The following is a 230,686-nucleotide window of genomic DNA, read 5'->3' as shown; positions in this document are numbered from 1 at the left end:
CCCAGGTCGCGGTCGCCGACCGCACCGCGGTGATCGGATCGGGCCAACTCACGCTGACCTTGGGCAGCGCGACCTATTCGGCTGACGGCAGCCAGATGACCGGCTTCACCGCCGGCGCCGGCACGCCGGTCACGATCGACCTGACCGATTCGAGCCTCGACGGCATCGCCGCCGCGATCAACGCCAAGAAGGCCGGTGTGACCGCCTCGGTCGTCACCGATGTCGACGGCAAGGCCTATCTCTCGCTCAAGGGCGTGACCGGCACGGCACAGGCCTTCACTCTAGCCGCGACCACCGATCCAACCGGCAACCTCGCCCAGTTCAATGTCGGCGTCGGCGCGACGGGCACCAAGATGTCCTCGGTCGCGCAGAACGCCAAGCTGACCGTCGACGGCGTGTCGGTCGAGCGCGCGTCGAACACCGTCACCGACCTGATCAACGGGGTGAAGCTGCAGCTGACCGGCACCAGCCCGGTCGCGGTGTCGCTGACCGCGAGCTCGCCGACCAGTGGGCTCAAACAGGCGATTTCCGACTTCGTCGACAGCTACAATGAGGTGCTGAACACGATCAACACCCAGATCGACCCGCAGAACGGGCCGCTCAAGAGCGATACCGCGGCACGCGGGCTGATCAATTCGCTGCGTTCGCTGACGACGCGTTCGCTGCTTACCGGTGCGGCCGCCGGAACGCCGACAACCCTGGGCGAGATCGGCATCAAGACCAACCGCGACGGCACCTTGTCGGTCGACGACGCGGCGGTGACCAACGCGCTCAACAATTATCCGGCGTCGGTCGAGGCGATGTTCTCGTTCTCGACGTCGAGCTCGGACGGCATCACCGCGGCGATGAACGGCATTTCGCTGACCTCGACCAGCACACTGTACGGCCTCGGCGCCTCGCTGACGCGCTATACCCAGCAGCAGTCGGACGTGTCGAAGGCCAAGGACGATCTGTCCGACCAGTCGGACCAGATGAAGACCCGGCTGACCCAGCAATTCGCCAGCATGAACGCCAAGGTCGCGGCCTATAAATCGACCCAGGCGTTCCTCAAGAGCCAGATCGACGCCTGGGCGAAAGGCGACAATTGATGGCCGGCTATGCAACCGCGCTACGCGGCGATCCCGAAGCGACCTATCGCCAGATCGACCTGGTCGGCCGCACCGGCGAAGCGGACGGACCAGCGCTGGTCCAGTTGCTCTACGAGGAATTGGTCCGCGCGCTCCGCGTCGCCGCGCATGCCACCGAAAACCAGAACTACGCGCTGAAGGGTGAGAAGATCACGCGCGCTACCGCGATCCTGTTCGCGCTCGAGGCGGGGCTGGATTTCGACAAGGGCGGCGAGGTCTCGCACACGCTCGCGCGGCTCTATCGCGGCGCGCGCAACGCGATCGTCGATGCCAGCGTGGGACACGACGCGCAGCCGTTCCTCGAAGTCGCATCGAACCTCGAGGAAATCGCCCAGGCCTGGGCTCAGGCCCGCCGAGCTTGATACTCCCTCCGGCAAGTTGGTTGCCGCGCCATTAACCCTTTCGTGACCGGCGCCAGCTTAGGGTCGCGATCAAAGGAAGGACCCGATGGCCGAACTTCACCGACCCGTACGCACGATCCTGGTGGTCGACGACAGCCGCACCAATCTCAATGTCATCGGCAAGCGGCTGACGCATTTCGGTTATCTGACCGCGCTCGCCGATAGTGGCGAGGAAGCGCTCGACCTGATCGCCGTAAGGGGCTTCGATCTCGTCCTGCTCGACCTGGTGATGCCGGGGATGAGCGGACTCCAGGTGCTGACCGAATTGCGCTCGCGCCTCGAAACCGTCGATTTGCCGGTCATCGTCGTCACCGGACGCAGCGATCCCGCAGCGGCGGTCCAGGCGCTCGCCGCCGGCGCCGACGATCATGTCGCCAAACCGTTCGATTTCGACGTGCTGCACGCCCGGATCGAACGCACGCTTGCGCGCGCTCGCCGTGTTACTGACCTCAAAAGATCGAATGCCGCGCTCGATGCGCGGATCGCCGCGCGCGCGATGGAATTGGGCGAAGCCCGCGCCGAACTCGCCGACATCCGCGCCGACCGCCAACGGCTGATCGTCTCGCTCGAGGCGCTGCACGACGAGGTCGAGCGGCTGCGGGCGTAACGAGCGGATAGGCATTAGCCCTCTCCCGCCTGCGGGAGAGGGTTGGGTGAGGGTCTTCTTCCTTCTTCCAGGCGTGTGCCGAGACAGAAGAAGAAAGAAGACCCTCACCCTCCCACCGCTTCGCGGCGGGCCCCTCCCTCTCCCGCAAGCGGGAGAGGGCTAGAAGGCGAGCCCCCCGCAGCTGGGGAGGAATTGGACTCAATTCCGCAACCCGATGTCGGCGTACCACTGGATCAGTCGTCACTCGCGATAGCATCCCGATAGGCGAACAGACCGGGGGTGCCGCCGGTCATCACGAACAGCACGTCGCGGTCCTGCCACGCACCTGTGCGCATGCCGTCGAGCACGCCGGCGAACGCCTTGCCGCTATAGACGGGATCGAGCAGCATGCCCTCGCTGCGCGCCATGATCCGCAGCGCGTCGACCATTGCGTCGGTCGGTATGCCATAGGCTTCACCGCGCTGTGACGCGTCGATGCGGATCGCGTCGTCGGCGAGATCCCGGTCCGGCGCGATCAGGCTGAGCGCCGCGGAGGCGAGGCGGCGGGTCTCGTCCATGGCCTTGTCGAGCGGCGCCAGGACGGTGAAGGACAGGATGCGGCGCGGGTCGTCGCCCGCGGCGCTCAGCCCCGCCGCGAGGCCGGCATGGGTGCCGGAACTTCCGTTCGGCACGACGATCGCCGCGAAGCGGCGGCCGGCGGCTTGTTCTTCCTCGAGGATTTCCGCTGCGCAGACTGCATAGCCCAGACATCCGAGCGGCGAGGACCCGCCACTGCCGACGACATAGGCCTTGCGCCCGTCGCGTGCGAGTTCTTCGGCGCGCGCCTGCGCGGTCCTCAGCGCATCCACCTCGCCCGGCAGCCGACGCACAGCCGCACCGAACAGATCGTCGAGCAGCAGATTACCGTTCGTCCGATAGGCTTCGTCATGGCGCGGCACGACATCACTCAGCATCAATTCGCAGGCGAGGCCGGCGCGTGCCGCCGCGGCCGCGCTTTGCCGTGCGTGGTTCGATTGCAAGCCGCCGGTGGTGATGAACGTGTCGCAGCCCTGGGCGATCGCCTCGCCGATCAGGAATTCCAACTTGCGCAGCTTGTTGCCGCCACCGCCGACGCCCATGACGTCGTCGCGCTTGACCCACAAACGAGCCCCGCCCGTTGCCGTGCCGAGCACTTGCTCCAGGCGAGCCAGCCGCTGGATCGGCGTCGGGCCGTCGAGCAGCCGAAAACGCGGAAATTCCTCCAGCTGGCTTCTCATCTCTGCGACCATGTCCCGTCTCCGTCGCGCCTCAACCCCGCAGCCAATGCCGCCGGACAAAATAGCTTGTCACGCTCACCGCGGTCAGCACGCAGATCCCGACGATCGCATCGAATGCCCATGATTTGTCGGCGAGCCACAGCCCCTTGACGTTCATCCCGTACAACCCGGTCAGGAACGTCAGCGGCAGGAAGATCATCGCGACGATCGAGATGATCAGCGCGCGCTGGTCGATCTGTTCGGCGCGCAGATCGGTCAGCGCTTCATGCGTCAGCGCCGAGCGTTCGCGGATGCTCTCCAGTTCCTCGGCCATGCGCGCCGCGCGGTCGGCGGCGGCCGACAGATGCAGGCGATCGTCGTCGCCCAGCCAGCCGACCTGGAGCGTGCTGAGCTTTTCGATCGCCGTGCGCTGCGGCGCGAGGAAACGGCGATAGCCGATCGACTGGACGCGAACCCGGGTGACGGTGCGGCGCAACTCGAAGATCTTTTCATTGTCGAGCGAGCTCTCGCATTCGTCGAGATCGTCGCCCAATTGCGCGACATCGGGGTCGAGGTCGCTGGTGATCGCGGTGGCGAATTCGGTGATCAGGTCGCCGGGATCGCGCACCTGGCCGGCCTCGACGCATTGTTCGACCAGCTTGATCGCGTTCAATGTCTTGCGCGTGACCGAGATGACGCGCCCGCCGAGCGCCCAGATGCGGACCGAGGCGAGCGGGTCGGACGAGACCAATTCATCCTCGGATCGCCCGCGCAAATTGAGCAGTGCGCCGTCGCCAAACTGCTCACAGCGCGGACGCGTCTCGGTCGCGGTCAGCGCATCGACCAGATAATCGTCGAGCTTGGCGATGTCCCGCAGCCAGGCCTGGGCGTGCTCGTTGTTGGTCGTCAGATGGACCCAGACGAAGCCGTGCTCGATATCGAGCGCCTGCTTGATCTCGCACCGCGTCGACTTGCCGCTTTCGTCGACATGATAGGCGAAACCGCTCATTGCGCCATCTCCAGATACACGGTCAGTCCTTCTGCCATATCAACGGGCGCCGCAACCGCAACGATCCGCGGCGCATCGGCGCGCGCGCGGTCGAGGATCGCGGGCGGCACGTCGGGCGTATGAACGATGCGGTCGGCCCGGGCGAGCAATCTCGCCTGGTGGAGCGTGAGGTCATCGGGGTCGGGCGAGGAGAGGCGGATCGCCTCGATTGCGCGCGGGCACGATGCGTCGCCGTGCCACGCATCGACGCTGGCCGCATCGGCGACCAGCGGATCGAGCACACCGCCTTCGCTCAGCGCCTGCGCCAAGGCGCGGCGGCGGGCATCCATATCGGGGAGCGACGCCTTGAGCCGCGCGCGAACCGCATACAGCGCGTCGGCGAGTCCACCCAGCGTCGTCGGCAGCAGTGATTCGAGCCGCTGACGCAGCGCCGCTGCCAGCCCCGCCGACGCCCCGCCCGTGCCGATCGCGACGATCACCGGCGAGCGATCGACGATCGCGGGCAAGGTGAAGTCGCACAGATCGGGGCGATCGACCGCATTGACCAACACGCCGCGCGCCTTGAGCCGCGCGACCGTCGCGTCGGGGTCCTCGAGCGCCACGATCGCCAGCGCCGCGTCATCTTTTTCGCCGACGATCGTCGCGCCCGCGCGGTCGAGCAGGCGGCGTTTGGCGTCCGCGCTGTCGCCCTCGCCGATCAGCATCACCGGCCGCCCCGCCAGCCGGAGGAAGACCGGCAGGCTGTGCAAGGTCACGCGGCAACCGTCCCGAGCCAGTCGGGAACATGTTCCTCCGACATCACGCGATAGGCCGGGATGCGTTCGGCGACCACGGCGTAGCGGTCGCCATCGACCATCACTTCGGGCACCAGGGCGCGGCTGTTATAGGTCGATGCCATCGTCGCGCCATAGGCGCCGGCAGTACGGAAGATGGCGAGGTCGCCTTCCTTCACCTTGTCGATGTCGCGCGCCTTGGCGAAGGTGTCGCCGCTTTCGCACACCGGGCCGGCGATATTGGCGACGAACCGCGCGCCGCTCGGCTTCACCGCGACGAAATCGTGCCAGGCATCGTACAGCGCCGGCCGTGCGAGGTCGTTCATCGCGGCGTCGACGATCACCCAGGGATTGGTGGGCGAGGGTTTCACCCAGATCACTTGGGTCAGCAGCACCCCGGCATTGCCGGCGATGACCCGGCCCGGCTCGAACATCAGTTCGACGTCCCAGTCGCGGGTGACGCGCGCGACCATTTCGCCATAAGCGGCGGGGCTCTCAGGCTTGTCCTCGGCGCGATAGGCGACGCCCAGGCCGCCGCCCAGGTCGACGCGATCGATGCGGTGGCCGGCGGCGCGCAGATCGGCGACGAGCTGGCCGATCCGGCGATAGGTCGCTTCCATGGGCGCGACGCTGAGCAATTGGCTGCCGATATGCGAGGCGACACCGCGCAATTCGAGGCCGGGAAGCTTCGACAGCCGATCATAGATAGCGGGCGCGTCGGCGATCGCGACGCCGAACTTGTTGTCCGCCTTGCCGGTCGAGATCTTGGCGTGCGTCCCGGCATCGACATCGGGATTGACCCGCAGCACGCATGGCGCCTTGATTCCGCGCGCGGCGGCGATTTCCGACAAAGCGACGCCTTCGGCTTCGAGCTCGAGGTTGAACTGACCAATGCCGCGGTCAAGCCCCTGCGCCAGCTCGCCGCGGGTCTTGCCCACGCCCGAGAAGACGATATCCCGCGCTGGCACGCCGGCAGCCAGTGCACGTTCGAGCTCGCCGCCCGATACGACGTCGGCGCCATAACCGGCATTGGCCATCACGCGGAGCACCGCGAGATTGGGATTGGCCTTGATCGCATAAGCCAGATGGACCCGCGGCAGGTTTTTCAGGCCGTCGCGAAACGCATGCGCGTGCCGCTCGAAGGTGCGGCGCGAATAGATATAGACGGGAGTCCCCACCTCGGCGGCGATGCGCGCCATGGGGACGTCTTCGGCGTAGAGCTCGCCGTTCTTCAGGTTGAAATCGTCCATGAAAACTCAGTTGGCGGGGGGGAGATCGAATTCGTTGCCCTGGCGCTCCTGCGAACTGGTCAGCAAATCGTCGCTGCGGGCGGGGCGCGCCTGGATCGAGGCGGTGAGGAGCTGGTTCGGCGTCGGAGTGGCGGTGGCGCCATAAGGTGCGACCGGCAACGCCTTGCCCGCGACCGGTTTCAAATCGCGCGCGGCACCACATGCCGACAGCGCGAGAACCAGGCCGAGGATGACAAACCGTTTCACGTCTTTTCTCCCGTGCGCGCCGCCTTTGCCGCCGCGCCCTCGTTTGCGCGTACCGCTTTCGCGGCCGCGATGGCCTCCCGTACCCGTATCGGCGCGGTGCCGCCAGCACTGGTGCGGCTCGCGACCGACGCATCGACACTCAGCACATCATAGACGCGTTCGTCGATTCGCGCATCGATCGCTTTCAGCGTTTCGATCGGTAATTGATCGAGCGCGACATGCGCCTCTTCCGCCGCCTTGACCGCGCGGCCGGTGACGTGGTGCGCCTCGCGGAACGGCAGGCCTGCTTCGCGCACCAGCCAGTCGGCGAGATCGGTCGCGGTGGCGAAGCCCGATTCGGCGAGGCCGCGCATGCGATCAGTGCGGAACGTCGCGCTCTCGACCATGCCGGTCATCGCCGCGATCGACAGCGCCAGCAGATCGTGCGCCTCGAACACCGGCGGTTTGTCGTCCTGCATGTCCTTCGAATAGGCCAGCGGCAGGCCCTTCATCGTCACGCACAGAGCGGTCATGCAGCCCATGATCCGCCCGGCATGGCCGCGCACCAATTCGGCGGCGTCGGGGTTGCGCTTTTGCGGCATGATCGAGCTGCCGGTCGACCATTGGTCGGACATGGCGACGAAGCCGAATGGCTGCGACGCCCAGATCACGAATTCCTCGGCCAGGCGGCTCAGATGCAGCGAGCATTGCGTCGCCGCCATCAGATAATCGAGCGCGAAGTCGCGGTCGCTGACCGAATCGAGCGAATTGGTCGTCGGGCCGTCGAACCCGAGCGCCTTTGCCGTCGCATCGCGGTCGAGCGGGAAGCTGGTCCCGGCGAGCGCGGCGGCGCCGAGCGGAGAGCGGTTCATCCGCGCGCGATTGTCGGCGAAGCGGCTGCGGTCGCGCGCGATCATGTCGTGATAGGCCATCAGATGATGACCGAGCGTCACCGGCTGCGCCGACTGGAGATGGGTGAAGCCGGGCATCACCGCCTCGGCATGCTCCTCGGCGCGGGCGATCAGCGCGTCCTGCAATTCGCCCAGGGCGGCGGCGACCTGATCGATCGCATCGCGTACCCACAGCCGGAAATCGGTCGCGACCTGATCATTGCGCGAGCGCGCGGTGTGCAGCCGCCCGGCGACCGGCCCGACCTTCTCGGCCAGCCGCGCCTCGGTCAGCATATGGATGTCCTCGAGCGCGAGATCGTCGGGCACGCCGTCGCGCGCATAATCCTCGGCAACCGCGTCGAGCCCCTTGGCGATCGTCGCGACATCGTCGGCTTTCAAGATGCCTTGCGCGCCGAGCATCGCGACATGCGCCTTCGACCCGGCGATGTCCTGACGCCACAAACGCTTGTCGAACGGTATCGAGGCATTTATCTCGCGCATCACCGCCGCCGGTCCCTCAGCGAACCGACCGCCCCACATCGCGTTCGAGGTCTGTTTGCGCTCTATCGTTCTTCTCCTCGCGGCCACCGCTTTGATCGGCGGCTGCGATAGGCCGTCCACTCCCAAGGGGCAAGCGAACGACAGCGCGGCGCTGCCGACGCTCGACGAAGCGTCGAACATGACACCCGCGCCCTCGGCGCCCGATACGGGTGTCGACGTCATCGGCAAGCTGGTCCGCGACCATAAGGGAGAGGCCGCGCCCGATGCCGGCTTCATTGGTCCCGACGGCAAGGCGCTGACCTTGGCCAGTTTCGCCGGCAAGCCGGTGCTGCTCAATCTGTGGGCGACCTGGTGCGGGCCGTGCAAGGCCGAGATGCCGACGCTCGACAAGGTCGCGGGCGAGGGCAAGGTGCAGGTGGTGACGGTCAGCCAGGATCTGGACGGCAGGGCCGCGGTCGACCCCTATCTCGCCAAAGCCGGGCTCAAATCGGTCAAGGCCTATACCGACAAGGATCTGCATATGTCGGCCGCATTCGGCAATCCCAGCCTGCCGACGACGATCCTCTACGATTCGTCGGGCAAGGAAGTGTGGCGGATGATCGGCGGAATGGACTGGACCAGCCCGACCGCGCGGGGCCTGCTGGCCGAGGCGAAATAGCGGGTTCGCGTGCGCTGTGCACAGCTTGTCCATAGGAGTGGGTGCGCGCTATCGCCGACCGTCATACTTTGCTGTAGCACCTACGGATATGGTGGAGATGGCGAATATTGAGGCGCCCGATTGCCATTGCGGGCCGTCCGACTGGTCGCGACGGAATCGATCGGCATGAGTGACCAGGATCAGGGCGGAGCGGCCGGCGATCCCGGCGCGTCGGCTCGCGCTCGCGCGCCGCGCAAGAACCTGTTGCTGACCGCGACCATCCGTTCGGGAGGCGTGACCGCGCCGGTCAGGATCCGTAATCTGTCCGAAAAGGGCGCGATGGTCGACGGTCACGCGCTGCCCGAGCCCGGCGCGTCGGTCATCCTGCAGCGTCTCGAGGTCGAAATGCGCGGTGTCGTGGCCTGGCGAGCGGAGGGGCGCTGCGGAATCCAGTTCGAAGGCGCCGCGTCGGTCGACGAATGGGTTGCCGGTCGCCGCGCGCCGGCGGCGATCTTCGGTCAGGGGCAATCGCGAGTCGATCAGATCCAGGCCGCGATTCGCGGCGGCCGCGATATCCTCGATGAGGACGTGCCGGCTGCCAGGTCCGCCGAACTCATCACCGATCCCGAAGCACGCGTCGCCGAGGAGCTCGATCATGTCCAAAGGATGCTGGATGACGTGGCCGGGGATCTGATCGGCGACATGGCGCTACTGCAACGCCATGGCGAGGCGCTCCAGCGGTTCGACAATGCCTGCCAGATATTGAACCAGCTCTCCGCCATCCTGAAGGCGAAGGACCGCGCCGCCGCGATCGCCGGGGTCAATCTCGAAGCGTTGCGGGACAGGCTGTTGCGCAAGCCGGAGGCGTGAAGGCGCGGGCGGATCATTAGACCTTCTAGCCCCTCCCCTTCAGGGGAGGGGTTGGGGGTGGGGCGTATCAGTCTCACCGAGCTTGTCGCCCGTGGACAGGCCCCACCCCAACCCCTCCCCTGAAGGGGAGGGGCCTACACCCGGCACGACGATTGGGATGGGCAAGCGCTTACGCCGCGCGCGTCGCCTTCGAATATTTATCCTCGCGCCTGAGCCCGATCATCATGCCGCGCTCGAGCCGACCGCAGAGCGCGGCGTAATAGTCCGACAGGAAGCCGTAATCATCGCCATCGTCGGGCATGTCGCCCTTGCGCCGGATCGCGGCCGCGACGGTGACGATCGCGTCGGTATGGCCGCCGCGCAGCACCTCTTCGAGCGTCTGCAGCTCGTAAATGCCGTAGAGATCGAGCTGCGCGTCGCTGAACACGCGGCGCGGGCGGGTGCTTTGCGCCGCCGACGCGGCGAGGTCGTGGCCGAGCTGCGCGCGCGCACGGTGCACCACCCAGGTCCCGGCGAGCAGGTCGCCGACGCGCAGCCTGTCGCGATTGAACAGTGGGAAGAACAGGAAGATCATGCTCCAGGCGAGCGCGAGCAGCGGCAACAGCACATCGCCGCCCGTGAACATCGCGCCGAGCGAAGCGAAGAAATAGGACAGAGGCAGGAATATCTCGATCTCGCGCATCGCGTTGCGCGCGATCACCGCGCCGCCCGTCAGCCGCGCGCCGTCGCGCGCCACCACGCGCAGCCCGACGATCCTCTTGCCCGGCGTCGCGCCGCGCGCGCCCATCTCGAACAAGGTGAACCAGCCGTTCCTCAGGATGAAGAAGCCGACGATCCACAGCCCGACCATCAGGATCGATCGCGATGCGAACGCCATCAGCCCGATCGCGATCGTGGCGAGGATCAGCACGCCCAGCATCAGCACGCCGTCGAGCAGGAACGCGCCAGCGCGCGCACTCGCTGTGCCGAGCTCGATATTGAGGTCGACGCCCTCGGGCGTGATGAAGCGGCGCCGGAGTGCGGCGATCGAGGTACGGCTAGGCGGGCGCGCCATCGCGTTTCCCCCTCGGCATGTAGAAATAGAGCAGCCAGCCGGCCAGCATCACCAGCCCGATCGCGTAGCGCAATTCGTCATTGGTGATCGTCTGGCGTCCGATCCCTTCGAGCAACCCGGCGACCGCCAGCATGACTACCGTGCCGCCCATCGCGGTCGCCGCAGACCGTCCCGCCGCCACCGCCGCATCGGTGCGCGACAGCCGGCCCGGAAACGCGATGGCCAGCCCGATGCGGAACCCAGCCGCGCCCGAGATGATGATCGCGAACAATTCGGTGGTGCCGTGGATCATCAGCCAGCCGATGAAACCATAGCCCAGTCCTTTCGACGCGAAGACCTCGACCATCGCCCCCAGCATCAGGCCGTTATAGACGATCAACCCCGCGGTCGGCACGCAGAACATGAACCCTAAGGCGAACGAGAAGATCGCGATCTGCGCATTGTGGGTGAACAGGAACGAGGCGAACAGGGCGAGCGCGCTCTGTTGCGCGTCCTTGCCGCCGTCATAGAGGGTCTGGCGGAGCAATTCGGTGCTCGCGGTCGGGTCGCGGCCCTGCGCCATGCCGTCGGGGATCATCGCATAATACCAGGACGGATCGTGCGTGATCATCAGATAGGCGACTACCGCGCCGGCGACGGTCAGCAGGAACGAGACCAATGTCTCCTTCCACAATGCCTGCACCGCCTCTGGCCAGCCGCGCGCGAAGAAATGCGCGAGTTGCTTCATCGGCGAGGTCGGAACGCCGTAAATCTGGAAATAGGCGCGCGTGCAGAGCTGTTCGAGATAGGTGATCAGCGCGCGGTCGAGCGAGGTTTCTCGCGCGACCGACAGCGAGGACAGAGCGGCGCGATAGAGCAGGGGCAGGACCAGCAATTGCTGATCGGGCACTGCCTTGACGCCGCGCTTTTCGATCAAGGTCAGGATCTTGTCGAGCTGATCCCAATCGGCCTCGTGCACCGCGCGGAAGCGCGTCGCGTTGACCAGCGGCGTGCGGGCTTCGACATAGGCCGTCACAGCAGGTTCCTCCGCTTGAGGTCGACATAGCCCTCGACCAGGCGATCGGCGACGCGGTCATAGTCGCTCTCGATCACGTGCGCGCCGAGGTGGCGCAGCCGGGTCAGCGCGAGCAGCCGGTCCTTGAGCAATCCCGCCGCGGTCACCGCGCGGGTGATATCGTCGGCGGTATCGGGGGCGTGATCGACCAAAGATTCGAGTTCCTCGTCGCGCAGCACGACGATCAGCAACAGGTGCGTCTCGACCAGCCGGGCGGCGGCGCGGATCATGAAGTCGGCGCTGGTCAGGTCGGTGAATTCGGTGAACATCACGATCATCGACCGCCGCGTCAGCCGCGCGGCGAGCGTGGTCAGCGCATAGGTGTAATTGGTCTCCTCGCCCGAATAATCGATCCCGGCGGCGAGGTGCTGGAGCTCGGGAAAGGCCGAGGCGCCCGAGATCAGCCCGCTGGCGATGCGCGGGCGCGAATCGAACGAATGGAGTGCGACGCGGTCGCCGAGCTTGAGCGCGACCCAACCGGTCAGCAGCATCGCCGCGACCGCGCGGTCGACGCGCGGGATGCCGGCGACGGGCTCGGACATCTGGCGCCCTGAATCGATCGCGAAGACGATCTGGTTGTTGCGTTCGGTGCGATATTCCTTGGCGTGCAGCTTCTGGTGCCGCGCCGATTGCTTCCAGTCGATCGCGCGGCGATCCATGCCCGAGCGGAATTCGACCAAGGCATCGAAATCGGTACCGTCGCCGCGGTCGAGCTGGGTCATCAGTCCCTGTAGCGCGTGGCGCTGAAAGATCCGCGCGCCGCGTTCGCGGACCGGGCGGATATCGGGCAGGATCTTGAGCGCCGCCTCGCTCGCCATCCGCTTCTGCCGCCACACCAGAGCGAGCGGGCCGCGCCAGCGTACCCAGAAAGTCGCGAAATGCGCGGTGCCGCGACGGCGGGTCGCGACCGGCAGCGCGATCGCGCCCTTGCCCTGGTCGAGCTGGACAATGGCGCGGCCGTCATCCTCCAGCGCCACCAGCGGATCGGCGGCGATCGCGATCTGGACATTGCCGGGCCCGCCACGCGCCGGTCCCTCGACGCTGATCACCGCGTCGACCGTTTCGCCGACGCTGGCGGTGCGCGGCAGGGTCAGTCCCGCGGCGATACGGCCGGCAGGCAAGGCGAGCATCGCGTCGATCAGCGCGCCGAGCAGGATCGCCGCGGGCCAGGCCAGCCCGGCATACCAATGGTCCGGCGCCAACACGGCGATCAACAGCGCGACGGGGGCTCCCGCCGCCGCCGCCATCACCGCGAAGCGCGTAGGGTAGATCAAAGCTGATTCCCCTCGGCCGCGCCAATGGAGCGCGGTTCTCGGTGGCCTTCGCTCCCAACCGTCATGCCGGCCTTGTGCCGGCATCCACGGTGCCGCGAGCGCGAAACAAGAAGCTCGAGCGTATCGGCCTGCCGCCCGGTGGATGCCGGGACGAGCCCGGCATGACGATTGGGGGAACCGGCGGAAGCCATCTTCACCGCGGCGCCTCGATCGTCTCGATGATCGAATGCACCACTTCCTCGACCATGCGGCCGTCGATCTCGGCGGCGGGCGACAGGATCAGGCGGTGGCGGAGCAACGCCGGTGCCAGCTGCTTGACGTCGTCGGGAATGACGAAGTCGCGGCCATCGAGTGCTGCGCGCGCCCGCGCCGCGCCGGCCAGCATCGCGCCGGCGCGCGGGGAGGCGCCGCTTTCGAGATCGGCGACGTCGCGCGTGCCGCGGATCAAAGCGGCGATATAGTCGATCACTTCGTCGACCAGCCGCACGGTACCGACCGCGGCGATCGCCTCGCCGATCTTGGCGGCGTCGGCGCGCGGCTCGACGCCCCAGCCTTCCGGTTCCATCGCCGTCGCCCTGGCGCCGTGGGTGGCGATGATCTTGCGCTCCTCGGCGGCCGAGGGATAGTCGACCGTCTGCTTGAACAGGAAGCGGTCGAGTTGCGCCTCGGGCAGCGGATAGACGCCTTGCTGCTCGATCGGGTTCTGCGTCGCCACCACCATGAAGCGATCGCCCAGCGACAGGCTCTCGCCGTCGATCGTGACGGTGCGCTCCTGCATCGCCTCGAGCAATGCCGCCTGGGTCTTGGGCGGGGTGCGGTTGATCTCGTCGGCGAGCAGCATGTCGGTGAAGATCGGCCCCCGCGTCAGCGTGAAGGTCGAGGTCTGGAAGTTGAACAGATTGGCGCCGATAATGTCGCCCGGCATCAAATCGGGGGTGAATTGGATGCGCCCGAACTTGATCCCGACCGCGCGCGCGAAGCTGTGCGCGAGCAACGTCTTGGCGGTGCCCGGCGGGCCTTCGAGCAGGATATGGCCGCCGGCGAACAGCGCCACGAGCATCAGCTCGACGGTCGCTTCCTGGCCGACCACGGCCTTGCCGACTTCCTGGCGAATCGCCATCGCCAGATTGCGGACTTCCTCGACCGTCACTTGCCCTTCTCCTTCTGCCAATCGTGTAGCGCGCGCGCCGCGGCGACGAGGCTTGCCTTGTCGTCCGCATCGTCCACGGCCTGGGCGAGGTCTGTGAACCGCGACCGCCCGGAAATCTTGTCGAGATAGGCGTCGATCGCCGGCCCGCGCAGCCGCGACGGCACGCCGAACGCGACGATCGCGCGCTCGCGGATCGCCTCGACATAGCGCCCGCCGAGCCGTGCCTGGCGCCCGGCCTTGCGGATCAGCGCGGCGGCATTGTCGACCAACGCGGTCTTGCCGAACGCGATCGCGCGCTCGCGATGCACCGCGGGACCGAACCGCGCGAACGCCTGCCATCCGGCCAGCAGCATCGCCGCGACGATCGCCAGGGTCATCGCCAGGAACGGCGGATCGAAGGCGAGCCGCAACGGGTTCTTGGCCTTGCCCAGCCCCGCCAGCGTGACGTCGAAATCGAAATCGCGGTCGGCGTCCTGGTTGAGCGCATCGAGCAGCGCGAGCGCGGCGCGCGCCTGGCTCTCCTTGCGCATCCCCATGTTCGACAGGATGTCGGGGTCGGCCAGGACGTAGAGCGATTTGCTGCCTACTTCGCCCAGCACGATATTGCCCTGATCGTCGGTCAGCAGCGGCTTGAGGTCGGCGCCGCTGATCGTCTGCAGCGGGCGCGGTGCCTCGAACCCGAAATCTTCCGTCATCCAGCCGGCCGAGCGGAGCGGACGCCCGCCGCTGGTCATCCGCGAGACGGTGAATTTGCGGTCGGGCGCGAGCACGCCTTCCGGTTCCTTTTTGTCGATCAGGCCCCAGCGCATCACCCAGCCGGGACGGCCGGCGGGGCGCTGCGGCGCGGTCGACCATTTGGGCAGCACGACCAGGGTCGGTAAATCGTCGCGCCGCAACAACACGTCGCCGAGCGGGGTCGATCCCAGCGGCGGAGTCAGGATCAACAGGCCGTTGGCGGCGAGTTGCGACGGGTCGCGAATCACCCGCGTATCCTTGCCCATCGCACGCGCCAGCCGGACGATGCCGGTATAGCCGGTCGCGCCGTTCGACAGCGCGTGCGCGGACGATCCGTTGGTCGAATCGGCCGGTGCCTCATAGGCATTGCCGAGCAGCAGGGCGACGAAGCCGATGATGCCGACCGCGAGCAACAGGATCACGGTGCGCAGGCGGAACGCGCCGCGATCGTCGCTGCCGCGGCCGATGACGAGGTCGCTCATGCTTTCCACATCTTGGGAAGAGCGAAGTCGGCATAAGCGGCGCGCGCCGCTTGCCAGGCATCGGCGTCGACTGGGCGGCCGCCGAACAGGCTGTGTTCGACATGGCGGGCAATCGACGCGAACAAGTCGCGCGCGCCGCTCGGGATCGCGCTCGCGGCGGCGAGTTCGCGGCTGGTCAGTGCCGGGCGAACGGCTTGTGGCCGGCGCTGGCGAATATCCTCGATCGAGCGGAACAGCAGGTGGTGGACCGCTTCGGCGAACAGACCCTTGGCAGCGAGCGCATCGGCTTCGTCGAGCCAGGCGCGGCCCTGCGCGGCGTCGGGCTGCCATTGCTCCTCTTCCTCGATCGCGACCGGCATCGCGGCGCGCGATCGGCGGCGGGGCAGGCGCCATTGGCCGTAGCGGAGTCGCTCGACGATCAGCCAGATCAGCGCCAGCGCGGCGATGCCGATCACGCCCCATAACAGGATGCGCGCATAAGGCGCCGCCGGCATGAAGCTGGTCAGCCAGGCGAAGAAGCGGCCGATCGGGGCGAGCACGTGCCCCAGCCATTCGAAGAATTGGGCGAGCCCCTTGAGCCAGGCCGGCGGTGCCGGGGGCGGAGGCGGCGGGGCCAGCGTGAACTGGACCGACGGGTCCGCGCGCAGCGCATCATGCGCCGCGGTGAAGCGGTCGGCAGCGGCCGCGGCACCATGCGTATTCCCCCCGGCCAAACGCCACCCCTGCGCTACGACGGTGCAGACTGGGCTGCACCCGAACTCCACATTGCTTACCCCATGCAGGTAAGCACGCAACCGCTAAAAGTTCCTTTTGAACCAAGTTGTTCTGGACAGCGATGAGCGCGGGGTTCAGCTTGCGACAGAGACATAAGGGGGCTTCATGTCGATCGGACGTATTCTCAACACCGCTTTCGGGGCGATTTTCGGCAATCTGTTCGTGATGTTGGGCATCGCGTTCCTGTTCGGAGGTCTGCCGCAGGGCGTGATCTCCTATTTCCAGGAATCGCTCACGCCACAGCTTGCGGCGGGCTCGATCAGCCTGGGTCAATATGTCGGCGTCGTGATCCTCGCGTCGCTGCTCAACATGGTCTTCACGGTGTTGGCGCAAGGCGCCTTGGTGCGAGCGACGATCGCTTCGAGCCATGGCGAGCGGGCGACGTTCGGCGAGTGCTTGTCGACGGCCCTTCGCCGACTGCTGCCGCTGCTGGGATTGGGCATCGTCAGCGGTCTGGCGGTCGGTTTCGCGGCGATCCTGTTGATCGTTCCCGGCATCATCCTCGCAGTCATGTGGTATGTCGCGGCGCCTGTCGTGATCGCGGAGCGCGAAGGCGTGTTTGCCGCTTTGGGACGCAGTGCCGACCTGACCAAGGGTGAGCGCTGGAACGTCTTCGTCGTGCTGTTGATCTTGTTCGCGTTCCTGGTCGGCCTCGTGATCCTCGGGGCGATCGTCGGCGGCATCGCGGGCGCAACGGGTATGGTCAGCGGCGCCGGCAACGCGATGTCACTCTTGGTCGCGGGTGCGACGATGGTCAGCGGGACGATCAGCGCGACGATCGCCGGGGCACTTCCAACCGCCGTCTACATCGAGTTGCGCGGGCTGAAAGAGGGACCGGAAGCGCATGGGCTCGACGCGGTGTTCGCTTAGATCTGGTGACGGCGGTCTGCTTCTAAAGAACAGCCGGCCTCCGACTTTAACGCCTCCCCCGCACGCCAAGCATCGCCAGCCCCGCGCACAGGACCAGCACCGCCAGCATCGCCATGACCGCGGCGAAATCGCGTGGCGATGCCAGCCACCAGGTCAGCAACGGGCCGAGCAACGAGGGTAAGGTGTTGGTCAGGTTGAACAGGCCGAGATCGCGCCCGCGATGCCGCGGGTCGGGCAGCAATTGCATCGAGAAGGCGACCTGAAGCGGCAGGAACACGCTATAGCCGATCGTATAGCAGGCAAAACCGATCGCTCCCGCCGTCCAGCTATGCGCTGCCGCCATGCCGGCGAGCCCGACCGCGGTGACGACAGCGGCGGCGACCAGGAACGGCTTGCGGCGGTCGAGCCGGTCGGACAGCCGCCCGAACAGCAAGGCGATCGGCAACGGCGCGATGAACGAGAGGGTCAGCAGGTTTCCGACGTGCGCCGCCAATTCGTCCCTGGGCCCATCCGGCACGATGCTTTCGAAATAATAGAGCAGATAGAGCTGAAGCACGCACCCCGCGACCTGGAAGAGCAATCGCGCGCACCATGCCACCGCCAGGTCATGGCGGCGCATTGCGACCGCGGCGCGCGGCGGATCGACGATCGGCAGCGGCCGCGCGTGGCTCAGGATCAGCGGAGTCAGGCAGATAGCGGCGACCGCGATGACGATCATCAGCCGGCTCGTCTCCCCCAGCGCGGAAATGCCGACGACCAATGCGAGCACGCCGGACGCGACCGGATAGCCAAGCGACAACAGACCGCCGGTAGTGCTTTTCTGCGAATCGGGAATCTCGTCCGCCATCACCGCGACCAGCGGCGCCAGCACCGCGTTGAGCGCGACCTGGAAGAACACGATCGCGCCGATGATCGTCGCGGGGCTGTCCGCGACCGCGATCGCCGCATAGGCAGCGATCGTCGCGATCAGGCCGCCCACCATCCAGCCCCGCCGGCCGCCGCCGCGCGCCACCGATCGGTCGCTCAACCAGCCGAACAGGATGTTGGAGGTGCTCGCCGCGATCGCTCCGGCGATCACGGTCGCGGTCAGCAGGTCGACTCGCGCCTCGCCCGCCAGCGTCTCGACCTTGATCGCCAGCAACAAGGTCAGCAGCGGGAGATAGCCGATCACCCCGCCGGCATTGGCCAGCGCATAGAGCAGCAGGAACCCGGTCGAGCGCTGCCCGGCCGCCGCGCCGCCGGTCGTGTCGCGTCGTCGGTCGACTGGCGGGGCGGGGATGCGGGACATCGGTTGGCTGGCATCATGTACGCGCGGGCAAGGCTCGGCAACGGGTAGATCGGAGGCTGGAGGGTTTGGCCGATCGCCGCCTCGCGGGCGCGACCAAAGTCGTACGGATTCGGGGCTTCCTGCTCTTTCAATATGAAGCTACCCAAGGATCATGCCGCGTAGCCATCGTCCGACCACTGAAATGCCGCGCGACCGGGTGTCGAGCCCGGCCGCTTGCGCGACGATCGGGCGCTGAGCGGTCGATGGCGCGGCGCAGGCAGAGCATTACGATCAAGCATGTCGCCGTTGATGCCGGCGTGTCGATGCAGACGGTCAGCCGGGTCATCAACAAGGAGCCCAATGTCCGGCGCAACATGATCGAGCGCGTCCAGCGATCGATCGACAAGCTTGGCTATGTTCCGTCGATCGCCGCGCAGCGGCTGGCCGGGACGCGATCCTATCTGATCCTGGCGCTCAACGATCGCGAGCGTACGATCGAGGGTTGGCGCGCGCGCGAGGGCAGCGACTGGGTCGACCAGATGCTGCTCGGCGGCATGCTGACCTGCGCGCAGCACGGCTATCGCCTGATCGTCGAACTGATCGACACGCATAGCGACCATATCGAGCGCGAATTGCTCGCGGCGATCGCATCGCTGCAGCCCGACGGCGTCATCCTGACTCCGCCGCATTCGGAGAATCCGCTGATCATCGACCTGCTGGTCGCGCATGGGATCAGCTTTGCGCGGATCGGGTCGCTGCGGCCGGGGCCGGGGTTCGCGCTGACGCTGGACGACGAACGCGCGGCGCGGCTCGCGACCGAGCATCTGATCGGCCTCGGGCACCGACGGATTGGCTTCGTCGCCGGCCCGCCGGATTACGAAGTGAGCGGCTGGCGCGTCGACGGCTGGCGGGCGGCGATGGCTGCGGCGGAGTTGCCGACCGACGGCCTGCTCGCGGCCGGCGACTTCTCTTATGCGTCGGGCAAGGCCGCTGCGACGCAATTGCTCGGCCGCGCGCCGGCCCCGACCGCGATCGTCGCGAGCAACGATCAGATGGCACTGGCAACCTTGGAGGTCGCCCGCGATCGCGGGCTTGCGGTGCCGCGCGATCTGTCGCTGATCAGTTTCGACGATACGCCGATCGTCCGCTTCACGCATCCTCCGCTGACCGCCGTGGTTCAGCGAATCGCCGAAGTAACCTCGCGCGCGGTCGAACTGATCATCACCGACCGCACCGGCAAGCATGAGTCCGCCGAGCCTGTCGTGGTGCCGGCGGAGCTCGCCATCCGCGGATCGACTGCCGCGCCGGGTTGATCGCGGCAGTGCTGCCTTTCTCCCTCCCGCTCGCGGGAGGGTCGGAGGGAGGGGATGTCGAAACCGATGCGGACGGTTAGGACACGCCCTCCCCTAAGAGCCCTCTCTCGCTTGCGGTGCACCGGGTCGGTCATGCCCCCGGCATGACCTGAACAGCGCGGGGCGCTGTTCACCAGGTGCAGGTTGGGTGAGGGTCTTCTTCTTCCAAGCGTGTGCCGAGATAGAAGAAGTAAGAAGACCCTCACCCTCCCACCGCTTTGCGGCGGGGCCCTCCCTCTCCCGCTTGCGGGAGAGGGCAGATTCTAGGGGAACGGCGGCCCGCCGTGCCGCGAGATAAGCCGACGCTTTTTCGCGTGGAAAGACTGGCCTGTTCCAAAGACTTCGCTAGGGTGCGCCGGTTTCCAACGGGGTTTATCCAGCAGCAAAGGGGCGCGCGATGGCGAAGGACCAGTATTGGGGTCGGTCGGGGGCGTGTCGCGTCCGGATGAGCGCCAAATCGGCGCTGGCCGCCATAGCGATCGCATTGGTCGCGGCGCAACCGCTCGGCGCGCAGACCATCGGCACCGCCGCGACCGAGAAGGCGTTCGATGCCCAGATCAGCAGCGCCGATCAGCTCGCCTGGCTCAAGGAGATGTCGTCGGCGCCCAACCATGTCGGCAGCCCGCACGACAAGGCCAATGCCGAGATGGAGCTGGCGCTGTTCAAGCAATGGGGCTGGGACGCGCATATCGAAACCTTCAAGGTCCTCTACCCGACGCCGATCTCGACCACGCTCGAACTGGTCGGGGCCGACCGCGTCACCCTGGGCGGGCAGGAGCCGCAGCTCGGCCCCGACAAGCTCGACGGCGCGCTGCCGCCTTATGTCGCTTATCAGGGTGACGGCGATGTCACCGCGCCGGTCGTCTACGTCAATTACGGCATGCCCGACGATTACGATTCGCTCGCGCGGCGCGGGATCAGCGTGAAGGGCAAGATCGTCATCGCGCGCTATGGCGGCGGCTGGCGCGGATTGAAGCCGAAGTTGGCGCAAGAGCATGGCGCGGTCGGCTGCCTGATCTATTCGGACCCGGGCGACGACGGCTATGCCCGCGGCGACGTCTATCCCAAGGGCGGGGCGCGGCCCGAGGGCGGTGTCCAGCGCGGCTCGGTGATGGACATGACGACCTATCCAGGCGATCCGTTGACCCCCGGCGTCGGCGCGACCGACAATGCCAAGCGCCTGACCCGCGCCGAGGCCAAGACGATCCTCAAGATCCCCGCGCTGCCGATCTCTTATGGTGACGCCGCCAAGATCCTCGCCGGGCTCGACGGTCCAGTGGTCACGGGCAAGGATCGCGGCGGGCTGCCGATCACCTACCATTGGGGCGGGTCGGACGCGGTCAAGGTCCACCTGGCGGTCAAGTCGGACTGGTCGCTCAAGACGCTCTACGACGTTATCGCGGTAATGAAGGGCAGCACGCGTCCCGACGAATGGATCGTCCGCGGTAACCATCGCGACGGCTGGGTGTTCGGCGCCGACGATCCGCTGTCGGGCCAGGTTGCCTTGATGTCCGAAGCCAAGGCGCTCGGCGTGCTGGCCAAGACCGGCTGGCGGCCTGACCGCACATTGGTCTATGCCAGCTGGGACGGCGAGGAGCCCGGCCTGCTCGGCTCGACCGAATGGGCCGAGACGCATGCCGATGAGCTCCAGGCCAAGGCCGTGCTCTACATCAACACCGACGACACCTCACGCGGCTTCCTCGGCGCCGAGGGCAGCCATACGCTCCAGCATTTCGTCAATTCGATCGCGCGCGACGTGCCCGATCCGCAAACCGGGGTCAGCGTCTATGATCGCCTCCGCGCGAGCGTCCGCGCCGGCGCCTATTCGGGCAGCGGGCGTGACGCGGGTTCGGGGGCGCTGGAGGCGGCGAAGTCTGGCGGCGACATCCCGATCGGCGCGCTCGGCTCGGGCTCGGACTATAGCTCGTTCATCGCGCATCTCGGCATCCCGTCGGTCAATCTCGGCTTCGGCGGAGAGGGTGCGGGCGGCGGGTCGTATCATTCGGCCTATGACACTTATTACCACGTCACCAATTTCGACGATCCCGGCCTGGTCTATGGCGCGACCTTGTCCAAGTTCGTCGGGCGGATGGTGCTGCGCGCGGCGGCCGCACCGCGCGTGCCGGTGCGCTATGGCGACATGGCCTCGACCGTGGCGCGCTATGTCGGCGAAGTGAAGAAGCTGGCGGCCGACCAGCGCGACCAGGACCGTGCGCTCAAGGACCTCAATCGCGACGATGTGTTCAAGCTGACCGCCAACCCGGTCGATCCCACCGCCGCGCCGGAGGATAAAGGCGTGACCCCGCTGATCGACATGCTCGCGCTGGAGGATGCGTCGGACCATCTGACCCGGTCGTCGCGCGCTGCCGACGCCGCCTTCGAGCGCGCCTCGCCCGACAAGGTCGCGAAGGCGATGGCGGTGCTGAAGGGTGTCGATCAATTGCTGCTCGACAAGGACGGCCTGCCTGGGCGGCCCTGGTACCGCAATTTGATCTACGCACCCGGAACGCTGACCGGTTATGGTGCCAAGACCTTGCCCGGCATTCGCGAAGGGATCGAGCAGCGCCGTTTCGACGACGCCAAGGACTATGTCGCGAAGACCGCCGCGGCGCTCAACCGCTATGCCGACCGGCTCGACGCGGCGGTCAAGGTCTTGAAGAGCTGATTTTCTGTCTCTTCGACTGCCCGACGATCGTCAGAACTGGTCGGCGTCTGTCTGAACGGGTTGCTTCGGCGGTTGCTGTTCGTGTGCCAGATGCAGCGCGACAAGGCGGGCGAGCAGGGTTGCGGGAAAGAGCTGGCCGAACACCGCTTCGAGCGTCGCCAGGCTACGCGCCAGGGGGTGGAGCGGGGTGATGTCGCCAAAGCCGACCGTCGTGATCGTGGTCAGGCTGAAATAGGTGAAGGCGGCAGTCGGCGCCTCGCCAGGCTGTATCACGATGTGGAACGCCTCGGGCACGACTTGCTGAAGGGCGGTATAGGCTATGCCGAACAATGCGGCGACGTTGAGATAAAGCAGGATCGCGCCGCGCACGCGGTGGACGGTCACGCGCTCGGCGGAAAAGACGTGGCGGGCGATCAGCGCGGTGATGGCGGCGTTGAACGCGAACGCGATCAGCGCGACCAGTTCGTGTTGTGCCGCGACGTCGAGATGGAGGTCGGCGCCCAGCCGTTGCGACACCGATGGCCCCATCGCCAACAAGGCCAGCGCGGCGATCACCACGCCCTGGACCACGCGGTGCCGCGTCAGCGCGGCGACGCTGATGGCGGCGAACGAGAAATGACAGAGATCGAGCAGGATCCGCCCGCCGGTCGAACGCGCGCCAAACGGAATGACCGCGAACAAGGTCACGCCCTGAAGGACGAGCAGGGCAGTCAGCGCGGTGTCGACTCGATGCTGGCGCAGGGTGTTGAAAGTGGTCTGGACTGTGCTCGGCATGCCGCGTTTTCGGGCGGCCGCCACGGCTTGGCAATGGCGGCCGCGACGAACGGAGCGCGGGGCGCAATGAGGCATCTCGAGTCGAGAAGATCTACTGGTCGGCCACTATCCATCCGCGGCGTCGGTGCTGAGGTTCGTCATCGCGCGAACGCCGCCCGAGCTGCATGGCAGTGACATCGCCGCGATCAGGCGCCAAGGAAGTCGAATGACCAAACCCGCTCCGCTCGCCGGCCTCAAGGTGCTCGAACTCGCGCGTATCCTGGCGGGACCGTGGGCGGGCCAGGTCCTGGCCGATCTCGGCGCCGAGGTGATCAAGGTCGAGAGCCCGGCGGGCGACGACACGCGCACCTGGGGGCCGCCGTTCATCGTCAACCCCGACGGCACGCGCGACGCGGCCTATTACCATTCGTGCAACCGCGGAAAGTCGTCGGTGGTGATCGACTTCACTACGCCCGAGGGGCAGGCCGAGGTGCGGCGACTGGCGGCGGACAGCGACGTCTTGATCGAGAATTTCAAGGTCGGCGGCCTCGTCAAATACGGGCTCGATTATGCCAGCCTGGCGGCGATCAACCCGCGCCTGATCTATTGCTCGATCACCGGCTTCGGCCAGGACGGGCCCTATGCCCCGCGTCCCGGCTACGACTTCATCATCCAGGGGATGAGCGGGATGATGGACCTGACCGGCGATCCCGACGGCGCGCCGCAGAAAATCGGGGTGGCGATGGCCGACATCGCCACTGGCCTCTATTCGGTGATCGGCATCCAGGCGGCGCTGATCCAGCGCGACAGGACCGGGCGCGGCCAGCATATCGATATGGCGCTGCTCGACACGATGACCGGGGTGCTCGCCAATCAGGCGGCGAATTACTTCGCCAGCGGGGTCACGCCGCCGCGCGTCGGCAACGCGCATCTCAACGTGTCACCCTACGCCGTCTTCCCGACCAGCGACGGCTGGTTCATCCTGGCGGTCGGCAATGACGGCCAGTTCCAGCGCTTCTGCGGCGTGGTCGGGATCGAGCCCGAGCAGCGCTGGGCGACCAACGCCGGCCGGATCGAGCATCGCGCGCCGTTGTTCGCGGCGATCGAGGCGGCCACGCGCCGGTTCGAGCGCGACGATCTGCTGGCCAGGCTGGAAGCGGTCGGTGTCCCGGTCGGACCGATCAACACGGTCGAGCAGGCGCTGACCGATCCCCAGGTCCAGGCGCGCGGCATGGTCGTGCCGGGCGAGCGGCTCGACGGCCTCAGGACGCCGATTCGCTTTTCCGACGCCGACCTCGCGCTCGGTCGCCCGGCGCCGCGGCTTGGCGAAGCGCGGCAAGACTGATTTTTGCCCCGGCGGGGCGGGTGACATCTTTGCCCTGGGCGATTAGGCGGATCGCGATGGCGACCCTCCCCGCCTTTCGACCCGCAGGTCTGTTGATCGGATTGCGGCGGCGCTTCCGTACCAGCGAAGCGGCGCTGATCCTGCTCGCGCTCGGTATCGGCCTGACGGCGGGGCTGCTCACCCTGGTCCAGAGCGGAATCGCGCATTTCATGCAGTCGCTGTTCTACGGCGTGTCGGGCGACGAGCGGTTGAGCGCGCAAACCACGATCGAACCGCTCCGGCTGCTCGCGCTGCCGTTGGGCGGATTGTTGCTGGCGGGGCTCGGCCGCTTGCTGCGCCGGGGCCGGGCGCCGGTCGACGTGGTCGAGGCAAATGCGCTGCATGGCGGTGTGATCCCGATGCGCGACAGCCTGACCGTCGCCGCGCAAACCCTGTTGTCGAACGGCATGGGCGCGTCGGTCGGGCTCGAGGCGGCCTATGCCCAGATGGGCGGAGGGGTCGCGTCGGTGGTCGGGCAATGGCTGAGGCTGCGGCGCGCCGATCTCCGTGTGCTGGTCGGGGCAGGGGCGGGCGCGGCGGTGGGCGCGGCGTTCGGGGCGCCGCTGACCGGGGCCTTCTACGCGTTCGAGATCGTGCTCGGCGCTTATACGCCCGCGGCGATCGCGCCGGTGGCAGTGGCCGCGCTGGCGGCGGTGGTGACGATGCGCATCTCGGGTGTGCCGGCTTATCTGATCGTCCTGCCCGCGGCGGAGGCGATCACCACCTGGGACTATTTCCTGTTCGCCTCGCTCGGACTGATCTGCGCGCTCGTCGGCATCGTGCTGATGCGCGCGGTCACGTTGGTCGAGATCGGGACGCGGCGCCTGCCGATCCCCGACATCTACCGCCCGGTGATCGGCGGATTGCTGCTGATCCCGATCGCCGCGCTGTCGCCGCAAGCATTGTCGGCCGGGCATGGGGCCTTGCACCTCGATCTGACGATGAAGGTCGGGCTGGCGTTCCTTGCGACGATCTTCGTGCTCAAGGTCGCGGCGTCGGCGATCTCGCTCGGGTTCGGATTTCGCGGCGGCCTGTTCTTCGCCTCGTTGTTCCTGGGGTCGCTGGTCGGCCAGCTGTTCGCGGGGCTGGTCAACCTCATCCCCGGCGCCGCGCATGTCAGCGCCAACGACGCAGCCTTGGTCGGCATGGCGGCGATGGCGGTGGCGGTGGTCGGCGGGCCGATGACGATGTCGCTGCTGGTGCTCGAATCGACGCACGATTTCGCGCTCACCGCGGTCGCGATCACTGCCTGCCTGTGCGCCAGCACTTTGGTGCGCGAGACGTTCGGCTTCTCTTTCTCGACCTGGCGCCTGCACACGCGCGGCGAGACGATCCGCAGCGCGCGCGATGTCGGCTGGATCAAGACGCTGACCGCGGGGCGGATGATGCGGCGCGGCATCCCCGAAATCGAGGGCGACACGTCAATCGCCGAATTCCGCCGCCGTTTCCCGCTGGGATCGATTACCCAGGTCGTCGCGCTCGGCCCGACCGGCGCCTATGCCGGGTTGATCCCGACCGTCGCTGCGCATGCGCCCGCGCTAGCCGAGGATGCGCCGGTCACCGCGGCGGCGATCCTGACCGACTTCACTTTGTCGCCCGATCAGGATGCCGCGGCGATCATGCGCGCGTTCGAGGAGCGCGAAGCCAACGAATTCGTCGTCACCGACGCCGACGGCACCGTGCTGGGCGTGGTCAGCGAGCGCTATGTCCGGCGGCGCTATACCGACGAGATCGAAAAGGCGCAGCGCGAGTTGTTCGGCGAATGAGCGCCACCCCGCCCGCCATGCCGTTCAGGAAACTGGCGATCACTGCCGCCGTCGTCTTGGTGTTGATCGTGATCGGCGTGGTGACCGGGGCACAGCTCTGGCGCCCGATGGCGACGGTTGAGCGCCACGTGGTCGCGCCGATCCAGCGCGTGACCAATCGCGCCTCTCCTTCCGAGATGTTGCCGGATCTGGTCGACACGGCCTGCCCGGCAATAGTCAGGATCGGACTGGGCGTGCCGCCCGCCTCGACCGCCAAGCCGAACCCGCTGGCATCGCGCGAGCTCGCCGGCATTGTCGTATCGCCTGATGGCTATATCGTCACCAGCGGCCGGATGCTGGCCGGCCGCGATACTTTGCCGGTCCAGTTCAATGACGGCCGCGAGCTCGACGCCAAGGTCGTGGCGAACGACCCGTTATCGGGGCTCGCGCTGGTCAAGGTCGACGGACGAAATTTCGCGACGCTGCAATTTGCCGACGCCGATTTGCCGCGGACCGGCCAATGGGGATTCAGCCTGACTTCGCCCGCGGGAAGCGGATGCGCGGTGCAGACCGGGGCGATCGCCCGGGATTTCGCGGCCGGCGGGGAGGCGCTGCGATCGTCGGTATCGATCGGCCCCGCGCCTACCACAAACGCCGAAGGCGTCCCCTTTATCGGCAGCGACGGCCGCGTGCTCGGCCTGTCCGCCTTTCCCGACGACGACAGCGCCGGCGATCTTGGCCTACTGGTTCCCGGCGACGTCGCCGCGCGAATCGTCAGTGAGATGCTGCGCAGCGGGGCGCCGCCGGCGGCGCCGTTCGGCATCGTAGCTGAGGATCTAGGCCCCGTTCTGGCAAAGCGGCTGGGTGCCGATCGCCAGCGCGGCGCGGTGGTGGTGATGGTCAGGCCGGGCTCGCCCGCCGACACGGCCGGCCTGAGAGCGGGCGACGTCGTGCTGACCGCGGGCCAGTCGCCGATCTCGGGGGCGTCCGAACTCGGCCGCGCGCTCGATCCCGATGCGGCGTCGATCGACCTCGAAATCGTCAGGCGCGGCGAGCGTCAGCAATTGACCCTGAAGTCGTAATCGAGCGGCCCACCCTCGGCCCGGCGATATCGGCCTGCTTCATCACCCAGGAAAGCGAAACGGGCCCGGCTGACGAGCTGTTGATCCCCATCGCGATCCACCTGCTCGAGTTCCGGCCTCAGATTGTGCGATCGTGAGCGCCGCCGCGATCGCCGGCATTCGATCTGTCGACGCAGATCGCGACCATTTTGAGTGAAAACGGCGATCGTTTCTCGCTAAAAACAATATCTTACGCGAAGATAGTGACCGCCATAACCCCTAGAGTCGCTGCGTTGGATAAGTTCGTGAATTGTCGCATTTAGCCAATAGCGGCGAATAATCATGAAGTATTAGACCAGCACACACGGACGATTGCCTAATCGTGCGGCCTTTGGGTCGTGCGTGCTAAGTCCGCGCAACAGAGGGGAATAATATGACACGCACACCGTATTCGTCGGGCCGTCTTCCTTTCGACTCCAAGGTGTCATCCTCGATAGCCGCACGCCGCCGCAATCTGCGCTCGCAGGCGAGCCGGCTGACGTTGCGCTCGACCGTCGCGGCGGCGGCTTTTGTCGGCCTCGGCGTGTTCGCGCCTAGCGAGGCCTGGGCGCAATGCGCCGTCGGCTTCGACACGGTGACGTGTGCCGATACGTCCACGACCGACACGACCTTTCCGGCCAACCCGCCGGTCGATCGCAATTACCAGGGCATCCTCCCCACCCCGATCGTCGTCACCGTCAACAGCGGAGCAACGATTAGCGGCAACGGGCTCGCTTTCACGAACAATGGAACGGGCGGCATCACGGTCAATAATGGCGGCACGATCAGCGTCGATGCGGGTAATACGCCGACCGCGGGCGGCACCGCGGCGCTATCGCTCACTGCGCTTGGCGGGCCGATCGTCTATACCGGCGGCGACATCGTCAACAACGGCAACGGCAACGCGCTTGATGCGAGGCAGAGTGGCGGGGTCGGCTCGGTCAGCATCACCGCCGGCAACATCTTCGCCGCGGCCGGCGAAGGCATCACGGTTCGCGACGTTGCCACCAGCACGGGGATCGACATCACCACTAACGGCACCGTCACCGCGCTGACCGCCGGCAAGGACGGCATCGACGCGCAGAGCTCGTCGCAGACCGGCAACATCACCGAGATCGCCAATGGCAACATCCAGGCGGGCAATGCCGGCATGGTGGCGGCGATTCTCAATGCCGCGGGCACCGGCAATATCGATGTGACCGCCAACGGATCGATCGATGCGCGGTTCGGTATCGATGCGGAGAATTTCGGGTCGGGTACCACCAGTGTCACTACCGTGGGCCCGGTCAATGTCACGACGGGTAACGGCATCTTCGCGCTGACGACCGGCGGTAACGTCACGGTCAATGCGGGGGATGTCACCGCGGCCAGCAACACCGCGATCATCGCGCAGCAGACCAAGGTCGCCGGTGTGGGCAATGTCGATGTGACCGCGGGCAACGTCTCGGGCACGACCGGCATCGATGCGCACAATTTCGGCACGGGCACGGTCAGCGTGACGGCCAATGGCACGGTGACCGGCACGGCGGCCGAGGGCATCAAGGCAGTCGGCAACGACGCGGTGACCATCTCGGTCGCTGACACGGTGACGGGCGCGACGCGCGGCCTGAGCCTGGTTGGCGGGACTGGCGGCGCGGGCAATATCAGCGTCACCGGGACCGGCGGGTTCGTCGGCGGCACTGGCGACGCGGCGAACATCCTCAACAACGGCTCGGGCAATGTCACGGTCGACATTTCCGGCGCGAGCAGCTCGGCCGGCGGCGAGGGCATCTTCGTTCGCGATACGGCCGCAGGCGGCAATATCAGCGTCACCACCGGCGCAGTGACTGCGCTGACCGCGGGCAAGGACGCGATCGACGTTCAGGCGCAGACGCTGACCGGCAATGTAACCGAGGTCGCGAACGGCGACATCAATGCGGGCAATGCCGGCATGGTGGCGGCGATCCTCAACGCGGCCGGCACCGGCAATATCGACGTGACCGCCAACGGCTCGATGACGGCGCGGTTTGGCGTGGACGCCGAGAATTTCGGGTCGGGCAATACGACGGTCACCACCGTCGGCCCGGTCAATGTGACGACGGGTAACGGCATCTTCGCGCTGACCACCGGCGGCAACGTCTCGGTTACCGCGGGCGACGTCACCGCGGCCAGCAACACCGCGATCATCGCGCAGCAGACCAAGGTCGCGGGCGCGGGCAATGTCGATGTGACTGCGGGTAACGTCTCGGGCACGACCGGCATCGATGCGCACAACTTTGGCACGGGCACGGTCAGCGTGACGGCCAATGGCACGGTGACGGGCACCGCCGCCGAGGGCATCAAGGCAGTCGGCAACGACGCGGTGACCGTGACCGTTGCCGATACGGTGACCGGTGCGACGCGCGGCCTCAGCCTGGTTGGCGGCACTGGCGGCGCGGGCAACATCAGCGTCACCGGCACCGGCGGGTTCGTCGGCGGCACTGGCGATGCGGCGAACATCCTCAACAACGGTTCGGGCACCGTCACGGTCGACATTTCCGGCGCGAGCAGCTCGGCCGGCGGCGAGGGCATCTTCGTTCGCGATACGTCGATTGGCGGCAATATCAGCGTCACCACCGGCGCAGTGACCGCGCTGACGGCGGGCAAGGACGCGATCGACGTTCAGGCGCAGACGCTGACCGGCAATGTCACCGAGGTCGCGAACGGCGACATCAATGCAGGCAATGCCGGCATGGTGGCGGCGATTCTCAACGCGGCCGGCACCGGCAATATCGACGTGACCGCCAACGGCTCGATGACGGCGCGGTTTGGCGTCGACGCCGAGAATTTCGGGTCGGGCAATACGACTGTCACCACCGTAGGTCCGGTCAACGTAACCACCGGCAACGGCATCTTCGCGCTGACCACCGGCGGCAACGTCTCGGTCACTGCCGGCGATGTCACCTCGACCGGCAACACCGCGATCATCGCGCAGCAGACCAAGGTCGCGGGCGCAGGCAATGTCGATGTGACCGCGGGCAACGTCTCGGGCACGACCGGCATCGATGCGCACAACTTTGGCACTGGTACCGTCAGCGTGACGGCCAATGGCACGGTGACCGGCACGGCAGCCGAGGGCATCAAGGCGACCGGCAATGACGCGGTGACCATCTCGGTCGCCGACACGGTGACCGGCGCGACACGCGGCCTGAGCCTGGTTGGCGGCACTGGCGGCGCGGGCAACATCAGCGTCACCGGCACCGGCGGGTTCGTCGGCGGCACTGGCGATGCGGCGAACATCCTCAACAACGGTTCGGGCACCGTCACGGTCGACATATCGGGCGCGAGCAGTTCGGCCGGAGGCGAAGGCATCAAGGTGCGTGACACCGTGGCCGGCGGCGATATCAGCATCACCACCGGCGCAGTGACCGCGCTGACCGCGGGCATGGACGCGATCGACGTCCAGAGCCAATCGCTGACCGCCAATGTCACCGAAGTCGCGAACGGCGACATCAACGCGGGCAATGCCGGCATGGTGGCGGCGATCTTCCCGGCGGCGGCGACCGGCAATATCGATGTCACCGCGAATGGCGCGATCACCGCGCGCTTCGGCATCGACGCCGAGAATTTCGGCACCGGCAATACGACTGTCACCACCGTCGGACCGGTCAATGTGACCACCGGTAACGGCATTTACGCGCAGACCTCCGGCGGTAATGTCACGGTTACCGCGGGTGATGTCACTTCGACCGGCAACACCGCGATCATCGCGCAGCAATCCGACGCGACCGGCGCGGGTAATGTCGATGTGACGGCGGGCAACGTCTCGGGCACGACCGGCATCTTCGCCAACAACATCGGCACCGGCACGCTCAGCGTGACGGCCAACGGCACGGTGACGGGCACGTTTGCCGAGGGCATCAAGGCGACCGGCAACGATGCGGTGACGGTGACCGTCGCCGATACGGTGACCGGCGCGACGCGCGGCCTAAGTCTGGTCGGCGGGACCGGCGGCGCGGGCAACATTTCGGTCACGGGCACTGGTGGGTTCTTTGGCGGCACCGACGACGGCGCCAACATCAAGAACAACGGCTCGGGCACGGTCACGGTCGACATCTCGGGCGCGAGTGGCTCGACCGCCGGTAACGGCATCATCGTTCGTGACACCGCGACCGGCGGCGACATCAGCGTCACCACCGGCGCGGTCACCGCGCTGGCCCTGGGCAAGAACGCGATCGACGTCCAGAGCCAGTCGCTGACCGCCAATGTCACGGAGGTGGCCAATGGCGACATCCAGGCGGGTAATGCCGGCATGGTGGCGGCGATCTTCCCGGCGGCTGCGACCGGCAATATCGATGTCACCGCGAATGGCGCGATGACGGCGCGCTTCGGGGTCGACGCCGAGAATTTCGGTACCGGCACGACCAGCGTCACCACCGTCGGCCCGGTCAACGTAACCACGGGCAACGGCATCTTCGCGCTGACCACCGGCGGCAACGTCACGGTCACTGCGGGCGACGTCACCTCGACCGGCAACACCGCGATCATCGCGCAGCAGACCAGTGCGGCGGGCGCGGGCATCGTCGACGTCACCGGCGGCAACGTCTCGGGCACCACGGGCATCTTTGCCAACAACGTCGGCACCGGCGCGATCAACGTCACGGCCAACGGCACGGTCACCGGCACGGCGGCCGAGGGCATCAAGGCGACCGGAAACGACGCGGTGACGGTGACCGTCGCCGACGCGGTGACGGGCGCGACCAACGGCCTGACCCTGATCGGCGGCACCGGTGGTGCGGGCAACATCTCGGTCACCGGCACCGGCGGGTTCTTCGGCGGCACTGGCGACGGTGCCAACATCAAGAACAACGGCTCGGGCACGACGACGGTCGATATCTCGGGGGCGAGCGGCTCGACCGCCGGCAACGGCATCATCGTCCGCGATACGGCTGCCGGTGGCGACATCAACGTCACCACCGGTGCGGTGACCGCGCTGACCGCGGGTCAGAACGGCATCGACGTCCAAAGCGTGTCGACCGCGGGCAACCTCACGATCGTGGCGAACGGCGACGTCCAGGCGGGTAATGCCGGCATCGTCGGCGCGATCTTCCCGGCCGCTGCGACCGGCAATATCGACGTCACCGCGAACGCAGCGATCACCGCGCGGTTCGGGATCGATGCCGAGAATTTCGGCACCGGCAATACGACGGTGACGACGGTCGGCCCGGTCAACGTGACGACGGGTAACGGCATCTATGCGCTGGCCACGGGCGGCAACGTCACGGTCAATGCCGGCGACGTCACCTCGACCGGCAACACCGCGATCATCGCGCAGCAGGTCCTGGCGGGCGGCGCGGGCAATGTCGATGTGACGACCAGCGGAACGGTAACGGGTACTTCCGGTATCTTCGCGCTGACCAACGGCACCGGCAACGTGTCGGTCATGGCGGGGGGCGATGTAAATTCGGCCGGCGACGCCATCACCGCGCTCAATAACGGCGCGGCGGTCAATGCCGGCACGCTCAACGTGACGGTCGCCGCGGGCACGACGACGACGTCGACCGCCGGCAACGGCATCCGCACCGATAGCGGCGTGTCGACCGGCCTCACCACGATTACGCTCGACGGTAACGTCATCGGCGCCATCGATGGCGTCAATGCGACCTCCACTACCGGCGGGATTCTGATCAACGGCACCGACGGCTCGGCGACGGGCACGACCGGGAACGGCATCACCGCTTTCTCCCTGACGGGTAACGTCGACATCCTGGCGACGGGATCCGCCACCGGCGGGGTCAGCGGCATTGATGCGAAGTCGATCGTCGGTAACGTGAACATCTCGGGCACCGGAGCCGTCCTCGGCACGACCGGGTTCGGCATCCTGGGCTATAGCGCCGGCGGTAACGTCTCGATCGATACCGCAGGCCCGGTGACCAGCACCGGCGGTGAGGGCATCCGCGGCATGGTCTTCGGCGCCTCGACCGTGGACGTCACGACAGGCGGCACGGTGACCAGCAACGGCATCGGCATCCAGACGCAATCGACGGATGGCATCGCCACGATCACCACCAACGCCGACGTCGTCGCCGACAGCGTCGGCATCCTCGGCAACGTCCTTGGTGCCGGCAGCGTGACGATCAACGCCAATGCCGGCGTCTCGGCCGCCAATGGTGACGGCATCTACGCCCTGCTGCAGGGTGCGGGTGCGGGCACGATCAACGTCAATCAGGGCGTCGGCTCGCTGATAGCGGCGACCGACGGTGTGGGTATCCGCACTGACAGTGGCACCTCGACCGGTGCGACCAATATCGTCATCGCGGGTAAAGTGACGGCGACCGGCGCAGGCAATGCCGGTGTCTGGGCGACCTCGACGGCCGGCGACATCACCGTTGATGTCACCGCCACGGGCAGCATCGATCCGGCCATCGGCATCGGCCTCAACACCGTCGACGGCGCTCTATTGGTCAACAATGCCGGATTTGTCTCTGGAACGACCACCGGCGTGCAACTCATCGCTACGGGCGGCGGCACGGGCGAAATCAACAATTTCGGCACGATCACCGGCGGCACCAATGCGGTCGTCGGCAGCCTCAACAATCGGCCGTTTACGCTCTACAATGCGGGCATCCTGAATGGTGCCGTCAACGTATCGGGCTCGACTGTGGCGATCTCGAACTTCATCAACGCGCCGACTGGCATCGCCAATCTTACCGGCACGTCGGTCTTCGCGGGCAATCTGGTCAATGGCGGCAACGTCAATCTCGGCGCAGGCAGCTCGCTGACGATCCTCGGCAATACCAACAATGCCAGCCGCATCACCTTTGCCGGCGCGGGCACGTTCACGACCGCGGGTTCGATGGCCAATACCGGGATCATCAACGCTCGTAACAACCTCACCAGCAACGTCGTCACTGTCGGCGGCAATTATTCGGGAGGGGGCCAGTTTTGGGCCGACTACAGCACCAATACCGCCACGGCCGATCGCCTGAACATCGGCGGCTCGGCCACGGGCAACACCAATGTCACGATGAACCTGGTCGGTACGCGGTCGTTCGTCCCCGGCGGCTTCCTGCCGGTGGTGACGGTCGCCGGGGCAGCACCCGCTAGTGCCTTTACCTCCAGCACCGTGTTTCCGACCACTGGCTTCATCCTCGACAGCTTCGGGCAGAACCCGTCGAACGTCCATCAGTTCGGCGTGATCCAGGCGGTCAATCCGACCGCGGCCGGGCTCGGCAAGCTCAGCTACATGGCCGAATCGGCGTCGGGCCTGCTCGACGATCCGATCAGCCCGTTCGTGACCAACCGGACCGATGTCGGCGGCACGCGGTTCAGCCTGTGGATGCGCGGCAGCGGCGGGCACAGCAAGCAGACGATCAGCTCCTCGCTGACGGGCGGTGGTCTGAGCTACACCTCGACCACGCAGTTCCGCACCAGCCAGCATGCCGCACAGATCGGCGCCGACATCTCGTTCGGCGGCATCGGCGGCGGCTGGAAGATCAATGCCGGCGTGATGGGCGGCTGGTACGGCGCCTCGGCACCACTCGCAGGCGGCGAGCGGATCAAGGTCGAAACGCCGTTCGTCGGTGGCTATTTGGTGGTCGGCAACGGTGCCTTCGAACTCGAAGGCAACATCCGCAAGGAATGGCGCCATTACACGGTCGCCATGCCGTCGCTGTTCGGCACGGTCGGCACGCAGCGGATGCATGGCGACGCGACGGCGGGCTCGGCCCGGATATCGTACCGGGTCGGCGGCAAGACCGGCTTCGCCGCGACGCCGTTCGCTTCGTTCAATTATGCCGACACCAAGATCGATCCGCTCGCCATCGACGCCTTCAGCGTGTGGACGCCGGGCAGCGATACCACCAAGATCGGCCAGGCGGGCTTGCGCCTGTCCTATCGTGGCGGATCGGAAGCGACGGCGACGTTCGAGCCCTTCATCAGCGCGGCGCGGATGGAGAATTGGTCGCGCAACGACAGTTCGAGCTTTGGGTTCGGAGCGCCGGTCACGACCTTCTCGCTCCAGACCAACACCTGGAAAAGCGCGATGCGCTACTCGGCGGGGCTGCTTGTCAATGCCCATGACAGTCGGGTCTCGGGCTTCGTGGTCGGCAATATCGACGACGACTCGCGGCTGCGCAGCTTCACGATCAACGCCGGACTGCGCTTCAACTTCTAACCGGTGGGGCATCGGCCGCGTCGTGTCTTCGGACACGGCGCGGCCGTATCCGTTTCTATTGGATATTGGATACAGTCATATAAATGACGTTCCGCCGGCGGTGAAATCCACGAGAGCGGCCGATCGTGACGAAACGTTGACTGCCTATCGTACCGTTTTCCGCCGGACCATCGTCGAGGCCACCGCCAGCGCGGCGATCGGGATGAGCAGGACGTAGAAGGCGATCGTTCCCTGGAACATCGCGAAGATATGACCCACGACGAACGAACCGGTCGTCCCACCGAGCGCCGAGAACACCACGATCAACCCGACCATCGCCGGCTGCTCCCGGGGCGCCATCGACGACAGGATCGCCGAATTGAGCGCCGGATAGATCGGCGCCATCATCAGCCCGATCGCCGGGAACAGGAAGGCAGCGATCGGCGCGCCCGCCCAGCTCGTCACCTGACCATGGTGCGCGGCGGCGAGCGGCAGCACGGCGACGATCAGCACCGCCATGCCGACGAGACACCCCAGGACGAGCGGAAACCAGCCGGTGCGCCGCACGATCACGCCAGCGCCCAGTCGGCCCGCGGCCAGGCACACCGCGAAGATCGACGCGGCTTGCACGCTCATCGGCGCCGACAGCCCGAGCAATTCGCGGTTGAAGGTCGGCAGCCACGATCCGATCCCCTGTTCGACCAGGACGTAGCAGAAGATCGCGGCGATGAAGCTGAGGCTCAACGGCCGCCAGGCGAGCGCGACCATCTCGGCGAATTTCTGCCCCGGGCCCTGCGGCGTGGCGGCGGGTTCGTCGACCGCGCTTTCGTCATAGGGCGTGACCGCGAGCAGCACCAAGGCGACGAGGCTGACGGCGGCGAGGACGTAATAGACGTTCAGCCATTGCCGGCTGCCCGGATCGGCGGGATCGATGAAGGCGGCAAAGATCCAATAGCCGCTGAGCACGCCGAGCATGAACACGCCCTCGATCACGTTGAGCAACGACGCATGCCGCGCGCTGTCGTCGGTCAACAGGCCGACGAAACTGTAGACCGATACCTTGGTCACCCCGAACGCGACGCCGACCGCGAGGAACAGCAGGCGTGTAGTCCAGAAACCCGGGAATAAAGGCATCGCCAGGCAGGCGACCGCCACCAATGCGAGCGCGACGATCATCGCGCGCCGCAGCCCGAAGCGCGGCAGCTGCGCCGCCAGCAGGAAGCTGGTGGCCGCGATCGACAGATCCTTGAACCCCTCGAGCGAGCTCGCCGCGACCTTGGTCACGTGGAACGATTCGATCGACTGCAGGATAACGGTGCCGACGCTGTTGAGCAGCACCGCGAACACGGCATAGGTCAATGCCAGTGCGACGATCATCCGGGTCCTGTTCATGCGCCTCCCCTGCCGGGATGCCCGGCTTATTGTCTTGACCATCTCCTATTATGAAATGCATATCATTGGCAATCGGGCGTTTGATCGCCGCATCAGAGAGGAATTGCGTGGGGCGGTCATTACCCGAAGCGTCTTTTGCTGACGTGCGATTTGCGCGCGACGCCTGGCGCCTTGCGGCGGACGGGGATTCCGCCCGGTCGGACCATGTTCCTGCGCTGTTTTCGATCGGCAACGGTTTCATCGGCATTCGCGGCCCGGGCGAGGCGGCGGAAGCGCCCAAAGTCTATCTGAACGGCGTCTATGAACGCGTGCCGATCGCCTATCATGAGGCGGCGCATGGCTATGCCCGCGAAAGCGATCTCCGCCTGGCGGTCGCCGATGCCACCCGGCCGGCGATCCTGGTCGGTGACGTGCCCATCGAAGCGCCACCCAGCGTCGAACTCGATCTCGCCCGGGGCGTGCGCACCGAGACTTTCGCTGGACCGGCCGGGATCGTGTTCGAGCAATTCGTCTCGATGACGGAGACCGCGTTGGTGCTGACGCGAGTCAGCTTCGCAGACGGCGCCGATGTGAACGTGTCGCCGACGATGACACCGCCGCCGGGACGCGGCGATCGGGCCGCCGATGTCGTCAACCATGGCGTTTACGATCCGCGCGTCGCCCCGGTCATGGCCACCAGCCCCTGGGTCGACCCGCAGGTTCATGACGAGCCCGGGGCCGCCATGCGCAGCGATCGGTTGCGCACGAGCGGCTTCGTGGTGGCGTGCGCGATGCGCGAAATCGGGCGTCGGACCGTCGGCGGCCAAGTGCAGATCGACTTCGCCTCGGGCTACCACGCCGGCACTGACGGGCAGGGTGTTGATGCGCTCATCGGGATACTGCGCGCCGCGGCCGAGCGAGGATATGACGCTTTGCTGGCCGATCAGGTCGCCTGGTTCGCGGATTTCTGGGCGGCGAGCAATATCGCCATGCCGGGCCAGCCCCATGCCGAACTCGCCATCCGCTTCGCTTTGGCCGAATTGGCGATGGCGGTCGGGCGCGACGGCAAGACCTCGATCGGCGCCAAGGGGCAGACCGGAGAGGGCTATGAAGGCCATGTCTTCTGGGACGCCGATCTCTACGTCATGCCGGTGTTCGCCTTCACCCATCCGGCGATTGCCCGGGCGATGCTGGCGTGGCGGATTTCCAAGCTTGCCGCCGCGCGCGACAATGCGCGGGCGATGGGGCACGAAGCGGGGGCGCTCTATCCGTGGCGGACGATCGGCGGGCACGAATGCTCGTCCTATTTTCCTGCCGGATCCGCCCAATATCACATCAATGCCGATATCGCTTATGCGCTGGAGACTTATCTGGCGGCGAGCGGCGACCGCTCGCTGCTCGACGCCGGCGGCGCGGCGATGCTGGTCGAGACGGCGCGCATCTGGCTGGCGATCGGCTATCACGACGCGGCGCGCGGCGGCGCTTTCGTCATCAATCGCGTGACCGGGCCCGACGAATATTCGGCGATCGTCAACAACAACCTCTACACCAACATGATGGCCGCGAGGCATTTGCGGTTCGCCGCGCGCGAAGGCCTGGCGGCGTCGCTGATCGACGACGCGGAAGCCGCCCGCATGGTTCGCGCCGCTGATGCGATGCTGCTGGCATATGACGACGAGCGGCAGGTCTATGCCCAGGACGATGCCTATTTCCAGCTCGACCCGTGGCCGTTCGAGGCGACGCCGCCGGCCGCCTATCCGCTGCTGCTGCACGTCCATCCGCTCGCCATCTATCGTCGTTGCGTCTCGAAACAGGCGGATGCGGTGCTCGCTTTGGCGCTGATGCCCGACGCGTTCGATCCGGCGATGCGGCGGCGGATGCTCGATACGTACGAAGCCACGACCGTCCACGATTCGACCCTGTCGGCGAGTGCATTCGCGACCGCGGCGGCGCATGCCGTAGATGGCGCACGGGCCGCGCATTACTGGCGGGTCGCCGCGCTGACCGACCTCAACGATCTGTTCGGCAATACCGATCACGGCCTGCATATGGCGGCACTGGCGGGGAGCTGGACGACCCTGGCGATGGGTTTTGCCGGCATGCGCGTCGACGGTGACACATTGTGCTTCGATCCCGTCGAGATACCGGGGCTGCCCGACTATCGCTTCACCGTTACCTTCCGCGGTGCGCCAGTCGATGTCGCGGTGTCGGGCCGAACCGCCAGCGTGTCGGTGCGCGGCGATCGCACGGTCGCGATCCGCGTCGCCGGTGACGAGCTGGCTGCCTGACCATGGCGTTCCGCGCGGCGATCTTCGACCTCGACGGCGTGCTGGTCGACAGCGCCCGGCTGCATTTCGTCGCCTGGAAACGGATCGCCGACGAGCTCGGCATCGCGTTCGACGAGCATGACAATGAGGCGCTCAAGGGCGTCGACCGCATGGGGTCGCTCGAGCATATCCTGACGCTGGGCAATGTGCCGCTGGACCTCCCGGCGCGAGAGGAGCTCGCGGCGCGCAAGAACGGTTATTATCTCGACGCGCTGGCGACGATGACCGATGCCGACATCTTGCCGGGCGCCACCGCTTTACTGGCGGGCGCCCGCGCCGCCGGACTGTCGCTGGGGGTCGCCTCGGCCAGTCGAAACGCGACGATGGTACTAGAGCGGGCAGGGTTGTCGGGCTCGATCGATTTCGTCGCGGACGCCGCCAGGGTCGCTCGGTCCAAGCCTGCGCCGGACATCTTCCTGGCCTGCGCGGCAGGGCTGGGCATCGCGCCCGCCGCGTGCGTCGGGTTCGAGGACGCCGCGGCCGGGGTGACTGCGATCAAGGCGGCGGACATGGTCGCGATCGGGATCGGCGACGCTGCCATCCTGGCCGAAGCCGACTTGGTGTTCGCCTCCACCGCGGCGGTCGATCTCGACAGGGTGTTGCGACTGGCCCCGGCTGCTTCTCAGGTCTGACGAACGATCAGCCGGGTCGGGAGCACGCTTGATTTCGGCTTCCCGCCATCGAGGATCTGCATCAGCTTTTCGACCAGGATCGCGCCGGCCAGATGGGTTTCCTGTTCGATCGTGGTGAGCGCCGGAGTGAAATCGGCCGCGGGCGGGATGTTGTTGTAACCGCATAGCGAATAATCGGCCGGCGCCTCCAGCCCCAGCTCGCGGAACGCGGCGACGATCGCGATCGCCGCGGTGTCCGAGAAAGCGAACACCGCATCGGGCGGCGGATTGCCGCGCAGCCATGCCAAGGTCTGCTGGTAAGCGGGCGCATAGGCCATATGCTCGACCTCGAGATGCTCGACCGTCACTTCGGGATGCTTGGCGGCGACCGCGCGCAGGCCGTCGAACCGCATCCGGATCTCGGCATGCGCGACATTGCCGACGAACAGCCAGCGTTTGGCGCCGCGCTTGACGAACAGATCGCCGGCCAATTGCCCGCCCAGGCGATTGTCGCTGCCGACCGAGCAATAGGGTTCGGCAGGATCCACGCCACCCCACACCACGAACGGCGCCCCGGCCCGCGCGAGATCGCGCAGCATCGGGCCGCGCACGCCTTGCCCGAGGAAGATGAACCCGTCGGCGACGCGCGAGCTGATCAGGTCGAGATGGCTCTGCACGTCGGTGAGGTTGGAGGGCGAAAGCAAGAGATCCTGGTTGCGCACCGATAAGGCCTCGGACACGCCGGCGAGCAATTCGAAGATGAACGGATCGGCGATCCGCCCGGCGCGATGCGAGCCGAAATCGAGCACGACGGCGACCGTATCGTTGCGCGCCTGACGCAGTTTCTGCGCGTTGCGGTTGATCGCATAGCCATTTTCGCGCGCGACGCGCAGCACGCGTTCGCGCGTCGCTTCATTGACCAGCGGGCTGTTGTTGAGAACGCGCGACACGGTCGGCTTCGACACATTGGCGAGCCGGGCGATATCCCCCATGTTCAGATCCATCGCACGTCGACGCAAAGCTCGGCTCCTCAATCAGCGGGCCGCCGGACAACCATTGAAACTGGTTTCCGACGATCCTCGACGATGCACCGCCCCCGCTCAGCGCGCCCAAAATAGGCTGGTCGCGATCCCCGATGCAACAAGCGCTTTACGCGATGACGGGATAAAGCGCGCGGCACGCCTTTTGTGCCCCGATAGCGGTCTGAAATTTCGTTGCAGGCGCTGTGACATCTCTGCCACATCCGCCACCTATCTCCTTAGGCTATATCGTTGATATATAAGGAACTATTATAATAATACGCTTATGTAACGGTGTATTGAAATGCAATTCATTCGTGTGTAGACCCCGTCCTCAGGCACTTCCCGAGCAGGAAGGCAGCGGCAGGAGAGGATCATGATGGTTTCGCGCAATCGCAATTTCGTTGCTGTGTCGGGGTTCGCACTGGCGATTGCCCTGGCCCATCCGGCCGCGGCGCAGGAGACGCCCGCCGCGGCGCCGGCCGCCGATCCCGCGCAGGCTGCGGACACCGCGCCGCCCGCCGATCTGCCCGACATCATCGTCACCGGCCGCGCCGCGGGTAACGGCATCAACAAGCTCGAAGCCGGCTATTCGGTGACGACGCTGTCGGCGGACGATATCAAGCTCCAGGCGCCGAAGAGCTCGGGCGACGTGCTCAAGTCGATCCCCGGCGTGTGGGTCGAGAGCTCGGGCGGCGTCGGCACCTCCAACATCTTCGTCCGCGGCATCCCGAGCACCGGCGACGCGCCGTTCGTCACGATGCAGTTCAACGGCGTGCCGGTCTATGGATCGAGCAGCCTGTCGTTCATGGATCAGACCGGCATTGTCCGCCTCGACGAAACCGTCGCGGGGATCGAAGGCGTCAATGGTGGCCCGGCGTCGCTTTATTCGGACGGCCAGCCCGGCCTCACCACCAACCTCCGCCTGCGCGAAGGTCATGATCAAACGCAGGGCAGCATCGGCGCCTCGATCACCGACTACAGCGCCTGGCGAGTCGACGGCTGGCTCAGCGGCAAGCTCGCCGACGATCTCTATTATATGGTCGGCGGGTACGTGTCGCGCGGTGACACGGTGCGCAGTGCCGGCTTCAACACCGAGCGCGGCCAGCAGATCACCGCGAACATCACCAAGAAGTTCTCGCACGGCAAGTTCAACATCTTCGCCCGCTACACCGACGATCACGGCGAATGGTTCCTGCCGTTCGCGGCGAACGTGCCCGGCATCGATCGCGGCACGTACAACCAGCTCAACCAATATACGCGTTACGCGACGATCATCTCGCCGGGCTCGGCGGGCAGCGGGGCGACCGAGCGCGTCGACCTGGCCGATGGCCGCGGCTGGAAGGGCGTCGTCACCGGCGCCAGTCTCGATTACGACTTTGGCGGCGGGATCAGTTTCACCGACCGGTTCGGGTTCACCAGCGGCACGCTGCGGACGACGGGGCTCGTCCCGCAAGGCGCGGGTGCGATCACCGTGGCCAATGCGCTCGCGACGGCGGGCAATCCCGGCCAAACGCTCGTCCACACGATCAACACCGGCCAGACGCTCGCGCCGACCGACTATGTGCAGCAATTCGGGTCGTGGTGGGTCGACAAGAAACTCCAGAACGTCTCGAACGAGGCGGTGGTCAATTTCAAGACCGGCCCGAACACGCTCAACCTCGGCTATTATTTCTCGCACTTCACCTCGGACGACGCCTGGAGCCTGGGCGGCAATCGCTGGATGCAAGTGGGCGGCTCGGGCGATCTGGTCGACCTGAACAACGGCGCACTGTCGGCCTTCGCCATTTCGGATCGCGGTCGCGCCACGGTGAACGCGATCTATGTGTCGGATTCGTTCAACATCACCGACGCATTGCGCCTCGACGCCGGCATCCGCCATCAATGGACCGATATCGACTTCCACATCACGGGCAATGGCCTGCCCGATTCGGCGAAGATCAGCCGCGAGGCGACGCCGTGGACGGTCGGACTCAACTATCGCGCGACCCGCAATTTCGACGTCTATGCTCGCGTCTCGCAGGGCTATCACTCGCCATCGTTCGACGATGTCCGCTCGCAACTCGGCAATACCGGACCGCGGCTCGATCTGAACTGGAAAGTGCGGTCGTACGAAGGCGGCGTGAAATATCGTGGCGGCGGGTTCGAAGCGGCGGTGACCGGCTTCTACGACAAGGTCGTCGGCGCGGTGTATAACGATGTCGGCGTGCCGCCGCAGATCGCCGGATCGAAGACCAAGGGTATCGAATTCGACGCGTCGTATCACAGCGCCAGCGGCTTCGGGTTCATCGGCAATGCCGTGCTCGAAGATGCCAAGACCGACACGCCCAACATCCCGGACTTCGACGGCAAGAAAGCGCAGCGTATCCCGTCCTATCAGGTGCGCTTCACGCCGACTTATACCGCGCGCTTCTCGGACAAGTCCGACATCACGTTCTACGGCACGTATGAAGCGATCGGGAAACGGTATAGCGATCTCGCCAATACCCAGTTGCTGCCGGCTTACGCCACGCTGAGCGCCGGGCTGCGCGCGAAGGTGAACGGCTACACGCTGCAGATTTCGGGCGACAACCTGACCAACTCGCACGGCCTGACCGAAGGCAATCCACGCTTCCTTGCCGGCCCGGGCGCTGCGCTTCCCGACGTGCGTCCGATCTTCGGTCGCTCGTACAGGGTGTCGGTCAGCTACGCTTTCTGAGCTGAGCGGGTAATAGCGGAAGGGGCGGCGTCGGAGGACGCCATGTCGTCGCCCCGGCGGAGGCCGGGGCCGCGATGTCGTGATGCGGCCAACGGCCCCGGCCTCCGCCGGGGCGACGGTTTCTTTTTGCGTTCGGGCATCGCAAGGCCTCGTTCGTCGGACCGTGTCGATAGCGAGGGAGCCTGTCGCGCAATACGGCGTTTGAGGGGGCGCCGATCATTTCGATTTGGCCTATCACCCATCCCGGCGACCGCCCGTCGTCCCCGCACGGAGACCGACCGCATGAGCGACGATCTGTTCACTTTCTCCGGCCTCCATTTGCACCCCGACCCGTCGCGCACGGTGATCAAACCGTTCAGCGTCGATTATCCCGAACCGTTCCGCGATGCCGCGCATCCCCGCATGCGCACGGTGATCGAGCGCGTGCTGTCGCTCGATACGGCCAGCTGCAGCAAGGATTGTCAAACCGTGGTCGCGTCGCTGTCCGAGCGGCATCGCAATGTCGAGACCATATTGACGCGCCGGTTCGAGGCTGTGCGCGACAGCTTGCCGGAAGACGTCACGGCGAACCCGGAGCAGCAGCTGCTGATCGGTGCCTATCTCAGCGCCGAATATTCGTTCGAGGCGGCAGCCCTGTTCAACCCCAGCATCGTGTTACGGATGAACCAGGATGACGCGCCGGCCGACGGCCTGAACTTCATCCTCTCGTTGCGCGGCATCGGCGAAGGTCACGTCTCCTCGGTTACTTTCCGCACCGGCAATTGGAGCGCGAGCACCGGTTTCCAGGTCGACGATCCGAGTCCCTGGGTCACGTCCCCGCGGATCGAAGGGCCGGATGAGAGCGGCACGTCGGGCACGACGCGGATCATCTGCGAGGGAAGCAAGGAGCCTTCGGAAAGCGTCCTGTTTCCGATCACCGCCAGCCAGCGCCAGGGGATCGAGGATCTGCGCATGGTGCGGTTCACCGAAGAGGACGGCACGCCGAGCTTCCTCGGCACCTATACCGCGTTCGACGGCCGCAATGCACGGTGCGAGCTGTTCCGCGGCACCGGCGTCAACACGTTCGAGATGACGGTGCTCAAGGGATCGGTGCCGCAGAGCAAGGGCATGGCGCTGTTCCCGCGCCGCGTCGATGGCCGCTTCAACATGATCGGCCGCCAGGACAATGAGAATCTGTGGCTGATCGTATCGGACGACATCACCACCTGGAATGGCGGCACCAAGCTCATCGGGCCGCGCTATCCGTGGGAATTCATCCAGATGGGCAATTGCGGCTCGCCGATCGAGATCGACGAGGGCTGGCTGGTCATCACGCACGGCGTCGGCATGATGCGCAATTATTGCATGGGCGCCTGCCTGCTCGACAAGGCCGACCCGACCCGATTGCTTGCGCGCACGCCCGAACCGATCCTGCGGCCCAGCCCCGAGGAACGCAGCGGTTATGTCCCCAATGTCGTCTATGGCTGCGGCGCGATCGTCCATGATCGCACGTTGCTGCTACCGTTCGGAATCGCCGACAATTTCGCGAGCTTCGCCAGTTGCGGTGTAGACGATTTGCTCGCACGGATGAACTGAGGGACACCGGCTTTCCGGCGGCAGCGAATTGAGCCAGTCCGGATTGCGCGCACGATATTCGCCCGTGTCGTCCCTCGGACTATATCCATCGATATATTTACGGCGGCGGCACCGGCGTGAGAGGCTCGCATGTTTCGACCTGATGTCGACAAAGGGGACAGACATGGCACGTCTTGCTGCTTCGATCGCGGCCTTCGCCCTCCTGACGGGGATTCCGATGAGTCTCCAGGCGCAATCCGCCCAGGGGCTGTTGAAGTCCGGTAACGTCTATCACGCCGCGGTTTGCCCGGGGGCCGCGGGTCCGGGAACGGCACGTTGCCACGCGCGCATCGTCACCGACGACAAGGGCAAGCCGATCGAACGCGATGCGGCGCCCAATGTCGTTCCGTCGGGCTTCGGTCCGGCCGACTTGCGGGCCGCCTATAACGTCTCCGCGCAGGGCAGCAGCACGACGACGGTCGCGATCGTCGATGCTTATGGTTATGCCAATGCGGAGAGCGATCTGGCGACCTATCGCGCAACCTATGGGCTTCCCGCCTGCACCACCGCGAACGGCTGCTTCACCAAGTACAACCAGTCCGGCGTGAAGGGCAATTATCCGCGCCAGAATAACGGCTGGGCACAGGAAACCGCGCTCGATCTCGATATGGTCAGCGCGATGTGCCCGGGATGCAAGATCATCCTGGTCCAGGCAAATTCGGCGAGCTTCAGCAATCTGGCGGCGGCGGAGAACACCGCGGCGTCGCTTGGGGCGCACGTTATCAGCAACAGTTATGGCGGTGGCGAAAGCGGATCGCAGGCCTATGAATCGGCATACGACCATGCCGGCGTGGCGGTCACCGTCAGTTCCGGCGATAGCGGGTATGGCGTACAGTTCCCGGCATCCTCGCCGCACGTCATCGCGGTCGGTGGCACGACGCTGAAGCGCAACACCAGCGCGCGCGGCTGGGGTGAGACGGTGTGGGCCGGTGCGGGCAGCGGGTGCAGCACCATCTATGCCAAGCCCAACTGGCAGCTCGACGGTGGCTGCTCCATGCGCATGGAAGCCGATGTCGCGGCGGTGGCAGATCCGGCCACTGGCGTCGCCGTCTACGGACCGGGCAATGGTGGTAAGCCGACTTGGCTGGTCTTTGGCGGTACCAGCGTGGCGGCACCGTTGATCGGCGGCGTCTATGGCGCCAATGGTGGCGGGGTGACCTATGGTAGCAATCCTTATGCCAATACGGGCGCGCTGTACGATGTGACGTCGGGCAGCAACGGCAGCTGCGGGGGCACCTATTTCTGCACCGCTCGCGCCGGCTATGACGGGCCGACCGGCCTGGGCACGCCCAACGGCATCACGGCTTTCTAACGCTAGGGCCCAATGAAGTACTCGATTACCCTGCGTCCTGCGAAAATCGGGAACACGGGGTAATCTGGTGCTTCGCTACCCTGGGCTCCTGCTTCCGCAGGAGCTCATCCCAAAGCGGTATGGCCGCATCATCTCAGCGCGGCATCATTGCGCTGGATGAAGCGTTTTCCTCAATGACGTCAGCAATGAAGGTCGTCCGGTCTGAAGTGAGTCCCGATTGACGGGACCGGCGGCATTGGAAAAGCCGGTCCCCAGAACAAGTTACGGTTTCGCCGGCGTGTCGATCTTGATGTCGGCATCGACCTTTTTCGTGTTGCTGAGCATGTTCTGACCAAACATCAGGAACAAGACCACGGCGATTACCGCCAAGACGACGGCGAGCAGAGCAATCGCTCCTCCGCTACCGCCTCTCTCGATCACGGTCGTTTTATCATCGTCTGCCATTACGCCTCTCCTTTACTGCCCCACGATAACCGGCGGGGCCGTTGCCCGGTTCCAACACTATGAATCTATTTCCCGGCGTTGGCCGATCGGCGATACTCAGAGCCTGCCAAGCAACAGGAGGATGATCAGGATGACGACGACAAGTCCCAATCCGCCCGAAGGCGCATATCCCCAATTGCGGCTATGACCCCAGGTCGGGAGAGCGCCGACCAAGGCGAGTACCAGGATGATGATAAGGATCGTTCCAAGCATTGTTCCGCTCCTGTTCTGATTGGCTAGTACAACCAGCGGACGCGATTGCGGTTCCGATCGAGGCTCCGGCGCGAAGCGACCTCGGCTCTCGCCACCGCGCTTCTCGCTTGTCTATGAAGCGGGCGTTGCCCAGTCGGCGATCAGGCCAGGCCAGGCGGGGACTCGTCGCCTGACGGCACCGCCGGCACATCACCATCGTGCTGCCCGAGCATCGGTGCCGCGAACGGTTCGGGACCCGGCGTGCGCGCGAACTTGATGGCGCGCGCGACGCCGCGATAGCGGCCGAGCACGGGGTGCGCGATGCTCGTCACCATTCCCTCGGCGCGCACTTGCGGATGGTCGAACATTTCCTCGATATGGTGCACGGCGGAACAGGGCACCGCTTCGCCGAACACCTCTTCCCATTCGAGCGCGCTCCGCTTGGCGAGCGCGGCGTGCAGCAGCGGGACGAGCTCGGCGGCATGTTCGGCGCGCTTGCGGACGCTGTCATAGCGCGGATCGCGCGCCAGCGCCTCGAGCCCGGTCCGCTCGCACAAGGCATTCCAGAAATGCGGCGTGTTGGCCGACAGATAGAGGTAGCCGTCGCCGGTCGGATGGAGACCGGTGATCCCGCCCGATCGCATGTCGCGCGAGATGTCGTGCGCCTCCCCCTCGGCCTGGATCATCCGCGCCGATTGCATCGTCAGCGCGCTGCGGAGCAGCGACACGCCGACATATTGCCCCTTGCCGCTACGCTCGCGCTCGAACAGTGCCGAGGAGACGCCGGCCGCGACCAGGGCGGCGGCATAATAATCGACCGGCGAGCCATAAGTCAGTTCGGGCACTGGCGGCTTGCCCTGCAGCACGCACATCCCGGTCATCGCCTGGAGCACCTGATCGTACCCGGCCTTGCCGCGCAGCGGTCCTTCCTCGCCATAACCAGTGACCGCGCAATAGATCAGCCGCGGGTTGATCGCCTCGAGTTGCGAATGGCCGATCCCGAGCCGCTCGGTCACGCCGGGGCGGAAATTGTGGACCAGCACGTCGGCCTGCGCGACCAGCGCCAGCAGCCGCGCGCGGTCGGCTTCGTCCTTGAGGTCGAGCACGATGCCGCGCTTGCTGCGGTTGACGCCGAGAAAAGCGCGGTTCTCGCCCTCGAGCGTGGAGGGGTAGTTGCGCAGATTATCGCCCGCCGGGGGTTCGATCTTGATCACGTCGGCGCCCTGATCGGCGAGCAGCGAGCAGCCATAGGGCCCGGCGATATAGGCGCTGAGGTCGAGTACGCCGATACCCGAGAGCGGCCCGCGGGGGCCGGTGCGCGCGGGATTGTCGAACGCGGACGGGGAAGAAGAGGAGGCGTTCGTCAAGGTCAGGTTCCCGGCTGGGTATAAGGGGCGGGGGCAAACAATTCGCGCTGCCAGCGGCGCGGGTCGTTCTCGACCCGGCTGGCGACATCGAAGATCATCGTCGCCCGGCGGTTTTCGTCATAAACGGGCCAGGCGGGCGATCCGGGCAGATCGGGGCGGCCGGTGCGGGCGAAGGCGACGAAACGCCGCTGCATCAAGCGCGACAGCATCCTCGTCTCGGGGCCGCTACCGGTCCAGGCATAAGGCGCATCGAACGTGCCGAAGACCAGTCCGATATCCACGCCGTGGAACGCGCCGCGATCGGGGTTGGTCGGGGACTGGAAATCGACCTGATAGACGAACGCCGGACGACCGGCGCGAGCGCGCGCCTCGGCCTCGATGATCTGCGGCCGCCAGCTGCGGCCATCGGTCGTCGCGGCGTAGAAGATGTCCGCCGGGGAAGCGGCCGGCATGCGCGCGCGATAGGCGCGGACCACCGTTTCGGGCAGCAAGTCGACCGGCAGTTCGGCGGCGATGCGGTCGGGCAGGGCATCCCAGCTCAGGCCGCGCATCTCGGGCGAAGCGGGATCGGAGAAATCGCGGGTTTCGTCGCGCGTGCCGCCGAGCATCACATCGACGCCGAGGCCATCGGGGTGCGCATCGGGCCAGAAGGGATGGCGTGCCAGCGACCGGCCATCGAGGACCGGGCCGAAATAGATTGTGCTGTGCTCGACCGGATCGTCGGCATCGAGCGCCTCGATCAGCGTCTCGACCGGCTGATCGAGCAGGCGCCGGGCCTCGGTCTCCTTGATGCCCAGGCGGGCCAGATAGGCGCGGGCGCGACGCGTTGCGTGAATCGGACCCGACACCGTCACTTGCTGCCCGCTCATCGTGATCGCGCGGCGGAACAGGCCGCGTGCCGCGGGCATCGCCATCAGGGTCGCGATCTTGGCACCGCCGCCCGACTGGCCGATCAGGGTCACACGCGTCGGGTCGCCCCCGAACGCGGCGATATTGTCGCGCACCCAGTGCAGCGCGACGATCAGGTCGAGCTGACCGGCATTGCCGCTGTCGGGAAATGCCGCATCGAGCCGCGCGAGATAGAGATAGCCGAGCGCGTTGAGCCGGTGGTTGACCGTCACCACGACGACATCGCCCGCCGCGGCGAGTCCGCCGCCATCGGTGATCGGGTCGTTGGCGCTGCCATAGGCATAGCCGCCGCCATGGATCCACACGAATACCGGCAGCCGCACGCGAGCGTCTGGCGCGGGCGTCCACAGGTTGAGGAACAGGCAATCCTCGGCTTGCGGCCGGCGCTTGCCGCGCTGCGGACAAGCCGGGCCGGATTTGGTCGCGGGGATTGTCTCGCGCACCAGCGGTGCCGCGACGGGCGCCGCGAAGCGCCGAGCCTGGCCGTAGCGGATGCCTCGGAACGAGGCGACGCCATCCTGCCGTCGACCCAGGAAACGTCCAGCGCGGCAGGTCACCAACGGATCGCCGGCCGACCGCGCCGCGCCGGTCGCGAGCAACGCGGCGCCGCCGGCGATCATCGCGCGCCGGCTCTGTGCAGGAAAGGCGTCTCCGGTCACGCGCCGGCCTCCGCATCGTCGGCCAGGCCGAGCCAGGTCAGTCGCCACGCGCCGTCGTGCCGTCCACCCGCGCGGTACCAGGGCTCGAACACGATCGGGGCGCGGCCTTCGGGCTCCAGGCGGACGGTATCGCCATCCGCGACCGCGACCGGCGCGCCAACGAACCGTACCGTCTCGCCGCGCTTGAAACCGTCGATCAGTCCGGTCGCATAAGCGAGCGGCCCGCGCGTGAGCGCGATGAAATCGTAGCGCATCACTTCCTGCGCGACTGGTTCGCCACCCGGCGCCAGCGATTCCTGAACGTTGCGCTGAACCGCGCGATGCAGCTTGGGCGGCATGCGTAAGTCGAGCCTGATCACGTCGCCGGGTGCCCAATACCGCTCGATCCGGGCATAGCTGCCGGGCGTCGCGGCGACGCTCTCGTCCCCAATATGAAGCGTGGCGTGCTCGGCCCAATCGGGGATACGGACGTGGATCGCGAAATACGCCAGCGATGCCGGCGTCACCTCGATCCTGATCGGTCCCTCGAACGGGTAAGGCGTTTCCTGGCGAAGCCGGATCTTACCCACGTTCGGCAATGCGATGTCGGCGAGGGACGCACCAAGCAAATTGACCGCCAGCGCGCCGTCGGCGGTCACGCCATAGGCGATCGCCGGCAGCTCCTCGAGCGCCATCGCGCCGCTCGACTTGCAGCAGCGCCAATAGGTCGTGTGGGTGCGTCGGCCGTTGGGGAAGGAATAATAGCACCAATCCTCGCCGTCGGGCGCCTGGGCGCCGAGCAGGTCGTTATAGGCGCTGCGCTCGATCTCCTGCGCGAAGGCGGCGTCGCCCAGGATCACCAGCAATTCGCGGTTGAGCTGGATCCAGGCCATGGTCGAGCAGGTCTCGACATAGGCTTCGGGGCTGAACACGCCGGCGGGGTTGAACACCTCGCGCGAACGATGCGCGACGCCGCCCCAGGGTCCGCCGCCCAAGGTCAGGTGATGCGCGCGCACGGCTTGCCAGATGTTGCGGACGGCAGTGAGGTAGCGCTCCTCACCGGTCGCGCGATGGAGCTTGGCGAGACCGACCAGGTTCCACAGCAATTGATAGGCCTTGCCGGTGGCGATCTCCGACGGGTCGGCGCCGGCCAGCGCCATGCTAAGCAGCCGATTGCGCGGCTCGCGCTCGGCCTGATCGAGCACGAGGCGCGCCAGGTCGAGATAGCGTTGCTCGCCGGTCGCCAGATAGAGGTCGACCGCGGGATCGAGCAGCACCGTGGCCGACAGGCCGAAATGGTTGCCGAGATCGGTGATCGCGATCCCGTCCTCGCTCAGCGTCCGCCAGCACAGGTCGCCGATACGGCGGGCAGCGATGAGATAGCGATCCTCGCCCGCCGCTTTCCACAACTCGACCAGGCCCAGGATCAGATAGGAATGCGTCCAGATATCCCAGGTGCGTAGCGCCGGCGCGCCATCCCAGGTAACCGGCTTGGGCGGCTGCGGCACCATGAAGCGGCGCGCCGGCGCGTAATTGCCGAGATAGCCATCGGCATCCTGTTGCTCGATCAGATAATCGGCGACGCGCACCACGCGCGCCAGCAGCGCGTCGTCGCCGGCGCGCACCGCCGCGCGCGTCGCCGCGACCAGCCATTTGCCGGCATGCTCGCCATACCAATCGCCTTCCTCGTCGCGCGCCACGATGTCGGGGGCGAACAAGGCGATCGCCGGACTGTGTTCGTCGGTGATGAAGTGCGAGAGCCTGCCGGTGCGATTGGCCTCGACCGCCTCGCCCAGCAGCCCGCCCAGCGTCACCGCGCCGAGCGGGGCGAGGCGCATTGCCGGTTCAGCGATCGGCGGCACAACGGAATCCGATCCCGGCCGAACGATCCTTGGCCGGCGCCATCAGCAGGAACTTGCCGTGTTCGTCGAGGCGATAGGCCTGGGGGAAATACCAATGCGAGGTCTGGGGCTGATAGGCGCTGCCGCCGCGCAGGACGCCGGCGCGGACGCGATCGTCGCGATATTCGTCGGTCCATTGCCAGACGTTGCCGACCAGATCCATCACGCCGAACGGACTCGCGCCGGCAGGATGCGCGTCGACATCGGCTGGCACCGGCATCACGCGGTCGAGCGATGGCGCGGGTACCGCCGCCTCGTCCCATTCATTGCCCCAGGGATAGGAACGGCCGTCGCTCCCTTGCGCGGCATATTGCCATTCCCATTCGCGCGGCAGGCGCTTGCCCGCCCAATCGGCATAGGCACGCGCATCCTCGATCGCGACCCAGGTGACGGGCTTGTTCTCCCATCCGGCGGGCGGCGCGCCGTCCTGCCAATGGCGCAGGAAATTGCGGTCATCGGCGGGGACATAGCCGCTGGCGTCGAGGAAAGCCTTGAACTGGGCGTTGGTCACCGGGAAGCGGTCGATCCAGAAGGCATGGATCGCCATGCGGCGGCGATGATGGCGGCGCGGGCTGTCTTCCCAAGGATATTGCACATCGACGCCGTCGGCGGCGTAGCCCTCGATCTCGATCCCATGCACCGCGAAGTCGAATTCGCCGGCGGGGATCGGCACCATGCCGTCGGGTGCGTCGGCGTGACGAGCGGTCGGCGCGATCGGCACGAGCTCCTGCTTGGCCGAACTCCAGCTCGCCGAAATCGAGGCGAGCGGGGTGGCGGCGCGGTCGCGCATCTCGGCCAGGAAGGCATCGAGGCCCGCGACGGTCTCGTCCTTGGCAATCGAGAGGATCGCGCCGAAGCCGCGTCCGGCGATGTCGAGCGTCAGGATTGCCCGGTCGCCATCGATCCGTGGATCGAGCGCGGCACCGTTCCAGACATCGACATAGCGCGTGCCCGCCTTGTGCGGCACCGCAAGCTGCTCGCCATCAATGGCATATTCGGCGCGGTTGATCAGCGTCCATAAGGCCCGCCCGTCGCCCGGAAAGCGGCTGGCGAAGATTCCGGCCTGCAGTGTCCGCTCATAGGGCCGCCAGTCGGAGCTGACGATCAGCGGCGCGAAAAAGCGCTGGACCATCGCCACCCGGCGCAAGGTCTCGGCGTCGCGCGGCGTGAACTGGTTGACGAAGCCGAACACATTCTCCCAGGCGACGTAACCGACGCCGTTGAAAAAGGCGTGCTGCAGGTCGTTGGTCCGCGTGCGGCTCCAACGGTTCTCGATATTGATGATGTGCCTGGGCTCGAGCCATTTGAGCTTGAGCACCGTCGGGATGCTCTCGTCGGGGACGCGCTTGGTCCAGCTCTGCAGGTTCCAGCTGAGGATATGGTCGCCCGCCTGCGCCGTCGTCTCGGGCTGCAGCACCACCGCACCGCCCGCCGCCTCGCACGCTTTGTGAAAGGCGAGCGGCACGCCGCTATAGGTGTCGCCGTTGATGCCGTTGGCGCCGGTCGCGGCGACGATCGCCGCCATCCGTTCCCAATCGGGCGCGTCGCCCGGCCGCGTACCATTGTCCCACGGCATGGTCGGCAGGAACACCTTGACCCCGCGGCGGTGGAAGTCGGCGACTGCTTGCTTCAGTCCATCGATCCCGCCGGGGAGCGCGTCGACCAGGTCGAACTGGCTGCGGTCGTCGATCCCGATATTGGGATAGATATACCAGAGCAGCACGCTGTCGATCGTGCCGAGCCGCGCCTCGAGATCGTCGAGATAGCGGTCGACCGTATAGCGGCCGGTGTCGGGATCGTAGAAATAGCGATCCTCGACCATCAGCAGATGATGGACGAAGTTGGCCTGCGACCATTGCAGTTCGGGGCGGCGGTAAAGTTCGTCGTCGAAGCCGATCCGGATCAGATGCTCGCGGCGCCATTCGATCAGCCCCTGCACCCATTCGTCGGCGGCACCATCGGCATCGATCTTCCAACGGCCCATTTCCTGGAACGGCCAGCCGGGCACCTTGCCTGGCGTCGGCAGATAGGGGCCGGTGAGGGCGTGCGAGAATTTGACGTCGCTGGTCGTGCGGATCGGGTTGGTCATGGGACTTTCTTCAATTCGCTGCCGGGGCCAGGCCACAATAAGCGGCGAGGTCGTCCTGACCATGCTGACGCGCAGTGGCGATGAACGCATCCAGTTCGGCGCGCGACGGGATGCTCGATTGCGCGCCCGCTTTCGTGGTGGCGAGCGCGCCGGCCGCCGCGGCGCGGGCCAAAGCGGCCGGCACGTCGAGACCGTCCGCAAGGCCCGCGGCGAGCACGCCGCAAAAGGTGTCGCCGGCAGCGGTGGTATCGACCGGCGTGACGGCGAAGGCTGGCTGGAGCGCATAGTCCTTGCCGATGCGTGCGCAGGCGCCGCGGCCGCCCAGCGTCACCACGGTAATGGCGACCTCGCTGCGCGCGAGCCGTTCGGCGATCGATCCCTCGGCACCGACCAGCGCGCCAAGCTCGTCCTCGTTCACGACCAGCAGGTCGACTGCCGCGAGCAGGGCGGAGGGCAATGCGCGTGCCGGCGCCGCGTTGAGCAGCACCTTGATCCCGCGATCGCGCGCGGCTCGAGCGAAAGCCGCAACCGTGTCGAGCGGCGTTTCGAGCTGCATCACCAGCCACGCGACACCGTCGAGATCGGGCAGATCGCCGGGACCGAGATCCATATTGGCGCCGGGCGCGACGGTGATCGCATTCTCGCCCTCGTCGGACACGGTGATCAGCGCCGCCCCGGTCGATCGCGACGAGCCACGGACGTCGAGCTCGACGCCGGCGCCGGTCAGGGAATTGGCGATCAAGCGCGCGAGATCGTCATCGCCGAGCGCCGCTACCATCCTGGTGGCAACGCCGCCGGCGCGGGCAGCGGCGACCGCCTGGTTGGCGCCCTTGCCGCCTGGAAAGATCGCCAAATCGCCGCCGAGCATTGTCTCGCCGGCCGCGGGAATGCGGGCGGCTCGGACGACGAAATCGGCATTGGCGGAGCCGGCGATCAGCACCGACGGTTTGGAGCGATCGCCCACGGCTCTTCTCGCCTTAGAAATTGCGGCTGAACGTCAACGACACCGTCCGTCCGCGGCCCGCGAAATAATTCTGATAGATATCGATCTGCGACGAGCTCAGGAAATAGAATTTGTTGAACAGATTCTCGACGCCGAGCGAGAAGGTGCCGACCTGATCGACGCGATAATTGGCCGTTGCGTCGAACAAAGTATAGCCCTTGGTATGCTCGTTGATCGTGTTGAGGTCGCGGCTGAAGAGGTGACTGGCGCCGAACGAGACCGACCCTTGTGGGTTGAATTGCCACGAAATCTGGCCGTTGAGCTTGTCGGGGGCGATGTTGATGATGCCCAATTGGACGTCAAGCGGTGAGGTGATGCCATTGGCCTTGGTGGTCTTGCCGATGACGTGGCTGAACAAGGCATTCAACCGCAGGGTCGAGGTCGGCCGGAACTCGGCGGTGACGTCGATGCCGTAGATTTTGATCGGCTTGCGGTTGAGGACATAATCCTTGGTCACCGGATCGATCGACAGGCTGGATCCAAGGGCCGACTTGGACTGGTAATAGGACACGCCGAAACTGCCCTGCTTGCCGCGCCAGTTGAAGCCCACTTCCTTGTTCTTGAAGATCACCGCCTCGAGGTCGAGCAACCCTTCGACCGACTTGCCCGGCACGTTCACGTTGCGCAGCGGAATGCCGAAATTGGGCAAAGTGAAGCCCTCGCCATAAGTGGCATAGACCGAGAAGCCGCTGCCCAGCCGACCGATCGCGCCGGCGTTGAACAGATCGTTCTTATACTTGAGCGTGCCGCCCTTCACGAACACGCTGTTGCGATAGGCGGTGGTGGTATAGTCGTCGACCTTCACCCGGCCGTCCTCGTGGCGCATACCGCCGCTCAGCGTGATCGGGCCGATCTCATATTCGAGCTGAACATAGGGGCCGAAGCTGGTGTAGTTCATCGGCGGCACCCAGACGCGGTTGGTCACCGCGAGATATTGCTGGGTCTGGTCGTGGACCAGGTCGACGCCGAACCGCAGTTCGAGCCCCTTCAGCAGGAAATCGGGGTGCGTGTACGAGGTGCGCAGGCCGTATTTCTTCGAGAGGATCTCGGACTGATCGTAAAGCTTGCCGGTCGGATCGATCTTCGGATCCTGCTTGTCGATGGCGTTGTCGCCGGGGAAACGCATCTCCTGCTTGGCGTAATAAGCGGTCGCGACCAGGCTGCCGCCGACCAGATCCTTGTTGGTGTAGTTGACCGCATATTGCTGGAAGCGGTTGAAGTCGGGCTTAAACAGCAATTGGCCGGTGAGCGGATCGACCGGCGGACCCGGCTCGGCAGTATCGGGAATGCCCGTGGTCTGGTCCTTGCCCGCGGGGGGACGGACGCCGGCGACATAATGATAATCGCCATTGGCTGTGAGCTTGAAATAGCTCGCCTCGGCCTCGAGCCGTTGCGAATCGTTGGCGCCGAAATCCTTGCCGACCTTGAGGAAGAAATCGATCTGCTTCGAATCGGCCAGCGAGCTCGACGCGCTGAGGCCGATACGGCGTCCCCTGGCGTCATAGGTGATGCCGCGGCTGAGATAGGAAGCGGCGGCGAAGATATCGATGGCGTCGGATTTGTGCGCGATCGTCGCGCCGACCTTCCACACCGAGCTGTCGTCGTCGAACTGGGTGCCGAAGCGGCCGGAGACGCCGAAATGCGTGCCGGGTTCGGTCGCGCGCTTGGAGATATAGTTAATGATGCCGCCGGCGGCGCCGATCCCTTCGGCCGCCGAGGCGCCGCCGATCACTTCGATCCGCTCGATCGTCGCCATGTCGGTGAAGGTCGCGTTGCGGCTGCCGTCGCGCAGCGGCGTCGACTGCGGAATGCCATCGAACATGTAGAGCGCGGTGCGGCCGCGCATCGTCTCGCCCAGCGTGTTCATCGTCTGGTTCGATTCGGAATAGCCGGGCACCGAGCGGGCCAGGATGGCGGTGGCGTCCTCGGTGATCGTCAGCGACCGCTTCACTTCGGCCGAAGTGATGACGGTTACCGCACCCGCGATCTTGTCGACAGCCTTGGGCGAGCGGCTGCCGGTGACGACGATCTCACCGCGATCCTCCGCGCTGTCCTGCTGGCCAGTGGAGCTGTTCTGACCGTCGAGGGGTGCCGCCGCACTCGCGGTCTGCGGTTCGGTCGCGGCGGCGGGATCGGGACCGGCCTGGGCAAAGGCCGGCAAAGCGACGCTCGACAGCAGAGCGGCGGCAAGCGTCAGACGCGCATGATTGTTCATTGGAAATCCTCCCCGGCGTATTTTTTCAGCAGCCTAAAGCGAGGCCGAGGCACGCAAAAGCGGCAGACTGCTACGTTCACACCCAAGATTTTCTGTGGTTCTCCGACCCAAGCCTGGCTACGGTTCGGCTTGGTGAGACGACAGTTTTCCTGTGCTGTGAACGCAGCAACTAAGCGCTTTTCCCGCGCTACAGACCGGTCGACCGCATCGCGCAAGGTGCGGCGACATGGGAGGGAGCTGCGATGCGCAGCAAGTTGTTCGTGCCGTGCTCGCGACCCGAATTCTTCGCCAAAGCCTTGGCGAGCGATGCCGACGCGCTGTCGTTCGACCTTGAAGATGCCGTGCCCGATGGCGACAAGGCGGCGGCACGCTCGCGGCTGGCCGAATGGTTGCGGTCGGACGCTGTCCTCTCATCGGCCAAGCGGATGATCGTCCGGATCAACGCGCTCGAAAGCCCGTTTTTCGCCGACGACCTGGCCGCGCTGGCCGGCCTCCGCGTCGACTGCGTCAACCTCCCCAAGGCGGGCTCGCCGGCCGCGGTGCGGATGGTCGCCGTGCAAATGGAATCGGCCGGCATCGCCGCCGGTTTGCTGGTCAATATCGAGACCCCGCGCGGGATTTCCCAAGCCGCCGGAATCGCCGGCGCGCATCCGCGGGTGATCGGGCTGCAGGTCGGGCTCAACGATCTTTTCGCGTCGCTCGGCGTGGACCGGCACGACCTTCGCCACGTCCATGCCGCGTTGTGGTCGATCCGGCTCGCGGCAGGTGAGCACGGGCGGCTCGCCTTTGACGGGGCGTGGCCCGATCTTGCCGATGACGAGGGGTTCCGCGCCGAGGCCGAGCTCGCGCGCAGCCTCGGCTATCCCGGCAAAAGCTGTATCCATCCGCGCCAGGTGGCGATCGCCAATGAGGTGTTCGACCAAGGCGGCGACGTGGCGCGCGCTCGGCGCCTGTTGGCGGCGGCGGCGGAGGCCCGCGCGCGCGGCCATGGCGCATTCCTGTTCGACGGCGCGATGGCCGATGCCCCCGCGGTCGCCGCGGCACGCGAAACGCTTCGCCGTGCGGGCGACGCCTGATGCGCGCGCTGCTCAAGCTGTTGCTGGCCGCCTGCCTGCTGATCGGAGTCGCAGGACCGGCTTTTGCCGAGCCGCCGATGTCGACGGTCGCGACACGGTTGCCGACGCTGCCGAGTTCTGGACCGGTCCTGCTCGCGGCGATCGATGGTCGTCCGGTAGCGATCGATATGGGCGGCAAGCGCGCATTCGTGCTGGGGCCGCGAGGTTGGTCGGCGGTATATGCGGGGCATATAGACTTTGGGCGTCTGCTGACGGTCATAAGCGACGGCCGCCGTACGTTGCTCATCGGCCGCGGCGATGACGGAGGGGTTCAACTGGTCGCCGGGCTCCATTTTTCGGGCGGTGACCTCAGGCTGCGCATCCTGCCGCCACTGCCGATGTCGCTCACGTCCGCCACTGCCGCTTTCGAACCCGACGCCGTATTGGTGGCCGGAACAGACGCCCGCGGCGCGGCGCATCTACTTCGCCTCGACTGGACCACGGCGGACGCCTGGAAGCCCCTCGACGCCTGGCCCGGCGGCGGCGTGCCCACTGCGCTCGCGGCACAGAATGGCGGCATCTTCGTCACCCTGACGGGCGGCCAGCAATGGCGCTGGATACGGCTCAAGGGCTGGAGCGCGGGCGCGCCGGCGCCGGGTGCGGTCGTTCCGGGCTCAGCGCGCGCGATCGGTCAGGCCTATCTGCTCTATCTCATCGGCGGCGCGAACGGCGCGCGCCTCTACAGCTACAGCGCGATCACCGACGCCTGGTCACCTCTGGGGTCGGTGCTGTCGCACCCGCCAGTCGCTGCCGTCAGCCAGGGCGACGGCATTCTGTCGGCTTGGCGCGACGGCAAGGGCCTCGCTTTCTCGGCGCTGACGCTCAAGTCTGCGCGCCAGTCGATCGCGCCGATCGATATGGCGATCATCGGCGTCTATCTGTTCGGCATGCTCGGCATCGGGCTGACCTTCTACCGGCGCGCCAAGCAGGGTTCATCGAGCGAGTTCTTCCTCGGCTCACGCACCATTCCGTTCTGGGCCGCCGGGATCAGCATGTTCGCCGGTTCGATCAGCTCGATCAGCTATCTCGCGGTCCCGGCCAAGGCGTTCGAGACCGACTGGGAATATATCATGTCGAAGATGACGACGGTGTTCGGACTGATGTTCGTCGCCGTCTTCGTCGTGCCGATCTTCCGCCGCCTGAACCTGGTGTCGGTGTTCAACTATCTCGAACAGCGCTTTCACCCCGCGATCCGCATGCTGTCGAGCGCGCTGTGGATCATGATGCAGATCGGCGGCCGGATGGGGATCGTGCTGTTTCTGCCGGCGATGGCGATCGGCACGATCACCGACACCAACATCGTCGCGTGCATCGTCGTCGTCGGCCTGTTCACCATCGTCTATACCGCGCTCGGCGGGATGCGCGCGGTGGTGTGGACCGACGTCTTCCAGGTGCTGGTACTGACTTGCGGTGCGCTGTTCGCGATCGGCTTCATCGTCTGGCAGATCGGCTTCGGGACGATCGTCGATACCGCGGCGGCGTTCGACAAGACCAGGATGCTGAACTTCAGCTTCGACGTCACCCAGCCGACGGTCTGGGCGTTCACCATCCTTGTCCTGTTCGACGTCGTGCTGACCTTCCCCAAGGATCAGGTGCTGATGCAGCGCGTGCTGGCGACGCCATCGGAAAAGGCCGCGGGGCGCTCAGTCTGGCTGTTCGCGGCGGTGCTGCTGCCCAGTGCGTTCATGTTCTACATGATCGGCACGGTGCTGTTCGCTTATTACCGGGTCCATCCGGGGCAGCTCAATCCGCTGCTGCCGATCGACACGGTGTTTCCCTCGTTCATCGGCACCGAGCTGCCGCATGGCGTGGTCGGGCTGATCATCGCCGGCCTGATCGCGGCGGCGATGGGGACGCTGTCGGGCATCATCAACAGCGTCGCGACCTTGCTGTCGGTCGATTTCTACGACCGGCTGATCCCCGGGCGCAGCCAGCGCCAGATCGTCCGCTTCGCCGAGATCACCAGCGTCGGCGTCGGCCTGGTCGGGATCGCCATCGCGATCATCCTTTCACGGCTCGACATCCACTCGCTACTCGACCTGACCATCGAGCTGTTCGGTCTGTTCGGGGGCAGCTGCGCGGGCGCCTATACGCTCGGCCTGTTCACCCGGCGCGCCAATTGGCAGGGCGTGGCGATCGGCATCGTGCTGGCGTCGATCATTACGCTCGTCGTGTGGATTTTCGGCCTCGTCCACCCCTATCTCTATCTCGCGCTGGCAATCGCCTCGTCGATCGCGATCGGCTATGTCGCCAGCTTCCTGTTCCCGCCGCCCAGCCATTCGCTCGAGGGTCTGACGATCTTCACGCCACGTCGCGGCAAGGCGCAATCGGAGGAGTCGCTACTATCGACACCGGCTTCCTGAGGACGTTCGTCACGGTCGTCGACCAGGGATCGATGGCCGCCGCGGCGCGCGTGCTCAACATCAGCGCGTCGGCGGTCGCCCAGCAGCTCCACGCGCTCGAACGGGAGATGGGCGCCCCCTTGCTGCTCCGCGTCGGCCGGACGATGCGGATGACCGAACAGGGCGCGCGCGTCCTGGCGCCTGCGCGCAAGCTGCTGCGCGACGCGACCGATCTGCGCGGTATCGCGCAGGAAGGCGAAGTGACCGGCGAATTGTGGCTCGGCGCCTGCACCACGCCGCTGACCGGCCTGCTGCCCGATATCCTGGCGGCGGTGAGCAAGACCTTTCCCCAGGTCAACATCCACATCCAGTCGGGCAATTCGGCGCAGCTCTTCGTCGATGTCGAAGCGGGCAAACTCGACGCGGCTTTGGTGCTCGAAGCGCCCTATCCGCTGCCCAAGACCTGCGACTGGCTGTTGTTGCGCGAGGAACCGTTGATCGTGCTGGCGCCGCGCGCGTTGGCCGACCGCGATCCGCTCGACTTGCTGCGCGAGGAACCGCTGATACGCTACGACCGCAATCAATGGGGCGGTCGGTCGGCCGAGGTCTATCTGAACGAACTCGGCATCGTCCCGCGCGAGCGGTTCGAGCTCAATGCCTTGAATGCGATCGCGATGATGGTCGATCGCGGACTGGGCGTGTCGATCGTTCCCGATTGGACCCCACCCTGGCCCGAAGGGATCGACATCGTTCGCCTGCAACTGCCGGAGCGGCGGATCGGGCGGCGTATCGGTATCGTGTGGTCGCGCTCCAGCGTGCGGATGCGGCTGGTGACGGTATTGCTGCAGGAAAGCGCGCGCCTGTCAGCCGCGCAGAAACCTAGTTCCGCGGAATCGCCGCGAGGCTCCCGCGTTCGATGAATTCGTAGGGCAGTTCGACGCAGGCGCTGCCGTCGCGGGTCTGCTGTCCCGGCCCGATCAGTAGATCGATCGCCGCCGCCGCCATTTCCGGATTGGGCTGGCGCACGGTGCTGAGCTGTGGCCAGGCCATGCGCGACACCGGCGCGTCGTCGAACCCGACGATCGACAAGGCAGTGGGAACCGCGATCTGATGGCGCATGGCGACGACCAATGCGGCCAGCGCCATCTCGTCATTGCTGGCGAAGATCGCGGTCGGCCGCTCGCCCTCGCCCAGGATCGCCTCCGCCGCGATCAGGCCGCTGCGAAACGTGAAATCTCCCTGCAGCACGCGTTTCGGCGGGATCGTTATCCCCGCGGCGGCAATGGCGTCGCAAAACCCTTCCCACCGCCGCACGGTCGCGCTGTGGGTGGGATTGCCCTTGATGAAGCCGATATCGCGATGGCCGAGCGCGATCAGCTTCTCGGTTACTTCACGCGCCGCGGCGCGGTCGTCCATCCGAACTTGCGGCGTGCGGTCGAGTGCGTCGCCGGGCGCGATCCGGACGATCGGCACTTCGTTCGCCTCGAGCATGTCGATCAGGTCCGGCCAGTCGCAGATCGGTGGGGTGAGCACCGCGCCCGCCAGCTTTACCGTGCGCAAGGTGGCATCCAGCCGCGCCATCCAATCGGGCTGGACGCGGTCGACCTGTTCGATCAGCAAGTGATGACTGAGCGCGCGGCAGCGGATGAGCGCGCCGCGCTGCAGGTCGGCGGCATAGACCGAGGCGGGATCGTCGAAGAACATCCCGATCAGGAAAGACTTGGCGCTCGACAATCCGCGCGCGAAGGCATTGGGCCGGTAATCGAGTTCCGCGACCACGCGCATGACCTGTTCGCGCACTTCGGGGCGGACGTGCACTTCATCGTTGATGACGCGCGACACCGTCTTGGGCGACACGCCCGCGCGTTCCGCGACGTCCTTGATGGTGACCGTCTTCATGCCATGCAAATGTCCGCCAGCCGATCGGCCGGTGAGGCGGTGCGATAATACCAATTGGCGCGGAAGCAAGGCCGGGACGTCACGAAGAGGATTCTAGCCGGCCTCATCCCCCATGCAATGGCGAGGGTCAGCGGCAATCGACCACCCCTTCCGGCGGCGAGGCGAAGCGGATGGCGGAGATCGTCAGGTCGAGTCGGCCCGCCGAGGTCAGCGTCAACGGCTGGGTAACACGGTCGAGCGGCGTACCGACGAGGCAGCGCAGCGGCACGGCGATCTGGCCCCATTGCTTGCTGGCCGCCAGCGCCGTCAGCCGCGCGGTCACGTCCCTGCCGCCCAGCAGGACGTGAGCTGTCGGCGCCTCGTCGACCTTGAGGTCGATGACCAATGCGACGTCGCCATTGGCCTCGCGCGTCAAGTCGACCGGCTCGCCGACCAAAGCCGCCGTCGCGCTCGCTTTGCCGGTCCAGGCGATCCTGACCGAATCTTCCTGCGCCCCGCGATCGGCCGACCGCGCCGATATCAGCGCCGGATCCGGATCGGCCGACAGCGCGCCATCGGCACCGAACAGGAAGTGTCGGCCGTTGGTCGGCTTGCCGCGGGCGAACAGGATGTTGCGGTCGCCCTTCAGCGTGCCGCGATCTTCCGGCAGCGGGGCGAGATCGCCTTTGTCGCGCGTGCTGAGGCCGAAACCATAAGCGAAGAGCGGATCATACCCGGGATCGCCGACATTGAGCGGTGCCTGATCGGGGCGCTTGGGCCAGCTGAACGGTAGCTTGCCGCGGAAATCGGCCTTGCCGAACAGCAGGTCGGCGACGCCTTCTCCTTCCGATCCCGGCAGCCAGGCGGCGACGAACGCGTCCGATGCGTTGAGATAGGGGTTCACCCAGAGCGGGCGCCCCGACAGGAACACCGCGACCACCGGCACGCCTGCCGCCTTCAACCGCTTCATCGTCGCCAGATTGTCGATCGTGGCGGGGTCGTCGAACGCCACGTCGCTGCGGTCGCCCTGGAATTCGGCATAGGGATTTTCGCCGAAAACGACGATCGCGGCATCCGGCTTGGTCGCGAACTGCCCGTCGACCGACAGGCTGGCCTTGCCGCCGGCGGCCTTGACCTCATTCTCGATACCGCGCCAGATCGAGGTGGCATTGGGAAAGTCGCTGGGGCGGGTGCCGGTGCCCTGCCACGATAATGTCCAGCCGCCGGCCTGCTTGGCGACATTATCGGCGCCGTCTCCGGCGACGAGGATATCGGCGCCAGCCTTCAGCGGCAGCAGCGAGCCCGCATTCTTCAGCAGCACCAAAGATTCGCGCACGGCCTGGCGCGCGACCGCGCGGTGATCGGGCGAGCCGAGCTGGTCATATTGGCCGGCATAAGGGCGTTCGGACGGCCGTTTCGCCTCGAAGATGCCGGCGCGGAACTTGACCCGCAGGATGCGGCGAACGGCGTCGTCCAGCCGGCTCATCGGGATCGTTCCCGCTTTCACCTCGCGCAGGGTCGATTCCCAGATGCCTTTCCAGCTGTCCGGCGCCATGTAGAGGTCGAGCCCGGCGAGGATCGCCTGCGGGCAGTCGGATGCGGTGCATCCCTCGACCTGGGCATGGGCATTCCAGTCGCTGACCAGGAAACCGTCGAAATTCCAGCGATCCTTGACGACGCCGGTCAACAGGCTGTGGTTGCCGGTCATCTTGCGGCCGTTCCAGCTCGAAAAGCTGATCATGATCGACTGCACGCCGGCCTTGATCGCAGCCTCATAGGGCGGCGCGAACAGATCGCGGAGCTGCGCTTCCGACACCTGAGCGTCGCCTTGGTCCTTGCCGTCTTTGGTACCGCCGTCGCCGAGGAAATGTTTGGCGGTGGCGATGACGTGCGGGCCCTTCAGCCAGTCCCTGGAGCCGATCTTGCCCTGCAGCCCTGTGACCAGCGGTCCGGCATAGCTGGCGGCGATCTCGGGGACTTCGCCGAACCCCTCGTAGCTGCGGCCCCAGCGGTCGTCGCGGACCACGGCGATGGTCGGCGCGAAGGTCCAATCGATGCCGGTCACGCGCATCTCGATCGCGGTCACTTCACCGATCCGCCGCATCAGCGCCGGATCGCGCATCGCGCCGAGCCCGACATTGTGCGGGAACAGCGTCGCGCCGACGATGTTCGAATGACCGTGCACCGCGTCGATCCCCCAGATCGCCGGGATGCGTGGCAATTTGGGATCGTCGCCGGTCGACGCGTCCCAAAAGGCATCGGCGAGCGCGAGCCAGTCCTTGGCGGGCGCGTTGTACTTGCCGCCCGGGTCCGAATTGCCGCCGTTGAACACCGAGCCGAGATGATATTTGCGGACATCGTCGGGTGTGATCGAGGCGATGTCGCCCTGCACGATCTGGCCGACCTTCTGCTCGAGCGACATGCGCGCGATCAACTGGGTGATCTTGTCTTCGACGACCGGATCTTCGCGCACCGGCGATTTGATCGCGGGCCAGGTCGCCGGGTTCGCGACGCTGGATGGGGCGGCGGGAGATGCGTCAGCGGGAGCAGAGGACGTGGTCTGTCCCGATGCCGGCGTTCCAAGTGCCAAAGCGGCCATGGCAAAGCCGGCCAACGGCGCTCCCCTACGAATCATCTCCACCCCTTATCGTTCTGCAGGCGTCGCTCGCCGAAACTCGTTGACATCGATGTCGGTCTTGGCGATCTACGTCAAGCATTTCGGAAAAACCGAAAGAGGGGAGAGGGATGATGATCGCCGCGCGAGCCCTGCCGTCCGACGCTTTTGCCTCCCCTATTTTTCCGATTCTCGAATCCTCCCCCGCCGTGCCTCGCGCCGGCGGGCTAGCGGCCGCCGCAAGCTGCGGCGGCCGCTTTTTTTGCCACATGGATTGAGGAATCCGCGATGAAGTCTCGTCTGTTTGGCGCCTTGATCTGCATCGGTTGCGTCAGTCTGCCGGCCGCGCTCGCTGCGCGCGATGCCGGGCAGAAGCCCAGCGCGGGTGCAACGAATCGCATCGGAGAACCCTGGCGCAACAAGAGCTTGTCGGCCGCGGCGCGCGCCGCGGCTTTGGTCAAGGCGATGACGCTTCAGGAGAAGCTGACCTATATCCACGGACTGTTCCCCAACAAGATCGATCCCCGCCCCGCCGACATGGTTCCCTCGGCCGGCTATGTGCCCGGCGTGCCGCGGCTCGGCATCCCGACCTTGCGCGAGAGCGATGCCAGCCTGGGCGTCGCCAACCAGATGAACCTGCGCACCGACGACGTCGCGACGGCACTGCCCTCGGGCCTCGCCACCGCCGCCACCTTCGATCCCAAGCTGGCTTATGCCGGCGGCGCGATGGCCGGGGCGGAAGCGCGCGCCAAGACCTTCAACGTCCTGCTCGCCGGCGGGGTCAATTTGACGCGCGACGGCTGGAACGGGCGCAATTTCGAGTATCTTGGGGAAGACCCGCTGCTCGCCGGCACGCTCGTCGCCGCTGCGATACGCGGCGTCGAATCGAACCATATCGTCTCGACCGTCAAGCATTTCGCGCTCAACGCGCAGGAAACCGGCCGCACTATTCTCAACGCGCGGATCGACGAAGCGGCGTTGCGCGAGAGCGACCTGCTCGCGTTCGAGATCGCGGTGAAGGACGGCCGGCCCGGCTCGGTGATGTGCGCCTATAACAAGGTCAATGGCGACTGGGCGTGCGAGAACCGCTTCCTGCTGACCAAGATATTGCGCGACGACTGGAAATATCCCGGCTGGGTGATGTCCGACTGGGGCGGAGTCCATTCGACGGTCAAGGCGGCGATGGCGGGTCTCGACCAGGAATCGGGCCAGGAACTCGACAAGGAAATCTATTTCGGCGCGCCGTTCGCCGCCGCGGTCGCGAACGGCACGATCCCAGTGGCGCGGCTGGACGAGATGGTGCGTCGCATCCTGACCGGGGTAATCGCCAGTGGCCTTTATGACGATCCATCGCCGGCGGCGGTGCAACCTATTGATTATGCGGCACATGCGGACGTGGCGCAGCGCGTGGCCGAAGCATCGATGGTCCTGCTCAAGAACCGGGGCAATGTCCTGCCGCTGGCCAAGCGCGCGCAGAAGATCGTGCTGATCGGCGGCCATGCCGATGTCGGCGTGCTGTCGGGCGGCGGGTCGAGCCAGGTGCGTTCGGTCGGCGGCGTGCCGATCGAGATTCCGCTGACATCGGGCGCGGCGATGTCGTTCGTGCGCGTGACATATCACAATTCCTCGCCGCTCAAGGCGATCCAGGCGCTCGCGCCGGGCGCGCGGATTTCCTATGTCGACGGCAAGGATCCCGCCGCTGCGGCAGCGGCGGCGCGCGACGCCGACATCGCGATCGTCTTTGCTACGCAATGGTCGACCGAGGCCGAGGATAATCGCGACATCGCGCTGCCCGACAATCAGGATGCGCTGATCGACGCGGTCGCCGCGGCCCAGGCGAAGACGGTGGTGGTGCTCGAGACCGGCGGCCCGGTGCTGATGCCCTGGATCGATCGCGTGCCGGCAGTTGTCGAGGCCTGGTATCCCGGCCAGCGCGGCGGCGAAGCGATCGCGCGGATCCTGTTCGGCGATGTCGACGCGACCGGACGCTTGCCGATGACCTTCCCGCGCGCGTCTGCGCAGCTACCGCGCTCCGGGCCTATCGGCTTGGAAAGCCTGAAGAACGACGCCGCGAGCAACGCCGGTTCGGGGACCGCCGAGCCGGTCGCATCGTTCGATGTCGATTATAAGGAAGGCGCCAATGTCGGTTACCGCTGGTATGCGGCGCAGAACAGCCAGCCGCTGTTCGCGTTCGGCTATGGCCTCAATTATGCCAGGGTGAGTTATGCCAAGGCCCGCTTCACCGGCGGGGCCAAGCCTAGCGTGACGGTTGCGGTCACCAATCAAAGCGACCGCGCGACCGTCGCGGTGCCCCAGCTCTACGTGACTTTGCCCGATGGTAGTCCGTTGAGACTCGCCGGATGGAGCCGGGAAGCGCTGGCGCCGCACGAGACGCGAACCGTGACGATATCGGCCGATGCGCGCCTGCTGACGCGCTGGCAAGCCGGCCGGTGGCGGCAGGCCGCGGGCAGCTACAAACTGACCTTGGCAACCGACGCCGCGCACCCGCTGCAATCGGCCAGTGTTGCCCTGGCGCAACGCTAAACCGAACGATCCGAAATGGGCTTTGTCCGATATTGACATCGATGTCGGACGCGATACGAAGACAGTCGAGGCGAGACCACATCGCTTAACATCAAAATTGTGTCGGCATGGGAAGATGCCGACCAGGTAGGGAGGATCCGGGGCATGAGGACATTGAGAATTTCTGCGTCTGCGCTGGCACTTGCGGTCGGGCTAGCAGCGCCGGGCGTGGCTGCGGCTCAGGCTCAACCGCAAACGGCTGCGCCCGACGCGGCGCCGCCGGCACCGGCCGACGATCAGGCCGCATCGAGCGGTGACATCGTCGTCACCGGCGTCCGCGCCTCGCTCGAACGCTCGATCGCGATCAAGCGCAATTCCAACGGTATCGTCGACGCCATCTCGGCCGAGGATATCGGCAAATTCCCCAACACCAACCTGGCCGAATCGCTCCAGCGCATCACCGGCGTGTCGATCGACCGCGTCAACGGCGAAGGCTCGACCGTCACCGTCCGTGGGTTCGGCGCACAGTACAACCTCGTCACCTTGAACGGGCGCCAGCTCGCCACGTCGAATATCGTCTCGGTGGGCGGCGATCAGAACGGCGATGGCGCGGGCGGCTTCGGCCGGTCGTTCGATTTCGCGAACCTCGCCGCGGAAGGGGTCAAGACGCTCGAAGTCTACAAGACCGGCCGCGCCGCGATTCCGTCGGGCGGCATCGGTGCCGCGATCAACGTCGTTACCCGACGCCCGCTCGATGCGCGGGAAAGTGGGTTCACCGGCACGATCGGCGCGAAGGCCAGTTACGATACCAGTGCCGACGACTGCATCAGCTGCGGCAGCCATGTGACGCCGGAAGTTTCCGGCCTGCTCAGCTGGAGCGACAAGGATCAGAAGGTCGGCGTCTCGCTGTTCGGCAGCTACCAGAAGCGCAACTTCAGCGTCCCCACCGTCGCGAGCAACGACTGGAATATTCGCACTCTGTCGGATTTCCTCAATCCGGCCAATGGTTTCGTTAACGCCGCGACCAAGCTCAACAACGTGCCGGGCAATGCCAATGTCCTGGTTTCGGTGCCTGATGACAGCCGCTACCATTTCTCCGAGGACAGCCGTGAGCGGCTGAACGGTCAGGCGATGCTGCAATTCCGGCCGACCGACGGGCTGACCATCACTGCTGACGGTATGTATGCGCAGCTCCGGGCGTCCGAGCGCCGTTCGACCCAGTCCAACTGGTTCAACCGGCCGTTCGACGAGGTGACGTTCGACGACGCGTCCAACGGCATCGCCACGACCTCCTACCTTCACGAAACCATCAACGGCGTGAAGGATGAGGCGTTCGAGCAGGCCTATCGCGCACAGAAGAACCGTTTGTGGGATGTCGGTCTGAATATCGATTGGCAGGCGACCGATCGGTTGAAGTTCGTGCTCGACGGGCATCTCGGCAAGGCCGAAAGCCTGCCGGACAACCCCAATGGCCAGACCTCGACCACGGTCGCGTTCAATATGCCGGTGGTGACCTCGCACTCGCTCACCACCACTCCGGGCGGCTTCCCGCAGCAGACGTTGACCTTCAACGACTGCACGCCGAGCGTCACCCCCAACGGCACGCCGTTCATCAAGGGCAATTGCAATAACAAGCTCGATGCAGGCGATCTGTCCGGCGCGATTCAGCGCCAATTCGCCTCGACCCAATCGCAGCGCATCAAGGAACTGCGCCTCGACGGCACCTGGGATCTGGGCGGTGGCAGCAAGTTCGACTTCGGCGGCGGCTATCGCACCACCAATACGCTGCAGACGCAGTATAATACGCGTCAGGTTCTCGGCGACTGGGGCAACTCACTGCCGCCCGAGATCAATGCCGTGGCGCCCGGGCAGGTCTTCCAGTTCTGCACCGCCTGCCAATTCACCCACAACAATCCGAACGCCGACGCCAATACGCTGGTGGCGTGGCGCACCGAGGACGCGACCAAGCTCTATAATACGCTGTATCAGCATTATATCGGCATCACGAACGATGGCGTGAACCACCAGAACAATATCGACACCAACAGCTTCAACCGTGTCAAGGAGAGCATCTGGTCGGTCTATGGCCAGATCACCTGGAACGGCACGATCGGCAACATGCAGGCGCAGCTCGTCGCCGGTGCCCGGTTCGAGAGCACTAAGGTCACGGCCCAGTCGCTGCAACCCGTTCCGCTCGCAATCGTCTGGCAGGCGGACAACGACTTCAACATCCTCAACTCGACTGATCGTCAGGCGCTGACGTCGAAGGGCTCCTACAACAATCTGCTGCCGTCGATGGATTTCTCGATCGGCTTTACCGACAAGCTGAAGGGGCGCTTCTCTTACTCGAAGACGATCGCGCGCGCTCCCTATGGCAGCTTGTTCGCCTCGACCACTGTCGGCGCGCCGCCGCGTCCGACCGCGATCGGCGGCACTGCGACCGGTTTTGCCAACAATACCGATCTCAATCCGCTCGACTCGGATAATTTCGACGTCTCGCTTGAATGGTATCCGAACAAGGACAGCTATTTCTCGGTCGGCTTCTTCGACAAGCGCGTCCACAACTTCATCGGCAACACGTTGGTCAATCGCAACCTGTTCGGCTTGCGGGATCCCACATCGGCTGCTGCGGGCACGCGCTCGGGCATAGCCAAGGACCAGCTGACTGCGTTACAGGCCGGCATCACCGACGTGAACCTGTTTACCTATACCGCTTTGCTGCAGCAGAATAACGGCAACGTGGCGGCGGCGAATGCAGCGTTCCAGGCGAACTATCACAATGGTGCACTCGATCAGGGCTTCGTCGACTCGACGCTGGCCGCGGTCGACATTATCGCCAACTCCAGTGACCCGTTGTTCAACTTCTCGGTCAACACGCCGATCAACAACAAGGACGCGGAGATTTACGGCGTCGAGATCGCTGGCCAGTATTTCTTCGGCCGGACCGGTTTCGGCCTTGCCGCCAGCTACACGCTGGTGCGCGGCGATGTCGGAATCGACGTGGCGGCCAATCCCAATGTCGACCAGTTCGCGCTGGTCGGTCTGTCGGACACCGCCAACGTTACCTTGATCTATGAGAAATACGGGATCTCGGCACGTCTGGCCTATAACTGGCGCGCCAAGTTCCTGAGCCAGCTCAACCGCGACTCTTATCACAACCCGGTGTACACCGCGCCTTATGGCCAGCTCGACCTCAACCTCAGCTATGACATCACCAAGAACATCGCGGTAAGCTTCGAAGGCATCAACCTTACCGAGGAAGGTGTCCGGACCTATGGTCGCGATCCGAGCAACACCTGGTATCTGGCCGAAGGGTCGGCCCGCTATCTGGTCGGTGCGCGCTTCAAGTTCTGAACAGCCATCACATGCTGGAAATGGGGAAGGCCGCTGCACAAGCGGCCTTCTTCGTCTAAGGATCGGCAGCGATGGCGAATCCCGTCCTACTCAACAATGTCGACCATGCCGATCTGCGGGTCGTGGTGGATCGCGGCGCCGCTTATGGCGATGCCGTCAATCAGACGATGGTGTTCGCCACCGAGTTCGAGGAATTGCAGCGCGAATATGCGATCCTGTTCCGGCGTGACCCTGCCGGCGCCTATCGCGCGACCGTCCTGCTCGGGTTCGATGCCGAGGAGAATCTCTATCTCGACGGCACGCATTGGGACGCGCGCTATATCCCCGCGCTGATGAGCCGCGGTCCGTTCTCGATCGGGGTCCCGCCGGAAGGCGTTGCCGGCGAACCGATGATCCATATCGACCCGTCGCATCCTCGCGTGCGCCATGGCGGCGAGGGCGCTGCGATCTTCCTCGACCATGGCGGCAACGCGCCCCTACTCGACCAGGTCGCAACCGCGCTCCAGCGCGTCTATGTCGGATCGCAGGCCGCGCCCGCCATGTTCGCCGCGTTCGAGGAGCATGACCTGATCCAGCCGGTCGAGCTGCGGATAGAGACCGAGGACGGACGCCGTTTCACCGTGCCCGACGGCTATGCGATCGCGCAGGATCGGCTCGCCGCGCTCGACGGCGCGGCGCTCGCGGCATTGCATCGCGACGATTTCCTGCGGCCGGCGATCTGGGCGGCATCCTCGCTGGGCAACATCTCCGCGCTGGTCGCGCGCAAGCGGCGCCGCGATGGCTGATGCCGCCCCCGTCCGGATCGCCGTCACTCGGCGAACCCGCGAGTTGGACGGAAATATCGCCGCGCCCGATCTCGCTGCCATTGTCGCCGAGGGCGTGCCGACGATCCTGAAGGGCGTCGCGCGTGACTGGCCGTTGGTCCAGGCTGGGCTGCAATCGCCGGAACGCGCCGTCGACTATCTGCTGCGGTTCCACAGCGGACAGCCGGTGGTCGGCTATACCGCCGACCCGGCAACCGGCGGCCGCTTCCACTATAACGAAGACGCGACGGCGATGAACTTCCGCGGCGAACGCGTCGCGTTCGACGCCTTCCTCGCCCGCATCTTCGAACAGCGCGGCAACCCAGACGCACCGGCTTTCTACATCGGCTCGACCGACCTCGACACCTTCTTCCCGGGCTTTCGTGCGGAGAACGAATTGGCGCCCGCGGGCGACTTGTTCGCCAAGCATCCGCCGCTCGCCAGCATCTGGCTCGGCAATCGTACGATCGCGGCGGCGCATTTCGACATGTCGAACAATGCGGCGTGCTGCGCGGTCGGGCATCGCCGCTTCACCTTGTTCCCGCCCGACCAGGTCGCCAACCTCTATCCCGGTCCGCTGGCGCCGACGCCGGGCGGGCAAGTCGTGACGATGGTCGATTTCGCCGCACCCGATCTCGACCGCTTCCCCGATTTTCCCAAGGCGGCGGCGGCCGGCGAGATCGCCGAACTCGAGCCCGGCGACGTCCTCGTTTACCCGGCCTTGTGGTGGCACCAGGTCGAGGCGCTCGACGACTTCAACGTGCTGGTCAATTATTGGTGGAACGCGGCACCCGATTTCCTCGACACGCCGATGACGACCTTGCTCCACGCCATGCTCTCGCTCCGCGATCGCCCGGCGCACGAGAAAGCCGCGTGGCGCGCGATGTTCGACTATTACATCTTCGGCCCGCCCGAGCGCCCGGCGGCCCATTTGCCCACCGCGGCCCGCGGGCCGCTGGCGTCCCTCGATCCCATGGCGGCGCGGCAGTTGCGCGCCCTGATCCAAAGGCAGCTCAATCGATGACCGAAGCAACTCCCGACAGGATCCGTCGCGTCGTCGTGGCGGGGGGCGGCACGGCAGGCTGGATCGCCGCGACCACGCTCGCCAAGCATCTCAGCCCGATGATCGAGGTGGTGCTTGTCGAATCCGACGAGATCGGCACCGTCGGCGTCGGCGAATCCACCATCCCGACGATCCGCAGCTTCCATTCCTTCATCGGCATCGACGAGGACGCGTTCGTCCGCGCGACCAATGCCAGCTTCAAGCTGGGGATCGGCTTCGAGAATTGGGACCGGCCGGGCGACCATTATTTCCACTCGTTCGGATCGGTCGGGCGATCGGTGTTCGTCGCCGATTTCCAGCATTTCTGGCTCGAGGCGCGGCATCGCGGGTTCGGGCGTCCTTATGGCGATTACTCGCTGGAGCTGCGCGCGGCGGCGGAAAACCGCTTCTCCGCCGATCCCGAGCTCGGCCTCGCTTATGCCTATCATCTCGACGCCACCGCTTATGCCCGGTTCCTGCGGAACATTGCCGAGGCCGACGGGGTAAAACGTGTCGAGGGCCGTATCGCGGAAGTGTCGCAGGATGCGGACAGCGGCGACATCCGATCGCTGGTGCTGGCATCGGGCGAGCGGGTCGACGGTGATTTCTTCATCGACTGCACCGGCTTTCGCGCGCTCCTGATCGAGCAAACGCTCAAGGCCGGGTTCGACGATTGGAGCCACTGGCTGGCGACCGACAGCGCGTTTGCGGTCCAGACCGAAAGCGCCGGCGAACCCGTCCCCTATACCCGCGCCATCGCGCATGACGCCGGGTGGCGCTGGCGCATTCCGCTCCAGCATCGGGTCGGCAACGGCATCGTGTTTTGCAGCGCGGACATGGACAATGACACCGCGCGCGAGACGCTGTTGGCCGGGATCGACGGCGAACCCTTGTTCGAGCCGCGCCTGCTGCGCTTCACTGCCGGGATGCGCCGCCGGGCGTGGCATCGCAACTGCCTGGCGCTCGGCCTCGCCGGCGGGTTCATCGAGCCGTTGGAGTCGACCAGCATCCATCTGGTGATGATCGCCATCACGCGCTTCATCCAGTCATTCCCGTTCACGCGCGACTATCAGGCGCTGGCCGAGCGCTTCAATACGCGGTCAGAAGCCGAATGGACGCATGTCCGCGACTTCGTGATCCTGCATTACGCGCTGAACCATCGCGACGAGCCGTTCTGGCAACGCATGACGCGGATAGAGCTGCCCGATACGCTGGCCGCCCGCCTCGACCTGTTCCGCGAACAGGCGATGGCGCATCAGGACCAGGACGAGATTTTCCGCGTCGATTCCTGGTGCCAGGTTATGATGGGGCAGGGCCTGACGCCCGATGGCTGGCACTTGCTGCCGAGCCAGCTGCCCGATGCCAATCTTCGCCAGGCGCTGGACGGGCTCGACGCGGGGATCAAGGCCCGGCTGCCGCAGCTGCCGAGCCTGGCTCAGTTCCTGACGCGCTACGCCGCGCCGGTCCCGGCGGCAGCGCTGCGCTGACATCGACATTCGTTCGCCGATGGCGATCCGGCGCGTCATTGCCGCCTTATGGTGATCGTGATTCGTCCGGCTTTTTCGACCCGAACGGACGCAAGTTGCTCCGCGAAGACAAGGTGGCCCCCGGCGACATCGAATGTGCAGCCGTTGGGATATTGGGTTCGCGGCACGTAGATTTCAGTGGGCGCCGCGATCGCCGGATCAGCGTCGAAGGTCAGCGCGAACTCGCCACTCGCCCGGTCGAAATGCATGTTTTGGATTCGTCCCTGGACGTGCCTGGCGAATGGCCGGCAAAATCCCCTGACCCCACGACCGCCAGAAGTGGAATCGCCTGCTACCAATTGGTCGCGTGAAAAGATCGACAGATCCTCCTGGTTCCAATTGTCCCCGATCCTGAGGTCGTTGCGGTTCGACGCGGTGTAATTCCACTGCGTCGAGTTGAGCTGCAGCGCGTCGAGCGCGTCGTACATCAGCCCGAGCAACAGATCGTGTTTCGCCCAGATCGCCGGATCGCGCTCGCCGCGATCCCAGGCGGCGTAGGCCTCGCCTTCGTCGAGATCATAGGGAATGCCGAATTCGCCGATCAGCGACGGCGCGCCGTTGGGGCCGAATGTCTTGGCGCCGCCCGCCGCCTTATAGCCGATCTGCGCGACATAACGCTGCAGCACCTGATCCTCGCTGGTCGCGAGTTCGCCAGTAAGGAAGTCATACGAATTGTTGGGATCGAACGTCTTCAGATAGAGCGTCGAAGCGTCGTACCAGTGGCTGGCATTGACCGAGCGCTCGGGCATGCGCTCGGGGAAGGGGCGCCCCGACGCCGCGCCGAACGCGTCGAGCTCGGCGAACACCGACCAGTCGGGATTGTGCCGCCGCGTCGTCTCCGCGACAGCGTGGAACAGCGGGCCGAAGCCGTCCTCCGATATCGTGATGCGGCGGCCGTCGCGGCTGCGGAAGAATTCCTCGTCGAGCGCGACCGCCTTACCGCCCTCGACACGCCAGGCGCCCGCGGCGGCGAACGGACAGGTCACGCCGTCGCGCCAGATCGATACGCCGTCAGGATTGATGACGCGGCTGCCTGCCGGCTCGGCATGGCCGGTATCGAGGTTGCGCCGCAGCACTGGCACTTCGACCGATAGCCCGCTCGCCGCGGCCAGACCGTCAAGCGCCGACGTCGCGACACCGGGGCGGGGGCGCGTTCGGTTTTCCTCGCTCGGGGCCAAGTGGCGATAGCTCAGGCCATCGCCGACCCAGCCGGTGCCGGGCTCGTTGAGCGTATCGAAACCAAGCACGTGCGGCATGCCGGCGACGCGCTCGGCAATCGCTTCCATCGCGCCGAGATAATGGCGCTGCAGGTAATGCTGGATGTTCTCGCCGTCGACGCGATGGTCGGGGGTGAACAAGGCACCGCACCAGAACAGGCTCCACATGATCGCATTGCCCGACAGGCGGTAATTCGATCCCCAGCTCATCTGCGGATATTGCGGCTGGCGGCGGACGTCGCTGCCATAATCGTAGACCTGTTGCATGACGTGCGCCGCGCCCGCCGCGTGGAACTTGGTGAAATCGAGGCCCACCGCCTCGAACGTCCAGCCCGGCGCGCCGTCGCCGCCGGTCATCCGCGACCAGACGTCCTGATGGAAATCGACGAACAGATAGAGGCCGTGCTTGCCCGCGCGCGCGCAGACTTCGGTGAAATAATCGAGATAGTCCTGATCGTGCTGGCCCGGCCCGGCATGCTCGACCGCTTCCCAGGTGGTGAGCAGGCGCAGGCAGTTGAAACCCCAATGCGCCAGCCGCGCCAGATGCTCGTCGGCCTCGGCGATCGGAAACGGGCGCCCGACGAACGACACGGTGCGATGGTCGGCAAAATCGCTCGGATATTGGGTGCCGCCATTGGGGGAGGGCACTTTGCAATCGCCGCCCAGATTGACCCCGCGCAGGATGACATGGCGCCCATGGCTGTCGACGAACCGATCCCCGTCGATCGAGAGGGTGGGGAGAAGGGCAGGTCGCGTCGCGATGTCGATAGTCATGGTTTCTAAGCCTAGCCGTGACGAAATGGTCGGCTATAATTTGATCGAAAATAGAATAAAAAGTCAATTATGATCAAAAAATACGAAAAGGAGATGCGGGTGGTTTTCCGGTACACCTTTCAATTCGCCCAGCCCGCTGCTCTATGAGGCCGGCATCTCGCCCGATCAGAAAGACCTGATGTGACAGCATTGGTTTCCGTCGCAACATTTACCGATCCCCGCCTGACCGTCGGGATCGACGCCGACAAGAACCCGACCCAGGCGATCGCGCACTGGTTGCGCCGCGACATCGTACGCGGCGTGTTTTCCCCTTTCGAGCGGCTCAAGGTCGAACAGCTCACCCAATATTACGGTGTGGGGCACAGCCCGGTGCGCGAAGCGATCCTGCTGGTCTCGGCGCGCGGGCTGATCGAGCACGAGCATAATAAGGGCTATCGCGTCGCCGGCGTGTCGCTGGCCGATTATAACGACCTGATCGATATCTATCAGCGCACCTATCAACTCGCGCTGCAAATGGCGGTCGAGCGCGGCGGCGAGGCGTGGGAAGAACGCGTCGTGCTCGCGCTGCATCGCTCGCTCAAAGTCAGCAAGGTGATGACCGATGGTGATCCCGAAGCGCGCGAATTGTGGCAGCAGGCGTATAAGAGCCTGCACGAGGAAATCCTGTCGGGTTGCGGGTCGCCGATTCTGATGGGGGTGGTCGGCAATCTCGGCGACCGCGCCGAGCGCTACGTCAATCTTCACGCCGATCTCGCCACCGACCGCGCGCGCGACAGCCATGCCGAGCACCGCGTGATCGTCGAAGCAATCGTCAGCGGCGACGCCGACCGGCTGCATTCGCTGCTCGACCGCTTCTTCGAAGGCGGCGAGCCGATGCGCGAGACCATCCGGCGTAACCTCGCCGAGCTCGACCAGCCGAAGCGCCGGCGTGGCGGCGTTCAGGGCGCACGCGGCCGGCGTGCTGACTCGGCCGCCTGAGCGCATGCGCCAGCTTCGCATCGGCCTGGTGGGTGCCGCGCGCATAGCGCCGCACGGGATTATCGATCCGGTCCGCGCCGAGCCGCGCTCGGCGCTTGTCGCGGTGGCCGCGCGCGATGCCAGCCGCGCCGCGGCCGCTGGACCGAGGCGAGGGTGTAGATCGATATCGCGGAGGAATGTTTCATGCAGGCGTTCGCCAATTTCGAAACCGAAGACGATTAGCCCGCGTTCCCGCGAGCCTTTGGTCATCGGTCTGACAGCGGTCTTTTAGGTCTGCTAGCGGCTCGATTGTGAAGTTTCGGCATCGCCCCTAGAATCGATGGATGAGCAACGGACTTGAACCGCTCGCGGAAGCAGTGGAGCGAGCGCAGCACCTATTGGCCGACTATGGTGATAGCGCAACCGCCCCAGGACTGTCCGGTCTTATTGAACGGCTGCGTAGCGGCGATGATAGCGCGGTCGTCTCTGCGTTATCCGAAGCGACTGGCAGCATGGGCTCGCTTAACGATAGGTGGCTCTGCCCAGAAAACGGAGACCGGATTTCGAGCAGCGACGTCGTCGCTGTTAACGACCGTTTGAGCAAATTGGTCAGGGACATCGAGATCCAAGCGCGGTCTGTTGCCGCTGAACGTGGCATCCACTTGGTCCGTTGAACCCACCTATCACCAAGTTCGCACCGGTGGCGGCCGGAATGAGGAAGCTTGGTCGAAAGCGGTCGCGTCGGCCTCGCGCCATCCTCCCCCGGGCAGAGCGAGGTAACAGTCCCCGTAAAAGCGGGGACTGGTGGAGAGGGAGGACGCGACGCGCCTAGCCGTGATAGAAGGATCGCCGATGAAGTCCTCACTACCGAGCACCGCAAAGCCTCTTCGATCGCCTTTTGTGGAAGCATCGCGGACGCTCCTTTTCGTTGCCTTCCTTCTCATCCCTTCACGCTTTGTCGCGATCGCGGTTTTGACTGGCCGAACCATATTTCCAATCACGTATAATAGGACTTACGTCACTGCGGCGGCCCATCTGATTTTGTTCGCGGCCTCGATCGCGGCATGGCTGCTGATGGGAGCCATTCTCGCATACGTGTCTTGGCGGTGCTGGCAGCGGTTTGTCATGGCGCTGAGGCGCTAAAGCCCGCGAGCAAATATCCGATGTTCGTAGTCGGTTGCTGGCTCCCTTTCTGTTCGATCAGGCCGTCACACCGGGAATGATCCCCAGCGCCGCCGAGCGTCGGAACCGCTCGTCGCCGGTGTCGGGCCACGGTCCCGGCTCCGGGAACCCGCCGCCTGCCAGCGGCCAGGCAATCGGTGTCGCCGGCCCGTCGATCGGCGCGCCGATCGCGATGCCGGTTCGGTCGACCGAGGGATGCGATCGCTCGCCGCTGCGCGTGCAGCCGTCGGCGAAATAGATCGCGGTATAGGCGCGGCGCGTTATCCCCGACTGGTTGGGCAGCGCCATGTGCATCGTGCGGCCATGATGGAACAGCACGTCGCCCGGCCGAGCGGGGACGAACACTGCCTGGTCCTCGACTTGCGGCCCGTTGCTGTCGTTGCCGGCGAAGATGTCGACGAATTGCCGCGCGTCGCGGTGCGAGCCGGGGACATAGCCCATGCAGCCTGTCTCGCGATCAACCTCGACCAAGGGAATCCAGGCGGTGATCGTCGCGTCCTCGGCGATCGGCCAATAGGGATGGTCCTGGTGCGCCTGGGTCGATTTGCCGCCAGCCTCCTTGAACAGCGCTTGGTCGTGCCACAGCCGCACGGCCGGGGCGCCGATCAGCTCGGCGGCCATCCGGCAGACATTCTCGTGGAAGGTGAGGGGGCGGATGCCGGGCGAATCCTCCCACATATATTGGCATTGCACGAACGACTGTTCGTAGCGCGACTTCTCCGCCAGGCTGCGCGCGTCGCGCGCCTTGCGCCGCGCGACGGCGGCATCGACTTCGGCGGCGAGTGGGGCGAGTTCGGCGGGATCGATCAGCCCGCGTACCGCGACGAAGCCATCGCTGCGATACGCCTCGATCAGCGCCGCGCTGTCGTCGCGCATCATTGCCCGGCACTTTCGATCACGAACTGGCGCTCGGCATCGTCCTGCCGGATCGCCTCGCCATCGACCATCGTATGCGCGCCGTCGGGGGCATATTGCAGGATGTACGCCTTGCGCACGGTACCGTCGCGCAGGTTCGGCCCGGTGCGATGCGGGGATAGCGACGAGAACAGGATGATGTCGCCCTTCTTCGCCGGCACCGCGACCGCGTCCTCGGCTTCTTCCAGGCACTTCAACCCGATCGGCGTGCGCCAATGGTCGAGCGTGCCGCCCTTGTGCAGGCCGGGCACGATCCAGGGACAGCCATTCTCCTCGTCGACATCGAGCAACGGAATCCAGAAGGTCAGATATTGCTGCGGCTCGATGAAGGTGTAGCCATTGTCCTGATGCCAGGGGAATTCCTGCTTCACCCCGGTCTTCTTGTAGACCGACTGGTCCCAATAGAGCCGCACCGTCCCGCCCATCAGATCGTGGCACAGGTCGCGGATCACGGGATGCGCGGCGAAGCGGCGCAGTTCGTCCGAATGCTTGACGATATGCGTGGTGAAGGTGATCGCGTCGGTGTTGGTCAGGCTGAGATTGCCGCCCTGTTCCTTGACGTATTTCTCATAGGCCTGCTCGATCGGGTCGATCGCCGCCTCGACCGCAGTCAGTTCGGCATCGCTGAACGCGCCGCGGATGACGATGAAGCCGTCGCGGTCGAACGCCTGCACTTCGTCGCGTGTCAGGCGGCGCAGCGGCCGCGCGCCGGGCACGTCCTGCCAATGGAAATCGCGGTTGAGCGGGTGCGGGCGGGGATAGGTCTGGGTCGACATCGAGATCCGTTCTTCTAGGCTGCGATGGTGGAGGTGGCGCGCCGCGCGGGGAGCCAGCGGTTGACATGCGCGAGCGTCGCCGCCGCGACCGCATCGACCGGCTCGGTGCCGGCCTCGGCATAATGATAGACCATCGCCGATCGCCGATAGTCGGCGACGTTGTCGGTCGAGCGATGCATCAGGTACGAGTGGAAGAAGAGCACGTCGCCGGGCTCCATCGTCACCGGGATTTCCGGTGAGGTGTCCTCCGACACGATCTCTTGATAGCCCTGCAGGCTTTCCGGCCGGCGGTCGGCGACATGCTCGAACACTTGCTGCCTTTTGTGCGACCCGGGCAGCACCCACAGGCAGCCATTCTCCAAGGTCGCGCGGCTCAGCGCGACCCAGACGGTCACCTGCGGCTGTTTGTCGTAGCGGAAATAATAAGCGTCCTGATGCCAGGGCTGGCCGACCACGCCGGGGTTCTTGAAGATGAACTGGCTCTGGAAACAGTCGATATCGTCGGTGAGGATGTCGCGCAGCGGATCGGTGAGCACCGGATCGACGGCGAGGTCGTGCGCCGCGCCGACGATGTGGCAATTGAACACCTTGGCGATGAAATCCTCGGGGTTGCGCGCCACCGGGCTCGGCGCCTTTTCAGGATAGATCAGCAAATCGTCGGCGGTCGAATAGACGCGCTCGCCGTCATGCCCCGCCGGCGGGTCGGCACGGATCGCGTCAACCGCTTCGCGCTCGATTCGCTCGGTGACGGCCGCCGAGAGCAGGCCACGTTCGATGAAGAAGCCACGCTCCTCCCAGCTGTCGCGATCCGGCATATCCATCTCCCCATGATTCGATCTAATACATCATATTTACGCAATTTACATCAAAAATAGATCGAATCTGCAAGAGGCGAAAGGGCGGAGCGATGCCGTGCGTGGGAGACACCGACCACCACACCAACGAAGCCACCCCGGCGAAGGAGCGCCGGGGTGGGATGCAAGCTAGATGGGTTACAACTGGGTGATCGAGTGCTGGGCTAGGATCGCCGCGAGACGTCACCCCATGCCCAGGGTCAGGGCACGTTGCTCAAGATGCTCTGCCAGTTGGTCGTCTCGGTATAGATCTCGCCGGTCGAGGCCTTGAACGCCTGCTGTCCGTCGGCTGCTCCCTGGAGCTGCCACATCAGCCAGGCGGTCGGATAGCCGAGATAGGCATCGACGCCGTTGTTGCACGACCCGAGCCCCGACGGGCAGGTCGGATTGCCCTGGACGTCATTATGGTTGGTGCCCTTGATGATCGCCTTGGCCTTGGTCAGCGCCGAGGGCGTCGCGTTGTAATAGGCCGTGTTCGAATTGAGTTGGCTGCCGAACAATTGCGTGTCGGGCGAGATCAGGGTGTCAGCTGATCCGCTGACATAGAGGATCGACCCTGCGGTCGCGCCGGTCAGCGTCGCCGTCTGCAGGCAATTGGACGACGAACTGCACCACATCTGTGCGGGAAGGTGGAACGCGGCCGCGGTGCGGATCATGCCACCCGAATGGATCATCGCGTTGATCACCCCGGTCGCGCCTTGCGAATGGCCGACAGCGCCGATCTTGGTCACGTCGAGCTTGCCGAAGAAGACGCTGCTCGCGTCGGTGTTGCGCGCCTTGATGTAATTGGCGCTGTCGATCAGCGTCTGGCCGATGCCGGTGGTGCCGTCCTGCGTCGCGATAACGACGAAGCCCCACGACGCCAGGTGACGGAGATAATAAGCGTAAGTGCTGGCGGCGATCGGCGTCGTGCCGGTGCCGTTCCCCCAAACCACGATCGGATGCAGGAAGCCGTTGGCGCCGAGATTGGCGGGGAAATAGATATCGCAGAGGTCGCCCTTGGAATCGCAGCCCGTGGCGGTGACCGTCGTCGTCACGGTCCAGGGGCCGTTGGCGTAATATTTCTGCTCGATGGGCTTCGTCGGAAGGTTGGGCCCTGCGTATGCGCTCAAGGGCAATACCGCGACCAACGCCGCAGCCAACCAGGCTAACCGCTTCATAATCCTCTCCCTTCGCCGAATTTGGCATCGGGCCGTTCCGTCCGGGACGGTTTCGATGCCCTTTGATAATTATCGACTCTCTTTATAGAAAGTAGAATTAAATACAGAAAATTATCGAATCAAGCTGAATTTAAATTATTGGGCCGAGGCCCCTTCAACAGGAGACGATGATGACTAATCTCCCGACCACTGCACCGCGGATCGATCCGCGCAGCGCCGGCTTCGACTGGCAGGACGTGCCCGCCGACCGGCCGTTGCGGCGTTTGACCCGCGATGAAGTGGAGGCGTTCGACCGCGACGGCTTCGTCATCGTGCGCGGCGCGTTCACCCGCGCCGAACTGGCCGAGGTCGAGGCCGCGATCGATCCGATCGAACAGGCCTATGAAACCTATGTCAGCGAGCAGCAGGGCGGCAATTTCCGCCTGACCTCATCGGGCACGATCACGTTCACCGCGCATCTGGTCACCCAGTCCGCGATCTTGCGCGATTTCGCCGCGCATCCCGTGATCCGCGACCTCTGCCACGACCTCGCCGATGCGCCGATGCGGCTCTATTGGGACCAGTCGGTGTACAAGAAGACCGGCAAGAAGCAGGAATTCCCCTGGCATCAGGACAATGGCTATACCTTCATCGAGCCGCAGCAATATCTGACCTTCTGGATCCCGCTGGTCGATGTCGATGAGGAGAATGGCTGTCCGTGGATCGCGCGCGGCCTCCATCGGCTCGGCACGCTCGACCATTGGTTGACCCCGATCGGACTGAAGTGCCTGGAGGAGGTCGACGACGCGGTCGCCGCGCCTGCCGCGGCCGGCGACATCATCCTGTTCTCGTCACTGGCGCCGCATCGGACCGGACCCAACCTCAAGGACGGGACGGTGCGCAAGGCGTACATCCTGCAATATGCCCCCGACGGCGCGCGGACGTTCGGCACCGATGGCTCGGTGGTGTTTCAGAACGACCCCGCTCGCCAATTTCTGATCGATGGTTAGGCGCTAAAATGATGGAGGGGGAGGACGGCGATTGCTCGCCGTCGTGCTCCTCCCCCTCCGACAGTCCCTGCGGAGACTGTCACTCTCCCTGGGGAGAACCGATCAGGCCTCGCCGGCGACCACGCGGCGCTGCGCCTCGAGCTCTTCGACGATCTCGTCGTGCCGCTTGCCGCGCAGCGGATAGAAGAACATCGCGACGCCCGCGATAACCAGCCCCAAGGCGGGCAGCGCGGTCATCAGTGCTTTCATCCGCGCGAGCGTCTCGGCCGATTGCGCGACATTGGCTTGATAGCCGATTACGCCGAGCAACCAGCCAAACAGCCCCGCACCAAGGCCTAATGCGACTTTCAGGAAGAACTGCCCCAGCCCGAACACGAAGCTTTCGGTCCGCCGACCCGATCGCCATTCGCCATATTCGACCGTATCCGGCAGGATCGACCAAAAGCCGAGCGCGAGGCCGAGACCGGTCACCTGCATCCACAGGAAGAATCCGATCGCCAGCGCCGTCGTCCGCACGTCGGTGATGGCGAACCAGGTCAAGCCGGCCAGGCCCCAGACCACCGCGGCCAGGCAGGCGTTGCGCTTGCCGATCCAGCGGGTGACGACCATCCAGATCGGCACGACGATCAGCCCCGATGCGGCGCAGAGGCTCAGCGCGGTGCGCGCCTGGGCCTCGTCGTGGAGGTAATATTTGAAATAATAGAGGATCGATTTGCCCAAAGCGGTCGAACACATCACCCCGGCGCACATCGCGGCGAGCATTGTCCAGAGCGCGCGATTGCCCTTCAGCGCCTGCCAATATTCGCCCAGGCTGTGCGGCACGACTTCGTGGACGTCGCCTTCCGGCTCGCGAGTGGCGGCGAACACGATCGGGAAGATCATTGTCGCCATCGCCGCGAACAGGACAGCCGCGATCAGATAGCCGTGCGGTGAGTCGACCGTTCCGCCGAAATGAGCTGCGAGCGGCTGGGTCGTGATTGCGATGGTCAGCCCTGCCAGGGTCGCGAAGATGATCCGCGCGCCGGCGATCGATCCGCGCTCGCCCGAATTGGGCGTGATGCGCGCGCTCATCGCGGTATAGGGGATGGATACAACCGTATAGGCGATGCGGAACAGGATGTGCGTGGCGAGCATCCAGGCGGCAAGTGCCGACCCCGCCAGATCCGGCTTGAAATAGAGCAGGACGAACGCGATTCCGACGAACGGGCCGCCGAACAGCAGATAGGGGCGGTAGCGTCCCCAGCGCGTCCGCGTACGATCGGCAATCGCGCCCATCAGCGGGTCGATCGTCGCATCGAAGATCGAGGCGATCATGTAGATCAGTCCCGCCGTCCCCGCGCTCAGCCCGACGGCGTCGGTGTAGAAGAACAGCAGATAGAGCGAGATGCTCTGCCAATAGAGATTGAACGCGAAATCGCCGACCGTGAAGCCGATCACGCGCGAGATGCCTAATTTCGTACGCGCCAGTCCGGCCATCCCATCCTCCCGATTTTTTGGGGAGGAATAAATGGAGAATTGATAATTAGCTAGATAATTTATCTATTTTAACTCGGATTTTTGCGTGGCCGTCCACGCTTGCGCGGCGCACCCTCCATCTCCGGCGCGGGGTCGGCGTGAGCGGACTTTTCGTAGCTGGAAAGCGTACGGCTGATCGTCTGGTGGAACTGTACGCCCATCTCGAACATGTCGGCGACCAGCTCGTGCAGCCGCTCGGCATCGCGGTGCACCACCGCGTCGACGATTTCGCGATGCTTGCTGTGATGGTCGAGCACGCGGTCGATCTCGAGATCGGCGAACAAATTGACATAGCGTTCGAGCCGCCCGCCGAGATCGGCCCAGATCCGCATCAGGATCGGCGAACCGCAGCCCGACAGCAAGGTCCAGTGCAGCGCCGAATAAGCGCGCTGCCACATTTCGCGATGCTCGGGATCGTCGAAATTCTTCTCGACCTTGAGCGAGCGGTGGAGCTGGAGCACCACCGCTTCCTCCCAAGCCTCGTTGCCATGCTTGAGCGCGCTGTCGAGCATGAGCTGATAGATCTTGCGATAGGCGCGAATCAGATCGTCGTAATCGGCCAGTGAGACCGGTGCGACGCGATGCCCCTTCTGGTGCTCATGTACGACCAACCCGCTGGTCGACAACAATAAAATCGCCTCGCGCACGGGGCTGTGGCCGACATCGTAGAAAGCGACGAGTTGTTCGACCTTGAGCCGTTCGAGCGGCGCAAAGACACCGCGGACAATGTCGCGGCCGAGCCAATATTGCACCGCCAGCGTCGGATTTCGCTTGGGGTCGACGGGGGCGATGACCGACGGTGCGGTGAAGTTCTTTACGGACGGAATGTCGGTCGGCACGCCGCGACTATTAGACATGCCTCGCGCCCGCGCAACCAGCACGCCTTCCAGCCGTGGGCGATCGTTACGGGGGTGTTTCGGTGTCCCTTCGCCGTGACGGCTATTCGCGGCCATCGTCGCTCGCGAGCATCGGCAGGGCTGGGGGTGCCGATGCCGCGATGCCCTGGACGGCAGCGTCGAAACAGGCGCGCGCCTGCTCGGTGAGGAAGGCGGCCTCGACCCAGCGGTCGCTTTCCTCGCGCGGACTGCCATCGGAGCCGGTGACCATCTTGGGATAAAAAGTGCGCGCGGGGAGCAATTCGCAAAGCGCGGGCAAATAGTCCCCGGAGCAGGCGGTGAGGAGGAAGCCGCCGATGCTCTCCGTCCACATCCGCCGGAAGATGGCGAGATGCTGCGCTTCGGCCGGGTCGCTCGCGGTGAGCTGGCCGAACGCGCCGGACGATACGCGCAAGTGGAGGAAGCGGACGCGCTCGAACACCGGGCGCATGGCGATGAGCTTGGCCTCGATATCGCCATACGGCAGTTCGTGGCCGGTATACCAATGTGCGAAATCGCCGTTGAAGGTCAGTTCGGGAAAGCGCTCGATCAGTCCGAGCGTCCGTCGGATATCCTGCGTCATCGTCGCGCGATGCGTTTCGAGGTGGAGCACGTGGCGCTCCTGCTCGGCGATCCGCAATATGCCCTCGGCGAGCCGCCACAGGTCGTCGTCTTCCTCGAGACCGGTGCCGAGCTGCACCGTGGTGCAGGCGCAGCCCTGGTCGCGCCAGTGTCGCGTCATTGCGCGGAGCTGGTCGAGGTCATGGATCACGCGCGCGATGCCGAATGGGATCAGCCCGGCGCCGCGCGCGACCGCCGGCTCGAGCGTCTGGATACCTTCATAGCCGGCGCCCGGCAGCGCGGTGTAGATGTCGGCCGTGCTGCCCTTGGGTCCGGCGGACCAGTCGGGCAGATCGGCGATCGTGACGAAGCTCAATCCCGCGAGCAGGCGGGGAGGGGCCAAACCCTCCCCGTCCGCGCCGCGCGGTTCAGAAACCGACATCGAGCGACAGCCCCATCGAGCGCTGCGATTCATACGGCCGGAACTGGCTCAGGCTGCGCGCGCTGCCGAACGGAGTCGAGAACATCGTCACGGCGAAATGCTCGTCGAGCAGGTTCTTGCCGTAAACCGACAGCTTCCACAGCTTGCCGCTGGCCAGTGCGATGGCGCCGTTGACCAGCACATAACCGTCCTGGCGCGTGCGCGGATTGTTGGGGAAGGCGATCAGCTGCGACGAGCGATAGCTGGCCGACAGATCGAATTGCAGCTTGAGCCTGGACGACAAATCGACGCCGTACGAACCGCCCGCATTCAATTGCCATTTGGGCGAATAGGGCAGCGGCGCGTCGGTCAGATTCTGCTGCACGCCGGGCGATCCCGCCGGCGATCCCGGCGCGGGGACGCATCCTTCCGCCACGGTCTGCCCGCCGAAGCACGGCGCGTTGGGGAAATCGCCCCAGCGCGCATCGACATAGGAACCGCTCAGCACCAGATTGAGGTCGGTCGCCGCGATCGGCCGCCAGCCGAGATCGAACTCGACGCCCTTGGTCTTCGCCTCGCTGCTGACGATCGGATAGGTCGCGGTGACCGGGTCGCGGCCCGCTGTCTGGTAATTGTCGACATGCGTGTAGAAAGCGGTGACGTTGAACGTCACGCGCGCGTCGGGCCAATAGGTGCGCAGGCCGATTTCGTAATTGGTTGGCCGCTCGGGTTTCACGTAGCGCAAGGTCTTGACGCCGATATTGGTGTCGAACCCGCCGCCCTTGAATCCGCGCGTCACGGTGGCGAACACGTTGGCGTCCTTGGCGATGTCGTATTGAGCACCGGCGCGCCACACCAACGCGTAGGATTGTTCGGCTTTACGATCGGAATCGGTCAGATGATAAGTCGGATCGAGACGATCCTTGGCCGCTTCCACCCGGTCCTTGAGGTAGCGCAGTCCGCCGATCAGTTTGAACGATTTCGATATGTTGAGATTGGCCTGGCCGAACAGCGCCATGTTGCGCGAATCCGAGGTGATGTGGGCGCGGCGGTTGAAGAACGGGAACGGCACCGTTGCGAAAATCTGGGTCGACCGCGAATTGACGTCGGCGTCGAAATAATAGGCGCCGAGCACGTAATCGATCAGTTTGCCGGTCGGCGAGGCCAACCGGATTTCCTGACTGAACTGCGCCTGGTTGAAATGGGCATAATTGACATCAAGGAGGTTGATCGGTGCCGAATCCGAATCGAGCCCGTCGGTCGTCTCCCAGGTCCGCCACGCGGTGATCGAGGTCAGCGTGAAGCCGCCCAGGCGATAATCGGCTTGCAGTGACACGCCCTTGCTCCTGGCGTTGGAGAAGACGTCGCCATTGATATCCTGGTCGAGATTGTCCCTGCCCGGCTTGATGCCTTTTGCAATTTGAAACAGTTCGGGCGCGCCCGGGGGCGTCCCGACCGAATAGAGCGTCCACACGCAGCAATCGGAGTCGCGCTTGTAATAATCGGCGATGCCGGTCAGCGTCAGGTTGGCCGTCGGCTCCCATTCCAGCTTGGCGCGCCCGCCCCAATCGTCGCGGTCGTTCAATTTGCGGCCATCGAACACGTTGGTGACATAGCCGTCACGCTTGTTGCGGCGTCCCGAGATCGAGAAGCGCAGCGTGTCGGTGATCGGTCCCGATAGATAGGCGCTGAAGCGGCGGTCGTTATCGGGCCAGCCCCAGCTCACGCCGGCATTGCCGGTAAATTCCTTGGACGGGCGCTTGGTCACGACATTGACCACGCCGGCCGAAGCGTTCTTGCCGAACAACGTGCCTTGCGGCCCGCGCAGCACTTCGATCCGCTCGATATCGGGGAGGTCGCCGAGCGACGCTCCAGCCTGGCCCATGACGACTCCGTCCAGGACATAGGCGACGCTGCCCTCGATCGCCTCGGACGAAAAGGTGCTGGTGCCGATGCCGCGGATGAAGAAGCCGAAATTGCGCGGTCCCGCGGAATTGGTCAGCGTGACGCTCGGGACCATATATTGCAGGTCGCTGGTCTCGTTGAACTTGAGCGAGGTGAGCTTGTCGCCGCCAATCACCGCGACCGACAGCGGCACGTCCTGCAGATTCTCGGCGCGGCGCTGCGCGGTGATGACGATGTCGCCGCGTGTGTCGATCGATTGTGCCTGCGAATTCGCGGCAGGCGTGCCCGGCGCTTGCGTATCGGGCGCCGGCTTGTCCTGCGCCTGTGCCGCGGTCGTCCAGCTTAGCGCCAACATGCTGACAGCGACGCTTCCAACCGCCCGGAATCGAAAACTGAGCATTCACCTCTCCTGATAAATTACTATATTTATCACTAATAATTTATCGGATTTATGATGTTGTCAATCATTCGATATTTTAAGCACGATGGGGCGGCCCTCGCACCCCAGCGCCGTTCGCGGAAATGCGGTTTCGCCTAACGCGAGGCTTTTGAGTGAGGCGACAGGCGTCGGCTAACGGACGGATTGTGCCGTCAGTCCAAGGCGAACCGGTCTCTGGACGATGGATTCGCGATTATTCCACGGGGCCGGTCGAGCTCATCGGCACGTTCTTCCTCAATCGGAGGTCGTCGGAGCCGCCGTCAGCCAATAGCCGGTAGATCTGATAGACCACGACCGGGACAGACGTTCATGTCGACCGCGACCCGGCAGCGGCATCGCGTTCGCTTCATTCCAGCCGGACGGCAACCTCGCGCTGCGCCGCTCAGGTGGTGTGCGAGTTTGGTCTGGCGGAACCAGTACCTTCCTGTGCGCGAACCTCCAGATTCAGAATGAGGCAATCCCCGAAATGCCCTCCATTTTACCCGCCGCATTGTGGTGGGAAGAGGAGGGACTGAGTAAATTCGATGGGACGGTTAATCCAAAAATCCTGACAGACTTATAAAAGGTTACGGGTATTCTGGGGAGCCCGGGAGAGGGTGCAAGTGGCGGTGCTGTCAGTCTAAGGCGAACTCGTCTCTGGGCGATACAGGGCAGTTTTTGACGGCAAGAGCTTTACTCGCGAGCAACTGCCGTTCAGACGGCCCTTGTCCCGTTGCTTGATCGGAACGGCCGGCAGGTGCCCGGCACGATTTAGCACGAGCGCTCGGCTTGCTGCCAAGCGAGAGACGCGAGCACGGGCAGGTCGGCCGCGAGCCGTCCCGCTTCCGCGGAAGCGGCCGTTCCACGGAGCATCCGCGCCTTGATGCCGTGGCAGATCGCGGCGAAGCGGAAGAAGTTGAACGCGACGTAGAAGTCCAGGTGAGGAATCCCCGCGCGTCCGGTCCGGCGGCAATAGGCCGCGACATAATCCTCCTCGCTCGGGATGCCGAGCTTGGCCAGATCGCTATCCGCCAGCCCGGGAATGGTGAGCGCAGGCATCCGGTACATCATCAGGTGATAGGCGAAGTCGGCGAGCGGATGGCCGAGCGTCGACAGCTCCCAGTCGAGCACCGCGCGGACGGCGAAGGCGTCGGGCGCGAAGATCAGATTGTCGATGCGAAAATCGCCATGGACCAATGTCGTCTCGTCACCCGCCGGGATATGCTCGGGCAGCCAGGCGATCAGCCGGTCCATATTGGCGTCGCGGCCGGCGATATCGTCCGCCAGATACTGGCGCGACCAGCGCGCGACCTGCCGCTCGATATACTGGCCGTGACGCCCGTACCTGCCGAGCCCGACCGCTTCCGGATCGATCGTATGAAGTTGCGCGATCACGGCGTTCATCGCGTCGTAGATCGCGGCGCGCGCCGCCGTGGTTTCGCCGGACAAGGTCGCGTCCCAGAATATCCGGCCGTCGACCATGTCCATCACATAGAACCAGGTGCCGATCACCGCGTCGTCGGTGCACAGCGCATGAACGTGCGGCACGGGAAAACCCACGCCTTCGACCGCGCGGATGACCTGCGCCTCGCGATCGACCGCGTGCGCGCCGGGCAGCAAGGTGCCGGGCGGCTTGCGGCGCAGGACGTAGCGGCGGCTGGGCGTGACCAATTTGTAGGTCGGGTTGGACTGGCCTCCGTTGAACTGCTCGACATGCAACGGGCCTTCGAAGCCGGGGACATTGGCGGCCATCCAGTCCGCGAGCCGTTCCTCGTCGAAGCGATGCGCGAGACGGACTGCGCCGGTGCCGGCGAACGAGTCCGCGGTCATTGCGCGGCGATCCAGTCGCGCTTGATCTTCTTGGCGAGGCTCCATTTGTGGACCTCGGTCGGTCCGTCATAGATGCGGAAGGCGCGCACCTCGCGAAAGACCTGTTCGACGATCGTATCACCCGACACGCCGGTTCCGCCCATCGCCTGGACGCAGCGATCGGCGATCCGCATCAGCGCCTCGCTGACCGCGACCTTCGCCATCGAGCTCTCGACGGTGCCGAGCGCACCCGTATCGAGCACGCCCGCGCACCAATCGATCATCAATTCGGCCTGTTTCAGGTCGATCACATTCTCGGCGAGCATGAACCCGACACCTTCATGGTCGATCAGCGGTTTGCCGAACGCCTGGCGGCGATTGGCGTAGTCGGTCGCGATCTCGTTCGCGCGGGTGCAGGCGCCGAGCCAGCGCATGCAATGCGTCAACCGCGCCGGCGCCAACCGGACCTGCGCTAGCTTGAAGCCGTCTCCGGGTGCGCCCAGCATCTGGTCTGCGGTAACCCTGAGCCGCTCGATCGCGACGATCGCATGGCCGCCCGGCATCGACGAATCGATCGTGTCGAGCACGCGTTCGATGCGGATCGCGGGATCGGGCAGATCGACGAGGAACAGCGAGGCGCCTTCCTCGGCCTTGGCCATGACGATGCCGACCCTGGCGCCTTCCGCGCCGGTGATGAACGCCTTGCGCCCGTCGATCCGCCAGCCATTGCCGTCGCGCGTCGCGATCGTCTGCAGCATCGACGGATCCGACCCCGCACCGCCGTCCGTCGCGGGTTCGGTCATGAAGAAGGCCGAGCGCGCCTCGCCGGCGACGAGCGGTGCGAGGAAGCGCGCTTTCTGCTCCGCCGTCGCGACCTTGCCGAGCAGGTACATATTGCCTTCGTCGGGCGCCGCGACATTGACCGCGACGGGACCGAGTGGCGAGAGGCCGGCCGCGCGCAAGATGACGGCGACCTCGCGATGATGCAGGTGCGTGCCATTCGCCAGGATATGCGGCGTCAACACGCCGGCCGCGCGCGCCTTGCCACGAAGCTCGGTGACCAGTTCGTCGCTCGGCCCGTGTGGACCGCACCGCGGATCGCGCTCATAAGGGGCAACCACGTCGCGGACGAAGGCTTCCACCTTGGCGGCGATGCCGGCGGCGCTCATCGCGGCGCCATCCGGATCGCGCCGTCGAGCCGGATCACTTCGCCGTTGAGCATCGGATTGGTCACGATCGTCTCAACCAAAGCGGCATATTCCTCGGGCCGTCCGAGCCGGCTGGGATGCGGCACCTGGGTCCCGAGCGATTCCTGCGCGGCGGGCGGCAAACCCATCAGCATCGGCGTCAGGAAGATGCCCGGCGCGATCGTCATGACGCGGATGCGATGCTGGGCGAGATCGCGCGCCAGCGGCAGGGTCATGCCGACCACGCCGCCTTTCGATGCGGCATAGGCGGCCTGGCCGACCTGGCCGTCATAGGCTGCAACCGATGCGGTATTGACGATGACGCCGCGTTCCTCGCCGATCGGATCGGCGGCGGCCAATCGCGCGGCGAAGCGCGCGATCACCGCGAAACTGCCGACCAGATTGACCTCGATCGCCTGGCGGAATGCCGACAGCGGGTGGGGGACATTCTCCTTACCCACCGTCTTGATCGCGGGCGCGACGCCCGCGCAATTGACCAGGATCCGCGCGATTCCGTGCGCGGCTTCGGCTTCAGCCAGAGCCGCGTCGATCGCCGCGTCGTCGGTGACGTCGATCTGGGCGAACAGCCCGCCGATCGCGGTTGCATGCGCCGCTCCGGCAGCGGCGTCGCGATCGAACAAGGTAACCTTCGCCCCGCGCGCCGCGAGCATCGCCGCGGTCGCGCCGCCCAGCCCCGACGCGCCGCCGGTGACGATCGCTGCCGCATTCCCGATTTCCATAGTCTGTCTCTCCGGTTTTATTGCGCGGTCGAGCCGCCGTCGACGACGAGTTCGGCCCCGGTCATGTATTTCGACGCGTCGCTTGCCAGGAACAGGATCGCGTCGGCGATCTCCTCAGGCGTGCCGATCCGGCCGACCGGTATGTCGGCGAGCAGGCGGGCGGCGATCGCGGGGTCGGCATGAACGCCGGCGCTGAGCGGCGTGGCAATATGGCCCGGATGGATCGAATTGGCGCGCACGCCATTGCCCAAAGCCGAGCATTCGAGCGCGGTCGCCTTGGTGAACATCCGGACCGCGCCCTTCGCCGCGCAATAGCTGCCGGTATTGGCGGCGGCGGCGATCCCGCGGATCGACGACATGTTGACAATCGCGCCGTTCCCCGATCGCCCGAGGAGCGGCAGCAGATGTTTCGTCGCGAGGAACACGCTGTCGAGATTGACCGCCATGATCGCGCGCCAATGGTCGAGCGTGGTGTCCGCAATCGACCGGAACACGCCGAACCCGGCATTGTTGACCAGGATATCGAGGCGTCCGGCGTCCCGATCGATCTCGTCGGCCAGCTTCGCCCAGGCGGCTTCGTCGGTAACGTCCATCGTGACGCCGCGATGCCGGCCATCGCCGAGCGACTCGACCGCCGCGGCCAGCCCGTCGGCATTGCGGTCGACCAGGATCACGGCTGCGCCCGCCGCGGCGAAGCGGCGTGCGGTCGCGAGCCCGATTCCCGATGCCGCGCCGGTCACCAGCGCGACCTTGCCCGTTAGATCGTACATCCGAAAGCCGCCTTTCCTGATCCTCGTCACGCTGACCAAACCGTCCGTTGACGTGTTCGCGATCCTGCCGTTAGCATAACCGTCCGACCGGTTGGTCTAGCAAAAAGGAGAGGCGCGCAATGACCGCAGCTGCGGTAACACTCGACGCCGTGGGCCGTGTTCGTGCCCATGCGCCGAAGACCTTGGCGGGGTATCGCCGCTTCCGGTCGGTGATCGAGAATGACGGCGCCTTGCCGAAAACGCTCAAGCATCTGTTCGTCGCGGCGGCGGCGTGCGCGAAAGGCTATCCCGACATGACCGAGCGCGAATTGCGCGCGGCGGCAGCGGCGGGGCTCGACGTCGAGCTTGCCGGATGCACGGTGGCGATCCTCGCGAGTTCACGTGGCGAAGGCGCCGCGCTGCGCTTCGAATCGATCTATGCGCGCGTCTATCCCGACAGTGCCCGGATCGAGGCCGACGAGCGCGAGTTGGTCGTCGCGCCGGGCGAAGCCGAGCAGAATTTCCTCTCTTATTTCACGACGATGCCGCCATCGCTCGGTAAGCTGCTCGATCTCGTGCCGGTCGGCGGTGACGCTTATTATCTGATGCGCGAGGGAACGCTGTCGGGCACCGCGCTCGAACCGCGCCATGCCGAGCTGTTGCTGGTGACGGTGCTGGCGGCGGATTACAGCAACTGGGCGTCGGTCCATATGGACGGTGCCCGGCGCGCGGGCGCCAGCGAGGCCGAAGTCGCCGAGGCGGTATTGTGCGCGGTGCCGGTCGCCGGTCTGTCGGCCTGGGTGGTCGGCGCGACCGCGATGGATGCCGGGGCGAAATGAACAAGGCGGCGCGTCTTGAGTTCGCGATCGTGCCGGGGCACGTCTTGGATATAACAGGGAAAGGATGATCGATGGGCGCCAAACCAGCGCGAAAACGTCGGACCACCGAAGCGCATGACGAAAAGCGCATCGAAATCATCCAGCACTGCGCCGCCTTGTTCGATAAGGTCGGTTTTCACAACACGTCGATGCAGATGCTTGCCGACGAAGTGGGACTGGGGAAGCCGACGCTCTATCACTATTTTCCCAGCAAGCTGTCGATCCTCTACGCGATCCACGACACGCACATCTCTGCGCTGCTGGACGGACTGAAACACGAAGCGGGCACCGATCCGGCCGACTCACTGCGCTCGGCGTGCGTCGACATCCTCGGCCAGATCGCGACGCATCCCGGCTATGTCCGCGCTTTCATGGACAATTATGGCGACCTCGAAGGCAAGATGCGTGATGCGATCCGCACTCGCCGCCGCGACTATTTCGATGGGGTCAAGGCGCTTATCACCGAAGGTGTTGAGAGCGGCCGGTTCCGCGCAGTCGACCCGGTGATCACGACCTACGGTTTCCTCGGCATGTGCAACTGGGCATACAAATGGTATCCCCCGATGGCGAAAACACGCACGCCCGAAGAGGTCGCCGATGCGTTGTGCGGTCCATTCTTCGATGGCCTGAAGGCGGGATAGGAAAAGATGCACGTCAACGAGGACATGCTGGCCGCGGTGCGTGTCCGATCGCTGGCGGAAATTCGGCCGGCTGCCGAAGCGTTGCGCGACGCGGTGCACGGCCTGGCCGGATTGAAGGTCGCAGTCACCGACAATATCGCTGCGGCCGAGCCGATGAAGGATGCCGACGGCGTGATCCTGGCCGGCGACGTCTTCGGTTTTTCGGGCGAGGATTCGCGCTGGTGGCGATTTCCGCAGCTGGCGCTGACCTCTCCACTGCCGATGGCGTGCCGGTTCGAGAGCGAGCCGTTCTGGTGCAACGCGGACGGCATCCGGACCCGTACGCCCAACGCGTTGCTCGCCGGCCTCGATCTCACCAACTTCCGCGAGCGCGCACTGACCAGCGCGGCGATCGTCGCGCCGATCCATCTGCCGTTCGGGCAGATCGCGGCGGCGAGCTTCCTGTCGCCCGATCCCGCGGTCGACGATCTTTCCGCGCCGTTCGAGGCGGTCGGCGAGACGCTGGCGTTGCTCGCGCGCATCTTCGTCGCGAGCTACGTCAAGGTAACCGAGCGGCGCCCGGCCAGCATCGCGCGGGTGATGCTGACCAAGCGCGAGGTCGAATGCCTGCGCTGGGCGGCTGCGGGCAAGACCAATGACGAGATCGCAATGATCATCAATCTCAAGCGCACCACGATCCGCTTCCACATCCGTTCGGCGGCGCAGAAGCTCGACGCGGTCAACCGCGACCAGGCCTTGTTCAAGGCCGCGCAACTCGGCTTCCTCGGCACCCTGCGCTAGCGCGAAACGCTAGCTGACCCATTGGACAGAGGCGCTGACCGACCTGCCTGACTAGGTTTCTGGGCAGGAGGAAGAATATGCCTGATCTGGCACCGCCGATCGACGACCGGTTGCTGCATCTCGACGCGGACGGCGCCCTGGCGCTGCTGGCGGCGCGCGAGCGCGAGAGCGGGCGGCTGGTGTTCCCGGCGCCGGGAGACGCCGATCCCGAGCGATACGAATCCGTCCTGTTGCCGCGCGAAGGCCGGCTCTGGTCGTGGACGATCCAGCGCTTCCGGCCCAAATCGCCGCCTTATGCCGGGCCCGAGGCGTTCGAGCCCTATGCCGTGGGTTATGTCGCGCTCGGCGATGCGATCATCGTCGAGGGGCGGCTCACCGGCGCGCCGCTCGACGGCTTCGCGATCGACATGCCGATGCGCCTCGTCGCTGCGCCCTTCACGCTCGAAAGCGGCGAGCGGCGGACGACGTTCGCCTTCGCCCCGATCACGGAGAAAGCGGCGTGAGCGGCGTCTATATCGTCGGCGCCGGCATCCATCCGTTCGGGCGCACGCCGGAACGAACCGGGCTGCAGCAGGGCGTGTTCGCGGTGCGCCAAGCGCTCGGCCGCGCCGGACTCGACTGGCGCGACATCCGGTTCGCTTATGGCGGGTCGGATGCCGCCGGCAAGGCCGATACGATGGTGTCCGAGCTCGGGCTGACCGGCCTCCCGTTCATCAACGTCGCCAATGGCTGTGCGACCGGCGGGTCGGCGATGTTCGGCGCCTATTCGACGATCAAGTCGGGCGAGTTCGACCTCGGCATCGCGGTCGGCTTCGACAAGCATCCGCGCGGCGCGTTCGATCCCAAGCCGGCCGAATGGGGCCTGCCCGATTGGTATGGCGAAACTGGACTGATGCTGACCACGCAGTTCTTCGCGATGAAGATTCAGCGCTACATGGCGATGCACGGCATCACCAATGGCACGCTGGCGGCGGTTGCCGAAAAGGCGTTCGCGAACGGCGTGCTGGCCGACCATGCCTGGCGGCGCGAACCGGTCGATGCCGAGACGATCCTGTCCTCGACGATGGTCAGCGACCCGCTGACCAAGTTCATGTTCTGCTCGCCCGCTGAAGGCGCGGTCGCGCTGATCCTAGCCAGCGAGGCGAAGGCGAAATCGCTTGGCCTGCCGGCAGTCCGCCTGCGCGCGGCGTCGGTGCGCAGCCGCCCGCCGGGGTCGTTCGAGGTCTTCTCGCCCGCGCTCGACATCGACCGTGGCCTCTCGCCCACCAACATCGCGTCGCGGGCCGCCTATGAAATGGCGGGGGTCGGGCCCGAGGATGTGGACGTCGCTCAGCTCCAGGACACCGAGAGCGGCGCCGAGATCATGCACATGGCCGAGAACGGTTTCTGCGCCGATGGCGAACAGGAAGCGTGGATCGCCGAAGGCCGCACTCGGATCGACGGGATTCTGCCGGTCAATACCGACGGCGGCTGCCTTGCCTGCGGCGAGCCGATCGGCGCGTCCGGGCTGCGCCAGGTGTACGAGAACTACGTCCAACTGACCGGGCAAGCGGGCGCGCGGCAAGTGCCGGGCGACCCGCGGATCGGGTACAGCCACGTTTACGGCGCGCCCGGCGTCTCCGCCGTAGCGATCGTGGAGCGCGCCTGATGGACCTCGCGCTCTCGCCCGAACAACGCGCTTTCCGGGAAGAGGTACGCGGCTTCCTCGACACCGTGCTCACCCCCGTGATGCGGCGCGGCGCGGCGCTGACCTCGGGCGTGTTCGCCGAGCCCGATGTCTACCGCGCGTGGCAGACGGCGCTCGATGCGCAGGGGTGGCTGACCTATTTCTGGCCGGCGAGTGCGGGCGGACCCGGTTGGGGCGCGGTCGAGCGCTGGATCTTCGAGACCGAATGCGCGCGGGCCGGCGCGCCGATACTGCCCGGCATGGGTCTTAAGCTGGTCGGGCCGGTACTCTACACTTACGGCACGCCCGAGCAGCAGGGGCGCTTCCTGCCCGCGCTGCGGTCGGGCGAGCATGTCTGGGCGCAGGGTTTCTCTGAGCCGGGCTCGGGCTCCGACCTCGCCAGCCTGCGGACCCGCGCGGTGCGCGACGGCGACGATTATATCGTGACCGGGCAGAAGATCTGGACCACCCAGGCACAGTTCGCCAACTGGCTGTTCGCACTGGTGCGCACCGATGCCGCGGTCAAACCGCAGGCGGGAATCTCGTTCGTGCTGATCGACATGACCTCGCCCGGCGTCACCGTCCGCCCGATCCTGAGCGCGTCGGGCGACCATGAGCTCAACGAGGTGTTCCTCGACGACGTTCGCGTACCGGTCGCCAACCGCATCGGCGCGGAAGGCGAGGGCTGGGGCATCGCCAAATTCCTGCTCGAGAACGAGCGCGGCGGGACGGGTTATGCCCCGCAGCTGCTGGCCGATCTCGACCGGCTGGTTGCCGCGGCGTCGCCGCTGGGCGTCTTGCTCGCCGATCGCGCGGTGCGGCTGCGGCTCGAGGCCGAGGCGCTCGAAATGACCGAATTGCGCACCTTGCTGGAGATCGAGGACGGCCGCCCACCCGCGCCGCGTAGCCTCGCGGTCAAGCTGATCGCGTCGGAAATCCGCCAGGGAATCGAGGCGCTGGCGGTCGACGCGTTCGGCCTGGCCGGATTGCAGCTGCCCGCCGAGCGCCCGTTCCACGCGGACGATGCGCCGCCGCTGGTCGGCCCGCCCGAAGCGAGGCTGGCCGCCGCCCGCTATCTCAACGCCCGTGCCTGGTCGATCTTCGGCGGGACGAGCGAGATCCAGCTCAACCTGATCGCGCGCGCCGCTCCGGCCGCGCCCTGACTTTCGCGAAAGGATCGCATTCGTGCCCGACGCCTATATCGTTTCCGCCCGACGTACCGCCGGCGGCCGCCGCAACGGGCGGCTCGCCGGTATCCACCCCGCCGATCTGGGTGCGCGCGTGCTCGACGCGATCGTCGCGGAGACCGGGGTCGATCCGGCGGCGATCGACGACGTCATCATCGGCTGCGTCAGCCAGATCGGCGAGCAGACCTTCGCGCTCGGGCGCAACGTCGTGCTGGCGTCCTCGTTGCCCGACAGCGTGCCGGCGGTGACGATCGACCGCCAATGCGGGTCCTCGCAACAGGCGCTGCATTTCGCCGCGCAGGCAGTCATGTCGGGCACCCAGGATCTGGTGATCGCGGGCGGCGTCGAAAGCATGTCGCGCGTGCCCATGGGCTCGCCGGTGACGCTGGCGGCGCAGGCGGGGATCGGCGAGGGACCGTTCGCGAAGAGCATCCAGGCGCGTTATGGCGTCCCGGCGTTCAGCCAGTTCACCGGCGCGCAGATGGTCGCCGACAAATACGGCCTCGACCGTGATACGCTCGACCGTTTCGCCCTGGATAGCCATCGCAAGGCCGCCGCCGCGATCGAAGCGGGGGCATTCGCGCGCGAAATCGTCCCGGTCGCGGTGACGACGCCCGAAGGCGGCCGGCTGGTCCACGAGCGCGATGAGGGCGTCCGCGCCGATGCCAGCCGCGAATCGATTGGGTCGGTCAAGTTGCTGACCGAGGGCGGCAGCCTGAGCGCGGCGACCGCAAGCCAGGTGTGCGACGGGGCGAGCGGGGTGCTGGTCGCGTCCGAAGCCGCGGTCAAGGTGCACGGGCTGACCCCGCTGGCGCGCATCCACAACCTGACCGTTACCGCGGGCGATCCCGTTATCATGCTCGAGGAACCGATCCCGGCGACGCGGCGTGCGCTCGAGCGGGCCGGCCTTGCGCTCGATGATATCGACCTGTTCGAGGTCAACGAAGCGTTCGCGTCGATCCCGCTGGCCTGGCTCAAGGCGATCGGCGCCGATCCGGCCCTACTCAACGTCAATGGCGGCGCGATCGCGCTCGGCCATCCGCTAGGGGCTACGGGGACCAAGCTGATGGCGACTCTGATCCATGCGCTCCATGCGCGCGGCGGGCGCTACGGCCTCCAGACGATGTGCGAGGGCGGCGGGATCGCCAACGTCACGATCGTCGAGCGGGTCTGACATGCGGCTGGAGCCGAGTGAGGAACAGACGATGCTGCGCGATATGGTCGCGCGGTTTCTTGCTGATCGCGGTGAGGCGGCAGCGATCGGGGCCGCGCCGATGCCGGCGGCCGACTGGCGTGCGATGGCCGAATTCGGGCTGTTCGGCTTCCTGCTGCCCGAGCGTGCCGGCGGCATGGGTGGCGGATCGGACGACGTGATGATCGTCGCGGAGGCGCTGGGTCGGGGGCTGGCGATCACGCCTTTAGGCGAGGCCGTGCTCGGCGCGGCCGACATCGTGGCGCGATATGGCGACGACTTGCTCGTCCGGCGGTTGGTCGCGCCGGCCATAGCGGGCGAGGCGATCCTGGCGCTGGCGGTTGGATCGCTGCGCGAGGAGGCTGGCAGCGTCTCGGGCAGGGTCGAATTCGTGCGCTGGGCGCCGCAGGCCTCGGCGCTCGTCGTGCTGGGGGATGACGCCGCTTATGTCGCAGCGCTCGATACGGATGCCGCCACGCTGACGCCGCGGCGGCTCGCCGACGGGACACCGGCGGCCTGCGTCACGCTGACCGATTGCGAGGCCGCGCGGATCGCGCTGCCTGCCGGCGCTGCAGAGACGGCGCTGGCCATGGTCGACCTCGCGCATGCCGCGGAGATGATCGGGGTGATGGCGCTGCTCTACGCACAGACCGCCGATTATGCCGCGACGCGGCGTCAGTTCGGCGCGGCGATCGGCACCTTCCAGGCGGTACAGCACAAGCTCGCTCGGATGTTCGTCGCGCTCGAACAGGCGCGCTCGCTGACGATCAAGGCGGCCGCGACTGGGCGGGAGGATGCGGACTTCGGGCGCGCCGCGCGATCGGCCAAGGCCTATGTCGCCCACGCGGCGCAGTTCCTCGCCGAGGAAGCGGTGCAGCTTCACGGCGGGATCGGCGTCACCGATGAATTGCCGGTCGGGCGAGGCTTGCGGCGGATAATGGTGCTCGCGCGGCTGTTTGGCGGCGCGGCGGATGCTCGCGCCAGACTGGCGGCATGACCATCAACCGCCGCTGGACGCTGGCGCGGCGTCCGGACGGGCCGGTTGCGATCGACGATTTCGCACTGGTCGAGGTGCCGTTCGTCGCGCCGCCGCTGAACGATGGCGAGATATTGGTGCGCAACCACATGTTCGCTATCGCGCCGACGATCCGCAACTGGCTCGACCCGCCGGGGCGCAGCGATCGCGGGTCGATCCCGATCGGCGGGGTGATATCGGGCATGGCGGGATGCGAAATAGTCGCCTCGCACCACCCCGGCTGGCAGATCGGGGATCGCCTGATCGCGATGGCGCGCTGGGAGGATTGGAGCGTGATCGCGCCCGATACCGCCGCAGTGCCGGCGTTTCGGCTGTCCGCCGAGATGGATTTTGCCCAGGCACTGGGGCCGCTCTCGCTCAACAGCCTGACCGCCTATTTCGGGATGACCGAGGTGGGACGGGTCGCCGCGAACGACGTAGTGCTGGTGTCGGGAGCGGCCGGCTCGGTTGGGTCGGTCGCCTGCCAGATCGCGCGGATCCTGGGTGCGCGCGTGATCGGGATCGCAGGTGGCGCGGACAAATGCGCTTGGCTGCGTGAGACCTGCGGCGTCGAGGCGATCGATTATCGCGGCGAAGACGTGGGCGCGCGCCTCACGGAACTATGCCCGGCCGGGATCGATCTGTTCTTCGACAATGTCGGCGGCGCGATCCTCGATGCCGCGATCGACCGGATGGCGGCGCACGGGCGGGTCGTGCTGTGCGGCCAGATCGCCGCTTATGACGGCGACGGGCCGGCGCGGGGACCAAGCGACATGATGAAACTGGTCTATCGGCGGCTCAGGATGGAAGGCTTCGTCGTCGGCGATTTCGTCGACCGCGCCGATGAAGCGCGGGCAGTGCTGGGCGGGTGGATCGAGCGCGGCGCGCTCAAGGTGCGGATCGACGAACGGCACGGCTTCGACGCGATACCGGCTGCGTTCGTCGACCTGTTCGCGGGGCGCAATGCCGGGACGCTGATCGTCGCGGCGGACTGAGCCTCAGAGCCGCACCGCCAGCCGATGCGCTTCGAACAAAGCCTGCGACAGGCGCCGCGGGGCAACGCAATCGCCGATCGAGTGGACCTCCAGCCCACGATCGGAAAAGATGGCCGGCCTCGGGCCGGCGACCGAGCGCCCGGTCTGTACCACCACCAGATCCGCCGCGATCGTGCGTTCGGCGCCGCTGGTCAGGGACATCAGATTGGCGACCCCCTCCCCCGCCTGGAGCAATTCGGACAAGACTTCGTAGCGTGTGTCGCCCGTGCCGAGCCGCACCAGCAACGGCGCTACGCTCTCCGCCGGGATTGCCCCCGCGATCGTCGCCGACGGGGTCGACAGGGTGACCTGCCACCCCGCATCGACCAGCGCATTGGCGACGCCATAGGTCCACCAGAAACCGCTGCCGTCGTCCTGGACCAGCACCTGCCCCGAACCGTACGGTGCGGGCGCGCCATCGCGGAGGATGTCGAGCCAGCCGCACACGCCCGCACCATCGCGCTCGGGGTCGAGCGGCCGAGGCACGGCACCAGTGGCGAGCACGATCGCATCCGCGTGTCCGACAAGATCGCCGGGATAGTCGATCCGACGGCCGAGATGGATATCGACCGGCAGGCGGCGGAGCTCACTCTGCAAGTGATCGATCAACCGCAGTAGGCCGGAACGTTCGGGGATCGCCGCGGCATAGAGGAATTGTCCGCCCAGGCCGTCGCTCGCTTCGTATAATGTGGCCCGATGCCCGCGCAGCGCCACGATCCTTGCTGCTTCCATGCCTGCCGGCCCGCCGCCGACAATGGCGATGCGGCGTGGTTCCGTAGCGGGCTGGAATGATGCAAAGGCGGTATCGCGCTCGCGCCCCGCCAGCGGGTTGACCGCACAGTGCAGATGCGGCGCGAAGGCGCGGCAATCCTGGTTCAGCCCGACGCACGGGCGGATGCGGTTGGCTTCGCCGCGCGCCGCTTTGGCCACCCAATCGCCGTCCGCGACGAAAGCGCGTGCGAAGCCGACGGCGTCGGCTTGCCCGTCGGCCAGCGCCTTTTCGGCGAGTGCCGGCGACGTGAAGCGCTGGCCGACGATCGTCACCAGTCCGGACGCATCTCGCAGCACGCCGGCGGCGCGCGCCGCGGTAGCCTCGGGCTGGGTCACGTCCTTCACATAGGCGCCGCGCGTGCCTTGGGTGACGCTGAGGTAATCGACGGGATGATCGCGCGCGATCGCCTCGACGATGCGCCTGGTGTCGGACAGTTCGAGGCCGTTGGCGAGTTCCTCGTCGGCGCTGAGGCGCAGCCCGAGCAAGAAGTCGTCGCCGCAGGCGGTACGGATCGCGTCGATCAGTTCGAACAGGAAGCGCATCCGGCGCACCGGGTCGCCGCCCCAGCCATCGTCGCGGTGATTGGTGGCGGGCGACAGGAACTGGCCGACGAGATAGCCGTGCGCGCCGTGGATCTCGACGCCGTCATGCCCGGTCGCCTTCAGATTGGCCGCGGATCGGGCGAAGTCGGCAATAATCCGGCGGATGTCGGCGTCGTCCATCTCGTGCGGCGGGAAGGGATCGCGCGGCGAGCGGATCGGGCTTGGCGCAAGCAACGGATGATCGCTTTCCATGCCGATCGATTCGCGGCCCAGATGGATGATCTGGCCGACGATCGCCGCGCCCTGCGCGCGAACCGCCGCCGCGCGCCGTGCGAGCGCGGGCAGGACCTGGTCGTTATAGGCCTCGATCAGCTTGCGTCCGCGCCGCGCGGTGTCGGGCGAGACCACCGCCGCCCCCGTGATCATCAGCCCCACGCCCGATCGCGCGCGGTCTTCGTAATAGGCGATGTCGTCGTCGGTAGGGGCGCCGTCCACGACCATCGAAGTGCCGTGCGGCAGCATGACGATACGGTTGCGGAGCGTGACCGGACCGATCTCGACTGGGGAGAACAGGCGCGGAAATGGCGGGCCGCCGGTCGACGTCATTGCACGATCGTGCCGCCGTCGATCACCAACTCGGCACCAGTCATGTAGCTGGACTCCGAACTCGCCAGGAACAGGATCGCGTCGGCGATCTCGTCTGCCCGTCCCATCCGGCCGAGCGGAATATTGGCGAGGCGTTGCGCGGCTTTTTCGGGGTCGGCGAACACCGCTGCCGCGAGCGGAGTCTCGATCAGCCCCGGATGGACCGAATTGGCGCGGACCCCATTGCTCAGCGCCGTGCATTCGAGCGCGGTTGCCTTGGTGAACATCCGCACGCCACCCTTCGCCGCGCAATAGCCGGCGATATCGACGCCGCCGATGATGCCGCGAACCGAAGACAGGTTGACGATCGCGCCATGCCCGGACGCGGCCAGCAGCGGCAGCATCGCACGCGTGCCGAGAAAGACGCTGTCGAGATTGATCGCCATGGTGTCGCGCCACTGCGCCAGGCTGGTTTCGGCGATCGGGCGAACGACAGCATTGCCGACATTGTTGACCAGCACGTCCAGCCGGCCGGCTTCGTGCGCGATGCGTTTCGCCAGCGCCGTCCAGGCCGCTTCGTCGGTCGCGTCGAAGGTTATGGCGTGAAGCCGGTCAGCGGAAGGCAGCCCGGCAACCGCCTCGGCGAGCTGGTCGGCATCGCGATCGGCGAGATAGACTTGCCCGCCTTCCGCCAGGAAACGCCGCGCGGCCGCCAGACCGATGCCTGACGCGGCGCCGGTCACCAGCACGAGGTGATCGGTGAAACGGCTCATGCCGTGTGCGGTTCGCTGGCCGATGGTTCGCGATCGAGACCCGCGTCGCGGCGGCTCATCGCGACGATGTCGTCGAAGCTGGGATTGGCGCGTGCCAGGATATCGTCGGCCCGCTGCCTGATCGCGGGGTCGAAGGCGGTCGTGGTGAAGGCATAGAAACGATCCGCGATGATCGCGTCGAACGCGATATCGGCGGCTTCCTCGGCGGTGGTGGCGTTGCGGTAGAGTTCCTCGCGCATCGCCTCGAGCTCGGCGGATTCGCGGATCGGGCCGTCACCATCGGCGAAGGCGGCGGGGCGGTGGCGCTCGGCGTCGTAGATCGCCGTCTTGACCAGCCCCGGGCAAAGCATCGTCACCCCGATCGGCGCGCCGATTTCCTTCAGGCCTGCATAGAGCGCCTCGGTCGCGCGCACGACGGCATGCTTGGCGGCACCATAGCATGCCGATCCCGAACCGCTAACGACGCCGGCGACCGATGCGGTGTTGAGGATATGGCCGGGACGTCCAGCCTCGATCATCCTCGGCACGAATGCGCGCATTCCATGGACCACGCCATAGAGATTGACCCCGAGCGACCATTGCCAGTCGCCCAGGCCATATTCCCAAACCTTGCGATGCCGTCCGCCGGGCACGATTCCGGCATTGTTGCAGAGCAGGTCGACCGTGCCGAACCGCGCATAAGCGGCGTCGGCGAGCGCCGCGACGCTTGCCTCGTCGGATACGTCACAGCGCACCGCCAACGCCCGATCGCCCCCGATTGCCGTGGCAATCTCTCGCGCTTGTGTTTCCTGGATGTCCGCCAGGACGACGTTCATTCCCTCGTTCGCCGCGCGGCGAGCCAAGGCGGCGCCGATTCCGCTGCCCGCGCCGGTGATGACCGCGGTCCTGCCCTCGAAATCGTGCATGTCCGTCTTACTCCGTGACAACATTCTGCGACTGGCTGAAAAATCGCGCCGCGTAGAGGAAAACCAGCGCCGCGACCGCCGAGGGAACCAGCATGATCGCGAGCGCGAAGCGCAGTGCGTCCTGCCCGGCCAGCGGCGCCAGCACATCGCTCAGCAAGCCGGTCAGCCACGGCCCCAGGCCGAGGCCGAACAGATTGAAACAGAGCAGCAGTACGGCATTGCCGAACGCCCGCATGTTGGGCGGCGTGGCGGATTGGGTCGCGGCGAGGATCGGGCCGTAATAAGCGATCATCGACGCCGCCGCGATCGTTGCCGCGCCGATCGCGATCGGGGTCGACCGCGTCAGATATTGCAGCAGCGCGACGACCACCGTGATGCCGACCACCAACGCCATGATCCACACGCGCCAGCGCGGATCGCGCTTGGTGAGCCGGTCGGTGATCCAGCCGCTGGCGAACATCCCGACGGCGCCCGCACCCCCGCTCAGCAACGCCATCAGCGCCGCGACAGTGCCGAGCGACAGGCCGTGCGTGCGCGAAAAGAACGGCGCGTTCCACGTCATCATCGAATATTGCGAGAATCCGTGCAGCATCCCCGCGATGACGACGTAGCGAAAGCCCCTGGCGCGCCACAGCACGCCGAGCGACGCGCCGATCGGCAGGGCGGGGGCTGGAGGAACGGCAGTAACGATATCGGCGCTGCCGCGTTTCGGTTCGGCCAGAATCGCGAGGACGATCGGCGCGAGCACCAGCCCCGCGCCGCCGATCACCGCAAAGGCCAGCCGCCAGCCCAGTACCGCGCCCAGCCAGCCGGCGCCGGCATAGCCGACCGTCAGCCCGGCCGGCAGCGCCAGGCCCCAGGTCGACATCGCGGTGGCGCGGCGATGCGGCGGATAATAGTCCGCGATCAGCGATACGCTGGCGGGCACGCTGCCCGCCTCGCCGATCGCGACGCCGATGCGCAGCACGACCAGCATCGCGAAGCTGGTGGCGAGGCCGCACAAAGCGGTCATCGCGCTCCAGATCGCGAGCGAGACGACGATGATCCAGCGCCGGTCGAGCCGATCGGCGAGCCGCGCGATCGGCAGCGACAAAGTCGCGTAGAACAACGCGAAGGCGAGCCCCGTCAATGCGCCGAGCTGCCCATCGCTCAGCCCCAGGTCCGCCTTGATCGGAATCTGCAGCAGCGAGACGATCGTGCGGTCGATATAGTTGAACGCGGAGACCAGGAACAAGGCGAGCAGCGCGAGGCGCCGGGTGCCGGCGCGTCCGGTCGCGAGCGGATCGAGTATTGTCATCGTCGTCATGCCCAGCCCGCGGAGCGCGCGGCGGTGATACCGAAGGTGGCGGCAAGCGCGAGCCCACCCGCATAGCCGCGTCCGAACGCGCCGCCGGCATCGCTGCCCGCCGCGAACAGCCCGGGGACGGGCGTGCCGTCTCTGCGTAGCACGCGCGCCTCGGGATCGATCGTCAGCCCGCCGAAGGTGAAGGTGATCGCCGGGTGGACGATCAGCGCATAGAAAGGCGGTTTGTCGAGTACGGCGAAATCGTCGGTCCGAGGCGGGTCCATCACTTCCCAGCCGTGGCGGGCCTGATGGTTGAACGCGGCGATCGTCGCGCGTGTCGCGGCGCCGTCGAACCCCTGCGCGGCGGCGAAATCCGCGACCTCATCGAGCGTCTCCGCAACGATGCCCTTGCCGCCATTCTCGATCGCGACCTGCATCTTGTCGAGCGGGACGCCGACCGAGACGACCGGGACGGTGGCATAGGCCGCATGCGCGCGCGAATCCCAGAAGCACAATGCGCGCGCGCCAGGCTGCCGCACCGTGTGAGCGGTATTGGCGTGGTCGCCATAGCTCTCGTCGCAGAAGCGCTCGCCGCGCTCGTTGATCAGCAGCGCATGTTCGCTGTGATATTGCGACAGCGCGACATAGAGCCGCTCGTCGTCCCAGACGCGCGGCTCGCTGACCAGATGGCCGTAGAACCCGGCATTGGTCCCCGCGACCTCGCCGCCCGCTTCCTCGCCGAGTCGCAGCCCGGCACCGTCGCTGATCGGATTGGACCGCAGTAGCATCTTCTCGGCCTGGGGATGAATGTAGCGCGCGCGTAGTTCGGGCGACGCCTGATAGCCACCGGTTGCGAGAAGCGTTGCCGCCGATTTGACGGTCACCTCGCCATCGGCGTGCCGAGTCCGCGCTCCGGTCACTCGACCGTCCTCGTCGCGTAGCAGTGCCGTCGTCTCGGTCTCGAGGATGACGAACCCGCCATGCTGCTCGACCAGATCGGCGCCGCCGCGGATATGGGCGTGAATGTCGATCTGGTAGCCCTGTCCGTGAAGCACGTCGATCCGCGGCGACATGTCTATCCCGCGGCGCCGCAGCCAGGCGACCGCCGCGGGATAAGTGTCGAACACGACGCGGGCGAGTGCCGGATCGCCCCCGCCATAAAGGTCGATCTTCTCGCGCGAGGATGCCGTCCAGAACACCCCGCCCGACAGCACCGCCGACCCGCCCAGCGCCGCTGCCTTCTCGACGACGATCACGCGCGCGCCGCGCTCGGCGGCCCAGCCGGCGGCGGACATGCCCGCCATGCCGCCGCCGATGACCAACAGGTCGCATGTGATCGTCTCTTCGTCGGTCATCGGCTAGTCGCGCTTCCTAGAACTTCATCTCGACCTGGACGAGGACGGCGCGCGGCTCACCGGCGACGGTGAAGACCTCACCCACGCCGCCCGGCTTGTCGACGCCCAGCGTGCCGTAGCGCCTATTGGTCAGGTTGCGGCCGATCAGCGACAAGGCCCAGCGGTCGTCGACCGTGGCGATCCGGGCACCCGCGTTGATGATCGTGAAGCTGGGCTGATACGACACCGGGTTGAGATTGAGCCCGGTATAATAGCCCGCCGTGTAGCGAAGGTCGGCGTTGAGCGTCATCTTGAAGTTGGACGACAGACTGACGTCCTGTGCGATCCCGGCGGTCAGCACCCAGTCGGGCGCGCGATAGACCGGTTTCCCTGACAGGTCCTGATGGGCCGGTACCGATCCGGCAGCAGGAATGCATCCGAGCGCTGCGGTCTGCCCGGCATAGCATTGCGCGATCGGGAAGGACTGGAAATGGGCATCGTTATAGGACGCCGTCGTGCGCAAGGTGGTGCCTTTGATCGGGCGATAGGTGGCTTCGAACTCGACACCCTTGGTCAACGTACTGGCGGCATTCTGCGTGACGAACACCGGGGTTCCGTTTGGCAATACCAGCAGCGAGGTCAGTGGCAGGCCGGTATATTTGTAGCTGAACCCGGTGAGCGTGGTGGTCAGCTTGTTGTTGAACAGCGACGCCTTGGTCCCGATCTCGAACCCGCGCACCTTCTCCGCGTCGAAGCTCAACGTATTCTTCGTGGCGGTCGATGCGAGAATGCCGGGATTCGAGTATCCGCCCGCCAGATACCCGGTCTTATACGCGCCGTAGATCAGCACGTTGCGATGCGGATGCCAGCTCAACGTCGCCTCGGGCGAGAAATTGCTCGCGCTCTTTTCGCCGTTGATGACCGTGCCCACCGGCAGAATCCCGACGGCGTTGGAGTTCACGAAGGTGCTGAAGCTGTTGAGCTTGTTCTTCTGCCACGTATAGCGCCCGCCGCCGGCAAGCTCGAGCGAATCGGAGAATTTGACGATCAGCTGTCCGAACCCGGAAAATGCCGTGCTCTCATTATGCTGTTCGTTGTCATAAGCGTGAAATTTGCCGGTCGTCGCGTCGGGCAATAACGGACCGTTCGCGCCACCGACGTACAGGGTCCGCTTGTTCTGTTCGTAATGTCCGCCGAACGCGATGTTGAACATGCCGTCGAACGAGGAGACGGCACGGAGTTCTTCGTAGAAGCTCTTGTTCTTCTCGTTGCTGTACGACCAGAATTGGGAATAAGCGGTGCCGTCGGCATTGCCCTGGCTGACATAGGCATAATCGTAATAGCCGGTGACCGAGGTCAGCTTGATCTTGCCCGCGGTGTAATTGAGCGTCAGCGTCGGCAGATAGGTATCGTCGCTGGAATAGGGGCGGCCATTGTCGTGCGACTTCACCTGTGGCCACAGGTTGATGATCGTCGGCGACAGCCAGCCCTGCGAAGAGCGGTCATTGAGCTTGCAGTCGCCGGTCGGATCGAGCAGCGCCGCGCCGGTGCCTGGCCGCGCCCGACCGGCAGGGCAGCCCATGACTTCGTCGAAGCTTTGCAGGCTCTGGCCTTCATAACGGCTGACGAGCATCTTGAAGGTCGCATCGAAATTGCCGTCCTCATATTTAAGGGTGAACCTGCCGGCGAGCTTCTTCTCGGCGCCGAGCCGGCCCTGCGCGGCGGGGACGAAGATGCTCCCGGTCGCGGCGCTGCGCAGCAGATCGGGCACGCCGTTGTTCATGTTGCGGATATAGCCCTGGCTCTGGCTGGCGAAGAGCGCGAGGCGGGCGCCCAGCTTGTCGGTGATTGGCCCCGACACCGCCGCCTCGATCGAGGCGGTATCGGCGTTGAATTCATAACCGCTGCGGACGAACCCGGAAAACGTCGACGTCGGATCGGCCGACTTGACCGACACCACGCCGCCCGGAGAGTTCTTGCCGAAGAACAACGCCTGCGGCCCCTTGAGGACGTCGACCGTCTCGATGTCGAACAAGGCGTCGTTGAGGATGCGTCCGCGGCTGATCGCCATGCCGTCGAAATCGAGCAGGACCGATTGCTCGACCCCGGCGTCGAGGCTCGCCGAACTGACCCCGCGCATCGTGATCGACGTGCCCGACCCAGTGAAGCCGCGGTCGAGCGAGACTTGTGGTGCCAGAATCTTGATGTTGGCGACCGACGTTAGGTCGTATTGCCGGATCTGTGCCGGGGTGATCACCGTGGCAGCCACGGGCACGTCGATCAGACGCTCCGAACGCCGGCGCGCGGTCACGACGATATCGGCGTCGTTGGTCTGATCGTCCCGGGCGGCCTTGGCTTCACCGGGGGCCGCTTGCGGCGCGTTCGCGTTCGCGTTGGCAGCGGCGAGCGCCGGCTGTTCCTGCGCCATGGCGGGCGACGCCAGGGCGGTAGCAAGGGCGCCGAGCGCCGAACTCCAGAATAGCTTGTCCATATCGTTTCCCTCTCCCTTTACGTGATCGCCCCGGTCTCGCCGAAGTCGTTTTGTTTGGTTTTCAGGTTGCGCCCGCCTTCAGGGCTGCCCGCCAAGCGGCCTTGGCCAGCGGGTCGATGCGCTCGATGATTTCGCTCGCATTCGCCGCAGTCTGGACGCCTTCTCGCGCACGTCCCGCGATCCCCTGGAGGATCGCCGCGACGCGGAAGAGATTGTAGGCAGTGTAGAATGGGTGCGTCGGGTCACTGTCGAACCCGGTGCGCTCGCGATAGCGACGGGCATAGTCCGCGGGACTCGGGATGCCGAGCGCATCGAGGTCGGCACCGGCGAGCGTGCCGCGCACATCGACACCCTCCGGCCGGGTCCATTCCATCATGTGATAGCTGAGGTCGCCGATGGGATCGCCGAGCGTCGACAATTCCCAGTCGATCATCGCCACCACGCGCGGCTCGGTCGGATGGATCAGCAAATTGTGGAACGAATAGTCGCCATGGATGATCGTCGTGCGCTCGGGCAAAGCGGGAATCGCGCCGGGCAGCCAGGCGATCAGTCTGTCCATTTCGGGGATGTCGCGAGTGCGCGATAGGTCGTACTGGCGCGACCAGCGCGAGATTTGGCGCGCGAAATAATTGCCGGGCTTGCCGTAATCGCCGAGCCCGATCGCGGCATAGTCGACGCGGTGGAGCGCCGCGAGCGTGGCGTTCGCCGAATCGTAGATCGCCGCGCGCTCGTCGCGCGACAAACCGGGCATGCGCGGATCCCAGAAGGCACGGCCGGGCACGTGGCGCATGACGTAGAACATCGTGCCGATGACGTCGGTGTCCTCGCATAGTACCAGCGGCTCGGGTACGGGCAGCCCGGCGTCGAACAACGCGCGGGTGACGCGGTATTCGCGGTCGACAGCATGGGCGGAGGCGAGCAGCACGCCCGCCGGCTTGCGGCGAAGGACCAGCTTGCCGGCGACGGTTTCGAGCAGGAAAGTCGGGTTCGACTGGCCTCCCTGGAACTGATGGACCGCAATGTCGCCGGTCAGGCCGGGGATGGCACCGCGCAAGTAACGCGCGAGCCGATCTTCGTCGAACTGGCTACCCGGCGCCACGGCGACGGTCGCGCCGATCTGTGCGGCGGGCGCGTTCATGCCGCCTTCCTTGCGGTGCGATATTTGTCGAGTTCCATTCGCGCGAGCTGACGTTCGTGGACCTCGTCGGGACCGTCGGTCAGCCGGACGATGCGAGTGTTGGCCCACAGCTCCGCAAGCCCGAAATCGTCCGAGACGCCACCACCGCCATGTGCCTGAATGGCATCGTCGACGATCCGCTGCGCCATCCGGGGCGCGGCGATCTTGATCATCGCGATTTCGGCGCGCGCCGCCTTGTTGCCGACTGTGTCCATCATGTGCGCCGCCTTGAGGCAAAGCAGCCGCGCCATCTCGATCTCGCAGCGCGCGCGGGCGATCCGTTCTTCCCACACCGAATGTTCGGCGATCGATTTGCCGAAGGCATGGCGGTCGACCAGCCGGCGGCACATCTTCTCGAGCGCGACCTCCATCGTCGCGATGTTGCGCATCGTGTGGTGGATGCGGCCCGGGCCGAGCCGGCCCTGCGCGATCTCGAACCCGCGTCCTTCACCCAGCAGCAGATTCTCGGCGGGGACGCGCACCTCCTCGAGCAGCACCTCGAAATGGCCGTGCGGGGCGTGGTCGTAGCCGAAGACGGGCAGGTGCCGGACAAGCGTGACGCCGGGTGTGTCGCGCGGCACCAGGATCATCGATTGCTGGTTATAGGCGGGCGCGTCGGGATCGGTCTTGCCCATCAGCACGAAGAAGTCGCACCGCGGATGGCCAGCGCCCGACGACCACCATTTGCGGCCGTTGATGACATAATGCCCGCCGTCGCGCCGTATCTCGGTCTGAATGTTGCGCGCGTCGGACGAAGCCACGGCGGGTTCGGTCATCAGGAACGCCGAGCGCGTGACGCCGTCGCGCAGCGGCACCATGAAGCGCTCTTTCTGCGCCGGCGTGCCGTAGCGATGGAGCACCTCGAAATTGCCCGTGTCGGGCGCCATGCAGTTGAACACCTCGCTCGCGAACGAGACGCGCCCCATCAATTCGGCGATCGGGGCGTAGTCGAGATTGGTGAGTCCCGGGCTGGTGAAATAGGCGTCGTCATGCTCCGATGGGGGCATGAAGAAGTTCCACAACCCTTCGGCTTTCGCTTTGGCCTTGAGCGACTCGAACACCGGCGGGATGTCGCGCCAGCGGTCGATCGCCGCCAGTTCGGCGTGATAGACGGGGATCGCGGGGACGATATGCTCGTCCATGAATCCGCGGACGCGGCCCATCCATTCGCTGGATCGCTGCGACTGTTCGAACGCCATGGCGCGGATATCCCTCCTGTCGATTCTCTCGGATCGTTCGTCCGGTCGGTCGGCCATACTATTTCCCGACCGACCGGTCGGCTGTCAAATTGGACAGTGGGGTGATGGTTGACGCCCGACCAGTCGGTCGACAAGTTTAAGGCGGGAGAGGTCGATGACGACGCCAAGATCATTTGGGCCATTGGGCGACGTCGCGCTGCTGCGCGGCCATGCGCCGTACACGCTTGCGGGCTATGCGGGTTTCCGTGCCGTCATCGATACCGATGGCGCGGTGCCGGCACGGCTCAAGGCGCTGTTCGCCTCAGTCGCCGCGATCGACCGCCGCTATCCCGATCTGGCGCGGCGCGAGCTGGCGCGGGGGGCATCGCTCGGGCTGATCGTCCGCGACGCGACCGCGGGGCTCATCGTCCTCAGCAGCTTGCGCGGCGAAGGCGCGGCGCTCGAATTCGCCGACGTGATCGCAAGCGTCTTCGATGACCCCAGCGCACCGCCGCCGCAGGACTTGCCGCATGCCGAACCGGGTGAGGCGGAAGCAAACTTCCTCGCTTATTTCGGCACGATTCCGGTGCCGCTCGCCCAGTTGATGCGGCTGTGTCCGGCTGCGGCCGACGCTTATTACCTGATGCGTCGCGGCAGCATCGACGCCAATCCGCTGTCGCCCAAACATGGCGAACTGCTGCTGCTGGCGATCCTCGCCGCCGGCTACAGTCCGATGGCCGCGACGCATGTCCGCGGCGCGCGCATGGCAGGCGCGACCGACCAGGAAATCGCCGAGGCGGTGCTCTGCGCCGTCCCCGCTGCCGGCATCGCGGCCTGGATGGGCGTCGGTGCGATGCTCGCTCCCGACCAATAGACCCCAGGGCCCAATTCACTCGAATATCGAAGGAGATACTCATGGAACTCGAAAAGGACGTCATCCAGTACGAACTGGCCGACAACGGCATCTGCACGATCTGGCTCAACCGCCCGCACAAACGCAATTGCGTCAGTCCGCAATTGCTACGCGAGCTGGAAGTCGCGGTGGATCGCGCGGCGGCGGACAAGAAGGCGCTCGCCGTCGTGTTCCGCGGGCGCGGCAACACCTTCTGCTCGGGCGCGGACCTCGACCAGCTGGTCGGCCCGGTGCTGCACGAATCGACCACCTCGCTACAGCTCGCGATCGACTCGGCACGCACCTATGACAAGATCTACAACATGGGTAAGCCGACCATTGCAGCGGTCGAGGGCTATGCCGTCGCGGGCGGGTTCGAACTGATGATCTCGTGCGATTTCGCGCTGGCGGCGTCCGAAGCGAAGATCGGCGACTTCCACATCCGCCGCGCGCTGTTCGGCGGCGCAGGGCCGATCTATCGCCTCCCGCGCTATATCGGCATGCGCAAGTCGAAGGAGCTGATGTTGACCGGCAAGCTCTTGACCGGCGACGAAACGGTCGAATGGGGCCTGTGCAACGCCTCCGCGCCGATGGCCGAGTTCGACCAGTTGATCGCCGATTTCTGCGCGCCGCTGATCGACAAGAGCCCGTTCTGCATGTGGATGACAAAGATGGCGCTCAATCGCGGCATGGATGCGGATACCAATACGCTGATCACGCTCGAGACGATGACCTGCAACGTCGTTCACCATTCGGCCGATGCCAAGGAAGGCGTCGCGGCGTTCCTCGAAAAGCGCAAGCCAGTCTGGACGGGCAACTAAGGCGATGTCGGTCAGCATGGTCGTGCTCGCCAGTCGCCCCGGCGACTGGCCGCAGGAGCGTTTCACCGAATGGTGGCGCGGGCCGCATGCCGATGCGGCGAAGCTGCTGCCCGGCTTGCTCGCCTATCGCCATGGCGTGGTTACCAAGGACTATGACAGTCCCGAAACGCCGGGCTGGGACGGGCATGCCGTGCTGACTTTCGCCGACCAGGCCGCGCTCGACGCGGCCTTCGCCTCGCCCGAATGGAAGGCGGCGACCGCGCAGACCAAGGGCATGGGCGGCCGGCGCATCATCCTGATCACCGATGAGGTTGATCTGCTTGCCGGGGGCGGCGATGGCTGACCTTGCCCCCGGTTTCGCGACCGCGGCGTTCCGCCTCGATGGCAAGCGCGCGCTGATCACCGGAGGGCGCGGCGCGCTGGCCGAAGCGATGGCGGCGACGCTTGCCGACCTCGGCTGCGCGGTCGCGCTGGCTTCGCGCAACGGCGAGGAATGCGCGGCGATCGCGGTGGGGATTGCCGAGCGTTTCGGCGTCCCCGCGATCGGCCTGTCGTGCGACATCGCCGACGAGGACTCGGTCGAAGCGGCGGTGGCCAAGGTCGTCGCCGAGTTCGGCGGGCTCGATCTGCTCGTCAACAATGCCGGCGCCTCGTGGTGGGGACTGCCGCAGGACATTCCGCTCAAAGGCTGGCGCAAGGTGATAGATATCAACGTCACCGGCACCTTCCTCGCCTGCCGGCACGCCGCTCGGCACATGATCGCGAACGGCGGCGGATCGATCGTCAACATTGCCTCGGTCGGCGCGTTCATCTCGTACCGGCCCGAGGACGGCCAGGTCGTGCCCTACACCACCAGCAAGGCGGCGATCGTCCATTTGACCAGCGACCTCGCGGCGCAATGGGCCGGACACGGCATCCGTGTGAATGCCATCGCGCCGGGATCGATCGAGACCGGAATGACCGAGACGCTCGATCCCGCGATCCAGGAGAAGACGCGCGCTGGCATCCTACTTGGGCGGTTCGGCAAGCCGGAGGAAGTGAGCGGTACGCTCGCCTTGCTGGCATCGGATGCCGGCAGCTTCATCACTGGCCAGACCTTCCTCGTCGACGGAGGGCAGTCGATTGGTTGAGTTTCGTGCCGACGGCCTGACCTGGGCCGGTGAGCGATTATGGCCGCAATTCGCGGCCCATGCGGGCGCAGACCCGGACGCGCTCGCGCTGATCGATTGCGATGATCGCCGCTGGACGCGGCGCGAACTCTACGGGCTCGCGCTCGACATCACGGAGCGCCTGGCCGCGACTGGCGTGACGGCGGGGAGCCGGGTTCTCGTCGCCGGCGTCAAGCGTGCCGAGACGCTGGCGGCGGCGCTGGCGACATCGGCTTGCGAAGCGACCTTCTGTCCCTATTCGCCGAAACTGTCCGAGGCGGACCGCCAGGTGCTCGAGGCGCGGCTCGGCCACGCCGCGCATGTCGTGATCGGTAGCGACGGCGCGATCATCGTCGCCGAAGCCGCACCCCAGGGGCGTACCGCCGATCCGCGCGATCGCGACACCGTGCTGATCGGTTTTACCTCGGGGTCCACCGGTGTGCCAAAGGCGGTGATGCATGGCGCCGCCGCGCTCAATTATGCGACCCGCGCCTGCGCGGCGATCGCGGCACTGGAACCGGCGGATTCGATCCTCGGCATTGTGCCCCTGGATAGCGCGCCGGGATTTACCTTCACTGCGCATTTCGCCTTGTCGCAGGGGCGGCCTTTGGTGTTCGTCGATCCCTGGGATCCGGCGGCGGCGATGCGCCGGGCGGTCGAGCATGGCTGCGGCTGGGCGATCATGGTGCCGACCCATCTCTATACGATGGTCGAGGCGGCGAAGGCTGGATCGTGGTTGGGAACCCTGCCGCTGCGCGCCGCCGCGGTCGGGGGCAGCGCGATGACCGCCGAATTGATCGCCGATGCCGAAACGCTGCTGGGTCTCAAGGCGCTCAGGATGTTCGGCATGTCCGAATGCATGGGGCATTGCTCAACGCGCCCCGATGATCCGCTTGCGCGGCGGCAAGGATCGGATGGCGTACCCTTTCCGGGCACCGAGGAGGAAGCGTTCGATGCCGACGGCGTCGCACTAGCGCGCGGGTCGCGTGGGCAGGCGGGCGTGCGCGGGCCGTCGCTGTTCCTCGGTTATGCCGAGGGACTCGGGTCGGGCCAGGAGCGGCGCAGCCGCGACGGCTTCTTCCTGACCGGGGACGAGATCGTCCGCGACGAGGGGGGATTCGTCACCGTGGTCGGTCGGATCAAGGACCAGATCATTCGCGGCGGGTTCAACATCGATCCCGCCGAGATCGAGGCCGCGCTGCTGCGCCACCCGGCGATCGCCGAGGTCGCGGTGGTCGGCGTGCCCGAACCCAAGCTGGGCGAACAGGCTTGCGCAGTCTGCCGGGTCCGCCAGGGCGCGGCGCCGTTCATGTTTGCGACGATGGTCGACCATCTCGAACGCGAAGGCCTCTCGCGCAAGAAATGGCCCGAGCATCTGTTGATCGTCGAGCAAATGGCGGTCGGCGCGACCGGCAAGCTCGACAAGAAGGCGATGGCCGCGCGCGCCGCAACGGCGCTCGGCCGAGGCTAGCTGCGCCAGCAAGGGGGACAGATGAAAGGTTTTTCGTTCGACCTCACCGGTCGGGTTGCGTTCGTTACCGGTGCCTCATCCGGGCTTGGTCGCCGCTTCGCTGCCATTCTCGCGGCGAGCGGCGCGAAGGTCGTGATCGGTGCGCGCCGCGCGGCGCTGCTCGAATCACTGGCGGACGAGATTACGGCGGCGGGCGGCGAGGCGCTGGCGGTGACGCTCGACGTCACCGACGAGGCGTCGATCGTCGCCGCCTATGACGCTGCGGCGGCGCGGTTCGGACCGGTCGACACGGTCGTCGCCAATGCCGGTCTCAACGTCGCGGGCAGCGCGCTCGGCCTTCCCGTCGAGGCGTTCGATCAGATGGTGGCGGTCAATTTGCGCGGCGTGTTCCTGACGGTGCGCGAAGGCGCCCGGCGCATGGTCGCGGCGGGTGCGCCCGACCGTGGCCATGGCCGGATCGTGATCATTTCCTCGATCACCGCGCACCACCCCTCGGCCGGGATCGCGCCCTACAGCGCGACCAAGGCCGCGGTCGCCCAGATGGGCCGGTCGCTCGCCAAGGATTGGGCGGCGAAGGGGATCAACGTCAACATCCTGTGCCCCGGCTATGTCGCGACCGAAATGAACGACGCCATCTGGGAAACGTCGGCCGGCCAGAGTTTGCTGGATGGGTTCGCGCGTCGGCGCGTGATGGATGAATCGGCGCTCGATCCGATGGTCCTTTACCTCGTTTCCGACGCGAGCGCCCAGACGACCGGGTCGATCTTCACGATCGATGACGGTCAGACACTGTGAGCCGCGATTTCTAGGGATAGTTGGCGGCGCTGCCGGACAAGCGCGAACCGTGTTATCTCGCGTATGTGCGACTTCAGCCGCCGCACTGTTCGACATAAGGGGGCGTTATCAATCCGCCGTTCGGACGAGGAAGCGGCAAAAACATTATCGGCGGAGGCCCATGCCTAGGTCTTTCAAGCACTTGGCCGAGGGCGGAAAGGCGCTCGGATTTCGCGGGTTGCCTAGTAATTTCAATGGCTGTGGCAGAGCGGGAGGAATGCCAGATTCCGCTCTAACGACTTTATCTAGAACAGAAATTTAGAGGCTTGCTATCTGCTGCCCCACATTTTTTCCCACACGGCACCTGAGATTTTCTGAAGCGATGCGGCACGACTTGTGACGGCTATGCGCCCATTTTCGGACATCCACAGCGGATCCCTGAGATCCTGAAAGCTGGCCTTCGGTCACGCTGCCGGCAGAAGGTCAGCCCCGGGGAGAACTGACACGCGCGCCTGGGTCATGAAGCGCCGCGAAAGCGCCAGAGCAATGAGCCTGACGGCTGAACCAGCAAAAAGAGGCCGTCAGAATCAAAAGCCTTATAAGGGCGCGATCTCGGTTCAAGCGCCCGATCTGCACAACGGTAAGCATGGGACCACGCCTCCTGGACTGCTCGTGGCCCCACGATTCGTGGCCCCTTTTTAGTGGGCCACGGCGGAACATAATGAGATTTCGTGGGGCCACCGAGGCAGTTACCGCAGGTTTTCCGCGGTTATACAGGGGTGCTCCCCATATGTACTGGTGCCGCCTACAGGACTCGAACCTGTGACCCCCGCATTACGAATGCGATGCTCTACCAGCTGAGCTAAGGCGGCCCGCACGCGCCTTCCGGCACGGCAAGGCGGGGCGCTTATCAGGCTTGTCGGAGACTGACAAGCGCGCCGTCGCGATGGCGCCTTCTGGATCCCTTGGAAATGTTGTTTCGTCTAGCAGTCGATTGCGGGCAGCGCGTCGGTTAGCCGTTGCGGACGTCTGCATGCTGCAGCACCGAGCGATAGAGCGCGATGTACTCGTCGGCCATGCGGTCGACCGAAAAGCGTTCGATCGCGCGTTGCCGGACGACGGCCCGGCCCAACTCATCGATACGGGCGATCGCGCGAACCGCGCCCTCCGCATCATCGACCAGAAAACCGGTCCTATCATGCTCGATCAGCTCGCTCATCGATCCGCGCCGCGTGGCGATGACGGGCGTGCCGCAGGCCATCGCCTCGACCACCGACAGGCCGAACGGCTCGTCGAAATTGATCAGGTGAAGGAGCGCGCGCGCCTTGCCAAGTGCGCGCGCGCGATCGGCGCCGCCGACCGGGCCGTGATATCGGATATGATCGTCGAGTTCGGGGGCGACCGCGGCGTCGAAATAGGCCTGGTCCTGGACGATGCCGTACATATCGAGCCGGTGGCCGCTGCGGCGGGCGGCGGCGATGGCTTCCTTCGCGCCCTTATCGGGATGGATGCGGCCGAAGAACAACAGGCCATCGTCGCCGTCCGGCTCGAACGGAAATTCCTCCAGCGCGATGCCGTGATGGATGGTGGCGGCGTAGCGCAGCGAGGGATGCCGGTCCGCCTCGCTGATCGCGACGTAGTGAACGCGATCCTGGAACGGCTGATACATCGGCAGGATGCGTTCGGACGAGAAACCGTGGATCGTCGTCACCATCGGCGTGCGCACCAGCGGTGCGAAGGCATGGGCTGGGAAATCCGCCTGATTGTGGATCAGGTCGAAGCGGTCGGCCTGCGCGAACAGGTGGGAGAGATGGCGATATTCCCACACCTTCGCGTCGATCGTCGGGTCCTCCGAATAAGGCGCGGGGACGATGCCGTCGAGTTTGGCCGAGGTGATGCTGTCCAAAGTCGCGAACAGCGTGACGTCGACGCCTCGCGCGACCAGCGCCTCGGTCAACAGGCTGGTCACCAACTCCCATGGTCCGTAGTGCCGCGGCGGGGTGCGCCAGGCGATCGGTGCCAGCATCGCGATCTTCATGACGCGGCAGGCCCGTTCAGGCGAAAGGCCATGGCCTCGTTCGGGCGCAGCATGTCGCCCAGGCTCTCGCGCGGGTGCGTGCCGACGAGCAAGTGGGCGGCGGGGTCGAAGTCGAACGGCAATTTGATCGCATTGGCGGCGAGGTTGAGCGCCACCCGCACGCGCTCGCGATCGTCGAACCGGTCATAGACCAGCAGATCGCCGTCCGCCGCGATCAGTTCGAACGCGCCGAGCGCCAGTGCCGACGACTCCCGCCGGCAGCGCAGCAACTGGCGATAGAGCGACAGCATCGATCCGCTATCCTGCTGCTGGACCTGGACGTTACGGAGCGGCCAGTCGCCGTTGAGCGGCAGCCACGGCTCGGTGGTACTGAACCCGGCATTGGCCGATCCGTCCCAGGGCATCGGCGTGCGCGAGCGGTCGCGGCCCAAGCCCATGCCCGGTTGCCTCAAATCCTGGGGATCGCGGATGCGGTCCAGCGGGATATCGACCTTGCCAATCCCGAGCTCGTCGCCCTGGTACAGAGTCGGCGTGCCACGCAGCGTCAGCAACAGCATCGCCGCGACGCGCGCCTGCGCCTCGCCCAGCCGCGCCGCGATGCGCGGGGCGTCATGGCTGCCGATCACCCAGTTCGGCCAGGCGCCGTCGGGCAACGCCGCTTCATAGGCGCCGATCATCGCGGCAAGCGATTGCGCGTGCCACGGCGCGTCGAGCAGCTGGAAATTGAACGGAAGGTGCACTCCCGGCGCGCCGCGGCCGTAATAATGCATCAGCGTTTCGACCGGCAGGCAGATCTCGCCGACCAGCAGGCGGTCGCCATAACTGTCCGCCAGCGCGCGGAACGCCGCGGCAATGTCGTGGACCTCGGGCTGGTTGGTCGAATGGATCTGGAGCAGCTTGAGCTTTTCGCCCAGTTCGGCCCGGTAATGCGGGTTGAGCGGATTGTCGGGTAGCCCTTCCGCCTTGACCATGTGCCACAGCACGTCGATCCGGAATCCGTCGACGCCGCGCTCGAACCAGAAACGCAGCACGTCGGTCATCGCCTCGCGCACGGCAGGGTTGCGCCAGTTGAGGTCGGGCTGCTCCTTCAGGAAAGCGTGCAGATAATATTGCCCGGTCGCCTCGTCCCATTGCCAGGCCGACCCGCCCATGTCGCTGATCCAGTTGTTGGGCGGGCCGCCGCCCGGTGCCGGATCGCGCCAGATGTACCAGTCGCGCTTGGGATTGTCGCGCGACCGCCGGCTCTCGACGAACCAGGGATGCTGGTCCGAACTGTGATTGGGGACGAAATCGAGCAACAGTCGGAGGCCGAGCGCATGCGCCGCCTTCAGCAGCCGGTCGAAATCGTCCAGCGTCCCGAACAAGGGATCGACGCCGCAATAATCGGCGACGTCATAGCCGAAATCGATCATCGGCGACGGGAAGATCGGCGACAGCCAGATCGCGTCGACGCCCAACGCCGCGATATAATCGAGCCGCTGCTCGATCCCGCGCAGATCGCCGACCCCGTCGCCGTTGCTGTCCTGGAACGAGCGTGGATAGACCTGATAGATGACGCCGCTTTCCCACCAGGGCGCTTTCCTGGTCGATGTCACTCCGTCACGCCTTTTCAACGCCTCTGGAAAGCGGCGCGACGTCGCCGGGCGTCGATAGTGCGTGGACTTGACGCTGAACGATCATGATCTTCTCCTCGGGATCGGGCTAAAAGCTCGAAACTGGCTGCGTGGTTCCGAAAGGACTCGTTGGTCATCGAGATGGGGCGATCTCACCGCAAATTTTCGGCCAGAAAGTCGACAAAGACCCGTATCCGCGCCGGGGTACTGACGCCGCCCACGAATACGGCGTGAATCTGCTCGACATCGCCGGGATTGAACTCCTCCAGGATCGGGACGAGTTGGCCGCTGGCGATCTCCTCGGCGACGCTGAAGGCGCCGACGCGCGCTATGCCGATGCCGATCGCGGCGAGCTGGCCCAGCGTCTCGCCATTATTCGCTTCGATATTGCCCTTCACGCAGAGCGAGAAATCGCTCTCGTCGCGGCGGAATGGCCAGATCGGTTCGGCGCGCCGGAAATTGAAGTTCAGGCAATTATGCTGGTGCAGCTCTTCGGGCTCGCGCGGTGTGCCATGTTTGGCGAGATAATTAGGCGATGCCACGATGACCCGGCGGGTCTCGCCGAGCTTGCGGGCCGTGAGCGTGCTGTCGGGCAGCGGACCGAAGCGGATCGCGACATCGGCCTGGCCTGCTGCGACATCGACCAGCGTGTCGGTCAGCGCGATATCGACCAGGATATGCGGATAGGAGGCGGCGAACTTGCCCAAGAGCGGCACCACGCAGAGCCGCCCATGGGCGAACGCCGCGCTGACGCTCAGCCGGCCGCGTGGCGCGCCCTGGTCGGCGATCTGCTGCTCGGCATCGTCCAGATCGGCAAGGATGCGCCGCGCCGCCTGGAGATAGGATTGGCCTTCCGCGGTCAGCGCCAGCGTGCGGGTCGAGCGCAGCAGCAAGCGTATGCCGAGCCGCGCCTCGATCCGGTCGATCCCACGCGCGACCGCCGATGGACTGAGGTCGAGGAGGCGGCCCGCCGCCGAAAAACTGCCATTGTCGATCACCGCCATGAACAGCGCCATCTCGCGCGCCCGATCGGTTCCGCTCGCCATCTTTGCGTCCAATGCAATAATCTTTCGCGTCGACTGCGGGTACACGGGTAAAGGCTCGACGTCCATCTATGCGCCGAACGAGCAAGGGATGAGCAGATGATGGAATATCGGCAATTGGGGTCATCGGGTTTGCGGGTACCGGCGCTGAGTTTCGGCACCGGAACGTTCGGCGGTCACGGGCCGCTGTTCAGCGCCTGGGGAACGAGCGATGTCGCCGAGGCGCGGCGGCTGGTCGACCTGTGCCTGGACGCCGGCGTCACGTTGTTCGACACGGCGGACGTCTATTCCAACGGCGCCTCCGAGGAGATTCTCGGCGCTGCGATCCGCGACCGCCGCGATAGCGTGCTGATCTCGACCAAGACCGGCCTGCCGATGGGAGATGGACCACAGGATTGGGGCGCGTCCCGGGCCCGGCTGATCCGCGCGGTCGAGGACGCGTTGCGGCGGCTGGGCACCGACTATATCGATCTGCTCCAGCTCCATGCCTTCGATGCCTCGACACCCGCCGAGGAAGTCATGGGCACGCTCGATCTGCTAATCGCTACGGGCAAGATCCGTTATGCCGGCGTTTCCAACTATCCCGGCTGGCAGATCATGAAGGCGCAGGCGATCGCCGATCGCTACGGCTGGCCTCGTCTCGTCGCGCACCAGGTCTATTATTCGTTGATTGGCCGCGCCTACGAATCCGAGTTGATGCCGCTCGCCGCCGATCAGGGGCTTGGCGCGCTGGTCTGGAGCCCACTTGGGTGGGGGCGGCTGACCGGGAAGATCGGGCGGGATCGTCCGGTACCGGCGGGAAGCCGGCTGCACGACACCGAACAATTCGCGCCGCCCGTCGAAACCGAGCAGCTCTATCGTGTCATCGACGCGCTCGAGGCGGTGGCGGCCGAGACTGGCAGGACCGTGCCCCAGATCGCGATCAATTGGCTGCTGCGACGCCCGACCGTCTCGTCGGTGATCATCGGCGCGCGCAACGAGGAGCAATTGCGCGACAATCTTGGCGCTGTCGGCTGGTCGCTTACGCCCGAACAGGTCGCAAGGCTCGATGCGGCAAGCGATGTGCTCCCACCTTATCCGCACACGCCTTACCGCCAGCAGGAGGGCTTTGCCCGCCTCAATCCGGCGCTGGTCTGAGAGGAGGCGGCAATGAAGTTCAATCCCGGCCTTTTGGCCTTGTCGGTCGGCGCCTTCGGCATCGGGGTGACCGAGTTCGCCCCGATGGGGCTGCTCCCGGTGATCGCGAAAGATCTTGGCGTCTCGATTCCGGCCGCCGGCCTGCTCATCAGCGGCTATGCACTGGGCGTGATGATCGGGGCGCCGCTGATGACGCTGACCACCGGCCGCGTGCCGCGCCGGGCGCTGCTGATCGGGCTCGCCGCCATCTTCACGCTGGGCAATGTGCTGGCGGCGGTTTCGCATAGTTATGCGCTGTTGTTGGCGGCGCGGATCCTGACCTCGTTCAACCACGGCGCCTTTTTCGGCGTCGGGTCGATCGTCGCGGCTGGGCTTGTGCCGCCGCAGCGGAGGGCCAGCGCGGTCGCCGCGATGTTCATGGGGCTGACCATCGCCAATGTCGTCGGCGTGCCGCTCGCGACCTGGGCGGGCGAGCATCTCGGCTGGCGCGCCTCGTTCTGGGGCATCGCCGCCTTGGGTGTGGCCACCATCGTTTCGCTGCGGTTGACGCTGCCGGCCCTGCCGGCACCGGAAGGCGGCAATGCCATCGCCGAGCTGCGCGTGTTGATGCGCGGCAAGGTGCTGGGCGCGCTCGCGCTCACCGTGATCGGATCGAGCGCGATGTTCACCGTCTTCACTTATATCGCCCCGATCCTGCGCGACGCGACCCATGCCTCGCTCGGCTTCGTCACCGCGATGCTGGTGACCTATGGCTTAGGACTCACCGTCGGCAATTGGGCGGGAGGCAAATTCGCGGACCGGCACGTCGACCGCACGCTGATCGTTACCCTGGCGTCGCTGTCGGCGATCTTGATCGCGTTCGCCTTGACGATGTCTTATGCCGCCCCGACCGCGATCCTGGTCTTTGCCTGGGGCGTGGCGAGCTTCGCCCTCGTGCCGCCGCTGCAGGTGCGCGTGATGGCGGCGGCCGCGGACGCTCCGAACCTCGCGTCCTCGGTCAATATCGGCGCGTTCAATCTCGGCAATGCCTTTGGCGCCGCTTTGGGCGGCGGCGTGATTGCCGCCGGATGGGGCTACCCGGCCGTCGCGCTGGCCGGAGCGGTGACGTCGGCGATCGGATTGGTCGCGGTCATGCTCGCCGCCAAGCGGCACTCGCTTCCCGCTCGTCGTCCGTGTTCGGCGATATAGATTGTTGACCCGGCCGCCCGCGTTCATCGCGCGCGGCGTTGGGGGCGGGGCTTCGATACGTAGAATTGCGAATTGACTGGCGATGCCAGGGGGCGAAAGGCGCTTTTCGTCCCCTATCGACGACCTGCGTTTGCAGCTGGCGGTGCATTTCTTGGGACAATCGGCGCTACGAGATCATCTGACATTAGTGTGTCGATGGTGTAACATCGCTGCGGGGGGAGGGCGATTGACGGGCGAGTTTGCAAACGGTCTTAGAGAGGCGCTGCGGCGCGATCTCGGTTATTCGGTGGCGCATGACGTCGTCGCCGCCGGCCGCACGCTGCTCGCGACGATCGCCTTGGGTATCGTCATGGCGATCCCGTTCCCGATTCCGGCGCTCGATCGGGCCGTCCGCTGGTGCTTCATCGCCTATCTGCTGCTCGCGGTTGCGGCGCTGGTCGTGAGATTGGTGTCCTGGAAAGTCACGTGGTTGATACGCCGTATCGGATCCGTTGCCGATGAGGCGATCGGCCTCGGCGTGCTGATCTTCTATCCGACCGTCACCATTCTCTATCTGCCGTTCATCGTTTTCCTGCTGGTCGCCAAGCGGATTCAGTCGAGCATTGCCAGCGTCGCGATCGAATATCTGATCTTCTCGCTCGTCATTCTTCTCCATAATCGGGCTGCGGCTTTGTTGCCGGCCTTGCCCCATATCAGTGACGGGCAGCGGATGCTGCAATTCACGGTGCTGACCTTCATTGCCGCCGCCGCGCTGGTGGGGAAGATGCGGCAGACCGATGCGACATCGAGCGACCGCTGGAACGGCGAGTTGCTGGCTACGGGCATGCGCGCGCGGTCGATGCCGATCGAGGAGATCGCGGCGCGGCTGGCGAGCCGGTTCCAGGTGTCGAGGATCCTGATCTGCTGGCGGGGCGGGGAGGATGACGACCGCCATTTCTATCGTTTCGCGGACGGCGCGCTGTCGCGGATCGATCCGCCGTCCGCGATCGCCGACCGCATGCTGCTGCCGACCGGCTGGGACGAAGCCTATCTGTGGGAGGCGCGGACCGGCAAGGCGATGGTCAACAGCGAGGTCGCGCGCGATCCGGTCGTTCGCACGATCGAGCCCGGTTTCCTGCCGGACGAGCTGGTCGACGGCGCGACGATCGTCGCAGCGATGCCGATCGCGGCGAACGCGATGGACGGCTATGTCTATCTGATCGGATTGCCGCGCGTGTCGGAGGTGCTGCTGGGTCAGGTCGTCAGCGCCGGCCATGCGGTCAGCGCGACGCTCGACCGCTACCAGATGTTCGAGGCGTGGCGCGAGAACGCCTTTGCCAATGCGCGGCTGGAGATCAGTCGCGACATGCATGACAGCGTGTTGCAGACGCTCGCCGGGCTCAGGATGCAGGTCGCGGTCCTGATGAAGGAAACCGACATGCCGGTCGCCAAGCGGCAGGAGCGACTGAAGGGCCTGGAGTCGATCATCGCCGCCGAACAGGCGTGCCTGCGCGAACTGATCAACGACAGCGCCCAGCCGGTCAGCGAGCGGATCGACCTCGCCAGCCATCTGGCGCAGCGCGCCGAATTGCTGTCGCGGCAATGGGGCATCGACTGTTCGGTCCAGGCCGAGCCCGCGGTGCTGCCCGTCTCTCCCGACATTGCGCTCGAAGTCGAGTTCCTGGTGCGTGAAGCCGTCTCGAACGCGGTGCAGCACGCACATGCGTCCGTGGTCAAAGTGGCCGCGGCGCTGCGCGACGAGGCGGTGTTCGTCGCGATCAGGAGCGACGGCGCGACGGTCATCGACACCAGCGCCGATGGCGCCGACGTCGAAGGCGTCTTGTCGCATTCGCTGACCAAGCGCGTGAAAGCCCTCAACGGGCGCGCTTATACCGATCCGATGGAGCGCGGTGTGCTATTGTCGCTCAGAATTCCACTAAAGGCTGGTGTCCATGTCGAAACTGCTGCTGGTTGACGATCACCCGATCTTTCTCGAGGGGCTGCGCCAGTTTCTCGAGACCAACGGCCATGTTGTCCAGGACACCGCCCGAACGTCGGTCGATGCGATCGACCGCGTCGCGCATGGCGTATTCGACTTGCTGGTGCTCGACGTCAGCATGGCCGATGGCGGCGGCCTGCACATCCTTCGGACATTGCGTGGCGCGGGCAATCAGATCCCGATCGTCTTTCTCACCGTCGGCCTGAAGCCGGTCGAGACGATGGAAGCGGTCAAGCTGGGCATCAACGGCATCGTTCTCAAGCACAACGACCCGAGCAATTTGATCACCTGTATCGAAGCGGTCAATCGCGGCGACACCTGGATCGACCCGACCATCATCGAGCGCGTGTTGAAGCGCAGCATGGCCGGCCAGTCGGTACCCGTGCTGCCGCAATATGGGCTGACGCGCCGGCAGGAGGAATTGGTCAAGCTGGTCGGCGAAGGCCTGCGCAACCGCGAGATCGCGCGCCGCTGCGGACTGACCGAAGGCACGGTCAAGCTCCATCTGCACCACATCTACGGCAAGCTGGGGATCAGTTCGCGCGCTCAGCTCATCATGATGTTAGCTGCCGAAGCGATGTGAGCCGGTCAGGCTGGCCGGGTCGAGATACCAGGCCTTTGGCTGCGGATTGATGTTGCCCCCGACGATCGCGAGCATCGCGCCGGCCGAGATCGCCAGGCCATAGGGAATGGGGCCGCGGGCCTTCAGGCTGGCAACGTTGGTCGATTGCGCGATCCCGGCCGGAAGCATCCGCCGGAGCACGATGAAGACGATGGCGAGCAGCGCGCCGCCAATCCCCATCCACAGATAGAGCGCCGCCGCGCCCTTGAAGTCGAACCATAAGGCGATCGCGGCCATCAATTTGACGTCGCCGCCGCCGAGCCATCCGCGCGAGAACAGGAACAGGCCGCCCAGGAAGGTGCCGACGAACACGAGCGCGTTCTGCCACAGCTGCGCGTTCCAGCCGCAGCTGTACATCCAGACCGGGAACAGCAGGATGATCGCGGCCGGGAATATGTTCGGGATGCGCAATTTCCACACATCGGTCAGCGCGGCGAGCGCCAGTACGAGATACAAAGCGATCAACAGGACGTTGGGAAGCGACGTCATTTCTGGGGCCCCAGCGACGAGAGGATATTGGCGGTTGCCGCCGGATAGATCGGCGCCGCGGCGAGCGACTGGGTCAGCCACGCCCGCGCATCGTCGCTCCGGCCGGCGAGCGAGGCGGCATAGCCGGCGTTGGACAATCGCTCTGCCCAGCGCGCCGCATCCTCCCCGCGTCTGCGCACCGGCGGTTCGCCCATCGATGCGGCGGCGATGTCGAGATTGTTGGCGACACGTCGATCATCCGGATCGGCCGCCAGCGCTTGTTGCAGCAAGGCTTTGGCTTCGGGATAGCGGTGTTGCATCAACAGCGAGATCGCCATGTCGTTGAGCAGCGACGCGCGCGGCGCGCCCAGTGCCGACGCCCGCTCATAGGCCGCCTTGCTGTCGTTCCACCGCGCGCCGGAATCATAAGCGTGGCCGAGATCGGCCCATAGCCGCCAGTTGGCCGGGCAGCGCGTGGTCGCATCCTGCAACCGGGCGAGGGCGACCTCGGTATGCCGCATCGCCGCGGCCGCGCTGCCGAGCCCGGCGACCACGCGGCAATCGTCGCTGGGCGTTGCTGCCAGCTTGCCGAACGCACGCTCGGCTTCGGCATATTGGCCTCGCGCCAGCCTCAGCTGCGCGCGGAGCACCGCGACATCGAACGTGCCGGATTGGGCGTCGGGCAACAGATCGAGCATCGTCTGCGCCTGGACCAGCCGCCCGCCCCGGATCGCGGCATCGACTAAAACGAGATCGTCCGGCGGCGCCGCCGACGCTGTGCCACAAGCAAACAGGGCCGCCAGCGATAGCAGCCGGACGGCGAGGATCACCGTCGTCCACCGGTAGGCTTGGTGGCGAACCGCAGCGCGTTACCGCCGACCAGCAATTGGATCCGGTTGGCCTGGCTGGTGGCGTACAGCCGGGTCGGGAACGGCACCGCGCGCGCCAGCCGGCGCGCGGTCGCCTCGCCCGACGGCGGATAGAGGATACGGCTGACCGCGATCCGCATGCCGCTGTCGCCGCGATCGAGTGGGCGCCAGCCGCGCCCGGCAAGATAGGATTGGACGCGCCCGGCAATGCCTTTGCGCCCAGCGGCATTGACCACCATCGTGTTGCGTAGCGCGCCTGGCGCCAGCGGCGTGGCCATCGGCTTCGGAGACGCTACCCGCGAGGCTGTGGGCACCGCCGCCGGCGCCGACGCGGGCGAAGAGGCGAGGATCGCTCCCTTACCGACGCTGCGCGCTGGCGGCAGGATCAGATGAACGACCCCCGGGGCGAGTTGTTCGAGGCGCGGGCCGGCGGCAATGACGGGGGCCGGCGCGACCGGCACCGCGGCAGCGCTCGCCAGCGCAGGGGCGGCTATTGGCGGCGGCGGCGCCACAGGCTGGGTTGGCATCGGTGCGGCAGCAGGCGTAACGGATGCGGAGGCCAGCATGGTGCGCATATCCAGGTCGAGCAACGCCGCGGCGTCATTGCGGCCCTGCGCGGTCAGCGACGCGGCATAAGCGCGGTAGAAAGCGTCGTTGCGCGGTGCCAGTGCCAGTGCCTTCTGGAAATAGACGTCGCTCAGATCGTAGCGGCGCAAATGGTCATAACAGAGCGCGAGCCCCTCGACCGCTGTCGCATCGTCGGGAGTCGCGACCAGGATGCGGCGATACATTTCGATCGCCAACCCGTAATTGCCGTCAGCGAGCAGCCGCGCGGCGGCGATCGACGAGGCGTCGGTCGCGGCGGTGAACCGCGTTCCCTCGGGCAGCGCGGTTCGCTTGGCCGAGCTCGTGCATCCGCTGGTGGCGACCAACAGGCCGATCAGCGCGGCACGCGAGGCGAGATTGCGCTTCATTCCGTCATCCTCCCATCATCGGCAGAAGCTGGCGAACGACGCGGATCGCAGCCGGCAGCATCAGCACGCCGATCATCACCGGCAACATGCAGGCGACGAGCGGGATCGAGATCAGCACCGGCAGACGATGCGCCTTTTCCTGTGCCAGCATCTTGCGGCGCTCGCGCATTTCGCCGGCATAGATGCGCAACGTCTGGCCGATGCTCGAGCCCAGCTTGTTCGACTGGATCAGCAAGGTGGTGAACGACCGGATCTGGTCGACCGCGGCGCGATCGCCCATCCGGCGCAGCGCTTCCTCGCGGCCGCGCCCGGCGCGCAGTTCGAGCACCGTGGTCGCGAGTAGATTGGCGACCAGCGGATGCGACCGTGCCATTTCGCGCCCGACGCGATCGAACGCCGCTTCCATGCCGAGCCCGGCCTCGACGCAGACCAGCATCAGGTCGAGCGCATCGGGAAAGCCGTTGACGATCTGCTCCTGGCGCCGCGATGCGCGCGCCGATACCCAGAGATTGGGCAAATAGAGTCCGAGCACCGCGAGCGCCGCGCCGAACAGATAAAGCTTGAGCAGCGACGGCGCCTCGCCGCGAAAGACGGTCGCCGCTACCAGGATCAACGGCAGGCCGAGCGTCAACGCCAGCCGCGCAAGCGTGAACACGCGCGGCGCCTGGGGCGAGGTATAGCCCGCTGCCGCCAGCCGTGCGGTCAGCGTCGCATTGTTGGTGTCGAGCAGCGACACCCCGCGTTTCTCGATCGCGCCGACGATCCGGCTCCACGCATCGGCGCGTCCCGAATCGCGCAAGGTCGCGACATGCCCCCCGGTCTGCCCCGCCGCTGCCGCTTCGGCGAGCCGGCGACGCACGGCGGCGCGCCCGGTGACGACGGTCGACACGCCAAGCACGATCATCACGACCACGGCGAACAGGCCGGCGAGGATCGCATAGCGCGGAAATTGCTGGATGACGGTTTCCCACATCGCGCTAGACCTTGATGTTGATGAGACGGCGGATGATGAAAAATCCGATCAGATAGAGCCCGATCAGACAGCCGAAGCCGATAGAGAAAGCGGGATCGCCCGCCACCTGAAGGTAGAAAGGCGGGTTGAGCAGGAACAAGGCGACGAACGCCATGACCGGCAACGCAGTCAGGATCGTCCCGGTCATGCGGCCTTCCGAGCTGAGCGCGCGGACCATCAGCACCATGCTGGCGCGCTCGCGGATGACCTGGGACAGGTTTTCGAGGATTTCGGCGAGATTGCCGCCGGTCTCGTTCTGCACCGACAAGGACACGACGAACATGCGCAGATCGTCGAGATCGCAGCGATCGGCCATGTTCTGCAGCGCGTCGCGCAATTCCGCGCCATAAGCGACTTCGTCGGTGACGATGCCGAACTCGCTGCCGATCGGGTCGGTCATTTCCTGGGTGAGGAGATCGAGCGCGGACGCCACCGGGTGCCCGGCGCGCAGCCCGCGCACGAAGATGTCGAGCGCGACGGGGAATTGCTCGGCCATCTTCTTGCGGCGGCGTTCGGCGCGCTGCGCGATCAGCATCAGCGGCAGCACCATGCCCGCCGCGGTGGCGAAGCATGCCGCCATCAGCACCGTGCCCAGGCCGATCCGGAAACCGAAGATGACGGCGCCGAATATCGTCAGCATGAACAACACCGCGACGATCAGCAGCATCAGCATGAAGGTGCGTCCCGGCGACAGGCCGAACCCGGCGGTGCGGAGCGTCGTATCGAGCTTCTTCCCCGGGCCGGCCAGGAAGCCGGGCAAGCGGATCGCGTCGCCCCAAGTGTCGCGGCGCAGGCGCGCGAGGACTTCGGGCCGGTCGAACCCGCTGGCGATCAGGCGCAGGCGTTTGTTGACCGCCATCGCGCCGCCGCGATTGGTGCGATACCAGCGCATGCCGCCCTCGATGCCGAGCACGACCGCCGCGAAGACGAGCGCGAGGACGAGCAGCCGGATGACGTCGGAGGACATCAGTCGAGCGCCGCGCTGGGATTGAAGATATCGGCCGGCAGCTTGATGCCGCGATCCTCCAGCTCCTGCATGAAATGCGGACGGATGCCGCTCGCTTCGAACCGCCCGAGCACCGTGCCATGCTCGTCGCGGCCGGTCAGGCGGAAGCGGAAAATCTCCTGCATGGTGACGACCTCGCCTTCCATGCCGATCAGTTCGGACAGGCTCATCAGGCGGCGCTTGCCGTCGGACAATCGGCCGACCTGGATGACGACGTTGATCGCCGAGGCGATCTGCGCGCGCGCCGAGCGTGGGGCGATGTCGATCCCGCTCATCCCGATCATCTGTTCGAGCCGCGACAGGGCATCGCGCGCGGTATTGGCGTGGACCGTGGTCATCGACCCGTCATGGCCGGTGTTCATCGCCTGCAGCATGTCGAACGCCTCGCCGGCGCGGACTTCGCCGACGATGATGCGGTCGGGCCGCATGCGCAGCGCGTTCTTGAGCAGGTCACGCTGGGTGACTTCGCCATTACCCTCGATATTGGCCGGCCGCGTTTCCAGCCGCGCGATATGCGCTTGCTGCAGCTGGAGTTCGGCCGAATCCTCGATCGTCACGATCCGCTCGGAATTGTCGATATAGGCCGACATCGCGTTGAGCAGCGTGGTCTTGCCCGATCCGGTGCCGCCCGAGATCAGGATGTTGCGCCGCGCCTCGACGATCGCTTCGAGCACCTGCGCGACCGACCGCGGCACGCTGCCATAGGAAATCAGTCGATCCATATCGATCGGCACCCGCGCGAACTTGCGGATCGAGAGCAGCGACCCGTCGACCGCGAGCGGCGGGATGATCGCGTTGACGCGCGAGCCGTCGGCCAGTCGCGCATCGACATAAGGTGACGCCTCGTCGACCCGGCGCCCGACCGCGGAAACGATCTTCTGGATGATGCGCAACAGATGGCGCTCGTCCTTGAAGCGGATCGACGACGGCTCGAGCTTGCCGTGGCGCTCGACGAACACCGAGTCGAAGCCGTTGACCAGGATGTCGGTGATGCTCTCATCCTTGAGCAATGGCTCAAGCGGGCCGAGCCCGAGCAGTTCGTCGAGCACGTCGCTGACCAGCCGCTTGCGCTCGGCCAGGTTGAGCGCGTGTTTCTGCAGCGACAATTGTTCGTGGACGATCTCGCCGATCTCGGCGTGGATCTGCTCGCGCGACATGGTCTCCAGCGCCGACAGGTTGATCAGGTCGAGCAGGCGCTGGTGCAATTCCACCTTGAGCGCGGTGTGGCGATCGGCCTCGGCTTGCGACTGGACGTCCTTGTCGGGCACGGTTTCGGCTTGCCCGGAGGCAGCGCGTTCGCCGGCGCGTCTGATCTGCCAGGCACTCATCAGCCGCGCTCGAGCAGCATGTCGATCGCGTCGAGCAGCTTGTTGAGGTCGCGGGTTACCGCGCTTTTCGACTTGATGTCGCCGATCATCACGCCGCGATTGAGCGCGGTGTTCATCAACGCGAAGTCGCTGGTGACGCTGAGCCCGATCTGGCGGCCGATCGTGTCCGACGCGTCCTTCAGGTTGATCTGCTGGAACAGCCGTTTCTCGACGCGGTTGACCACGACCTGAACCTTCTCGGCCGCCACGCCGAGCTTGAGCAGCAAGGCGAGTTGGCGTTGCGCCTGGCGCAGGCTGGCGATCGACAGTTCGACGATCAGGAACACCACGTCCGACTGCGCGACCAGCGAGAGCGACCAATTGGTCCAGTCGCTCGGCAGGTCGAGGAAGACGGTGCGATATTCCGCCGTCGCCAGATGGACGATATCGCAAATCTGGTCGGTGCCGACGGTGTCGGTTGGCATCAGGTCGGTGGGCGCGGCGACGACCCGCAGGCCCGAGGCATGTTCGGCGGCGACCGAGGTCAGCACCGCCGGGTCGAGCCGCTTGCCGGCGTCGAGCAATTCGCTGACGGTCAAGGCTGGGTTGATCCCCAGATGCGTCGCGGCGTTGCCACCTTGCAGATCGAGGTCGAACAGGCACGCCTTGAACCCGCGATCGGCTTCGCGCCGGGCATAGAGCGCGGCGGCCTGGGTCAGCAACGCGGTCGCGCCGACGCCGCCGACGCTCTTGATGATCGACACGACCTTGCCGGTCGGCGTCGCCAGGGCCAACCCGCGCTCGATCTCCTCGCGCATCCGTTCGAGCATTGTTTCGAGGTCGTTGCGGACCAGCGGCAAGGCGATGATGTCCTTGACGCCGGCGCGGAGCAGGGCCTGCATTGTCGGCACGGTCAGGTTGCGGACCGCCGCGATCACCGCGATCGATGGGTGCGCCACGTGCAGCCTGATCAGCCGCGCGAGCGAGGCCGGCCGGTCGGGCCGCACCTCGATCACGATCACCCGCGCGCGCTCGACGATCTCTTCCGGGACTTCGTCATCGAGCTCGATCTTGCTGGTGTCGAGCGACCAGCCGCCGACGACGCTGGGGCCGAATTCGGCCGTCAGCACTTCCTCTTGCGACAGCACCAGTTCGACCGCCGCGCCGGGCCGCCTGATGGTCCAGCTATTCGGTTCGAACTCGGACAACTCTACCGCTCCCACAACACAAACTCCCATCTAACCAGTCTTGCCGTCTTCTAGTGTCAGCGAAGCGGCATAGGCCGGCAGGCTGACCGTGGCGTTCCCGAAGAAGCGGAAAAGCATCGGCGTGAAGGTCGTCGGCTTGAGCCGGACCGTGACGACCGGGGATACCTGGATTCCGTTAGGATCTCCTGCATATCCCAAGCCCGAATATTCATAGCTGATCGTGACCTTGTCGGCGGTCAGATTGGGGTAGAATCGCTGCATTTGGGTCACGATGGCGTTGAACGCCGTCGTATTGACGGGGGTGAGCGTGGGGCAAGTCGCCCCGGTCCTGCACGTGCAGGTCACCGTGCCGCTGGCCGAATTGCAATCGGCGCCGCCGAACGAGCTGAGCGGGATAGGATCGCCCTGCGGAATCCCGCCGGCTACCGCGAAATCATATGTGGCGAGTCCGCCCGGTACGACGTCGTTGGTGACCGCATAGCGCACCCCCATCTGGGTCGCCTTTTCGGCGCGATTGCAGGTCCACAGGAAGCGGCCGAGATCGACGGTGCCGATCATGAACGACAGCAGCAGCGGCGTCAGCAGGCCGAATTCGGCGGCGGTTCCGCCGCGCGTCGACTGCCACAGGGCGCGAAGGGCGATCATGCCCCCACCACCGCCGCCTGCGCGGTCGCGTTGAGGTTGATCGTCGTCTTGGTGATCCCGAACGCCTTGAACAGCGAGGGATAGGGGATCGTCGCGGTCACCGAGACGACGGGAACTCCCGCTGTCGATGCGGTGTAGATTCCGCCGCGATAGGTGGCGCTGCTATTGCACGCGACCGACACGACGATGGTGGCGTTGCTGGTCCAGCCATTGAGGCGGGCGGGGCCGGTTCCGTCGAGGGTATTGGTCCGCACCAGATTCTGGGTCGCGACGGCGATGGCACTGGTGTCGTTGGTCACTGCGACACAATTGACCGGGTAGCGCCGCGACGCGTAGCGCGCGCCGTCGCGTACGCCCTTCAGCACGGCATGTTCGGACAGGAAGTAATTGCCCAGGTCGACCGAGCCGAAGGCTAGCGCCAGGAAGATCGGCGTGACGAGCGCCATCTCGACCGCGGCCGAACCGCGGCGACAGGCCAGCACCCGAGCGGCGATCGAGACGCGCTGCCCGGTCATTCGATCAGATAGGGTACGTCCTTGCGTACCACCTGTCCTGCGGCGCCGCCGGCGCTCCCGTTGGTGGTCGTGCCGATCACCTCGACATAGACCTCTTTCTGATCGGTATAGGTTGCCTTGTTCGCGCCACTGCCGCCCGTGCGATTGAAGGCCGGCTCGACCAGGAACACGTCGAGCCACTTTGCGACCGGAATCTGCGTGGTCTTGCCGTTGACCGAGAGCGCGTTGCAATTGAGCACCGCGACCGACATCCGGCGGCGGTCGAGGTTCGACCCGCCCGGCGTCAGCCCTGCGCGGCCGGTCGCGGGAACGCCGAAACCGGTATTCTTGCCTGTCAGCGGCTGCGAAACGCCGATACCGTGTGCGGAGCCGTTCGAGACGATCGAGGGGTGAGCCAGTTCCCATTGGTAGACGTCGTAGCGCGTCGCCGTGGAAGGAAGGCCCGTCGCGGCCACCCATGTGGACTGATTGGCATAGCCGTAATTGACGCGGAAATAGGCGTCGCGATCCCAGGTGGCATTACCGGTGATGCCGCAAGCCCCGGACGTGCCGGCCGGCACCGCGTGACACAGGTCGCGCGGATATCCCATCATGTCCGGGTCGGCGCTGCCGTCGCTGGGCAAGGCGCCGACAGTCGTCGGCCGATACGGCTTGGGCGATTCGGTCCATTTGTCGTTGGAACAGCTGGTGCCGTTATTGGAATCGCACACCAGATCCTTGCGCGTGTTGGCCGACGGCGAGCAAGTGCCGCCATCCTGGGACGGGCACGTCGAATTGCCATTATCGAAGATGTCGAACCGCGTGTTGAACGCCGACAGGACTGACGTGCTCATGCCCGGCTTGGTAGTGACCCCGGTTATCGGCGAACAATCGCCCGGCGGGACGTTGTAGCCCAGCGCCTCAGCGAGCGCGTTGGCGCCGTTGCCGAAATTGGTATCGAGCCAGCCGAAATTGCCCGGCGCGGTGGCATTGCCGGTGACCAGCCTGATCCCGGTGCCGGTGGCCACGCTGAAATCGGCGAGATAATCGGTGTTGGTCGCAGTTTCGGCGGGATTGCAGATCATCACCGGCGGCACCTTGCAGATGCCCGACGCCACGCCCGCAAACGCCTTGGCGTTGATGGCGGGCGAGGTAAAGGCGGCGACGACCGGCGTCAGCGCATAGCGCGCCTGTTTGGTGTCGACGGTGACCTGGACGAAATAGGCATTGGCATCGCTGGTCGACAGCGTGGTCTTGGCCTTGTCCTGATAGAAGACGACGTTGCCGCTGGTCACCGACACGGCGCGGTTGGCGCCGTCATTGGCGAACAGCGCCAGATTGGTGATCAGGCTCTGCGCGGCCGAGACCGCGCGGCTACGGGCATTGGTCTTGCCGTCTAGCTGCCCGGCGGCGGCCAGCGCGGCGTGGTCGGCGGCGTCCTGCAGCTCGGTATGCAAGCCGACAAGCCGTGAATAATCGAACCCGATCCCGGCCGCGCCGATCAGCGCGAACAGCGAAATGGCGACGATGGGCGCGACCGAACCGCTCTCCGATTTCCAGAGCTTTTGGGCTGCGCGGCGCATGTCAGTTGGAGCTGGGGGGGGATCCCCCCCCGCCTCCGCCGCTGCCGACACTCCCGCCGCTGCCGGTGGACTGGGCCTGGGGCTGCTTGACCGCGCCCTTGCGATAGCGCTCGGCGGCCCCCGCCGCCTGCGTCCCCGATCCGCCTTCCATCACCGCGGCCTCGGCCGGCACCGGCTTGGGATCGGGATTGATCGTCTGGAGGGCATAATCGGTCTTCACCGAGTCGCCCAACGTGGTGTCGATCGGCGTGCACCCGGCCAGCAAGCCGATGCTCCCCAGGAACGTGATAGCCGCGATCGGATGGATGAAGCGCATATCGGTCACCTTTGCGGCGCGTAGCCATTGGGACCGGAAAAGCCTCCGGCGGGTGGTATCGGCTTCGGCCCATCTTTGGGCGGCTCGTTCGGGTCGAATGGATTGGTCCCGACCGCCTTGTCGGTCCGCCCCATCATGAACAGATCGAGCTCGCTCGGCGGTTGCACGCGATCGGTCGGCAGGCGAAGCTGGCCCGCCGGCACCGGCCGCACCAGCCGCGGCGTGACGATGATGACCAGCTCGGTTTCCTGGCGCTGGAATCCCCTCGAGCTGAACAGCGCGCCGATGATCGGGATCGACCCGAGCAAGGGGAATTGCCGCACGGTGCTCTGGAAATCCTTGCGCAACAATCCGGCGATCGCGAACGACTGGCCATCGCGCAGTTCCAGCGTGGTCTTGGCGCGCCGCGTCTGCAGCCCGGGAATGGTCAGGCCGTTGATCGTGACCGAGGCCGAGGGATCGATCGAGCTGACTTCGGGCGCGACCACCATGTTGATCACGCCATCGTCGAGCACGGTCGGCGTGAACGCCAGGCTGACCCCGAACGGCTTGTATTCGACCGTGATCGCGTTGCTGCCGCTATTCTGGCCGCCGCCGCTGCCGCCGCCCTGCGACACCGGCACCGGGAATTCGCCGCCCGCCAGGAACGATGCGGATTCGCCCGACAGCGCGACCAGGGTCGGCTCGGCCAGAGTGGTCACCAGCCCCTTGCGCTCGAGCGCATCGAGCGCGGTGAAGATGTTGAGATTGCCGAGCGAAATGCCCTTGGACACGACACCGAATGTGTCGAGGATACCGGACAGGTTGACCGTCGGCACCCCGTTCTTGTTGGTCAGCAGCGCCGTGCCTGGCGCGGTATTGCCGATACCGCCCTGAAAGGTGCTGGCGCCATTGCCGTTGGTGAAGGCGGTGTTGATCCCCAGGCTCTTCGCCACGTTGCGGTTCATTTCGGAGAACCGCACTTCGAGCATGACCTGTTGCGACGCGCCGACCGCCAGCAGGTTGACGACCTTGTCGCCGGCATAAGTGGCGGCGATCTGTTTGGCGCGATCGATCGCCGGGCCGCTCGAGACGGTGCCGGTCAGCACTACCGAGTCCCCCGACATGCGGACACCGATCTGCTCGCTCGGCATCAGCTCGCTGAGCTGGCGGCGCAGCGAGAGGACATCGGGTCCGACCGCGACGTCGATCACCGAGATCAGATTGTTGTTCTTGTCATAGAGCGTCAGGCTGGTCGTGCCGATCTTCTTGCCCAGCACATAAAGCGAGCGATTGGTCAGCGGCAGGACGTCGGCGACATCGGCATTGCCGATCAGCGCCTTGGCGAACGGCCGGTCGGCGGTCAGCACCTGGCTCTTGTTGACGGCGACATCGAGCTGGCCGGCGCGCAGATTGGCATCCGCGGTCCTGACCGTTTCCTGCGCCTGGGTCATCGCCGGGGCGATGATGGCGGCGGCGCTGGCCGCCAGTGCGAGCACGCGACAGCGCGCCTTCATGTCAGCGACCGACATAGCGACCCACCTCATAGCTGCTGTCCTTGGTACCGCGGACGATCATGACCGTGAGGTCGGGATTGGCCGGCTTGCGCGGCGGTGCGCGCGGCCCTGCGGGTGGAGCGGAAAGGAGTGGCGGCGGCTGAAAGCGCGGCGCGCCGTCCGAATAGCCGCCGACATAGGCGCCATCGCGCAGATCGTTGGTGCTGACGGTTTCGACCGTCGGGCTGGTTTCCGACGCGGGATTGACCAGCGCCAGGCTGAGCTGTCCGACCTGTTGCGCCAAAGCGAGCTTCTGCGCGTCGACCTGCGCGACTTCCAGCGTCGCGGTCTTGCCGATCGCCGGCTTGTCGGTGCTGTCGCTGGCATCCTGGTCAATCGCGATGACGCGGACCTTTTGCAGCAGGATGTCGGTGATCTGCTGGCTGTTGCCGTTGGGATTCATCGGCGTGCGGGTGATCAGCACGTCGACGACATCGCCCGGCAGCACGAACCCGCCGACGCCGGCGACGTCGCTGAGGCGCACGGCGACCGCGCGCTTGGTCGGATCGAGCACCGCGGAAATCGCCGCGCGGCCGCCTTCACCGGAAATCTTGGAGCGCAGGATCGGCTCGTTCGCCGCCATCGGGCGGAGCGCGACGCGCGTGTGGTTCATCGGCAGCAGCTGCGGGATCGAGCTGAACGTTCCCTCGGGCAGCGAGTTTGCCGGCCAATCGACCATCCGGATCTTGTCGGGCGTGATCGGCGTGCCGAAGTCGAGCGGAACGCTCGCCACAGCGACCTTGACCATGCCCTGGGTCGTGGTGGTCTGTTGCTGTTCGACCCGGCCAAGATAGGAATTGGCAAGGAAAACGGCCGCGAGCCCGATCAGGATCGCGACGCCCAATATGATAAGTCCCTGTCCACGCATGATTACCGACCCCCCGCCGGCCGATCGCTTCCGCGATCGGAACGGGGTCACGGATGATCCGCGACCCCGCTCAGTTCATCAGCAACCGCTGCTGGTGCTGTTGGTGATGCAGTTCGATGCCTTGTTCATGGCGTTGCTGATCGAGGTGCCAAGCGTATAGGCGGCAACGGCGATGCCGGTGCCGACGATCGCCAGGATCAGCGCATATTCGGCCGCCGAAGCACCACTGGTGTCGGTCAGCAGATTCTTGATCATCGTCATCTCGAAAACTCCTTCGTTGCCGGATCCCCATCCGGCCCGGTCGACGGGGCGCTCCCCCTCCCGAAAGCGCCCCGCCAGCGTCAGTCGTGCATCAGCAGCCAGAGCTGGTGCTGTTGGTGATGCAGTTCGACGCCTTGTTCATCGCTTTGCTGATCGAGGTGCCGAGGCCATAGGCGGCAACGGCGATGCCGGTGCCGACGATCGCCAGGATGAGCGCATATTCAGCGGCAGATGCGCCGCTGTCGTCCAGCAAAAGATTCTTGATCATGGTCATGTCACTTCCCCAATTCCCCGCCGACACTCGCCGGCCCCAACTATTCCGTGGGCAGTCTGGGATCGGGTGTGCCTAACTCGTTTCAGAGCTCGCCCGATCAGGCGTCCTCGGAATGCCAGTTCAGAAGGGGTCGAAGTGGGTAACGAGTCAATAACCCACTAATTGCATATTTATTTCAACATCTTACGGCTAACTCCTGTTAACCATTAAAGCTTAATTGTCGGTTTATCAGGCACTTAAGCTAACGGCGTTGGGGAAGGGGTGCTGCCGGTTAACCATCAAGAATCGCAGAAAAAATGTGCCGCGCGGGACAAAGGGCATAATTTGTATATCGTTCGTCATACCCATTTCGGGCCGGAATGGATATATTGCTCTGTCGCTTTTATCCAACGGTATGAATCGCCTGTCCGATTCTTACAAATGGGCGAATCACTTTTGCAAAAAACGAATCACCCATTAGTCCGATGAGCGGGCCTAGGGGGAGATTTCTATGCCACAATTAGTCTTACCAAAATGAGTAAGGGAAAAGCCAGCGATGCTGACCTTCCCGATATTGTCTTACTATTGCTGGCCAGCTTTACCGCATTCGCGTTCGTGACTGTCTTGTCCTCGGCCTTCGCCGATGGCGATACCGGCTGGCATATCGCGACCGGACAGTGGATCGCGACGCACGGCACGGTCCCGCGATCCGACCCTTTCTCGTTCACCGCGCGCGGCCATCCCTGGGTCGCGCACGAATGGCTGTCCGAACTGCTGATGTATGGCGCCTGGCGTTATGGTGGCTGGAGTGGGCTGATCCTGCTGTTCGGCACCGCGGTGGCGGCGCTCTACGCCATCGTCGCGCTCTATTTGCGGCGCTGGCAGCGACCCGGTGCGGCGGCGCTGATGATGCTCTATCTGTCGATCGGGCTGGGGCAGTCCTTGTTGGCGAGGCCGCATCTGCTCGCGTTGCCGATGCTCGCGGCGTGGCTGATCGCGCTCTTGCGCGCACGCGAGCGCGAGCGCGCACCCCCGCTCGCGCTCGCGATTCTTATGCTCGTCTGGGCCAATGCTCATGGCAGCTTCGTGTTCGGCCTGGCACTGGCCGGCGGGTTGGGGTTTGAGGCGCTGGTTTCCGCCGCACCAGGCGACCGCCTGCGCGCGGTCCGGCAATGGGGGCTATTCGGCATCGTCTCGCTCGCGGCGGCGATGGCGACCCCGGCCGGGCTGGATGGCCTGCTCTACCCCTTCTACGTCAACAACCTCTCGCTGCTCTCGCTGATCGCCGAATGGCAGCCGGCGCGGTTCGGCGGTGCGTCGAGCCTGGAGGTGCTGCTGCTCAGCGGATTGTTCTTCCTGCTGCTGCGCCCGGTTCGCATTCCAGCGATGCGCCTGCTGATCCTGCTGGCCGCGCTGCACATCACGTTCGAGCATATGCGCAACCAGATGGTGCTGGTGACGCTCGCCACGATCCTCCTCGCGGAGCCGCTCGGGCGCGCCTGGGCGGTGGATGCAGAGCGGCCGCGGCCGGCATTGCTGCCGCGGCTATGGGCGGAGCGCCGCGAGCTGGCGCCGTTGCTGGCGGTCGCACTGCTGCTGTTCGTCGGGACCGCGACCTATCGCCTCATCACTCCGTTCGATCGGCCAGACAGCTATGGCGTCCCGGTCACTGCGCTGCGCAACCTCCCGCCCGGGCTGCGCGACAAGCCGGTGTTCAACGAATATAGTTTCGGCGGCCTGCTGGCGTTCGAGGGGATCGCGCCGTTCATCGACGGACGATCGGACATGTATGGCGACGCCTTCACCGCCGATTATGTCAAGATCGCCAATGGCGACGTCGCGCGTTGGAAAGCGGCGGAGGCGCGGTGGAAATTCGCCTGGACGATCCTGCCGCCCGACAATGCGCTGGCGAAGGTCCTCGACCGCGAGCCGGGCTGGCGGCGGGCCTATGCCGACAAATGGGCAGTGATCCATGTATCCGATCGAGCGGGTGCAACTGCACCGACGCTTCCGGACAAACCGGCGAGTTAGATCCTTAGCTCGGCGACGGCGAGCCTATTCGGCGGGGATCGGCGCCTGATCGGCCGGCGCGGCTGGTTGCCGCGCTGCCACCGCCATGGCGAACAGGGCAAAACCGGTCGCGATCGTCCACGCGAAGATGCGGGTCATGAACCATGCATGCACATAGAAATGGTGGTTGAATATCGCGACCCATCCGATCAGCACGAGATTGGACGCCGCGACGAGCGTCGCCCTCTCTCGAAGGTCGGACCGGCGGAGGTGGAGAAGACCCGCCACGCCAAAAGCGACCGTCAATAACAAGAGCATCACAACCAGTTCCGGTTGTCCTCCCATCATTTCCCCGAGTCCTCGCGACAGACGAATGATGAAGTTGGCGATGGTCGGCGGTGGAATCTGGTCGAATTGCGCCGATCCAGCCAACCGATCGAATAGCTGCCGCCCCGCCGACGTCACCGCGCCATCGCCGAACAATATTTCGGTCAGCACGATCTTGATCGCGGCCGTCGTCGCCATGGCGGTGACGAACGCGGTGCACGCCAGTGCCACGCTCGTGTTCAACCGATCGTCCCGTCGCTCCGCCATGGCGACACCCGCGATGGTGAGGGCGATACCCAGCGGCAATCCGCCCGTCAGAAGCTCGAATATCGCGGTCTGTGCGCCGAAGGCGGCAGCTGGAATGACGAAATCAACCGGACGCGCCTGCGCGCGGAAGCTGATCGTTTCCAACCATAAGGCATAGCCGAGGAGCACGGCATCGGCAGGTCCGTGACCAAGCGATTGGGCGAAATATTCGAAGCCGAAGAACCGCGTGAAGGCGAGAAAGAAGCATAGCCAGAAGATCACATTGACGGTCGCACCGCCGCGGAGCGCCTGTCTCATCGCAAGAGTAAGCCCGGCGAGGAGCAGGGCAGCGATGATCAGCTGATAAAGTGTGCGTATCGCTCGAACAGGCAGGAACTCCAGCAAGGCACGGGCGAGGACGGTATGGCCGTGGATATAGTTCTGATAGAAATTGAGCGGTCCATGTTTTCCTTCGGTCACGGATCGCTTGAGTTCCTGGCACACGGCTGTCGTACGATCCGCGAAATCGTTTGGCGGCGTCACCGTCATCTGCGCACGCGTTCCCGATCGCACGATGGCTTGATCGAGGATCAGGCAATCGTTGAACTGGTGCGCACCGATCCGCGTATCCGTGTCGAGAATGTCGGCTTCGGTCAGATCTCCGTTCTTGAAAGCCATCGCGACGGCAGCCGTTGCATGGCGCGGATCGCTCCCAAGGCTAACCCACGATAGCGCAAGCAAAATGGCATAGAAGATCGCGGCGACCGCAATCGAACGCATAATTGCCGACATGATGATCGCCCCCGACCGCATTTAATAAGATGTACAGGGAACTGCCCTTGAACGCGAGCCATCACCGATGATCGCGGCTAGTGTCGGCAAGAAACCGAATGGCGTTCGTTCAATAGATGGTCCGGCAGGTCGTCGGGCGGTAGGCGATCTGGCCGACGCGATCATAAGTGGTGAACTCGCCATAATCGGGGCCACGACGATAAGCGCGCATCAGCCGGGCAAAATCGGGATCGGTCGACAGGAACTCGACCAAGCCGGTCTTGAGATAGCGATTGTCATAGCGATCCCCCAGGATGCGCCGCGGCGGATTGCAGGCGAGGTCATGGACGATGCTGCGCCGGATGTCGCCGATCAGCGCCGCCATCGCCGGGTTCGGCTGTTTGGCCCGCGACGCCTCGACCGCATAGAATAAGGGCGAATAGGTCACCGAACGCGAAGGCCAGATGAAATGGCGTTCCTCGGGGACGGGCCAATATGCGCTCCCCGAAAGCGCCGCGACGACGTCGCCCGGATGTAGGTCGCTGGTGGCGAGCAGCGCGTTTTCGTCATCCTTGCTCTGCATCCCCTGAACGAGCGGGACCGCCAGGCAGATGATCGTCAGCATCGCCAACGCGACGCCGGCGCGTGCGGCAAGGCGCAGGGTGTTCCAGCGAAACCGCTCCGCTTCCGCGAGGATGGCGAGCGCAAAACACCCCATCGCCGGCACGCCGTGATAGCGCCATCCTTTCCCCTGCAGGAAATAGGCCGCCAGAAACGCCAGGCCGGCGATCAGCGCGGCTTGGGCGATCGACGATCGCGGCCGGCCGTAGAGCGCCAGGCTCAGCAGCAACAGACAGGTCATCGTCGCGACCGGCTGTGACAACAGATAGGCGATCGACCTGTGATCGCCCTGATAGATCATCAGCATCGGCAGGCTCGCGACGAAATAGGCGCGGGCGAACAGCAGGACGCTCAGCGCGTACGCCACGAGCGATACCGCCAGTGCGATATTCTCCGGCCTGAACGGCAGACGGCGCGTACGAACCAGAAGCAGGATCTCCAGCGCAACCGGGACGAGGAGGAAGTGCGGTTTCAGCGCGAGGCCGAATGCGGCCATGATTCCGCAGAGGGTGGCGATGGTCCTGCTCACCGGGAGCCCGTCGGCGCGGCGCGCGACGAGGACGAGGTACGGCACGGTCGCAATGAGGGTCAGATGCTCGCGCTGCCCGAACACATCGAGAAAGGCGAGCAGGGTGATGACGGGGAAACCCAGAACGATCAGTCGGGCGTCCTCCAGATCGCGACACAGCGTCCGCACCAGCAGCAGCGCGACGACATCCAGCGCCAGCACGCCGGGGATCAGGACATGATAGCTGCTTACGCCAAACAGCTGCGCCAGATCGACGACCGGGATCGCCGCCCAGAACCACAAAGGCGGGTTTACCTCGACGATATCGGTATAGAGCGTGACGCCATGGGCGAGCTGGCGCGCGACCCATAATTGCCAGGCGACGTCGTTGACCAGCTCGGCATTCCACAGCAGCGCGCCGGCCACGACCACCAGCAACAGCGCGACTGCAAGCGGCCAGGCCGGCGCCTCGCGCGACGGCGACAGACTATCGGCCGGCGATGCCATCGATCATCGCAACGCGACGCAAGATCTCGGTCGAATGAACCCGCCCCATCCGCTCCTGTTACATGGATCGGCGAGCGATTACGATCAGCAGCGGCTACTCAAACCGGCACCCGCCAGCGGTACGTCAGGTTCACCCGGCGCGACAGCAGCAGATAGGGGAGCCAGATCGCGACGCTGATCAGCACTTTCTTGAGATTGCCCTCGAGCATGTCGGCGAGCGACGCGCTCACCGATTCCGGCAGGTTGGCGACATTGCCCATCACGCGCGCGATGCAGATCTGCATCAGGACGTCGATCGCCCAGACCGCGGCCAGGAAGCGCGGAAACAGGGGCACGTGGCGCAGCGCGAGGACGAAGGCGAGGCCGTAGAGGCACGACAGCAGCACCAGGTCCGCCAGCATCATCGCATAGAGCGTGCGGAACCAGTCGGGCGCCATGCCGCCCAGGGCCGGGATGCCGGTCAGGAACTCGAAGGTGCGGATGGGGACGTTGATCAGGATGCCGACCAGCAACGAGGCCATGAACCCGGTCGCGCCATAAAGCGGCATCGATCGCGCGGTGACCGCGTCGACCCGGCGCCAGCGGCCGACCCACGCCAGGCGCTGCGTCGGCTGGGCATGGAGCGCCGTCGCCGGAAAGGCGGACAGGCCGAGCAGGACGGTGACGATCGGCGCGACGACCAGCAATAGATAGGGAAGCGCGTTGCCGAGCTCGTCGCCCGGCGTCAGGATCGGCGTCGCGGAGAATGCGACCCTTAGGCCGCAGGCAGCGCCGGCGAGCAATACCCAGATCAGCATCAGCCGGGGCAACCCGACCTCGAGCTTGCAGACCAAGGCAAGGCTGCGCGCGGTCAGCGCACGGCCGGCCGGGTATTCGCTCAACGACCGCATCCCACCCCCTTTGACTGTTAACAAGAGTATCAACCGAAATCGTTGCCGTCTCGTAAAGGTTCCGGGCGGGAGTTGCCGAGTGTTTCTTTATGGTGCGGGGGAGGGGGCGAGATTCAGCCCTGTGCGTTGCGGTCAGCTTCCAATCCTTCCCCGCCAGGGAGGTGTCGGCTAGGCTAGGACTCATATTCCTGGCGCCATCCCCGCGGAATCCTCCCGCCGCTCCAACATACTCCGCAGCTTACTCGTCCGTCACCCAGCGCACCTCCCGTCACCCCAGCGAAAGAACATCGGGTTGAGCATGCCCCGCATGCTCAAGGATCGTCCGGGGGACGATCCGACCCGATGTTGGTCTCTGGCGGTGACGCGATACCGCTTGAGATCCCAGCTTTCGCTGGGATGACGAATTTTGGAAATGGATCGCTTTAAGAACAACGGCTTATTTGGGTTCCCAACCTAGGGCCGACGGAGGGGGGAGGAAGCACGATGGCGAGTGTGTCGCCGTCCGCCCCCTCCGTCAGCCTGGCGGCTGCTACCTCCCCCTGGCGGGGGAGGATTTGGTTGATGCCTATCCTCGCCAGTCCGCACGTCACCAATTTGATCGGAACTCGGCGCGCATCGGCCGCCACGCGCGACAATCGGCATATATCCTTCGGTTGGGCGCCGTGGGCATCGCCCTGTTTTGATTCTCTAACTTTTGTTCCGCGACTCACCGCCGATTCGGTGCGTTCCGTCGCCGAGTCGCGTCGAGTCGGCCATGTCGATTCCATCCAAGCGTTAAAAATATTACTTAACAAAACAATAATCGAATATATGTTGGTAACTATATAACAAAGCACCGCTTGGCGTTTGGATCGCGCGGGGGGCAAAGGCCAGGGATCGGGTTCAAGTACAGGCTGGACCTGGCGTCGGAAACCAAAGTTATATCCGCGAATTATTTTCGACGTTTTACACTATAGATTTTATGTCTGACTTCAGACTGAAAGTTTTGTCCCAATAATAAACAGCGAAAAACACAAGTATATTGATTCGATATATCCAAGGATATATGCGTAATAACCGTGGCTATAGCCTCTATTCGGTAGGTTACCTGAATTGGTTAATGAAGGGTAAAATATTCTTCTTGCGTTTTTGGCTACCTCGTCAATCATTGGGTCATCGTTCATTTGTCCGGGAGGGGGCAGCGAACTGTGACTTGCCGGGGTTCATTGACTACGATCGTGTTGGCGATCGGCATCGCACTGCTTCCGCAGGGCGCCGCCGCGCAAACGGTCTACGCCGCGGGGCAACCCGGGGTGGTTGGCGGCAATCGCCAGCTGCCGGTGATGGTCACCGCGTCGGTTGGCGGCCATTGCGGCTTCGCCACCGGGTCCGCGCCTTCGGGCACCTATACGCAGCCTGATTTCGACGTCGTCGGTCTCAACCACGATTTCTCGTTCGCGCTCGATTGCACCGGGCCGTCGCGGGTCGCGGTGGTCTCGGCCAATGGCGGCCTGCTGACCGGCGGCTCGGTGCCGACCGGTTATACCACGCTCGCGCCTTATGACGTGGCGCTCAACGTGGTTGGATCGACCGCGACGGCGACGGGGTCGTGCGCGGTCTCGACGCTGACCGCCACATCCGGCGCGCCTTGCACGTTCCGCGGCCCGGTCAGCCAGTCGCAGGGCCTGCTGCTCAATTCGACGTCGGTCAATCAGCCCGGCACTTACCTCCGCGTGACCGCTCCCGCTTATGCCGGATCGAGCGCGCTCGTCGGGGGAACCTATTCCGACACCTTAACGGTGACGGTGAGTGCGGCGTCATGAGGATGCCCGCACAAACGTCCGCTTTTCCCGCCCTCGGGGGAACCGGCCGATCTTCAACCGAGGGTGGGCGGAACGGTCCGGGGGGGCAGTGCTCGCCAACGGCAACATTCTGGAAAAGGAACGGTAAAGTGAACAAGTTCATGCTTATGGCGCTCGGCGCCGGTTCGATGATCGCGATGGCCGCTCCGGCCGCCGCGCAGACGGTCACTGGCACGATCAACATCAACGGCAGCGTCGCCAACAAATGCTCGGTCCTGCCCGGCTCGGGCAGCACCTTCGGCGGCACGGTCGCGCTTGGCGAACTGGCCCAGGCCGACGGCACGATGGCGACCGACCTGGCGACCCGCTTCAATGCGGCCGCCAACGCCGCCCAGCTCAACTTCCGCGTGGTCTGCAACACCGCCAATCCGACCGTCGCGGTCGACGCGACCGAGCTGACCACGCCGGGTGTGGCGCCGACCGGCTATGCCTCGCGCATCGATTATGCCGCGCATGTCGCCGTCGCGCTGACGCCGTCGGGCACCGACACGTTCAGCAATGACAGCCGCAACGCGGCGAGCGCCGCGACCGCGACCACCGGCCGCATCGCCAATAACGGCAGCACCAACGTCAGCGTCACCGCCGACACGTTCGGTACCGCCGCGCTGACCGACCTGCTCACCGCGGGCTCGTACACCGGCAACATCTCGATCGTCATCGCGCCCGGCGCCTGATCGATCTTCAACTGGGGAATGTTGACATGAAGACCTCGATCCTTGCCGCCGCAGCGGTCATCGCCGCCACGGCAGCGTTTCCCGCCGCCGCGCAGAATGCGACGGGTACGGTTACGATTAACGGCTCGGTCGGCGACCGGTGCCAGTTCACCTTGCCGTCCGACGTGATCAATGCCGGCGAGCTGTCGCTGCAGGGATCGGGGGCTACTGCGGGCAAGCTGGATCCCAGCAAGCTCGACGGCCAGACCCGCACCTTGCAGGGCTGGTGCAACGGCACTGCCGCCACGATGAGCGTGGAAGCGCAGCGCCTGGTCAACACGACCTTCACCACCACGCCGCCGGCCGGTTTCGACCGGGTGGTGAATTACACCGCGACCGCCGCCGCCAATAGCGCCAACGCCACCGACACGTCGGTGACCGACGGTGCCGGCAGCGCGGTTCCGGTGGGTCTGTTCTCGGGCGACGTGAAGGTCACGCTGTCGGGCTCGACGAGCCCCACCAGCGGGCTGCTGGTCGCGGGCGATTATTCGGGTCAGGTCCTGGTGACGCTGGCGCCGAGCATCTCGCTGCCCTGAACGGTTCTGACGGAGAAGCTGTGATGAAGCGCCTCGCTCTTACCCTGCTCGCCGCGGTCGCCCTTCCGGGTATCGCACACGCCCAGGCCACCGACACCGCAACCGCCGATGTCGGCGTCTCGGGCACGGTCGCCAAGCTGTGCACGCTCGGCACGCCGACGCCCGCGCCGGTCGATGTCGGCCAGATGGCGAACACGTCAGGAGCGAGGGTCGGCAAGATCGCCGTCATCGCACCGCGCACGGTCACCTTGCCCGGTTCGTTCTGCAACTTCGCGGGATCGGCCATCACGGTGACCGCCACCGCTCTGGTGTCGAACGATGCCAGCTCGGTCGAACCCGGCTTCGCCAAGGCGGTCAATTATACCGCCGCCGTGGCGAACTGGGCGGCGGGATCGGCGACGGTCACCACCGCCGCCACCGCCGGGGGCGGATCGCCGACCGCGTCGGCGACCGGACCGACGCAACCGGCGCCCAAGGTCGCCGATCTCGACGTGACCTTGTCCAATTTCACCGCACCGTCCGACTTCCTGCTCACCGCCGGCGCCTATAGCGGCCTGGTCGTGGTCAAGCTCGGACCGGTCGCTTCGGGGGGAGAGTGATCATGACGCGTAACCTGAAACGCCTGGCCGTCTTGTCGGCGGCAGCGGTCGCGATCGCCTGGAGCGGCGCCGCCGCGGCCCAGAGCGAAGGCGGCAGCGACACCGACACCAAGGAATTCGCGGTGGTCGGCAACGTGCCCGCAATGTGCGTCGGCGGAACGATCGCCGGCACCGGATCGACGTTCGATATGGGCGTGCTGATCGACCTCAACACCGGCCTGTTGCGGACCGACCTGGCGTCGCCGCCCAAGGTCCTGTCGGGCTCGTTCTGCAGCGCGCGCAGCACGATCACCGTCAACGCGACGCCGATGGCCGCGCAGACCTTTACCAGCACGCCGCCGGCCGGCTTCTCGCGCGTGGTCGATTATACCGCCACCGCTAGCGGCTGGACGACGACACCCGCCGCCTTCGCCACCGGCGCGGGCAGCAACCCCGCCGCGGTGCAAACGCGCGCGACGGCGTTTTCGGGCGACATCACCGTCTCGGTCGGCAGTTTCTCGACCAATGGCGGCGCGACCCAGCGGCTGGTCGCCGACACCAATTATCAGGGCAACGTCACCGTCACGTTGGCCGTGGCGTCCTGAGATGTCACGCGGCTTCCGCCTTGAAACGGTCTTGGTCGTCGGCGGGCTTATCGCCTGGGCATCCCCCGCATTTGCCCAGTCGACCGTGGCGACCAAGACCCTGCCGGTTACAGGCAACGCCCCGCCGGTATGCGCGGTGGGCTCGCCCCGGCTGGCGGCGGGTAGCCAGATCAATTTCCGCGGGCTGAGCGGCAATACGCTGCAGATCGACCAGATGATCGATCCCACGACGCTGGCGGTCAGCGCCGCTTCCGTCGACGTGAAGTTCGACGCGGTGTGCAACTATCCGCACCGGTTGCGGCTTGAATCGCAGAATAACGGCCTGTGGCCGACCCTGCAGCGCACGCAGGCGCCGGCGCCGGGGTTTGGCTCGGCCGTGCCCTATCGCGCGACCGTGATGTGGGGTGTGGTCAACGGCGTGCTCAACGCCGATGCCCAGGCGCGCCGCGTCAACGACCAGCAATTCAATATCGACCTGCCGACGGCGGGCGAGATCGACCTGAGACTCAACATCGCACCGGGCGCGTCCAACGCCCGCGACAATGCCCCGCTACTGGCCGGCGATTATGCCGACACGATGCGGATATTCGTGGAGCCGCGCTGATGCACCGCATCGCCCTCATCGTGCCTGCCCTGCTCGCGACCACCGTCGCGGCGCACGCGCAGAACGTCATCGATACCGGCCAGAGCCGGCTGGAGATCGCCGGGCGCGCGCCGCCGGCCTGCGTGCTCAACGCGCCGACCGCGACGGGCGGACAGAATGCCAGTTTTTCCGGTACCGGCGCGACGAGCGGCGAGATCCTGATCACCGAGTTCGGCGATCCGCTGACCGCGCAGCCGCGTGGCGCCGCGATCAACCTGTCGTTGCCGGTGATCTGCAACGCCCCGCACCGGCTGACGGTCACCAGCCGCAATGGCGGGCTGCTGCGCGACGGCGGCAATGCGCGCAACCGGCAATCGCCGACCGGGTTCGGCGAATTCGTGGGATATCAGATCAGCGCGACCTGGGCGGGTCAGAACGCCAGCGTGCTGACCACCAATAACAGCGTCCTCGCGATCGCGACCGCCGATGGCGGCGCGGGCGACATGGGCCTGACGATCGCGGTGCCGCCGGGGGGCGGGCCGCTGGTTGCCGGGCGCTATGCGGACACGGTCACGGTACAATTTGAAGCAGCCTTCTAAACGACCCAGCGGGAGGGGGAAGTGAAGAGAATGAAAAGGATATTGATGAGTGCGGCCTTCGCGGCCGGCCTTATCCTGCCACAGCAGATCGCGGTGGCGATGACGGTACAACCGGTCATCATCAACCTGAAACAATCGGGCAACGGGATGACTCAGATCATCACCGTCGAGAACACGTTCGCGACGCCGTTGCCGGTCGAGCTGCGCGTGCAATCGCTCGAGTTCGACGAGAACGGCGTCAAGGAAACGGGCAAGGATCCAGGCGATCTGCTGATCTTTCCGCCCCAGGCGCTGATTCAGCCGGGCCAGACGCAGTCGTTCCGCGTGCAATATGTCGGCGACCCAGAGCTCAAGACCAGCAAGCATTATTACGTCACGGTGGCGCAGCTGCCGGTGAAGCTGCCTGCTGGTCAGTCGGCGATCCAGATCCTGTACAATTTCCAGGTGCTGGTCAGCATCGCGCCGACCGGCGTGAAGCCGGCGATCAAGGTGCAAAGCGCGGAGATCGGGCACAATCCGGCGGGCAAGCCGATTCCATTGGTCACCCTGAGCAATGCATCGGCCGCTTACGGTTATCTGTCGGAAGGACGGCTGCGCATCGTCGAGAAGGATGCCGCGGGTAAGGAAGTGTTCCGTCGCACCTTGTCGGGTCCGGAAACGCAGCAAACGATTGGGTTCGGTTTGGTGGGGGCCAACCAGACGCGGCGCATGTCGCTGCCGATTGAGTTGCCGGTTGATGGGGGCAGTGTCGATGTCAGCTTCACGCCGGACGGCTAAGCGGCTCCAGAGCCGCATGATCGGCCTGATGCTGGCGAGCGCGAGCATCGGCGGCCTGTGCGCGCCGGCGCGAGCCAATAGCGACAGCCAGCAAGGCACGGTGCCGCAAGCGCAGGAGCGGCGCGTCACGATCGACGCGCCGAACGCGCCGACCGATCAACCGCAAGCCACGCTCAATCCGACCGGACGCGACATCGTCCTGACGGTGCCGGTCAAGGACGGCGGGACATATCTCGGCGACATGCCGTTGACGATCACCGCCAACAGCAAACTGGAATTTCCGGCGCAGCGCCTGCTCGACTTGCTGTCGAACGTCCTCAACCAGCAATCCTTCACCGCGATCCAGTCGAGCCTGTCGACCAAGGCGGTGCTGACTCCGGCCGATTTCGAGGCGGCGGGTGTCGGTATCCGCTACAATCCACAGACGCTCGAGCTCAACCTGACGATCGCCGCCGAACGCCGCGCCTCGCGGTCGCTGACGGTCAGTCCACTCGACCGCAACCGGGTCGGCACCTTTGCCGCGCCGGCGAATTGGAGCGCCTATCTCAACATCCGCGGCTCGGAAGATTATATCCATGCCGGCGGGGACAAGGGCTTCGCCTCACCGATCTTCTCGCTCGATGGCGCGACGCGGATCGGCGGCGTGGTCGCCGAGGGCGAAGCGATCTGGCAGCCCGGATCGAACGGCGTCGACTTCCAGCGGCTGGGATCGCGGCTCGTCTATGACGACGAGAAGAACCTCGTACGCTGGACGGCGGGCGACCTGCAGACCGTCTCGCGCGGTTTCCAGTCGGCGCCCGACATTGCCGGCCTCTCGATCTTCCGCTCGTACAGCGTGCTCCAGCCGCAGCAGTTGGTCCGCCCGCGCGGCGACCGCAGCTTCCAGCTCAGCCGTCCGTCGACCGTCGAGATTCAGGTTAATGGCCAGATCGTCCGGCGCCTTCAACTCGCGCCGGGCACCTATAATCTGCGCGATTTCCCGTTCACCCAGGGGGCGAACGACATCCGCTTGTCGGTGCTCGACGATACCGGGCGCACCGATCTGTTGCGGTTCAACCTGTTCCTCGACCAGTCGCAGCTGGCCAAGGGGCTGAGCGAATTCGGCCTCTATGCCGGCGTGCTCAACCCGCTCGGCCTGCACGGGCCGCATTATACCGACAAATTCGCGTTCACCGGCTTTTATCGCCGCGGTATCAGCGACTTCCTGACTCTGGGCGTCAATGCTCAGGCCGACAAGAACACCCAGATGGGTGGCGTCGAGGCGGTCGTGGCGACGCCGTTCGGTACCTTTGCCGGCAATTTCTCGCTGTCGAACCTGAAGGGGTCGCATACCGGGCACGCCGCGACGCTGACTTTCCAGCGGCTGATCCAGCGCTCCGGCGGGCAAGCCGATTCGCTCAACATCTTCGTCGAGACGCGGAGCCGCTATTTCGCTCCAGTCGGCGTGCTGGTTCCCGACAACCAGTTCCAGTTCGAAGTGGGCGGCGGCTATTCGCACACCTTCAACGAGCGGCTCTATGCCGGGTTCGACGGGCGCTTCTCCAAGGGACGCGGCATCCAACCCGATCTGCATACCTATCGGGTCACCACCGGCTATCGGATCTCCTCGACCGCGACGGTGACCGCCGACGCGCGCTGGGAACGCGATACCTTTGGGTCGCGGTTCGGCGGGCTGGTCTCGCTTGTCATCCGGCTCGGCCGCTATTCCACCGCGCGTGCCGATTATGATAGCCGTGGCAACCGAGTCCGGACATCGTTCCAGACGCTCTACGGACAGGGGGTCGGATCGTATAACATGACCGCCGATGTCGAACGCAGCGATGCCGGGTCGGGGATCAACTTCACCGGCAATTATTACACCAACCGCGCCGAATTGGGCCTCAGCCACTTCGGGACGTTCCAGGACACGTTCGGCAGCGTCACGTCGCAGCGCACGTCGCTCCGGTTCGGCAGCTCGCTGGCGATCGCCGATGGCGCCTTCTCGGTCGGACGGCCGATCTACGACAGCTTCGCGATCGTTACGCCGTATAAGAAGCTCGACGGCACCAACATCGTCGTCTCGCCATCGCCGTTCGGCTATACCGCGAACAGCGGCGCGCTCAGGGCCGGCACCGAGCCCAGCCTGAGCTCCTATGCCGAGCGGACGATCGCGGTCGACGCGCCCAATGCGAAACCGGGCGTCGATCTGGGGCAGGGCTCGTTCCGCTTGCTGCCTCCGTACCGGAGTGGTTACAGGCTCGTGGTCGGATCCGCCTATTCGGTGACCGCGGTCGGTCGCCTGATCGACATTGACGGCGAGCCCGTCTCGCTGGTCAGCGGCACTGCGGTCGAACTCGCCCATCCCGAACGCACGCCGATCACGGTGTTCACCAACCGCGAGGGCCGGTTCGGTATCGGCGGGATGGCGCCAGGCAAATGGCGCATCACCATGCTCGACGACAAGAAATCGGTCTTCGAGATCACTATTCCCGGCGACGCGGACGGTCTTGTCCGGGTCGACGAACTCAAAGCGGTCAAAGGGCAGTAAGTATGGCCTTGTCTCTGTTTCGACACGCACTTCTGGGGCTGGCAGTCGCCGCCGGGCTATCTCCCGGCGCGGCGTTCGCCGTCGGCAAATGCGGTCTCACCACGGTCAGCGGCGGCATCGCCAACCTGACCTACGATCCGTTCAACGGCAGCACCACCTCGATCAACCTGACCGGGGTCACGCTGTCGCGCGTCAATGGCTCAGGCGGCGAGAAGACGGCCAACATCGAGTTTTACGTCAAGGGCACGACCGCGGCGCAGAACGGCACCATCCTCATCCCGATCAGCGCGACAGGATCGGGCAATGGCGGACCGACCGGGAGCAATATCTTTTTCGGCACCAATCAGTCGCCGCCGATCCTCAACATCAATGCCGGCAGCCCGGCGCCCGGCGTGTTCCGTTGGGCATTCTCGGGAAATAATGCCGGCTCGGATACGTTCACGCTCAACTTGACGCTGCAACTGCCCGCCAATCTCAACATTAACGCCGGATCGACGTTGCCGTTCGACATCGTCTACAGCTGCAACGGTACTGGCGGCGGTGGGCCGTTCACCGATACCGGCACGGTCACCAATGCGATCGTCGTCAACGTGGTCGTGTTGAGCGGCCTTCAGGCGAGCTATGTCGGCACCAACCTCGACTTCGGTGAAGTCGGCAACCTGACAACGGCGCAGGTCCTGGGCGCTCCCGCGACCTATACGACGCCGACCACCAACTATATCCGAGTCGCCAGTTCAGGACCCTATAAGATCGATGTCGCCTCGCAGAACAATTACAAGCTGACCTTCTCGGGCGGCTCGCTGGGCAATGCCAACCAGACGCTCGCATACAAAGCGAGCTTCCTGGGACAGGCTCGAACGACTGCCAGCCCGACCTTCACGACGGTCACCTGCGTGCGCGCCGGCCTCGACGCGGCGGCCGGCATCCTGCCGATCCGAGCGACGTTGCTCGAGGGCGGGCAAGGCAAGACGCCCGCCTCGGTCTATAGCGACACGATCACCGTCACGGTGACACCGTTATTGTCGACGGTGCCATCGCAACAGAATTGTCCTGCCTTATAGCGCGACGATCCGGAACGAAATCGTTCCCGGCTCGACGCCCTTCGGCAAATCCAGCGCAACCGCGTGGGCAGCAATGCCTGCGCGGTTCGACTTGGTCACGCGGACCGTACCGTCCTTGCCGAGCGGGAGCTTGTGGCCGTCGACCAGCAGGCTCGCCTTGGCCATGTTCGCCGAATAATCGGCATAGACCTCATAGCCGTTGGGGCTGTTGCAGAATTCGTTGAGCGAGCCCAGCGAGACCTGGCCACCCTGGGCAGGGACCATCACTGCATCGACCGTGGCACGGCACACCACCGGCACGAAGCCGCTGATGCCGATCGTGTACTGGGCCGAACTGACCGCAACATGGGGATCGACCGCCTGGGCGGCCGGAGATGCGACCGCGAAAGCCGCGACTAAAGCAATACAAACGTTCTTCATGTCGGCATCCTTGGATAGAAACGCGAGGATGCTTATGACGGCGACGTGTGAAGATGCGGTCGTTCGGTGTGGTAAAGGCGCGGATAACCTTTGGCGTGGTCTTCCCGGATCACTGCGGGAAGATGTCAGCAACTAATACGTCGTGGTCGACTGTCCCGAACTGCAGCGGTGGCCGTGGCGTGGCCGAGCGCTGACCAAAGACGAAAAGGCCCCGCCAAGCGCGTCAAGCCAAGCCGGCCGTCATCGGGGCACGCCATTCGGCGCCTCGCGATATTTTGTCAGACAAATAGGGTTTCTATCTTTGTTTGGTTGACGCTATCAAGCCAACCGCAACGGCCCTGATTACGAGGGTAGGAATACGGAGAGGCTGATGGGTTCGGGGTGGTCGCGCGGATTGGATAACCGTCGCTTTACCGACCGTCGCCGGGCCGAGCTCACCACCGCGGAACGCACCCTGGCGCCGGCCGTCGACGATCAGCGCATTGCCCAGCGCGGGCTTCTCCGGGACAGCCATTGATGTCCGATGTCCGCGTGATCGAACGCGACCGCCGCGACCGACTTGGGGAGGGACTGTTATGGTCCGCCCGCGAAGCCGCGCTCTATTGGGTCGATATCCTTGGCGCGCGCGTCAATCGCCTCGATCTGGCCAGCGGCCGCGTCGACGATTGGTCGATGCCCGACACGATCGGCTGGCTGATCGAGCGCGAGCAAGGCGGGTTCGTCGCCGGGCTCGGGCGTGCCTTCGTCGCGCTGTCGTTCGATCCCTTGATGATTGAAACGATTGTCGCGCCCGAGCCCGAGCGCGACGGCAATCGCTTCAACGATGCCAAGGCGGATGCCGCCGGGCGCATCTGGGCGGGCTCGATGCCGTTGACCTGCGATCGCCCGAGCGGCGCCTTCTACCGGCTCGATCCCGATGGGCGGGCCACCCTGATCGAGGATGGCTATACCATCCCCAACGGTCCCGCGATCGGCGACGGGTTCCTGTTCCACACCGACACCGCGCTCGACACGATCTTCCGCTACCCCGCCCATGACGATGGCAGCGTCGGCGCGCGCGAGCCGCATATCGTGTTCGAACCCGATTGGGGTCATCCCGACGGCATGACGATCGATGCCGAAGGCCATTTATGGGTGGCTTGCTGGGGCGGGTCGTGCGTGGCGCGGTTCGATCCGGCGGGCCGGCGCGAGCGGACCATCGCCTTGCCGGCGTCGCAGATCACCAATGTCGCGTTCGCCGGCGACGCGCTCGACCGGATGTTCGTGACCTCGGCCGCCGACGGCGTCGACGAGCCGCAGGCCGGGTGCCTGTTCGAAGTCGACCCCGACTGCCGCGGCATTTCCCCCTATCGTTACCTCGGATGAAGGAGACAGACATGGTCCTGCGCTCACTCGCACTCGCTGCATTGCTGATCGGGGCCGCCACACCCGCCATGGCGGCGGAGGCGCGGCAATCGAGTTTTGGCCGGCTGCCCGACGGGCGGTCGGTGCCGGCGGTGACGCTGACCAACAAGGCCGGTGTGTCGGCGACGGTGATCGCCTATGGCGCATCGCTGCAGTCGCTGGTGATGCCCGACCGCAGCGGCAAGCGCGCCGATGTCGTGCTCGGCTACGATACGATCGACGAGTATCTCAAGACGCCGCAATATTTCGGTTCGACCGTTGGACGGTTCGCCAACCGCATCGCCCGCGGCCGCTTTTCGCTCGACGGGCGCGATTATCGCGTGCCGGTCAATAACGGCAAGAACTCGCTCCATGGCGGCACCGTCGGTTTCGACAAGGTGCTATGGTCGGTGGTCTCGGTGAAATCCGGGTCGACGGCGTCGGTGACGCTGCGCTATGTCAGCCGCGACGGCGATCAGGGTTATCCCGGCACGCTGACCGTCGATGCGACCTATTCGCTCGACGAGAAGAACGCGCTCAGCATCGAATATCGTGCAACCACCGACGCGCCGACGATCGCGAACATCACCAACCACGCATATTGGAACTTGTCCGGCGAGGGATCGGACAATAGCGCGATGGGATTGATGGTGACGATCCCGGCCGATTCCTATTTGCCGGTCGACGACGGCTTGATCCCGACGGGAGAATTGCGGCCGGTCAAGGGAACGGCATTCGATTTCCGCACGCCGCGCGTGATCGGCGAGCGAGTGCGCGATGCGCGTGACGTGCAACTCGTCTATGGCCGCGGATATGACCATAATTGGATCCTCGGACGCCGGATCACGCCGGACCAGCATTTGATGACGCGTGTCTTCGATCCCAAATCCGGGCGCGGATTCGAGCTCTGGTCGAACCAGCCTGGCCTGCAATTCTATTCGGGCAATTTTCTCGACGGCACGTCGTCGGGCAAAGCGAAGCGCATCTATCGCGAGGGCGACGCGATCGCGATGGAGCCGCAACTCTTTCCCGATACGCCCAATCAGCCGGCCTTCGGTTCCGCGCGCCTGGCGTCTGGTCAGGTCTATCGCAACGTCATGACCTATCGCCTGACGACGGGTCAGACCGGCGGGCGTCGCCGGTAGAATTGGTTTCGGCGCCGCCGGATCGGCGGCGTTGCCGGTTCAGCTCTTGCTGAAATCGGGAATTCGGAGGGGAAGGGAAAGCGCATGCAGCTCGCCACCATCGATATCGCGGTCGTCGTGATCTACTTCGTCTGCATCTTCGGGCTCGCCCAATGGGTGAGCCGGGAGAAAGCGGGGCATACCAAGGACTCGTCGGACTATTTCCTGGCGTCCAAGAACCTTCCCTGGTGGGCGATCGGCGCGTCGCTGATCGCGGCCAACATCTCGGCCGAACAGATCGTCGGCATGTCGGGGTCCGGCTATGCCATCGGCCTCGCCATCGCGTCCTACGAATGGATGGCGGCGGCGACGTTGCTGATCGTCGGCAAATGGTTCCTGCCGATCTTCCTCGCCAACAAGATCTACACGATGCCGCAATTCCTCGAACAGCGGTTCGGGCCGACGATCCGCACCGTGATGGCGGTGTTCTGGCTGATCCTCTACGTGTTCGTGAACCTGACCTCGATCATCTGGCTCGGCTCGATTGCCGTCACGCAAGTGACCGGCATCAATCAGGACGTGGCGCTGATCGGGCTCGGCACCTTCGCCTTGCTCTATCAGCTGCGCGGCGGGCTCAAGGCGGTGGCGCTGACCGATATCGTCCAGGTCGCGTTGCTCGTGTTCGGCGGGCTGGTGATCGCGTATCTGACGCTCGGCAAGATTGGTGGCGACGCCGGTATCATCGCCGGCTTCACCGAGCTGACGCGGCGCGTGCCCGACCATTTCGACATGATCCTGTCGCCCGACAATCCGCATTACAAGGATCTGCCGGGCGTCGCGGTGCTGGTCGGCGGGATGTGGATCGCCAACCTCAGCTATTGGGGGTTCAACCAATATATCATCCAGCGCGCGCTGGCGGCGAAGAGCCTGTCGGAGGCGCAGCGCGGCGTCGTATTCGCGGGTTTCCTCAAATTGCTGATGCCGGTGATCATCGTGCTGCCGGGGATCGCCGCCGTGGTGCTGGCGCCGGGGCTGACCAAGCCCGACCAGGCCTATCCGACGATGATGCGGTTGTTGCCGACCGGTTTGCTCGGCCTGGTCTTCGCGGCGCTGATCGCGGCGATCATCGCCTCGACCGCGTCCAAGATCAATTCGATCGCGACGATCTTCACGCTCGATATCTACGCCAAGAGGAAAGGCGTGCAGACGCGCGCCGAGGACGCCGCCGGGTCGATCGAGCATGAGAAGCATCTGGTGCTGGTCGGCCGGATCGCCGCGGCCGTGGCGATCGTCATCGCGATGGCGACGGCGCGGCCCTTGCTCGGCAGTCTCGATCAGGCGTTCCAATATATCCAGGAATTTTCGGGCTTCGTGACCCCGGGGATCACGGTGATCTTCCTGCTCGGCCTGTTCTGGCCGCGCGCGACCGAGATGGGGGCGCTGGTCGGCGCGATCGCATCGGTTGTGGTGAGCTTCATCTTCTGGTTTCCTGCCGCCTGGGGCGGCTCGGCGGCGCTCAACGCGATCCCGTTCATCAACCGCATGTCGATCGTCTTTTTCGTTGCGCTAGCCTTGGCGGTGATCGTATCTCTGCTCCGCCCGGCCCGCGCGGAGAGCAATCTGATCACGATGCGCGGTGTTTCGTTCCGAACGACGGCCGGGTTCAACATCGCCGCGGGCCTGATCGTGGTGATCCTGATCGCGCTCTACGCGACCTGGTGGTGATGGCATGAGCGTGCGACCCTTGCTGGCGATCGATTGGGGCACGACCAATCGGCGCGTCTATCGGATCGAGGACGGCGCGGTCACCGCGACCGAGCGCGACGCGCTCGGGGTGACCGCCGTCAGCGATTTCGCCGGCGAGCTGGCGGCGATCCGCGCGCGGTTCGGCGATTTGCCGGTGCTGATGGCGGGAATGGTCGGATCGACGATCGGCTGGCGCGAAGCGCGTTATGTGCCTGCGCCTGCCGGTCTCGAGGATCTCGGCCAGAACCTGCTGCGCATCGACGAGCGTACCGCGATCGTTCCCGGCGTGTCGTTCAGTGACGGCGTGCGCGGTGACGTGATGCGGGGCGAGGAAGTACAGTTGCTGGGTGCCGTCGCTGCCGGGCTGACGCCGCCCGACGCGTTGCTGGTCCAGCCCGGCACCCATTGCAAATGGGTCGAGATGGCGGGATCGCGCATCACGCGCTTCACTACCGCGATGACCGGCGAATTGTTCGCGCTGGTGCGCGCACACGGCATCCTGTCGGCGCAGCTGGGCGCCGACGTCGTGCTGGGGGACACGTTCCGCGACGGGGTTCGCGAAGGAGCGAAGCGCGATTTGACCGGGTCGCTGTTCGGCATCCGCGCCGCGAAACTGCTGGGCCTGCGCGATGACGCCGACGCCGCGTCCTTCGCTAGTGGCTTGATCATCGGCGCCGATGTCGCCGCGCGCGTCGCGGAACATCCGTTCGACACTGCCTATATTCTGGCCGACCCAATACTCGGTGGCCTCTACGCCGCGGCGATCGAGGCGAACGGGCGCGCCGCGACGATCATCGACAGCCAGGCGGCGTTCGTCGCCGGTATTTCCCGGATAGGAGCTTCTCTCTCGTGACTTCGCTTGCCGCTTTCGATGCCGCCTTCGCCTCCTGTCCGCTGATCGCCATCCTGCGTGGTGTGCGCCCCGACGAAGTCGTCGCGATCGGCGAGGAACTGGTCGCGGCAGGCTTCACGCTGATCGAGGTACCGATGAATTCGCCCGATCCGCTCGACAGCGTCACGCGCCTGGTCGACGCGCTGGGCAGCCGGGCGATGATCGGCGTCGGCACGGTGCTGACCGTCGACCAGGTCGCGGCGATGCGCGACGCCGGTGGCCGGATGGTGATCTCCCCCAACACCAATATCGACGTGATCCGCGCCAGCGCCGCCGCAGGCCTGGTGTCGCTGCCCGGTATCGCCACCCCGAGCGAGGCGCTCGCCGCGCTCGACGCGGGCGCGACCGCGCTCAAGCTGTTTCCCGCCGAAGCCGCAAGTCCGACAATACTCAAGGCGATGCGCGCGATCCTGCCGAGCGACCTGCGCGTGCTGCCGGTGGGCGGCATCGTCCCCGAAGGCATGGCACCCTGGCGCCAGGCCGGTGCGGCTGGCTTCGGCCTGGGTTCGGCGCTCTATAAACCAGGCATGACGGCGGGCGAGGTTGGCACCCGCGCTCGCGCTTTCGTCACGGCGCTGGAGCGGAACGCCTGATTTATCGATCGAGCATGCCGCTCCGGCCCAGCGTTATTTTCGGCCGTCCTTGCTCTCATAATAGCCCGCCAGCACGCCGAACGCCTGCTTGCGCTGACCGGTCTCGGAGATCAGGCCCTTGCGGTTCCAGCCCTGCTGAAATTCCGGATTCTGCCGCCTCGGCGAGCGGAAGTCCTTCAAGATCCAGGGCGACATGCCGCGCAAGGTCGGGATCCGGTCGACCATGCCCAGCGTCTTGCGATAGAACTCAGCCTGATATTCCTCGGAGAATTTCTCCGGCATGCCGCGGGAATCGTGGAACCCCGCTTTGGCGTCGGCGCCGAATTCGGAGAAGATCAGCGGCTTGTTCGCGGGTACGCGGAACGAGAAGCTGGCCAGGTCGTCGAGCCGGTCGGGCGTGTACCAGCCGAAATAGGTGTTGATCGCGACGACATCGAGCGCGTCGGCGAGCGGATCCGCCATGGCGATGATCGGCTTGCCGTTGGCCCCCTGCGATCGTTCGGTCAGCAGCGCCGCGCTGACCAGCCGCGTGTCGTCGAGCTTGCGCACGTCGCTGACCAGGGTGCGCAGGAAGGTGTTGCGCGCATCGGTCACGGGAGTTTCGTTGGCGACGCTCCAGATCGCAATCGAGGCGCGGTTGCGGTCGCGCATGATATTCTCCGCGATCATGTTGCGCGCGGTCGCCAGCGTATCGGGATTGCTCCAGGCGACGCGCCAATAGACCGGCACTTCGCTCCACACGATGATCCCCATCTCGTCGGCCAGCCGGGTCATCACCTCGGAATGCGGATAATGGGCGAGGCGGACATAATTGCCGTGCAGCCCGTCCTTGATCTCGCTGAGCAAGGCGCGTGCCGCGGCCGGAGTTATCGCGCGCGTCGGCTCGGCGCCCAGTTCCTCCTCGTGCAGCGAGATACCGCGCAGGAAGATCGGCTTGCCGTTGAGCAGGATATCGGGGCCGCGCACTTCGATCGTGCGGAAGCCGATCCGGTCGCGCCATTGGTCGTCGCCCGAGGCGATCGTCACGTCATAGAGTTTGGGCTGCTCGGGCGACCAGCGGACCAGCGCGCGCGGAGCGGCGACCGTCGTGCGCCAATTGCCCTTCGCATCGGTGGTGCCGGCAAGATCGACCCCGAGCGCGGCGATCTTAAGCCGAATGGCGTGATTGCCGGCCTGGGCGCCGTCGAGGTGGGCGTCGACCGCGAGCTGGCCATCGCGGGTCAACCGCACCCAGGCGTCGTCGACATAGGTATCGGGAGTCGAGATCAGGCGGATCGGGCGGGTGATGCCGCCATAATTTTCCCAGTCGGTGACCGGTGGCGGGACGGTCGCTTCGGTCGCCTGCGAATCCACACCGACCGTGATCTGATTGTCGCCGGCCCGCAGCAGCTTGGTCACCTCGAACGCGAACGGAGTGAAGCCGCCTTCGTGCCGCCCGACCGGCTTGCCGTTGAGATAGACGACGGTCGAATAATTGGCCGCGCCGAAGCGGAGGAAATAGCGGCCCTTGCGCGCCGCGGGCGCGGGGAAGGTGCGCTGATACCACATCAGGCCCTGATAATAACGAAGCTCGGGCGCTTCGGTCAGCCAGGAGGAGGGCAGGGTGGTGACCGGCGAGCGCGCGAGATCGAACTCGTACATCGCGCGATTATCGTCCTTCATCGCCTTGGCGACGTCGAGGTCGAGATAGCGCTGCTGGCTCTCGCCCGGAGTTTCGCCGTGAAAGCCGGCAAGGCCGGCGCGGAACGGATCGACCGAATAATGCCACGGCCCCGACAGATCGACGCCGTCGCGCATATCGGCTGAGACGAGCAATGGCCCGGTTTCGACCGTCGCCAGCGGCAGCGTCGGGGCGGCCGCTTGCTGCGCCACCGCAGGCGCGGCACAGACCATCGTCACGGCGATCAGTCGCCGGATCATCCTTGCTATCTGCACGTTCCGCTCTCCCGTTATCTGTCTGTTGTCGTGTCGTTGCCGCGCGCGAAGGCGATGCCGCGTTCGAGCCCGCGGAGCTCGGCCAGCCCGCGCATCCGCCCGAGCAGCGAGTAGCCAGGGTTGGTCCGCTTGGTCAGGTCGTCGAGCATCTGATGGCCGTGATCGGGGCGCATCGGGATCGAGCGGCCGGTCCGGTGTTGCAGCGCGTGCACGGCGCCGACGATCGCGGTCATGTTGGCGTCGCCCTCCAGATGCGCTGCCTCGTGAAACGCACCATTGGCCTCGCGCTGCACCGAGCGCAGATGGAGGAAACCGATCCGGTCGCCGAGCCGCTCGACCATGCCGGGCAGGTCGTTGTCCGGCCGAACGCCGAACGATCCCGCACAGAAGCAAAGGCCGTTCGACCGGTTCGGCACGCGCGAAAAGAGATTGGCGACGTCCGCCTCGGTGCTGACGACGCGCGGCAGGCCGAACATCGGAAAAGGCGGGTCATCCGGATGGACGACGAGCCGAATGCCCAATTCGTCGGCGACGGGGCAGACCGCTTCGAGAAAGGCGACATGGTTTTCGCGCAGCCGGTCTGGGCCGATATCGGCATAGCTGCGGATCGCCGCCAGGAATTCGGTCGCGGTGAAGCTTTCCTCGCTCCCCGGCAATCCGGCGATGATCGTCTGGGCCAACATCGCGCGAGCATCGTCGTCCATCGCCTGGAAACGGCGCGCCGCGGCCTCGACCATGTCCGGGGCATAATCTCGCTCGGCGCCAGGGCGCCGAAGGATGTGGAGGTCGTATACCGCGACCGCCTCGAGCTCGAACCGCAGGGCCAGCGCACCATCGGGCATCGGCCAGGCCAGATCGGTCCGCGTCCAGTCGAGCACCGGCATGAAATTATAAGTGACGACGCCGATCCCGCACGCGGCAAGGTTGCGCAGGCTCTCGCGATATTGCTCGATCAACCGGTCGCAATCGGACCCGCGGGTCTTGATCCCCTCGTGTACGGGCAGACTCTCGACCACCGTCCAGCCGAGCCCGGCTTGCTCGATCATCCGCTTGCGTGCGGCGATCGCTTCGCGCGGCCAGACTGCTCCATTGGCCGTATCATGCAGCGCAGTGACAACTTCGGTCGCACCCGCTTGGCGGATATCCCGTAGCGACACGGGATCGTCGGGTCCGAACCAGCGCATCGTCTGCGTCATGAACATCGTCGGTAACTGCTCCTGCGTGTTGGTGTCGGCCGGTCGGCGCCGGATTGCTGCTTCGTATCGTCTATTCGGCGGGCTTGAATTCGAACGTCATTCCCGATGCCTTGTTGGGTTGGAAGCCCTTCCACAACGTAGCGGCGGGCGGTCCGGGGCTGTATCCGGAATAACGCCCAGGCGGCGCGTCGGCCCAGATTCCGTCGTTGGAATTGGGCGTCAGCCCGTCAATATAGGCGGCCTTGGATTGGTCGTCCTTGACGTAGCGATCGAGGAAGGCGGTGATGAAATGCGTCTCGATCGCCATCAGCCGGTCCTTGCGCCACACGGCATCCTCGAACCAGTCCAGGTCCCAGAAGGAGCCGCGCATCCCGGCCGGCGCGCCGATCAGCGCGATGCTGTGCGCCGCTTCGCGAAACGTCAGGAGATAGCGCGGCGCATGCGCCTCCTGCGCGAACAACGTGCGTACGCCAGGATCGTAACCGACGACATGATCCTGGCTGCCGACGATGAACAGGGTCGGCGCGCGGATCGCGGCGACGCCGGGCGCGGGCCACATATTGGTGCCGCGAAGCGTGGCCGGTGGAGAGATCGCGACCACTGCCTTCAGCCCGGCGACCTTGAGCTCGTCCGCTTTGGGCCCGGTCGCGACATAGGGTGCGAGCACATTGCGGGTCGCCCCTGCCAGTGCCGGATCGAGCGGCGCGCCGGCGGCGGTGAGCACGCCATAGCCGCCCATCGAATAGCCGATCAGCACCGTGCGGTCGGCATCGGCAGTCGCGAACGGCTCGAGCCCGGCGCGTGCGCGCCGCTGTGCCTCTGCGGCGACGAAAGCGATGTCGAGCGGCCGCCGGGCGAGCGGACCGGCGGCAGCCGCGGCGGTGCGGATGGTAATCGGCGGATCGCGAAAGTCCGGCGCGACGACGACATAGCCCTTGCTGGCAAGGTTCTCGCCGAGCCAGGACAGCACTACAGGCGTGTTGCTGTAGCCATGCGCCAGGATGACGAGCGGAAACGTCCCATGGGCGGCACGTGCGCCGGGCGACGCAACGCCGGCGACGGAGAAGGTCACGTCCTTGCCGGTCTCGCCCGGTAGCGCTGAGTGGTAGGTCGTGCCTTTTCCCGGCGCGGCGGCCGGATACCAGATTTTGAGCGCCAGATGCCGGTCGACGATCGCCGGTCGATCCTTGCCCTGGAGCGGATTGGCCTGGCCAGGCTGGACGAAGTCTATATCGGCGACGCCGACCGGATGCGGACCGAGTGCGGCGAGCTCGGGAGCATCGACTCCCGGCCTTGCCGGCGCATCCTGGGCCGGCGCACCTGCCGCCGCGAGCAGCGCCACGGCACTTGCCACCGGCAGCGCAAAACGAACCATCACGTCGCTCCCGATCCGCACGAGGAGGCGGGGCGGTACGCGCCCCGCCTGTCCATCAGAAGTTCACGCCCAACCGCAGCCCGCCATAGCGACGGAAGTCGCGCGGCAGCAGTGCTTGGGTCGCGATCTTGTTACCGAAATTGCCCGCCGTGTTGACCAGCGACGGATAATATTGAACGTCGAACAGGTTGTTGACGAACGCGACGATTTCCCACTTGCGGTCCTTGTCGCGAATACCCAGCCCGGCATTGACGATGCTATAGGCCTTTTGGAAGGTCTGGGGATCTTCCGCGACATAATAGACGCTGCTCTGATATTGCCAGTTGGCCTGAATAACACCCTTCAGATTGCCGCCCAACGACGGCGAATAATCGGCGGCGATCGAGAATTTCCATTTAGGTGCCTGGATAGCGCGTGCGCCGGTCAGCACTTGATAGGCAGGCTGTGCCGGGGTCGTAGGCGTGGCCGGCACCGCAGCGACGCATCCCTGCGCCGGCGTCTGCAACGGATAGCATTGGGCCTGTGCGTACGACGTGTATTTGGCATCGAGATAGGCAACCGACCCCGTCAGGTTGAAGTCCTGACCGATCCTCGCCGTGCCGTCGAACTCGAGCCCCTTGGTGTTGAGGCCGCCGACGTTGGTCAGGCGGAAATTGGTCGTACCGTCGGACAAGGTTTCGATCGTCTGCGCTTGCAGGTTCTTATAATTGGTGTCGAAATAGGTGAGGTTGAGCGTCACTTTGCGATCGAGCACCTGCGCGCGGACACCGATTTCCTTGTCGCGCGAGCGCTCGGGCTTGATCGGTCCCGCGTTCGCGCGATTCCTGTTGAAACCAGTTGTCAGGTCATAGGTCTGACCCTTGTAGCCGGTCGAATAGCTGGCAAAGGCCATCACGTCCGGCGTGAGCTGATAGCGCGCGGCGAGCCGATAGGTGCCGGCTGTGTCCTCGGCGTGGCCGCTAAAGAATTGTGAGCCCGCGGCTGCGAGATTGTCCTGGAAGGTATAGGACACCTTCTCGTTCTGGACGCGGCCACCGGCGGTCAGCGTCAGCTTGGGCACGATTTCCCAGTCGATCTGCGCAAACCCGGCCAGCTGTTCCGATTTCGACGTCGCGTACCAATTGGCCAACGAGAAGTAAGGTCCGCGCGCGAACGGCCGCTCGAACTTCACGTTCGCGTAATAGGCGCCGAGCGTATAGCGGAAGGGCTTGGCGCTGGACGAGAGCAAGCGGACTTCCTGCGTGAACAGCTTTGAATGGAATTGGCCGACCTGGACGTTGTTGCCGACCGTTGCGCTCGACGACGTGTCGTCATGGTCGAGATAGTCGTTGAGGCGGAATTTGTCGTAGGACGTGATCGACACGAGCGTCATGTCGCCCAGTCCGATTTCCCCGCGCAGCGATCCGCCGCCGCCTTCATATTTGGTGCGCGAATTGTAATTGTTGCTGATGTCCTGGTTGTCCGGACCGACCGTGACGCCGGGCATCGTCACTGCCTGGGTCTGGCCCGCCGTATTGCGCAGCAACGCGGTCGGGTCCAGGCGGATGAACGGGCGCCCGACCGTGGTGTTGCCGTTGAGGTAATTGCCCGACAAGGTGATGGTGACGTTCGACGCCGGCTCCCAGCGGAGCTTGCCGCGGGTGTTGAACGCCTCACGTCCATTCACTTTCTTGCCGTTGAACAGGTTGCGGACATTGCCGTCCCAGTTCGAATAGCTGGCCGACAGGACGTAGCCGAGTTGCGAACTGATCGGGCCGGAGACGCTGAAATTGCCGCCATATTCGCTGTCGGTCGTGCCCATCACGTTGAATCGCGCACGGAACGTGTCGGTGGGCTGGCGCGTGATGATGTTGATCAGGCCGGCCGAGGCCGACTTGCCGTAGAGCGTGCTTTGCGGGCCGCGCAGCACTTCGATCCGCTCGACGTCGGGCAAATCGGTAAAGGCACGCGCCTGGAAAGCCAGCGGCACTTCGTCGACCAGCACCGCGACACTCGGTTCGACGCCGATGCCGAAGGCGAAGGTGCCGACGCCGCGCAGTGACACGTTGGCGTTGACCGGATGCTCGGCCGGGCGGACGGTCAGCGACGGCGCGATCTTGCCCAGATCCTGAAACTGGGTGACGCCGGAGGCCTTGAGCTGCTCTTCGCTGACCACCGAAACGGCCAGCGGCACCTTCTGGATATTTTCCGAGCGCTTCTGAGCGGTGATGATGATGTCGCCCGGAACGGGTTCATTCGTTTCGGCGGCAACTGGACTGCTCTGGGGCGCGGCTGCGTCCGGCGTGGTCTGGCCGGGATCGGCCGGTTTGTCCGCCCGGGCCAGTGCCGGCGTCGCGCAGAATGCGAGCGACAGGGCGAGCGCGCCGCGTCCGACAGATGCATGTAATCCGATCATCTTTCCCTCTCCATGTCGTGCCTCGGGTCTTTTCGCCGATGCTTCGCGGCCCCAACTAACAAATGGTCAGACCACATGCAAGGATTGCCTGACAAAATCCCGTCAGGCCACCTTACCAAGGAAGGTCGCTGTTGCCGCTGCGCACGGGCTTTGGTAAGGATCAACCGGTTATGCCGATACAGAGATTGATCAGGCCAGTTGCCAAGCCAGCCGGGGCCGCGTCGCAGCCCGATGGGCGCAAACTCTATCAGCAGGTCGCTGCGTCGGTGGCGGAGGCGATCCAGCGCGGAGACTTCCTGCCGGGCCAGCGCATCCCGTCCGAACGCGAGCTCGCCGACGAGTATAAGGTCAGCCGCCCGACGGTCCGCGAGGCGATGATCGCGCTTGAAGTCATCGGCATTGTGCGGTCGCGCCACGGTTCGGGAATCTTCGTCGTCGATAACCCGCCGCTCGACACGCCGATGATCGGACTCGATATCGGCGCGTTCGAACTGACCGAGGCGCGCCGCCTGTTCGAAGGGGAATCGGCGGCGCTTGCCGCGGTGTCGATCACCGACGAGGAGATCGCCGCGCTTGAAGTCCTGATCGGCGACATGGAGCGCGAGAACGAGGAAAATGTCAGCGGCGAGCATGCCGACCGCGAATTCCACCTGGCGATCGCGCGGGCGACGCGCAATTCGGCGGTGGTCGACGTGGTCGAATCGTTGTGGGACGCGCGGTCGCGTTCGCCGCTTTGCCAGCACATGCTTGAACGCGCGCGCAGCGTCGGCGTGGTGCCGCGGATCGACGAGCATCAGACGATCCTCGCCGCGCTGCGCGAGCGCAACCCCAAGGCGGCGCGCGAGGCAATGCGCGACCATCTTGCGCGCGTGATCGATGGATTGCTCACGGCGACCGAAAGCGACGCGTTCGAACGCGCCCGCGCCGAGGTGGAGGCGAGGCGCACCGATCTGGCGCGCCGCGTCGCGATCTGAGATCCGCGCTGCGCTAGATCGTCAGGGTGACGCCGCGGCGGCCGTCATGGTCGATTTCGCTCCCGACGCCGCCATTCACCACCAGCGAACGGGTCTCGTTCGGCGGCAGCAACAGGGTGATGGTGCTATCGCCCCAGCTACCGGGTCCGTCGCGGCGCACGTCGACGACGATCCGGGTCGCCTCCGCCCGGCCGGTGAGGTGCCAGATATCGACCGGCCCATCGCCATCGCCCGAATCCTCGACCGCCGACCAGCTGAAGGCACCGTCACGAGGCGGGAACAGCCACACGCCGCGGCGATAGGGTTCGGGCTGCCATCCGCCGCGCGCGAGATCAACCAGCATCGCCGATCCGGCGCGCGCCAGCAGCGGTGGTAATCCGTCGAGCGGCGCGTCGAACGTGACCGATGTTCCGCCGGCGATCCGCTCTCCGGTCCACACGTCGAGCCATTCCGCGCCTTCCGGCGGCCGCAAGGTTCGCGTTCCGGCACCTTGCTCCATCACCGGCGCGACCAGCAGGTTGGGGCCGAGCAGATGCTCGTCATTCTCCTGCCAGGCGGCGGCGTCGTCGGGGAAGTCGAGCCAGGTCGGCCGCACCATCGGCGCATAATCGGCGTGATAGGTGTGCAGCAGGTCATAGAAGAAGGGGATCAGCGTCTGGCGCAGCGCCATCAGTCGGCGGATCGCGGGCAACGCCTCCGGGTACATCCACGGCTCGTTGACGGAGCGGTCGTCGTTCCAGCTATGGATGCTGAAGCGCGGCATCAACACGCCTGCCTGCACCCAGCGGATCAGCAGCTCCGGCGACGGTGCCGGTCCGGCGAAGCCACCGACATCATGGCCGCTGTTCGATACGCCGGACAGCGCCAGCCCGATCGACTGGCGCGCATTATAACGTAGCGACTTCCACTCGGTCAGATTGTCGCCGCTCCAGGTCTGGGCATAACGCTGCAATCCGGCCATGCCCGACCGCGTGACGGCATAAGGACGGCGATCGGGCAGCGCCTCGGCCTGGGCGCGCCGCGACGCGCGCGTCATCAGCAAGGGCTGGACCGGGCGCATTTCGGCGGCGGCGCGGGGCTGGCCGAAGCCGGCGAACCGGGCGCGCGCGTCCCAGATCTCATATTCATTATTGTCGTTCCAGGTCGCGACCATCCCCTTGTCGAGCAACGCGGTCTTGACCTGGTCGCGCCACCATTGCGCGGCGCGGGGATTGGTGAAATCGATCTGGCTGCCGACTTCATCCCAGAACTGCACCTCGACCGGGGTGCCGTCCTCATAGGCGACGAACAGCCCCTCGGCGGCGACTTCGTCATAGCGCGGATGGCTGCGCAGCAAGGCGGGCTTGATATTGGGCACCAGCTCGACGCCGGCTTGCGCGTAGCTCGTCACGAAACCGGCCGGGTCGGCGAATTTGTCGGTGTTCCAGTTGAACACATAGCGTTTGTCGCCGATCGACGTGTAGCCCGACGACAGATGGAACGAGGTGCAGCCGATATCGTGCTCCGCGAGCTTGTCGAGAAACCCCGTCATCTGCGCCGCGGCGTCGGGCGCGTCGGTATAGCTCATCGTCGACCCCGAATAGCCGAGCGACCAGCGCGGCATCAGTGCCGGGCGACCTGTCAGCCAGGTGAAGCGCCGGGTAACGGCCAAAGGATCCGGGCCGGCGATCATCCACAAATCCACATCGCCGGCCTCCGCCACCATATGGCGGTACCAGCCGTGATAATTGTCCATCTCGCGGCCGAAGTCGAAATGCACGTCGGCATTGGTGTCGTAGAAGGTGCCGTGGCAGCGGCCATCGGCGTCCGCGACCAGGACGTAGGGGATCGATTTGTAGAGCGGATCGCTGGTCTCCGCGTCATAGCCCATCGCGTCGAGATTGGTCAGGCGGAAGCGCCGGCCCGCGCGATCATTGTCACCGCTTTTGTCGCCAAGCCCGTAGAAGCGTTCGCCGGGCCGACGCGCGACATAATGATGCGCGCGGCCGTCCCACCAGCCGAAATCATAGGCCTGGGTCGGCCGGTCCGCCGCCATCAGCCGCCACGCATCGCCATCGCGCTGTTCCCAGGTGCAATAGAGGCCATGCAGTCGGATGCTGACGCGCAGCAGCGCGGTCTCGACGACGATCCGGTCGTCGTCGCGCTCCAGCCGGAAATCGGGACAGGCGAACCCCGCAACATCCAGGCGGTCGCGCCCGGGCTCGGCGATGTCGGCGGCGCCCGGCGCGATCGCCCAACTCGGCGGGCTCGTCACCTTGCCATCGGCGAGCAGCAACAGCCTGACGACGTCGTCCTCGAGCACGAACACATGCGCGACCGCGCCGGTATCGGCGGTGAGCGTCAGCCGGCCGGGGCCGCGTTCGGTCAGCGCGAACAATGGCGGGTCGGACAACACAGCGCGTCTCATGAGCGGGCTTCCATTTGCGGGAGGGACAAGCGGCGGACAAAGGCGATCAGCACCGCGGCCCCGATCAGATCGAATATGCCGAGCGCCGCGAACAAGGGTGCGTAACCGACGCGATCGGCATATTGCCCGATCAGGAACGTGAACAGCAGCCCGCCGACCCAGCCTGCCTGCCCGACAAAGCCATTGGCGGTGCCGACTTCCTCCGGCCTGAAGACGTCAGCGGACAGCGTGTTGATCAGCACCGAGATCATCTGATGCGCGAATCCGCCGATGCAGAACAAGGCGATGGCGACATAAGGGCTGACAGCGAGCCCGATGCATCCGGGCGCGATCATCAATACCGCGCCCAGGCTGATCCCGAGCACGCGCGAAGGTATCAGGTTGACGCGGAAGCGCTTCATGAAGAACGGCGAAAGGTAGCCGCCGAGCACGCCGCCGAGATCCGCCGCCAGGAACGGCAGCCACGCAAAGGCGGCGATATGCGCCAGATCCATGTGGCGCTCGGTCGCGAGATAGAGCGGAATCCAGAAGCTGAAGGTTTGCCACGCCGGTTCGGCAAGGAAGCGCGGTACCGCGATCACCCAGAAGCGCGCGGAAGACAGGATCTCGCGCGCGCTGGCCTTTCGGGCAGGGATTTTGGGGCGATCCTCCGCGATCATCGCCTGCTCGCGCGGCGTGATCGCGGGATGCTCGGTCGGCGATCGGTAAAAGGCATACCATGCGGCTGCCCAAACCAGCCCGACCGCGCCGGTGACGATAAAGGCCAGCCGCCAATTGCCCCATAAGGCGACCGCGACGACGAGCGGCGGCGCGATCAGGGCGCCGAGCGAGGTTCCGGCGTTGAACCACCCCGTCGCGATCGAGCGTTCGCGCGCCGGAAACCATTCGGCAATCGCCTTCATGCCTGACGGGATCGCCGCCGCCTCGGCCAGGCCGAGCAATCCGCGAAAGAAGGCAAGGCTGATCCATCCGCCGGCCAGCGCGTGGAGCATGTTGGCGGCGGACCATGCGATCCCGAAAAACGCGAACCCGGCACGCAGCCCGAACCGGTCGACGATATAGCCGGCGATCGGCTGCATGACGGTATAAGCGAGCTGGAACGCCATGACGACATAGCTGTATTGCGCGGTAGAGATCGACATCGACGTCTTGAGCTCGGGGGCCAGCACACCGAGCGAATTGCGCGCGAGGTAATTGGCGATCGTGCCGGCGCAGATCAGCGCGACGATCCACCAGCGCAAATGCGGTATCCGCTTCACGATCCTCTCCCCAACCCGCGGCGTTGTCCGCTGGCAAGCGGCGTAGCGCCTCCGGTGGTATTTGTCGATATTGGTCAGACCAGTGAGCAGGCCAGATCGAGAAGTGGCCTGCCAGCTGGTCGAATCCTCGTTCATGCCGCCATTGGGTGGCCGCTCGATCTCACGCCTGCTTGACCAGCTGGATTAATACTTCAATTAGATAAATAAATCGGGCGGACGGCTCGGGTGCGGTTGGAGACAGCTTGATGGGCACGCCGAAGGAACGCGTCAATTGGAGCGCAGTGGGCACTGCCAGCCTGGGCGGATTGCTGTTCGGTTTCGATACAGCGGTTATCTCGGGCGTTACCGAAGCGCTGCGGGGCGTGTTCGGGCTCAGCGCGATCGGGCTTGGCACGGCGGTATCGGCAGCATTGATCGGGACGCTGATCGGCGCGCTCGGGGCGGGCAAGCCGGGCGACCGATATGGCAGCCGGGCGGTGCTGATCTGGATCGCGATCGCCTATATCATCTCGGCTTTAGGCTCGGCGATGAGCTGGAATCTCGCGGCGTTCGTCGCGTTCCGGTTCCTCGGCGGCCTAGCGATCGGCGGTTCGTCGGTGCTCGCCCCGGTCTATATCGCCGAGGTGAGCCCAGCGGCACGGCGCGGATTCCTGGTCGCGCTGTTCCAGCTCAATGTCGTGATCGGCATTCTGGTCGCCTATATCAGCAATTTCGTGATCGGCCGGCTGGTGACGACCGATCTCGCCTGGCAAATCAAGCTCGGCATCGCTGCCCTTCCGGCTATCCTGTTCCTGATCATGCTGTTGCGTATCCCGCCGTCGCCGCGCTGGCTGGCGCAACGCGGGCGCGACGAGGATGCGCTGGCGGCGATTGCCCAGCTCGGGATGGGCGACCCGCAGGCGATCATCGCCGAGTTCCGCAGCGATCAGGTCGAGACCTCGAATACGCGGCTCAGCTGGGCGGTTTACCGCAAGCCGATCCTGCTCGCGATCGGCGTCGCGGCGTTCAATCAACTCTCCGGGATCAACGCGATCCTCTATTATCTCGGCGATATCTTCGCCGCCGCCGGGTTCGACCGGCTATCGGCCGACCTGCAATCGGTCGCGATCGGTGTCGCCAATCTGCTGGCGACCTTTGTCGGCATGACAGTGATCGATCGCGCGGGGCGCAAACCGTTGCTGCTGATCGGCGCGGCGGGCACGGGTATCGCGCTGGCGGCGGTGGCGACGATCTATTCGACCGGGCAGGGACAGGCACTGCTGCTTCCCGCGTTGATCGGTTTCATTCTGTTCTTCGCGATTTCGCAGGGGGCGGTGATCTGGGTCTATCTGTCGGAGATTTTCCCGACCGCCGTGCGTGCGCGCGGCCAGGCGCTGGGCAGCGCGACGCATTGGGGAATGAATGCGCTGATCGCGTTCGGTTTCCCGGTAGTCGCACGCTATACTCAGGCGGCACCCTTCTGGTTCTTCGCGGCGGCAATAGCGGTGCAATTCCTCATCGTCTGGCGCTTCTTCCCCGAGACGCGCGGGGTCACGCTGGAAGCGATGGAGGATGCCATCAATCAACCCCGAGCAAAGGTGGCGTAATGGCCAGAATTGAAACCATATTGGGGATATTCCGCGTTGGCGTTCTCGACCGCGGCCAGCTAATTCGTATGACTATGCTCATGGTCATCCGTCGCCTCGTGATTCAGGAAGATGTGTCGATCACCCGCGCTCGGGCAATAAGGATGCACGGATGACCCAGCCGACCACTCGCCTCAGGCTCTCGGGCACCAACCTGGAGCGCGCCGCCGACCACAATCAGCGCGTCACGCTCCACGCGATCCGTATCAACGGATTGCTGACCCGAGTGGAACTCGCCGAGATTACCGGACTGACCGCGCCGGCCATCGCCAACATCACCAAGCGCCTGCTCGCGGACGGATTGATCGAGGAGGCGGGCCAGCGCCGCGGCGGGCGTGGCCAGCCGCCGACCAAGCTCGTCATCAATCGCGATGCCTGCCACTCGATCGGCGTCAATATCGACCGCGACCACATCACCATCGTGCTGGTCAATTTCGCCGGCGAGACCTTGGCCCGCGTGTCGGAGGAAGTGAATTTCGCGCTGCCCGACCATGTCCGCTCGCTCTATCGGCGATCGATCAAGGAGATGATGCGGTCGGCGGGGATCAAGGAGTCGAGCCTGGTCGGGCTGGGCGTCGCCGTTCCCGACGATCTCGGTCTGGTCGATCTGCCGGGGCGTCCCGCAGACTATGCCAAGTGGGACAAGATCGACATGGGCGATCTGTTCGACAAACCCTTCTCGCTGCCGATCTTCGTCGAGAACGACGCCGCGGCCGCCGCGATGGGGGAGATGCAGCTCGGCCTTGGGCAGAAGCACAGCACCTTCTTTTACATCCTGATCTCATCGGGGCTGGGTGGCGGCCTCGTCATCGATGGCGCCTATTTCCGTGGCGTCGATGGCCGCAGCGGAGAACTGGGCTTCATGCACGCGCCCGGCAGCGGCCCGCGCGATCAGATCCAGAATCTCGTATCGCTGTCGGGCCTGGCCGGGCATCTCGAGCGCGACGGGTTGAGCCTCGCCGATGTGATGGGCGTGGCGCACCTGTCGCCGGCGGCCGAGACGTGCGTCGATGGATGGATCAGCCAGGCAGCCGAGCAGCTCTACGTCCCGCTCGAGGCGGTGAATTGCCTGATCAATCCAGGCGTTGTGCTGGTCGGTGGGCGCTTGCCGAGCGCGATCGTCGAGCGTCTGGCGGAACGAGCGCACGATCTGTTGCGCGACCAGGCGACCAACGTGCCGGTGATTGCGCCGGTGGCACGCGCGGCCTTGTCGGACGACGCGCCAGCGGTCGGAGCGGCCATCCTGCCGTTCAGCCATTTCCTGCTGCCCAAGCCCGGCGCCTTGTGGAAAGTGCCGGCGACCAGCAACACCAACGGTCGAGCTATCCAGCCGACGCGCTGAGCGCGATCGACGCGTAAACAGCGTCGATCCCTCCGGCTTCACCGACCGATAACGTACGCCACGGGCAAGCTTTTTTGGTCGCACTAATTCAATTGACAAAATTCTTAATTTAATCGACGGTGCTGCTCGACGCCGTTGGAAACAGGATCAATGGGGTGGTCGCCAGGGGGCAGCAATAGCTCCGAGAACCAGGGGAGGTACCGTGGGTATCCGCCAGAAGCTTGCACGGCCGGAGGGGCAGGGGCGCAGCGCCCGCCTATTGCTATTGCCGCTGAGCCTGTTCGCATTGTCGGCGGCGGCGGTCGTCAGCGCGCAGACGGCTCCCGCCAAAGCCCCGGTCGATGAGGTCAACCCGCTGGTCGGCACCGCACCACTCGATCGACCCGAGTTGATCGGCAACGCGCCGCCGCCGGGCGAGCCGGTTTATTCGGGCCAGACCTCGCCGGGCGCGCGCCTGCCGCACAGCTCGGTCGAGGCGGCACCGATCAACAACAACATCGCGCTGACCTATCCGAACGGCGTCGAGGTTCCCTATTATTACACCAATCCGACGATGATCGGATTTTCCGGCGGCGGCGGGTCGTCCTATGGCGGCCGCGCAGAGCCGATCATCATGCCGGTGGTTGGCGACTGGTCGGTGCCCCCTGCCTATTCGCAATCCTATTACGACAAGTCGCGCGAGATCGCGTCGCCGGGCTATTATTCGGTCTATCTCGACACGTTCCGGACGACGGCCGAACTGACCGCCACGCAATGGGCGAGCCTGATGCGGTTCACCTTTCCCGCAAGCGACCGGTCGAACGTGCTGATCAACTTTCCCGAACATGGCGGCGATATCGAGATCGTCGGCGACCAGATGGTGCGGGGCGTGTCGAAGGATAGCGGCGGCGCGGACGGCGCCTATTTCGTCGCCCTGTTCTCCAAGCCGTTCGCCAGCCTGGGAACCTTCAGCAAGGCGCCCGGCGACGCCAAGGGCTGGGGTATCGGCGACAAAAGGGTCGAGCCCGGCCAGCGCACGATCTCTGGCAGTTTTGCGGGCGGTTACATCACCTTTCGCACCAAGGCGGGCGAGAAGGTGCTGATGAAGATCGCGCACGGTACCAGCTACGCCCAGGCCGAGCAGCGCCTGCGCGACGAATTACCCGGCTGGAATTTCGATGGCGTTCGCAACGCGGCGCGCGGTGCCTGGTCGAAACTGCTCGATCGCGTCCAGGTGGCCGGCGGGACGCCCAAGCAGCGGATGCTGTTCTATTCGACCTTGTTCCAGTCGTTCGCCAGCCCGCGCCTGGTTGCCGCCAAGGGAGAGAAGTTCACCGACACCAACGGCAAGGTGCAGACCGCGACGCATGATCGCTACGGCCCGGTGCCGTTCTGGGATACCGGCCGCAACCAGATCGTCCTGCTCGAATTGCTGGAGCCGGAGACGATGCGCGACATCATGCAGTCCGAACTCGATATGGCGCGCGAAAAGGTCTTCATGAACACGTCGTTCCACGGCGACAATGCGGTGTTCATGTATTTGGGCGCGTGGGAGCGCGGCATCCCGTTCGACTATCCGGCGGCGTATGAATATCTCCGCAAGAACGCGACCGATCCCGCCGGCCCGCGCCATTATCTCGCCGAGTACGACAAGAACGGCTGGATCGCGGATGTCGTCCCCGACCACAATCCCAGCCCGCCTTATGCCGGCGGCAAGGCGGGGGCGGCGACCACGCTCGAATATGCCTGGGACGATTTCGCGATGGCGCAATATGCCAGGCGGCTCGGGAAGATGGACGATTACGCCCTGTTCCTGAAGCGCGCGCACAATTACGCCAACGTGTTCGACAAATCGGTTGGCTTCGTTCGCGGGCGGACCGCCGACGGCAAGTGGATTGCACCGTTCGATCCAGGCGAGCCCTATTACAATTTCATGATGAAGGAGGCGTCGGGCTGGTCGACCTTGTGGCTGGTGCCGCATGACGTCAACGGGCTGGCCAGGTTGCTTGGCGGCCGCCAGGCCTTCACCGCCAAGCTCGATCGGTTCTTCTCCACGCCCTACAATCCCAAGGGCATCTGCCGCGATTGCACCGGGCTGATCGGCCAATATGTCCAGGGCAACCAGCCCGACCAGCAGGCCGCTTATTATTACGACTGGGGTGGTCAGCCGTGGAAGACGCAGGCGCTGACTCGGCGGATTCTCGCCGACATGTATGGCAGCGACGCCTCGGGCTATGGCTATCCGGGGATGGACGATCAGGGCGCGACATCGTCCTGGTACGTGCTGAGCGCGATGGGATTCTATCCGGTCGATCCGTCGAACCAGAATTACATCATCGCCAGCCCGATCTTCGACGACGTCAAGCTGCAGATGGGCAACGGCAAGACGCTGGAGGTCGAGGCCAGGAACAACTCCGCCACGAACATGTACATCCAGTCGGCAACGCTCAACGGCCGGCCGTGGAGCAAGCCGTGGTTCAGCCATGACGATATCAAGGATGGCGCCAAGCTGGTGCTGACCATGGGCCCAACGCCGAACAAGAATTGGGGCGCGGCGCCGGCCGACGCGCCGCCATCTATGTCGCCGATGCCCTGACCCGCCGTACCCCTTTGCCTCCGTTCCCCTCCCCCCTCGACGGAGGCAAGAGCCCAGGGCTGCGCCAGCCCGCGCGCCCTGGGCTCACCAATTTGATCGCTGACCGATGGTCCAACGCTCGAGGAGAAACGCCATGCGCACGATAATCGCAGCAATCGCGTCGATGATCCTGGCGATCAGCGCGATCGACACCGCGGCGCAGACTGCTCCAGCGGGCGATAGCGTCTATGCCGGTGACCTGATGACCCGGTGGGGCAAGGACGTCACGCCCGACAATGCCTGGCGCAGCTATCCCCGGCCGCAACTGAAGCGGGAGCGCTGGCTCAATCTCAACGGCTTGTGGGACTATGCGATCGCCAGGGATTCGGCGCCGCAGCCGGCCCGAATGGATGGCCAGATCCTGGTGCCCTATCCGGTCGAATCGAAATTGTCGCGCGTCGCCCGCAAGGTCACGCCCGACGATCGCATCTGGTATCGCCGCAGCTTCACCGTGCCGCAGGATTGGGCGGGCGAGCACGTCATGCTCAATTTCGGCGCGGTCGATTTTGCCGCGACGATCTGGGTCAATGGCGTCGTCGTCGGGTCGCACAAAGGCGGCTTCGACACGTTCGGGTTCGACGTCACCGATTATCTGAAGCCCGGCCGCAACGACCTGATCGTGCAGGTCGCCGATCCGACCAGCGCCGGCACGCAGCCCCGCGGCAAGCAGATCCTCGATCCCTCGGGCATCTGGTACACCGCGGTCAGCGGCATCTGGCAAACGGTGTGGCTCGAGCCCGTGCCCAAACTCCATATCGAGGACGTTCGCGCGACGCCCGACATCGACCGCGGAGTCGTCGATGTCGCGGTTGCATTGAGCGGATGGGCGAACGACACCGATGCGGTAAAGCTCACGGCGAGCGCCGGCGGCAAGGTGATCGCGTCGACGATCATCCGGGCCAATCGCCGCGCGACGCTGGCGATTCCCAATGCTCGCTTGTGGTCGCCCGACGATCCCTATCTCTATGACCTCAAGGCCGAGTTGGTGACCGTCGCCGATCCCTATGCCGGGCAGGAGGAGCGCGATCGCAAGGCTTATGACGCGCGCTTCACCGCGGGCGAGGATCGGACTTATGCCGCGGCGCGCATCGCCGGCACGCCGCGCGATACGGTCGACGCCTATTTCGCGATGCGCAAGATCTCCATTGGTCCCGGGCGGGTCGCGGGCCAGCCGGCGATCCTGCTCAACAACAAGCCGCTCTTTCAGAACGGTACGCTCGATCAGGGCTGGTGGCCCGACGGTCTCTACACCCCGCCGTCCGAAGAGGCGATGAAGAGCGATTTGATCTTCCTCAAACGCGCCGGCTTCAACATGCTGCGCAAGCATATCAAGGTCGAGCCGGCGCGCTATTATTACGACGCCGATCACCTCGGTATGTTGATCTGGCAGGATATGCCCTCGGGCGGCGGTGAGGATCAATTCGTCACCGGAACCAGCAAAAGTCAGGCGGTGCTGCCGTCGGACGCGATGGCGGAGAACCAGAACGAACTCGCCGCGATGATCGGCGACCTGCGCGGCTTTCCCTCGATCGTGATGTGGGTGGTCAACAATGAGGGCTGGGGGCAATACGATTCCGCGACCCTGGCCCGGTACGTCAAGGGGATGGACCCTGGCCGGCTGGTTGATGCCGATAGCGGCTGGCTCGACGTCGCGCCCGGCGCCTCGGACGTGTTCGACATCCACACCTATGAGGATGTGCCCAACACGCCGACGCGCCAGTCCAGCCGTGCGATCGTGATCGGCGAATATGGCGGCATCGGCATGCCGATCGCGGGCCATATCTGGCGGCCCGGAAAGAAGAATTGGGGCTATCAGGTGGCGACCGGCGAGGAGGATTATCTCGCCCGTTTCCGCCGCAAGATGGCCGGGGTCATTCGTGCCGCGCGCGAGGATGGACTGAGCGCCTCGATCTATACCCAGACGACCGATGTCGAGGACGAGATCAACGGCCTGCTGACCTATGATCGTGCGCGCGCCAAGGCGTCGCCGGAAGCCTTGTCGACAATCGCGGCTCCGCTACGGGCGTTGCCGGATTCGAAGTAATATACTGAATTAACATACAAAAAGTGGAGTTCTCGATGAAGGCGGAGTCGAGTCCGGGTGCGAAAAAGCGGGCCGGACAATTTAATTGACAAATTGCTTTTTATATTCTGAATTGCGGCGCGACAGGTTTGCGGACGGGCTTCGAGCCCCGCCGCGGCGTCGAACGAAAAGAAAAACGGAGGGCGATAACGCCCTCACTCATGGAAGAGGGAAGATCCATATGAGCATTCGTCACATCGATCTTGGCTTGGGCACAGCATGCACCCGGTCGCGGGCCAGGCTGATTCGCGACCTCATGCTGACCGCCGGCGCGGCAATTGGTTTCTCGGGCGGTTTCTCCGGCATCGCGCAGGCGCAGACTGCGCCTGCCGCACCCGCTACGCCCGACGCTAGCGCGCAACCCGCCGATCCCCAGGCTGCCGACTCGGCCGGCGAAATCACCGTCACCGGATATCGCCAGTCGATCGAAGCCAGCTTGCGGACCAAGCGCGAGGCCAACGCCTTTATCGACGTCATCACTGCCGAGGATGTCGGCAAATTCCCCGACAAGAACGTCGCCGATGCGCTGCAGCGCGTGCCGGGCGTCATCATTTCCCGCGACGGCGGCGAAGGCTCGCGAGTCAGCATTCGCGGCCTGAATTCCGATCTGACGCTGACCGAGCTCAACGGCAATTTCATCGCCGGCACCGACAGCGGCGATCCGTCGCGGTCGTTCAACTATTTGCTGCTGCCGTCGAGCATGATCGGCAGCGTCGAGGTCTACAAGTCGCCTGAAGCGCGGCTCGACGAAGGCGGGGTCGGCGGCACCGTCATCCTGCGCACGCGCCGGCCGCTCGATCTCAAGCCCTGGTCGGGTTTCGTCTCGGCCGAGGGTACCGATTCGGACGTCACCGACAAGATCGAACCGCAGCTCACCGGTCAGATTTCATGGCGCAACGACGCCGGCACGATCGGCCTGTTGGTCGGCGGCAGCTGGCAGAAGCGCACCAACCGCGAGATGGATGGCTCGACCGAGAGTTGGCAATGGTGGACCGATGGTGGCCGCAACGGCAAGCCGGCGACCGACGTCAACGGCAACGTGCTCCCCAACCAAGACGCGATCACCTATTGGTCGGAGGACAAGGCCCCGACTACGCAATCGGGTCAGCATTATAACGGCTATTGGGCGCCGCAGTCGGTCAACGAGCAGATCACCACCGACAAGCGCGAGCGCATCGGCATCCAGGCGACGATCGACTTCAAGCCGTTCGACAATCTGCGCCTCACCGCGAATTATTTTCGCTTCCAGCTCAATCGCACGCAAGAAGACAATGTGCTGAAGATCCCCGAATGGGGCTATGGCAACTTCTTCACTGGCGCGAAGTTCGACAAGAGCGGCACGGTCATGCAGTCGGCGACCTTCCAGGTGCCGCCGGCGGGACAGGGCTGCTCGGCCAACACTCCGATCTGTACGATGGAAACGCCGCAGCTGTCGGCCATCTATCAGCGCGAAAAGCAGATCTCGAACACCTACGACCTGCATGGCGATTGGAATCTCGGCCACCTTGCCGTGTCGTTCGTGGTCGGCAAGACGAAGTCGACCGGCGGTCCGTCGCAACAGATGAAAGTCGCGGTGAAGCCTCGCCTGACTGGTGCCGTCACGCAGAACGGCAACTTCCTGAGCAGCTGGGACTTCAGCGGCGGCGACCTGGGCATGACCTTCTCGCCCGATGTGCAGAAGAACATCCTGGCGGGTATCGCCCAGGTCGATACCGGGTCGACCGGGTCGGGCTATACCAACAGCAGCATCGAGCAGCGCTACGCCCAGATCGACGTGACGCGCACCTTCGATGATTTCTTCATCAGCTCGATCCAGGTCGGCGGCAAGTGGCGCGACGGCCGCGTCCAGCGTTCGACCGGCGAGCAGGATTGGTATGCCGATCCGGCCACGCTGCTGCGCTTCCAGGACACGCCGCAGGGCGCGGTGGCGCAGCCGTCCTTCTTCTACAGCAATCCGATCAGCAATATCCCCGGCGGGTTCACGGCGTCGTCCTTCCCGGCGATCAACATGACCAGCTACCTGAACTATCTGAACTCGACCTATGGTCAGGCCGTGAAGGTCCCGCAGCCGCAGAACCTCTACAGGATCGGGGAGAAGATCTGGGCCGGCTATGCCCAGCTGAACTTCAAGTCGGGTCCGATCCGCGGCAATATCGGCATCCGCATCGCGAACACGAAGCAGACGGGCACGTCGACCGACACGCTGTATTTCGAGAACGACTATTGCGTCGACGGCCCCGGCGGTCCGTTCGATCCCAACCGGCCGATCGGCCCGGACGGCAATTGCCAGGTCATCCCGCAGAGCCAGCGCGAAGTCCGCGTCTTCAGCCCGAACAGCGAGTCCAAGAGCTATACGGACGTGCTGCCGAGCTTCAATATCTCCTGGGACGTGACGCCGAACCTGTTGGTCCGCGCCGCGGTCTCGAAGGTCGTTGCTCGTCCCTCCTATAACGATCTCGCCTCGGCGCGCTCGCTGACCTTCCATTCGGACGCCTACACGTTCGATCGCGCGCAGTTTGGCGAACGGGCCGGCTGGTCGGGCGACGGCGGCAACTTCAACCTGTCGCCGTTCTCGGCCTGGGCATATGACATCGGTGCGGAATGGTATTTCCACCCGGGTTCGGTGCTCGGCGTCGCCGCGTTCCGCAAGGATGTGAAGAACTTCGTCGTGCCGCTGGTGCTCGACCTGAACCAGGAAGTGCAGGGGCAGACCGTGTTGGTTCAGTCCTATTCGACCCAGGCGAACGGCTCGAGCGCCAAGTCGGAGGGCGTCGAAGTCTATGCGCAGCACACGTTGTCGTTCGGCCTCGGTGCGCAGGTGAACTTCACCTACAATCACACATCGGTCGCCGACGTCTCGCTTAATGGCCAGAAGATCGGCACCTCGCCGCTGGTCGGCAGCGCCAAGACGCAGTGGAATGCCTCAATATTCTACGAAAAGGGACCGGTGCTGTTGCGGGCGTCGTACAACCGGCGCGGCGAGCGCGTGCAGGGGCTGGTGTCGGGGCTCAACGTCTATGACGACCCGTACCAGCAGGTCGACCTCAACGCCTCGGTTGAAGTGTTCCACAACCTCACGATCACCGGCTCGGTGATCAATCTCACCAAGGAGACGGCGAGGTCGCATCTGGGGAACGACACCAAGGCCCGCTATTATTCGTCGCAATATACCGGTCGCCGCTTCTATCTTGGCGCCGCGTTCAAGTTCTGATCGATCGTAACCGGGACGGCGGCCTCTCTCCGCCGCCGTCCCAACCAAGGGGGCCGAGACGGCATGCGAAGGATAGCGATGCGCCTTGCCGCGGCAGGGCTTGCGCTGGCGGCGCCGCTTCCCGTGCTTGCGTCCAACCCGATCGTGCCCGGTTGGTATGCCGATCCCGAAATCCGCATCTTCGCCGGACATTATTGGATCTATCCGACCTATTCGGACGATAGCGGCAAGCCCGATCCCATGCCGCCGTTGTTCACCGCCGCTCAAACGGCGAAGCGTGCCAAGCCGAAGATCCGCCCGGAATATCTCAAGCAGACGTTTCTCGACGCGTTTTCCTCACCCGATCTCGTCCATTGGACGCGGCATCGGCATGTGCTCGATACCGCCAGCATCAAATGGGCGGCCTATGCGGTATGGGCGCCGTCGGCGATCGAGCGCGACGGCAAATATTATCTCTTCTTCGGCGCCAACGACATTCAGAGCGACAAGGAAACCGGCGGCATCGGCCTGGCCGTGTCGGACAGTCCCGGCGGACCGTTTCGCGACGCGATCGGCCATCCGCTGGTGCCCGCCTTCCACAACGGCGCGCAGCCGATCGATCCCTTCGTCTATCGCGACGACGATGGCCGGACCTACCTCTATTACGGCGGCTGGGGCCATTGTAACGTCGTCCGGCTGAGCCCCGATCTGAAGTCGGTGGAACCCTATCCGGACGGTACGACATGGAAGGAAATCACCCCGCCCGGCTATGTCGAGGGCTCCTTCGTGATCAAGCGCAAGGGGATCTATTATCTGATGTGGTCGGAGGGCGGCTGGACCGGCCCCGATTATCGCGTCGCCTATGCGACCGGCAAAAGCCCGCTCGGTCCATTCGAGCCGAGGGGCACCATCCTCGCACAGGATTTCCACATCGCCAGCGGCGCGGGGCACCATTCAGTAGTCAACGTGCCGGGCACCGACGATTGGTACATCGTCTATCATCGCCGGCCGCTCGGCGACGACAATGGCGACCACCGCCAACTGGCGATCGATCGCATGACGTTCAATGCCGACGGGACCATCGCACCGGTGGTCATGACCAATGAAGGCATCGCGCCGCGGCCGCTGCCGGCCATCATGAAAAAGGGACGCCGATCGTGATCAGGACCATCGTGACCTTGCTGAGCGCAGGTGCCTTGCTGTCGTCGCCCGTCATCGGCAGCGCAGCGCCCGCCTTCGCGCAGTCCGTCGCGACGCCGCGGCCCGCTTTGGTCGATCTGATCAACCCGCTGATGGGCACCGACAGCGACCATGCTCTGTCCTATGGCAACACCTATCCGGCGATCGCGGTGCCCTGGGGGATGAATTTCTGGACGCCGGTGACCGGCAAGATGGGCAGCGGCTGGGGCTACACCTATGCCGCGAAAAAGATCAACGGCATCAAGCAGACGCATCAGCCCAGCCCCTGGATGAACGACTACGCCGCGCTCGCTTTGTTCGCCGAGACCGGTCCGCTCAAGATCGAGCAGGAGGATCGCGCTAGCTGGTTCAGCCACAAGGCGGAGGAGGCGCGCCCCTACGGCTACAAGGTCTATCTCGCCGATTACGACGTCACCGCCGAAGTCACCCCGACCGCGCGCGCGGCGCAATTCCGCTTCACGTTTCCCAAGAGCGACGACGCGCACATCCTGATCGACGGCCAGGACGGCGGATCGATGGTGACGATCGATCCGGCCAAGCGGCGGATCACCGGCTATGTCCGCAACAATAGCGGCGGCGTGCCCGACAATTTCCACAATTACTTCGTCGCCGAATTCGACCACGATTTCACCGTGACCCGCACCTGGGACGACAATTACCAGCTCTCCGCCGCCAAGACGCGCGAAGGCGGCCATGTCGGCGCGGTGGTCAGCTTCAAGACCGCGGCGGGGGAGCAGGTCGGCGTCAAGGTCGCGTCGTCGTTCATCAGCCCCGAACAGGCGGCGCGCAATCTCGACGCGGAGGTCGGCAAGGACAGTTTCGACCAGACCCAGGCCAAGGCGAAGCAGGCGTGGGAAACGCAGCTGGCGCGCGTCCGGGTCGAGGATCCCAATCTCGATAATCGCCGGACCTTCTACTCGGCGCTCTATCGCATGCTGCAATTCCCGCGGATGTTCTACGAGATCGATGCCACGGGAAAGCCGGTCCATTACAGCCCCTATGACGGCAAGGTCCATGCCGGCTTCATGTACACCGACAACGGCTTCTGGGACACGTGGCGCGCGGTCTTCCCGTTCTTCGCGATGATGTATCCCGAGCGCGACAGCGAGATGATGCAGGGCTTGGCCAACACGGTCAAAGAGGGCGGCTGGCTGCCCGAATGGGCGAGCCCCGGCTATCGCGACGTGATGATCGGGTCGAACTCGGCGAACATCATCGCCGATGCTTATGCCAATGGCGTGCGTGGCTTCGATGTCGAAACGCTCTACAAGGCGATGGTCAAGAACGCGACGACCAGCGCGGGCCGCCCGACCGACAAGAAGGGCGAGGTTGTGAGCGCCGTCGGCCGCGAGGGCGTCGAATATTATAACCGGCTCGGGTACGTGCCCTACGATGTCGGCATCAACGAAAATGCCGCGCGGACGCTCGAATATACGACCGCCGATTTCTCGCTGTCGAGGCTCGCCGCTGCGCTCGGCAAGACCGAGGATGCGAAGCTTTATGCCCAACGCGCGCAGAATTACCGCAAGCTCTACGATCCGCAGAGCGGGTGGATGCGCGGACGCAACAAGGACGGGTCGTGGGAGACGCCGTTCAATCCCTACAAATGGGGTGATGCGTTCACCGAGGGGAATGCACTGCACTACACCTGGGCCGTGATGCAGGATACGCAGGGGCTGATCGACCTGATGGGCGGCGACAGGAAGTTCGTCGATCGGCTCGACGGCATCTTCACTACCCCGCCGATCTTCGACGACAGCTATTATGGCTCGGTGATCCACGAAACGCGCGAGATGCAGATCGTCAACATGGGCCAATATGCCCATGGCAATCAGCCGATCCAGCACATGATCTATCTCTACGACTGGGCCGGTGCGCCGTGGAAAGCGCAATATCGCGCCCGCGACGTGATGAAGCGGCTCTATTCGGCGACTCCCGATGGCTATCCCGGCGACGAGGATAACGGGCAGACCTCGGCTTGGTATGTCTGGTCCGCGCTCGGCTTCTATCCGGTGACGCCGACGGTCGGCCAATATGCGATCGGCAGCCCGCTGTTCCAGAAGGTCACTTTGGCCTTGCCGAACGGCAAGACGCTGGCGATCGAGGCCGAGAATAACAGCCCCGACAATGTCTATATCCAGTCGGTGACGCTCAACGGCGCACCGCACGATATGGCCTATTTCACCCGCGAGGCGTTGGCGCAGGGCGGCACGCTGCGGTTCGTGATGGGGCCGACGCCGAACAAGCAATGGGCGAGCACCAAGGCGGCCGCGCCCTTCTCGATGAGCGCTCCCGCCAAGTGACCCGGAGAAAGACGCTGACCCCCAATCGACGCCACATCATGGCCGGAGCCGGCGCCATCGCGCTCAACGCGGCATTGCCGATCGCAGCCCGCGCGGCGTCCTTCGCCAGCAAGCGCCCGCCGCTCGCCCGGCGGCTGTTCACTAGCCCGGCCGTCGAGGCCGAGATCGCGCGGGTGAAGGCCGTCATCGCCGATCCCGAACTCGCCTGGATGTTCGAGAATTGCTATCCCAACACGCTCGACACCACGGTCGAGACCGGGTCGGTCGACGGCAAGCCCGACACCTTCGTCATCACTGGCGACATCGAGGCAATGTGGCTGCGCGACAGCTCGGCGCAGGTCCAGGCCTATGTCCATCTCGCGCCGCGCGACCCAGCGTTGCAGCGGCTGTTTCACGGGCTGATCCAGCGCCAAGCGCGCTGCATCCTGATCGATCCGTATGCCAATGCCTTCATGAAGGACGCGGCGGCCAGGAGCGATCTCGAATGGTCGCAAAAGGACCAGACCGACATGCGGCCCGGCGTCGCCGAGCGGAAATGGGAGATCGACTCGCTTTGCTATCCGATGCGGCTCAGCCACGCTTATTGGACGACGACGCGCGACAAGGCGCCGTTCGACGATAGCTGGGCACGCGCGATGAAGCTCGCGGTCGCGACCTTCCGTGTGCAGCAGCGCAAGGACGGACAGGGGCCGTATCATTTTCAGCGCGCCGCGGCACAGCCGACCGACTCGCTGATCCTCGACGGGTACGGCGCGCCGACCAGGAAGATCGGCCTGATTCATTCGATGTTCCGGCCGTCTGACGATGCGTGCGTCTATCCGTTCCTGATCCCGTCGAACCTGTTCGCGGTGTCGGCGCTCCGCCAGCTGGCAATGGTCCATCGCCAGGCGCGCAACGACGCCGTGGCGGCGCGAGACTGCGAGACGCTGGCGGCCGAAGTCGAGGCCGCGTTGAAGGCCCATGCTTTAGTTCCGGACGGGCAGGGCGGCCGGGTCTGGGCCTATGAGATTGACGGGTTCGGGAACTGGCTGTTCATGGACGACGCCAACGTCCCGAGCCTGTCGGGCCTTGCGCTGATCGACGCAGCCAGGCGCGACGATCCGTTGTTCAGGCGCACCGCGGCGCTCGCCTGGAGTCCGCGCAACCCCTATTTCTTCCGCGGCAAGGCGGCCGAGGGGATTGGCGGCCCGCATGTCGGGATGGACCAGATCTGGCCGATGTCGATCGTCACTCATGCGATGAACGCCGACGACGACGCGACGATCATCCAATGCCTGCGCTGGTTGAAGGCGACGCATGGCGGCACCGGGTTCATGCACGAATCCTTCGACAAGGATCGGCCGGCAAAGTTCACGCGGTCCTGGTTCGCCTGGGCCAATGCCTTGTTCGGTCAATTGATCGTCGAGTTGGCCGCGCGCAAGCCGGCGATCCTCGCCGGCCGCATCTGATAATCCGGAAGGGAAGAACGATGATCACCGCCAGCCGCCGCCAATTGCTCGCCGGCGCCGGTCTTGCCGCGCTCGGCAATGCGATGCCCGGCCTAGCCTGGGCAGCGCCGTCGGTCGCCGCCCGGCCCGATTTGTTCGTCGGCACGGGCGGGCACGGCCATACTTTTCCGGGGCCGTCGCTGCCCTATGGCATGGCGCAGCTGGGCCCCGACACCAACAATATCGGCTGGGACGCGTGTTCGGGCTATCACCGCGACGACCGCTCGATCATGGGTTTCAGCCACACCCATCTGTCGGGCACCGGCATCGGCGATATGCTCGACATCTTGGTGGTGCCGACGCGCCAGCCGCTGATGCTCGAGCCGGGGCCGGTCGGCGATCCCGACAAGGGCTATCGCCAGCGTTTCTCCGATGAATATGCCGAGCCCGGTTACTATCGCGTTCGGTTGGAATCGGGCGTCCAGGCAGAGTTGACCGTCACCGATCGCTGCGGTCTCCACCGCTATCGTTTCCCGAGCGGCCCGGCGCATATCCTGATCGATTTCGCCCATGCGATGCTCGACACATCGGACAAAGGCGGGCTGCTCGAGAATGCCTCGCTGGCAGTGGATTCCGACGGGGTGCTGACGGGCAGCCGGACGGTCAACCGCTGGGCCAAGGGGCGGCATATCCATTTCGCGATGCGGCTGTCGCGCAAGCCGGACCGCGTCCAGTTCTTCGGCGATGACGATACGCCCGCCGCCAAGGACGCGACGAATGTCGCTGGGGGAAAGCTCAAGGTCGCGCTGTTTTTCGACGATGCCGGCGGCGATCCAATCCTGATCAAGACCGGACTGTCGGGCGTCGACGTCAAGGGCGCGCACGACGCATTGGCCGAGATCCCCGGTTGGGATTTCGATGCCGTCCATGCCGCCGCTCGATCCGCCTGGGCCAGCGCGCTCAACCGGGTACGCGTCTCGGGTGGCACCGAGGCGCAGCGCACGATCATGGCGAGCGCGCTTTATCACGCGCAGCTTGCGCCGACCTTGTTCGCCGATCGCGACGGGCGATATGTCGGGCTCGATCGGCAAGTGCATCAGCTGGCGCAGGGCGAGCGCGCGTACAGCGCCTATTCGCTGTGGGACACGTATCGCGCGCTCCATCCGCTGCTGACGCTGATCAATCGCGATCAGGCGAAACTGTTGGTGCGCGACCTGATCCGGCAGACGCAGCAAAGTCCCTATGGGCCGCCGGTCTGGACGCTTCAGGGATCCGAAACCGGCTGCATGATCGGCTGGCATTCGGTGTCGGTGCTCGCCGAGGCGCATGCCAAGGGCATCGAGGCCGATTATGCCGCGGCCTGGCCCAATATCCGCCGCCGGGCCTTCGATCGCGATTATAAGGATTCCGACGGCTCGTTGGGCCGCGGCTATTATTACGACCTGAATTACATTCCTGCCGACAAGATCTGGGAATCGGTCAGCCGTACGCAGGAATATGCCTATGACGACTGGGCGATGGCCCATCTGGCGGAAGCGGCCGGCGCGACGGAGGATGCGGCTACCCTGCGCAAGCGTTCGCGGAATTATCGCAACGTCATCGATCCCAAGATCGGCTTTGCGCGCCCGCGCTTTACCGATGGTTCGTGGTGGGAGAAGTACGACCCGATCCAGCTCGGCCATGACGTGCCCAAGTGGCGCGATTATACCGAAGCCAATGGCTGGCAGGCGACCTTCCTCAACCAGCATGACGTCTATGGCCTGATCGAGCATTTCGGCGGCGACGCGGTGTTCGAGGGCAAGCTCGACGCGTTGTTCAACGGCCCGTCGACCTTGCCGGCCAACGCGCCGCCCGACATTTCGGGCCTGGTCGGGCAATATGCTCATGGCAACGAACCCGATCAGCACGTCGCCTATCTCTACGCTTATTGCGGCGCGCCGTGGAAAACGCAGGCAATGGTCCGCCGGCTGCTGACCGAGATGTACAAGGCCGATCCCGACGGCGTGATCGGTAACGACGATTGCGGCCAGATGAGCGCCTGGTTCGTGCTGAGCGCGCTCGGTTTCTATCCGGTGGATCCGGTCAGCGCTATCTACGTCTTCGGGTCGCCGCTATTCGACGTCGCCGAGGTGGATGTCGGCAACGGCCGGACGCTTATCGTGCGCGCCAATGCCAACGGGCCCGACCGTCCGTACGTCCAATCGGTGCGCTGGCGGGGCAAGCCCTGGACGAAGAACTGGATCGCGCATGCCGAGCTGATCCAGGGCGGCGATCTCGTCTTCGAGATGGGCGCGCAGCCATCGCGGTTCGGCGCGGCGAAACGCGATCGCCCGCCCTCGTTCGCACGCGGGCCGGCGTAACCCCCAGGACACGGAGCCGCAGCGCGGCGCCGAATATTTTTTAGACAGTCGAGAGCAGTTTCAATGGTGTGTGCGTGGTGTGTGCTGACGATGAACGCGGTGATGCAATGAGTGCCGGCGGGTCGTCTCCGTTTTTTGCCGGTGTCGAGCTTGGCGGCACGAAATGTGTGTGTACGCTCGCATACGGCCCCGACGTGATCGTCGATCAGCGGACCGTGCCGACCACCACGCCATCCGAGACCTTGCCCGCGATCTGCGCGATTCTGTCGGACTGGGAGCGGGACCATGGCTTCGCCGCGATCGGCATCGCCTCGTTCGGCCCGCTCGATCTCGATCCCGATTCCCGGCGCTATGGCCGGATTACCAGCACCAACAAGCCCGGATGGCGGGGCGCGGACGTTCGCGGCATCCTGTCGGCACTCTTCTCCGTGCCTGTGGGCTTCGACACCGACGTCAATGGCGCCGCTTTGGCGGAGATTCGTTGGGGCAGCGGGCAGGGGTTGAGCGACTTCGCCTATGTCACGGTCGGCACGGGAGTCGGCGTCGGGCTGATCGTCCACGGCCAGCCCACGCGCGGTATCGGACACAGCGAATTGGGCCATATCCGGGTGCCGCGGCTGCCGGCCGATCGGGTAAAAAGCGCGTGCTCTTACCATGACGATTGCGTCGAGGGCCTCGCCTCGGGGCCGGCGCTGCTTGCCCGGCTGGAGGGACGGCCGCCATCGGATCTGTCGCCCGATGATCCGGTATGGGACCCGATCGTCCACACGCTTGCCGCCATGTGTCATGCGTTGGTGTGCGCGACCGGGCCCTATCGGATCGCGATGGGCGGCGGCGTCGTCTCCGGCCAGCCGCATTTGCTCGACCGGGTCAATGCGGCGCTGATCGAGAGTCTCGCGGGCTATATGCCCCTACCCCGCGGGGGGGATTATATCGTGGCACCGCGGCTGGGCGATCTGGCCGGCCCGCTCGGCTCGATCGCGCTCGCCGCCAACGCCGCCGGTTGAGACTTATCGCCAGCCGAGGGCCGGGGCGACGTGCTTAAGGATGCTTTCAAGCACGTGCGCGTTGTACTCCACGCCGAGCTGGTTGGGCACGGTCAGCAGCAACGTATCGGCTTCGGCAATCGCTTCGTCCGCCTTTAGCTCCGCGACCAGGCGGTCGGGCTTGGCGGCATAGGAGCGGCCGAAAATCGCGCGCATATTGTCGATGACCCCGACCTGGTCGCCACCGCCGTCACGGCCGAAATAGGCGCGGTCCTGGTCGTTCATCAGCGCGAAGATCGATCGCGACACCGACACGCGAGGCTCGCGGCTATGGCCCGCTTCCTTCCACGCGGCGCGGTAAGCGCGAATCTGCTTGGCTTGCTGGACGTGGAACGGCTCGCCGGATTCATCGGCCTTGAGCGTCGAGCTTTGCAGGTTCATGCCCATTTGCGCGGCCCAGACCGCGGTGGCGTTCGACCCCGAACCCCACCAGATACGCTCGCGCAAACCGGGCGCGTGCGGCTCCAGTCGCAACAGGCCGGGAGGATTGGGAAACATCGGCCGCGGATTCGGCTGGGCAAAGCCTTTGCCCTTCAACAGTTCGAGGAACACCTCGGCATGGCGGCGCCCCATATCGGCATCGCTCTGGCCCTCGGCCGGCGAATAGCCGAAGTGCCGCCAGCCATCGATGACCTGCTCGGGCGAGCCGCGGCTGATCCCGAGTTGCAGGCGTCCCCTGCTGATCAGGTCGGCGGAGCTTGCATCCTCCAGCATGTAGAAGGGATTCTCGTAGCGCATGTCGATCACGCCGGTACCGATCTCGATACGGCTGGTCCTGGCGCCGATAGCCGCGAGCAGCGGGAATGGCGACGCCAGTTGCTGCGCGAAATGGTGCACGCGGAAATAGGCGCCATCGGCGCCAAGCTCCTCGGCGGCGACGGCGAGGTCGATCGATTGCAGCAGTACGTCGCTGGCGGAGCGGGTCGCCGATTGCGACGATGCGGACCAATGTCCGAACGAAAGGAAGCCGATTTTCTTCATGCCGGAGAGCTGGCGGTCGATCGCTCGCACCGCAAGTCGCCCGTCGGAATTTCACTGTTTCCGATCCGTTAGGATTGGCGTTGAGTGCCACCGGATCGCGATAGACTAGGATCCTCTGACGGGCATTGTCGAGTCCGATGCCGGGATCGCCGGTGCGACCAGCGAGGCCTTCACGCCGCTAGCGACCCTTGCCGGGTCGGGCGGCGGGTTTTGCAAGTGCGGGCTTCGCCTTCATGCATTTCGCCATCATGTCAGAGGACATGGCTCCTTTCCCCTTCATCTTCATCTTGCCCGGCCCGCTCATCGCCATGTCCATTTTATCCATCATCGGGCATTTGGCCGCCATGGGGACGACTTTGGCCGCCGTCGTCTTGCGCGGATGATGCCGCGCGTGAGTGTCTTTGGTCGCGGAAAAGGCCGGAGCAGCAAACAAGATCGCGAAAGTCGCGACGATAAGGGGTGTCTTCATCTTGAGAATTCCTCTGATCAGGTGAGCGTGTCAGAAGCCGATCCGGTTCAAGACACTGTGGACGGCGGCGGTCAGGAAGCCCAACCAGGCGCCGAACACGAGCGACCAACACAGGCCCTGGACCAGAGCGGTCGGGGATGTCGTGTCGGCGGTGGTGAATAGCGTGATAAACGCGTGCGTCGCGCTGACCGGCACAAACGCCAGAAGCCAGCAGACGATAAAGCTGATGCCAAAAATAAGGGCGCCCGCTGCGGTGAAATGCACGAGCAGCGACTTGTTCGCCGATCGCCCTCCGATACCAAGTGCGGTCATTTCTGCCTCCCGAACTACCTCACTGGTGATCGGCTCGCAACAAATCGCGGGATATACGTAAATACCCGACATAGGCATTTTCGTCCGTCAAATAATTGTGGATGGCCGCCACGCAATCGAGGCGCCTTCGTAATTATACGTATTCATCACAGGGGGCGGCGGTCGTAATTAAACCAGATGAAGTATGACTAATGGGGGTCATGTTTCTTGCGTGGGCCAGGTTGCCCAACGGAGATTTACGCCATGCTTCTTAAGAGAAAGATCATTCTTTCGCTCGCCGGACTGGCGATGCTCAGCAATTCTCCAGTCATCGCCGCAAACATTCGGCACGCGTTCTTCATGCGTGGATCGATTGTCGCCGAAGACGCCACCGGCACGGTTGTTTGCGTCGGGAAAGAAGACGGCGCGAAGGTTGGGCAGGTTCTCACCGTTTATCGCGTCAATATCCTGGGTGGTCCCCAAAAGGGGCCCGGTCCGGCCTATCGCCGCGACCTTATCGGACATGTCAGGATCGATCATCTGTTCGAGGGTCATTTCGCCCATGTCAGTGTGGTCGACGGAAAGCCCGCGGTGAACGACATCGTCGAACTCCGGAAAAAATGAACGCACGGCGGGAGCGGTTGATGCCGCTCCCGCAGATCCCTAACGCGCCCCGGCTGAGCTCGGCGACGATGTAGTGGGATACGAAGGAATGTTCCGCTTTCTATTCGATCGTATTGAAAAGTTGGGCAGAATAGCGGCGGCGCGCTGATTTGCTCTTCGCGCTCAAGCGGAGAAGAGCCGATGGTCGGGCAAGCGGACCAATGCGGCCGCTTGCTCAAATCAGCGGCGCTTGGCGTCAATCTACCGCTCAGCCCAGGTCGCGCACCCAGATGTTGCGATAGCTGATCGGCGGGCTGGGATCGCCATGGGCCTGTAGCTTGATCGGCGCACGATCAAACGCCTTGTAGCTCGGCTTGCCGATATAGAGCGTCTCGCCGAGCAACGAGACATGGTTCTGGACCAGCACGCCGTTGATAAAGGCAGTGACATGGGCCGGGGTCTTCAACGTCCCATTCGCGTCGAAAATCGGCTTGTCCCACACGACGTCCACGCTTTGCCACTCTCCCGGCTTGCGCACCGGATTGGCGAGCGGCGGGTATTGTTTGTAGATCGCGCCGGCCTGGCCGTTGACATAGGTGTCGTTCTTGTAGCTGTCCAAAATCTGCAGCTCATAGCCGGAATCGCCTGGGCCGGTTGACGCCAGGAACAGGCCGCTATTGCCGCGTGCCTGACCCGTCCCGGTGACATTGGCTGGGATGCGATATTCGAGATGAAGCTGATAGCTGCCGAAAGATCGGCGCGTCTGAATGTTGCCCTTGTCCTTCGCCACGGTGGCGATTCCGTCCGCCACGGTCCAGCCCGCCGGCGCGCCGTCCTTCACATTCACCCATTGATCCAGCGATTTGCCGTCGAACAGCACGATCGCGTCGGATGGCGGCGATGCCGTTTCACTGCTGCTGGGGGTCACTACCGGCACGGTGGGGGACCAGACCTCCGTGTCCTCCGGCTTCGGCTTGGCGTCCTGCGCCAGGGCGGCAAACGGGGCCATGGCCAGCAACAGGCTAGCGCCCCGCAGGATCGATTTCATCGCATTCTTCCTCTCGATAGGGTTCGGTCAGCGGAGCCGCCACGGCGTCGCCCGCTCAGGCCAGGGCGCCGGCGCGGAACTGCTTCACCGCATGGTCCACTGCCCGGCAGGTCAGCGCCATGAACGTCAACGACGGATTGACGCAGGAGATCGAATTCATCTGCGACCCATCGGTCACGAACAGATTGGCCGCGTCGTGCGCCTGGTTCCACTTGTTGAGCACCGAAGTGCGCGGATCGTTGCCCATCCGTGCGCCGCCCATTTCGTGGATCGCCTCGCCGGGAACATGCTCGGACTCGCCGCTGGTCACGTTGACCAAACCTGCCTGGCGCAACATCATCTCGCCCTGGGCGCGGGCATCCGCCATCATGCGCAGTTCGTTGTCCCGGAACGTCACGTCGAACCGCAGTTGCGGGATGCCGAAACGGTCGACCCTGGTGGGATGCAGCGAGACGCGATTGTCCTCATAAGGCAGGCATTCGCCAAACGCGCCGATCGAGAATTTCCACGGATCGTAGCGGCGCATGCCTTCCTTCATCGACGCGCCGAAGCCGACCGGCTTGGACGGGCTGCGGCTCGCGCTACCCTGATAGCCATAGCCACGCTTGAAACCGACGCCGTCATCGGTGCCGACGTTGCGGAAACGGGGAATGTAGATCGCCCCGGGGCGGCGGCCATATTCGATATATTCGGTCATGCCCGGCACCTCGCCCGAGATATGGGTGCGGAAGATATGATCCATGACGTAGCGGCCGAGCGTGCCGCTCGTGTCGAAATAGCTGCGATCGGTCCCCGGCGCGCGGCTGTTCATCAGGATCTGGACCGACGCCATCGCCGACGCGCACAGGAAGACGAGAGGGGCCTTCACCACTTCGGCCTGGCCGGTTTTCGCGTCGACGAAGCGGACTCCGGTCACGCGCTTGCGCCGGGGATCATATTCCAGGTTCGACACGACCGCATCGGACCGGATGGTGAGGCGGCCGGTCGCGCGGGCGGCCGGCAAGGTGACCGCCTGGGTCGAGAAATAGGCACCGAACGAGCAGCCGTTGGAGCATTGGTCGCGGAACTGGCATTTGCTGCGATTCTGCTCGGGCTTGTCCTCGGTCATGTTCGAGAGCCGGGCGTTGATCAGCTTTCTGCCGGGGAAGGCGCCTTCCAATCGGCCCTTCACCCACTTCTCTGCCACGTTCATCGGCATCGGCGGCTGGAACTCGCTGTCGGGCAGATAAGCGAGGTTCTCGCGCGAACCGGAGACGCCGATATATTTCTCGACATAGGAGTACCAGGGCGCGACGTCGTCATAGCGGATCGGCCAGTCGCCACCGACCCCCTCGCGCTTGTTCGCCTCGAAATCCGCCGGGCTCCAGCGGAAGCACCAGCGGCCCCAGATCAGCGACTTGCCGCCGACCGCCGCCGGCCGGATCCAGCGGAATTTGCTGCCCTCGTCGGTGACATAGGGGTTCAGGCGGTCGTCATTGTAGAATTGCAGGTTGCTGGTCGACAGATAACCATATTTGGCGATGAAATAGTCGCTCTCCACGATCGCTTTGGGGACCTCGCCCCGTGCCGGCAGTTCGAAGGCCGGCTTGCCGTCATAGGGATAGCCCTCCTGATGCTCGACCATGAAGCCACGGTCGAGCATCAGAACGCGCAGGCCTTTCTCGGTCAGTTCCTTTGCGGCGAACCCGCCGCTGATCCCCGAGCCGATGACGATCGCGTCGAACTTGTTGGTGGATGCCATGGGTAGATGCCTTGAAGAGGGAGATCAGAAGCGCAGTGCGCGCAGATTCCGGAAGCTGGTGGTGATATCCGGCAGATAGGGGGCCGGTGCTTCGTCATTCTCGACATAGAAATGGCGGACGCCCGATGCGCCGGGCAGCTTGAACAGCCCCGCGAAATCGATCGTGCCGGTGCCGACGGCGGTCATCTTCTTGTCCGCCCGCATGTCCTTCACATGGAAGGCGTAGAGGCGGTTGCCGAGCCGGGTGATCAGCTTGCCGGCATCCTCGCCGGCGTGAACGGCCCAATAGAGATCCAACTCCAGCTTCACCAGCGACGGGTCGGTTCCCGCGACCAGACGATCGTAGAGGGAAGTGCCGCCAAAGCGGGTGGTGAATTCGAAATCGTGATTGTGATAGGCGAGGCCGAGGCCCGCCTCGCGCGCCTGCTTCGCGAAGCGGTTGACGTTCTCCACCACGCCGCCGAACCCCGTATCGGTGCGAAGCTCGGGGGGCAGCCAGGGCATGACGATCGTGTCGGCGCCCAGCGTCTTCGCCATCTTCACGGCATCGGAGAATTTGGTCAGCAGCACGTCATAGGACACGTGAAGCGACGGCGCGGACAGTTGCAGCCGGTCCATCGTCCGGCGCAGCAGCGCGTGGTCCATCTTGTCGTAATTGCCGCCGCCGAACTCGACCTCGCGATAGCCGATACCGGCGACCTTCTCGAGTGTCGCGACCGGATCGCTCTGGAAGATCTCGCGCACCGTGTAGAGTTGCAACCCGACCTTGCGGACCTGTGCGGCGCGCGCGAGGCCCGCGATGCTGCTTGCGGCCATTACCGCCCCCATGCTCGCAACGAATGTGCGTCGATCGATCGTCATGCCGAATAGACCTTGTTGACGTTGGAATAGAGATAGTCGCCGTGATATTCGCCGGGGACGGGCAGATATTCCTGCTCCTGGGTCATCCCGATCTCGGACGTGTAATATCCGGTGATCACGAGTTGCCGGAACGCTCCGAAGAAGGCAGCGCCGTCGGCGAATTGCGCGTTCATCGCGGCGGTGAGCAGCGCGTCGAGTTGCTCGGGCGTCGCCTGGGCGGTCGGCACCTTGTAATCCTGAAGGCACTTGGCCTCGATCGCGTCGAGGCCCGCGAGGATCGGAATCCTCTCCTGGGGAAGTGCCCAATCGGCGAGCAGCTTTTCGATATAATCGGGCACGCCTGCCTTGATCGCGCCGGGCGTATCGGTGGTGGGGATCACGCGTTCGCTCAGCTGCGTCATCAGCGCGCGTTGTGATGGGCTAAAGACCTGCACGCTTGGCGGTCCTTCGCTGATGACGGGACGCGAATCCTTGCCGACCAGCCCGGCCGCGCGCGCGATCGGCGCGAACAGCGGGGCGCCGAACAAGGCGGCCATGCCGGCAAGGGCGGTTCTGCGGTCTATCATTGCGGGCCTCCGGGCCGATGCGAAATCGGGGTGTCGCTCTTCATGCCGCGTCGATCTCCCTATAGGCGGCGATCAGCCGGTCTTCTCCCGCGCGCCCGGCGAGCGAGTTGCCATGCTCCATGCCGATCACGCCGTCATAGCGGCGGCCCTTCAGCCAGCGGACGATGTTGCGGTGGTTGATTTCGCCGGTGCTTGGCTCGAGCCGGCCCGGATTGTCGCCGAACTGGATATAGGCGATCTCACTCCAGCAGGTTTCGAGCGTCGGGATCAAATTCCCCGCCTGGATCTGGGCATGATAGAGATCGGCGAGCACTTTGACCGCCGGGTTGGCGACCCCCGTGGCGATGGCATATCCCTGCGGGATCGTGCGCATGAAGATGTTGGGGTGATTGGTGATCGTGTTGAGCGGCTCCATCACCAGGATCAGCCCGTTTTGCGCGGCGATATCGCCCGCGCGCCGCATCACCTCGATGATCCGCGCGGTCTGAATGTCGACCGGCACCTTCGGGTCCATGAAGCCGGTGACGACGGTCATCCATTTCGCGTCGAGCCGCTTGGCGACATCGACCGAGCGGCGGATGTCGGCGAGCATGGCATCCTGCTCGGCGCGATCGCCGGAGCCCAGCAGCGGCCGATACTGACCCCATTTCGGCATGCTCGCGACCAGCACGCCCATCGTCATGCCGCGCTGCCGCAGCGCCTTGCCCATGGCTTCCTGCTCGGCGACGGGGCGCGCAGCGGCCTCATTGTCTTCCCAGGCGGTGAAGCCCTGATCGGCGGCATAGGCGATCTGCTCGATCAGGCCGCCCCGGCTGGCGAAACTGCCCTCGTGCGGCGCGAATTTGAGCGAGAAGCGCGCGGCATTCTGCGATGCCCCGGCCGCACGCGAATAGCTCGCCGCGCCGATCCCTGCCAGGGTGCCGGCCAGGACGGAACGGCGGGATGGTGTCGGTTGTCGCGGCATCGCCTTTATCTCCTTCCGCTTATTTGGCCGTAGCCGTCGTCAGATAGGCGATCACCGCCGCGCGTTTCGCCGGATCGGAGACGCTGATCGGCATCTTCGTTCCGGGCACCTTCTTGGTCGGCGCCGCCAGGAATTGGTCGAGCGTCTTGGCATCCCAGGTCAGGCCCGACCCCTTCATGGCGGCCGAATAGCTGAAGCCCGGAACGGAGCCGGCGCGCCGGCCGATCAGGCCGGAGAGATTGGGACCGATGCCGTTGCGGCCGCCCTTCGCGACCGTGTGGCACGCGGCGCACATGCCGAAGGCCTGGGCACCGGCCGGGGTGCTTTGCGCGCCGGACGGCACGGCGAAGACCGCGATACCCGCCATCAGAGCAGGGGCGGCGGCCAGGCTGTAGATCGGCTTCATCAATACTCTCCTGGAGATGGGTTCCGGGTTACAGTCGCGGCTTGCGGATCGAGGCCCATCAGCGCGCGATTGGCGCTGCGGTCGGTACCGCTCGACGCGAAATCATCGAAGGCGTGGGGCGTGACGCGGATGATATGGTTCTTGATGAAGGGCGCACCTTCGCGCGCGCCGTCTTCGGGATGCTTGAGCGCGCATTCCCATTCGAGCACGGCCCAACCGGGAAAGTCATAGGCCGCCATTTTCGAGAAGATCGCACCGAAGTCGATCTGGCCGTCGCCGAGCGAACGAAAGCGACCGGGGCGGTCCACCCAATTCTGATAGCCGCCATAGACGCCGGATCGCCCGTTCGGCCGGAACTCCGCATCCTTGACGTGGAAGCAGCTGATCCGCTCGTGATAGATGTCGAGAAAGGCGAGATAGTCGAGTTGCTGCAGCACGAAATGGCTGGGGTCGTAGAGGATCCGGGCGCGCGGATGCTGGTCGACCGTGTCGAGGAATCGCTCGAACGTCACGCCGTCGTGCAGGTCCTCACCCGGATGGAGCTCAAAGGCGCAATCCACGCCGCAGTCCTCGAAAACATCGAGGATCGGCCGCCAGCGCTTGCCGAGCTCGGCAAAGGCCTCGTCGATCAGCCCGGCCGGACGTTGCGGCCAGGGATAGAAATAGGGCCAGGCCAGCGCGCCCGAGAAAGTCGCATGCGCGTCGAGCTCTAGACGTTGGCTGGCCCGCGCGGCGAACTTTACTTGTTCGACTGCCCAGGCCTGGCGCTCGGCCGGCTTGCCCCGCACCTGCTCGGCCGCGAATCCGTCGAACAGACTGTCGTAAGCGGGATGGACCGCGACGAGTTGACCCTGGAGATGGGTGGAAAGCTCGCTCACCACGATTCCGTGCTTGTCGAGCGTGGCCCGGAGATCGTCGCAATAGGCCTGGCTTTCCGCCGCCGTGGCGAGGTCGATCAATTGCGGCGTGCAGGGGATCTGGACCGCCACGTACCCCAGCCCGGCAGCCCATTCCGCCAGATGATCCAGCGTGTCGAACGGCGCCTGGTCGGACAGGAACTGAGCGAGGAAGATGCCGGGGCCCTTGATCGTCTTCATCGTGCCTCTCCCGCGATGGCCACCCAGGCGCGGGCATCGTTCGAACGGATCGCGCAATCGATGAAGCGCGCCGATCGCAGGCCATCGTCGATGCCGGGCAGCGGGCCATCCTTGTCCGCACCGTCGATCATGTCGGCGAAATCCCTGTAGAGCGTCGCGAACGCTTCGATGAAACCCTCCGGATGGCCGCTCGGCAATCGCGTCGCTCCTTGCGCGGTCGGATGCAGGCCCGGCCCTCCGGCATGGACGATCTCGGTCCGCGAGTCGGGCCAGCGCAGGATGAGGTCGCCCGGCGCGTCGTGGCACCATTCGAGGCCGCCTTTGTCGCCATAGATGCGCAGGCGCAGTCCGTTGCGTTCTCCGGTGGCGATTTGCGAGGCGGTCAGGATGCCGGGCACCCCGTCCGTAAAGTGCAACAGCATGTTGCAATCGTCGTCCAGCTGCCGTCCTGCGACCACCCGGGGAAGGTCCGCGATCAGCTCGATGGCGCGCAGGCCGCTGACATATTCCGCGAGCTGGAAAGCGTGGACGCCGATATCGCCGATGGCGCCGCCCGTGCCGGCCCGGGTCGGGTCCGTCCGCCAGCTCGCCTGGAGATTGTCGCCCTCGATCCGCTCCGATAGCCACCCTTGCGGATAGTCGACCATGATCTTGCGGACCCGACCGATCGCGCCGCCGGCGATCCGTGCCCGTGCCTCGCGGATCATCGCATAGCCGGTATAAGTGTAGGTGAGCGCGAAGGGCTGGCCCGATCGCGCGACGATCGGCGCCAGCGCCTCGGCCTCGGCCAGCGTCGCGGTCATCGGCTTGTCGCAGATCACTGGAAGACCGGCTTCCAACGCCGCCTTGGCGATCGCGAAATGGCTGTCGTTCGGCGTCGCGATGGCGATTGCCTGCACGCCATCCTCGCGTCCGCGCTCGTTTTCGATCATCGCCTCTATGCCGTCATAGGCGCGCTGTTCCGGAAGACCCCATCGGGCGGCCTGCTGGCGAGACTTCTCCAGCGTCCGGCTGAAGGCGCCGGCGGTTAGCACGAATCGCGCGTCGAGACAGGCGGCCATGCGATGCACCGCGCCGATAAAGCTTCCGGGACCGCCACCGATCAGCCCGAGCCTGAGAATATTCTGCGTCATCGAAAATCCGTCCTGGACCGTCAGGGAAGCACGGGCGCGGCCGCGCCGGACTGCTCGTCCTGGGGCGGAGCCAGCTTCTCGCGGAAGGCGAGAGCGAAGAGGACCATCGCGACGAAGGCGATCACCGCCGGCACCATCCAGATCGCGCGCCAATCATGGCTGCCGTCGGGATTGGCATGCATGCCGTAGACGACGCCGGCGATGTTGGAGCCGATCACGATGCCGATACCTTGGGTGATCAGGTTGAAGAAGGATTGCGCCCGGGAACGCGCCTCGGCGTCGAACTTGCGATCGACATAGATCTGCCCGGACACGATCAGGAAGTCGTAGCAGATGCCGTGGATGATGATGCCGAGCAGCACCATCGGCATGATCGCGGTCGAACCCTGATAGCCGAAACCGAACAGCAGGAAGCGAACCGCCCAGGCGCCCATTCCGACCACCAGCACCCATTTGATGCCCAGCCGGAAGAGCACGAACGGCAGGCTGACGAGGATCAGCGATTCGAAGATCTGCCCCGCCGTCTGGATGCCGGTCGCCTCGATCCGCGTCCCGAACAATGTCAGGTGCAGGTCCTTGTCGGCGAAGAAGGTGTTGCCATAGGCATCGTAAAAGCTTCTCGGCGTCATCAGCGCCAGGGTGCAGGCGATGAACACCCAGAATGCCGTCTCGCGGTGGCGCAGGATGACGTCCAGTCCCAGCACCGCCGACGGGCTGACGATCCGCCCGCGGGCGCGCGGCGGGGTGTTCGGCAGGGTGAGGGCATAGAGGCCGAGCGCGACGTAGACGATCGCCGCTATCCGCATCGGCAGAGCGGTTTGCGCGGCTCCGACGATCACGCCGACCAGCAGGCCCGCCACGATCCAGCCGATCGTGCCCCACACCCGGACGCCGGGGAATTCCTTGGCGATATCGGTCATCGAGTTGAACGCGATCGCGGTCGCGAGCGGGATGGTCGATGCGTAGAACAGGAAATGGAGCAGGCAGCCGAACAGGAAGAGCGACGGCGAGGACTGGATGGTGGATACCCAGAAAAGGACGATGCCCGCGCAGATCGACAGGATGCTCAACAGCTTCTCGGCCGCCATGAAGCGGTCCGCGATCATCCCGACGAACAGGGTGGAGGCGATCGTCGCGATGCCGACCATCCCATAGGCGGCGCCGATGATCGTGTCGAAATGCAGGCCCTTGCTCATGTACGTGCTGAGCGGAACGAGCCAGACGCCCCACGCGAAATATTGCGCGAACATCATGATCGACAGCCGCAATTTGACCATGTGCCGCACCCCTTCAGAGCCAAGGCATGACCTTGGCAGACCTCTCACCCGGCAGGAAACTGGCGATTAGAGAAAAACGCCACCCGATACCGTCACTTGCCTCGATCTTCGCCGAGTCCTCGATTGGCCAAAACAATCATGAGATCGATCTCATTGCAAGCGCAAATTGACGAAAATCGGATATGTCGCGTCAGGAAATCGGCGACCGCCCGGGGACAGGCCCCATGCTTTGCCGGGCGATGACCTCATAAGGCAAAGTGGCATAGACCGGCTGCGTCTGGCGACCGCTCAAAATGTCGAGCAGGAGCTCGACCGTTTTTCGGCCGATTTCCGCCATCGGCTGGCGCACGGTGGCGAGCGGGGGGTCGACATACCGGGCCATCTGGATGTCGTCGAAGCCGACGACCGAGACATCGCCCGGACATGAAATGCCGGCGGACCGCGCCGCCGCCAGCGTGCCGATCGCCATCTCATCGCTGAAGCAGAAAATGGCGGTGGGGCGTTTGGCGCGCGCGAACAGGGCCATCGCCGCGCCGCGACCCGATTCGATCGAGAAATCGCCATTCTCGATCACGAGCTGCGCGGCCAGTCCCTGATCCTCCGCCGCTTTCTGCGCGCCCGCCAGGCGGTCCCGGGTCAGCGGGCTGTCGGCGGGTCCGATGATGACCGCGACATCGCGATGACCCAATCGATAGAGCGATTGCATGACATCATAGCCAGCACCCGCATTGTCGATATGGGCGCTCGACACGCCGAGCGATGGCGTGAACTCGCAGCCGTTGACGATCGGTGCGCGGCTGCCGTCGCGTTCGAGGATGGTTGCCAGGACGGTGGGCAGGCGGTGGCCGAGGAAGATGATGCCGTCCGCCTCCCGGCGATTGAGCATGTCCGCATATTGCTCCTCGCGCTCGCGCTCGTTGCGCGTATCGCCCAGCAGGACCGCATAGCCCGCTTTCTGCGCCGCTTCCTCGACGCCGCGGATGACGCGGGAGAAGAACGGATTGGAAATGTCCGGGACGGTCACGATGATCCGGCCAGTTCGCGTCGTGCGCAGGCTCGCCGCCACCGAATTGCGGCTATAGCCAAGCTCCTGCACGGCCTTCAACACCCGGTGCCGCGTCGCTTCCGCGACCAATTCGGGCGCGGACAGCACCCGGGCGGCCGTTGCTCTCGAGACGCCGGCGGCCTGCGCGACGTCGCGAATGGTTGTCATGGTAAGCGAATATCGGGAGCGACGGCCGCAACGCGACGATCTGGGTGGGTGATGAGCAGTCCGTGACAACGCATCGCGATACATTTGCGATCGGCCGTCCAATTGACAAGCCCTCTTCGCAGTGGCCGGCCAGATGTGGGCTTAGCGGGCGTGGGCGCAGCGCTCGCTATGATGGGCGCATCTGGTCTGACAGCGCTCGCGCACCGCCGACTGTGCGCCAACCGACGTCATACACCGTTCGTCGTCCGACGATTGACGACGGCACCCATCTCTTCGCATGTGCAGCATATCGTTAAGAAGAGGCGAAAAAGCTATGCGCATCGTGATGATCGGTTCGGGCTATGTAGGACTTGTCTCCGGCGCCTGTTTCGCCGATTTCGGCCATGACGTCGTCTGCGTCGACAGCGACGAGGCGAAGATCGCCAAGCTGAAGGCGGGCGGAATTCCGATCTATGAGCCTGGGCTCGACCGGCTCGTGGCCAAGAACGTCGCGGCGGGCCGGCTGTCGTTCACGACCGAACTCGCAGGTCCGGTGGCCGCGGCCGATGTCGTGTTCATCGGCGTCGGCACGCCGACACGACGCGGCGACGGCCATGCCGATTTGTCTTATGTTTATGCTGCGGCGCACGAGATCGCGCTGGCGCTCGACGGCTTCACCGTGATCGTCACCAAATCGACTGTCCCGGTCGGGACCGGCGATGAAGTGGAGCGGATCATCCGCGAGGCCAATCCGGGCGCCGATTTCGCGGTCGCCTCCAATCCTGAATTCCTGCGCGAAGGTGCCGCGATCGAGGACTTCAAACGCCCCGATCGCATCGTCGTCGGCATCGAGGACGAGCGCGCCCGTGCGCCGATGGAAGCGGTCTATCGTCCGCTCTATCTCAACAAGTCGCCGCTGCTGTTCACGCGCCGCCGCACCAGCGAGCTGATCAAATATGCCGCCAATGCGTTCCTCGCGATGAAGATCACCTTCATCAACGAGGTCGCCGACCTGTGCGAGAAGGTTGGGGCGGACGTCCAGGACGTGGCGCGCGGGATCGGCCTCGACAACCGGATCGGCGGGAAATTCCTCCACGCGGGGCCCGGCTATGGCGGATCGTGCTTCCCCAAGGATACGCTGGCGCTGGTCAAGACCGCGCAGGATCACGACAGTCCGTTGCGGCTGATCGAGACGACCGTCGCGGTCAACGACGTCCGCAAGCGCGCGATGGCGCGAAAGGTGATCGCGGCGGCCGGTGGCGACGTACGCGGCAAGACCATCGGCGTGCTCGGTCTGACCTTCAAGCCCAACACCGACGACATGCGCGACGCGCCAGCGATCGCGATCGTCCAGGCGTTGCGGGACGCCGGTGCGACCGTGCGCGCTTATGATCCGGAAGGGATGGCGGCGGCGGCGCCGCTGCTGGGCGAAGTAGCCTATACCGATTCGGCTTATGCCGTGGCGGAAGGCGCGTCGGCGATCGTCATCGTCACCGAATGGGATGCGTTCCGTGCGCTCGACTTCGAGCGGCTGAAGGCGGTGATGGCGATGCCGGTGCTGGTCGACCTGCGCAACATCTATCGCGCCGACGATCTCACCGCCGCGGGCTTCATCTATCGCAGTGTCGGACGGCCCGGCGACGGCGAGCCGGTCATTCATCCCGAGACGCTCAAGATCCCCGAGTTGCAATAAGGGCGGCGGACATGACCTCCACCACGCCGCCGATCTGCGTCACCGGACTGCGCGGATTTCCCGATGTCATGGGCGGCATCGAAAGCCATTGCGAAGAGTTGCTGCCCCGCATTGCGACGCTCGCGCCCGACCAGCCGATCGTCGTGCTCGGCCGCGCGCCCTATTTGCCGGAGCGGCAGCGAACATGGCGTGGCGTCGAGATCGTCGGACTGCGCTGTCCGCAATCGAAGCATTTCGAGACGATTCTTTCCACGTTCTTCGCGATCGTCGCCGCCAAGCGGCGCGGCGCGGACGTGCTCCACATCCACGCGATCGGACCCGCCATCCTGGCCCCGCTGGCGCGGATGCTGGGCTTGCGCGTGGTCGTGACTCATCACGGCACCGATTATGATCGCGCCAAATGGGGTCGTTTCGCAAAGGCCGTATTGCGGCTGGGCGAGCGTGCAGCGCTCGGCTGGGCGGATCGAATCGTCGCGATCTCACCGTCGCTTGCCGAGCAGTTGCGGCTGGCCTTTCCGCGAAAGGCCAACGCGATCCACTATATCCCCAACGGCGCGCCCGAGTTGTTCGCGGGCGGCGATGCCGGCGAGATCCTCTCGGGTCTCGGGATCGGCGACGCACCTTTCCTCCTCGCGGTCGGACGGCTGGTGCCGGAAAAGGGACTCCACGACCTGATCGCCGCGCACCGCGCGTCGCGCACGGGGTATAAGCTGGTGATCGTCGGCGGCGCCGATCACGACAGTCCCTATGCGCGCGACCTGGTCGCCGAAGCGGGGCCGGATGTGATCTTCGCGGGCGTGCAATCGCGCACTGTGCTCGCGACACTCTACCGCCGGACGGCGATGTTCGTGATGCCGTCCCATCACGAAGGGCTGCCGATCGCCGCGCTCGAGGCGGCGGGGGAGGGCGCGGCGATGCTATTGAGCGACATTCCCGCCAACCGCGACATCGGCTTGCCCGCCGCGAACTATTTTCCGGTGGGTAACGTCGATCGCCTCGCGGCTATGCTGGCGGCCGATCCCGCTTCGCTCCGAACTGACGCAAGCGCGGTGCGCACGCGTTTCTCGTGGGACAAAGCGGCGGTGGAGACGCTCAGCCTGTACCGCGCGCTTCAGCCCGAACGGTCGCGTACGATCCGGCCCAGCGCGGCCTGAAGCGCGGACGCGTCGCGCGGATCTGGCTTACCCGAAACCCGGAGCGCCGCCCCATCGACAGTGATCCGGCCGGTCAGCGGATGCCACGCCCCCGCTGCCCAAGTCCAGCTGCGGAACCGCCAAATGCCGGCGCTTTCCTGCGCGACATGGAAAGGCGGGCGCGACGGATCGGACGGCGCTATAGCACCGAGCGACCCTGCTGGCACCGCCACGAGCGCACCGCCCAACAGACTGCGTCTCGAGAAGTCCATCGCGCGTCTCCTTTTCATGCTTAGCGGCCCGCTAATAATGCCTGTTGAGCCTTTGGGCACGCCCGTCATGGCAGACAGAGCCTTGCAAGCGGCGGACTGACGCGGCCGGGGGGCCAACCATCCGCAATTTCGTGAAATCTGGAAGGGTGACGCGGTGAGCGGCGCCCGCGATGCGGTGGGTGTATGGGTACGCGTTATATTTCGCCGACCGGGGCGGGGGACAAATCCGGATCGAGTCTGGAAAACGCCGCGCCGATCGGGACGCTCGATGCCCAGATCGTCAAGGCGGGCGCGGGCGGAGAAGTGTTGCTGATCGCCGACGCGGGCACCTACAATGTTGCGGGAACCATCGGGGTCTCGCATGGCGGCGCAGACGGCCTGCCGGTCACGATCCGCGGCGTCGACCATCTCGGCAACACGATGGCGGCGCAGTTCAGCGGTACCCGCCCCGCCGATTGGCACGCCGGCGACGCGGCCGGGAACGAGCTGTTCAAGATGGGCAGCGGCGCGAACCACCTGACGTTCCAGGACATCGACGTCAGCAATGTCGGCACCGCCTTCCGCGCCAGCGCGGACATCGCCGACATCACGGTGCAGCACGTCGATGTCCACAATGCCCGGCGCTTTTTCGAGGATCTGGCGAGCAGCGGCACCGCGTCGGTCAGCGGCCTCACCATCCGCGACGTCACCGTCACCGGCTTCTCGCGCGAGGCGATCCGGCTGCAATATGACACCCATGACGTCGTGATCGAGAATGTTCGCGGCGACATGGCGGGCCAGGTCGGCGACGATCTGCCCGAGGGTATCCATCTCGACGGCACGGTTCACGATGTCGTGATCCGCGACACGACAATGGCCAATGTCCAAAGCGTCGGTAGCGGCAGCACCTATTTGAACGGCGACGGCTTCGCGACCGAACGCGGCGTCTATAGCGTGCGGTTCGAAAATACCCTTGCCACCGGCAATAGCGACGGCGGCTATGACCTGAAATCCACCGATACCGTGCTGATAGGCGCGGTCGCGTCGGAGAATGCGCGCAACTATCGACTCTGGGGCGACATCACGATGTCAGGCTCGGTCGGGCTGAATCCGGTCTGGCGCGGCGGATCGTCCGAGCAGAACCAGGTCTGGATCGCGGCCGGCGCGCATGTCACGATCGTCGACGGCACTTTCACCGACGCCGGATCGCGGACCAAGGTCTTCTCGTCCGAGGGCACGCTGCTGCTCGACGGGGTGCATGTCGTTCATGCAGCGGACTCGATCCTGATGACGTCCGACACCTTGCTCTCGCTTGAGGGCCTGCCGACGCTCACGGAAAGCGTCGTCGCATCGGACGGCAACAATTCGGCGGGATGGTCGATCGACGATCCGGCAGTTGCGACGTCGATCGGCTCTGCGATCTACGGCGTATCGACAGATCACTTTGTCGGGACGGCCGGTAACGACCATTATTTCATCGATTCCGCGAAGGATACGATCGCCGAATCGGCGTCGGCCGGCACAGATCATGTCGCGACGACGCTCGATAAATACACGCTCGGCGCCAATCTGGAGAATTTGACCCATATCGGCCTCGGCGATTTCGCCGGCACCGGCAACGCACTCGCCAACATCATCACCGGCGGGGTCGGCCACGACACGTTGCTGGGGCTCGACGGCAACGACACATTGAATGGCGGCGGCGGCGACGATTCGCTCCAGGGCGGCAACGGCGCCGACGCGCTGAACGGCGGCGATGGCAAGGACATGCTGCTTGGCGGGTGGCAGGGCGATACGCTCGATGGCGGCACCGGCGACGATCGGCTGATCGGCGACATCACTTGGCTGAGCACGACCGGCGCGCGCGATATACTTCGCGGCGGCGACGGCAACGACGTGCTGTTCGGCGACGCGGAGACGATGAGCGGCACCGCGCATGGCGGGATCGACAATCTGTCGGGCGGCAACGGCAACGACGTGCTCTACGGAGACGCCATGACGATGACCGGCACCTCGGTTGGCGCTGGCGACACGCTGTACGGCAATGACGGCGACGACATATTGTACGGCGACGGCGCGATCATGGCGGTCGGCGTCGTCGGTGGGGACGACCGGATCGACGGCGGCGCGGGCAACGACGTGCTCATCGGCGGCGGCGGCCATGACACTCTGATCGGGGGAGCGGGTGCCGATCACTTCGTCTTCGCGCCCGGATCGGGGAAGGACGACATTCTCGATTTCTCGTCCGCTGAGGGCGATCGGATCGATCTGTCGGGATTCGGCGCCGCGGCTGGAAACTTCACGACCACGCTCACGGCCGACGGACTCTCGATTCACGTCGGCGACAGCACGATCGTCCTTCACGGCGTCGTCGCGCTCCATCCCTACGATCTCATTCTCCTGTAGCGACGGGCCGCCCGCTCCCAGCGACGGACAACCACCGGAATGGTGCATTGCAGCAGACGCGCATGCTATGCATCGCAGCCGTAACCGGTGGTAGCGCCGAACGTGAGGATACATGGCCGCAAAGGCGACGATCCTGTTCGTCATCAATTCGCTCGCCGGCGGCGGGGCGGAACGTGTGCTCACGACGATCCTTGGCGCGTCGGCGCCGTGGCGGGATCGCTATGACGTGCATCTCGCGCTGCTCGACGACGAGCCGCGCGCTTACGCCGTTCCGGAGTGGATCACCGTCACCCAGCTCGACGCGCGGCACCGGTTGGGCGCGAGCATCGCGCAATTGCGTCGGCTGGTAGCCCGGCTGAACCCCGACACCGCGCTCGCCTTCCTGACCCGTGCCAATGTGGCCACCGCCATTGCGATGGCCGGGCGCGGACGGCCGTGGCTGATCAGCGAGCGGGTCAATACCAGCGCGCATCTGGGCAGCGGCGCGGGCGCGATCGCCGCGCGTGCGATGGTGCGCTTCGCCTACCCACGCGCGCGACACGTCATCGCGGTATCGGATGGTGTGGTCGACGACCTGGTGCAGAATTTCGGGGTCGCGCGCGATTGCGTCAGCGCGATCGCCAATCCGGTCGACCATGACGCGATCGCGGCTCAGGCCGCTGCGCCCAGCCCATTGGCGATCGACGGCGATTATGTGGTGGCGGCCGGCAGGCTCGTCCCCAACAAGAATTTCGCGCTGCTCGTCGATGCGTTCGCCGCGTCCGGTCTGCCGCATCGGCTCGTCATCATGGGCGAAGGGCCCGAACGCGCGTCGCTGGAAGCGCAGATCGCGGCAAAGGGACTGTCGGAGCGCGTGTTGCTGCCCGGTTTCGTCGCCAATCCCTTCGCAGTACTGGCGCGCGCGCGGCTGTTCGCGATGCCGTCCAATGCCGAAGGCTTTCCCAACGGCCTGGTCGAGGCAATGGCCTGCGGATTGCCGGTGGTCGCCACCAATTGCGCATCCGGACCGTCGGAGATCCTCGCCGATCTGCCGCGCGAATCGATAGTCGATGCGCGCCAGGTTCCCGCCGGCGCGCTGGTGCCGCCGAACGACGTTGCCGCTTTCGCGTCGGCCTTGCGCGAAGTCGCGAGCGAACCGCGCCGTACCGCCGCGGCCGACGCTGCCCGCCGGCGCTCGCTCGATTATGGCGTCGCCCAGGCGACCGAACGTTATTGGCGCCGTATCGACGCCGCACTGCAACCCCCTCGAACCAGCGGCTCGCCCGCGTCTCCCTATCCCCTGTCCTCAGGAATCGCGCGATGAAGCTTCTGCTCGCTCTGGCCCTTCTGTTTCTCTCTGCCTGTGTCGGGCAGACCCCGGTCGCCGGCGGCGGTCCCCCGCCCGCGGTCGACGCGATGAAGCTGGCAGCCGGCGATAAGGTGAAGGTGACGACCTATGGCGAGCCGACGCTGACCGGCGAGTTCCAGGTAACTCCCGCGGGCACCCTCGCCTTCCCGCTGATCGGCGACGTGCAGGCCGCGGGGCTCGACCCGGCCGCGCTGGCGGGCGCGCTCGAAGCCAAGCTTGGCGCGGGTTATCTGCTCAATCCCAAGGTGGCGGTCGAAGTGCTGACCTTCCGTCCCATCTACGTTCTGGGCGAGGTGCAGAAGCCCGGCGAATATCCCTATACGCCGGGCCTCACGATCCGCGGGGCGGTCGCGAAGGCGGACGGCTTCACCTATCGCGCCAACCAGAAAAAGGTGTTCGTCAAGCGCGCAGGCGAGGCGGGCGAAACCGAATATCCGCTGACCGCCGACTTCGCGATCATGCCCGGCGACACGGTGCGCTTCTCCGAGCGGTATTTCTGATGCAGGAAACGGGAGAGCCGCATCTGCGCGGTTGCGCAGTCAGCTTCACGAAGCTCAAGGCGCTGCTTGCCGCCGACCTCTACCGCTATGCCGGTCGGGTCGATCTGAAGAGCTTCCTGCGGCATTATGCCTTCACGCCGGGGTACAAATATACCGTGCTGATGCGCACCTGCGGGTGGCTGAAGCGCAAGCCGGCTAAGGCGTTCGGCCTCTATCCGCTGTCAAAGCTGATGCTCCTGCGCGCGCGCTACAAATACGGTTTCGCGATTCCCGAATATACCGAGATCGGGCCGGGGCTGTTCCTCAACCGTTTCGGCGGTTTCTACATTCACGGCGATGCGGTGCTGGGGAGCAACGTCAACCTGACCCACGGAGTCGTGCTCGGCTATATGAACCGCGGCGCGCGCAAGGGGGCGCCGGTGATCGGCGACCGCAGCTTCCTGGGATCCGGCGCGAAGATCATCGGCGGCATCAATGTCGGCGAAGAGGCGGCAATCGGCGTCAATGCCGTCGTCACCAAAGACGTGCCTGACCGCGGCGTGGTCGTCGGGATTCCGGCCAAGCTTATTTCCGACCAGGGATCGGAAGGCTATATCAACCGGATGGCGCCTGAGGCGCTGTTGGCCGCCTGCGCCGATGCCTATCCCGGACAAATGCGGGAAAAGGCGCAGCCGACCGTCGGCGGTGCCCTACAAACCTGATAGCGTCACGCCGAACGACACGCGCATCTTCTCGTAATCGCGGCCGGACAAGAGACCGGAGCTGGACTGACTGCGACGCAACACATCCGCGCGGAGCGCTATTCGTGGGCTGAGCCGGTATGTCCCGGATGCGCGGTAGTTCCAGCGGTCGTCATTGCGATCGATATTGTTGAAGTCGCGCGCTTCCTTTTCGACGCTCGCGCTCAGGATCAAATTGCGCAGCAGTTCATAGTCGGCGCGAAGCGACATGGTGGTCGAGAGATAGCCGGCGGCCCCCAGGATTCCGGTCTCGTTGACGCGGCGATCGACCGTCGCGGTGAGCGTGACGAGCGGCGTCAGGAAATATTCGACATCGCCCCGCACCAGCACGCCGCTGATATCCGCGAAGAACGGGTCGCGATAATTCTGCTGAAGATAGCCGACGCGCAGCGACCCGCGGATTTTGGCACCGAGTTCGAAACTCGATCCCACGGCGGCCTCATACCCTTGCGAGTCGCGCGCCGGAACCGGTCCGATCCGGGTGCGGTAATCGCGGATATTGTACGATCCCACACCGAACAGCGAAATGCTCGGGCTGAGCGCGTATTCGACGATGCCGGTACCGGTTACCGTCGTGCGGTCGCGAAAATCCTCATCGACGACGTTGCCAAGGGCATCGCTGCCGTTCCGGTAATTGCGATTTTCGACGTCCAGCACCCCGCGCACGCGCAATCGGTTGAAGACATGCGTCACTGCTCCGCTCGCTTCGCTGATCGTGAAGCGGATCGGACGCTGCACTAGCGCAGGAGAATCGGGCTCGGTACGCTCTTGGGCAAAGCGGCCGTAGAGCCCGGTCAGATCGAGCGTCGTGTCGTTGCTGATGACGTAATGGGCACTGCCGTCGAGGCGGTAGTTGGTCTGGTTTTCGCTGATGCGCGATGCGTAGCGCGTCAGATCGAACTCGCCGTTCAGCGTCAGCTTCAAATTGGGCGACGGGCGGACGATCTTCAACCGCGGGACGACATGGAGATAGGCGTCGCCGATGCGCGGTGCGTTCACCGCGTACAAATTGTCGTCATACCCGGTGCCGATCGCCACCGACGGCGTGAGCTCGAGGACGCCGACATGGACCGGGGCCGGGTCGTAGTCGGGATGTTCGCGCTCCATGACGCTGACGTTGCGGTCGCGGCCGAACGCGCTCGACGGCGGGGCCTGGCCGACGCTGTCGGTCGCATCCGATACCTGCGCGAAGGCGGGGCCGGTAATCGCGGCATTGATCAGACCGGCCAGCAGGATCACACGAGGCGTCATCGGCGCCCCAGCGTCACGAGAATGGGGAAATGGTCGGAGCCGGTCGCCGCGAGGCGATCGGCGCGCACCAGGCCCCAGGCCGGGCCGGCATAGAGCTGATCGATCGGCAGGAAGGGCAGAGTGCGCGGCCAGCTCCAGACTGCGCGCGTCATCCGCGTCAGTGGCGCGAACGCCGCATCCTGCGCGCGCATCGCGGCGCTCCACGGCGTCAGGTTCATATCGCCTCCGATGATCAGGCCGCCGCGATCGATGCGGGCCAAGGCGGCGGCAAGCGCGGCGCGCGCTGCGGCCTGTCGGTTGGCGGGAATCGGCCGCGGATAATGTAGCGTGGCAACCGTCACCGGCGCGCTCCCGGGCACGGCGATCTCGGCCCAGAGCAGCGGCGGTCCGAACTTCTGTCCATGCGCATCCTTCAGGAAATAGCCCGAAGCGCGGATCGGCCAGCGCGAGAGGATCGCCAGGCCGCAGCCGCCGCCGGGGCACGCCGTGCGATAGGGAAAGCGGCCAGCGGTCGCCGTGACCAGCGCGTCGCGTGCGCGCGACGTCTCCTGCAACAGCACGATGTCGGCATCCGTCCCCGCGATCGCCGCGCCGGTCGCGGCGGGGGACGCGTTGTCGACCCAGACATTATGGGTCAGAACGCGCACTTCGCGTGCCCCCTTGGGCGCGGCGGGGATCGTCCGAACGATTTCCGGCGTCGCCGCCATCGCCATCGGTACGATGCCGATCGCCGCGAGCGGCAAGGTCCAGCGGACGCGTCGCCGCGCGATCAGGAGCCCGACCGCCAGCGCCACGGCGAACAGCGGCACGAACGACGCGAGCACGTCCAGGCTCGGAAGCCATGCCCCGAGGATGGCGAGCCACGCCGCGATCGCGGCGCCGGCGATCATCAGCCGACCGATATTGGCAAGGATGGTCAAGCCTGCGCGCTCCACCGGCTGCGCAGCTCATGTCCGCGTTGCCGGACCGCCGCCGGGATCGCGCGCGCAGCGAGCACCAGCGCCGCGGTCGTCCATCCTTCGGGCAGATAGACGTCGCGCGCGCGGATCGCGGTGCGGCCCGGATGCTTCATCGCATAGCGCGCGTAATGCGCGATCTCCTGGTTCGCCAGCCGCCGTAATAGTGCGGCTTCGCGCCGGTTGGCGGTCGGGATCATGCCGCGCACCGTCGTCACGATGAGGGGCAGGCCGAGCGTCGTGGTCGACTTGCTGACCTTGTTCTCGGAGTCGCGATGGAAGTCGGCGCTGATCACGGGCGAATAGCGCAACCGGCCCTTGCGGAGGACGCGCAACCACAGGTCCTTGTCGCCGCCGCGCACGGCCTTGCCGTGAGGGAATCCGCCCGCCGCCAGGATGGCCGTCCGGCGAATCGCGATCGCACCGGTCCACATCGGGCATTCGCGCACCGCCAGCCAGCTTTCGAGGAAGCCGGCGAAATCGAGCGTGACGGGACTTTCGAGCCGGGCCGCGATGCGCTGCGGCTGACGCCGGTCCGCAAACACGTGATCGAACCGAGTCGCAACCGCGGCGACGCCAGGGTCCTCGGCGATAGTCTGCGCCAATAGCGCCAGATGGTCGTGCGCCCATAGATCGTCGGCGTCGAGAAAGGCGATCCATTCGCCCCGCGCGGCCTCGATCCCGATATTGCGTCCGGCATAGCCGCCCGGCCCTGGTGTCGCGAGATCGAGCAGGCGAATGCGTGGGTCGTCGACCGCGGCGACAATCTCGCGGCTCCCGTCGGCCGAACGGTTGTCGACCACGATGATTTCATAGGCCGCGTGGGATTGTGCGCGGACGCTGTCGATCGCGTCGCGGACATGTGCGGCCTTGTTGTACAGCGGCATGACCACCGAGAAGCGAACGTCTCCCATCAGTCGCGCGCCGCCTCGCGTCCGCCCGAGAGCCGCAGGAATTCGCGCGTCGCGACTCCCGCCAGCTCAAGCGTCAGCTTCATTACCGCCAGCCGCCGGCCGAGCGGCAATTCCCGCGAGACCGCCGCGCGTCGCAATCGGCGCACGGTGTCGACCGCGGTGACGCCCAGCACGCGCGCCAGGCGCGGCGTAGCGCTGGTCCGATCCCAGCGACCGCCGCTGAGCCGGCGGCGCTTGCGCACCAATTCGCTGCGGTCGGCGCGCACCGGGTGACGCACCACCATCTCGGGGACATAGATGAGCGGGTGGCCCGCGGCGCGGATCCGTAACGCCATCTGCCGATCGCCACCCGATTTCAGACTGGCGTCGAACCCGCCCAGCGCACGCAATACCTCCGCACGGCTAATCCAGTTGGCGGTCGCGCAATTCCCTCGCGCCGCATGCGCCTGCGGAAAGCTGAACAGCCTTTCATAGTCGGCATAGACTCGTGCGCCCGACGCGCCCTCTTCGAACAGGTCGATTTTGCCCGCGAGGACGCCGAACCCGGGATTCGCCTCGGCTGCGACCAAGGCGGTGGCGAGCCAATCGGCATCGGGCACGCAATCGGCATCGGTGAACGCGATGATCGGCGCCGCGGCCTGGGCGATCGCGGTGTTGCGCGCAGCATAGGATCCCGGCCTGGGTTCGGCGAGCAGGGTCACGCCGGAATAACCCCGGACGATCTCCGCGGTGCGATCGGTCGATCCGTTGTCGACCACGATGATCTCGTAACGCGCGCGATCGGCCGTCTGGCGCCCAAGCGCGTCGAGGCAGCGCGCGATCACCGCTTCGCCGTTCCACACCGGCACGATGACGCTCAGCGCGACACGCGTCACGACTCGTCTCCTCGTCTGACGTCAAGCATGGGCACTGCCTCCCTCCGCGCGCGGTCAGCGTCAATGTCCTGCTGCACCTGCGAAGGCGAAATGCCCCATTATGCCGACGACGCGAAAAGCTCGGATCTGCGACTTTGGGTCCGTCGCTCGTGCCGCTCGGGTCGTCGCAGCGCCGTCTTGCGCTGCACTGCAAAATAATCTCTGCCTAACGCGTGGCGTCGGACCCAGACCATGTTGAGCGAGGGAAGCCCTCCGGCACGCCCCCGCGAACCGAGCTCTTCGTGGTGTCGCTGGCCGACGCCGGCGAGCGCCGCGCCGCATTCTCCGATCGCGCACGCGACACCGCTTTATCCTGGCGGTTCTTCGACGCCTGCACCCAGCGTCCCGACAGCCTTGCCATCGACGAGGCGGCGATCCGGCGTCACAAGGGGCGTGCTCTGACCCGCGGCGAGATCGGTTGTTACGCCAGCCATTTCTCGATCTGGGAGGAGATGGTCGCGCGCGACGTCGCGCAGGCTATCGTCCTGGAAGACGATACGATTATCGACTGGGCTTATATCGAGCGCCTGGCTGAGACGGATCTCGCGGCCCGCGGTTTCGATTATCTGCGGCTCTATGCAAAGCGGCCGACCTTTCAGCGGATCGTCGCGACCGATTTCCTTCAGCACTCGCGCACCGTGGTCGAGTTGATCGGCCCGGCCTACGGCACGCAGGGCTATGCCATCACGCTGGCCGGCGCGCGCGCGTTCCTCGACGAATGCCGCGTCATTCGGCGGCCGATCGACGACGCGATGGATCGATCCTGGGCGCACGGGGTTCGCAACCTCGCGTTGTTCCCGGCACCGATCCTCGAAGCGACCGTGCCGTCCGCGATCGGCGCGGCGCGGTTTGCGGGCAAGAACGATCCCGCGTTCCACACGTTGCGCCAGCGCGCCTGGCGGCAGCTGGAACGCACCCGCATGCGGATGATGAAGGCGAGGCGCTTCCTTGGATATTGATCAGGCCCGTTTCGACACCGAGCTCCGCAAGCGGAGCAAGAGCTCGGTCGGCTGGACGCTGGTGCGGTTCCTGTCCGATCAGGTGCTGTCGTTCATCGTTTTCGTCATGCTGGCACGATTGCTGTCGCGTGCCGAAGTCGGTGCGTTCGCGGTCATCGCGGTCACCTCCGAGGCATTCCGTATTATATCGACCGCCGGCCTGCTCCAGACGGTCGCTCGACGCCGCGAGCTGACGCCGGCGTTCCTCGACACGATCTACCGCTCGCAACAGGCTTTCTCCTTGCTGTCGTGCGGGGCCATTATCCTGCTGTCGCGCCCGATCGCCGAGTTGATGGGCGCGCCCGGCATCGCGCTGCCGCTCGCGGTGCAGAGCCTGGTCCTCCCCCTCGCTTCGTTCGGCGTGACTCACATGGCGCTGCGCCTGCGCGAATTCGGGCATCGCACGACCGCGCTGCGCTCGGTGGTCGGCGGCGTGATTGGCGGCGGGGCCGCCGTGCTTGCCGCCTTTTACGGGCTCGGCTTGTGGGCGCTGGTGATTCAGCGCCTGGTGACCGAAGCGGTCGGCGTCGTCCTGTCACGCCAATCCTATGACTGGACCCCGGGATGGCGGTTCGAATGGCCGATCCTGCGCGGCAATCTGATGCTCAATGCCAGCCTGATCTATGTTCAGCTGATCTTCCTGGCGACGGTCCGCGTCCAGGAGATGGCGATCGGTGCGGGGATCGGCCTTGCCGCCGTCGGTGTCTACCGGACGGCGTGGCGTACCGTGGAGCTGATCGCCCGCGGCGCGATCCAGCCCTTCACGACGGTCGCGACGCAAACGCTGGCGCGCGTGAAGGACGACACCGTCGAACTCGCCCGCGCCTATCGCTGGATGATCGGGCGGGCCGCCGCGATTTCCTTTCCCGCCCTGGTCGGCTTCGGCGCGCTCGCGCCGATCGCGGTGCCGTTCGTGTTCGGCGCGAAATGGGCCGATGCCGGCGCCCTGGCACAGATTTTCGCCTTCATGGCGTTGCCCTTCACGCTCAATTTCTTCGCCTCGCCGTCGCTGTCCGCGCTTGGCGCCGGGCGGAGCCTGATCATGTTGTCCACCGCGCAACTTGTGCTCGGCGTCGTCCTGACCTTGGCCTCGTTGCCTTACGGTCTGTTCGCGGTGGCAATCTCCTACGTGGCGCGCGCCTATGTCACGCTGCCGCTTCAGGTCTGGCTGCTGCATCGCATATCGGGGATCGGACCCGGAACGACGCTCGCGGCAGTCCGGGCGCCACTCGCCGCCTCGACCGTCATGGGAGTCGCATTGTTCGTCGGACTGCGCGCCCTGGAGGTTGCGGGCATCAGCAAATTCCTGACCCTCGCGATGCTCGTGCCGCTCGGCGTCGCGCTTTATGCCGCGGTCCTTCTCGCGGTTGGACCCGAATGGCGCACGATGATCCTCGGTCGTGCTTATCGCTTGAGAAAGGCCCGCATTTGACCCCTGCCAGTGCCGACCAGGTCGTCGCTACCCTCGCCGGTCGCTTTGCGTCGACGCTCAGTCGCATCCTGCCCCCCGGCCGGCTCGCACTGGTCGATTTCCCCGATCACAGCAATGTCGGGGATTCGGCGATCTGGCTGGGTGAGATCGCCTATCTGCGGCGCGCCGGCCGGATGCCCGTCTATGTCTCCGCGCTGGGCGACCATGACGACGGCGCGATGGCGGCTGCGCTCGGCGACGGCACGATCCTGATCCATGGCGGCGGCAATTTCGGAACGCTCTGGCCGAAGCACGAGGCGTTTCGGTTGCAGATGCTGCGGCACCATCGCGACCGCGCGATCGTGCAGATGCCGCAATCGATCCATTACGACGCGCCCGAACGCGCCGACGAGATGGCCGCGGCGATCCGCGACCATGGCCGCTTCACATTGCTGGTCCGCGATGCGAAGTCGCTGGCCTTCGCCCGCGCACGCTTCGATTGCACAGTCGAGCTGTGTCCGGATGCCGCGCTGATGCTCGGCCGGTTACCTCGGCCCGCACCCGCCGTGGCGCCGGTATTCGCGCTGCTGCGCACCGACCATGAACGCGCCAACGGTGCCGATGCCGAGCCGCCGACGGGCGTGATCGCCGACGACTGGCTCGAGGAGGATAAGGGGGCGAGGGACCGGATTCGAGCGACGCTGAAGCTCCGCCGGCTCTTGGTCCGCGATCCGCAGGCGCGACGGCTGTTACGCCAGCGCGTGCTTGCCGAATGGCGAGTCAAACGCGGGTTGGCGATGCTGGCCCAGGGCGACACGGTCGTGACCGACCGCCTCCACGCGCACATCCTCTCGCTGCTGCTCGATATCCCCCACGTGCTGCTCGACAATAGCTATGGCAAGGTCGCCGGGTTCGCCGATCAATGGACCGCCGATTATGCCGGCCTGTCCCGCGCGACGTCGCGCGAGTCCGCGATCGACCTGGCGCTTGCCGCGACCACCCGGAAGGAAATGCGCCATGTCGCTTCGTAACCGCATCGTCCGCCGCTGGATGCTGTTCCGCCTCAGCCCCGTCGCAAAACGCATGCGGCGCGAAGGGCTGACTTATCTGCGCCCGGTCAAGCTCGTCCGGATCGAGGCGGCGTTGCGCCGGCTTGGGCAGCGCCGCGTCGCGGGCGACTATCTCGAATTCGGCGTCGCGCTCGGCGGGACAGCCGCGTTGATCGCCCAGGCCGCGCGGCGCGCCGATACGCGCTTCGTCGGCCTGGACGTCTTCGCCACCATTCCGCCGCCCACCTCCGAGCATGACGATGCCAAATCGCGCGAACGCTATGCCGTGATCGCGGCCGGCGAGGCGACCGGGATCGGCGGCGACGTCTATTACGGCTATCGCGACGACCTGCTCGATCATGTCGGCCAGGTTCTCGCCAGCGTCGATGCGCCGGTCGATGGCCGCCAGGTCCGGCTGGCAAAGGGTCTTTTCGAGGAGACTTGGCCCACGCTCGACGTCGAGCGCGTGGCCTTCGCGCATATCGACTGCGATTGGCACGATCCGGTGCTCTATTGCCTCAACGCCGTCGCGCCGAAATTGTCGGAGCATGGCGTGATCGTGATCGACGATTACCACGATTATCCCGGCTGCCGCACCGCCGTGGATACCTTTCTCGAGCAGAATCCCGGCTTCAGGATGGTGCCGGGCGCCAATCCGCTGATCGAACGGCGATAGCCTCTCGCCGCGGTGAGGCGAGGGCGCGCGCCCGGTACATCGTATAGCCGCACAGGAAGCCGTAGAGACCGAGTCCCTCGACCTGCCAGAACGGCATCGTCGCCATGTTGAGCAGCAGGAACGACGCGTGCGCCGCGATCAGCATCAGGCGCTCGCCCTTCGCATTTATCGCCACCCACAGCATCGTCAGCCACAGCGACAGCATGCCCAGAACGCCGACCAGCCCGAGTTCGTACACCGTTCCGACCAGGGTGTTGTGCGGATAGACCTTGAACAATCCTTCCCAGCTCTCCGGCCCGAACCCGAACAGATGCTGGACCGGGCCGCCTTCCTTCCAGGCATAGATATAGCTGCTCCAGATATAGGCGCGTGCCGACAACACCTGCTTGTCGGCCCAGGTAAACTCTCTCGGGGGCTTGATCAGCGCGCCAGGATTGGCAGCGATAGTCGCGATGTCGGCGAACTTGTCGGCGTAGAAGACGACCGCGACCCCGACCAGGAGCACGGCGAGGGCGGCGCCGACTCCCGCCATGAAGGGACGCTGGTCGCGTCGGACGCTGGTGGTGATGCCGATCCACAATGTCGCCACCGCGAGCGGCCCCATCGCGAAGATAGCGGTGCGATACCCGGCGAGCTGGATGCCGACGAGCATCGCTAGCAGGAAAATCACCCGGGGAAGGGGATGCGCGGCGCGGGCGAAGCACCCGACGACGAACCCCGCCACCAGCGCGACCGAAAAGGCCGCCTCATGGTTGTAGCCGCCGATCCATACCAGGCCGCCGTCGAGTTCGGACCCCTTGGGCAAATGGAGCACGACCGACAGAAACTGGAACACGGTCAGCGGCAGGAAAGCGACCATCAGCCAGCCGATGAAATGCCCCTCGGGATCGCGCCGATGCGCCTGGAGCACCGCCAGCGCGATGACGGCGAAATAGAGATATTTGACGACGGCGTTGATCGCGCCGCTCGGGTCATGATTGAGAACAGCGCTGACCAGCACGAGCGCCATCATCAGATAAACCGGCAAGAGCCAGCGAATCGCCAGATTGGCGAAGCGGACCACGAACAGCAGCCCGATGCCGGTGGTCGCGATCGACACGACCGCATTGCCGGAAAGGCCCGCGGCGATGGGGCGAAACATCCAGAGATGATACGCACCGGCAATATAGCGCAGCCACAGCGCAACCAGCACGAAACGCGCCGCGGTGCTGCCCGATCGCACATAGGCGATGGCGAGCGGCACGAGCAGGAGCATCGTGACGGGAACGAGGATCTGCAGCCCGAAGGACGGGCCGAAACTGGAGGCTTCGTTCACGTCGGTGCTCGTTCAGGCTGTGTGGTAGCTTTCAACGTCCTTGTAGTAATAGCCGGCATCGCCGAACCCGGCGCGCGCCTGCTCGACCACATTGACCTGAGTCAGCGCGACGCCGATCACGTTCGCGTCGACATCGGCGAGCCGGTCGAGAGCGATTTCTGCGGCCTTCGCGGCGGTTTTACGCCAACGCAGCAAGAACACGACGCCGTCGGCCATGCTGGCGACGACGCGCGCCTCGTCGATCGCCAGCAATGGCGCCGTGTCGAGCAGGATCAGATCGAAACGTTCGCGCAATTGCGTCAGCAGTGCTGCGAAGCGCCCGCCCTCGGTCAGGGTCAGATCGTCCGCATCGACCCGCTGCGGCAGCAGCCAGGCGCCGGTCGCCGGATCCTGGACCAGGACCTGATCGAGCGACGCGCTTCCCCTTAGCAGCTCGTTGAGTCCAACCTTCACATTGCCGCCGAACTGCCGGCTCGTCGCGCGGCGGCGAGGGTCGCAATCGACCAGCAAGGTCTTCACGCCCGCAGCGGCGGCCGATCGCGCCAGGCAGATCGCGGTCGTCGTCTTGCCTTCGCCGGGTACCGAAGAGGCAATCGCGATGATGCGGTGCTTCTGGTGGGGAAGCGCGAACGAGATCGATGTTCTGAGCGAGCGAAAAGCCTCCGCCAACAACGATTGCGGCCGTTGCACGACGAGTTCCATCGGCGGCGCGGGAAGTCCCTTCTTTTTATATTCCGGCAGCGTCGCCGCGTCTGGGATCGACGCCAGCGCCGGTAACCCGAGCTTCCGCTCGATCGCCTCGCTCGTCTCGACGCCACGTTCGAGCAGCTGGAGCAGCAGCACGACCAATGTCGCGATGCCGATCCCGCCGACCAATCCCGCCGCGCCGAAGATCAGCAAATTGGGCGCGCTCGGCGACGCCGGGACGCGCGCCGCGGCGACGATATAACTGTCGCTCTGTTCCAGACCTGCCTGCGCGATTGTCTGGCGATAGCGGTCGAGGAACGACCGGTAGAGCGTGCGCGCCGAATCGGCGTTGCGCTCCAGTTCGTTCAACCTCACCGTGGCATTGTTATCCGCTGCCAATTTACCTTCGGCGCGGTTGATCGATCCCTGGAGCGAAGCGGCACGCTGGCTGGCGATATTGGCCTGGATCGAAGTATTGGCGACGATGCGGCTGACCTCGGCGGCGATCTGCGCATCGGTATTCGCCATCGCCCGCTGCGCCCGCTGAAGATCGGGATGAAGCGGGCCATATCGCTTTTCGAGGCTGGCAACGTCGCGGCCGATCTCGGCGCGCTGCCCGCGAAGCGCGCTGATGACGGGCGAATCCAGCGACTCGCCGAGTTCGTCGCCACTCTTTCCGCGCGCGAGTTGCGCGCGCGCAGTCGACAGACGCGCTTGCGCGGCGGCGCTTTCAGCCTGCGCCTGCGCGAGCTGGGTGGAAAGATTGGACAAGGCTTCCTGGCTTGTCGACTGGCTTGTCGCACTCTGGTTCGACACCGCGAAAAGACTGTTCGCCGCACGGAAATCGGCGACCGCCTTCTCCGCCGTCAGCACCTGGCCGCGCATTTCCTGCAACCGCCCTTCGAGGAACTGGCTGGCGCGCTTGGTCGCGCCGGACTTGGTATTGACCTGACCTGAGACATAGGTCTGGGCAAGCGTGTTCACGACCTGCGCGGCGACCACCGGCGATGTTGCTTCAAACGAGATACTGATCGCGTAGGACAAGCCATCGCGCTTGATCGTCAAATTGCCGAACATGTTGCCGATCGCGCGGGCACGGGCCAGCGGGTCGGGCTTTGCGTTTGCCGCAGCGGGAAGCACCATGTGGCCGTTGAAATCGGGATTGCGATCGAGCCGCAGTGTGTCGACCACCTGGCCGATCAGCGCGGGCGATTGCAGCGCCTGGACCTCGGTATCGACTGCCGCCGAATCGGGATCGACGGTAGGCGTCACCTGGTCCTCGGCGATGACCTTTTCGGCGGTTCGCTCGAGCGCCACCTGCGCGGTTGCGACATAGCGTCGCTGCACGAGCATGTAGGCGATGGCCGCGATCAGCATGGCGCAGACCAGGATGATCGCGATCAGCAGCGCGCGCCGGCGGAGGATGCGGCCGATTCGCCGCAGATCGATCAATGTCGATTCGTCGACGTCCGATTCCGGGCCGAGCGGCCGCGGATGAAGGCGGGGCCGGGTTGCGGCGTCCATATGGTTCACGCCCTCGCCAGACAGTCGCGAACTGCCGACGCCATGTCCGGCCGTGACAGCGCGACCGCGATCGTGGCGCTCACGAAGCCGTGCTTGTCGCCGCAATCGTAGCGCGTGCCTGCGAAGGTAACGCCGTGGAACGGCTGGCGGCCGATAAGGTGCTTCATCGCGTCGGTCAGCTGGATCTCTCCGCCGGCGCCTTCTTCCTGTTGCGCCAGGATGTCCATGATCGCCGGTTGCAGGATATAGCGCCCGATGACCGCCAGATTCGACGGAGCCTCGGCGGGCGCGGGCTTTTCCACCAGGCCGCGAACCTCGGTCAGCGTGCCATCGGCGGCGCCAGGCGTGATGATGCCGTATTTGTTCGTCCGGTCATGCGGTACCTCTTCGGCGCAGAGCAGGTTGCCGCCGACCTGCGCATAGGCTTCGATCATCTGTTTCAGGCAGCCGGGCTGGCCGATCATCAGATCGTCCGGGAGCAGCACGGCAAAAGGTTCGTCCCCGACCAGACGGCGCGCGCACCATACGGCGTGGCCGAGACCAAGCGGTTCCTGCTGACGGACGATGGCGATGTCGCCCGGCGCAAACCGCGTGTCGACCAGCGCGTCGAGCGACTTGCCGCGCCGCTCCATCGTCTCTTCGAGTTCGAAGGAATGATCGAAATGATCCTCGATCAGCGACTTGCCGCGGCTCGTCACGAAGATGAACTGCTCGATCCCCGCCTCGCGCGCTTCGTCGATGGCATATTGGATCAGTGGGCGGTCGACGATCGGCAGCATTTCCTTCGGCATCGCCTTGGTGGCGGGAAGGAAACGCGTCCCCAGTCCGCCGATCGGAAACACCGCTTTGCGCACCTTGTCCATATCGATCCCTTTTGTAGAGCGTTGTCGACAGGTGCCCGGCACGCCAAGACTCCAACGGTCGGCTTAAGACGGGCTGGCGTACCTGTGCCTTTCTGCTGCATCGCAACAAGAGCGCAACGTTGAGCCGTGCCTACATCGCGCCTAATGCTGCAACTGCTCAACTCGGGTCACAGCTTTGGCGGCGTGCCGCCCCATTGGATTCCTCCCGGTACGCTGCCTTTGCCCCGGGGTCGGATTAATTGGGTGCCCGCGGGAACCTGAATGTCGTGCGAATCGATGATGATCCGTACCGGCCCGTCATGCACGTCGAAGATCGGCCATCCATGAGCAGACTTCACCACCAGATGGGCGATCCGGATGACGATCGGCGCGCCTCCCGGCGCCTTGGCGCCCATCAGGGCGAAATGCACCGTATCGCCGATGCCGCCCACCTTGTTCGGTTCGATGCTGGTCAGGCGGCTTGCATTGATGCTCGACCACAAACGGTAGTTGCGCGCGTTGCGGCCCGAAATGCAGTCGTCGAGCATCGAATCGCTGGCCTTCAGATCGAAGCCGCCGTCGCTATTGTCCCAGGCCGCGCACGAGCGGAACACCAGCCGCCGGTTGCCGCGTTCGGCCGAAAATCCGTCGCCATTCCAATATTGGCGGTCGTTCCGCTTCCATTGAAAGCCGCGCATCGTGCATCGCTCGAAGCGAAAGTCGGATGCGTCATCGGCGATCGCGATCCCGCATGGGAGGTCGTGCGCGCCGGTCGTCAGCACGCCGCTGGCAGTGACGTCGGAGAAGATTCCATCTCGGCTATCATATCGGATCCGGGCAAAGCCGCGACGCAGGTTGGTCGCGGTGACGTTGGACACCCGCAAGCCGACGACGCCTGCTGCGGCGCGATCGATCCCGGTATTCTCGATGACGCGATACCCGCCATCGACTCGCACATCGTCCATCACCACGCCGCTTGTCGGACGATCGAGCACGACCAGGCCGTTCCCCACGTCATGCGCGCTGACATGGCGATAGGCCGCACGGTCCTTGGCATGATAAACCGGCTCGCCGCGAGCGTCGATCTGGGTTCGGCCGGTAGCTTCGAACAGCATGCCTGTATTTATCGAGGCGCCGGCGTCATCGGCCAGCGGCCTGCGATAGTTCGGGACGCACGCCCGCCGAACCGATGCTTAACGCGCGGCAAAGCATGTCGTTTAACGACATCGAAGCTCCGCCCGACGCATCAACGCCGCGACCACACAAGGAGTTCCGCGCGATGCGCCCATCCCACCTGATCGCGCGTGACGCGCGGCCCGAAGACCCTAACGACCTGGCGGCAGCGGTTCTGTCCGCGTGGCTGGCGCCCCGTGAATCGTCTCGCCGCCGGCTTGTCCCGGATTTCAAGCGGCTGATGAAGCTCGATTAATTATTTTGGTCTTCACTCATCAGCTTAACCCGGCTATGGCACAACTCGCCTCAGCGGCATAAGCGGTGGGCGGGGAGAGGATGGACGATATGTCTCAACAAGCGCTCGGCGCTGCGCTGGATCGGGTCGAGATCCAGGCCAATCCCGAATCGGCCCCGGTAGAGCGCGACTGGATCGAGCTCACGGTCAGCCGCGTGTCCCGCGTCGCCGGCTATCTGGCGCTGGCTGTAGCGGTGGCCGGAATCGCCTATCTAGTGATTCGCTGAAGCATCCGAATTCCGCGGTTACGCTGCACCGCGGCATAATGAAAAACCGGTCGTCCTTTTCACAGACCGGGTGGTCTTGCCTTCGGCCAATTTGACCCGCACCTCCATTGCCACTCGGCTTTAGATAATTGATTTATACCGAAAGACCCGGATCGGCGCGTTGCGCATGAGTCAAAGGGGAACTCGGGAATGAATGTTTCTACGCTTGGGGAATTCGTGGCGCCGCGCGTACGCTCAAAGCGTCTGCAGCGCCTTCGCCTTTATACCGAACTCCTCGCGGTGGATTGCCTGGCGATCATCGCCGCGTTCGTCACGGCCCACGCATTGCACGCCGGGCCTCGCACGTTCGACGGTTGGCAATTATCGCTGATGGTGTTGACCGGCTATCTCGGCATCGCGCTTGCCGCCGAAGTCTATAACGCGACGGTATTCACCAATCCCAAGCTGAGCCTCAAGCGATCGGCGACCGCGCTGGTCTATGCCTTGGTCGCGGTCGTGTTCCTTACCTATATCGCCCATGCCAGCCAGCAGATCTCGCGCGTCGATTTCGCGATCGGGTCGCCACTCGCCTTGCTGTTCCTCGTCGGCGGCCGGCTGCTCTTCGTGGAGCACGGTTTGCGGCGTCTAGAGGGGTCGCTGTACAACGAACTGCTGATCGTCGATGGCGTCGAAGCCCCAGGCCTGGCCTGGGCCCACCGCATCAACGCGCGCGCGATGGGCCTTTTGCCCGACCTCAGCGACCCGGTAATGCTCCACCGCATCGGCGACGTGCTCGCGGGGTTCGATCGCGTGATCGTCTCGTGCGACGACGACCGCCGGCATGCATGGACCACGTTGTTGCGCGGAGCGAATATCGACGGCGAACTGCTCGTTCACGATCGCAACTATGGCGATGTGATCGGGATCGGGCGCGCGCAGGGGCAAGCTACCCACGTCGTGTCGCGCGGGCCCTTGAGCATGAGCAACCGCGCGGCGAAACGCTTGCTCGATCTCGCCTTGACGGTGCCCACCATCATCGCGCTGTCGCCGCTGCTCGCAATCATCGCGCTGATGATCAAGCTCGACAGCCCCGGACCGGTCTTCTTCCGGCAGGACCGCGTCGGCCGGCGCAATCAACTGTTCAAGATCACGAAATTCCGCACGATGCGGCATGAGGAAAGCGACGCTGCCGGCAAGCGCTCGGCCAGCCGCACGGACGACAGGATCACCCGGGTCGGACGCTTTTTGCGACGCACCAGCCTCGACGAGCTTCCGCAGCTGTTCAATGTGCTGGAAGGCGATATGAGCTTGGTCGGTCCACGGCCCCATGCGCTTGGGTCGCTGGCCGGCGACCAGTTATTCTGGGAGATCAGCCACCAATATTGGGTCCGCCACGCCCTGAAACCCGGCATAACCGGTCTGGCACAGGTTCGCGGGCACCGTGGCGCAACCGAAAAACGCGAGGATCTCGAACGCAGACTCGCCGCCGATCTCGAATATCTCGATCAATGGTCGATCTCGCGCGACCTGCGCATTTTGGCGTCGACGGTGGTGGTGATGGTACATCGCAACGCGTATTGAAGGGGCCGTCAGGCTAAGCCGGCTCCGGTCCCTTCAGCATCACACCAGCGCATCTACGCCACCCAGCCGCGTCGCGTTCTCCCAGAAACGCGCATTGGGCGTGACGCCAAGCCCTGGCCCGTCCGGAAGAGCGAAATGGCCGTCCGAGCATTCGAGCCGGCCATCCATCAGCGACGCCGAGTGATGGAAGATCGAGTGCTGATATTCGTGCCAGCGCAGGTTGAGGATGGTCGACGACGCCAACAGGCTCGCCGCGGCGAAAATCCCGGCGCCGATGGTCGCATGCGGGATGATCTGGGCGTGATGCGCCTGGGCGAGGTGCGCGATGCGCATGAACTGGGTGATGCCGGTATGGCCCATTTCCGGCTGGACGATCGACACCGCACGCGCCTCCAGCCTGCTGCGCGCGTCGAACACCGTCCGCCATTCCTCGCCGGCGGCGACCGGGATGACCGAGTGGCGCGCGATTTCCGCCAGGCCCTGAACGTCCTCGGTCTTGCACGGCGCTTCGATGAAGGTGAGGTCGTAGCGCGCGAGCTTGTCGATCAGTGCGATCGCCTCGGCGGGCGAATAGATCCAATGGCAATCGAGCATGATCCCGATGTCCGGACCCAGGCCCTCGCGCAAAGCCGCGATTTCCCGCTCGACACCCTCATAGCTCACCACCGCGGCGATCTTGACCGCGCGGTAGCCGCGGTCGACGAAGCTCTTGGCCAGATCGACCTTTGCCGCGATCGTCGGCCTCGGCAGGCCGGAAACATAGGCCGGGATACGGTCGCGATGCCGGCCGCCGAGCAGTTGCGGCAGCGACAGGCCGGTGAGCTTGCCCATCAGGTCCCACAAGGCGATGTCGACCCCGGCCATCGCATCGAGCCAGAAGCCGCCGGTATAGCCGCGCACGCGCATCAGGTCGTAAAGGTCGTCCCAGATCGCCTGCACGTCGAACGGCGAACGGCCGGCAATGATCGGCGCGATCAGATCCTCGACAAAGGCGTGAATCGCATTGGGCGCCACCAGGCCATAGGTTTCGCCCCAGCCTTCGGCACCGGACTCGAGCGTCACGCGAATGACCGCCGATCGCATGGTTTGCGGGTAGATGGTGCGGTTGCCGCGGCGGACCACGTATCCGCGCTCGTTGACCGTTTCGCCTGGCCCCAGCCCGCCAAGATAGCTGTCATCCTGCGGAATGCGGACCGAGAATATGTCGATCGCCTTGATCGCGTCATCAACCATCGAATACCTCTCCAGCGCGGATTCAATTCGCTATTCGTATATCTCTATTAGCAACAATATAAGGCGCCGCCAGTCCTAAATCGAGCCGGAAGTGTAGACGTGCCGCCGGCGCTGCGGTAGCGTCGACGGCGATGGTAGCAACGCAATCACCGGCCGGCCGTGGAAC

At 65.4% G+C, this 230,686-nt stretch carries 188 protein-coding genes and 1 tRNA gene (2 of these 189 only partly in view); 90 read left to right on the top strand and 99 right to left on the bottom strand.

Annotated elements, in window-relative coordinates; genetic code table 11:
* The 3 genes from fliD to AC1DRD_RS17915 all read left to right on the top strand — a co-directional run.
* Nucleotides 1-1,088 carry the 3' portion of a flagellar filament capping protein FliD gene (gene fliD, locus AC1DRD_RS17925; protein ID WP_478042414.1) on the top strand. It extends 424 nt beyond the left edge of the window, so only the last 1,088 of its 1,512 coding nucleotides appear in the window; the start codon falls outside the window, past its left edge; its stop codon occupies nucleotides 1,086-1,088.
* The gene (gene fliS / locus AC1DRD_RS17920; RefSeq protein ID WP_478032931.1) at nucleotides 1,088-1,489 is read left to right on the top strand and encodes a flagellar export chaperone FliS; all 402 of its coding nucleotides are present in this window, start codon (nucleotides 1,088-1,090) and stop codon (nucleotides 1,487-1,489) included. The genes fliD and fliS overlap by 1 nt, the downstream gene beginning before the upstream one ends.
* Nucleotides 1,490-1,574: 85 nt before the next feature.
* Nucleotides 1,575-2,135 carry a response regulator gene (locus AC1DRD_RS17915; RefSeq protein WP_478042413.1) on the top strand — a complete coding sequence of 187 codons (561 nt, stop codon included), beginning with the start codon at nucleotides 1,575-1,577 and terminating at the stop codon, nucleotides 2,133-2,135.
* Nucleotides 2,136-2,368: 233 nt separating this feature from the next.
* On the opposite strand, the gene AC1DRD_RS17910 is transcribed toward AC1DRD_RS17915, so the two are convergent.
* The 6 genes from AC1DRD_RS17910 to argH are packed head-to-tail and all read right to left on the bottom strand — an operon-like array spanning nucleotide 2,369 to nucleotide 8,057.
* Nucleotides 2,369-3,403: a D-cysteine desulfhydrase family protein gene (locus AC1DRD_RS17910; RefSeq protein ID WP_478042411.1), complete on the bottom strand. Its 1,035-nt coding sequence runs from the start codon at nucleotides 3,401-3,403 to the stop codon at nucleotides 2,369-2,371.
* A 19-nt stretch (nucleotides 3,404-3,422) separates the two neighbouring features.
* The gene (locus tag AC1DRD_RS17905; RefSeq protein WP_478032926.1) at nucleotides 3,423-4,379 is read right to left on the bottom strand and encodes a CorA family divalent cation transporter; all 957 of its coding nucleotides are present in this window, start codon (nucleotides 4,377-4,379) and stop codon (nucleotides 3,423-3,425) included.
* Entirely contained in the window at nucleotides 4,376-5,134 is a 759-nt protein-coding gene (locus AC1DRD_RS17900; protein WP_478042409.1) for a precorrin-2 dehydrogenase/sirohydrochlorin ferrochelatase family protein, read from the bottom strand. Before AC1DRD_RS17900 ends, AC1DRD_RS17905 begins: the two co-directional genes overlap by 4 nt.
* Nucleotides 5,131-6,402: a diaminopimelate decarboxylase gene (gene lysA, locus AC1DRD_RS17895; RefSeq protein ID WP_478042408.1), complete on the bottom strand. Its 1,272-nt coding sequence runs from the start codon at nucleotides 6,400-6,402 to the stop codon at nucleotides 5,131-5,133. The genes AC1DRD_RS17900 and lysA overlap by 4 nt, the downstream gene beginning before the upstream one ends.
* Nucleotides 6,403-6,408: 6 nt before the next feature.
* Nucleotides 6,409-6,648, bottom strand: coding sequence for a hypothetical protein (locus tag AC1DRD_RS17890; RefSeq protein WP_478032921.1), 240 nt, complete (start codon nucleotides 6,646-6,648; stop codon nucleotides 6,409-6,411).
* Nucleotides 6,645-8,057: an argininosuccinate lyase gene (gene argH, locus AC1DRD_RS17885; RefSeq protein WP_478042479.1), complete on the bottom strand. Its 1,413-nt coding sequence runs from the start codon at nucleotides 8,055-8,057 to the stop codon at nucleotides 6,645-6,647. The genes AC1DRD_RS17890 and argH overlap by 4 nt, the downstream gene beginning before the upstream one ends.
* 139 nt (nucleotides 8,058-8,196) lie before the next feature.
* On the opposite strand from argH, the gene AC1DRD_RS17880 reads away from it, so the two are divergent.
* Nucleotides 8,197-8,676, top strand: coding sequence for a TlpA family protein disulfide reductase (locus AC1DRD_RS17880; RefSeq protein WP_478042406.1), 480 nt, complete (start codon nucleotides 8,197-8,199; stop codon nucleotides 8,674-8,676).
* Between the two features lie 165 nt (nucleotides 8,677-8,841).
* Nucleotides 8,842-9,525 (top strand): PilZ domain-containing protein, encoded by a 684-nt coding sequence (locus tag AC1DRD_RS17875; protein ID WP_478042405.1) that lies wholly within the window; start codon nucleotides 8,842-8,844, stop codon nucleotides 9,523-9,525.
* A gap of 169 nt (nucleotides 9,526-9,694) precedes the next feature.
* On the opposite strand, the gene AC1DRD_RS17870 is transcribed toward AC1DRD_RS17875, so the two are convergent.
* The 6 genes from AC1DRD_RS17870 to AC1DRD_RS17845 all read right to left on the bottom strand — a co-directional run bounded on the left by AC1DRD_RS17870 (nucleotide 9,695) and on the right by AC1DRD_RS17845 (nucleotide 15,987).
* Nucleotides 9,695-10,579, bottom strand: a complete 885-nt coding sequence (locus AC1DRD_RS17870) for an RDD family protein (protein ID WP_478032915.1) — start codon at nucleotides 10,577-10,579, stop codon at nucleotides 9,695-9,697.
* A complete protein-coding gene (locus tag AC1DRD_RS17865; RefSeq protein WP_478042403.1) occupies nucleotides 10,563-11,594 on the bottom strand; it encodes a stage II sporulation protein M in 1,032 nt (343 codons plus the stop codon). Before AC1DRD_RS17865 ends, AC1DRD_RS17870 begins: the two co-directional genes overlap by 17 nt.
* On the bottom strand, nucleotides 11,591-12,907 hold the full coding sequence (locus tag AC1DRD_RS17860) for a DUF58 domain-containing protein (RefSeq protein WP_478032913.1): 1,317 nt from the start codon (nucleotides 12,905-12,907) through the stop codon (nucleotides 11,591-11,593). Before AC1DRD_RS17860 ends, AC1DRD_RS17865 begins: the two co-directional genes overlap by 4 nt.
* Nucleotides 12,908-13,100: 193 nt before the next feature.
* Nucleotides 13,101-14,057, bottom strand: a complete 957-nt coding sequence (locus AC1DRD_RS17855) for an AAA family ATPase (RefSeq protein WP_478042402.1) — start codon at nucleotides 14,055-14,057, stop codon at nucleotides 13,101-13,103.
* Nucleotides 14,054-15,274: a hypothetical protein gene (locus AC1DRD_RS17850; protein WP_478042400.1), complete on the bottom strand. Its 1,221-nt coding sequence runs from the start codon at nucleotides 15,272-15,274 to the stop codon at nucleotides 14,054-14,056. Before AC1DRD_RS17850 ends, AC1DRD_RS17855 begins: the two co-directional genes overlap by 4 nt.
* Complete coding sequence (locus tag AC1DRD_RS17845) at nucleotides 15,271-15,987, bottom strand: DUF4129 domain-containing protein (protein ID WP_478042399.1); 717 nt, start codon at nucleotides 15,985-15,987, stop codon at nucleotides 15,271-15,273. Before AC1DRD_RS17845 ends, AC1DRD_RS17850 begins: the two co-directional genes overlap by 4 nt.
* A 166-nt stretch (nucleotides 15,988-16,153) precedes the next feature.
* Between AC1DRD_RS17845 and AC1DRD_RS17840 the strand changes: the two genes are divergently transcribed.
* The gene (locus AC1DRD_RS17840; RefSeq protein ID WP_478032907.1) at nucleotides 16,154-16,918 is read left to right on the top strand and encodes a hypothetical protein; all 765 of its coding nucleotides are present in this window, start codon (nucleotides 16,154-16,156) and stop codon (nucleotides 16,916-16,918) included.
* A 46-nt stretch (nucleotides 16,919-16,964) separates the two neighbouring features.
* Here AC1DRD_RS17840 and AC1DRD_RS17835 read toward each other — a convergent pair whose 3' ends face one another.
* Nucleotides 16,965-18,206 carry an MFS transporter gene (locus tag AC1DRD_RS17835; protein WP_478042398.1) on the bottom strand — a complete coding sequence of 414 codons (1,242 nt, stop codon included), beginning with the start codon at nucleotides 18,204-18,206 and terminating at the stop codon, nucleotides 16,965-16,967.
* 242 nt (nucleotides 18,207-18,448) lie between these two features.
* On the opposite strand from AC1DRD_RS17835, the gene AC1DRD_RS17830 reads away from it, so the two are divergent.
* Both AC1DRD_RS17830 and AC1DRD_RS17825 read left to right on the top strand, forming a co-directional pair.
* Complete coding sequence (locus tag AC1DRD_RS17830; protein WP_478042396.1) at nucleotides 18,449-19,498, top strand: LacI family DNA-binding transcriptional regulator; 1,050 nt, start codon at nucleotides 18,449-18,451, stop codon at nucleotides 19,496-19,498.
* A 436-nt stretch (nucleotides 19,499-19,934) separates the two neighbouring features.
* A complete protein-coding gene (locus AC1DRD_RS17825) occupies nucleotides 19,935-22,202 on the top strand; it encodes a transferrin receptor-like dimerization domain-containing protein (RefSeq protein WP_478042395.1) in 2,268 nt (755 codons plus the stop codon).
* A gap of 30 nt (nucleotides 22,203-22,232) precedes the next feature.
* Here the strand turns inward: AC1DRD_RS17825 and AC1DRD_RS17820 are convergent, their stop codons facing one another.
* Nucleotides 22,233-22,976, bottom strand: coding sequence for a potassium channel family protein (locus AC1DRD_RS17820; protein ID WP_478042394.1), 744 nt, complete (start codon nucleotides 22,974-22,976; stop codon nucleotides 22,233-22,235).
* Between the two features lie 205 nt (nucleotides 22,977-23,181).
* Here AC1DRD_RS17820 and AC1DRD_RS17815 point away from each other — a divergent pair, with 205 nt between their 5' ends.
* From AC1DRD_RS17815 to AC1DRD_RS17800, 4 genes are all read left to right on the top strand, one after another.
* Nucleotides 23,182-24,300, top strand: coding sequence for a CaiB/BaiF CoA transferase family protein (locus AC1DRD_RS17815; protein WP_478042393.1), 1,119 nt, complete (start codon nucleotides 23,182-23,184; stop codon nucleotides 24,298-24,300).
* A 56-nt stretch (nucleotides 24,301-24,356) separates the two neighbouring features.
* Nucleotides 24,357-26,105, top strand: a complete 1,749-nt coding sequence (locus AC1DRD_RS17810) for a chloride channel protein (RefSeq protein ID WP_478042392.1) — start codon at nucleotides 24,357-24,359, stop codon at nucleotides 26,103-26,105.
* Nucleotides 26,102-27,166 (top strand): S1C family serine protease, encoded by a 1,065-nt coding sequence (locus tag AC1DRD_RS17805; protein WP_478042390.1) that lies wholly within the window; start codon nucleotides 26,102-26,104, stop codon nucleotides 27,164-27,166. The genes AC1DRD_RS17810 and AC1DRD_RS17805 overlap by 4 nt, the downstream gene beginning before the upstream one ends.
* Before the next feature lie 412 nt (nucleotides 27,167-27,578).
* The gene (locus tag AC1DRD_RS17800; RefSeq protein ID WP_478042389.1) at nucleotides 27,579-35,318 is read left to right on the top strand and encodes a hypothetical protein; all 7,740 of its coding nucleotides are present in this window, start codon (nucleotides 27,579-27,581) and stop codon (nucleotides 35,316-35,318) included.
* Between the two features lie 144 nt (nucleotides 35,319-35,462).
* Here AC1DRD_RS17800 and AC1DRD_RS17795 read toward each other — a convergent pair whose 3' ends face one another.
* The gene (locus tag AC1DRD_RS17795) at nucleotides 35,463-36,689 is read right to left on the bottom strand and encodes an MFS transporter (RefSeq protein WP_478042387.1); all 1,227 of its coding nucleotides are present in this window, start codon (nucleotides 36,687-36,689) and stop codon (nucleotides 35,463-35,465) included.
* Between the two features lie 143 nt (nucleotides 36,690-36,832).
* Between AC1DRD_RS17795 and AC1DRD_RS17790 the strand changes: the two genes are divergently transcribed.
* On the top strand, nucleotides 36,833-38,956 hold the full coding sequence (locus tag AC1DRD_RS17790) for a glycoside hydrolase family 65 protein (RefSeq protein WP_478042385.1): 2,124 nt from the start codon (nucleotides 36,833-36,835) through the stop codon (nucleotides 38,954-38,956).
* 2 nt (nucleotides 38,957-38,958) lie between these two features.
* Nucleotides 38,959-39,627: a beta-phosphoglucomutase gene (pgmB, locus tag AC1DRD_RS17785; protein WP_478042384.1), complete on the top strand. Its 669-nt coding sequence runs from the start codon at nucleotides 38,959-38,961 to the stop codon at nucleotides 39,625-39,627.
* Here pgmB and AC1DRD_RS17780 read toward each other — a convergent pair.
* Nucleotides 39,618-40,598, bottom strand: a complete 981-nt coding sequence (locus tag AC1DRD_RS17780) for a LacI family DNA-binding transcriptional regulator (protein WP_478029556.1) — start codon at nucleotides 40,596-40,598, stop codon at nucleotides 39,618-39,620. The genes pgmB and AC1DRD_RS17780 overlap by 10 nt on opposite strands.
* Before the next feature lie 403 nt (nucleotides 40,599-41,001).
* On the opposite strand from AC1DRD_RS17780, the gene AC1DRD_RS17775 reads away from it, so the two are divergent.
* From AC1DRD_RS17775 to AC1DRD_RS17765, 3 genes are all read left to right on the top strand, one after another.
* A complete protein-coding gene (locus AC1DRD_RS17775; protein WP_478042383.1) occupies nucleotides 41,002-43,323 on the top strand; it encodes a TonB-dependent receptor in 2,322 nt (773 codons plus the stop codon).
* Between the two features lie 282 nt (nucleotides 43,324-43,605).
* Nucleotides 43,606-44,898 (top strand): glycoside hydrolase family 130 protein, encoded by a 1,293-nt coding sequence (locus tag AC1DRD_RS17770; RefSeq protein ID WP_478042381.1) that lies wholly within the window; start codon nucleotides 43,606-43,608, stop codon nucleotides 44,896-44,898.
* Nucleotides 44,899-45,061: 163 nt separating this feature from the next.
* Nucleotides 45,062-46,249 carry a S53 family peptidase gene (locus tag AC1DRD_RS17765; RefSeq protein WP_478029559.1) on the top strand — a complete coding sequence of 396 codons (1,188 nt, stop codon included), beginning with the start codon at nucleotides 45,062-45,064 and terminating at the stop codon, nucleotides 46,247-46,249.
* Between the two features lie 261 nt (nucleotides 46,250-46,510).
* Here the strand turns inward: AC1DRD_RS17765 and AC1DRD_RS17760 are convergent, their stop codons facing one another.
* The 8 genes from AC1DRD_RS17760 to AC1DRD_RS17725 all read right to left on the bottom strand — a co-directional run bounded on the left by AC1DRD_RS17760 (nucleotide 46,511) and on the right by AC1DRD_RS17725 (nucleotide 57,046).
* A complete protein-coding gene (locus AC1DRD_RS17760) occupies nucleotides 46,511-46,693 on the bottom strand; it encodes a hypothetical protein (protein WP_478029560.1) in 183 nt (60 codons plus the stop codon).
* Nucleotides 46,694-46,789: 96 nt separating this feature from the next.
* Entirely contained in the window at nucleotides 46,790-46,945 is a 156-nt protein-coding gene (locus AC1DRD_RS17755) for a DUF3309 family protein (RefSeq protein ID WP_478042379.1), read from the bottom strand.
* A 140-nt stretch (nucleotides 46,946-47,085) separates the two neighbouring features.
* Nucleotides 47,086-48,291 (bottom strand): CaiB/BaiF CoA transferase family protein, encoded by a 1,206-nt coding sequence (locus AC1DRD_RS17750; RefSeq protein WP_478042378.1) that lies wholly within the window; start codon nucleotides 48,289-48,291, stop codon nucleotides 47,086-47,088.
* 2 nt (nucleotides 48,292-48,293) lie between these two features.
* On the bottom strand, nucleotides 48,294-49,820 hold the full coding sequence (locus tag AC1DRD_RS17745) for a carboxylesterase/lipase family protein (RefSeq protein ID WP_478042478.1): 1,527 nt from the start codon (nucleotides 49,818-49,820) through the stop codon (nucleotides 48,294-48,296).
* Between the two features lie 35 nt (nucleotides 49,821-49,855).
* Nucleotides 49,856-51,676, bottom strand: coding sequence for a glycoside hydrolase family 127 protein (locus AC1DRD_RS17740; protein ID WP_478042376.1), 1,821 nt, complete (start codon nucleotides 51,674-51,676; stop codon nucleotides 49,856-49,858).
* A 7-nt stretch (nucleotides 51,677-51,683) separates the two neighbouring features.
* Nucleotides 51,684-53,828, bottom strand: coding sequence for an SUMF1/EgtB/PvdO family nonheme iron enzyme (locus AC1DRD_RS17735; RefSeq protein WP_478042375.1), 2,145 nt, complete (start codon nucleotides 53,826-53,828; stop codon nucleotides 51,684-51,686).
* A 10-nt stretch (nucleotides 53,829-53,838) separates the two neighbouring features.
* On the bottom strand, nucleotides 53,839-54,792 hold the full coding sequence (locus AC1DRD_RS17730) for a ribokinase (RefSeq protein WP_478042373.1): 954 nt from the start codon (nucleotides 54,790-54,792) through the stop codon (nucleotides 53,839-53,841).
* A gap of 13 nt (nucleotides 54,793-54,805) precedes the next feature.
* The gene (locus AC1DRD_RS17725; RefSeq protein WP_478042371.1) at nucleotides 54,806-57,046 is read right to left on the bottom strand and encodes a TonB-dependent receptor; all 2,241 of its coding nucleotides are present in this window, start codon (nucleotides 57,044-57,046) and stop codon (nucleotides 54,806-54,808) included.
* A gap of 242 nt (nucleotides 57,047-57,288) precedes the next feature.
* Between AC1DRD_RS17725 and AC1DRD_RS17720 the strand changes: the two genes are divergently transcribed.
* From AC1DRD_RS17720 to AC1DRD_RS17710, 3 genes are read left to right on the top strand one after another with little or no spacing between them, the layout of a single operon-like run.
* A complete protein-coding gene (locus tag AC1DRD_RS17720) occupies nucleotides 57,289-58,122 on the top strand; it encodes an HpcH/HpaI aldolase/citrate lyase family protein (protein WP_478029569.1) in 834 nt (277 codons plus the stop codon).
* Nucleotides 58,122-60,524, top strand: coding sequence for a sodium:solute symporter family transporter (locus tag AC1DRD_RS17715; RefSeq protein WP_478042370.1), 2,403 nt, complete (start codon nucleotides 58,122-58,124; stop codon nucleotides 60,522-60,524). Before AC1DRD_RS17720 ends, AC1DRD_RS17715 begins: the two co-directional genes overlap by 1 nt.
* Before the next feature lie 32 nt (nucleotides 60,525-60,556).
* The gene (locus AC1DRD_RS17710; RefSeq protein WP_478042369.1) at nucleotides 60,557-61,423 is read left to right on the top strand and encodes a LysR family transcriptional regulator; all 867 of its coding nucleotides are present in this window, start codon (nucleotides 60,557-60,559) and stop codon (nucleotides 61,421-61,423) included.
* Here AC1DRD_RS17710 and AC1DRD_RS17705 read toward each other — a convergent pair.
* Nucleotides 61,383-62,402, bottom strand: coding sequence for a LacI family DNA-binding transcriptional regulator (locus AC1DRD_RS17705; RefSeq protein WP_478042368.1), 1,020 nt, complete (start codon nucleotides 62,400-62,402; stop codon nucleotides 61,383-61,385). The two genes, AC1DRD_RS17710 and AC1DRD_RS17705, sit on opposite strands and share 41 nt — an antisense overlap.
* Nucleotides 62,403-62,529: 127 nt before the next feature.
* Nucleotides 62,530-65,016, bottom strand: coding sequence for a glycoside hydrolase family 3 protein (locus AC1DRD_RS17700; RefSeq protein ID WP_478042367.1), 2,487 nt, complete (start codon nucleotides 65,014-65,016; stop codon nucleotides 62,530-62,532).
* A gap of 267 nt (nucleotides 65,017-65,283) precedes the next feature.
* Between AC1DRD_RS17700 and AC1DRD_RS17695 the strand changes: the two genes are divergently transcribed.
* The 5 genes from AC1DRD_RS17695 to AC1DRD_RS17675 all read left to right on the top strand — a co-directional run bounded on the left by AC1DRD_RS17695 (nucleotide 65,284) and on the right by AC1DRD_RS17675 (nucleotide 74,204).
* Entirely contained in the window at nucleotides 65,284-67,539 is a 2,256-nt protein-coding gene (locus AC1DRD_RS17695) for a beta-glucosidase (RefSeq protein ID WP_478042366.1), read from the top strand.
* A gap of 144 nt (nucleotides 67,540-67,683) precedes the next feature.
* A complete protein-coding gene (locus tag AC1DRD_RS17690) occupies nucleotides 67,684-70,872 on the top strand; it encodes a TonB-dependent receptor (RefSeq protein WP_478029576.1) in 3,189 nt (1,062 codons plus the stop codon).
* A 71-nt stretch (nucleotides 70,873-70,943) separates the two neighbouring features.
* Nucleotides 70,944-71,657, top strand: coding sequence for a SapC family protein (locus AC1DRD_RS17685; protein WP_478042365.1), 714 nt, complete (start codon nucleotides 70,944-70,946; stop codon nucleotides 71,655-71,657).
* Nucleotides 71,650-72,699 carry a cupin-like domain-containing protein gene (locus AC1DRD_RS17680; protein ID WP_478029580.1) on the top strand — a complete coding sequence of 350 codons (1,050 nt, stop codon included), beginning with the start codon at nucleotides 71,650-71,652 and terminating at the stop codon, nucleotides 72,697-72,699. The genes AC1DRD_RS17685 and AC1DRD_RS17680 overlap by 8 nt, the downstream gene beginning before the upstream one ends.
* A complete protein-coding gene (locus AC1DRD_RS17675) occupies nucleotides 72,696-74,204 on the top strand; it encodes a tryptophan halogenase family protein (protein ID WP_478042364.1) in 1,509 nt (502 codons plus the stop codon). The genes AC1DRD_RS17680 and AC1DRD_RS17675 overlap by 4 nt, the downstream gene beginning before the upstream one ends.
* A 35-nt stretch (nucleotides 74,205-74,239) precedes the next feature.
* Here AC1DRD_RS17675 and AC1DRD_RS17670 read toward each other — a convergent pair whose 3' ends face one another.
* Nucleotides 74,240-76,234, bottom strand: coding sequence for a cellulase family glycosylhydrolase (locus AC1DRD_RS17670; protein ID WP_478042363.1), 1,995 nt, complete (start codon nucleotides 76,232-76,234; stop codon nucleotides 74,240-74,242).
* Between the two features lie 180 nt (nucleotides 76,235-76,414).
* Here AC1DRD_RS17670 and AC1DRD_RS17665 point away from each other — a divergent pair, with 180 nt between their 5' ends.
* On the top strand, nucleotides 76,415-77,212 hold the full coding sequence (locus AC1DRD_RS17665; protein ID WP_478042362.1) for an FCD domain-containing protein: 798 nt from the start codon (nucleotides 76,415-76,417) through the stop codon (nucleotides 77,210-77,212).
* A 1,179-nt stretch (nucleotides 77,213-78,391) separates the two neighbouring features.
* Here AC1DRD_RS17665 and AC1DRD_RS17660 read toward each other — a convergent pair.
* From AC1DRD_RS17660 to AC1DRD_RS17645, 4 genes are all read right to left on the bottom strand, one after another.
* Nucleotides 78,392-79,252: a phytanoyl-CoA dioxygenase family protein gene (locus AC1DRD_RS17660; RefSeq protein ID WP_478042361.1), complete on the bottom strand. Its 861-nt coding sequence runs from the start codon at nucleotides 79,250-79,252 to the stop codon at nucleotides 78,392-78,394.
* Nucleotides 79,249-80,064, bottom strand: a complete 816-nt coding sequence (locus AC1DRD_RS17655) for a phytanoyl-CoA dioxygenase family protein (RefSeq protein WP_478042360.1) — start codon at nucleotides 80,062-80,064, stop codon at nucleotides 79,249-79,251. Before AC1DRD_RS17655 ends, AC1DRD_RS17660 begins: the two co-directional genes overlap by 4 nt.
* Before the next feature lie 14 nt (nucleotides 80,065-80,078).
* Nucleotides 80,079-80,879 carry a phytanoyl-CoA dioxygenase family protein gene (locus tag AC1DRD_RS17650; RefSeq protein WP_478042359.1) on the bottom strand — a complete coding sequence of 267 codons (801 nt, stop codon included), beginning with the start codon at nucleotides 80,877-80,879 and terminating at the stop codon, nucleotides 80,079-80,081.
* A gap of 239 nt (nucleotides 80,880-81,118) precedes the next feature.
* Nucleotides 81,119-82,078: a hypothetical protein gene (locus tag AC1DRD_RS17645; RefSeq protein WP_478042358.1), complete on the bottom strand. Its 960-nt coding sequence runs from the start codon at nucleotides 82,076-82,078 to the stop codon at nucleotides 81,119-81,121.
* 170 nt (nucleotides 82,079-82,248) lie between these two features.
* Here AC1DRD_RS17645 and AC1DRD_RS17640 point away from each other — a divergent pair, with 170 nt between their 5' ends.
* Entirely contained in the window at nucleotides 82,249-83,067 is an 819-nt protein-coding gene (locus AC1DRD_RS17640; protein WP_478042357.1) for a phytanoyl-CoA dioxygenase family protein, read from the top strand.
* 102 nt (nucleotides 83,068-83,169) lie between these two features.
* On the opposite strand, the gene AC1DRD_RS17635 is transcribed toward AC1DRD_RS17640, so the two are convergent.
* From AC1DRD_RS17635 to AC1DRD_RS17600, 8 genes are all read right to left on the bottom strand, one after another.
* On the bottom strand, nucleotides 83,170-84,543 hold the full coding sequence (locus tag AC1DRD_RS17635) for an MFS transporter (protein WP_478042356.1): 1,374 nt from the start codon (nucleotides 84,541-84,543) through the stop codon (nucleotides 83,170-83,172).
* A 68-nt stretch (nucleotides 84,544-84,611) separates the two neighbouring features.
* Nucleotides 84,612-85,439, bottom strand: a complete 828-nt coding sequence (locus AC1DRD_RS17630) for a GntR family transcriptional regulator (RefSeq protein WP_478042355.1) — start codon at nucleotides 85,437-85,439, stop codon at nucleotides 84,612-84,614.
* A gap of 82 nt (nucleotides 85,440-85,521) precedes the next feature.
* Nucleotides 85,522-86,421, bottom strand: coding sequence for a hypothetical protein (locus tag AC1DRD_RS17625; protein WP_478042354.1), 900 nt, complete (start codon nucleotides 86,419-86,421; stop codon nucleotides 85,522-85,524).
* Between the two features lie 25 nt (nucleotides 86,422-86,446).
* Nucleotides 86,447-88,744 carry a TonB-dependent receptor gene (locus tag AC1DRD_RS17620; RefSeq protein WP_478042353.1) on the bottom strand — a complete coding sequence of 766 codons (2,298 nt, stop codon included), beginning with the start codon at nucleotides 88,742-88,744 and terminating at the stop codon, nucleotides 86,447-86,449.
* 789 nt (nucleotides 88,745-89,533) lie between these two features.
* Nucleotides 89,534-90,592 carry a phosphotransferase gene (locus AC1DRD_RS17615; RefSeq protein ID WP_478042352.1) on the bottom strand — a complete coding sequence of 353 codons (1,059 nt, stop codon included), beginning with the start codon at nucleotides 90,590-90,592 and terminating at the stop codon, nucleotides 89,534-89,536.
* On the bottom strand, nucleotides 90,589-91,740 hold the full coding sequence (locus AC1DRD_RS17610; protein WP_478029601.1) for an acyl-CoA dehydrogenase family protein: 1,152 nt from the start codon (nucleotides 91,738-91,740) through the stop codon (nucleotides 90,589-90,591). Before AC1DRD_RS17610 ends, AC1DRD_RS17615 begins: the two co-directional genes overlap by 4 nt.
* Entirely contained in the window at nucleotides 91,737-92,498 is a 762-nt protein-coding gene (locus tag AC1DRD_RS17605) for an SDR family NAD(P)-dependent oxidoreductase (protein ID WP_478029602.1), read from the bottom strand. The genes AC1DRD_RS17610 and AC1DRD_RS17605 overlap by 4 nt, the downstream gene beginning before the upstream one ends.
* 17 nt (nucleotides 92,499-92,515) lie before the next feature.
* A complete protein-coding gene (locus AC1DRD_RS17600; protein WP_478042351.1) occupies nucleotides 92,516-93,268 on the bottom strand; it encodes an SDR family NAD(P)-dependent oxidoreductase in 753 nt (250 codons plus the stop codon).
* A 119-nt stretch (nucleotides 93,269-93,387) separates the two neighbouring features.
* Between AC1DRD_RS17600 and AC1DRD_RS17595 the strand changes: the two genes are divergently transcribed.
* The 9 genes from AC1DRD_RS17595 to AC1DRD_RS17555 all read left to right on the top strand — a co-directional run bounded on the left by AC1DRD_RS17595 (nucleotide 93,388) and on the right by AC1DRD_RS17555 (nucleotide 101,601).
* Entirely contained in the window at nucleotides 93,388-94,086 is a 699-nt protein-coding gene (locus AC1DRD_RS17595) for a carboxymuconolactone decarboxylase family protein (protein WP_478029605.1), read from the top strand.
* 71 nt (nucleotides 94,087-94,157) lie between these two features.
* The gene (locus AC1DRD_RS17590) at nucleotides 94,158-94,766 is read left to right on the top strand and encodes a TetR/AcrR family transcriptional regulator (RefSeq protein WP_478042350.1); all 609 of its coding nucleotides are present in this window, start codon (nucleotides 94,158-94,160) and stop codon (nucleotides 94,764-94,766) included.
* Between the two features lie 6 nt (nucleotides 94,767-94,772).
* A complete protein-coding gene (locus AC1DRD_RS17585; protein WP_478029607.1) occupies nucleotides 94,773-95,546 on the top strand; it encodes a helix-turn-helix transcriptional regulator in 774 nt (257 codons plus the stop codon).
* 77 nt (nucleotides 95,547-95,623) lie between these two features.
* Nucleotides 95,624-96,049, top strand: a complete 426-nt coding sequence (locus AC1DRD_RS17580) for a Zn-ribbon domain-containing OB-fold protein (protein ID WP_478042349.1) — start codon at nucleotides 95,624-95,626, stop codon at nucleotides 96,047-96,049.
* Complete coding sequence (locus AC1DRD_RS17575) at nucleotides 96,046-97,194, top strand: thiolase family protein (protein ID WP_478042348.1); 1,149 nt, start codon at nucleotides 96,046-96,048, stop codon at nucleotides 97,192-97,194. Before AC1DRD_RS17580 ends, AC1DRD_RS17575 begins: the two co-directional genes overlap by 4 nt.
* A complete protein-coding gene (locus AC1DRD_RS17570) occupies nucleotides 97,194-98,375 on the top strand; it encodes an acyl-CoA dehydrogenase family protein (RefSeq protein WP_478042347.1) in 1,182 nt (393 codons plus the stop codon). Before AC1DRD_RS17575 ends, AC1DRD_RS17570 begins: the two co-directional genes overlap by 1 nt.
* Nucleotides 98,376-98,397: 22 nt before the next feature.
* A complete protein-coding gene (locus tag AC1DRD_RS17565) occupies nucleotides 98,398-99,573 on the top strand; it encodes an acetyl-CoA C-acetyltransferase (protein WP_478042346.1) in 1,176 nt (391 codons plus the stop codon).
* A gap of 1 nt (nucleotide 99,574) precedes the next feature.
* Nucleotides 99,575-100,588 (top strand): acyl-CoA dehydrogenase family protein, encoded by a 1,014-nt coding sequence (locus tag AC1DRD_RS17560; protein WP_478042345.1) that lies wholly within the window; start codon nucleotides 99,575-99,577, stop codon nucleotides 100,586-100,588.
* Nucleotides 100,585-101,601, top strand: a complete 1,017-nt coding sequence (locus AC1DRD_RS17555) for an NADP-dependent oxidoreductase (protein ID WP_478042344.1) — start codon at nucleotides 100,585-100,587, stop codon at nucleotides 101,599-101,601. Before AC1DRD_RS17560 ends, AC1DRD_RS17555 begins: the two co-directional genes overlap by 4 nt.
* A 3-nt stretch (nucleotides 101,602-101,604) precedes the next feature.
* On the opposite strand, the gene AC1DRD_RS17550 is transcribed toward AC1DRD_RS17555, so the two are convergent.
* From AC1DRD_RS17550 to AC1DRD_RS17515, 8 genes are all read right to left on the bottom strand, one after another.
* Nucleotides 101,605-103,560, bottom strand: coding sequence for an oxidoreductase (locus AC1DRD_RS17550; RefSeq protein WP_478042343.1), 1,956 nt, complete (start codon nucleotides 103,558-103,560; stop codon nucleotides 101,605-101,607).
* Nucleotides 103,557-104,312, bottom strand: a complete 756-nt coding sequence (locus AC1DRD_RS17545) for an SDR family NAD(P)-dependent oxidoreductase (RefSeq protein WP_478042342.1) — start codon at nucleotides 104,310-104,312, stop codon at nucleotides 103,557-103,559. Before AC1DRD_RS17545 ends, AC1DRD_RS17550 begins: the two co-directional genes overlap by 4 nt.
* Nucleotides 104,309-105,217 (bottom strand): SDR family NAD(P)-dependent oxidoreductase, encoded by a 909-nt coding sequence (locus tag AC1DRD_RS17540; protein ID WP_478042341.1) that lies wholly within the window; start codon nucleotides 105,215-105,217, stop codon nucleotides 104,309-104,311. Before AC1DRD_RS17540 ends, AC1DRD_RS17545 begins: the two co-directional genes overlap by 4 nt.
* Nucleotides 105,218-105,224: 7 nt before the next feature.
* Nucleotides 105,225-106,523, bottom strand: coding sequence for a spinster family MFS transporter (locus AC1DRD_RS17535; protein ID WP_478042340.1), 1,299 nt, complete (start codon nucleotides 106,521-106,523; stop codon nucleotides 105,225-105,227).
* A complete protein-coding gene (locus AC1DRD_RS17530; RefSeq protein WP_478042339.1) occupies nucleotides 106,520-107,857 on the bottom strand; it encodes an FAD-dependent oxidoreductase in 1,338 nt (445 codons plus the stop codon). Before AC1DRD_RS17530 ends, AC1DRD_RS17535 begins: the two co-directional genes overlap by 4 nt.
* A 16-nt stretch (nucleotides 107,858-107,873) precedes the next feature.
* On the bottom strand, nucleotides 107,874-110,327 hold the full coding sequence (locus AC1DRD_RS17525; protein ID WP_478042338.1) for a TonB-dependent receptor: 2,454 nt from the start codon (nucleotides 110,325-110,327) through the stop codon (nucleotides 107,874-107,876).
* Between the two features lie 61 nt (nucleotides 110,328-110,388).
* Nucleotides 110,389-111,465 (bottom strand): phosphotransferase family protein, encoded by a 1,077-nt coding sequence (locus tag AC1DRD_RS17520; protein ID WP_478042337.1) that lies wholly within the window; start codon nucleotides 111,463-111,465, stop codon nucleotides 110,389-110,391.
* Nucleotides 111,462-112,703: an acyl-CoA dehydrogenase family protein gene (locus tag AC1DRD_RS17515; protein ID WP_478029627.1), complete on the bottom strand. Its 1,242-nt coding sequence runs from the start codon at nucleotides 112,701-112,703 to the stop codon at nucleotides 111,462-111,464. The genes AC1DRD_RS17520 and AC1DRD_RS17515 overlap by 4 nt, the downstream gene beginning before the upstream one ends.
* A gap of 154 nt (nucleotides 112,704-112,857) precedes the next feature.
* Here AC1DRD_RS17515 and AC1DRD_RS17510 point away from each other — a divergent pair, with 154 nt between their 5' ends.
* Genes AC1DRD_RS17510 through AC1DRD_RS17485 form a run of 6 tightly spaced genes read left to right on the top strand, consistent with a single transcriptional unit; the run spans nucleotide 112,858 to nucleotide 117,809 of the window.
* On the top strand, nucleotides 112,858-113,556 hold the full coding sequence (locus tag AC1DRD_RS17510) for a carboxymuconolactone decarboxylase family protein (RefSeq protein ID WP_478042336.1): 699 nt from the start codon (nucleotides 112,858-112,860) through the stop codon (nucleotides 113,554-113,556).
* A gap of 41 nt (nucleotides 113,557-113,597) precedes the next feature.
* Complete coding sequence (locus tag AC1DRD_RS17505) at nucleotides 113,598-114,395, top strand: enoyl-CoA hydratase/isomerase family protein (protein WP_478042335.1); 798 nt, start codon at nucleotides 113,598-113,600, stop codon at nucleotides 114,393-114,395.
* Between the two features lie 4 nt (nucleotides 114,396-114,399).
* The gene (locus tag AC1DRD_RS17500; protein ID WP_478042334.1) at nucleotides 114,400-114,738 is read left to right on the top strand and encodes an EthD family reductase; all 339 of its coding nucleotides are present in this window, start codon (nucleotides 114,400-114,402) and stop codon (nucleotides 114,736-114,738) included.
* Nucleotides 114,731-115,525, top strand: coding sequence for an SDR family NAD(P)-dependent oxidoreductase (locus AC1DRD_RS17495; protein WP_478042333.1), 795 nt, complete (start codon nucleotides 114,731-114,733; stop codon nucleotides 115,523-115,525). The genes AC1DRD_RS17500 and AC1DRD_RS17495 overlap by 8 nt, the downstream gene beginning before the upstream one ends.
* Nucleotides 115,464-117,014 (top strand): class I adenylate-forming enzyme family protein, encoded by a 1,551-nt coding sequence (locus AC1DRD_RS17490; RefSeq protein WP_478042332.1) that lies wholly within the window; start codon nucleotides 115,464-115,466, stop codon nucleotides 117,012-117,014. Before AC1DRD_RS17495 ends, AC1DRD_RS17490 begins: the two co-directional genes overlap by 62 nt.
* Nucleotides 117,015-117,035: 21 nt before the next feature.
* A complete protein-coding gene (locus AC1DRD_RS17485; RefSeq protein WP_478042331.1) occupies nucleotides 117,036-117,809 on the top strand; it encodes an SDR family NAD(P)-dependent oxidoreductase in 774 nt (257 codons plus the stop codon).
* Nucleotides 117,810-118,584: 775 nt separating this feature from the next.
* On the opposite strand, the gene AC1DRD_RS17480 is transcribed toward AC1DRD_RS17485, so the two are convergent.
* From AC1DRD_RS17480 to AC1DRD_RS17465, 4 genes are all read right to left on the bottom strand, one after another.
* Nucleotides 118,585-118,660: transfer RNA gene (locus tag AC1DRD_RS17480), tRNA-Thr, on the bottom strand.
* A 140-nt stretch (nucleotides 118,661-118,800) separates the two neighbouring features.
* Entirely contained in the window at nucleotides 118,801-119,826 is a 1,026-nt protein-coding gene (locus tag AC1DRD_RS17475; RefSeq protein ID WP_478042330.1) for a glycosyltransferase family 4 protein, read from the bottom strand.
* A complete protein-coding gene (locus tag AC1DRD_RS17470; protein WP_478042329.1) occupies nucleotides 119,823-121,421 on the bottom strand; it encodes an alpha-amylase family glycosyl hydrolase in 1,599 nt (532 codons plus the stop codon). Before AC1DRD_RS17470 ends, AC1DRD_RS17475 begins: the two co-directional genes overlap by 4 nt.
* Before the next feature lie 170 nt (nucleotides 121,422-121,591).
* Nucleotides 121,592-122,497, bottom strand: coding sequence for a LysR family transcriptional regulator (locus tag AC1DRD_RS17465; RefSeq protein ID WP_478042328.1), 906 nt, complete (start codon nucleotides 122,495-122,497; stop codon nucleotides 121,592-121,594).
* 87 nt (nucleotides 122,498-122,584) lie between these two features.
* Here AC1DRD_RS17465 and AC1DRD_RS17460 point away from each other — a divergent pair, with 87 nt between their 5' ends.
* The 4 genes from AC1DRD_RS17460 (at nucleotide 122,585) to AC1DRD_RS17445 (ending at nucleotide 127,368) form a co-directional block, all read left to right on the top strand.
* Entirely contained in the window at nucleotides 122,585-123,619 is a 1,035-nt protein-coding gene (locus tag AC1DRD_RS17460; protein WP_478042477.1) for an aldo/keto reductase, read from the top strand.
* Nucleotides 123,620-123,631: 12 nt separating this feature from the next.
* On the top strand, nucleotides 123,632-124,807 hold the full coding sequence (locus tag AC1DRD_RS17455; RefSeq protein WP_478042327.1) for an MFS transporter: 1,176 nt from the start codon (nucleotides 123,632-123,634) through the stop codon (nucleotides 124,805-124,807).
* A gap of 226 nt (nucleotides 124,808-125,033) precedes the next feature.
* Nucleotides 125,034-126,761, top strand: coding sequence for a sensor histidine kinase (locus tag AC1DRD_RS17450; protein ID WP_478042326.1), 1,728 nt, complete (start codon nucleotides 125,034-125,036; stop codon nucleotides 126,759-126,761).
* Nucleotides 126,739-127,368 (top strand): response regulator, encoded by a 630-nt coding sequence (locus AC1DRD_RS17445; protein ID WP_478029644.1) that lies wholly within the window; start codon nucleotides 126,739-126,741, stop codon nucleotides 127,366-127,368. Before AC1DRD_RS17450 ends, AC1DRD_RS17445 begins: the two co-directional genes overlap by 23 nt.
* Here AC1DRD_RS17445 and AC1DRD_RS17440 read toward each other — a convergent pair.
* The 15 genes from AC1DRD_RS17440 to AC1DRD_RS17370 form a co-directional block, all read right to left on the bottom strand.
* On the bottom strand, nucleotides 127,348-127,896 hold the full coding sequence (locus tag AC1DRD_RS17440) for an A24 family peptidase (RefSeq protein WP_478042325.1): 549 nt from the start codon (nucleotides 127,894-127,896) through the stop codon (nucleotides 127,348-127,350). The two genes, AC1DRD_RS17445 and AC1DRD_RS17440, sit on opposite strands and share 21 nt — an antisense overlap.
* Nucleotides 127,893-128,705 carry a hypothetical protein gene (locus AC1DRD_RS17435; protein WP_478042324.1) on the bottom strand — a complete coding sequence of 271 codons (813 nt, stop codon included), beginning with the start codon at nucleotides 128,703-128,705 and terminating at the stop codon, nucleotides 127,893-127,895. Before AC1DRD_RS17435 ends, AC1DRD_RS17440 begins: the two co-directional genes overlap by 4 nt.
* The gene (locus AC1DRD_RS17430; RefSeq protein ID WP_478042323.1) at nucleotides 128,702-129,718 is read right to left on the bottom strand and encodes a LytR C-terminal domain-containing protein; all 1,017 of its coding nucleotides are present in this window, start codon (nucleotides 129,716-129,718) and stop codon (nucleotides 128,702-128,704) included. The genes AC1DRD_RS17435 and AC1DRD_RS17430 overlap by 4 nt, the downstream gene beginning before the upstream one ends.
* Nucleotides 129,719-129,722: 4 nt before the next feature.
* Complete coding sequence (locus AC1DRD_RS17425; protein ID WP_478042322.1) at nucleotides 129,723-130,691, bottom strand: type II secretion system F family protein; 969 nt, start codon at nucleotides 130,689-130,691, stop codon at nucleotides 129,723-129,725.
* A 4-nt stretch (nucleotides 130,692-130,695) separates the two neighbouring features.
* Nucleotides 130,696-131,697, bottom strand: coding sequence for a type II secretion system F family protein (locus AC1DRD_RS17420; RefSeq protein WP_478029650.1), 1,002 nt, complete (start codon nucleotides 131,695-131,697; stop codon nucleotides 130,696-130,698).
* Nucleotides 131,697-133,064, bottom strand: a complete 1,368-nt coding sequence (locus AC1DRD_RS17415; protein WP_478029651.1) for a CpaF family protein — start codon at nucleotides 133,062-133,064, stop codon at nucleotides 131,697-131,699. The genes AC1DRD_RS17420 and AC1DRD_RS17415 overlap by 1 nt, the downstream gene beginning before the upstream one ends.
* Nucleotides 133,064-134,251, bottom strand: a complete 1,188-nt coding sequence (locus tag AC1DRD_RS17410; RefSeq protein ID WP_478042321.1) for a CpaE/TadZ family protein — start codon at nucleotides 134,249-134,251, stop codon at nucleotides 133,064-133,066. The genes AC1DRD_RS17415 and AC1DRD_RS17410 overlap by 1 nt, the downstream gene beginning before the upstream one ends.
* A gap of 30 nt (nucleotides 134,252-134,281) precedes the next feature.
* Nucleotides 134,282-134,896, bottom strand: coding sequence for a TadE/TadG family type IV pilus assembly protein (locus AC1DRD_RS17405; protein ID WP_478042320.1), 615 nt, complete (start codon nucleotides 134,894-134,896; stop codon nucleotides 134,282-134,284).
* Entirely contained in the window at nucleotides 134,893-135,411 is a 519-nt protein-coding gene (locus AC1DRD_RS17400) for a TadE/TadG family type IV pilus assembly protein (RefSeq protein ID WP_478042319.1), read from the bottom strand. Before AC1DRD_RS17400 ends, AC1DRD_RS17405 begins: the two co-directional genes overlap by 4 nt.
* On the bottom strand, nucleotides 135,408-136,973 hold the full coding sequence (locus tag AC1DRD_RS17395; RefSeq protein WP_478042318.1) for a pilus assembly protein TadG-related protein: 1,566 nt from the start codon (nucleotides 136,971-136,973) through the stop codon (nucleotides 135,408-135,410). The genes AC1DRD_RS17400 and AC1DRD_RS17395 overlap by 4 nt, the downstream gene beginning before the upstream one ends.
* A 1-nt stretch (nucleotide 136,974) precedes the next feature.
* Nucleotides 136,975-137,289, bottom strand: coding sequence for a hypothetical protein (locus tag AC1DRD_RS17390; RefSeq protein ID WP_478029656.1), 315 nt, complete (start codon nucleotides 137,287-137,289; stop codon nucleotides 136,975-136,977).
* Nucleotides 137,290-137,294: 5 nt separating this feature from the next.
* Nucleotides 137,295-138,815, bottom strand: coding sequence for a type II and III secretion system protein family protein (locus tag AC1DRD_RS17385; protein WP_478029657.1), 1,521 nt, complete (start codon nucleotides 138,813-138,815; stop codon nucleotides 137,295-137,297).
* Nucleotides 138,787-139,692 (bottom strand): Flp pilus assembly protein CpaB, encoded by a 906-nt coding sequence (gene cpaB / locus AC1DRD_RS17380; RefSeq protein WP_478042317.1) that lies wholly within the window; start codon nucleotides 139,690-139,692, stop codon nucleotides 138,787-138,789. The genes AC1DRD_RS17385 and cpaB overlap by 29 nt, the downstream gene beginning before the upstream one ends.
* A gap of 78 nt (nucleotides 139,693-139,770) precedes the next feature.
* Nucleotides 139,771-139,953, bottom strand: a complete 183-nt coding sequence (locus tag AC1DRD_RS17375) for a Flp family type IVb pilin (protein WP_478042316.1) — start codon at nucleotides 139,951-139,953, stop codon at nucleotides 139,771-139,773.
* Between the two features lie 91 nt (nucleotides 139,954-140,044).
* On the bottom strand, nucleotides 140,045-140,227 hold the full coding sequence (locus AC1DRD_RS17370; protein ID WP_478042315.1) for a Flp family type IVb pilin: 183 nt from the start codon (nucleotides 140,225-140,227) through the stop codon (nucleotides 140,045-140,047).
* A gap of 513 nt (nucleotides 140,228-140,740) precedes the next feature.
* Between AC1DRD_RS17370 and AC1DRD_RS17365 the strand changes: the two genes are divergently transcribed.
* Nucleotides 140,741-142,237, top strand: coding sequence for a hypothetical protein (locus tag AC1DRD_RS17365; RefSeq protein ID WP_478042314.1), 1,497 nt, complete (start codon nucleotides 140,741-140,743; stop codon nucleotides 142,235-142,237).
* 24 nt (nucleotides 142,238-142,261) lie between these two features.
* On the opposite strand, the gene AC1DRD_RS17360 is transcribed toward AC1DRD_RS17365, so the two are convergent.
* Nucleotides 142,262-143,338 carry a hypothetical protein gene (locus tag AC1DRD_RS17360; RefSeq protein WP_478042313.1) on the bottom strand — a complete coding sequence of 359 codons (1,077 nt, stop codon included), beginning with the start codon at nucleotides 143,336-143,338 and terminating at the stop codon, nucleotides 142,262-142,264.
* A gap of 30 nt (nucleotides 143,339-143,368) precedes the next feature.
* Here AC1DRD_RS17360 and AC1DRD_RS17355 point away from each other — a divergent pair, with 30 nt between their 5' ends.
* Entirely contained in the window at nucleotides 143,369-143,521 is a 153-nt protein-coding gene (locus AC1DRD_RS17355) for a hypothetical protein (protein ID WP_478042312.1), read from the top strand.
* A 169-nt stretch (nucleotides 143,522-143,690) separates the two neighbouring features.
* Here AC1DRD_RS17355 and AC1DRD_RS17350 read toward each other — a convergent pair whose 3' ends face one another.
* Both AC1DRD_RS17350 and AC1DRD_RS17345 read right to left on the bottom strand, forming a co-directional pair.
* Entirely contained in the window at nucleotides 143,691-145,196 is a 1,506-nt protein-coding gene (locus tag AC1DRD_RS17350) for a hypothetical protein (RefSeq protein WP_478042311.1), read from the bottom strand.
* A gap of 98 nt (nucleotides 145,197-145,294) precedes the next feature.
* Nucleotides 145,295-146,077 (bottom strand): DUF2569 domain-containing protein, encoded by a 783-nt coding sequence (locus AC1DRD_RS17345; protein ID WP_478042310.1) that lies wholly within the window; start codon nucleotides 146,075-146,077, stop codon nucleotides 145,295-145,297.
* A gap of 1,214 nt (nucleotides 146,078-147,291) precedes the next feature.
* Between AC1DRD_RS17345 and AC1DRD_RS17340 the strand changes: the two genes are divergently transcribed.
* From AC1DRD_RS17340 to AC1DRD_RS17295, 10 genes are all read left to right on the top strand, one after another.
* Nucleotides 147,292-147,888, top strand: a complete 597-nt coding sequence (locus AC1DRD_RS17340) for a hypothetical protein (protein WP_478042309.1) — start codon at nucleotides 147,292-147,294, stop codon at nucleotides 147,886-147,888.
* A 128-nt stretch (nucleotides 147,889-148,016) separates the two neighbouring features.
* Entirely contained in the window at nucleotides 148,017-148,601 is a 585-nt protein-coding gene (locus AC1DRD_RS17335) for a hypothetical protein (RefSeq protein WP_478029665.1), read from the top strand.
* A gap of 26 nt (nucleotides 148,602-148,627) precedes the next feature.
* Nucleotides 148,628-149,176 (top strand): hypothetical protein, encoded by a 549-nt coding sequence (locus AC1DRD_RS17330; RefSeq protein WP_478029666.1) that lies wholly within the window; start codon nucleotides 148,628-148,630, stop codon nucleotides 149,174-149,176.
* Between the two features lie 23 nt (nucleotides 149,177-149,199).
* Complete coding sequence (locus AC1DRD_RS17325) at nucleotides 149,200-149,775, top strand: hypothetical protein (protein WP_478042308.1); 576 nt, start codon at nucleotides 149,200-149,202, stop codon at nucleotides 149,773-149,775.
* Between the two features lie 2 nt (nucleotides 149,776-149,777).
* Nucleotides 149,778-150,359 carry a hypothetical protein gene (locus tag AC1DRD_RS17320; RefSeq protein ID WP_478042307.1) on the top strand — a complete coding sequence of 194 codons (582 nt, stop codon included), beginning with the start codon at nucleotides 149,778-149,780 and terminating at the stop codon, nucleotides 150,357-150,359.
* A 1-nt stretch (nucleotide 150,360) separates the two neighbouring features.
* Nucleotides 150,361-150,963 (top strand): hypothetical protein, encoded by a 603-nt coding sequence (locus tag AC1DRD_RS17315; RefSeq protein WP_478042306.1) that lies wholly within the window; start codon nucleotides 150,361-150,363, stop codon nucleotides 150,961-150,963.
* Nucleotides 150,963-151,541, top strand: a complete 579-nt coding sequence (locus AC1DRD_RS17310; RefSeq protein ID WP_478042305.1) for a hypothetical protein — start codon at nucleotides 150,963-150,965, stop codon at nucleotides 151,539-151,541. Before AC1DRD_RS17315 ends, AC1DRD_RS17310 begins: the two co-directional genes overlap by 1 nt.
* A 45-nt stretch (nucleotides 151,542-151,586) precedes the next feature.
* Nucleotides 151,587-152,318: a fimbria/pilus periplasmic chaperone gene (locus AC1DRD_RS17305; RefSeq protein WP_478042304.1), complete on the top strand. Its 732-nt coding sequence runs from the start codon at nucleotides 151,587-151,589 to the stop codon at nucleotides 152,316-152,318.
* A complete protein-coding gene (locus tag AC1DRD_RS17300) occupies nucleotides 152,293-154,845 on the top strand; it encodes a fimbria/pilus outer membrane usher protein (RefSeq protein ID WP_478042303.1) in 2,553 nt (850 codons plus the stop codon). The genes AC1DRD_RS17305 and AC1DRD_RS17300 overlap by 26 nt, the downstream gene beginning before the upstream one ends.
* Before the next feature lie 2 nt (nucleotides 154,846-154,847).
* Entirely contained in the window at nucleotides 154,848-155,906 is a 1,059-nt protein-coding gene (locus tag AC1DRD_RS17295; RefSeq protein WP_478042302.1) for a hypothetical protein, read from the top strand.
* Here AC1DRD_RS17295 and AC1DRD_RS17290 read toward each other — a convergent pair.
* Entirely contained in the window at nucleotides 155,901-156,326 is a 426-nt protein-coding gene (locus tag AC1DRD_RS17290; protein ID WP_478029674.1) for a hypothetical protein, read from the bottom strand. The two genes, AC1DRD_RS17295 and AC1DRD_RS17290, sit on opposite strands and share 6 nt — an antisense overlap.
* 370 nt (nucleotides 156,327-156,696) lie before the next feature.
* Here AC1DRD_RS17290 and AC1DRD_RS17285 point away from each other — a divergent pair, with 370 nt between their 5' ends.
* From AC1DRD_RS17285 to AC1DRD_RS17260, 6 genes are all read left to right on the top strand, one after another.
* Complete coding sequence (locus tag AC1DRD_RS17285; protein ID WP_478029675.1) at nucleotides 156,697-156,843, top strand: hypothetical protein; 147 nt, start codon at nucleotides 156,697-156,699, stop codon at nucleotides 156,841-156,843.
* Nucleotides 156,843-157,691, top strand: a complete 849-nt coding sequence (locus tag AC1DRD_RS17280; RefSeq protein ID WP_478042301.1) for an SMP-30/gluconolactonase/LRE family protein — start codon at nucleotides 156,843-156,845, stop codon at nucleotides 157,689-157,691. Before AC1DRD_RS17285 ends, AC1DRD_RS17280 begins: the two co-directional genes overlap by 1 nt.
* A gap of 11 nt (nucleotides 157,692-157,702) precedes the next feature.
* Nucleotides 157,703-158,854 (top strand): aldose epimerase family protein, encoded by a 1,152-nt coding sequence (locus tag AC1DRD_RS17275; RefSeq protein WP_478042300.1) that lies wholly within the window; start codon nucleotides 157,703-157,705, stop codon nucleotides 158,852-158,854.
* An 84-nt stretch (nucleotides 158,855-158,938) separates the two neighbouring features.
* Complete coding sequence (locus tag AC1DRD_RS17270; protein WP_478029678.1) at nucleotides 158,939-160,558, top strand: sodium/sugar symporter; 1,620 nt, start codon at nucleotides 158,939-158,941, stop codon at nucleotides 160,556-160,558.
* A gap of 4 nt (nucleotides 160,559-160,562) precedes the next feature.
* Entirely contained in the window at nucleotides 160,563-161,432 is an 870-nt protein-coding gene (locus AC1DRD_RS17265; RefSeq protein WP_478042299.1) for a 2-dehydro-3-deoxygalactonokinase, read from the top strand.
* On the top strand, nucleotides 161,429-162,064 hold the full coding sequence (locus AC1DRD_RS17260) for a 2-dehydro-3-deoxy-6-phosphogalactonate aldolase (protein WP_478042298.1): 636 nt from the start codon (nucleotides 161,429-161,431) through the stop codon (nucleotides 162,062-162,064). Before AC1DRD_RS17265 ends, AC1DRD_RS17260 begins: the two co-directional genes overlap by 4 nt.
* A gap of 33 nt (nucleotides 162,065-162,097) precedes the next feature.
* Here the strand turns inward: AC1DRD_RS17260 and AC1DRD_RS17255 are convergent, their stop codons facing one another.
* The 4 genes from AC1DRD_RS17255 to AC1DRD_RS17240 all read right to left on the bottom strand — a co-directional run bounded on the left by AC1DRD_RS17255 (nucleotide 162,098) and on the right by AC1DRD_RS17240 (nucleotide 168,965).
* Nucleotides 162,098-163,984, bottom strand: coding sequence for a glycoside hydrolase family 2 protein (locus AC1DRD_RS17255; RefSeq protein ID WP_478042297.1), 1,887 nt, complete (start codon nucleotides 163,982-163,984; stop codon nucleotides 162,098-162,100).
* A 29-nt stretch (nucleotides 163,985-164,013) separates the two neighbouring features.
* Nucleotides 164,014-165,201 (bottom strand): mannonate dehydratase, encoded by a 1,188-nt coding sequence (uxuA, locus tag AC1DRD_RS17250; RefSeq protein ID WP_478042296.1) that lies wholly within the window; start codon nucleotides 165,199-165,201, stop codon nucleotides 164,014-164,016.
* 64 nt (nucleotides 165,202-165,265) lie between these two features.
* Nucleotides 165,266-166,570, bottom strand: coding sequence for an alpha/beta hydrolase family protein (locus AC1DRD_RS17245; protein ID WP_478042295.1), 1,305 nt, complete (start codon nucleotides 166,568-166,570; stop codon nucleotides 165,266-165,268).
* A 55-nt stretch (nucleotides 166,571-166,625) separates the two neighbouring features.
* A complete protein-coding gene (locus AC1DRD_RS17240; protein WP_478042294.1) occupies nucleotides 166,626-168,965 on the bottom strand; it encodes a TonB-dependent receptor in 2,340 nt (779 codons plus the stop codon).
* Between the two features lie 170 nt (nucleotides 168,966-169,135).
* Between AC1DRD_RS17240 and AC1DRD_RS17235 the strand changes: the two genes are divergently transcribed.
* Nucleotides 169,136-169,939 carry a FadR/GntR family transcriptional regulator gene (locus AC1DRD_RS17235; RefSeq protein ID WP_478042293.1) on the top strand — a complete coding sequence of 268 codons (804 nt, stop codon included), beginning with the start codon at nucleotides 169,136-169,138 and terminating at the stop codon, nucleotides 169,937-169,939.
* Nucleotides 169,940-169,952: 13 nt separating this feature from the next.
* Here AC1DRD_RS17235 and AC1DRD_RS17230 read toward each other — a convergent pair whose 3' ends face one another.
* Both AC1DRD_RS17230 and AC1DRD_RS17225 read right to left on the bottom strand, forming a co-directional pair.
* On the bottom strand, nucleotides 169,953-172,346 hold the full coding sequence (locus AC1DRD_RS17230; protein WP_478042292.1) for a glycoside hydrolase family 31 protein: 2,394 nt from the start codon (nucleotides 172,344-172,346) through the stop codon (nucleotides 169,953-169,955).
* On the bottom strand, nucleotides 172,343-173,605 hold the full coding sequence (locus AC1DRD_RS17225) for an MFS transporter (protein WP_478042291.1): 1,263 nt from the start codon (nucleotides 173,603-173,605) through the stop codon (nucleotides 172,343-172,345). The genes AC1DRD_RS17230 and AC1DRD_RS17225 overlap by 4 nt, the downstream gene beginning before the upstream one ends.
* A 245-nt stretch (nucleotides 173,606-173,850) precedes the next feature.
* Here AC1DRD_RS17225 and AC1DRD_RS17220 point away from each other — a divergent pair, with 245 nt between their 5' ends.
* From AC1DRD_RS17220 to AC1DRD_RS17175, 10 genes are all read left to right on the top strand, one after another.
* Nucleotides 173,851-175,191, top strand: coding sequence for a sugar porter family MFS transporter (locus AC1DRD_RS17220; RefSeq protein ID WP_478042290.1), 1,341 nt, complete (start codon nucleotides 173,851-173,853; stop codon nucleotides 175,189-175,191).
* A gap of 151 nt (nucleotides 175,192-175,342) precedes the next feature.
* On the top strand, nucleotides 175,343-176,572 hold the full coding sequence (locus tag AC1DRD_RS17215; RefSeq protein WP_478042289.1) for an ROK family transcriptional regulator: 1,230 nt from the start codon (nucleotides 175,343-175,345) through the stop codon (nucleotides 176,570-176,572).
* A gap of 202 nt (nucleotides 176,573-176,774) precedes the next feature.
* Entirely contained in the window at nucleotides 176,775-179,147 is a 2,373-nt protein-coding gene (locus AC1DRD_RS17210) for a GH92 family glycosyl hydrolase (RefSeq protein WP_478042288.1), read from the top strand.
* 133 nt (nucleotides 179,148-179,280) lie between these two features.
* Nucleotides 179,281-181,230 carry a glycoside hydrolase family 2 protein gene (locus tag AC1DRD_RS17205; RefSeq protein WP_478042287.1) on the top strand — a complete coding sequence of 650 codons (1,950 nt, stop codon included), beginning with the start codon at nucleotides 179,281-179,283 and terminating at the stop codon, nucleotides 181,228-181,230.
* 220 nt (nucleotides 181,231-181,450) lie between these two features.
* Nucleotides 181,451-184,480: a TonB-dependent receptor gene (locus tag AC1DRD_RS17200; RefSeq protein ID WP_478042286.1), complete on the top strand. Its 3,030-nt coding sequence runs from the start codon at nucleotides 181,451-181,453 to the stop codon at nucleotides 184,478-184,480.
* A 78-nt stretch (nucleotides 184,481-184,558) separates the two neighbouring features.
* Nucleotides 184,559-185,620: a glycoside hydrolase family 43 protein gene (locus AC1DRD_RS17195; protein WP_478042285.1), complete on the top strand. Its 1,062-nt coding sequence runs from the start codon at nucleotides 184,559-184,561 to the stop codon at nucleotides 185,618-185,620.
* Nucleotides 185,621-185,673: 53 nt separating this feature from the next.
* Complete coding sequence (locus tag AC1DRD_RS17190) at nucleotides 185,674-187,962, top strand: GH92 family glycosyl hydrolase (protein ID WP_478042476.1); 2,289 nt, start codon at nucleotides 185,674-185,676, stop codon at nucleotides 187,960-187,962.
* 38 nt (nucleotides 187,963-188,000) lie between these two features.
* Entirely contained in the window at nucleotides 188,001-189,410 is a 1,410-nt protein-coding gene (locus AC1DRD_RS17185; RefSeq protein WP_478029694.1) for a glycoside hydrolase family 125 protein, read from the top strand.
* A 20-nt stretch (nucleotides 189,411-189,430) separates the two neighbouring features.
* Nucleotides 189,431-191,749 (top strand): GH92 family glycosyl hydrolase, encoded by a 2,319-nt coding sequence (locus AC1DRD_RS17180; protein ID WP_478042284.1) that lies wholly within the window; start codon nucleotides 189,431-189,433, stop codon nucleotides 191,747-191,749.
* A 107-nt stretch (nucleotides 191,750-191,856) separates the two neighbouring features.
* Nucleotides 191,857-192,756, top strand: a complete 900-nt coding sequence (locus AC1DRD_RS17175; protein WP_478042283.1) for an ROK family protein — start codon at nucleotides 191,857-191,859, stop codon at nucleotides 192,754-192,756.
* Nucleotides 192,757-192,759: 3 nt separating this feature from the next.
* On the opposite strand, the gene AC1DRD_RS17170 is transcribed toward AC1DRD_RS17175, so the two are convergent.
* From AC1DRD_RS17170 to AC1DRD_RS17160, 3 genes are all read right to left on the bottom strand, one after another.
* Entirely contained in the window at nucleotides 192,760-193,806 is a 1,047-nt protein-coding gene (locus AC1DRD_RS17170) for an LLM class flavin-dependent oxidoreductase (RefSeq protein WP_478042282.1), read from the bottom strand.
* Between the two features lie 148 nt (nucleotides 193,807-193,954).
* Nucleotides 193,955-194,245, bottom strand: coding sequence for a hypothetical protein (locus AC1DRD_RS17165; RefSeq protein WP_478042281.1), 291 nt, complete (start codon nucleotides 194,243-194,245; stop codon nucleotides 193,955-193,957).
* Nucleotides 194,246-194,275: 30 nt separating this feature from the next.
* Nucleotides 194,276-194,557: a hypothetical protein gene (locus tag AC1DRD_RS17160; RefSeq protein ID WP_478029699.1), complete on the bottom strand. Its 282-nt coding sequence runs from the start codon at nucleotides 194,555-194,557 to the stop codon at nucleotides 194,276-194,278.
* Nucleotides 194,558-194,845: 288 nt separating this feature from the next.
* Here AC1DRD_RS17160 and AC1DRD_RS17155 point away from each other — a divergent pair, with 288 nt between their 5' ends.
* Nucleotides 194,846-195,160 (top strand): hypothetical protein, encoded by a 315-nt coding sequence (locus AC1DRD_RS17155; RefSeq protein WP_478029700.1) that lies wholly within the window; start codon nucleotides 194,846-194,848, stop codon nucleotides 195,158-195,160.
* Between the two features lie 247 nt (nucleotides 195,161-195,407).
* Here AC1DRD_RS17155 and AC1DRD_RS17150 read toward each other — a convergent pair whose 3' ends face one another.
* From AC1DRD_RS17150 to AC1DRD_RS17105, 10 genes are all read right to left on the bottom strand, one after another.
* Nucleotides 195,408-196,187 (bottom strand): 3-keto-disaccharide hydrolase, encoded by a 780-nt coding sequence (locus tag AC1DRD_RS17150; RefSeq protein ID WP_478042280.1) that lies wholly within the window; start codon nucleotides 196,185-196,187, stop codon nucleotides 195,408-195,410.
* 55 nt (nucleotides 196,188-196,242) lie between these two features.
* A complete protein-coding gene (locus tag AC1DRD_RS17145; protein ID WP_478042279.1) occupies nucleotides 196,243-197,928 on the bottom strand; it encodes a GMC oxidoreductase in 1,686 nt (561 codons plus the stop codon).
* A gap of 24 nt (nucleotides 197,929-197,952) precedes the next feature.
* Entirely contained in the window at nucleotides 197,953-198,744 is a 792-nt protein-coding gene (locus AC1DRD_RS17140; protein WP_478042278.1) for a sugar phosphate isomerase/epimerase family protein, read from the bottom strand.
* Nucleotides 198,745-198,785: 41 nt separating this feature from the next.
* Nucleotides 198,786-199,355 carry a gluconate 2-dehydrogenase subunit 3 family protein gene (locus AC1DRD_RS17135; protein WP_478029704.1) on the bottom strand — a complete coding sequence of 190 codons (570 nt, stop codon included), beginning with the start codon at nucleotides 199,353-199,355 and terminating at the stop codon, nucleotides 198,786-198,788.
* A gap of 40 nt (nucleotides 199,356-199,395) precedes the next feature.
* Nucleotides 199,396-200,319 (bottom strand): hydroxypyruvate isomerase family protein, encoded by a 924-nt coding sequence (locus AC1DRD_RS17130; protein WP_478042277.1) that lies wholly within the window; start codon nucleotides 200,317-200,319, stop codon nucleotides 199,396-199,398.
* A gap of 19 nt (nucleotides 200,320-200,338) precedes the next feature.
* A complete protein-coding gene (locus tag AC1DRD_RS17125; RefSeq protein ID WP_478042276.1) occupies nucleotides 200,339-200,725 on the bottom strand; it encodes a c-type cytochrome in 387 nt (128 codons plus the stop codon).
* Nucleotides 200,725-201,822 (bottom strand): sugar phosphate isomerase/epimerase family protein, encoded by a 1,098-nt coding sequence (locus AC1DRD_RS17120; RefSeq protein WP_478042275.1) that lies wholly within the window; start codon nucleotides 201,820-201,822, stop codon nucleotides 200,725-200,727. Before AC1DRD_RS17120 ends, AC1DRD_RS17125 begins: the two co-directional genes overlap by 1 nt.
* Nucleotides 201,819-202,955 carry a Gfo/Idh/MocA family protein gene (locus tag AC1DRD_RS17115; RefSeq protein WP_478042274.1) on the bottom strand — a complete coding sequence of 379 codons (1,137 nt, stop codon included), beginning with the start codon at nucleotides 202,953-202,955 and terminating at the stop codon, nucleotides 201,819-201,821. The genes AC1DRD_RS17120 and AC1DRD_RS17115 overlap by 4 nt, the downstream gene beginning before the upstream one ends.
* A gap of 20 nt (nucleotides 202,956-202,975) precedes the next feature.
* Nucleotides 202,976-204,232 (bottom strand): MFS transporter, encoded by a 1,257-nt coding sequence (locus AC1DRD_RS17110; protein ID WP_478042273.1) that lies wholly within the window; start codon nucleotides 204,230-204,232, stop codon nucleotides 202,976-202,978.
* Between the two features lie 190 nt (nucleotides 204,233-204,422).
* Nucleotides 204,423-205,445: a LacI family DNA-binding transcriptional regulator gene (locus AC1DRD_RS17105; protein ID WP_478042272.1), complete on the bottom strand. Its 1,023-nt coding sequence runs from the start codon at nucleotides 205,443-205,445 to the stop codon at nucleotides 204,423-204,425.
* 313 nt (nucleotides 205,446-205,758) lie between these two features.
* Between AC1DRD_RS17105 and AC1DRD_RS17100 the strand changes: the two genes are divergently transcribed.
* Together AC1DRD_RS17100 and AC1DRD_RS17095 are read left to right on the top strand one after the other, a co-directional pair.
* Entirely contained in the window at nucleotides 205,759-207,117 is a 1,359-nt protein-coding gene (locus AC1DRD_RS17100; RefSeq protein WP_478042271.1) for a UDP-glucose dehydrogenase family protein, read from the top strand.
* Nucleotides 207,118-207,128: 11 nt separating this feature from the next.
* Nucleotides 207,129-208,271 carry a glycosyltransferase family 4 protein gene (locus AC1DRD_RS17095; protein ID WP_478042270.1) on the top strand — a complete coding sequence of 381 codons (1,143 nt, stop codon included), beginning with the start codon at nucleotides 207,129-207,131 and terminating at the stop codon, nucleotides 208,269-208,271.
* On the opposite strand, the gene AC1DRD_RS17090 is transcribed toward AC1DRD_RS17095, so the two are convergent.
* Nucleotides 208,229-208,522, bottom strand: a complete 294-nt coding sequence (locus tag AC1DRD_RS17090) for a hypothetical protein (RefSeq protein ID WP_478029715.1) — start codon at nucleotides 208,520-208,522, stop codon at nucleotides 208,229-208,231. The two genes, AC1DRD_RS17095 and AC1DRD_RS17090, sit on opposite strands and share 43 nt — an antisense overlap.
* Before the next feature lie 183 nt (nucleotides 208,523-208,705).
* On the opposite strand from AC1DRD_RS17090, the gene AC1DRD_RS17085 reads away from it, so the two are divergent.
* The 4 genes from AC1DRD_RS17085 (at nucleotide 208,706) to AC1DRD_RS17070 (ending at nucleotide 213,456) form a co-directional block, all read left to right on the top strand.
* Entirely contained in the window at nucleotides 208,706-210,907 is a 2,202-nt protein-coding gene (locus tag AC1DRD_RS17085; RefSeq protein WP_478042269.1) for a calcium-binding protein, read from the top strand.
* Nucleotides 210,908-211,019: 112 nt separating this feature from the next.
* The gene (locus AC1DRD_RS17080; RefSeq protein WP_478042268.1) at nucleotides 211,020-212,210 is read left to right on the top strand and encodes a glycosyltransferase; all 1,191 of its coding nucleotides are present in this window, start codon (nucleotides 211,020-211,022) and stop codon (nucleotides 212,208-212,210) included.
* Entirely contained in the window at nucleotides 212,207-212,755 is a 549-nt protein-coding gene (locus tag AC1DRD_RS17075) for a polysaccharide biosynthesis/export family protein (RefSeq protein ID WP_478042267.1), read from the top strand. Before AC1DRD_RS17080 ends, AC1DRD_RS17075 begins: the two co-directional genes overlap by 4 nt.
* Nucleotides 212,755-213,456, top strand: coding sequence for a serine O-acetyltransferase (locus AC1DRD_RS17070; RefSeq protein WP_478029719.1), 702 nt, complete (start codon nucleotides 212,755-212,757; stop codon nucleotides 213,454-213,456). Before AC1DRD_RS17075 ends, AC1DRD_RS17070 begins: the two co-directional genes overlap by 1 nt.
* On the opposite strand, the gene AC1DRD_RS17065 is transcribed toward AC1DRD_RS17070, so the two are convergent.
* From AC1DRD_RS17065 to AC1DRD_RS17050, 4 genes are read right to left on the bottom strand one after another with little or no spacing between them, the layout of a single operon-like run.
* A complete protein-coding gene (locus AC1DRD_RS17065; RefSeq protein WP_478042266.1) occupies nucleotides 213,445-214,746 on the bottom strand; it encodes an outer membrane beta-barrel protein in 1,302 nt (433 codons plus the stop codon). The two genes, AC1DRD_RS17070 and AC1DRD_RS17065, sit on opposite strands and share 12 nt — an antisense overlap.
* A complete protein-coding gene (locus AC1DRD_RS17060) occupies nucleotides 214,743-215,666 on the bottom strand; it encodes an endonuclease/exonuclease/phosphatase family protein (RefSeq protein WP_478042265.1) in 924 nt (307 codons plus the stop codon). The genes AC1DRD_RS17065 and AC1DRD_RS17060 overlap by 4 nt, the downstream gene beginning before the upstream one ends.
* Nucleotides 215,663-216,616, bottom strand: a complete 954-nt coding sequence (locus tag AC1DRD_RS17055; RefSeq protein ID WP_478042264.1) for a glycosyltransferase family 2 protein — start codon at nucleotides 216,614-216,616, stop codon at nucleotides 215,663-215,665. Before AC1DRD_RS17055 ends, AC1DRD_RS17060 begins: the two co-directional genes overlap by 4 nt.
* Nucleotides 216,616-217,491 (bottom strand): glycosyltransferase family 2 protein, encoded by an 876-nt coding sequence (locus tag AC1DRD_RS17050; protein WP_478029723.1) that lies wholly within the window; start codon nucleotides 217,489-217,491, stop codon nucleotides 216,616-216,618. The genes AC1DRD_RS17055 and AC1DRD_RS17050 overlap by 1 nt, the downstream gene beginning before the upstream one ends.
* A 281-nt stretch (nucleotides 217,492-217,772) precedes the next feature.
* Here AC1DRD_RS17050 and AC1DRD_RS17045 point away from each other — a divergent pair, with 281 nt between their 5' ends.
* From AC1DRD_RS17045 to AC1DRD_RS17030, 4 genes are read left to right on the top strand one after another with little or no spacing between them, the layout of a single operon-like run.
* Entirely contained in the window at nucleotides 217,773-218,489 is a 717-nt protein-coding gene (locus tag AC1DRD_RS17045) for a glycosyltransferase family 25 protein (RefSeq protein ID WP_478042263.1), read from the top strand.
* Nucleotides 218,479-219,960 carry an oligosaccharide flippase family protein gene (locus AC1DRD_RS17040; RefSeq protein ID WP_478029725.1) on the top strand — a complete coding sequence of 494 codons (1,482 nt, stop codon included), beginning with the start codon at nucleotides 218,479-218,481 and terminating at the stop codon, nucleotides 219,958-219,960. The genes AC1DRD_RS17045 and AC1DRD_RS17040 overlap by 11 nt, the downstream gene beginning before the upstream one ends.
* Nucleotides 219,957-220,970: a polysaccharide pyruvyl transferase family protein gene (locus AC1DRD_RS17035; RefSeq protein WP_478042262.1), complete on the top strand. Its 1,014-nt coding sequence runs from the start codon at nucleotides 219,957-219,959 to the stop codon at nucleotides 220,968-220,970. The genes AC1DRD_RS17040 and AC1DRD_RS17035 overlap by 4 nt, the downstream gene beginning before the upstream one ends.
* Nucleotides 220,957-221,664, top strand: coding sequence for a TylF/MycF/NovP-related O-methyltransferase (locus AC1DRD_RS17030; RefSeq protein WP_478042261.1), 708 nt, complete (start codon nucleotides 220,957-220,959; stop codon nucleotides 221,662-221,664). Before AC1DRD_RS17035 ends, AC1DRD_RS17030 begins: the two co-directional genes overlap by 14 nt.
* Here the strand turns inward: AC1DRD_RS17030 and AC1DRD_RS17025 are convergent.
* The 4 genes from AC1DRD_RS17025 to AC1DRD_RS17010 form a co-directional block, all read right to left on the bottom strand.
* Complete coding sequence (locus AC1DRD_RS17025; RefSeq protein ID WP_478042260.1) at nucleotides 221,621-222,979, bottom strand: hypothetical protein; 1,359 nt, start codon at nucleotides 222,977-222,979, stop codon at nucleotides 221,621-221,623. The two genes, AC1DRD_RS17030 and AC1DRD_RS17025, sit on opposite strands and share 44 nt — an antisense overlap.
* 12 nt (nucleotides 222,980-222,991) lie before the next feature.
* Entirely contained in the window at nucleotides 222,992-225,190 is a 2,199-nt protein-coding gene (locus tag AC1DRD_RS17020) for a GumC family protein (protein ID WP_478042259.1), read from the bottom strand.
* 5 nt (nucleotides 225,191-225,195) lie between these two features.
* Nucleotides 225,196-226,053 (bottom strand): UTP--glucose-1-phosphate uridylyltransferase GalU, encoded by an 858-nt coding sequence (galU, locus tag AC1DRD_RS17015; protein WP_478042258.1) that lies wholly within the window; start codon nucleotides 226,051-226,053, stop codon nucleotides 225,196-225,198.
* A 167-nt stretch (nucleotides 226,054-226,220) separates the two neighbouring features.
* Nucleotides 226,221-227,147, bottom strand: coding sequence for a hypothetical protein (locus AC1DRD_RS17010; protein WP_478042257.1), 927 nt, complete (start codon nucleotides 227,145-227,147; stop codon nucleotides 226,221-226,223).
* 95 nt (nucleotides 227,148-227,242) lie between these two features.
* Here AC1DRD_RS17010 and AC1DRD_RS17005 point away from each other — a divergent pair, with 95 nt between their 5' ends.
* From AC1DRD_RS17005 to AC1DRD_RS16995, 3 genes are all read left to right on the top strand, one after another.
* On the top strand, nucleotides 227,243-227,461 hold the full coding sequence (locus AC1DRD_RS17005) for a hypothetical protein (protein WP_478029732.1): 219 nt from the start codon (nucleotides 227,243-227,245) through the stop codon (nucleotides 227,459-227,461).
* A gap of 89 nt (nucleotides 227,462-227,550) precedes the next feature.
* The gene (locus AC1DRD_RS17000) at nucleotides 227,551-227,727 is read left to right on the top strand and encodes a hypothetical protein (RefSeq protein ID WP_478029733.1); all 177 of its coding nucleotides are present in this window, start codon (nucleotides 227,551-227,553) and stop codon (nucleotides 227,725-227,727) included.
* A 189-nt stretch (nucleotides 227,728-227,916) separates the two neighbouring features.
* Nucleotides 227,917-229,287, top strand: coding sequence for a sugar transferase (locus tag AC1DRD_RS16995; RefSeq protein WP_478029734.1), 1,371 nt, complete (start codon nucleotides 227,917-227,919; stop codon nucleotides 229,285-229,287).
* Nucleotides 229,288-229,326: 39 nt separating this feature from the next.
* On the opposite strand, the gene AC1DRD_RS16990 is transcribed toward AC1DRD_RS16995, so the two are convergent.
* Nucleotides 229,327-230,520, bottom strand: coding sequence for a mandelate racemase/muconate lactonizing enzyme family protein (locus AC1DRD_RS16990; RefSeq protein WP_478042256.1), 1,194 nt, complete (start codon nucleotides 230,518-230,520; stop codon nucleotides 229,327-229,329).
* Between the two features lie 131 nt (nucleotides 230,521-230,651).
* Here AC1DRD_RS16990 and AC1DRD_RS16985 point away from each other — a divergent pair, with 131 nt between their 5' ends.
* On the top strand, nucleotides 230,652-230,686 hold the start of the coding sequence (locus tag AC1DRD_RS16985) for an IclR family transcriptional regulator (protein WP_478029736.1). Its footprint extends 793 nt past the window's final position; 35 of the gene's 828 nt are visible here — the first part of the coding sequence; the start codon lies at nucleotides 230,652-230,654; its stop codon lies off the right edge, out of view.

The sequence above is a fragment of the Sphingomonas sp. P4_G2 genome (assembly GCF_056401155.1).
This window is presented reverse-complemented; position numbering and strand designations above follow the sequence as displayed.

What these genes read in the sequence shown, in the direction of transcription:
- AC1DRD_RS17445 (WP_478029644.1), top strand. Translation starts at nt 126,739, where the DNA reads ATGTCGAAACTGCTGCTGGTTGACGATCACCCGATCTTTCTCGAGGGG.
- AC1DRD_RS17805 (WP_478042390.1), top strand. Translation starts at nt 26,102, where the DNA reads ATGAGCGCCACCCCGCCCGCCATGCCGTTCAGGAAACTGGCGATCACT.
- AC1DRD_RS17485 (WP_478042331.1), top strand. Translation starts at nt 117,036, where the DNA reads ATGAAAGGTTTTTCGTTCGACCTCACCGGTCGGGTTGCGTTCGTTACC.
- AC1DRD_RS17710 (WP_478042369.1), top strand. Translation starts at nt 60,557, where the DNA reads ATGGCCGCCGCGGCGCGCGTGCTCAACATCAGCGCGTCGGCGGTCGCC.
- AC1DRD_RS17215 (WP_478042289.1), top strand. Translation starts at nt 175,343, where the DNA reads ATGACCCAGCCGACCACTCGCCTCAGGCTCTCGGGCACCAACCTGGAG.
- AC1DRD_RS17130 (WP_478042277.1), bottom strand. Translation starts at nt 200,319, where the DNA reads ATGCCGCGACAACCGACACCATCCCGCCGTTCCGTCCTGGCCGGCACC.
- AC1DRD_RS17775 (WP_478042383.1), top strand. Translation starts at nt 41,002, where the DNA reads ATGATGGTTTCGCGCAATCGCAATTTCGTTGCTGTGTCGGGGTTCGCA.
- AC1DRD_RS17635 (WP_478042356.1), bottom strand. Translation starts at nt 84,543, where the DNA reads ATGGCCGGACTGGCGCGTACGAAATTAGGCATCTCGCGCGTGATCGGC.
- AC1DRD_RS17375 (WP_478042316.1), bottom strand. Translation starts at nt 139,953, where the DNA reads ATGACGATGATCAAGAATCTGCTGACCGACACCAGTGGTGCTTCGGCG.
- AC1DRD_RS17140 (WP_478042278.1), bottom strand. Translation starts at nt 198,744, where the DNA reads ATGGCCGCAAGCAGCATCGCGGGCCTCGCGCGCGCCGCACAGGTCCGC.
- AC1DRD_RS17850 (WP_478042400.1), bottom strand. Translation starts at nt 15,274, where the DNA reads ATGAGCGACCTCGTCATCGGCCGCGGCAGCGACGATCGCGGCGCGTTC.
- AC1DRD_RS17490 (WP_478042332.1), top strand. Translation starts at nt 115,464, where the DNA reads ATGCCGGCAGCTTCATCACTGGCCAGACCTTCCTCGTCGACGGAGGGC.
- AC1DRD_RS17230 (WP_478042292.1), bottom strand. Translation starts at nt 172,346, where the DNA reads ATGAGACGCGCTGTGTTGTCCGACCCGCCATTGTTCGCGCTGACCGAA.
- AC1DRD_RS17660 (WP_478042361.1), bottom strand. Translation starts at nt 79,252, where the DNA reads ATGATGCGCGACGACAGCGCGGCGCTGATCGAGGCGTATCGCAGCGAT.
- AC1DRD_RS17735 (WP_478042375.1), bottom strand. Translation starts at nt 53,828, where the DNA reads ATGACCAACCCGATCCGCACGACCAGCGACGTCAAATTCTCGCACGCC.
- AC1DRD_RS17120 (WP_478042275.1), bottom strand. Translation starts at nt 201,822, where the DNA reads ATGAAGACGATCAAGGGCCCCGGCATCTTCCTCGCTCAGTTCCTGTCC.
- AC1DRD_RS17680 (WP_478029580.1), top strand. Translation starts at nt 71,650, where the DNA reads ATGGCTGATGCCGCCCCCGTCCGGATCGCCGTCACTCGGCGAACCCGC.
- AC1DRD_RS17240 (WP_478042294.1), bottom strand. Translation starts at nt 168,965, where the DNA reads ATGATCGGATTACATGCATCTGTCGGACGCGGCGCGCTCGCCCTGTCG.
- AC1DRD_RS17630 (WP_478042355.1), bottom strand. Translation starts at nt 85,439, where the DNA reads ATGTCTAATAGTCGCGGCGTGCCGACCGACATTCCGTCCGTAAAGAAC.
- AC1DRD_RS17520 (WP_478042337.1), bottom strand. Translation starts at nt 111,465, where the DNA reads ATGAACGCGCCCGCCGCACAGATCGGCGCGACCGTCGCCGTGGCGCCG.
- AC1DRD_RS17175 (WP_478042283.1), top strand. Translation starts at nt 191,857, where the DNA reads ATGAGTGCCGGCGGGTCGTCTCCGTTTTTTGCCGGTGTCGAGCTTGGC.
- AC1DRD_RS17605 (WP_478029602.1), bottom strand. Translation starts at nt 92,498, where the DNA reads ATGGAAATCGGGAATGCGGCAGCGATCGTCACCGGCGGCGCGTCGGGG.
- AC1DRD_RS17135 (WP_478029704.1), bottom strand. Translation starts at nt 199,355, where the DNA reads ATGATAGACCGCAGAACCGCCCTTGCCGGCATGGCCGCCTTGTTCGGC.
- AC1DRD_RS17165 (WP_478042281.1), bottom strand. Translation starts at nt 194,245, where the DNA reads ATGAAGACACCCCTTATCGTCGCGACTTTCGCGATCTTGTTTGCTGCT.
- AC1DRD_RS17145 (WP_478042279.1), bottom strand. Translation starts at nt 197,928, where the DNA reads ATGGCATCCACCAACAAGTTCGACGCGATCGTCATCGGCTCGGGGATC.
- AC1DRD_RS17475 (WP_478042330.1), bottom strand. Translation starts at nt 119,826, where the DNA reads ATGAAGATCGCGATGCTGGCACCGATCGCCTGGCGCACCCCGCCGCGG.
- AC1DRD_RS17205 (WP_478042287.1), top strand. Translation starts at nt 179,281, where the DNA reads ATGCGCACGATAATCGCAGCAATCGCGTCGATGATCCTGGCGATCAGC.
- AC1DRD_RS17180 (WP_478042284.1), top strand. Translation starts at nt 189,431, where the DNA reads ATGATCACCGCCAGCCGCCGCCAATTGCTCGCCGGCGCCGGTCTTGCC.
- AC1DRD_RS17755 (WP_478042379.1), bottom strand. Translation starts at nt 46,945, where the DNA reads ATGCTTGGAACGATCCTTATCATCATCCTGGTACTCGCCTTGGTCGGC.
- AC1DRD_RS17315 (WP_478042306.1), top strand. Translation starts at nt 150,361, where the DNA reads ATGTCACGCGGCTTCCGCCTTGAAACGGTCTTGGTCGTCGGCGGGCTT.
- AC1DRD_RS17110 (WP_478042273.1), bottom strand. Translation starts at nt 204,232, where the DNA reads ATGGTCAAATTGCGGCTGTCGATCATGATGTTCGCGCAATATTTCGCG.
- AC1DRD_RS17020 (WP_478042259.1), bottom strand. Translation starts at nt 225,190, where the DNA reads ATGGACGCCGCAACCCGGCCCCGCCTTCATCCGCGGCCGCTCGGCCCG.
- AC1DRD_RS17745 (WP_478042478.1), bottom strand. Translation starts at nt 49,820, where the DNA reads ATGATCGCCGGCGGCGCCGCGTTGCTCGCGACCGGCGCGGCGCGGTCG.
- AC1DRD_RS17640 (WP_478042357.1), top strand. Translation starts at nt 82,249, where the DNA reads ATGACTAATCTCCCGACCACTGCACCGCGGATCGATCCGCGCAGCGCC.
- AC1DRD_RS17910 (WP_478042411.1), bottom strand. Translation starts at nt 3,403, where the DNA reads ATGGTCGCAGAGATGAGAAGCCAGCTGGAGGAATTTCCGCGTTTTCGG.
- AC1DRD_RS17095 (WP_478042270.1), top strand. Translation starts at nt 207,129, where the DNA reads ATGACCTCCACCACGCCGCCGATCTGCGTCACCGGACTGCGCGGATTT.
- AC1DRD_RS17600 (WP_478042351.1), bottom strand. Translation starts at nt 93,268, where the DNA reads ATGTACGATCTAACGGGCAAGGTCGCGCTGGTGACCGGCGCGGCATCG.
- AC1DRD_RS17690 (WP_478029576.1), top strand. Translation starts at nt 67,684, where the DNA reads ATGAGGACATTGAGAATTTCTGCGTCTGCGCTGGCACTTGCGGTCGGG.
- AC1DRD_RS17585 (WP_478029607.1), top strand. Translation starts at nt 94,773, where the DNA reads ATGCACGTCAACGAGGACATGCTGGCCGCGGTGCGTGTCCGATCGCTG.
- AC1DRD_RS17310 (WP_478042305.1), top strand. Translation starts at nt 150,963, where the DNA reads ATGCACCGCATCGCCCTCATCGTGCCTGCCCTGCTCGCGACCACCGTC.
- AC1DRD_RS17505 (WP_478042335.1), top strand. Translation starts at nt 113,598, where the DNA reads ATGGAACTCGAAAAGGACGTCATCCAGTACGAACTGGCCGACAACGGC.
- pgmB (WP_478042384.1), top strand. Translation starts at nt 38,959, where the DNA reads ATGGCGTTCCGCGCGGCGATCTTCGACCTCGACGGCGTGCTGGTCGAC.
- AC1DRD_RS17530 (WP_478042339.1), bottom strand. Translation starts at nt 107,857, where the DNA reads ATGACCGACGAAGAGACGATCACATGCGACCTGTTGGTCATCGGCGGC.
- AC1DRD_RS17415 (WP_478029651.1), bottom strand. Translation starts at nt 133,064, where the DNA reads ATGAGTGCCTGGCAGATCAGACGCGCCGGCGAACGCGCTGCCTCCGGG.
- AC1DRD_RS17835 (WP_478042398.1), bottom strand. Translation starts at nt 18,206, where the DNA reads ATGTCCCGCATCCCCGCCCCGCCAGTCGACCGACGACGCGACACGACC.
- AC1DRD_RS17510 (WP_478042336.1), top strand. Translation starts at nt 112,858, where the DNA reads ATGACGACGCCAAGATCATTTGGGCCATTGGGCGACGTCGCGCTGCTG.
- AC1DRD_RS17780 (WP_478029556.1), bottom strand. Translation starts at nt 40,598, where the DNA reads ATGGGGGATATCGCCCGGCTCGCCAATGTGTCGAAGCCGACCGTGTCG.
- AC1DRD_RS17645 (WP_478042358.1), bottom strand. Translation starts at nt 82,078, where the DNA reads ATGAAGCGGTTAGCCTGGTTGGCTGCGGCGTTGGTCGCGGTATTGCCC.
- AC1DRD_RS17010 (WP_478042257.1), bottom strand. Translation starts at nt 227,147, where the DNA reads ATGCTGTTCGAAGCTACCGGCCGAACCCAGATCGACGCTCGCGGCGAG.
- AC1DRD_RS17195 (WP_478042285.1), top strand. Translation starts at nt 184,559, where the DNA reads ATGCGCCTTGCCGCGGCAGGGCTTGCGCTGGCGGCGCCGCTTCCCGTG.
- argH (WP_478042479.1), bottom strand. Translation starts at nt 8,057, where the DNA reads ATGTGGGGCGGTCGGTTCGCTGAGGGACCGGCGGCGGTGATGCGCGAG.
- AC1DRD_RS17870 (WP_478032915.1), bottom strand. Translation starts at nt 10,579, where the DNA reads ATGGCGCGCCCGCCTAGCCGTACCTCGATCGCCGCACTCCGGCGCCGC.
- AC1DRD_RS17800 (WP_478042389.1), top strand. Translation starts at nt 27,579, where the DNA reads ATGACACGCACACCGTATTCGTCGGGCCGTCTTCCTTTCGACTCCAAG.
- AC1DRD_RS17595 (WP_478029605.1), top strand. Translation starts at nt 93,388, where the DNA reads ATGACCGCAGCTGCGGTAACACTCGACGCCGTGGGCCGTGTTCGTGCC.
- AC1DRD_RS17695 (WP_478042366.1), top strand. Translation starts at nt 65,284, where the DNA reads ATGAAGTCTCGTCTGTTTGGCGCCTTGATCTGCATCGGTTGCGTCAGT.
- AC1DRD_RS17500 (WP_478042334.1), top strand. Translation starts at nt 114,400, where the DNA reads ATGTCGGTCAGCATGGTCGTGCTCGCCAGTCGCCCCGGCGACTGGCCG.
- AC1DRD_RS17875 (WP_478042405.1), top strand. Translation starts at nt 8,842, where the DNA reads ATGAGTGACCAGGATCAGGGCGGAGCGGCCGGCGATCCCGGCGCGTCG.
- AC1DRD_RS17440 (WP_478042325.1), bottom strand. Translation starts at nt 127,896, where the DNA reads ATGACGTCGCTTCCCAACGTCCTGTTGATCGCTTTGTATCTCGTACTG.
- AC1DRD_RS17080 (WP_478042268.1), top strand. Translation starts at nt 211,020, where the DNA reads ATGGCCGCAAAGGCGACGATCCTGTTCGTCATCAATTCGCTCGCCGGC.
- AC1DRD_RS17330 (WP_478029666.1), top strand. Translation starts at nt 148,628, where the DNA reads ATGAAGACCTCGATCCTTGCCGCCGCAGCGGTCATCGCCGCCACGGCA.
- AC1DRD_RS17290 (WP_478029674.1), bottom strand. Translation starts at nt 156,326, where the DNA reads ATGAAGAACGTTTGTATTGCTTTAGTCGCGGCTTTCGCGGTCGCATCT.
- AC1DRD_RS17765 (WP_478029559.1), top strand. Translation starts at nt 45,062, where the DNA reads ATGGCACGTCTTGCTGCTTCGATCGCGGCCTTCGCCCTCCTGACGGGG.
- AC1DRD_RS17685 (WP_478042365.1), top strand. Translation starts at nt 70,944, where the DNA reads ATGGCGAATCCCGTCCTACTCAACAATGTCGACCATGCCGATCTGCGG.
- AC1DRD_RS17265 (WP_478042299.1), top strand. Translation starts at nt 160,563, where the DNA reads ATGAGCGTGCGACCCTTGCTGGCGATCGATTGGGGCACGACCAATCGG.
- AC1DRD_RS17425 (WP_478042322.1), bottom strand. Translation starts at nt 130,691, where the DNA reads ATGTGGGAAACCGTCATCCAGCAATTTCCGCGCTATGCGATCCTCGCC.
- AC1DRD_RS17830 (WP_478042396.1), top strand. Translation starts at nt 18,449, where the DNA reads ATGGCGCGGCGCAGGCAGAGCATTACGATCAAGCATGTCGCCGTTGAT.
- AC1DRD_RS17550 (WP_478042343.1), bottom strand. Translation starts at nt 103,560, where the DNA reads ATGACGTCGACCGGCGGCCCGCCATTTCCGCGCCTGTTCTCCCCAGTC.
- AC1DRD_RS17185 (WP_478029694.1), top strand. Translation starts at nt 188,001, where the DNA reads ATGGCCGGAGCCGGCGCCATCGCGCTCAACGCGGCATTGCCGATCGCA.
- AC1DRD_RS17670 (WP_478042363.1), bottom strand. Translation starts at nt 76,234, where the DNA reads ATGACTATCGACATCGCGACGCGACCTGCCCTTCTCCCCACCCTCTCG.
- AC1DRD_RS17525 (WP_478042338.1), bottom strand. Translation starts at nt 110,327, where the DNA reads ATGGACAAGCTATTCTGGAGTTCGGCGCTCGGCGCCCTTGCTACCGCC.
- AC1DRD_RS16995 (WP_478029734.1), top strand. Translation starts at nt 227,917, where the DNA reads ATGAATGTTTCTACGCTTGGGGAATTCGTGGCGCCGCGCGTACGCTCA.
- AC1DRD_RS17795 (WP_478042387.1), bottom strand. Translation starts at nt 36,689, where the DNA reads ATGAACAGGACCCGGATGATCGTCGCACTGGCATTGACCTATGCCGTG.
- AC1DRD_RS17430 (WP_478042323.1), bottom strand. Translation starts at nt 129,718, where the DNA reads ATGAAGCGCAATCTCGCCTCGCGTGCCGCGCTGATCGGCCTGTTGGTC.
- AC1DRD_RS17090 (WP_478029715.1), bottom strand. Translation starts at nt 208,522, where the DNA reads ATGGACTTCTCGAGACGCAGTCTGTTGGGCGGTGCGCTCGTGGCGGTG.
- AC1DRD_RS17350 (WP_478042311.1), bottom strand. Translation starts at nt 145,196, where the DNA reads ATGGCATCGCCGGCCGATAGTCTGTCGCCGTCGCGCGAGGCGCCGGCC.
- AC1DRD_RS17360 (WP_478042313.1), bottom strand. Translation starts at nt 143,338, where the DNA reads ATGACGGTGACGCCGCCAAACGATTTCGCGGATCGTACGACAGCCGTG.
- AC1DRD_RS17100 (WP_478042271.1), top strand. Translation starts at nt 205,759, where the DNA reads ATGCGCATCGTGATGATCGGTTCGGGCTATGTAGGACTTGTCTCCGGC.
- galU (WP_478042258.1), bottom strand. Translation starts at nt 226,053, where the DNA reads ATGGACAAGGTGCGCAAAGCGGTGTTTCCGATCGGCGGACTGGGGACG.
- AC1DRD_RS17065 (WP_478042266.1), bottom strand. Translation starts at nt 214,746, where the DNA reads ATGACGCCTCGTGTGATCCTGCTGGCCGGTCTGATCAATGCCGCGATT.
- AC1DRD_RS17275 (WP_478042300.1), top strand. Translation starts at nt 157,703, where the DNA reads ATGGTCCTGCGCTCACTCGCACTCGCTGCATTGCTGATCGGGGCCGCC.
- cpaB (WP_478042317.1), bottom strand. Translation starts at nt 139,692, where the DNA reads ATGCGTGGACAGGGACTTATCATATTGGGCGTCGCGATCCTGATCGGG.
- AC1DRD_RS17325 (WP_478042308.1), top strand. Translation starts at nt 149,200, where the DNA reads ATGAAGCGCCTCGCTCTTACCCTGCTCGCCGCGGTCGCCCTTCCGGGT.
- AC1DRD_RS17570 (WP_478042347.1), top strand. Translation starts at nt 97,194, where the DNA reads ATGGACCTCGCGCTCTCGCCCGAACAACGCGCTTTCCGGGAAGAGGTA.
- AC1DRD_RS17395 (WP_478042318.1), bottom strand. Translation starts at nt 136,973, where the DNA reads ATGCGCCGCGCAGCCCAAAAGCTCTGGAAATCGGAGAGCGGTTCGGTC.
- AC1DRD_RS17825 (WP_478042395.1), top strand. Translation starts at nt 19,935, where the DNA reads ATGGCGAAGGACCAGTATTGGGGTCGGTCGGGGGCGTGTCGCGTCCGG.
- AC1DRD_RS17220 (WP_478042290.1), top strand. Translation starts at nt 173,851, where the DNA reads ATGGGCACGCCGAAGGAACGCGTCAATTGGAGCGCAGTGGGCACTGCC.
- AC1DRD_RS17160 (WP_478029699.1), bottom strand. Translation starts at nt 194,557, where the DNA reads ATGACCGCACTTGGTATCGGAGGGCGATCGGCGAACAAGTCGCTGCTC.
- AC1DRD_RS17005 (WP_478029732.1), top strand. Translation starts at nt 227,243, where the DNA reads ATGTCGTTTAACGACATCGAAGCTCCGCCCGACGCATCAACGCCGCGA.
- AC1DRD_RS17055 (WP_478042264.1), bottom strand. Translation starts at nt 216,616, where the DNA reads ATGGGAGACGTTCGCTTCTCGGTGGTCATGCCGCTGTACAACAAGGCC.
- AC1DRD_RS17155 (WP_478029700.1), top strand. Translation starts at nt 194,846, where the DNA reads ATGCTCAGCAATTCTCCAGTCATCGCCGCAAACATTCGGCACGCGTTC.
- AC1DRD_RS17620 (WP_478042353.1), bottom strand. Translation starts at nt 88,744, where the DNA reads ATGCTCAGTTTTCGATTCCGGGCGGTTGGAAGCGTCGCTGTCAGCATG.
- AC1DRD_RS17700 (WP_478042367.1), bottom strand. Translation starts at nt 65,016, where the DNA reads ATGATTCGTAGGGGAGCGCCGTTGGCCGGCTTTGCCATGGCCGCTTTG.
- AC1DRD_RS17880 (WP_478042406.1), top strand. Translation starts at nt 8,197, where the DNA reads ATGACACCCGCGCCCTCGGCGCCCGATACGGGTGTCGACGTCATCGGC.
- AC1DRD_RS17815 (WP_478042393.1), top strand. Translation starts at nt 23,182, where the DNA reads ATGACCAAACCCGCTCCGCTCGCCGGCCTCAAGGTGCTCGAACTCGCG.
- AC1DRD_RS17305 (WP_478042304.1), top strand. Translation starts at nt 151,587, where the DNA reads ATGAGTGCGGCCTTCGCGGCCGGCCTTATCCTGCCACAGCAGATCGCG.
- AC1DRD_RS17555 (WP_478042344.1), top strand. Translation starts at nt 100,585, where the DNA reads ATGACCATCAACCGCCGCTGGACGCTGGCGCGGCGTCCGGACGGGCCG.
- AC1DRD_RS17245 (WP_478042295.1), bottom strand. Translation starts at nt 166,570, where the DNA reads ATGGTTCGTTTTGCGCTGCCGGTGGCAAGTGCCGTGGCGCTGCTCGCG.
- AC1DRD_RS17655 (WP_478042360.1), bottom strand. Translation starts at nt 80,064, where the DNA reads ATGTCGACCCAGACCTATCCCCGCCCGCACCCGCTCAACCGCGATTTC.
- AC1DRD_RS17255 (WP_478042297.1), bottom strand. Translation starts at nt 163,984, where the DNA reads ATGATCCGGCGACTGATCGCCGTGACGATGGTCTGTGCCGCGCCTGCG.
- AC1DRD_RS17085 (WP_478042269.1), top strand. Translation starts at nt 208,706, where the DNA reads ATGGGTACGCGTTATATTTCGCCGACCGGGGCGGGGGACAAATCCGGA.
- AC1DRD_RS17460 (WP_478042477.1), top strand. Translation starts at nt 122,585, where the DNA reads ATGGAATATCGGCAATTGGGGTCATCGGGTTTGCGGGTACCGGCGCTG.
- AC1DRD_RS17280 (WP_478042301.1), top strand. Translation starts at nt 156,843, where the DNA reads ATGTCCGATGTCCGCGTGATCGAACGCGACCGCCGCGACCGACTTGGG.
- AC1DRD_RS17760 (WP_478029560.1), bottom strand. Translation starts at nt 46,693, where the DNA reads ATGGCAGACGATGATAAAACGACCGTGATCGAGAGAGGCGGTAGCGGA.
- AC1DRD_RS17320 (WP_478042307.1), top strand. Translation starts at nt 149,778, where the DNA reads ATGACGCGTAACCTGAAACGCCTGGCCGTCTTGTCGGCGGCAGCGGTC.
- AC1DRD_RS17385 (WP_478029657.1), bottom strand. Translation starts at nt 138,815, where the DNA reads ATGAGGTGGGTCGCTATGTCGGTCGCTGACATGAAGGCGCGCTGTCGC.
- AC1DRD_RS17820 (WP_478042394.1), bottom strand. Translation starts at nt 22,976, where the DNA reads ATGCCGAGCACAGTCCAGACCACTTTCAACACCCTGCGCCAGCATCGA.
- AC1DRD_RS17675 (WP_478042364.1), top strand. Translation starts at nt 72,696, where the DNA reads ATGACCGAAGCAACTCCCGACAGGATCCGTCGCGTCGTCGTGGCGGGG.
- AC1DRD_RS17515 (WP_478029627.1), bottom strand. Translation starts at nt 112,703, where the DNA reads ATGGCGTTCGAACAGTCGCAGCGATCCAGCGAATGGATGGGCCGCGTC.
- AC1DRD_RS17720 (WP_478029569.1), top strand. Translation starts at nt 57,289, where the DNA reads ATGCGCAGCAAGTTGTTCGTGCCGTGCTCGCGACCCGAATTCTTCGCC.
- AC1DRD_RS16990 (WP_478042256.1), bottom strand. Translation starts at nt 230,520, where the DNA reads ATGGTTGATGACGCGATCAAGGCGATCGACATATTCTCGGTCCGCATT.
- AC1DRD_RS17125 (WP_478042276.1), bottom strand. Translation starts at nt 200,725, where the DNA reads ATGAAGCCGATCTACAGCCTGGCCGCCGCCCCTGCTCTGATGGCGGGT.
- AC1DRD_RS17610 (WP_478029601.1), bottom strand. Translation starts at nt 91,740, where the DNA reads ATGAGCGCCGCCGGCATCGCCGCCAAGGTGGAAGCCTTCGTCCGCGAC.
- AC1DRD_RS17365 (WP_478042314.1), top strand. Translation starts at nt 140,741, where the DNA reads ATGAGTAAGGGAAAAGCCAGCGATGCTGACCTTCCCGATATTGTCTTA.
- AC1DRD_RS17455 (WP_478042327.1), top strand. Translation starts at nt 123,632, where the DNA reads ATGAAGTTCAATCCCGGCCTTTTGGCCTTGTCGGTCGGCGCCTTCGGC.
- AC1DRD_RS17545 (WP_478042342.1), bottom strand. Translation starts at nt 104,312, where the DNA reads ATGAGCCGTTTCACCGATCACCTCGTGCTGGTGACCGGCGCCGCGTCA.
- AC1DRD_RS17405 (WP_478042320.1), bottom strand. Translation starts at nt 134,896, where the DNA reads ATGATCGCCCTTCGCGCCCTGTGGCAGTCGACGCGCGGCGGAACCGCC.
- AC1DRD_RS17285 (WP_478029675.1), top strand. Translation starts at nt 156,697, where the DNA reads ATGGGTTCGGGGTGGTCGCGCGGATTGGATAACCGTCGCTTTACCGAC.
- AC1DRD_RS17725 (WP_478042371.1), bottom strand. Translation starts at nt 57,046, where the DNA reads ATGAACAATCATGCGCGTCTGACGCTTGCCGCCGCTCTGCTGTCGAGC.
- AC1DRD_RS17030 (WP_478042261.1), top strand. Translation starts at nt 220,957, where the DNA reads ATGTCGCTTCGTAACCGCATCGTCCGCCGCTGGATGCTGTTCCGCCTC.
- AC1DRD_RS17370 (WP_478042315.1), bottom strand. Translation starts at nt 140,227, where the DNA reads ATGACCATGATCAAGAATCTTTTGCTGGACGACAGCGGCGCATCTGCC.
- AC1DRD_RS17235 (WP_478042293.1), top strand. Translation starts at nt 169,136, where the DNA reads ATGCCGATACAGAGATTGATCAGGCCAGTTGCCAAGCCAGCCGGGGCC.
- AC1DRD_RS17200 (WP_478042286.1), top strand. Translation starts at nt 181,451, where the DNA reads ATGAGCATTCGTCACATCGATCTTGGCTTGGGCACAGCATGCACCCGG.
- AC1DRD_RS17715 (WP_478042370.1), top strand. Translation starts at nt 58,122, where the DNA reads ATGCGCGCGCTGCTCAAGCTGTTGCTGGCCGCCTGCCTGCTGATCGGA.
- AC1DRD_RS17150 (WP_478042280.1), bottom strand. Translation starts at nt 196,187, where the DNA reads ATGAAATCGATCCTGCGGGGCGCTAGCCTGTTGCTGGCCATGGCCCCG.
- AC1DRD_RS17590 (WP_478042350.1), top strand. Translation starts at nt 94,158, where the DNA reads ATGGGCGCCAAACCAGCGCGAAAACGTCGGACCACCGAAGCGCATGAC.
- AC1DRD_RS17810 (WP_478042392.1), top strand. Translation starts at nt 24,357, where the DNA reads ATGGCGACCCTCCCCGCCTTTCGACCCGCAGGTCTGTTGATCGGATTG.
- AC1DRD_RS17740 (WP_478042376.1), bottom strand. Translation starts at nt 51,676, where the DNA reads ATGCGCCTCGCCCCGCTCGGCGCGGTGACGCTGGGCGGGCTGCTGGGC.
- AC1DRD_RS17390 (WP_478029656.1), bottom strand. Translation starts at nt 137,289, where the DNA reads ATGCGCTTCATCCATCCGATCGCGGCTATCACGTTCCTGGGGAGCATC.
- AC1DRD_RS17000 (WP_478029733.1), top strand. Translation starts at nt 227,551, where the DNA reads ATGTCTCAACAAGCGCTCGGCGCTGCGCTGGATCGGGTCGAGATCCAG.
- AC1DRD_RS17105 (WP_478042272.1), bottom strand. Translation starts at nt 205,445, where the DNA reads ATGACAACCATTCGCGACGTCGCGCAGGCCGCCGGCGTCTCGAGAGCA.
- AC1DRD_RS17705 (WP_478042368.1), bottom strand. Translation starts at nt 62,402, where the DNA reads ATGAAGACGGTCACCATCAAGGACGTCGCGGAACGCGCGGGCGTGTCG.
- AC1DRD_RS17070 (WP_478029719.1), top strand. Translation starts at nt 212,755, where the DNA reads ATGCAGGAAACGGGAGAGCCGCATCTGCGCGGTTGCGCAGTCAGCTTC.
- AC1DRD_RS17615 (WP_478042352.1), bottom strand. Translation starts at nt 90,592, where the DNA reads ATGACCGCGGACTCGTTCGCCGGCACCGGCGCAGTCCGTCTCGCGCAT.
- AC1DRD_RS17560 (WP_478042345.1), top strand. Translation starts at nt 99,575, where the DNA reads ATGCGGCTGGAGCCGAGTGAGGAACAGACGATGCTGCGCGATATGGTC.
- AC1DRD_RS17540 (WP_478042341.1), bottom strand. Translation starts at nt 105,217, where the DNA reads ATGCACGATTTCGAGGGCAGGACCGCGGTCATCACCGGCGCGGGCAGC.
- fliS (WP_478032931.1), top strand. Translation starts at nt 1,088, where the DNA reads ATGGCCGGCTATGCAACCGCGCTACGCGGCGATCCCGAAGCGACCTAT.
- AC1DRD_RS17770 (WP_478042381.1), top strand. Translation starts at nt 43,606, where the DNA reads ATGAGCGACGATCTGTTCACTTTCTCCGGCCTCCATTTGCACCCCGAC.
- AC1DRD_RS17650 (WP_478042359.1), bottom strand. Translation starts at nt 80,879, where the DNA reads ATGCCGGATCGCGACAGCTGGGAGGAGCGTGGCTTCTTCATCGAACGT.
- AC1DRD_RS17115 (WP_478042274.1), bottom strand. Translation starts at nt 202,955, where the DNA reads ATGACGCAGAATATTCTCAGGCTCGGGCTGATCGGTGGCGGTCCCGGA.
- AC1DRD_RS17495 (WP_478042333.1), top strand. Translation starts at nt 114,731, where the DNA reads ATGGCTGACCTTGCCCCCGGTTTCGCGACCGCGGCGTTCCGCCTCGAT.
- AC1DRD_RS17580 (WP_478042349.1), top strand. Translation starts at nt 95,624, where the DNA reads ATGCCTGATCTGGCACCGCCGATCGACGACCGGTTGCTGCATCTCGAC.
- AC1DRD_RS17075 (WP_478042267.1), top strand. Translation starts at nt 212,207, where the DNA reads ATGAAGCTTCTGCTCGCTCTGGCCCTTCTGTTTCTCTCTGCCTGTGTC.
- AC1DRD_RS17300 (WP_478042303.1), top strand. Translation starts at nt 152,293, where the DNA reads ATGTCAGCTTCACGCCGGACGGCTAAGCGGCTCCAGAGCCGCATGATC.
- AC1DRD_RS17915 (WP_478042413.1), top strand. Translation starts at nt 1,575, where the DNA reads ATGGCCGAACTTCACCGACCCGTACGCACGATCCTGGTGGTCGACGAC.
- lysA (WP_478042408.1), bottom strand. Translation starts at nt 6,402, where the DNA reads ATGGACGATTTCAACCTGAAGAACGGCGAGCTCTACGCCGAAGACGTC.
- AC1DRD_RS17840 (WP_478032907.1), top strand. Translation starts at nt 16,154, where the DNA reads ATGTCGATCGGACGTATTCTCAACACCGCTTTCGGGGCGATTTTCGGC.
- AC1DRD_RS17400 (WP_478042319.1), bottom strand. Translation starts at nt 135,411, where the DNA reads ATGACCGGGCAGCGCGTCTCGATCGCCGCTCGGGTGCTGGCCTGTCGC.
- AC1DRD_RS17270 (WP_478029678.1), top strand. Translation starts at nt 158,939, where the DNA reads ATGCAGCTCGCCACCATCGATATCGCGGTCGTCGTGATCTACTTCGTC.
- AC1DRD_RS17420 (WP_478029650.1), bottom strand. Translation starts at nt 131,697, where the DNA reads ATGTCCTCCGACGTCATCCGGCTGCTCGTCCTCGCGCTCGTCTTCGCG.
- AC1DRD_RS17535 (WP_478042340.1), bottom strand. Translation starts at nt 106,523, where the DNA reads ATGACGACGATGACAATACTCGATCCGCTCGCGACCGGACGCGCCGGC.
- uxuA (WP_478042296.1), bottom strand. Translation starts at nt 165,201, where the DNA reads ATGTTCATGACGCAGACGATGCGCTGGTTCGGACCCGACGATCCCGTG.
- AC1DRD_RS17295 (WP_478042302.1), top strand. Translation starts at nt 154,848, where the DNA reads ATGGCCTTGTCTCTGTTTCGACACGCACTTCTGGGGCTGGCAGTCGCC.
- AC1DRD_RS17905 (WP_478032926.1), bottom strand. Translation starts at nt 4,379, where the DNA reads ATGAGCGGTTTCGCCTATCATGTCGACGAAAGCGGCAAGTCGACGCGG.